Raw genomic sequence first — 211,331 nt, 5'->3', positions numbered from 1 at the left:
CGGGTGCGAGCCAGCACCCGGCCTTCCCTGCGCCCTCTTGGATTTAGAGGGTCGCGAGACCAAGCAAAGCTCGGGCGAAATGCGCCGCGAGGCCGCGATGCCGTGTCTGCAACTTGAGCTGCGTGCCACAAACTCGATTTCGTAGGGTGGGCAAAGCGCAGCGTGCCCACGCCTTGTTGAATATGGAGAGAGATCGTGGGCACGGCGCTATGCGCCTTTGCCCACCCTACGGCACTGCAGCTGGGATGTGCATTGGAGCCTCGCAATGACGGTGGAGAGACTGTGCGTCATACCTCCGCTCTCGTACCCCGACGCAGCGCTTTCCTGGCTCGTTCTAACCCGTAAGGATCCGCCGACAGGCGTCCACGTACACCTGCGCGCCGGTGACGATATCGGCATCGGCGGTGTTCTCGGTCCAGTGATGGCTGATGCCGCCGATCGACGGCACGAACAGCATGGCGGCGGGCATGACGGTTGCCAGCATCTGCGCGTCGTGGCCGGCGCCACTGGGCATGCGAATGGATCGTCCACCGGCCTGCGCCTTGCTCGCGGCTTCGATTGCGTCCTGAAAGCCGGGATTCATCATGGCGGGCGCGCCAGTGCGGATTTTCTCGACGGTGACGGTGCAGGGGCCGTTCGCGCTGGCTTCGTCAGCCATGGTCCGCAGCAGCTGCTCCAGCCGGGCAATGACGGCCGGATCGTCGTCGCGGATCTGGAACAGCATCTCCGCTCCACCCGGAATGATGCTCGGCGCGCCGGGATCGAGCGTGATGCGGCCGGTGGTCCAGACCGTTCGCGGGCCGCAGGAATCAGGAAAACGCTCGTCGATCGCGACGCAGAATTTGGCCAGCGCCAGCCCCGCATCCTTGCGCACGGCCATGCGCGTGGTGCCGGCGTGATTCTGCTCACCGGCGAAATTGATACGGTACTGCCAGATGCCGACGATGGAGGTGACGACGCCAATCGCAAGCTTGCCGCTTTCGAGCGTGTCGCCCTGTTCGATATGCGCCTCGAGATATCCGACGTGCCGGCCCGGCTCGACGCCGACGCGCGGGCGTCCTGCGAGCCCTATCTCGGCGAGCGCATCGCGCATGGTGCGGCCGCCAGTGCGGTCGCGCGCGGCGTCGATCTCGGCTTCAGTCACCTGACCGACATAAGAGCGCGAGCCGAGGAAGCTGCCGAAATGACCTTCCTCATCGCACCAGGCGGCCACTTCGACCGCGCCTTTCACGGAGGGGGCGGCATTGAGCACGCGCGCCGCCTCGAGCGCATAGACGACGCCGAGCGGGCCATCGAGCCAGCCGGCGTAGTTCTGGCTCTCCAGATGCGAGCCGGCCAGCAGTTTCGGCCCGGACTTGGCGCTGGTCCCAAACACGTTGCCGATGCCGTCGATCGAAGCAGAGAGACCTGCATCGGGCAGCTTGCACACCAGCCAGTCCAGCGAGAGCTTGTGCGGCTCGGAGAAGGTCGGCTTGTGCACGCCGGTCTTGTAGGCGCCGATGGCGCGGAGTGCGTTGAGGTCGGCGAGGACGCGTGCGCCATCGGCGCGCGGCTTGGTGTCAGGCATGCTCAGTAACCTTCAGCGCCTCGGTGCGGATCTCCTCGACCAGCCGTTCCTTGAGCTGGACGAATTCCGGCGTGGTCTTGATCTTGTAGGAGCGCGGATGCGGCAGGTCCACTGTGATCTCGGCCTTGATACGGCCGGGGCGCGCGCTCATGACGATGACGCGGCTGCCGAGGAAGATCGCTTCCTCGATGTCGTGGGTCACGAACAGCACGGTCTTCTGGTCGCGCTCCCAGATCCCGAGCAGCATCTCCTGCATCAGGGCGCGGGTCTGGTTGTCCAGCGCGCCGAACGGCTCGTCCAGCAGCAGGATCTTCGGGTCGTTGGCGAGCGCGCGCGCAATCGCCGTGCGCTGCTGCATGCCGCCGGAGAGCTGCTTCGGCCAATGATTCTCGAAGCCGGACAGGCCGACCTGACGGATGAAGGCGTCGGCGATCTTGTGCCGCTCCGCCTCGGACACGCCGCGCTCGCGCAGGCCGAAGGCGATGTTCTCGCGCACGGTGAGCCAGGGAAACAGCGTGTAGGACTGGAACACCATGCCGCGATCGGCGCCGGGACCAGCCACCTCGCGCCCGTCGAGCGTGACGCGCCCGCTGGTCGGACGGTCGAGGCCCGCAACGATGCGCAGCAGGGTGGACTTGCCGCAGCCGGAGGGGCCGAGGATGGTGACGAAGTCGTTGTTACCGATGACGAGATCGGTCGGCTCCAGCGCCTTGGTCGGCGCGTTGCCGTGGCGTGCGGGGAAAGTGCGCGAGACCTGCTCGACCTTGAGGATCGTCATGCGAGCCTCCACGGAAACAGCCAGGCGTTGAATGCCTTGAACATGAAGTCGGAGAGGAGGCCGATCAGCCCGATCACGATGATGCCGAAAATGATCTGGCCGGTGTTGAGCAGCGCCTGGCTGTCGGTGATCATGTGACCGATGCCCGAGGACGAGCCGATCAGCTCGGCGACGATCACATAGGTCCAAGCCCAGCCCAGCACCAGCCGCAGGATCTCTGCGATCTCGGGCGCGGAGGAGGGCAGCAGAACGCGGCGGATGATGCCGCGGTCGCGGGCCCCCAACGTATAGGCCGCCTCGACCAGATCGCGCCGCGTGGCGCCGACGGTCACGGCGACCATCAGGATCACCTGGAATACCGAGCCAATGAAGATGACGAGGAGCTTCTGCAGCTCGCCGATGCCGGCCCACAGAATCAACAGCGGAATGAAGGCGGAGGCGGGCAGATAGCGCGCGAAGGAGACGAACGGCTCGAGGAACGCCTCGACCGGCTTGTAGGCGCCCATGAGAACGCCGAGCGGCACTGCGATGATCGCTGCGAGCGCAAAGCCGCCGACGACGCGCCAGATCGTCATGCCGATGTCGAACACAAAACCCTGCTTGGCCAGCAGGTCATAACCTTCCTGCACCATGGTCAGCGGGTTGGCGAGAAAGGTCTTCGACACATAGCCGCCAAAGGTCGCCCACGACCAGAGGGCAACGAACACCACGAAGAATGCAAGGCCGTAGGCCACGCGCTGCTTCGATGTAACAGGGTCCAGGGGACGCATCGACGATATATCCGGGCGGTGAACCGACTTGCCGGCCCCGCCGCGAGACGGGGCCAGCAGCGCGTGAGTGACTTACTTGATGAAGCTGGCGTCGAAGAGATCCTCGACCTTCGGCGCAGCCTTGATGATGCCGATCTCGAGCAGCAGCTCGGCGGCCTCCTTGTTGAAGGTCAGGAAGTCGCCGGCGAAGAACTTCTGGTTCGCGGCCTTGTCCTGCCAGCGCAGATACTTCGCCGAGTTGCCGAACTGCTCGCCGCTCTGCTTCACGTCCGCACCCATGATCTCGTAGGCCTTGGCCTGGTCCTTGGCGATCATGTCGAGCGCCTCGAAATAGCTGTCGGCAAGCGCCTTGGCGGCCTGGGGATTGTCGGTCAGGAATTTCGGCGTGCAGCCGAAGGTGTCCATGACCATCGGATAGTCCAGCGTGGTCGCGATGATCTTGCCCTTGTCGGGCGCAGCGCGCACCGTCGACAGATACGGCTCATAGGTCATCGCCGCATCGTTCTGGCCGGAGACGAAGGCCTGCGCGGCCGCGGCCGGCTCGAGGTTGACGACGGTGACGTCCTTCACCGTGAGGCCGTTTTTCTTGAGCATCCAGGCCAGCGCGAAATAAGGCGAGGTGCCGGGCGCGGACGCGGCGACGGTCTTGCCCTTCAGGTCCTTGATCGCGGCGACGTCGTTGCGCACAGCCATGCCGTCGGCGCCGAAGCTCTTGTCGAGCTGGAAGATCTGCTTGGTCGCAACGCCGTTGGCGTTCCAGGAGATCCAGGTCTCGACCGTGGTCGCCGCGCACTGGATGTCGCCGGACGCGATCGCAAGGTGCCGGTCCTTCTGCGGAATCTTCTTGATCGTGACGTCGAGGCCGTTCTTCTTGAAGATGCCAGCCTCCTTCGCCAAAGTCAGCGGCGCGAAGCCGGTCCAGCCGGAGATGCCCACGCCGACCTTGACGTCGTCGGCGAGCACGGGAGTGGCGGCCGAAAGAGCAATGATTGTCGCAATTATCGTCGAACTACGCATGATTGTCGTCCTCTTGCCGATCGATGGATAGACGTCCTGTTGATCATTGTCGGTCCGGATGGACCGTTGCCCGAAGCGTTGCACGATTTGTGCCGACATGTCCTCTCAGCCTCCCTTGAATCGCGCGACAAGGCGGTGAGAGTCACCGGGATAGAGCAGGCGCACGGCGGTGATGGTGCGTGCGCTGCGCCAGGTGTAGCGGTCGATCACGAGACAGGGCGCGCCGACGGCGATCGCGAGCGCGTCCGCCGTGCGATCGTCGGCAACGATGGCGCTGATCGTGTGCTCGGCCTCGGTCCATGGGACATGGTGCAGCAGCCAGGAGCCCGGCGGCTCGCGCGAGAAATCGGCGGTCGCAGCGTCAGGCACGGATGCAAGGTCGATCAGCCGGTCCTCGATGGCGAACGGCACCTTGTCGGCGCTGTGCCGGCAGGTGATCGCGACCACCTTGCCGACCTTCCTCACGCCGAGACGGTCGCGATCGGCAGTGGTCGCGGTGCGCAGCTTGCGGCCGATCAACTCATAGCCGTAGGCGCGCCCCAATGCGGTGATCTCGGCGCGGATGTCGGCGATCTTGAGCACCGCCGACATGTGCTGCGGCCGCCGGACGAAGGAGCCGGCGCGCCGCCGCCGCTCGATCAAATCGGCCTGCGCCAGCTCCGACAGTGCCTTGTTCACCGTCATGCGCGAGCAGCCGTAGCGCGCCACCAGCTCGTGCTCGAACGGGATGCGATGCCCCGGCGGCCATTCGCCGGTCAGGATGCGCTTCTCGATGTCGGCGCGAATCCGCTTGTACAGCGTCGGCTTGTCGGCCGCGTCGGTGGCAAGGCTCATGCGACAAGCCTCCGAACCGCCGCGTTGAAGCGCTCGCGTGCAGCTTGTCGCAACGCATGACGTCCGCCTTCGACCACCTTGTGACCGCCGGCCCAGACGCAGTCGATCGCGCCGCTGCCCGCGGCAAAGATCCAGCCGTCGATCGTGGCATCGCCGTGACGCCCTGCCAGCGAGGGATGTGCGCCGTCGAGCGTGACGATATCGGCGCGCGCGCCGGGCGCGAGGCCGACGGTCGGTTGCGCCAGCGCCTGTGCGCCGCCTGCGAGCGCATGATCGAACAGCGTCCGTCCGGTCGAGCGGCCTGCGCCGGCGGAGAGCACGTTGCGCTCGCGGTGCTTGAGGCGCTGCCCGTATTCGAGCTGGCGCAATTCGTCGGCGACGCCGACCAGCACGTTGGAATCCGTGCCGACGCCAAAGGCGCCACCGGCAGCGACAAATTCACAGGCGGGAAAGATGCCGTCGCCAAGGCTTGCTTCGGTGATGGGGCAGAGGCCAGCGACCGCGCCAGCGCTCGCGAATGCCGTGATTTCCGCATCCGTCATGTGCGTCGCGTGAATGAGGCACCAGCGCCGGTCGACGGGCGCGTGCTCCAGCAACCATTGCACCGGGCGCCGGCCGGACCAGGCGAGGCAGTCGTCGACTTCCTTCACCTGCTCGGCGGCGTGGATATGCACCGGGCCGCCCTCGGCGAGCGGAATGATCGCTGCAAGCTCGTCCGGCGTCACCGCGCGCAGGCTGTGCGGCGCGATGCCGATGTTGGCGCCGGGCAATGCGCTGATGGCCCTGCGCGAGGCGGCCATCAATGCCGCGAACTGATCGACCGAGCAGATGAAGCGGCGCTGGCCGTCATGAGGCGCTGCGCCACCGAAGGAGCCGTGCGCATAGAAACTCGGCAGCAAGGTCAGGGCAATGCCGGAGGCTTCGGCAGCCTGCGCGATGCGCGCGGCCATCTCGGCGGGATCGGCATAGGGCGAACCGTCGCGATCATGATGCAGATAATGGAATTCGCCGACGCGGGTAAATCCCTGCTCGAGCATCTCGACATAGAGAAGTGTTGCGACGGCGGCGACGTCGTCCGGCGTCATTGCCAGGGCGAAGCGATACATCGTCTCGCGCCAGGTCCAGAACGTGTCGGTGGAATTGCCGCGCAGTTCGGCGAGGCCCGCCATGCCGCGCTGGAAGGCGTGGCTGTGCAGGCTCGCAAGTCCCGGAAGCGCGATGGCGTGGCGCTCGTCGCCGGCGGCCGGCTGCACACCCGCGGACACCGCCGCGATCGCGCCGGCGGTGATCACCACCTGCACGTCATTGGCCCAGCCCGAGGGCAGGAGCGCGGAGGCGAAATGCAGTCGGGTCATGATTACACGCCGGCTGGACAGAACGGTCCCACGATTATATGTCTAGACATATAAGTCAAGCATCCCACGCGAAGGGACCGTTGCATGGCAGAGCGCTTCGACCGGATCTGGCACAATGCCCGGCTCGCCACGATGCGGGCCGACCGGCCCGATCTCGGCGAGATCGAACGTGGCCTGATCGCCGCGCGCGGCGGCCATATCGTCTATGCCGGTGCGCAGGCCGATTTTCCGGCGGATGCCGATGCGGCCGAACGGAACGACTGCGAAGGTCGCTGGATCACGCCCGGCCTCGTCGACTGCCACACCCATCTCGTCTATGGCGGCAACCGCGCGCACGAATTCGAGCTGCGCCTGAAGGGCGCGAGCTACGAGGAGATCGCGCGCGCCGGCGGCGGCATCGTCTCGACGGTGGCGGCGACGCGCAAGGCGAGCGAAGCTGATCTCGTCGCGAGCGCGCTGCCGCGGCTCGATGCGCTGATCGGTGAGGGCGCGACCACGGTCGAGATCAAGTCGGGCTATGGCCTCGACACCGAAACCGAGATGCGCCAGCTCGCGGCCGCGCGCAGCATCAGCCGCCAGCGGCCGGTTGCCATCCGCAACTCCTTCCTCGGGGCGCACGCCCTGCCGGTGGAAGCGGACGGGGACAAGGATCGCTATATCGATCTGGTCTGCAACGAGATGCTGCCCGCTGTTGCAAAGGCGGGCCTCGCCGACGCTGTCGACGCCTTCATGGAAGGCATCGCCTTTTCGGCGGAGCAGACCGCGCAGGTGTTCGAGACGGCGAGGGGGCTCGGGCTGCCGGTCAAGCTCCATGCCGATCAGTTGTCGAACCTCGGCGGTGCGGCGCTCGCTGCAAGATTCTCGGCGCTGTCGGCGGATCATCTCGAGCACACGGATGAAGCGGGCGCCGCCGCGATGGCGAAGGCCGGTACGGTGGCCGTGCTGCTGCCTGGCGCATTCTACTTCATCCGCGAGACGCAGAAGCCGCCGGTTGAGGCGTTCCGTACCCACGGCGTTTCCATGGCGCTCGCGACCGATTGCAATCCCGGCAGCTCACCGCTGACCTCGCTTCTGCTCACGATGAACATGGGCGCGACCCTGTTCCGGATGACCGTCGCCGAATGCCTCGCCGGAATCACCCGCGAGGGCGCGCGTGCCTTGGGCGTGCTCGATGAAACCGGCACGTTGGAAGCCGGAAAATGGTGCGACCTCGCGATCTGGGACATCGAGCGTCCCGCCGAGCTTGTTTATCGCATCGGCTTCAATCCGCTGCATCGCCGGGTCTGGAGGGGCCAGTGACGGAGCAGGGCACCGCGATCATCGTCAAGCCGGGAGCGGTCAGCCTCGACGATCTCGCGCGCGTGCTGGAAGGCGCATCCGTCGTGCTCGATCCGTCGTTCTGGCCACGCGTGGAAGCGGCTGCGGAAATCGTCGCGAAGGCCGCGCACGCCGACGTGCCCGTCTATGGCATCAACACCGGCTTCGGAAAGCTGGCCTCGAAGCGCATTCCGTCCGACCAGACCGCGTTGCTCCAGCGCAACCTCATCGTCTCGCATTGCTGCGGCGTCGGCCCAGCCACGCCCGAGCCGATCGTTCGGCTGATGATGGCGCTGAAGATCGTCTCGCTCGGGCGCGGCGCTTCCGGCGTGCGCCGCGCGGTGATCGAGCAGTTGCAGGCCATGCTGGCACGGAGTGTCACTCCGCTGGTGCCGCAGCAGGGCTCGGTCGGCGCCTCCGGCGATCTTGCGCCGCTCGCGCATATGACAGCGGTGATGATCGGCGAAGGGCAGGCGATCGTTGACGGGAAAACCGTGTCCGGTAGCGAGGCGTTGACGGCTGCCGGCCTCGCGCCATTGACGCTCGGCCCCAAGGAGGGGCTCGCGCTGATCAACGGCACGCAGTTCTCGACCGCTTACGCTATTGCCGGCGTGCTGCGCGCGTTTCGCCTGGCGCGTGCGGCGCTCGTGACCGGGGCGCTGTCGGTCGACGCCGCGATGGCCTCGACGGCGCCGTTCCGTCCCGAAATCCAGGCACTGCGCGGTCACGCCGGGCAGATCGCCGCAGCCGCGACGCTTATCGCGCTGCTGGATGGCAGCGACATCCGCCTGTCGCATCTCGAAGGCGACGAGCGCGTGCAGGATCCCTATTGCCTGCGCTGCCAGCCGCAGGTCGCGGGCGCAGCGCTCGACCTGATCACGCAGGCCGCGCGCACATTGATCGTCGAAGCCAACGCGGTCACCGACAATCCACTGGTGCTGGTCGAGACCGGCGAGATCGTCTCCGGCGGCAATTTCCACGCCGAGCCGGTGGCATTTGCCGCCGACGCGCTCGCGCTGGCCCTGTCGGAGATCGGCGCGATCAGCGAGCGGCGCATTGCGACGCTGGTCGATCCGGCGCTGAATTTCGGCCTGCCGCCGTTCCTGACCCCCGATCCCGGCCTCAACTCCGGCTTCATGATCGCCGAGGTGACGGCGGCCGCGCTCTATGCCGAGAACAAGCAGCGCGCGGCGGCCTGCTCGATCGACTCGACGCCGACCAGCGCCAATCAGGAAGACCACGTCTCGATGGCCGCGCATGCCGCGCGGCGACTGTCCGACATGGCCGACAATCTCGCCGCCATCCTCGGCATCGAGCTGCTGGTCGCTGCCCAGGGCATCACGCTGCGCGCGCCGCATGCGACCAGTGCTCCGCTCGTTGCGGTCATCGCCGCGTTGCGCGAGCAGGTGCCGGCGCTCGGTGCGGACCGCTACATGGCCGGCGATCTGGCCAAGGCCGCTGCACTGATCGATGCGGATGCGTTGCCGGCCATCGCGATCACTGCGCTTCCATCCGATCCGTTTCCGAGACTTGATTAAGAGGTCCGCATGAACCGCCGACTGGACAACGACCGCACCATCCGCGCCCCCCGCGGCAGCGACATCAGCGCCAAGAGCTGGCTGACCGAAGCGCCGCTGCGCATGCTGATGAACAACCTCGATCCTGACGTCGCGGAGCGCCCGAGCGAGCTCGTCGTCTATGGCGGCATCGGCCGCGCCGCGCGCGACTGGGACAGCTTTGACCGGATCGTTGCCGCCTTGCGCAAGCTCGAAGGCGACCAGACGCTGCTGGTCCAGTCCGGCAAGCCGGTCGGCGTGTTCCGCACCCATGCGGATGCACCGCGCGTGCTGATCGCGAACTCCAACATCGTGCCGCATTGGGCAACGCTCGACCATTTCAACGAGCTCGATCGCCAGGGCCTGATGATGTACGGCCAGATGACGGCCGGCTCCTGGATCTATATCGGCAGCCAGGGCATCGTGCAGGGCACCTACGAGACCTTCGTCGAGGTCGGTCGTCGCCATTATGGCGGCAGCCTTGCCGGCAAATGGATTCTCACCGCCGGCTTGGGGGGCATGGGCGGTGCGCAGCCGCTGGCCGCGACCATGGCCGGCGCTTCCATGCTCGCGGTCGAATGCCAGCCGAGCCGCATCGAGATGCGCTTGCGTACCGGCTATCTCGATCGCCAGGCGGCAACGCTCGACGAAGCGCTGGCGATCATGGAAGATGCCGCCAAGACGAAGAAGGCGGTCTCGGTCGGCCTGCTCGGCAATGCCGCCGAGATTTTCCCGGAGCTCGTGCGCCGTGGCGTCAAGCCGGATGTCGTCACCGACCAGACCAGCGCGCACGATCCGGTCAATGGCTATTTGCCGAAGGGCTGGACGCTAGCCGAGTGGGAAGCCAAGCGCGGCTCCGATCCGAAGGGGGTGGAGCGCGCGTCGAAGACGTCGATGCTCGAGCACGTCCAGGCCATGCTGGATTTCCATGCGCAGGGCATTCCGACGCTCGACTACGGCAACAACATTCGCCAGATGGCGCAGGACATGGGCCTGAAGAACGCCTTCGATTTCCCGGGCTTCGTCCCCGCCTATATCCGCCCCCTGTTCTGCCGCGGCGTCGGGCCGTTCCGCTGGGCCGCGCTGTCGGGCGATCCCGAGGACATCTTCAAGACCGACGCCAAGGTCAAGGAGCTGATGCCTGATGACAAGCATCTGCATAACTGGCTCGACATGGCCAAGGAGCGCATCAAGTTCCAGGGCCTGCCGGCGCGGATCTGCTGGGTCGGCCTCGGCGATCGCGACCGACTCGGCCTTGCCTTCAACGAGATGGTGGCGCGCGGTGAGCTCAAGGCGCCGATCGTGATCGGCCGCGATCATCTCGACAGCGGCTCGGTGGCGAGCCCGAACCGCGAGACTGAAGCGATGAAGGACGGCTCGGACGCGGTGTCCGACTGGCCACTGCTGAACGCGCTGCTCAATTGCGCCAGCGGCGCGACCTGGGTGTCGCTGCACCATGGTGGCGGTGTCGGCATCGGCTATTCCCAGCACGCCGGCATGGTGATCGTCGCCGACGGCACGCCGGCAGCGGCCAAGCGGATCGAGCGCGTGCTCTGGAACGATCCCGCCAGCGGCGTCATGCGCCATGCCGACGCGGGCTACGAGACCGCGATCGACTGCGCCCGCGAGAAGGGGCTCGATCTGCCGAGCCTAGCGAAGTAGCTAGCCGCGGGCTCGATCAACCTCTCCCGCTTGCGGGGGAGGTCGGCGCGGAGCGCCGGGTGGGGGCTCTCTCCAATCAGGGAGTCTCTCTGCGGAGGCACCCCCACCCCAGCCCTTCCCCGCAAGCAGGAGAGGGAGCGCACCTCCTTCGGGGCAGCGTCGCCGATTCAGCCGCTGACCAAGAGCTTCGGCATCGTCGTCTTCGCGCCGTCCATGAAGGTCTGGACGGCGTCGCGGACGATGGCGTCGAGATCTGGCGGGATCGGCGTCTCGTAGATGAACTTGCGGATGGCGAGATAGAAGATGCGGCCGTGCAGGCCCCAGAACAGCTCGGTCTCGCGCTCGCTCAATGAGTGAGCTTTTGAGTCGGGCAGTTTGAGCTCAAAGCGCAGCTCGGCCGCGGCCGGCTCGATGATCTCGCGGCGGACGATGTCGAGATAGCGGCTGGTGATGCCGAACGACTTCATGCCAGAGAACACGAAGATCCGCACCCAATTATATTCGAATACGCGCTCGACATAGTCGAGATAGAAGCGCGTGAGCCTCGCTTCCAGCGACAGCGAACGGTCGCGGACCATCGGTCCCCAATCGGGCGACCAGCGGCTGAGATAGACCTCCTGGTAGACCCGCTCGATCAGCGCTTCCTTGCTGGGGAAGTGACGGTAGATCGCCGAATGCGTGATGCCCATGCGCTTGGCGAGCTCGCGGGTTTGGCCTTCGAAGCCGCGCTCGGCAAAGAAGCGGATGGCCTCGTCCACGATCGCGCGCTCGCGGTCGGCCGCGCGCATGTTGCGACGCTTTGGCGCGGGCTTGCTGCCTGTCTCAATCCGCTTGCGGACCGGTCGCCTCAAAGTTTTCTGCGCTTTTCGGGCCATCTCGTCGCTGAATCAACGTGCCACTACCTTCATAGCCCAAGGCGCTTTTGTGACCAAATGGTCATTTCCTGTTGACCGGCCTTGGGAGGCGTGTCAGGATTTTGAGACCAGATGGTTACAAATCTGGCATCCCGGCTGATGAGCCGATGGATCTCGGGGAAACGGCAGTGAAGGCGAAGGCTTTCAGCTATTTTCGGGCTGCGACGATCGACCAGGCGCTGGATGCTCACGCACGCGCCGGGGACGATGCGCGTTTCATCGCCGGCGGCCAGAGCCTGGTGCCGGCGCTGTCGTTGCGGCTGCAGGCGCCGCGGCTTTTGATCGACATCACCCACATCGGCGAGCTGCGCGGCGTCAGGCGCGAAGGCGACAGCTTGCGCATCGGTGCGCTGACGCGCCATTGCGAGATGCTGAGCGAGCCGTTGATTGCCGAGTTCGCGCCGCTGCTGCACGCCGCGGCACCGTTCGTCGCCCATCCCGCGATCCGCAACCGCGGCACCTTCGGCGGCAGTGTCGCGCTCGCGGATCCGGCTTCCGAATTTCCGGCGATGACCTTGGCGCTGGATGCCGAGATCGAGATCGCCGGCCTCTCAGGCCGCCGACGCGTGAAGGCTGATGATTTCTTCATCGACCTGTTCGAGACGGCGCTCGAGCCCGGCGAGCTGATCACCGCGGTCTACGTTCCGCTGTTCAGGGCGGATCAGCGCTTTGCGTTCGACGAGCTGGCGCGGCGGCGTGGGGATTACGCGCTGGTTGGTTGCGGTATGCTTGCGACCTGCACCGGTGAGCGCATTGACGACATCCGCATCTCATTCTTCTCCGTTGGCAATACGCCGACGCGGGTGAAGGGGGTCGAAGCCACCTTGATCGGCGCGAGGTTGGATGCAGAACGCATCGCTGCCGCGCAAGGCGCGCTCGAAGGCGATCTCGCGCCGCCCGAGGGCGACGAAGTGCCGCCCGCGATGCGGCTGCATCTCGCTCGCGTGTTGCTTGGCCGCCTGCTCGGACGCCTCGGTGAGGGCGCATGAGCGGCTTCGACGATAGTCTGCTGAGCGAGGCCGACGAGACGGTGCGGGTCCGCTTCGTCGTCAACGGGCGCAAGGTCGCCTGCGAGGTCGCGCCGCGCGACACGCTGGTCGATTGCCTGCGCGACAAGCTCGAGCTGACGGGCACGCATGCCGGCTGCGAGATGGGCGCCTGCGGCGCGTGCCTGGTGCAGCTCGACGGCCGCGCCGTGCATTCCTGCCTGATCTTCGCGGTGCAGGCTGATGGCGGCAGGATCGACACCATCGAGGGGCTCAGCGAGAGCGGTCTGCTCGCCGATCTCCAGGCCGAATTCCATCGCCGCAATGCGTTGCAGTGCGGCTTTTGCACGCCGGGCATGTTGATCAACGCCCACGAGCTGCTCTCGCAAACGGCGCAGCCGAGCCGCGAGGATATCCGCGACGCGCTGTCGGGCAATTACTGCCGCTGCACCGGCTACGAGGCGATCGTCGACGCCGTCGACGCCGTGGCCAAAGCGCATAGTGAGAATGGAGGCGCGACATGAGCGCGCCGCTGACCTCGCTCGATCGCCCGAACTCCTATATCGGCCGTGCGCTGCCGCGGCCCAACGCCAAGCGGCTGCTCGCCGGGCGGGGACGTTACGTCAGCGATCTCAAGCTGCCGCGCATGCTCTACGCCGCATTCCTGCGTAGCCCGCATGCGCACGCGAAAATCGTCTCGATCAAGATCGACGAGGCCAGTGCGCTAGAGGGCGTACATCTCGTCGCCACGGGCGCTGATCTCGCAAAAATCTGCACGCCCTGGACCGGCACGCTCGATCATTTCAAGGGCATGACCTCCGCGCCGCAATTGCCGCTGCCGCTCGATCGCGTGGTCTGGGCCGGACAGGCGGTGGTCGCCGTCGTTGCCGAGAGCCGGGCGATTGCTGAAGATGCGCTGGAGCTGATCGAGGTGGACTACGAGGACCTTCCCGTCGTCGTTGACATCGACTGCGCACGTAAGGCGGACGGTCCGCTGGTCAATCCGGGCAGTGCCAACAACACCTGCTTCCGCAGCCAGCTCGACAGCGGCGTCGTTGATGACGCCTTTGCGCATGCGGCCCATGTGGTGGAGGAGGAGTTCTCCTTCGGCCGCCACACGGCGGTGACGCTGGAGCCGCGCGCCATCGTCGCCGACTACGATCCATCCGCGGGCATGCTCACCGTGCATCACGGCACGCAGACCCCGTATCAGTTTCAGGACCTCTATTCGCGGCACTACAACATTCCGGAAGCCCGCGTCCGCGTCATCGCGACCGACATCGGCGGCTCCTTCGGCATGAAGCTGCATGTCTATCACGAGGACATGGCGGTGGTCGGTCTCTCGATCCTGCTTGGCCGGCCGGTGAAATACGTCGCCGACCGGATGGAGTCCTTCGTCTCCGACATCCACGCCCGCGACCATCGCGTCCGCGCCCGGATGGCGCTGGATGCCAAGGGCGAGATCGTGGCGATGGATGTTCTGGACCTGACCGCGATCGGGGCGTTCTCGACCTATCCGCGCACCAGCGTCGTCGAGGGCAACCAAGTCATCCGCCTGATCGGCGCGCCCTATCGCTTCAAAAATTACCGAGCCACGCTGGAGGTGATCTTCCAGAACAAGGTGCAGACCAGCCAGTACCGCGCCGTTGGCCATCCCATCGCCTGCGCGGTGACCGAGCGTCTCGTCGACATGGCAGCAAGCAAGCTCGGTCTCGATCCCTTCGCCATCCGGGCGCAGAACGTCATCCCCGACGATGCCTATCCGCAGACCTCGCCGACCGGCTACCGCTTCGAGGCGCTGTCGCATCAGGCCTGCCTGAAGCGCCTGCACGAAATGATGGGCTATGACGCACTTCGTGCCGAGCAGGCCGACTTGCGCAAGCGCGGCATCTATCGCGGCATCGGCATCGCGGCCTTCGTCGAGATCACCAATCCCAGCCCGGCGTTCTACGGCGTCGGCGGTGCGCGCATTTCCTCGCAGGACGGCGCGATCCTCAGCCTGACGCCCTCGGGGGAGGTGCGCTGCCTGATCTCGGTCACCGAGCAGGGGCAGGGCACCGAGGCGATCATCAGCCAGATCGTGGCCGACCAGCTCGGCCTGGCGCAGGAGCGCGTCAAGGTCATCACCGGGGATACCGAGGTGACGCCGCATGGCGGTGCGACCTGGGCTTGCCGCGGCGCCGGCATCGGCGGCGAGACCGCGCTGCAGGCCACGCGCGCGCTCAAGCGCAACATCCTGGAGATTGCCGCGCTCATTCTGCAGGAGCAACCGTCGGCCCTCGACATCGTCGATGGCGAAATCGTAGACGCCGTGACGCGCAAGCCGCGCCTGCCGATTGCCGAGATCGCACGCATCGCCTATTTCCGCTCCGACACGCTGCCGCCGGGCACGCAGGCGCAGCTCACCGTGAGCCATCACTTCGCGCCGCAGGGCTATCCCTTCGCCTTCACCAACGGCATCCAGGGCTCCTCGCTGGAGGTCGATGTGGAGACCGGTTTCATCAGGCTCCTGAAGCATTTCATCGTCGAGGATTGCGGCCGCGTCATCAATCCGATGCTGGTGGACGAACAGCTTCGCGGCGGTATCGTGCAGGGGCTGGGCGCGGCGCTGTTCGAGGAATGCCGTTACAGCGAGACCGGCCAGCTCATGAACGGCTCGCTGGCCGATTACCTCGTTCCGATGCCGATGGAGATGCCCGACATCGTCATCGGCCATGTCGAGACGCCGACCGCGGACACAGAGCTCGGCGCCAAGGGCGTCGGCGAAGCCGGCACGGCGGCCGCATCCGCCTGCGTGCTCAACGCCGTGAACGACGCGCTCGCGCCGTTCGGCGCCACGATCAATTCGATCCCGATCACGCCGACAAAAGTCCTGAAAGCCCTGAAGCGTTTCTAGAAAAAAGACGATTGGAGGAAATCATGCCCAAATCCGGTTCGACCCCGAAAATATCCCGCCGCACCGCGCTCGCCGGCCTTTCGGCAAGCGCGGCGCTGCTCGCCATGCCCCGGATCGGCCGCGCGGCCGATGAGACGATCCGCATCGGCTTTCCGACGCCGCTGACCGGCCCCTTCGCGGCGGAAGCGCGCGATCAGGTCAAATGCGCCGAGCTTGCGGTCAAGCTCGTCAACGACAAGGGCGGCATTGGCGGCCGCAAGGTCGAGCTGCTGGTGCGCGACGACAAGCTCAATGCCGGCGAGGCTGCGACGCGTACGCTCGAGCTGATCGAGAAGGACAAGGTTCATGCCGTGGTCGGCGCCCTCTCCAGCGCCGTGCAGCTCGCGGTCAACGAGGTCACGCGTGCCCGCGGCGTGATCTACGTCTCGATCAGCCAGTCCGACACGATCAACGAAGCCAAGGATTTCAGCAAATACACCTTCCACGAAGCGCTCAATCCGCACATGACGACCGCAGCGGTGGCGCGGCAGACCCTGAAGAAGGGCATGAAGGTCGCCCATCTCGTCGCCGACTATGCCTACGGCCACGAGATGCTGCGCGGCTTCAAGCGCGCGCAGGCCGCGATCGGCGCGGACAATGTCGGGGAGATCCTGCATCCGTTCGGTGCCGCCGACTATTCCACCTTCATGCCGCGCCTGATGTCGATGCGGCCGGACGTGCTCTGCATCTCCAATTTCGGGCGCGACCAGGCCAATGCGATCAAGCAGGCGGTGGATTTCGGCGTGAAGCAGCAGATGAAGATCGTCGTCCCCGTCATCCTGCACAACCAGCGCCTCGCGGTCGGCCCCGACGTGTTCGAGGGCGTGGTCGGCGGCGCCAATTATTATTGGGGCCTGGAAGCGCAGAGCAAATCGGCAGCCGCGTTCAACACGGCGTTCAAGGCCGCCAATGGCGGTGCGATCCCGACCGATTACGGCGCCTACGGCTATTCCGGCGTCGGATCCTTGCTGGCCGCCATGCAGGCCGCCGGCGGCACCGACACCGACAAGGTGGTCGATGCGCTGGAGAAGCTGCAATATGATCTGACCAAGGGACCGCAGCACTACCGCAAATGCGACCATCAGTCGGTGCAGTCGGTGCTGGTGCTGGAGTCCAAGAAGAAGTCCGCCATGGCGGGCGACAACGATCTGTTCGCCATTCTCGCCAACGACACCGGCTCGGACGACATGCTGCGCAGCTGCAGCGAGCTCGGCCACGCGACCTAAGACTTGTGACGATGGACCTGTCGCTGATCATCATGCAGCTTCTCTCCGGGATCGCCCTTGGGGCGGTCCTGGTGATTACTGCGCTTGGACTGACGATCGTGTTCGGCATGCTCGGGGTGGTCAATTTCGCCCATGGTGCGCTGTTCATGATCGGGGCCTATGCGGGGCTGTATCTGGCCTCGCTCACCGGAAGCTTCTGGTGGGGGCTGCTGCTTGCGCCCATCTTGATCGGCGCGTTCGGCATGCTGATCGAGTTCGTGCTGATCCGCAGGCTGTATGGGCGCTCGATCGACGATCCGCTGCTGCTCACCTTCGGCCTAAGCTATGTCCTGGTCGAGGGGGTGCGCATCGTGTTCGGCAGCGACGGCATTCCATTCCCGACCCCGCCGCAGCTGATCGGCGTGCTCGATCTCGGCATCGGCTTCTTCCCGCGCTACCGCCTGTTCGTCATCGTGCTGGTGGCCGTGGTGCTGCTGGCACTCTGGCTGACGCTGGAGAAGACACGAGTCGGCCTGATCGTCCGTGCCGGCGCGCGCGATCCCACCATCATGCAGGTGCTCGGCGTCGACATCGGCAGGGTGTGGCTCGCGATCTTCGGGCTCGGCGTCGGGCTTGCCGCCCTCGGCGGCGTGCTCGCCGGGCCCATGCGCAGCGTCAATCCGGAGATGGGCTCGCTGGTGCTCGCGGAAGCGTTCGTCGTCACCGTGATCGGCGGCCTCGGCTCGATCGTCGGCGCGGTCGTGGCCGGCCTCATGGTCGGCATTTCCATCAGCTTGGTGGCGCTGTTCGCGCCTGAAATGGCGACCATCGTGATGTTCGCGCTGATGGCGGTGGTGCTGCTGATCCGCCCGCAAGGCCTGTTCGGTGTGAGAGGGAGGACGGCGTGACGCCCCCTTCGAGCGGCGAGGCTCTCGCCAAGCCTGCGCCGGGCGGGCTCGGCCGGCTTCTCGACCACCGCGTGCTGCTCTCTATCGCCGTGCTGGCCATATTGCCCTGGCTGCTGCCGTCCAAGGCGCTGGCCGTCAACGTCCTGATCTACGGCGTCGTGGTGATGGGCTATAATCTGCTGTTTGGCTACACCGGGCTGCTGTCATTCGGCCAGGCCGCGTTCTTCGGTGCGGGGGCCTACTTCACCGGCATTGCGATCGGGCGTTACGGCGTGCCGTGGTTTGCCGCGGTCGCGATCGCCGTGGGTCTCAGCACCTGCCTTGCGGCCGTGATCGGAATCATCTCGACGCGCACCCGCGGCATCTATTTCTCCATGGTCACGCTCGCGCTGGCGCAGCTCGTCTATTACGTCGCGCTCCAGGCCTCGTCCTTCACCGGCGGCGAGAACGGCCTGCGCGGCTTCACCGTCGACCGCATCAGCCTGTTCGGCCTCCAGGTCAATTTTCTCGACCCCGTCAACAAATACTACGTGCTGATGGCCTTTGCGGCGCTGGCGATGTGGTTCCAATCGCGCATCCTGAACTCGCCGTTCGGGGCCGTCATCGAGGCGATCCGCGAGAATGAGCAGCGGGCGCGGGCCTGCGGCTACGATGTCGAACGCAGCAAGCTGGTCGTGTTCATGCTGTCGGGCGCGATCTCCTCGCTCGGCGGCTGCATGCTGGCGCTGCATCTGTCGATCGTGCCGCTCGACATCCTGCACTACCAGACCTCGGGCATGATCGTGATGATGGTGCTGCTCGGCGGCGCCCGTAGCTTCTTCGGACCCTTCGTCGGCGCGGCGAGCTTCCTGATCCTGGAGGACGTCATCTCGCTGTGGACGCCGCATTGGCAGATTTTCGTCGGCGCGATCTTCGTGCTGTTCGTGCTGTTCCTGCCCAAGGGCATCTGGGGAACGCTGCTGGACGTCCTCGGTACCGGAAAGGCGCGGCGATGAGCGGCGAGCTGCTTCGCGCCGAGGGAATCGGCAAGCGCTTCGGCGGCTTCGTCGCGCTCGAGGATATTACCTTGTCCTTTGCGGCGGGGCAGCTGACCTCGATTATCGGGCCGAACGGGGCCGGCAAGAGCACGTTCTTCAACATCCTCTCCGGTGTATTGACGCCGACGTCCGGCAAGCTGCACTTCCGCGGACGCGAGCTGAACGGCTTGCCGCAGCACCGCTTCGTGCACCAGGGCATTTCGCGCTCCTACCAGATCACCAACATCTTTCCGGACCTGTCAGTGCATGAGAACGTCCGCGTCGCGGCCCAGGCGCTGGCTGTGAGCTACGACATCTGGCGCAACCGCGCTCGGCTGACCGAATTGCATGCGCGTGCTGATGCGGCACTCGACGCGGTGGGGCTTCTCGGCAAGCGAAGCGAATTTGCAAAATTCCTCTCGCATGGCCAGCAGCGCGCGCTGGAGATCGCGATCGCGCTGGTCTCCGAGCCCGAGTTGCTGCTGCTCGACGAGCCGACCGCCGGCATGGGACCGGAAGAGACCAAGGATATGGTCGCGCTGCTGGAGCGGCTTGCCGACAGGCGCACCGTGCTTCTGGTGGAGCACAAGATGAAGATGGTGCTGGGCCTGTCCAAGCGCGTCGTGGTGCTGCATCATGGCCGCCTGCTCGCCGACGGCGCGCCCGACGAGATCAGGAGCAATCCGGAGGTCCGCCGGGTCTATCTCGGACAGAGTGAAGGTTATGGCTGAAACCGCGCTGCTCGAAATCGAAGATCTCCACGCCTGGTATGGGGCGAGCCACATCCTCCACGGCATCTCCCTGCACGTGAAGGAGGGCGAGGTGGTTGCCCTCGTCGGCCGCAACGGCGCCGGCAAGACCACGACCTTGCGAACCATGATGGGCCTGATGCCGAAGGCGACCGGCCGCGTGCGCTTTGCGGGCAGGGAGCTCCTGCCATTGCGCGCCCATCAGCGCTTCCACCTTGGCCTGGCCTACGTGCCCGAGGAGCGGCGCATCGTTCCCGGGCTGTCGGTTCGCGAGAATCTCCGGCTCGGCCTGGTCGCGGCCGGCAGCGACATCGAGGAGCGGACGGCGATCGACGAGATCGCCGAAACCTTTCCGCGCCTGAAGGAGCGCCTCGACCAGGAGGGCGTGACGCTCTCCGGCGGCGAGCAGCAGATGCTGGCGATCGCGCGCGCGCTGATCGGCAAGCCCAAGATGATCCTGCTGGATGAACCCTCGGAGGGCATCATGCCCGTCCTCGTCGAGGAGATGGGCGTGCTGTTCCGCCGCCTGCGCGACGAGGGCAAGACACTGCTGCTGGTCGAGCAGAACGTCGAATGGGCTCTTCGATTGGCCGACCGCGCCGTGATAATCGACCAGGGCGAGGTCGTGCATCAAAGCAGCGCGGCGGCGCTGCTGGCGGACAAGGACATCCAGGAACGCTACTGCGCGGTGTGAGCGGTCTCAGGCCACGACCTTGGCGCCGTCGAGGCGCTGGCGTTCGTTCGCCAGATAGTCGCGGATCGCATCGCCCGACATGGGTTTTGCGAAATAATAGCCCTGGATGAAGTCGCAGCCGAGCCGGCGCAAGGTATCGAGCTGGGCGCGGGTCTCGACACCTTCGACGACGCAGGCGATCTCCATGTCGTCGCAGAGGCCCGTCAGCGACTTGATGATCTTGTGACTGACCGGATTTTCGTTGATGTCGGCGACGAAGCTGCGGTCGACCTTGATCTTGTCGAGCGGCAGCCGGTGCACGTGGCTCAGCGACGAATAGCCCGTGCCGAAATCGTCCAGCGAAATGCCGCAGCCCATTGCCTTCAGCGTCGCGACCGACTGCTGCGCGCGCACGAAATCGAAGGTGACGGCGGTCTCGGTGATCTCGAAATCGATCCGTCGTGGCGACAGACCGCTTTTCTCGATGATGGAGATCAGCGGCAGGATGCCTTCGGCAGCGCAGACGTCGTGAGCGGACAGGTTGAACGACAGGCGGATGTCGTCGGGCCAGGTCTTGGCGGTCGCGAGTGCACGCGCCAGCAGCGTCTGCGTCAGTGGCCGGATCAGGCCGATGCGCTCGGCGGCAGGGATGAAGTCGGCAGGGGACACCCAGCCGAGACGGGGGCTGTGCCAGCGCGCCAGCGTCTCGAAGCCCGCAGTGTGCTCGCTCATGGCATCGACGATCGGCTGGAACACCAGCTCCATCTCGGCGCCAAAATCGGAGGTGCGCAACAAATTCTCGATCACGCCGCGGCTGCGGATCTCGGCTTCGAGCTCGCCCGAGAAGATTACGGTGCGGCCGCGCTGATGGCGCTTGGCGTGATAAAGCGAATAGTCGGCACATTCATAGAGAGCTTCCGACGTCGTCGCGGAGTCCGGAAACAGCGCAAACCCGATCGAGCAGGACAACCCGGTGTGCGCGGTGTCGAGCTGGTAAGGCAGCTTGACCTGCCCGCCGATGCGTTCGCCAAGCCGTGCCAGATCGGCATCGTCGGGGTCACCACAGACGACGAGGCCAAACTCGTCGCCGCCGAGCCGGGCGAATTCCACGCGTTGCGGGCCGAAGCCCTCGCAGATCTCGCGGATGCGGCGGCCCGCCTCGATCAGCACGCGGTCGCCAACGCTGTGGCCGTAATTGTCGTTGATCGGCTTGAAGCCGTCGAGGTCGATGATGCCGACCGCGACGCGAACGTTCCTTCGCTCGGCGTCGGCAAAGGCGCTCGACAGCTCGGCGAAGAAGCGGCGGCGGTTCGGCAGCTCGGTGAGGGAATCGAGATTGGCGAGGCGGAAGTTCTCGTCCGAGAGCGCCTGGGTCGCCGCCTGCTGTGCCAGCAGTGACTTGCGGCTGGCGACGAGATCGGCGAAGTCCCGGTAGTAGATGGTCAGCACCGTCACCATCGCGCCGGTGACAAGCAGATTGTTGACGGCCATCGCCTCCAGCGTCGGCTCGCCGGTGGCGAAGTAGAACACGACGTAGGGCACGTCGACGACGAGAGTCACGATCAGTGCGGCCGAACGCAGATGCATCAGCGAGAAGATGCAGCCGATCACGGTCACCGCCATGTAGAAAGCGACCTGGCTCTTGGCAAAGGGATCGCCGTAGGGATAGAGGGCGAACGACCAGATGGTGAAGCCCGCCGCGATCGGGGCCGCGATCCAGTTGGTGAGACGCAGATTGCGCAGGATGTCGGCGTCGCTGCGGACGAGGTGGCGCTGCCGCAGCCACCAGAAGGTCCGATAACCCGCCACCGCGACCAACGCGCCCGGCACGATCATGCTGAGCGAGGCCGGCGCCAGCGGCACATAGGTATATGCGACCGCGATCGTGTTGGTGATCAGGATGAAGTAGAGCAGCGGGATCTGCTTGGAGAAGGCGTCGAACTGCGCGCGCGTCAGCTCGGGATTGTCGGCGGGCACGCGAAACAGCCGCATTGCGGCGGCGAAGTGAGACTTCAAATCGGCAACAGGCATTGAAATACGAGCCCCGGATCCCTGAAATTGCCGGCGATCTTGCATAGCGTGGGTAAAGGGCGCGTTAGATCGGGTCCTGCGCGAAAGACCAGCACAGGGTTGCACGCTACCGCAGAATTTCCGGACGCGTGCAATGGTGAGGCCGTGTTAACGATACGGGGCCGCGTCAGTAGGCATATCGGCGGCGAAGTCCTGCAAAAGCCGCCGCTACGTTCTGCTAACCATGCGCTTCGGCGCAACGATGCTTTGCATCGCCCGGAACTCGCCGACCTCTCCCGCAAGCGGGAGCGGTGAACGAGCCGCCGCGGGAAACGATTCAGCCTAATGCCATTCCGCTCTAGCGTCCGACCGTGACGCCGGCGGTCGAGCGCATGGCATCGCGGAGGCTCCTCGCGTTCATGTCGTCGAGGACTTCTCGCGTCAGCACGGTGGTCTGGCCGGGCGTGTTGAGGATGGTCTCGCCGCGCGAGGAGGAGAGCCGGTCCGCCTTGGAGGGCGCGGCTGGATCGGTGGCGGGCGTGTGGTGAGGCCGCTTGCTGGACGCCGCGAAGGCTCCTTGCGAGACGCAGACGGCGGCGATCACGATCAGTCGCAACAGCTTTGCAGGCATGCGATCTCCCATGTTCGGGAAACCTCAGCGTAGCACAAACGTGACGGCGCTTGCAGTGGAAAGGATCAGGCCAGAGCGGCCTGGCGTTCCCGCACCGGTTCGCGAATCCGGTCGAGCTTCCCTGGCTCGGCGAGCCGGGTGAAGCTGCGGTGGCTCGCCTGCGCGGGGGCCTCGACGATGACGCCCTCACAGACGATCTGTCCGCCGAGCATCTTGAATTCCAGCTTGTCGTAGCGCGGCATCGTCTCGCCGGGTGCAGGCGGCAGCAGCCCGACGCTGCCCTGGATGTTCAGCGTGGCTTCGCCGGTGCCGTGAAGGCGGGGGTTCCACATCCTGATTCCGCTTTCGGCCCAGCGCTGCCGGATCAGCGCGGCGCGATCGGCAGGTTCCGTTGCTTTCGCGCGAAGTTTCGGCGCACTGCGAATCTCCTCAGTGGGAGCTGCGAGAGCCGGAGCCCGCTCATCATGCGTGACCAAGATGGCGTCGGCGGAAGAGTCCTCCGCGGCGAGGGGGGCAGGATCGCTTGCAGCGATCGGTTCGATCGCCACCGCGGTGTCGCAGGTGGGATCGCTGTCGATGCTGTCTTCAGCGACAGGCTCCGCCGAGACGTCGGGATCGGCAAGCGTGACCTGGGTGTCGTCTACAACAGGCTCGACATCCACGGCGGCAACAATGGAGGGATCGTCGGCAACGACGAGAGCGGGAGCGTCAACCGAAGCGACCTCGACCGAAGCGACCTCAACTGAAACGACCTTGAGATTGGACGAGGTCTCCTCCACGACATCAGGCTCAACGTCGGCCGCGAGCTCGGGAGATGGATCGCTGCTGATGACGGGCTTAGCGGCTTTGGCCGGCTCGTCCTCGATGTCGATGGCCGCTACCGCTTCCGTGGCGACGGACTCGAGCTTCGTCGAGACCTCTACAGGCGGATCATTGTCGATGACGGGTTCAGGAACATCGACTGGTTTGGAACCATCGACCGTTTCGCTGATGACCTCGTCCGAGGCCAAGACCTCTGCCACGACGACCGGCTCGACCTCTGTCGGCGACTGCTGCAGGGACTCGTCGCTGCCGGCGATATCGGCTGCTGCTTCCGCGATGACAGGGCGGGCGGTGTCGTCCTCCGCGACCGCGGCGTCGCTGCGCAGTGGATCAGTGCCGATGCCGGTGTCGAGAGCCGGAAGAGCGTCAGCACTGTCAGTAACGATGACGGGCTGTTCCGCGACGACCGCCGCACCGTCGATGCTGCCGCCCTGCGGCAAGGGCCGAAGCCGGGTGAACGCCCATTTCACCGCGGGGATGCGGCGCAGCAACGATATCAGTCTCGAAAGCACTGGGAGTTGTCCAAGAGGTCCTCGGCTTGAGGCAATCGCTGATTCGCCAGCAATGTGAAAAACTGCCCCGGCCGTCACACCCCTGTCAATGTGGGCGGGACCAATTGCAGAACATCCAAGCATCGGGCGCGCCGGCCGCTGCATGATGTGTCAGGCATCATCGAGAAACTGCGGTTGTCACCAGGCCGCCGCGCACCGACTGCCAATGTGACCGCTCCCACAGAGCTGCGGCACCGATCATGGATACGCTTCCTTCGAAAGCGAAGGAGAAAAGACGTGATCCGCAAGATATATCCGGCTGCGGTCCTCGCCGCATTGATCTGCGCACCTGCCTCGGCAGATGATCTCACTCCAAAGATCGCCGCTCATTTGATCCCGCCGAATGCGGAAATCCACATTTCCTGGACCAGTCCCGCATCCGACCCGCAGGGCCGTTCGATCGAGGTGGCCTGCGGCGAGGTCACTGTCCGCAATCCGAGAGGCTTCGACACCATGACGTTCGCCTATGTCATCGGCGACGACAAGCTTTGGCTGGCCAGGGACATCGGATGGATGAAGGAGCCAGAGCCGCAGGGGATCCGCAGCGTGATGAGATATTGCCCCGGCCGTTGATCGACGCCTATCGGCCTGTGGGAGGGGACGATGATCCCCTCCGGGATTTTCGCTCTTCCGACTACTTGCCGGCGCCGCCGCTGCCGCCGCCTGCGCCGCCGCCGCCGGCCTGGCTGCCCATGTTATTCGTGTTGGTGCCGCCGGCCGATGGCGACTGCGCGCCCTTGCTGTCGCTGGCCTCGTTCTGCATGTTCGACGACTTGCCGGTCGTCATTCCCTTGGTCGCGGGGCCGCGCGAGGAGGGGCCGACGTCGCCTTGACCGGAGGCGCCGGGAGCCGGTTGTGTCTGCGCGAAGGCGCTACCGGTCGCCAGCGCCATGATGCATGCGGATGCCAGAATGATCTTTTTCATGGGATTCTCCTTGACATGACATCTCCGGACAATCCGCCTGCGGCATCGGCGTTCCTGCCAATTTGATGCCATCGCTTCAACTCTCTGCGGCCGAATGTCGGGGTTCCCGTCGCCATCGCCATCGGCTATTCAGGACCGTCATTGTTTGTGGGGGACGACGCATGAGGAAGATTGTCGCCATCGGAGCGGTGCTGCTCTGGTCCACCATCGCGTTCGCGCAGGATCGCACCATCACGGTGGCCTCGACCACGTCGACGGAACAGTCGGGCCTGTTCGGCCATCTGCTGCCGCTGTTCTCGAAGGACGAGGGCATCAGCGTGAAGGTCGTTGCCGTCGGTACCGGGCAGGCGCTGGATATCGGGCGGCGCGGCGATGCCGACGTGGTGTTCGTCCACGACCGGGCCGCCGAAGACAAGTTCCTGTCCGAAGGGCAGGGCGTGAAGCGCTTCGACGTCATGTACAACGACTTCGTCGTCGTCGGGCCCAAAAGCGATCCGGCGAAGATCGCCGGCGGCAAGGACGTCACGGATGCGCTGCGCAAGATAGCCGCGGCGAAGGCACCGTTCATCTCGCGCGGCGACAAATCCGGCACGCACGCGGCCGAGCTCCGGCTGTGGAAGGAGGCGGGCGTCGACATCAGTGCCGGCAAGGACAGCTGGTATCGTGAGATCGGCCAGGGCATGGGCCCGGCGCTGAACATGGCGTCGTCGTCGAACGCCTATGTTCTGTCGGACCGCGGCACCTGGCTGTCGTTCAAGAATCGCGGCGAGCTCGCCATCCTGACGGAGGGCGACAAGCGGCTGTTCAACCAGTACGGCGTCATGCTGGTGAATCCCGAGAAGCACCCGAATGTGAAGGCGAAGGATGGGCAGGCCTTCATCGACTGGCTCGTGTCATCGAAGGGGCAGGAGGCGATCGCCGGATACAAGGTTGGCGGCGAGCAGCTATTTTTCCCCAACGCGTCCCACTAGCAGGAAGGCGACGGTCGACACCGCGACGCTGAGCGCCAGCAGGATCAGGCCGAGCCCGAGTGCCAGCGGCAGATCGCCCTTGCTGGTCTCCAGCGCTATCGCGGTCGTCATCGTGCGCGTGAAGCCGCGGATGTTGCCGCCGACGATGATGATGGCACCGACCTCGGCGATGGCGCGCCCGAAGGCCGCGAGAAACGCCGTCAGCAGCGAGGTCCGGCCCAGCGCGTACAGCAGCGCCATGCAGCGGAAGACCGACAGCCCGTCGATCCGTGCCAGATCGCCATATTCCGCCCACAGCAGGCTCGCCGGCCGGTGCACCAGCGCCACCACGATCGGGGTGGCGAGCAGCGTCTGCGCGATCACCATGGCGGCGGGCGTGAACAACAGTCCCGCCGCCCCGAGCGGGCCTGACCGCGACAGCAGAAGATAGAGCGCAAGCCCGACCACGACCGGCGGAAGGCCAAGCAGCGCATTGGTCAGCACGATGATGACCTGCCGCCCGCGGAAACGCGTGATCGCCAGCAAGGCCCCGATCGGTGCACCGATCAGCAGGGCAAGGACGCTCGCGGTCAGGCTGACGCGCACCGACAATGCGACGATGCCGAGCAACTCGGCGTCGGCTTCGCCGATCAGCGAGAGCGCCGCGCCAACGGATCGTGCGAAGTCGTTCATGCGGCCTGACGCTTCGGTGCCGGGCGGAATGCCTCCTGATCGTCGATATCGGGTGTTCGTAGCGGCTTCACGGACCGGTTCCTGCGAGTCTTGCTGACATCCACAGAATACCCGGGAGGAACGGTTTGGAAACGCGATTCAATTCAAAAAATGCGGCTGGCTCCGCGTTATGCAGGCTCTTCTGACACGATCTGAGGGGAGCTTTGCCTTTCGGGGGCCCAAAGCCAGCGCGCGAGCAGAACGGCGAGAACCGCGCCGATGAACTGGGCGGCAATGAAAGCCGGCATGCCTTGTGGGGCAATACCCGCGAACGTATCGGACAGCGAGCGGGCGATAGTGACCGCGGGGTTGGCGAACGAGGTGGACGAGGTGAACCAGTACGCCGACGTGACATAGAGGCCGACGGCGTAAGGCACGGCGGTGTTGGTCCGGTGCCCGACGCCAAAGATCGTCGATAGCAGACCGAAGGTGGCCACGGCCTCGGCCAGCCATTGTCCGCTTCCGGTGCGGGCCGTGAGGGAAAGCTGGAGAACAGGAAGTTCGAACATCAGGTGCGCGATCCCGACGCCCGCGACCGCGCCGGCGATCTGGGCGATGGCGTAGGTCGCCGCGTCCGTCCACGTCGTTTCGCCGCGCAAGGCGAATGCGAGCGTGACCGCCGGATTGAAATGAGCCCCCGATATCGGAGCGAAGATCAGGATCAGCACCACCAGGATTGCGCCCGTGGCGATCGTATTGCACAGCAGCGCCAGCGCGACGTTTCCGCCCGAGAGCTTCTGCGCCATGATCCCGGAGCCGACCACCGCAGCAAGCAGGAACGCCGTCCCGAGCCACTCGGCGAAGGCGCGCTGTGCAAGGCTCGGCATCAGGCGTCGCGATCCAGCCTGACGCGCTCGCCATCTTCCTTGACGAATTCGTCCCGCTGCGGCGGCAGCAGATCCAGCACCAGCTCGGAGGGGCGGCAGAGCCTGACGCCTTTCGGCGTCACCACGATCGGCCGGTTGATCAGGATCGGATGCGCCACCATCGCGTCGAGCAGCTGATCGTCCGTCAGCGCCGGATTGGCGAGCCCGAGCTCCGCATAGGGCGCCGCTTTTTCGCGAACCGCCTCGCGCACCGAAATCCCCATGCGCGCGACGAGCTGCTGCAGCAGGGTGCGCGACGGCGGCGTCTTCAGATATTCGATCACGTGCGGCTCGATACCGGCATGCCGGATCATGGCAAGCGTGTTGCGCGACGTGCCGCAATCGGGATTGTGGTAGATGATCGCGTCCATTGCAGGTGCCCTCGTGCTCAGCAGCAGGCCCGCGAGGTTGCCGGCGCCGCCTGCGGCGCGCAGCAGGCCGATTGCTGCTCCGGTTTCTCATGCGCGACCCGCGCCTGATTCTCGCCGCTGCCGTCGCCGTAATCGGTGCTCTCGCCCGTGGTGTGGAAGGTTTCCCAGGCGATGCCGGCCGGATCGTCGATCCAGGACTTTTCCGACTTGGCGTAGCAGCAGGTGGTCTGCCCCTGCTCGACGACGTTGCCGCCGGCCTTGCGCAGTCGGGCATAGACCTCCTGGAGCTCCTCGCCGGTCTCGACCTGGATGCCGAGATGATCGAGCCCAGCCGCGCGTCCGCGCGTCGAGATCGCAAAATTCACGCGGGGGTCGTCTAGCATCCATTTGGCATAGTCGGACTTCACGACCGAGGGCTCGCTGGCAAACAGGGCGGAGTAGAATCCGATGGAATGGGAGAGATCCTCGACGGACACGTGAACGTGCAGGCGCTTCATGGTCTGTCCTTTCAGGCTGGCACTTTGCTGCGCTTCCGCGCCGGTTTCGAAGGCTTTGCCGGAGCGCATGACACCCCGCCGCAGCAGTTTTCGGTCAGGAATCCGACCAGCGAATTCATGGTCTCGAACCGCGCCGCATAGATCATCGAACGCCCCTCGCGACGGACGGTCGCGAGCCCGGCCATCCGTAGCCGGTCGAAATGGAAGGTCAGCGTGTTGGGGGCGAGATCCAGCGCCTCGGCCACCGCGCCGGCGGACAGGCCTTCGGGGCCGGCTTGCACCAGCAGGCGGAAAACATCGAGGCGATTGTCCTGAGCAAGCGCGGCAAGCGCCGCGACGGCGTCCGTCTTTTCCATATTTCAACGATTATTGAAATAACGGCGGCCTGTCAATCGAGATTGGCATGCGGAGAGCCAATCTCGATTGACAGGCCGCCGTCGCTGTTCAGCGCTTCACGCTGGCCGATGCCGAGACCGTGGGGGCTGCCCCGATGCTCTGCTGCCAATAGCGTTCGATCTGGTCGATCAAGGCAGGCGGGAGCGGGACGTAGTTGAGGATCTGGGCCTCGGATTTTCCGTTTTCCAGCGACCAGCGGACGAAGTCGATGGCGGCTGTCGATCGTTCCGGTGATTTCGGCGCCTTCGGCATCAGCACGAAGGTCGTCGCCGTGATCGGGTAGGCGTCTTCGCCGGGCGCGTCGGTGAGCACGAGATGGAAATCCTTCTCCGCCTTCCAGTCCGCGCTTGATGCCGCCGCCTGGAACGATGCGGCGTCGGGCACGACGTAATTGCCGGCGCTGTTCTGCACGATTCCAAAGGAAATCCGGTCGAGCCGTTGCAGCGCGTAAGTGTATTCGAGATAGCCGATCGCGCCGGGAATGAGACCGACGAGCGAGGCGACGCCATCATTGCCGCGGCCGCCGAGGCCAAGCGGCCACTCGACGGAGGTGCCTTCGCCCACGCTGGCTTTCCACTGCGGGCTGACCTTCGACAGGTAGTTCGACCAGTTGAATGTCGTGCCGGAGCCGTCGATGCGATGGACCACCGTGATCGCAGCGTTCGGCAATCTGACGTCGGGGTTGATCGCGGCGATCGCCGGATCGCTCCAGGATCTGAGCTTGCCGAGATAGATATCGGCGAGCACCTGCCCGGTGAAGCGGATCTGGCCGGGCTTGACGCCGTCGATATTGACCACTGGCACGACGCCTCCGATGACGATCGGGAATTGCATCAGGCCGAGCCTGTCCAACTCCCTGGGGTCGAGCGGCATATCGCTGGCACCGAAATCGACGGCTTCCTTTTTGATCAGGCCGAGGCCGATGCCGGAGCCGACCGCTTGATAGCTGACGACGTTGCCGGTCTTGGCCTTATATGCGTCGGTCCATTTCGCCATCACGGGCGAAACGAAGGTTGAGCCGGCTCCTCTGGTCTCGGCTGCCAAGCCTGGCGTTGCGACGAGCAGAGCGGCGAGGATGATGGGAAGTGCAATATGTGTCTTCATTTGCGCGAGGCTAACAGGTGGGGCACGAAGCCGATGTGGTCGATCTCACAATTGCGTCGCGAGGCATTCGCGGTGGCCATTGCGCGCCGACTACACCACGCCGTCAGCTCCGCCGCGTCGTCCGATTGAGGGAGATTGCCGTCCCGGCCGGGCAGGGACGCAATTTGGGGCAAATTGCGCGCCAGGCGGCCAAATCGGGCCGTTTCGCGCCCGCCGGCAGCTTTATTCCCGCCGTGGATGCTTTAAGGAGAGGCAGGATCAGGTCGCAGGCGCCCCTCGGCGGTGCTAGAGCCTGATGCAGGCACAATGGGCCGGGCCGGGATGGCTCGCCCGCAAGGATGAAGGATATGAGGCAATGATCCAGACCGTTGGCATCATCGGGGCAGGGACCATGGGGAATGGTATCGCGCAGGTCTGCGCGGCGGCCGGGCTCTCGGTCGTGATGGTCGACATTTCCGACGCGGCGGTGAACCGCGGGCTGTCGACCGTCGGCGGCAGCCTCGAGCGTCTGGTCAAGAAGGAGAAGATGTCGGCGGCCGATCGCGAGGCGGCGCTCAAGCGCATCACCGGCACCACCGACCGGGCGAAGCTTGCCGATTGCGATCTCGTCATCGAGGCCGCAACCGAGAACGAGGAGCTCAAGGTCAAGATCCTGAAGGATCTCTGCGCGACGTTGTCGCCGCGAACGCTGCTTGCGACCAACACCTCGTCGATCTCGATCACGAAGCTCGCTGCGGCGACCGATCGTCCCGACCGCTTCATCGGCATGCACTTCTTCAACCCGGTGCCGGTGATGGCGCTGCTGGAGCTGATCCGCGGCCTGCAGACCTCCGACGACACCCACGCCAAGGCCCTCGATTTCGCCAAGCGCGTCGGCAAAGTGGCGATCACCGCCAAGAACAGCCCGGGCTTTGCCGTCAACCGCATCCTGTGCCCGATGATCAACGAGGCGATCTTCGCGCTCCAGGAGGGGATTGCGACCGCGGAAGAGATCGATGCTGGCATGAAGCTTGGTTGCAACCATCCGATCGGGCCGCTGGCTCTGGCCGATCTCGTCGGGCTCGACACCATGCTTTCGGTGATGGAGGTCTTTTACAAGGGCTTCAACGATCCTAAATACAGGCCAGCGCCGCTGCTCAAGGAGATGGTCGATGCAGGCCATCTCGGCCGCAAGACCGGGCAGGGCTTCTACAGCTACGGTACGTGATCTGTCACCGCGACAAAGACGGTCCCGTAGGGTGGGCAAAGCGAAGCGTGCCCACGTTCCGTGGCCGTATCGGACTGATGGTGGGCACGGCGCAAGTGCGCCTTTGCCCACCCTACGATACTGATCAAGGAGCAGGCGCCGGGCTCGAAACGCCCGCGGCCCAATCCCGCAATTTGCGCCATGACAAAGATGTCGGGCGCATTTGGCCTGACAATGTCGAACGGGCGGCTCGCGGGAACGCGGGGAACAACGAACGGAAAACGAAGGACATGTCGGATCGACTGAAGGCCGAGCGCGAGGCGGCGGCCGCGCGGCGGAACCTGTTGACCCAGGATGCGATCGAGCGCACCGGGATTACCGAAGAGATGATCGGGGAACTCGTCACCCGCTTCTATGGGCGCGTGCGCGAAGATGCACGGCTGGGCCCGGTGTTCGGGATCGTGCAGAACTGGGACGAGCATCTCGCCAAGCTCAGAGATTTCTGGTCCTCGGTCGTGCTGATGAGCGGCCGCTATCACGGCTCGCCAATGCGGGCGCATTTACCACTGAGCCTGGTCGGCGATCATTTCGACCGCTGGCTCGATCTGTTCGAGCAGACCGCGCGCGAGGTCTGCCCGCCGCCAGCGGCTAGCCTGTTCATCGACAAAGCGCGCCGCATCGCCGACAGTTTCGAGATGGCATCGGCCACCGTCTCCGGTTCTATCGCCGCGCCGCGCCACGTGCTCAGGTCCTGACGACGACCGGCTGCCTGCAAAACATGCAGGGGTCGTCGCGCTGCGTTTGCGCAGCGCGACGAATAGCGCGTTGCACCAATTCCAACATCATCGGTCTGATCTGCAAAATCATCATGCCGCTCGCGCGGCGCGACGTTGAATTGTGAAAAGGCGCTTGAACACGTTCATCGTTGTTCAATCAACGCGAGCAAAGCCACATTGATGCACTGCGGTGCCAACTCTTCGCCTTGTTTTCGGCAGAGTTCCAGTGCCTGCTTGTGAACATGTCCCGCGCATCGTTCACAACCAATTCATCACCGTCCGAGAGCCCTGGGAAACCCGAAGCCGACGCCTGTGCCGAGCAGACGCGGCGAACGATCCTGCTTGGCGCGCTCGCCACCACCGCCTGCCTCGGTTGCTCCGCGTCTGCGCACGCGGGCGAAGATCCGCCCGGGTCCGACGAACGGCCGCAGAAAGGCGATGTGCTCGTCTATTCCGAAGGCGACAAGGAGGGAAAGCTCATCACCGCAGCTGACCTGCCGGCCGGCGGACCGCCGGTGCATGCCTGGCCGAAGGATCCCAAGACATCGGTGGTGCGCAGCGCCTCCCGGCTCAACGAGATCCTGATCATCAAGCTCGATCCCGCCGAGCTTGACGAGAAGACGGCCGCGCGCGCCGTCGACGGCATCATCGCCTATTCGGCGATCTGCTCGCATGCCGGCTGTCCCGTCACCGCCTGGGTGAAGAGCGATGTCGGCGACAAGGAGGTGTTCAAGTGCATGTGTCACAACTCCGAATACGATCCTCGTGCGGGCGCACAGGTCGTGTTCGGCCCGGCGCCGCGACGGCTCGCGGCGCTGCCGGTGGCGCTCGCTGACGGCTCGCTCAGCGTCGCCGGCAATTTCATCGGAAAGGTAGGTGGCGCGCAGCCAGGATGACGGACGGTGCGGGCCCACGCCCGCGTCACGAGAGGTCGTATCCGCCGTTGGGCGGACGACGGGACGAACGACAAGAATTCAACACAAGAATTCAAACGGATGAAAAGGGGAACGTCCATGACCAGGAAGCAATGGTACCTGTCCGGCTTCGTCGCCTTCACCTGCCTCGCCTCGACCGCCGCCGTGTCAGGTCCGATCGATAATTACGCACCGGTCACCGCACAGCGGCTGGAGAATCCGGAGCCAAACAACTGGATGCTCTATCGGCGCACCTATGACGGGCACGGCTACAGCCCGCTCGATCAGATCAACACCTCCAACGTGAAGAATCTCACGCCGGTCTGGACCTTTGCCACCGGCGTCGTCGAAGGCCACGAGGCGCCGCCGATCGTCAACAACGGCGTGATGTTCGTGGCGACCCCGATGGGACAGGTGATCGCGCTCAACGCCAAGACCGGCGACGAATACTGGCGCTACAAGCGGCAGCTCCCCGACGATCTGTTCCAGCTGCACCCGACCAGCCGCGGCGTTGGCCTCTGGGAGGACAAGCTCTACCTCGCCACCACGGACGACCACGTCGTCGCGCTCGATGCCAAGACCGGCAAGGTGGTGTGGGACACCAAGGTGCAGGACTACAAGAAGGGCCAGTACATGACCCTGATGCCGCTGGTCGTCGACGGCAAGGTCATTGTCGGCGGCTCCGGCGGCGAGTTCGGCGTGCGCGGCTATATCGCGGCCTATGATGCCAAGGACGGCAAGGAGCTGTGGCGAACCTTCACCATTCCAGGCGAAGGCGAGCCGGGCCATGACACCTGGCAGGGCGACGACTGGAAGAACGGCGGTGGCTCGGCCTGGATGACCGGCAATTACGACAAGGAGACCAAGACGATCTATTGGGGCGTCGGCAACGCCGCGCCATGGCCCGGCGAGACCCATCCCGGCGACAATCTCTATACCTCCTCGGTGCTTGCGCTCGATCCGAGCACCGGCAAGATCAAGACCTATCACCAGTACCACCAGAACGATTCCTGGGACTGGGACGAGGTCGATGCGCCGATGCTGATCGACCTGCAACGCGATGGCCGCAACATCAAGAGCCTGGTCCATCCGGGCCGCGACGCGATCTTCTGGGTGCTCGAGCGCACGCCGACCAAGATCAACTACGTCGCCGGCTGGCCGTTCGTCTCGACCGACGTCTGGAAGGGCATCGAGCCCGAGAGCGGCAAGCCGATCGTCGACCCCGCGCACAAGCCGGTGATCGGCAAGCGTGTCGAGTTCTGTCCGTCGCTGTGGGGCGGCAAGGACTGGCCGTCGGCGGCCTACAGCCAGAAGACCGGCCTCGTCTACGTGCCCGCCAACGAGAATTTCTGCGGCGGGTTCACCGGCGAGAAAGTTGCCCTCAAGCCGGGTGAGCTCTGGCTCGGCACCAAGCCGGAAGACATCGGCCTGAAGACGAAGCCGGGCGCGGATCATTTCGGCGAGCTGCAGGCCTGGGATCCCACTACGGGCAAGAAGGTGTGGCAACACAACTTCCCGAAGTCGCAGCTGTTCGGTTCGGTGACGGCGACCGCGGGCGATCTCATCTTCGTCGGCGGCACCAATGACCGCAACTTCCGCGCCTTCAACGCCAAGACCGGCGAGCTCCTGTGGGAGCAGAAGACCAACTCCGGCATCATGGGCATGCCGGTGTCCTATGAGATCGACGGCACCCAATACATCGCGATCCAGTCGGGATGGGGCGTCGACGCGCAACGCATCCAGGACGCGCTGGTGACCAACAACATCGGCATCGAAGCCAATGTGCCGCAAGGCGGCGTCATCTGGGTGTTTGCGCTGAAGAAGTAGCTCCGCGGCGGATCGAAAGAAGCGGAGCAGCAGGGGGGTGGCGAATGCGGCGGACGGCAACGTCCGCCGCATTTTTGCGATGGACGGCGTCGAACGCGCTTACTTCCCTTCTCCCCTTGCGGGAGAAGGTGGCGCGAAGCGCCGGATGAGGGGTTCTATCCGCGCTCTCATCGCGAGGGGGACTCGCCGAGACAACCCCTCACCCAAGTGAGCTCGTGTCAGCCAGCGTCGCTGCCCTCTCCCGCAGGGGGAGAGGGCGCATCAATGCGCAGACGCGAAGGCTATTTCCCCTGACGCTCCACCTTGTCCTTTTCCTTCTGATTCATCTCGCGAACCTTGGGATCCGGATTGTGCTGTCCGGTGGTCTGGGTGGTGGAGGCAGGCGGGGCGGCGTTGGGCAGCGAGTTCTGGTCCGGCGCGGTGGGGCGTGTCGCGGTGGCCGGCGGCGTCGTGTTGCTCTGGGCGAATGCGCCGGAGGCCGTCACAAGAAAGGCGCCCGACAGCAACGAGACTGCGAGCGCCTTTGAGATATTTGTCATCGATCTGCTCCTGTCAGATCGATGGAAACGGCGCGAGACCGCTTGTGTTCCGTCTCGCGCCTCTGTTCCGTCTCACGCTTCCAATTGTTTGCCGATCGGAAGCGAGCGGATGCGTTTTCCGGTCGCCGCGAAGATCGCATTGATCAGCGCCGGTGCGAATGGCGGAACACCGGGCTCGCCGACGCCGCTCGGCGGCGTGTCAGGTCCGGGCGGCACGATGTAGACGTTGGTCACCACAGGAGATTCATCCATCCTGACGACCTGGAAGTCGTCAAAGTTCTTCTGCTGCACCTTGCCATCCTTGAAGGTGATCTCGCCGTATTTGGCAAGGCTCAGCCCCATGATCGCCGCGCCTTCGATCTGCGAGGCGATGCGCTCGGGGTTGACATAGGTGCCGCAATCGATCGCCGTGTCGACCCGTGGCACCGTCAGCTTGCCCTTGTCGTCGACGGCGACCTCGACGATGGTCGCGATGTAGCTGACGAAGCTGCGGTGCACCGCGATGCCAAGGCCGTGGCCCTTCGGTACCTTGCGTCCCCACTCACCCTTCTCGGCGACCAGTTCGACCACCTTGCGCAAGCGCGCGGTGTCGATCGGGTAGCTCTCCTGGGGCTCGCCGTAGTTCCAGAGGTCTTTCACCTCCGGTTTGACGATGCGCGGGCTTCCGATCAGCGCGAGCAGCGTCTCCTTCTGGTCGCGGCCGGTCGCTTGCGCGATCTCGCCGACCATTGATTGCACCGCGAAGGCGCGCGGGATGTTCGAGACCGAGCGGAACCAGCCGATGCGGGTGAACGCCGCGGCTTCCGGATTCTCGCACGAGATGTTGGCGATCTCGAACGGCATGTCGACGAGGCCCATGCCGATCTCGAACGGGGCCTGGTGCACGGTCCCGGCAGCGAACGTCGAGGCGATGCTGGGGGCCACGCTGCGATGGCGCCAGGCGACCACCTTGCCGCTCTTGTCGAGGCCGGCCTCGATCCGCTCGACCGAGACCGTATGCAGGAAGCCGTTGTGGATATCGTCCTCGCGCGTCCACTGCACCTTCACCGGTGCGCCGAGCTCCTTCGAGAGCAGCGCGGCCTCGAGCGCAAAGTCGCATTTCGACTTGCGTCCGAAACCGCCGCCGAGAAGCGTGACGTTGACGGTGACGTTGCCCTCGGGGATGCCGAGCGTCTTGGCGACGTCCTCGCGGGTGCCGCCGGGGCTCTGCACCGGCGCCCAGATCTCCGCCTTGTCGCCCTTGACGTCGGCGACCGCCACCGGCGTCTCCATGCTGACATGAGCAAGATGCGGGACGTAGTACTCGCCGACGATCACCTTGTCGGCGCCCTTCAGGGCAGCGTCCGCATCGCCCTCCTTGCGCAAGACGAGGCCCGGCTTGCGCGAGGCTTCCTCGAGCTCCTTACGGTAGGCGACGGAGTCGTATTTGCCGTTGGGACCATCGTCCCAGACCAGCTTCAACGCATCCCGGCCCTTGATCGCCGCGCCGGTGTTGCGCGCGATCACGGCGACGCCGCCGAGCGGCTGGAACTTTGATGGCCACGGCCAGCCTTGAACCTTCAGCACCTTCTCGACGCCGGGGACCTTCAGCGCCGCATCGGGATCGAACGAGACCAGCTTGCCGCCGGTTACCGGCGGGCGCGCGATCACGGCATATTTCATGCCCGGCAGCCGCACATCGGCGCCGTAATGCGCCTTGCCGGTGGTGATGTCGTGGAGATCGACGATGCCGACCTGGCCCTTGCCGAGATACCGGAAATTCTTGGGGTCCTTCAGCTTGAGGCCTTCGATGCTGGGCACCGATTCCTTGGCGGCGTCGGCAGCGAGCTCGCCGAAGCCGAGCTTGCGGCCACTGGCGCTGTGGACGACCTCGTGATTGACCGCCTTGACCTCGGTCGCCGGCACGCCCCAGCGCTTCGCCGCGGCCTGCTCCAGCATGGTGCGGGCCGAGGCGCCAATCTGGCGCATCGGGATCAGATAATGCCGCGTGCTGCGCGAGCCGTCGGTGTCCTGGTTGCCGAACTTGACCTCGTCGCCATGGGCTTGCTGCACCTTGACCCTGGACCAGTCGGCTTCCATCTCCTCGGCCACGATCAGCGGCAGGCTGGTGCGGACGCCGGTGCCCATTTCCGAACGGTGACCCACGATGGTCACGATGCCGTCGGGCCCGACCGAAACGAACACGCGCGGATCCACCACGACGCCGTGCGGCATCTTGCCGGCGCCGGTCTCGTAGGCCAATGCCTGGCGCGACATCACGGGTGCGGCGAGCACGAAGCCCCCGGTGATGCCGAGCCCCTTCAGGATGCTACGGCGCGAGACCTTCTCGACCTTGATGTTCTTTTCGAAGCCACGTTTTTCGAAGCTATGGAGCTTGCCGGGATTGTCGATGAAATTCATGTCACACCCCCGTCGATGCGAGATGGACCGCGTTCTCGATGCGCTGGTAGCAGCCGCAGCGGCAGATGTTGCCTGACATCGACTCGCGGATCTGGTCGTGCGAGGGTTTCGGGTTGTCCATCAGCAGGGCCGCAGCCTGCATGATCTGACCGGCCTGGCAGAAGCCGCATTGCGGTACGTTGACCTGGCGCCACGCCTTCTGCACCGGATGATCGCCAGTCGGATGAAGCCCTTCGATCGTGGTGACCTCGCGTCCGGCGACGTCGTTGACCGACGTGATGCAGGCGCGCACGGCCTGCTTGTCGACGATGACGGTGCAGGCGCCGCACAGGGCCTGGCCGCAGCCGTACTTGGTGCCGGTCAGTCCGGCCTCGTCACGCAGGAACCAGAGTAGTGGGAGATCCGGGTCGCCGTCCCAGCTCTGTTCCTGGCCGTTGATCTTCACCTTGATCATGATCGTCCCTCGCTCTTCATAAGCATGCCAAATTCAAAACTTGCCGACGCCGGTCGGCGACGGTTCGTGCCTGGTCGCGCCACATTCCGCCCTCGTCCCGCGCGGGCAGATCCCGGAGGGAGGCAGGAACGCCGATGGCGATGTCTGGATGTGCTCGATACCTCCCCCGTTTTTGTTCTTAATTGATTGAACGTCGTGCGGCATCGTGACGGCGCGATCGTAGCAGAGATCGCCACCGCCCGGCGTTCACAGCCGGGTGTTCTCACCGGGAAAAGATTGCATCGATGGTTTGTCAAAAGCAGGGCGCATCAGCGCGCCGCGTGGGCCGCGTATTCGCAAACAGGGGGTGCGATGAAAAAAGCTTCGTCCGCCAGAAAGACTGCGCGGACGAAGCAAGGTGCCTCAGTCGAGGGAGGGAGAAACGCAGGGGCCGGGAACTTCAAGACGGAAGTTGGCGGCGCTGCGCAGTCATTCAGAGACCAGGACTGAGGGAGCCAATCACGCTCGCATACGCGTAGCTTGCAGGGGCGGCGGCACCGCCGCGACTGTCTCGGGGCCGGGCCCGGGCTCGCTGGCACTGATCGAGGCCAGCGAGCGGATAGGGCATGGCGAACGTCCGACCGCCTTGCTCAGGCGGCCTTGTTAGGCAGCCTTGGCTTTGGCGACGTGGGTCGCGATCGCGTCCATCAGCGCCGGTGACAGGCAATCATAGGGCTCGAGCCCGATTTCCTTCAGCCGCGAACGGATGCCCGCCATCTGCTCCGGCTTCACGCCCGCTTCGATCACCGAGGAGACGAAGGCGGCGAATTGCGGCGCCTGCGAGCCCTGCTCCTGGAACAGCTCGGGATGAATGAAGTCGAGACCGTAGAACGGGTGGCCCTTGTTCTCGATGCGGCCGTACATGTGGGTGCCGCACGCCTTGCAGGCGTAGCGCTGGATCACCGCGGACGGATCGACGATCTGGAGCTTGTCGCCGTTCTCGAGCACGGTGACGTTCTGGCGCGGCACCACGGCGACGACGGAGAACGTCGCGCCCTGCGGCTTCCAGCACTTGGTGCAGCCGCAGGCGTGATTGTGGGCGACGTCGCCCTTGATGCCGACCTTGACCTGGTGGTCCTTGCATTTGCAGGCCAGCGTGCCGCCGGCGAAGCTGCCGCTGCCCTGTTTGAGGCCGTTGTCGATCGATGGATGGAGTGCAACAGTCATGGGTCGATCCTCCTTGGGGTGACGCTTTCGAGCTAGTAGACGACGACTGAACGGATGGATTTGCCCTCGTGCATGAGGTCGAAGCCCTTGTTGATCTCTTCGAGCTTGAGCACGTGGGTGATCATCGGATCGATCTGGATCTTTCCGTTCATGTACCAGTCGACGATCTTCGGCACGTCGGTGCGGCCGCGGGCGCCGCCGAAGGCCGTGCCGCGCCAGTTGCGCCCGGTGACGAGCTGGAACGGGCGGGTGGCGATCTCCTTGCCGGATTCGGCAACGCCAATGATGATCGAGGTGCCCCAGCCGCGATGGCAGGCTTCCAGCGCCTGGCGCATCACCGTGGTGTTGCCGGTGCAATCGAAAGTGTAGTCGGCGCCGCCATCGGTGAGGCCGACGAGGTGCTGGACGATGTCGCCGGTGATCTTCTTGGGGTTGACGAACTCGGTCATGCCGAACCTGCGGCCCCAATCCTCCTTGGAGTCGTTGATGTCGACGCCGATGATCTTGTCCGCGCCGGCCATCTTGGCGCCCTGGATCACGTTGAGGCCGATCCCGCCGAGGCCGAACACGACCACGTTGGAGCCGGGCGTGACCTTCGCGGTGTTGACGACGGCGCCGACGCCGGTGGTGACGCCGCAGCCGATGTAGCAGCTCTTGTCGAAGGGGGCGTCCTCGCGGATCTTGGCGACCGCGATCTCCGGCAGCACGGTGAAGTTCGAGAAGGTCGAGCAGCCCATGTAGTGATAGACCGGCTTGCCCTTGTAGGAAAAGCGGCTGGTGCCGTCGGGCATCACGCCCTTGCCTTGCGTCGCGCGGATCGCGGTGCAGAGATTGGTCTTCTGGCTGAGGCAGCTTTTGCACTGCCGGCATTCCGGCGTGTAGAGCGGGATGACGTGGTCACCCGGTTTCACCGAGGTCACGCCAGGGCCGATCTCGCGGATGATGCCCGCACCCTCATGCCCCAGGACCGACGGGAAAATTCCCTCGCTGTCGAAGCCGTCGAGCGTATAGGCGTCGGTATGGCAGATGCCCGTCGCCTTGATCTCGACCAGGACTTCGCCGGCCTTCGGTCCTTCCAGATCGAGCTCGACGATCTCGAGCGGCTTCTTGGCTTCGAAAGCGACGGCGGCACGTGTCTTCATTGGTAGCTCCTCAAATTCTCGCAAGGTGCCAAGAGGTAGTCTCGGCAGCCTCAGCAACGTTCATTTATGGCCCATGCAGGCGTCTTCCGCCTTGGTGTAGGCCTCCGTTTTCTCCTCCTTCTTGGAGGGACGCTGCCGGCCCCATGCTTCGGTGGAGCGGGCGCGCAGATAGACGTACAGATCGTCCATGTAGCAGGCGACGTTCGGATTATCGCCGAAGGCGGGCATGACGTTCTCCTGCGCGGTCGAGATGTTCTTGCGACCGGAGGCGACAACGCCGAGGAAGTCGCCATAGCTCATGGACTTGACGGAATCCTTGAGCGCTGGCGCGTAGGTGGAGCCCATGCCGTCAGGCCCATGGCAGACGTGGCAGTCGGAGTGATAGCGGCGGTATCCGGAATAGGTGAACCAGTCCACGGTGCCGTCGGAAATCTTGTAGGTCGGAGTGCCTTCCTTATCGAGCCACTTTCCGTCGTCTTCCTTCTTCACGGCGGTCGGATCGCCCGGACCGTCCGCGACCGCAATTCCTCCGGACGCAACCAAGATCATCGCAGCAATGACAGAGCAGATTTTACGCAAGAGATTCATCCTCGAAGGAGCCCGGGGGAGACGAGCCGGCGCGTGGAGTTTATTCCACGCGCCGGAGCGATGCTGATGGGCCTAGTTCGGCAGCGCGAACACGGTCAGCGTACCGCCGAGTGCCGTGTAGTTGCTGAGAGCCGCGTAGCCACCGACCGCGCCGAGACCTGCGGTCGGATCGGTCAGGCCTGCCGCCAGACCGATGCCGGCCCAGCCGCCGACGCCGGAGAGCACTGCGACATACTGCTTGCCGCCGTTCTCATAGGTGGTGACGTTGCCGATGATGCCGGAGGGAGTCTTGAACTTGTAGAGCTCCTTGCCGGACTTGGCGTCGACCGCCTTCAGGTAGCCTTCGAGCGTGCCGTAGAACACCACGCCGCCGGCGGTTGCGAGCGCACCCGACCAGACCGAGAACTGCTCCTTGTTCGACCAGACGATCTTGCCGGTCTTGCCGTCCCAGGCGATGAAGTTGCCCATGTGGGTTTCACCCGCCGGCGGATACATCGAGAGCGTCGCACCCACATAGGGCTGGCCCGCAGTGTAGCTCACCTTGAACGGCTCGTAGTCCATGCAGACGTGGTTGGTCGGAACGTAGAACAACTGCGTGTCCGGCGAGTAGGCTGCCGGCTGCTCGTCCTTGGTGCCGAGCGCGGCCGGGCAGATGCCCTTCACGTTGACGTCCTCGCCCGCCTTGTCGGTCGAAGCTGCGTCCAGCACCTTCGGACGGCCGTAGGTCGGCGAGTTCTTGTCCATGTCGACGCCGGAGGTCCAGTTCACCTTCGGATCGTACTTTTCGGCGACCAGGAGTTCGCCGTTGGTGCGGTCCATGGTGTAGGCTAGGCCGTTACGGTCGAAATGCGTCAGCAGCTTGCGCGGCTGACCGTTGATCGACTGGTCCGAGAGGATCATCTCGTTGACGCCGTCATAGTCCCATTCGTCATGGGGCGTCATTTGATAGACCCACTTGGCGACGCCGGTATCCGGGTTACGCGCCCAGATCGTCATCGACCATTTGTTGTCGCCGGGACGCTGCTTCGGATTCCAGGTCGAGGGGTTGCCCGATCCGTAGTAGACGAGGTTCAGCTCGGGATCGTAGGAGATCCAGCCCCAGGTGGCACCGCCGCCGATCTTCCACTGATCGCCTTGCCAGGTCTTCAGACTGGAATCCTTGCCGATCGGCTTGCCGAGCGCGGTGGTCTTGTCGTCGACCAGGAGCTGGTTGTCCGGTCCTTCCGAATATCCGCGCCATGCCAGCTTGCCGGTCTTGATATCGTAAGCCGACATATGGGCCTGGACGCCGAACTCGCCGCCGGAGATGCCGATCAGCACCTTGTCCTTGACGACCATGGGGGCCGACGTGCCGGTCTCGCCCTTGCTCGGATCGCCATTCTTGGCGGTCCACGCAACTTGACCGGTCTTGACATCGAGCGCGACGAGGGTGGTGTCGGCTTGATGCAGGAAGATCTTGCCGTCGCCGTAGGCCAGGCCGCGGTTGACGGTGTCGCAGCACATCACCGGGATGACGTTCGGATCCTGCTTCGGCTCGTACTTCCAGACGATCTTGTTCTCCTGCGAAAGGTCAATGGCATAGACCTTGTTCGGGAACGGCGTGTGGACGTACATCATGTTGCCGATGATCAGCGGGCCGCCTTCATGGCCGCGCAGCACGCCGGTCGAGAAGGTCCAGGCCACCTGGAGCTTGCCTACGTTCTGTGCGTTGATCTGGTTGAGCTTGGAATAGCGGGTATTGGCGTAGTCGCCGGTCGGCATCACCCAGTCTTTCGGGTTCTGCGACATCTTGACCAGCTCGTCATTGGCTGAGGCGCCCCCGACGGCGAGCGCCGCCGCGGAGCCAAGAAAGGTCGCCAGTAGCACCTTGCGCATAGTTATTCCTCCGTTGGTCTCGTTTATTGTTTCCGAAGCAATACTGATTCACCGGGCTTCTCGTCCGGCGTCTGCTCGTGCAGGGCGGTCACGATTGGGACCAGAAACGATGCTGTGCTGTTTCCTCCTCCTGATGAGAGCCACGGGTCCACGTGCAGGAGCGGCCCGTTCTTGTTGTTCCTGCCGCAATCCCTAACGACTTCGTCATCGGGAAACTTGCCCAAGAGAGAAGGCGGTTTGCTTCATAGCGCACGGACGCGAAGATTTTGATTTTGCAGTAGCGAATTCAGCGGCTTCCGCATCGCTTTGACAGTGCCTTCAACGCTCAGGTTCCCCTTGACGGCGCTGCAACTAAGGCGGAGGATTAAGTTTCAAGGGTGGCAATGGAACGATGGCGCTCGTGCCAAAAGACCGCTCAAATTCGAGGTAAACGTCACGCAATCACGGCTGAGGGCTCCGGCAGCGCTGGTTGCGATTCGCGTCTCTCCGGATCAAACCAGTGGCTGGATTAATGTCCGACACCATTCACACGCTCTCGACGACCGGCATGACGCCGAAGCGCCAGATCCAAAGCTGGATCGACGGGCTGACGAGTCTGTGTGGGCATTTCGACGTCGATCCGCTGGAGGCGTCCTCGCTCGAGGGCCGCATCGACTACACCAGCGTCTCGCGCCTGAAGCTCTGCCAGATCGAAGTGAGTCAGCATCGCATCGCCCATACGCTGGCGCGCGCCAAGGCCAACGAGCATCCGTACATCAAGATTCACTTCCAGACTTACGGCGTGTCTTATTTCGAACAAGAAGGCCGCCACATCGAAATCAACCCGGGCGACATCATCGCCTATGACGTCTCCTGCCCGCATTCGATCATCAGCCCGGCCTTCACCCGTCACGACGTCGTGATCGTGCCGAAGGCGCTGCTGCGCGATCGCGGATTCCCCTCGCAGCGGATGCCCGCCTGCAAGCTGTCGTCGAAGACAGGGACGGGGCGGATCGCCCACGATTTCGTTCATGCGACCTTCGACGAGGCGGCAAAGCTGTCGGCAAACAGCGCGGTCGGCGTCGCCGATTCGCTGATCGACCTGTTGCTGCTGCCGCTGCGCGAAGCCGACACGATGTTCGACCGTGTCGGGCCCGAAGCGATGTATGTGCGCGCGCAGTTCTTCATCCGCGAGCACCTGCGCGATCCGGATCTTTGCATCGACCAGATCTCGACCGAGCTCGGCTGCTCCAAGCGCTATCTGCACATGCTGTTCTCGGAGCGCGGCACCACGGTGAGCGACTACATCTGGCAGGCGCGCCTGCAGAACTGCCGCCAGGAGCTCGAGGCCCACGCCGGCAAGACCATCACCGACGTCGCGTTCTCCTGGGGTTTCTCCAGCTCATCGCATTTCAGCCGGGTGTTCCGGAAATATTTCGGCGTGGTGCCGTCCTCGATCCACAAGGCGCAGCAGGCCACCGCGAGTTCGGGCGAGCACTAGGCCGGACGCAAGGGGCTGCCAGCGATTGCGATCCCGCTTACGCCGACGTCGCAATATAGGGAATGCTGCCCACGAGAGCGACGAGCAGCACCGCGTTGCCCAACATTCCGCTCCAATGTAGCCTGCGCAACCGACGCGGGGCTTCGGCATCGCCGGCGTCCCTTGCGCTGAGCTGGTCGTCCATCCGCCGCATGAACCAGCTGCGCCCCCAGATTGCCAGGGCAGCGATCATGCCGCCGCCCATCGCAGCCGCCAGGCGGCCGTCGAGGAGGAAGGCCACCGTTCCAATCACGGCGGCGATGCGCATCACGAGGAAATGGGCGTTGAACATTCCGCGCAGCAGCTGGGCGACGGGCTGGATATCGAGCTTCACCAGCAGGAAGGCGGGCGATGCCAGCGTGAAATAGCCCATCGGAAAGAGCAGGATGACCATGACGGCGACAGCGACTCCATCCGGTGTCATGCAATCGGCCTTTCCCGTTCCGCCCCAATGAAGGCTCTCGGCGGTGGCGCACAATCATAGCGTGAAATTGCGTTTCCGACACTAGGGCTTTGGTCGGAAGCCGGCCCGGGAAGGACGGCGGGCGCGTTGAGCCGCGCCTCGATCCTCAAGCCGGCTCGAGGCCGAGAGACTTCGCGCTCTCGATCCAGATCGGCAGTTCGCGCTGATACAGGGCGTTGCTCTCCTTGAAGCCGATTGCGGGTTCGAGCACGAAGGTCGCGAGAACTTCCTTCACTTTCGGATCGTTGTTGGCGGCAACGCACAGCTCAGCCAGGCGGTCGACGACCGCTTGCGGCGTCGCCTTCGGCACGGCCCAGCCCGAGAAGCCGCTCACGGTGAAGAATTTCGAGGTCGCGCCCTGCTCCGGGAGGGTCTTGATAGCAGGGATCGCATCGACCTTCTTCGAATGCACCGCGAACACGGTGCCGCGGTCGCTTTGCAGGACCGACTGCGCCGCCGTGTAGCTGCCCATCGCGGCATCCAGCGTGCCTTCGAGCATCCCCGTCCACATCGGGGCCTCGCCGCGGTAATGGACCGGCTCGATGGACAAGCCATACTGCTTGTTGAGCTCGTTGATCGTCATGTGCGGGGCCGAGCCGGCGCTATAGGTGCCGAAGTTCACCTTGCCGCTCTTGCGTGCGAACGCGACGAAATCCTCCAGCGTCTTGACCCCGGTCTTGGGGTTCGTGACCAGCAACAGGCCGGCACCCGGAATGACGCTGACGAGCGCCAAATCCTTGTCCATGTCGTAGCCGGGATTCTTCATCACCACCCGGTTCATGATGTAGGTGGTCGAGATCGAGCACAGCATGGTGTGGCCGTCGGGCTCGGCGCGGGCGACTTCGGCGGTGCCGATCGCGCCAGAGGCGCCGGGCTTGTTCTCGACGACGACAGTCTTGCCGACCTGCTTGGAGATGAACTCACCATAGGCGCGCGCGAGCAGGTCGGTCTGCCCGCCGGCGGGATAGCTGCAAATCATGCGAATCTGCCGCGACGGCCACGCGGCTTGCGCCGAGGCGTTGCGCATGACGAAAGGCATCGCAAGTGCGGTGGTACCGGCGGCGACGAAGTGGCGGCGATCGAATTTGGCGGACATGATTCCCTCCTGATTTTGGCCGAACCTACTGCATCAGGCTGGCGCCGCCATGGCCGGCGAGCGAGACAGATTGGCGCATTCGACACAGCGGCGAGGTGCCCATTCGCGCCTCACCCGGGGGGCGACCGCGCCTTACGCATGATGCGCAGCCACACGATCTCGGTCAGGGCCACGGCAATCAGGCCAAAGCTGCCGCCGATCAGCACGTTGACGATGCGCTCCTCCGCGATGCCGCTGGCGCCGCCGGCAAAGGAGGCCGCCAGCGCGATGAAGAAGCAGCGCAGGCCGAAGCCGAGGATGTAGCGGGAAAACGAGATCAGCGTGAGGGTCGCCGCCAGCACCGCGAGCGCATAGCCGACGCGGCTCTGCGGCAATACGATGCCGGCGAGGAAGCCCAGCGGCACGCCGACGAAGGCGCCGATCGTACGCTGCTTCAGCTTGTCGGTGGACGTCGAGAGATCGCCGACCACGACGCTGGCGGCCGACCACATCACCCATTGCCCCTGCGCAAGGTTCAGGATCTCGACCAGCGCCGCCGCCGCGAACACCGCCATGGCGGTTGCCAGCGCGGGCAGGAACCACTTGGCCGCGGGCGGCCCGAACGAGGTTGCGCCATCGCCTTGCCGCCGCTGGTCGTAAATGCGGATGGCGCAGACCAGCGCCAGCGCGATCGGCGAGGAGGCGACGATCACGCCGGCATGGCGCAGCGCTTCGGCGGTGCTCACGCCCTCCCGCACCTCGCAGGCGAGATAGACGGCGGGGATGAATACCCAATTGCCCAGTGTGCGGAAATGCTCGCCATAGCGGGTCCCTGCCACCGCCAGGAAACCGGCAAGCGCCGTCAGCACCGCGAATAGCGGCTTGATCGGGGCTGCCAGGAAGAGTGCGGCAAAGGTCACGAGGATGGCGAGGTAGTGCCAGACGATGACTTTCGGCGGAAAGTGCTGCCTGAGCGCGGGAATGAGCAACGAGACCGCGACCAGCCCGAGATTGAGCAGCGCCGTTTCGCGCGCGATGAAATAGGCGGCCACCATCGGTCCGACGACAATCAGCGCGCGCAGCAGCTCGGCGGTTTTGATTTCGCGGGAGAGCAGGTCGCGCAGGTTGGTGGCGGACGGGCTGATGGGCGAATTCACGGATCACCAAAGGGGCGAATGAAAAAGCCAAGCATAGCACGGAATGATGCAGAACTTTGCGTAGGGCTCGACGGCCTTGCCGCACCCTCGTTGTCATGCCCCGCCTTGTGCGCAATTGCGCACTGGGGCGGGCGATCCAGTACTCCGTGACGGTTGTGATTGACCCGTTGGGCCGCGGCGTACTGGATGCCCGCCTTCGCGGGCATGACAGCGGAGCGCGCGGAGGTGCTGCCGCTCGCCGCGACCAGCTCTACCGCTGAATGATCTTCATCCAGACATCGCCCAGAATCGCAGGCTCGCGCGGTGGCAGATAGGTGAGCCCTGCCTGCTTGCCGAGTTCTGCGATCTTGCCTTCGGCCGCGAGCCCCGTCAGCGCCTTGTTGACGGCGTCGATCAGCGCGCCATCGCTGCCCAGTCCGACATAGCCGCGATTGGCGCCGATCGGATAATAGTAGCCCGACGCGGTGATCGTCGTGTCCGGATGCGCGGCGCGATGGGCGTCGAAGCGGCCGAGGTCGATCAGCGTCGCGTCATGGTCGCCGCGCTGGAGTGCGCCCAGCAGATCGTCGCGGCCGGGGACGAGATGGGTGATGTTGTCGATCAGCCGTCCCTTGTCGAAGGTCATCAGGATGGCGTCGCCGAGCGAGCCGCTTTCGATGACGAGACGAAGGCCTGCGAGATCGCCGATGTCGCCGATCTTGCGCCCGCTTGCCTTCGGCCCGAGCACGACCGTCATCGGCGAATAGACGTAAGGCTGGCTCGGCGCGAGCACGCCGAGTGCGACGCGGCGCCGCCGATCGTCGCGCGTGGCCCCGGCGAAGTCAGGCAAGCGCGCCGTCTTCATCCCGGGGGCGACGAGCGAATCCTTCGTCAGCGCGTAGCCGCCGACGAGCGAGCAGCGGCCATCCGAGAGCAACGCATTGGCCTCGAGCTGGGGACTCGAATCCTCGTCCAGCTTGCTCTCGAACCACTGGATCGTCAGCTTCCGTCCGAGCCGCTCCGCCATTACCTGCGCCAGCAGCACGTCGAAGCCGGCATCCGGCTTGCCGCGGTGGTGCATCGAGAACGGCGGCCGGTCCTCGTCGAGACAGATCTTCAGGGGATCGTCGGCCGCAAGGGCGACCGACGCCATCGTCGAAAGGAGGGCCGCAATGCTCCATGCAGCACGCCGGCCCCTCATGGCTTCCTCCGGCTGGAGATGAAGGCCCAGAGGGAGCCGATCTCCTCGTCGTTGAGGATATCGCCCCACGGCGGCATCTTGTTGTTCTTGCCGTTCTTCACTGTGGTGACGAAGCGCGTCTTGTCGTCGGGGATGGCACGCAGGTCCGGCGTGATCGTGCCGGAGTTCATCAGATTGGGGCCGTGGCAGTGCGAGCATTTCGAAGCATAGGTCGACTTGCCGTGGTCGATCTGTGCCTGCATGGGATTGCCGGTTGCGTCGTCCGCGGCGCGAACGGTCGCCGCAAGCGCGACCGTCAGCCCCGCGACGGCGGCGAGGACCGCCGCCGTCTTGTGAGATGGTTTTCTCAGCATCATGCCGTGGATTACTGCTTGACCGCAAAGACCCACAGCGAGCCGCCGGGCGGCACGTTGGCAAGCCGCTCGTCGCCCGAGAACAGCGAGTAGACGCCGCCATAGCCGCTGGTCACCGCGACATACTGCACGCCATCCTGCTGCCAGGTCACCGGCTGGCCCTCGATGCCGGACCCGGTCTGGAACTGCCAGAGCTTCTTGCCGGTGTCCGCATCGAAGGCCTCGAACTCGCCGGTCAGGGCACCCGAGAACACGACGCCGCCGGCGGTCGACAGCACGCCCGAGAAGCGTGGAATGTCGCTCGGTGCTTCCCATTTCGACTTGCCGGTCATGGGATCGATCGCCTTGAGATGACCGCGCGGCCCGTCGCCGTACTCCCAGAGATCGGTCAGGTCCATCCCGAGATACCATTCACCCTGCTTGAAGGTGACGGGCTCAGTCTTGTACCTGCCGCCGAAGGCGAGCGTGTTGGCATAGGCAAGGCCGGTCTGCGGGTTGAAGGACATCGGCTCCCAGTTCTTGCCGCCAAGGATCGACGGATAGACCGTGACCTTCTTGCCCTCGCGCGCGTCCTTCGACACGTCGGTCTCGATCGGACGTCCCGTCTTCATGTCGATGCCGGTTGCCCAGTTGACCTTCACGTAAGGGTTGGCCGCGAGCAGCTTGCCGTTGGTGCGGTCGAGCACGTAGAAGAAGCCGTTGCGGTTGGCGTCCATCAGCACCTTGGTCGGCTTGCCCTCGACATTCATGTCGGCGAGGACCATCTCGGCCACGCTGTCATAGTCGAACGGATTGTTCGGCGAGAACTGGTAGTGCCACTTGATCTTGCCGGTCTTGGGATCCATCGCCAGCACCGAGCAGGTGTAGAGATTATCGCCGGGACGCACCGCCGAGTTGAACGGTCCGGGATTGCCGATGCCCCAATAGATCGTGTTCAGCTCGGGGTCATAAGACCCGGTGATCCAGGTCGAGCCGCCGCCGAGCTTCCAGGTATCGCCCTTCCAGGTATCGCCGCCAGGCTCTTCCGGCGAGGGGATCGAATGGGTGCGCCACAGATGCTTGCCCGTCGCAGGATCCCAGCCGTCGATGAATCCCCTGGTGCCGAACTCGGCGCCGGAGATGCCGGTGATGACGACGCCGTCGGCGACCAGCGGCGCCACCGTCATCGAATAGCCTTCCTTGATGTCGGCCGCCTTCTGCCGCCACAGCTCCTTGCCGTTCTTGGCGTCGAGCGCGATCACGTTGGCGTCGAGCGTGGTGCGAAACACCTTGCCGTCATAGAGCGCCGCACCGCGGTTGATGATGCCGCAACAGACGATGCGCGGCGTCTCGGCGGGATATTCGACCTTGGTCTTCCAGATCTGCTTGCCGGTCTTGGCGTCGACCGCCATGGTCGCGTTGTGCGAGGTCACGTAGATCACGCCCTGGTACACCAGCGGCTGCGATTCCTCGCTGCGATCGTCGTTGAACGAGTAATTCCAGACCGGGACGAGGTTCTTGACGCTGTCCTTGTTGATCTGGTTCAGCGTCGAGAAGCGCTGCAGATTGTAGCCCATCCCGTAATTGAGAACGTTCGATGTATCGGTCGCGCCCTTGACCAGTTGCTCGGTGGTCTGTGCGCTTGCACAAGTCGATGCAAGCATGACGAGGCTCGCGGCCATCGCAAAGCGTTTCATCCGTTCCTCCCAATATGCGCGCCTTTTGACGCTGCGGGAGCAACACTCCGTCGGAAACCAAAACGCGTCAATACGAAAGTCATAAGTGTCGTGTCGATATCGTTGAACAGGCGCCGGTCACCTTACGGAAACCTGACGGCAGCCGAGTCCCACTTGTGCGGAGACGCTGAAAAATCCCGCGACGCGACGCAGCTCCGGGCGTCGGTCGTTCGGGGGGCGCAAGCCGGGTTCCCCGGGGTTGTCGCGCGCGCAAGTTGCAGTTACGGACTTGAACCTGGGACTGCTTGTGGATTTATTTCGTTGTGTCCCGCCCGAACCGGGGCTCTTCATCTGGGAGGTCTTGATGATTTCGCGTCGCTCAGTTGCGCTTGCACTCACCATTGCATTGTTGTCCGGTCCGGCGTGGTCGGCCTCCGGCAACGCGGTCAAGTTGTTCGACACCGACAATGACGGCACGCTCGATCTTGCCGAGGTGAAGAAGGCGGCCGCCGCAACGTTCGCAAAGCTCGATCCCGATCGTGACGGCACGCTCGACGCGCGCGAATTGCGCGGGCGGTTGACGGCGAAAGAGCTTGCCGCGGCCGATCCCGATCGCGACGGGACCCTGACGCTCGACGAATATCTCGCCGTGGTCGAGCAGCGCTTCAACGCGGCCAATCCCGACAAGGACGGAACGCTCGATGCGAAGGAGCTGAATTCGCGCGCTGGCCGGTCGCTGCTGCGATTGTTGCGGTGAACGGTGAATCGGAACAGACGAGGGGGCGTTTGCGGGCATTTCCGCTCCGACACTCGGAACATCAGGCTGTTCGGCCTGTTCTCTTCGCGAGTCCTGCTCGGCGCCGGGGCAGCGCGGCGGGAGAAGAGGAGATGCAGATGAACACGAAACGTTCCATTCTTGCTGCCTGCGCGATCCTGGCGTTGAGCGCCGGCGTCGCCGTCGCCGGCCCGTGCAACACGGGCAGCGCCAGCACTGACAAGGATGCCGGTTCTGGTCCCGTGACGGTAGGCGCAGCGCAGTCGCACTCGTCCAGTTCAGCGGGCGACACCAGCCAGCATCCGCCGACCAGCACGATGAATCGTGCAAGTGGCGAAACGCCGGCTTCATCCGAAGATGCGCAGCGGCAGATGCAGAGCCAGCCGACGGCGGCTCAGCGCGCCGAAGGTGCCAAGCCGGACGCCGCAATGGCCGATAAGGGCTGCTGACGGCGACGGTGCCATTCGTGTCGATTCGACGTGCGGTGCGTCGCACAAGACGGTGTCTCGCAGGTCGTGTTTGACCAAGAGGGAACTGGCTTTGTCCGAGAGAGAAATGCAGCCGCGAAGAATCGACACGGACGCGCTCGGCAGGCGAATCGAGGCTTGAACTGCACCTAACGCAGCCCTAGGTTTTGCGCCGCGCGATGTCGCGCTCAATACCTTGGGGAGACCCCGAATGGCTTGGAAAGCTCCGAAGATCGTGGAAGTGCCGGTCGGCATGGAAATCAACATGTACGCCTGCGCTGCGCGCAAGTAAGACTGACGACCTGCCGCGGCTTTGACGGTGAACGCCGTCGAAGCCGTGGCAGTGTCGGATCTCAGGCCTGGCATCGTTGTGCTCTGCGTCTTGCCATCGACGCGATGACACGCCTGCGCAGGCTTCAATCATCTTCCATCAAAATCTCGACCACGCTCTTGCTGCAGTGTGTTACGCTGATGGCCGGTCAGCGCTGCTGCCGCATCAAAGCGGCGCGCGCCTTCGGGGCATGGGGATGCGCGGCGGAGCTCGCAGATTTCTGATGGTGCTTGCCTGCGCGGTCGCGCTGACACCGACGCATGGGCACGCCGAGGAGGGCTTCGATACCGAGCACATCTTCGGCTTCATGATCGGCACCGATGTCGGCAATCCCGGCGAGCGCGAATTCCAGAGCCAGACGACGGGGCGCTTCGGCAAGGGCGGCGGGACCTATCGCGCTCTTGAGAAAGAGGTCGAGATCGAGATCGTGCCGCTGCCGAACTTCCGCATCGAGGTCGGCGCCGCCGCCAGCTTGCACGACATCACCGGCGTCCCCGATATCGACGACCGCCGCCAGATCAACTTCCAGGGCGCCTCGCTCGACCTGCGTTATCGCCTGCTCAACCGCGAGCACGCCCCGTTCGGACTCACCATCGCCGCGGAGCTGCATGGCGACCGCATCGACGAGACCAGCGGCGCGAAGGGGCGGATGTACGGCACCGAATTCACCCTCGCTTTCGACCGCGAGCTCATCCCCAACTTCGCCATCGGTGCCCTCAACCTGATCTATCAACCGGAATGGGCGCGCTTCGAGGTGGCAGGGCAGTCGGAGAAGAGTTCGACGATCGGTGCGGCGTTCGCCGGCCTGGTGCGTGTGCGGCCCAACATGCTGCTCGGCGGCGAGCTGCGCTACTTCCGGCAATACGAAGGCATCGGCCTCGGCGAGTTTTCAGGCCAGGCCCTGTTCGTCGGCCCGACCGCTTATTTCCAGCTCTCCGAGCGCTCGCGGCTGACCTTGAGCTGGAGCATGCAGGCCTGGGGGCGCCCGGCCGGATCGGGCAGCAATCTCGACCTCGTCAATTTCGAACGCCACCAGGCCCGGATGGTGTTCGGGGTTAATTTTTAGCAGAGAGCGTCGTCATGCCCAGGCTTTGCTTTGCCCGGGAGCACGGGAAGAGCCCAGTTCCGGCCCCATTTCTCGCCCGGATCTGAAACTTCCGCTTCCGTGGAACGTAACCTTTCGTGCTAATCTTGACCGCCCCTTGCGAGAGGATCCCGGCATGAACCCGATTGACCTGGTGGTGACTGTGTGTGCGGTGCTCTCGCCTGCGACCTGCGAGGAACAGCATCTGATGTTCAACTATGGCGGGTCGCCGCGGCAATGCGCGATGGCCGCGCCCCCCTATATCGCGCAATGGGTCGGCGACCATCCGAAGTGGCAGGCGGTGCGGTGGCGCTGCGAATATCCGCACCCGAACGACAAGGCGTGAGGCGTCTCGCTACTTGCTGCAGTCTTTCAGATCCTTGTCGGCGATCGAGAACACCGCGTCTGCCCTGATCTCGATGTCGCGAACGACGCATTGCCGCGCATTGGGATAGCTGACCTTGGCGTCGTAGCGGCCCGGCTCGACGCCGGTGATGCGCAGCCGCTCGTCGTGGTCGACCTCCTTGTCCTTGTCGTTCAAGCACTGGTTCGGTCCCCAATCGGTCTTGCCGGCGGGTGAGAGCTGGAATCCGGAGATCGTCTCCGTCGTCAGGTTCCAGAGCCTTATGCCCTTGCCCTTGGCCTGCGCGGCGGCTTCGCCGGCAAGCGTCAACGACGCGATCAAAGCTAGAACCCAACGCATCAGCCAGTCCTCCCAAAGGCGGGCCATCATTCCCTGATCAGGCGCTCGCGGTTCTTTGCCTTGTCGAAATTTTTGGCGCGGTCAAGGCCGTTCAGTGCGATCAGCTTCGCCGAGACGAGATCGGCGCCGTCGAAATCGGCGTCGATGACGATGGCGCCCGTCAGATCGGCTCCGCCGAGTTGGGCGTTTTTCAGTGATGCGCCGCTCAGATCGGCGCCCCTGAGGACTGCGAATTCGAGGTCGACGCGCGACAAATCGGCGTTGCGCGCGTTCACCCGTTCCAGATTGGCGGATCTCAGCACCGCGCGCATCAGCCCCATCGACTGGTTGCGCATATCGGCGCCCAGATTCGCGTCCGCGATCGAAGCGCCGACCAGGCTTGCGCCGGTGAGATCGGCAGCGATGCGCGCTCCTGACAGGTTCGCGCCGTCGAGACGCGCGCGGGCCATTTGCGAGGCGAACAGATTGGCGCCCTTCAGGCTTGCGCCGGTAAGATCCGCATCCAGCAGCCACGCCTGATCGAGGATTGCACGGTCAAGCCTGGCGTCTCGGAGTATTGTCTTGTTGAGCCGCGCGGCGCGGAAGACCGCGTTGGACAGGTCCAGCCCCGAGAGATCGAGGCCCGACAGGCGTTTGCCGGTGAAATCGGCAGGCTGCGCGGCGCTCGCTTTGGCCAGCACGGCCTCGACCTCTGGCCTGGTCATTTCGGACGAGACCATCGCGGGGGAGGTGAGGTCGACGTCGCGCATCATGTCCTGCGCGCCCGCCGTCATCGTGACGAGTGCAAGACCAAGCGTTGCCAGCGTTGAGAGGGCGACCGTCCGCGTCATCATCGACTCCGCCGCCGGCCCAGTCTAGCACGTCCGCCAGGCGACCGGCTATGAGACATCTCGCTCAGTGCGGTCGCCTTGAGTTCGTTGGGCGAGGCCGGCCTTGATCGCCGCAATCTCGGCTTCGCCGCGTCTGTCGCGCGGGATGCCGATAGGCACCTCGGCCACGATCCGCGCTGGCCGCGGCGACAGGAAGAACAGCCGGTCGCCGAGGCGCACTGCATCGTCCAGGCTGTGTGTCACCAAAAGCGTCATCACCGGACGGCTGGCCACCAGCGTCGCGATCTCGTCGCGCAGGCGGCCGGCGAGCGCATCGTCGAGCGAGGCGAGGGGCTCGTCGAGCACCAACAGATCGGGCTCGACTGCGAAAGCGCGCGCGAGCGCGACGCGCCGGGCAAGACCGAGCGACAACTCGCCGGGAAAGTGGCTTCGATGCGCTTCCAGCTCCAGAATCCTGAACAGCTCCGACAGCTTCGCCTCGGTCACGTTGGGCGCCGCCAGCCGCACATTCTGCTCGACCGAACGCCACGGCAACAGCCGCGGCTCCTGGAACACCATCCCGATCCGCGCCTGCGGCGGACGCGCAACGTGGCCCCTGAAATCGCTATCGAGCCCGAGGATGATGCGCAGCATCGTGCTCTTGCCGCAGCCGGACGGGCCGATCAGCACGCCGACCTCGCCGGGGCAAAGCGCGAATTTGAGCGGCGCCAGTACCTCGTGCGTTCCGCCCGCGGCACTCCTGAACGTCTTGCCTGTGATCTCGACCTCAAGCCGCACGGGGCCGCCACCGTGTTGCGCGGGCTTCGAACGGCTGCACCAGCAAGGTTTCGATCACGAGCACGACCGCGGCGAAGGTCAGCGAATAGGCCAGCAGCCGCGGCGTGTCGAACAGCTGGAAGGCGACGCCGATCTCGAAGCCGACGCCGTTCGGACGGCCCAAGAGTTCGGCGACCAGCACGATCTTCCACACCAGCGACAGTCCGGAGCGGGCAGCCGCGGCGATATAGGGCGCAAGCTGCGGCAGCACGACATGGCGGAACGCGCGCCAGCGCGGCATCGCGAACACGCTCGCCATCTCGTCGAGCGAGCGGTCGAGCGCCCGGGTACCCTCGCGCAAGGTGACGACCGCGGTCGGCAGCTTGTTGATGGCGATCGCCGCGATCGCGGCAGCTTCGGTGAGACCGGCCCAGATATAGGCCAGCACGATCACGACCAGCGCGGGCAAATTGAGCAGCAGGATCAGCCAGGGATCGCCGAGCTTATCCGCGAGCCTGACCCGTCCCATCAGGTAGCCGATGGCGCTGCCGAGCGACATCGCCAGCACGAAGGCGAGGGTGACGCGCGCCAGCGTGGCGCCGAGATGCAGGAACAGCGCGCCGGATGAGGCTTCCGCGATCATCACCTCGAGCACGGCCGGCGGGGAGGGCAGCTTCGCGCCGCCGACGAACAGCGCGGCAATCCACCAGATCGCGAGAAACAGGGCGAACGACAGAAGACGCAGCACCTCAATCTCCGGGGACCGCGTGATAGAACGTGCCCGGATCGAGCTCGGCCGCCGGGCCGACGAGGTCGCGGCCGCCGATCTCGGCCAGTACGCGGTAGAGCACGCGCGCGTCTTTCTCCTCGTCGTCGATGCTCCGGCGCGGAATGCCGTCGCGATAGCGGTCGCGATAGGTCTTGAGCATGGCTGCGTCGGACGTGCCGGTGAGCGGCGCGATCTTGTCCCAGGCCGCATCCGAGGTCACCAGCAGCTCCTTGGCCCTGCGCGTCATCGTGATGAAGCGCGCCACGGCGTCGCGATGGCTCGCCGCCCAATTCTCGTCGAAGACATAGCCGACCGCGGAGACCGCGCCTTTGGCACCGAGCTTCGGCAGAATGTCCTCGATGCCGGCGAGGCGGCGAAATCCCTTGGCCTCGAGCTGGGCACAGAAATTCCAGAAATTGAGGCTCGCCTCCATCTCGCCGTCGAGCGCCTTGGCGGCGATCAGGGGCGGGGCGCCGTAGGCGATGGTCGCCTCCGACTTCAGGTCGATGCCGTCCTGCTTCATGCTCGCCTGGAGCAGCAGCCAGCTCTTGTCGATCGCCCCGCCGGCGACCGCGAGCTTGCGCCCCTTCAGGTCGGCGAGCGTCTTGATCGGAGAGGATGCGGGTACCATCACCGCGCCGAGCGCGCTGGAATAGGGATAGAAGGTGAGCTTGGCACCGAGCGCGCGCTCGCGCGACACCCACAGCCAGTCCGACAGGATGATGTCGGCGCTGCCTGCGCGCATCGCGATCTTGCCGGCCTCGGTGCTCGCGAGCTCGGTGACCTCGAGCGAAAGGCCCGCCTCCTTGTCGAGACCGCTCGCGCGGATCGCGGCCAGCTCCCAGGAGAATGTTCCGGTTTTCTGCACCGCAAGGCGGATCGAATCCGCGGCGCGGCCGGGCGCGGCCAAGGTCAGCGTCAGCGTCGTCGCCAGCGCCAATGTGCGACCAAGTGCCCTTATCACGCCAAATGCTCTCATCACCTTGTGAGCCGTTTCCTCTGACAGAGTGCTTTTCAGGACAATACGCATAGCATAGCTTTGCTCGCAACCCGCGGGAGGATGCGCATGAAACTGGCCGGACAGCTACGACCGATTGTCGCCGCATTGACGGTGTTGGCGGCGACCGCGTGCGTGGCGCGGGCCGAGGAGGCCAATGATTATCCGACGTCGGCGCGCGCGGAGTACGTCTATGGCTGCATGAAGGCCAATGGCGAGAGTCGGCAATCGATCGAGCAATGTTCCTGCTCGATCGATGTGGTCGCCTCGATCGTCACCTATGAGCGCTACGTGACTGCCGAGACCGCGCTCAGCATGTCCCAGGTCCGCGGCAATCTCGGCGTCCAGTTCCGCACCTCCGAGCAGGCGAACACGGCAGTGAACGATTTGCGGCGCGCGCAGGCGGAAGCCGAGGTGAGGTGTTTTTGATGATAGCGGCGATGTCTTACCCTCCCCTGGAGGGGAAGGGTCGATCGCGCGCAGCGCGAGCGGGGTGGGGTGATCTCTCCACTCGGCAGTGTCGGATGTGGAGAGACCGTCACCCCACCCCGTCTCACATTTCGCTGCGCTCCATGTGAGCCGACCCTCCCCCTCCAGGGGCGGGTGATCCGCCTCTCACGTCCCCGGCTTCTCTACATCCCACTCATTCCGGAACACGTGCCCATCCGTGTCCTTTGCTTCCGCGCGGAAACGCTTGGCGCCGTTGGAGACGTAGGTGAAGCGCAGATTGGGATCTTCCGAGATCGAGATGCCGCCTTCCATCGATAGCACCGGGCTGTCGTCCTGCGTCAGCTTCAGCTGGTTGACGAAGAAGGCGGGAATGTAGAGCTGCGTGACCTGGTCCATCTGCAGGCCGGAATTGTTGGGATGGCCGATCATGATCTGTGCTTCGCGGATGCGGCTCGCGGGCGCTTCCTCGCGCGCGAACTGCCGGTAGCGCATCTGGCCGAGCCGGTTTTGCGCCTCCTCGGCGTTCTTTCCTGCCGGCGCCGAGCAGCCGCCCGAGGCCTTCACATAGACTTTCGAGACATAGAGCTGGCCGTCGCTGAGCTCGGCCACCGCGTGCACATCGGTGTAATTGTTGACACGCACGCGCGTCGAGATCTCCGTGACATTGGCATCGGAGCCGAGCTCGAACTTCGCGGCCATCGGCGCCGGGTTACGGTCGATCACGAGCGTGATCGAACGGATACGGCGACTGTCTGCGGGTGACAGCTTGCTACGCAGGGTCACCGGCACGATCGCCGCGTCCTCTGCGCGATACGGCATCTCGATGCCGATGACGGCGCTGCCGTCATTCATCGCACGGCTGTTGAAGATGTCCTGCACCAGGCCCGGCCAGGGATCGTCGGCTTCTTCAGCCTGCACTGGTGCGGCGAAGGCGATGCCGAACAGGGCGGCGATCAAGGGCAGGTGGCGTGTCCATCGGGTCATGGTCATGGTCCCCGGAGTCAGCGAGGCTGATCTCCTGCACCCATCGTAGCGCGCCTGCTACTCCCATTCAATTTCCGAAAATGCTGCAGTTGCGTTTCGGGCATTGTAATCGCCGAACAACTCCCAGCGCGGCCGCTCCTGTGCAGCCGCCTTGTCGGCGGCGGCTCGGATCGGCTCGCCATTCTTGTTCAGCGTGCGCACGTCGGACAACAGCGTTGACAGGTAACGCCGCTCATCGGCCAGCGCGGCAGGCCAGTCGCTCACGGGGCCGTGACCGGGAACGACGCGTTGCGCCGGGATGGTCTCCAATTCCTTCAACGTGTCGAGCCAGCCGCGGATACTGCCGTCCATGACCGGAATGTGGCGAAGAAAGACGAGGTCGCCTGCGAACAGGGTTTTCGTCGTCTCGTCGTACACGGTCAAATCGCTGTCGCTGTGCCCGGTCCGCCAGGCGCGCAAGGTCAGGCGACGCGACCCGAGATCGAGCGTCATCGTGTCCGAAACCAGGAGGGTCGGGGCAACGATCTTCACGGGATCGATCAATTCGCTGCCCATGATGCGGCGAAAATTGTCGAGATAGTAGGGTCCGCGCGTCGCGAGCGCCTGCGGCAGCTTGCTGTGACCGACGAAGCTGGTGTCTCCGGCGGCGAAGGCCGCGTTGCCGAAGACGTGGTCGGGATGGCCGTGGGTGTTGATGACATAGCGAATCGGCTTGGCCGTGCGGGCCCGCACGGCGGCCAGCAGGGCCTCGCCTTCGCGGAGGCTGCCGCCGGTGTCGATGACGGCTACGGCATCATCGCCCACGATGAAGCCGACATTGGCAATGTCGCCCTCGTTCTCGCGGGTCATCAGGGCAATGGCCCCGGAGTGTACGAAGATTCCCGGTGCGACTTCGCTCACAGGCAATTCGGCCGCCCCGGCCCGTGCTAGCGTTACGATCCCCAGCAGGGACAAGGCTGCGATCACTCGAGCGATGCGAGACACTTTTCTGCCTCAGTTCAAAGGGTTGCTGCATTGCACTGCAACAAAGCAAAGCCAGCGAAGTCTGGCAAAACATGGCGCGTCATGCGTTGCATGGATAGCATTCAAACAAAACGAGGAGGAAGCGCGATGACGGAGGCCGGACGACATCGTCGCTGGTTGTTTTCACTGGGGGTCCTGGTTGCGTCCTGTGCGTTCGGCGATGTCGCCATCGCACAGACCAGCGACAGCGGCGACCTCTCGTTCGAGCTGGTCGACCCGAACGTGCTGCGCGTCTGCGCCGATCCGCGCAATCTGCCGTTCTCGAACGAGAAGGGCGAGGGGTTCGAGAACAAGCTGGCCGAGCTGTTTGCCGACAAGCTCAAGAAGAAGCTCGACTACGTCTTCTTCCCGCAGGCCACCGGCTTCGTTCGGATGACGCTGGGCGCGCATCGCTGCGACGTCATCATGGGCTTTCCGCAAGGTGATGACGTCGTGCAGGGCACCAATCCCTACTACCGCACGTCGTACGCCCTAGTCGCCAAGGCCGGCAGCGGGCTCGAGGACGTCGAAACGCTCGAGGATCCGAAGCTGAAGGGCAAGCATGTCGGCATCGTCGCCGGAACGCCGCCGGCGACCAACATGGCCATTGCCGGCCTGATGAGCGATGCAAAGCCCTATCCGCTGATGATCGACACGCGCTACGACAATTCGGCGCAAGCGATGGTCGATGACCTCGCCGCCGGCAAGATCGACGCCGGGGTGCTGTGGGGACCCATGGCCGGCTACTACGCGAAGAAGGTCGGCTCGCTTCACGTCACGCCGCTGGTGAAGGAAACCACGGGGCCGAAGCTGGTCTATCGCATCGGCATGGGCGTGCGTCCCGCCGACCAGAACTGGAAGCGACAGCTCAACAAGCTGATCCAGGAGAACCAGGGCGAGATCAACAAGATCCTGGTCGACTTCGGTATACCGTTGCTCGACGAGAGCGATCGGCCGCTCAGCGCGGAGGCGGCCAAGAAGTCGCCATGAGGCGGCGTCTTGCCGCTGCGCTCGTCGTTGCCGCGTTGGCGGTGCCGGCATCCGCGCAGCAGCAGGAGCCGTTCGAGCCCGAGGGTTATCGCGCCGACAATTATCGCGCACCGGTGCCGGCGACGCTCGTCGGCGCGCGCGTGCTTAACACGGTGGAAGCCGAAGCGATCTGGCGCGCCAGGAGCGGTGCGTTCGTCGACGTGCTGCCGCGCCCGCCGAAGCCGAAGAACCTTCCAGCAGGCACGGTGTGGCGCGATGCGCCGCGCAAGAACATTCCGGGCAGCATCTGGCTGCCGGATACCGGCTACGGCAGTTTGCCGCCGGCCATGGACGATTATCTCCAGCGCGGCCTCGCACAGGCCTCGCGTGGCGACAAGGCCGCGCTGCTGGTGATCTATTGCCTCGCCGACTGCTGGATGTCCTGGAACGCCGCCAAGCGCGCGCTGGCGTATGGCTACACCAACATCGCCTGGTACCCTGACGGCACCGACGGCTGGGAGCGCGCCAAGCTGCCGACGGAAAATGCGCAGCCGGAGCCGCGGCCGGAGCAGTAGACGAGTGAACGCAGTTCTGCTCCCTCGCCCCGCTTGCGGGGAGAGAGTTGGGGTGAGGGGGACTCTCCTCGGGGACGGTGAGAGTCGGACTCGCGGAGACTCCCCCTCACCAGGATTGCATCTTCGATGCAATCCGGCCTCTCCCCGCAAGCGGGGAGAGGCAAGCGCCTACTGCTTCTGCAGCTTCGTCAGCGTGCCCGTGCCGTTGTTCTCGGTCGCAGAATAGTTCACCCTGTCGCCGGCATGAACGGCCTCCAGCATCGCGGCGTCCTTGGTTTTGTACTCCTGGAGCGCGCCGGCGCCGCCAGCGCTGCCACCGACGGTGCCCTTCTGCGTCTGCTGGATCGAGATCGTGCCGTTGAGCCGGTCGATCCGCATGACCATTCCGGTCATGTCGTCAGCAAGAGCGCTGGTTGCGAGCATGCTGAGGGCCGCAGCGCCCGCACAGATGAATCTTGTGGTTCCCATCGAGGCCTCCCGACGACTTGGAGTTCACTTCGACAAGCCATCCTAGATCGATTTGGTTCCGGCAGATAGCAGGGCAAAGGTTAACCGGGCCGATCCGGGAACCTGTGGTGGGCGCCAGCGAGGCGGGCGCTATTCCATTTCCTGCTGGATCACGCGGCCAAGTGCGAACAGGCGCTGGTCGATCGTGGTTGGAACCTCGCAGACGAATCGCACGACCTTGTGACGGTCCTCGAAAATGCGGGTCTTCCAGATCAGTTCGTTGCCGAGCGCCTCGACCTTGGCCTCGTCGCGCGGCGTCGCGCCCTGCAGCGCATGAAGGGCGATCGTCTCCTCGCGAATCTTGTCGGCGGCTTCGCGCTGCTTGCGGCTGACGCGTTCGAGCCCGGCCATCACCTGGGAGCGCTGGGCATTGAGCGTGTCGAACAGGCCGGCGAACAGGAGCTTTGCCTTCGCGGTCTTGTCGGTGGCGGAGGCGGCCAGAAATTCCTTCACGGACTTTTCGGCCTCATCGAGCGGCGTTTTGCGCGCCGATAGTTTTGCGACCAGCGCGCTGACCTTGGCGTCGTCTTTCCATGTGTTCTGGACGTCGTCGAGCGCCGGGCCGGCCCAGACGGCGGCAAGTGAAATCTCCGGCACCTTGGCTTGCGTGCAGGGCCAGTCGGGATAGCGCGGATCGGCCGCGCGCGCGGCCGTGCCCGACAGCGCCAGCGCCACAACAGCCATTGCCAGAACCTTCATCCTTCGCCTCCTGCAGGCCCCCGTCGCGCCAGCCCACGCGAGGGATCATAGGCCAGAATTGCGCCGATCATGAAGACGATTGTGCAAGCCGCGACCACTGCCAGCGAGGCCCAGTTGATTTGCCCGTAGAGTGCAAAGCGTATCAACTCGACCGCATGGGTGAACGGATTGGCCTCGCACAGATAGTACAGATAAGGGCTGCCCTCCTGCACCCGCCACAGCGGATAGAGCGCGGACGAGGCGAAGAACATCGGGAAAATGACAAAATTCATCACCCCGGCGAAGTTCTCGAGTTGCTTGATGCCGGAGGAGATCAGCATGCCGAGCGAGCCCAGCATCAGCCCGGACAGGATCAGCGCCGGCAGCACGGTGAGATAGCCTGACGACGGCGGAGTGATGTCCCAGAACCAGGCGATCAGCAGGAACGCATAGACCTGGAGCAGCGACACCGCGGTGCCCGCCAGCAGCTTGCAGAACAGCAGGAACCCGCGCGGCAGCGGGCTCACCAGCAGCGTGCGCATGTTGCCCATCTCGCGGTCGTAGACCATCGAGAGCGAGGACTGCATGCCGTTGAAGAGCTGGATCATCGCCATCAGCCCGGGCGCGATATAGACCTCGTAGAGGATGTAGGTCTCGTAGGGCGGGATGATGGAGATGCCGAGCACCTGACGGAAGCCGGCGGCGAAGATGAACAGCCACACCAGCGGCCGCACCAGCGCCGAGACGAAGCGTTCGCGCTGATGCAGGAAGCGCAACCCCTCGCGCCAGACGATTCCGGTGAGGCAGGTCAGGTACTGCTGGACCGAGAAGCCGCGCGGCACCTCGCGCGTGGTGATGCTGCTCATGCGCCGCCTCCCGGCATGGTTTGCGCGCCGGTCAGGCGCATGAAGGCGGTGTTGACGTCCTGCGCGCCTGCCTCGGTGACGACGCGGTTCATCGGCCCCTGCGCCAGCACCTTGCCCTGGTGCAGCACCACGAGGTCGTCACTCGGCATGATCTCGTCGAACAGATGCGTGGCCCAGAGCACGCCGATGCCTTGCTCCGTCACGAGCTGGCGGACCTGGCTGATGATGTCGGCGCGCGCCTTGACGTCGAGGCCGACGGTCGGCTCGTCCAGCAACAGCAGCCGCGGCCGGTGCAGCAGCGCCCTGGCGATTTCCAGCCGCCGCATCTGTCCGCCGGAGAGATCGCGCACCTTGCTGCCGGCGCGGTCAGCGAGCCCGATGCGGCCGAGCAGCTCGGTGCTGCGTGCGGCGGCTTCGCTCCGGCTGATGCCGTGGAGCGCGGCGTGATAGAGCAGGTTCTGCGTCAGCGACAGGTCGAGATCGAGCGTGCGTGGCTGGAACACGACGCCGAGTAGCCGCAGCGCTTCGCCGGGGCTTTTGCTGATGTCGTGGCCGAAAATGCCGACCCGGCCGCTCTGGATGCCGAACAGGCGCGTGATCAGCGAGAACAGCGTGCTCTTTCCGGCGCCGTTGAGGCCGAGCAGGGCGGTGAAGCTCGCCGGCTGCACGTTGAAGGAGACGTCGATCAACGCACGCCGCTGCCCGTAGGCATGACTGACGCCGTCGATCGACAGCGCCGGCACCGCCGCCGCTTCCAGCTTCGGCGCCTCCTGTGGCTCGGGAATCGGAGCTGGGCTGGTCATGGCGCGATCGTGATGCCCCAAGGCAGTTCGCCCACCTGAATCGTCTTGATCACCTTTTGCGCGGCGACGTCGATAACGGAGACGTCGTTCGACACGCCGTTGGTGGTGAGCAGGTATTTTTCATCGGGCGTGAACGCCATATGCCAGACCCGCTGACCGACCAGCAGATATTTCGTCACCTTGCGCGAGGCGACGTCGACGACGGCGATGCGATTGGCGGGGCCGAGCGCGACGAAGGCGGTCTTGTCGTCCTTGGTCATGCCGATGCCGACCGGCTGGATCGCCTCTTTCCGCAGGCCCGGAATTTCGAACGTGACCTTGCCGATCACCTCGTGCTTCTTCGGGTCGATCACCGAGACGGTGCCGCCGATCTCGGAGGAGACCCACACTTCGGAAGCGTCGTGCTTGAACTCGGCAAAGCGCGGCCGTGCATCGACCAGCACGTTGGCGACGATCTGGCGCGACGCCGTGTCGATGAAGTGCGCCATGTTGGTCGTTTCCGACGTGTTGATCAGCGTCTTGCCGTCGGGGCTGATGGTCATGCCCTCGGGCTCGACGCCGACCTGGATGTCGCCGAGCCGGGCGCGCTTCTCGAGGTCGATTACGGTCACCGTGTTGTCGTTCTCGTTGGCGACATAGAGGATCTTGCCGGCCGCATCCTGGGCGAACAATTCCGGGTCGGGGCCGGAGGGTAGGCTGTCTACCACGGCTTGCGTCTTGGCGTCGATCACCTGGATGGTGTCGTCGTCGCCGACGGCGACCATCACGAACTTGCCGTCGCGCGTGAAGTCGATGCCGCGCGGGCGCTGGCCGACCTTGATGGTCTTGGTCACGGTCCAGCTCTCGGTGTCGATCACCGTGACCGTATTGCTCTTCTCGTTCGAGACATAGGCGATGAATGCATGGGCGGGCGCTGCCGCGAGCGCCAATCCGGACAGGAGCCCCACACGCCACATGCGCAATATCTGCGTTCTCACTTCAGCTTGCATTTGCTCTCCGGACGATCGTAGCCGAGCGTGTCGAGCTCGGAGACCTGGTGCAGGAAACCCTCCTGCGGCGAGACCGACACCACCATGCGGCCATCGACCAGCAGGATCGGCTGGCGCAATTGCCAATTCCAGTCGCGCAGGGTCAGCCGCGTGCCCTTGAAGGCGGCGACCGAAAAATCCGGGCCCTTGATGAAGTCGGTGACTTTCTTGACGTCGCCGGAATTGGTGCGCGAGGTCGCCTCTCCGATCATGCGGGCTGCGGTCCAGGCCTGCATGTCGAGCGCGGTCATGCGCCGCGAGTTCAGCTTGACGAAGCGGTTCTGCATCTGGATCGCGCCCCACTGGTCTTGCGCGGCGTCCCAGCTGCGCGGCACGAGGCCGGCCGAGCCTGCGACGGGGCGGGGATCCCAGGTGCGGTAGGGCAGGTAGGCGCCGAACACCTCGCTCTCGTCGGCGGCGACCAGCACGTCATAGGCAGGCGCGCCTTGCGTGAACACGGGCATCTGGCGCTGGATCAGCGTCACGCCGCTATCGGTGCGGCGCGCGCCGCCTTTGTCCTCGAAGGTTTTTTCCTGGACGATCTTGGCGCCGAACCGCGCGGCGGTGCGCCGGAGCGCATCGGCAAACAGCTTGTCCTCGTCATGCGAGCCGACCACGAGCAGCCAGCGCGACCACTTTTTCCAGACCAGATATTGCCCGAGCGCATCCGCCAGCATCGCCCGTGTCGGCGCGGTGTGGATCACGTTGGCACGGCAATCGGCCTCGCGCAGCCGCTCGTCGATCGCGCCTGCGTTGAACAGCAGCGTGCCACGGTCGCGCAAGGCGTCCGAGACATTCAGCAGCGCGTCGGCCGGCAGGTCGGTGATGATGAAGCTGTTCTTCTCGGCAAGGGCAGCCGCAGCCTGGACGACGTCCTCGCCTTCCTTAATGCGGCGCTCCTCCAGCGCGAAGCGCTGGCCCAGGAATTTACCGGTGGTGTTGTTGTCCTCGATCGCGAGGCGCGCGCCGGCGACGCCGTCATTCTCCGCGGGCTGCTCGACCAGCGACAGTGTGGATCTGGTGCCGGCGAGGCCGAGATAGCCGACGCCGATCAGGGCAGGCTCCGCCGCGAGCGCGCTCGTCGCGGCAAGAGCAAAGCCGATCAGGCCGGCCAACCATCGGATCATGTTTCCTCCGAACGATCTCCCCGGCTTGACCGCAGGTGGAGAATTGTCTCTGCTTCGAGCATGACCGATTTGGCAGGGCATGCAACCCCGCATTTCGTCCCTGCGCGCGCGAGGCCTGGAATCACGATCATGCGAGCATTGATGATGATCGCCGCTTTGCTGTTGACGCCTTCGCTCGCGCGCGCCGATCCACCGAAACTGGCCGTGTTCGATTTCGAGCTGATCGACACCAGCCTGCCAGGGGAGTTCTACGGCTCCAGGCCCGAAGAGGCGCGGCTCGTGCTCATCAGCGAGCAGTTGCGCGAGGAATTGAGGGAGTCCGGCAGGTTCCAGGTGCTCGACATCGCGCCGGTCAGGGATGCCGCCCGTCACGCCAACTTACAGGCCTGCGGCGGCTGCGATCTCAAGCTCGCCGGCGAATTGGGCGCTGACCTCGAGATCACCGGCATGGTGCAGAAGGTCTCGAACCTGATCATCAACCTCAACATCTATTTGCGCGACGTGAAGACCGGCAACATGATCGCCGCCGCCAGCGCCGACATGCGCGGCAACACGGATGAAGCCTGGACCCGCACCATGAGCTATTTGATCCGCAACCGGCTATTGGCGCCGAATTACGGCAAGCGGGAGTAGGATATTCTCTCAGCGAATTGGGAATCGTAGGGTGGGCAAAGGCGCACTTGCGCCGTGCCCACGATCAATCAATGATTCGAGAGAAATCGTGGGCACGCTTCGCTTTGCCCACCCTACGATACTGGGCTCGCGGAGAGATATCCCTCATCACGAGGGGAGAAGGAAGCCGATCACCCCTTCAGCTTCTCCGCATGCCAGTGCAGATGATCGCCCATGAAGGTCGAGATGAAATAATAGCTGTGGTCATAGCCTGCCTGACGGCGCAGTGTCAGCGGGATGCCCGCCTTGGTGCAGGCGGCTTCGAGCAGCTCCGGCTTGAGCTGTTCTTTCAGGAAATTGTCGGCCTCGCCGACGTCGACCAGGAAGCCGGAAAACTTCGCGCCGTCCTCGATCAGCGCCACCGTGTCGTGGCCGCGCCAGGCGTCCTTGTTGGGTCCGAGATAGCCGGTCAGCGCCTTGGTGCCCCAGGGCACCAGCGAGGGCGCCACGATCGGCGCGAACGCGCTCGCGGCGCGAAAACGGTGCGGGTTGCGCAGCGCCACCGTCAGCGCGCCATGGCCGCCCATCGAATGGCCCATGATCGATTGCCGCTTGGCGTCGACGGGAAAATTTCCCGCTATGAGCTTCGGCAATTCGTCGGTGACATAGCTCCACATCCGATAGTTGCGCGCGAAGGGCTCTTGCGTCGCGTCGACATAGAAGCCGGCCCCTAAGCCGAAATCATAGGCGTTGTTGGCATCGCCCGGCACGTCGGTGCCGCGCGGTGAGGTGTCGGGCGCGACGAAGATCAGGCCGAGCTCGGCGCAGGCCTTGCGGAATTCGCCCTTCTCGGTGACGTTGGCATGGGTGCAGGTGAGCCCGGACAGATACCAGACCACGGGCAGCTTGGCGCCGTCGGCATGCGGGGGAACATAGACCGAGAACACCATGTCGGTTCCGGTCGCCTGGCTCGCATGGCGATACACGCCCTGCACGCCGCCGTAGGATTTGTTGGTCGAGACAGTCTGAATCGTCATGCCTTCACTCCGTGGCATCTCACCACATCAATATTGCAACGCTTGTGTGACCGAATTTGTGGCAGCTGCCTGCGTCAGGCAACACCGCTGTCGATCGCCAGCCGCACCAGCTCGACCGAGGTCTTCACCCCGAGCTTCTGGCGCATGATGGACGAGGTGTTGGCGACCGTCTTATAGGACGATTGCACCAGCCAGGCGATCTCGGACAGACTTTTGCCGGCGCTGAGCAGCCGCAGGATCTCCATCTCGCGCGCATTCAGCTTCGACAGCGGGCTTTGCGCCAGCGTCGGTCCTGCGAAGGCGATGCTGCGCGCGATCGCGCTCGGCAAATACGTGCCGCCGCCGCCGACGGCGCGGATCGCCTCGACGAGGTCGTCGGGGTCGCCGGTCTTGGAGACGTAGCCCTTGGCACCGCACTCGATCGCGCGTGCGGCAAAGGCCGGGTCGTCGTTCATGCTGAACATGATGATGCGGGCCTCCGGCGCGCGCTCGAGGATGCGGCGCGCGAGCTCGAAGCCGGAGACGGTTGGCAAATTGATGTCGATGATGCAGAGGTCGGGGCGTTCGACGATGAAGACGCACTCGCCGTCTTCGGCGTCGGCGGCCTCCAGAATCTCGATCTCGCCCTCGTCGGCCAGCACGGCACGGCAGCCGGAGGCGACAATGGGATGATCGTCGACGATCAGAATGCGCATAGGCGTTTCCTTGTGACAGCGTCGGCCTGTTTCGCGCCCGGCCGGGATTGCTGTACGCTTCCGATTAGATATCGGGCGCTTCGCCGCTGTCAACGTCATCGGACAGCGGCAGGCGAGGCTTCGCGAGGCACGGGCGACACCAATGTGGCAAAATCTATCCTTGCGCGGGCGCATCAACCTCTTGCTGGCGCTGCTGCTGGCGCTGGGGCTCGCCGTCAATATCGGCCGCCAGGTCGCGGAGGCAGGTCCCCGCGTGCAGGCCGAGGATCAGAGCGTGATCCGGCTCGCGCGCGAATTCATCGAGATGATCGTTGCCGATCTCAACGAGGCGCCAGATCCGGATGCCAGGCTGAACCAGATCGCGCGCGATCTCAGCCGCCTGCGCCATGTCAGCATCACGCTTCGGGACACCGGCGGCAATGCGCAGACGCCGCCCCGGCTTGACACTGACGCCGACACGCGCGGGCCGCCGGCCTGGTTCGTCAGCCTGGTCCATCCCGAGCAGACCGCGGTGAGCGTGCCGGTCTCGATCCGTGGCAAGCCCGGCTCGCTCCTGATCACCTCGCATCCCGATGACGAGATCGCGGAAATCTGGGACGGCATCGTGACCCAGCTCGAGGTCGGCACGGCGATCGCGCTGGCGCTGTTTTTCCTGATGATGAAAGTGGTCGGCCGGGCGCTGGCCCCGCTCCAGTCTCTGGCCGAGGCAATGGGGAAGCTCGAAGGCGGACATTACGAGGCCCGCGTCGCACCGGGCGGCGCGCCGGAGCTCGCTGCAATCTGCACCAAGCTCAACCACCTTGCCGCAACCCTCGGTGAGGCGGTCGAGGACAAGCGGCGCCTCGCCGAGCGGGCGGTGTCGCTCCAGGACATCGAGCGCAAGGAAATCGCGCGCGAGCTCCACGACGAGTTCGGGCCGTATCTGTTCTCGCTGCGGGCGCATGCCGGCGCGCTGGCGAAGCAGGCGGATGGACGCGTCCCGAGTGCGGAGGCCGTGCGAAAACATGGCAGCGCCATGCTGGAGCAGATCAACGCGCTGCAGCAGTTCAACCGCCGCGTGCTGGAACGGCTCCGGCCGGTCGGCCTCGCCGAACTCGGGCTGCGCCAGGCGCTCGAATCGCTGTCGCGGCTGTGGCGGGAATCGCATCCCGATGTCGCCATCGAGACCGTGATCTCGCCGTCGCTGGGGGTCACCGGCGAGACCGCCGACCTCACCATCTATCGCATCGTGCAGGAGGCGCTCACCAACGTGTTCCGCCACGCCGGCGCGACCTCGGTCAATGTCGTCATCGAGCCGGCGCAGCATATGGCGCAGGACGGCCGCTTTTGCGCGCGGGTGCGGGTCAGCGACAATGGCCGCGGCATGGAGCCGGGCCAGAAGCTCGGCTTCGGCCTCGTCGGCATGCGCGAGCGGATTCTGGCGCTGGGCGGCACGCTCAACGTCGTCTCCGGCGACGGCGGATTGACCGTGGAGGCGCTGGTTCCGACCGCGGCCGCCTGACCGCTCCCGAAGTGATCGGGAATAATTCCCGATTTGGTCGGGAAAACGGGAGCCGATATTGCCCGACCTTTTGTGGCTGGCGGGATTGCGACTGCCGAATACACTCGTTCCGACCAATCGGCGAAAATCAAAACAGCCGGTGGTCACGGATGGGAAGGCGGGGATGGGCAAGGTTCTTTCGTTCAAGCGTCGTTTGTTGATGGCCTCGGTGTCGACCGGTCTGGTGTCCGGGGTGGTCTTGGCGAGCCCCGCCGGGGCCGCGCAGGACGAGGAGACCAACGTCCAGAATCTGCCGCCGGTCGAAGTGGCGGCGCCGCCGCCGTCGGTGGCGAGGCGTACTGCGCCGGTGCGGCCGGTCGCGCATATCGGAGCGGCCTCGTCTGCCAGTCCCCGGACCCGCATCTACGTCTATCCGACCGCGCCGGGCACCGGCAGGGGTCTCGATGTCGACAAGGTCCCGTCGGCGATCAACGCCGTCGATGCCAGCCAGATCAAGCGCACCGGCTCGCTGAACGTCACCGACGCGCTGCGCGACAACATCGCCGGCGTCAACATCACCGAGGTCACCGGCAATCCGTTCCAGCCGGATGTCGAATTCCGCGGCTTCGTGGCTTCGCCCGTGACGGGCACGCCGCAGGGCCTCGCTGTGTACCAGAACGGCGTCCGCATCAACGAAGCCTTCTCGGACGCCGTCAATTGGGACCTGATCCCGACCGCCGCCATCAGGTCGGTGACGCTGGTGACCAACAATCCCGCCTTCGGTCTCAACGCGCTGGGCGGCGCCATCAACCTGCAAATGAAAGACGGCTTCGCCTATCAGGGCGCCGAGATCGACGTGATGGGCGGCTCGTTCGGCCGCGTCCAGGGCTCGGCGCAATGGGGCAAGCAGGTCGACAAGAACTACGGCGTCTATGCCGCGCTCGAAGGCCTGCGCGACAACGGCTTCCGCAATTTCTCGCAATCAACCGTGCGGCGCTTCTACGGCGACGTCGGCTACAAAGCCGGCGACAGCGAATTCCACGCCAATATGGGCGTGGCCAAGAACGATTTCGGCGCCAGCGCCACCGTTCCAGCCGAGCTGCTCGACAAATATTGGGGCGCGACCTACACCACGCCGCAAACCACCTCCAACCGCGTCGGCTATCTCAACCTGACCGGAAAGGCCGATCCGACGCCGACCTGGACGCTCGAAGGCACCGCGCATGTGCGCAGGTACGAGCAGAAGCTCGTCGACGGCAATCCGACCGACGTGCAGGAATGCGCCGCCTTGGGGCTGTTGTGCTTCGGCGATGATACGACGCCGGCGAATGGCACCAACGGCGCGCAGCTCGTCAATCCGTATCCGTTGGGGACCATCCTCGGCGAGATCGACCGGAGCACGATCCGCTCGACCAGTTTCGGCGTGTCAGGGCAGGCCACCAACACCGATCAACTGTTCGGGCATGACAATCGCTTCGTGATGGGCGCGACTTACGATGCCAGCGTGACGCGCTACAACGCCACCGCCGAGATCGGCTCGATCGGAGAAAACTACGTCGTCAGCGGCAGCGGCCTCTTCCTGGGGCCGACCGGCCAGCCGGAACCGGTTGCCGGTCCGGTCTCGCTGCGGACCGTCAACCAATATAACGGCCTGTATGCGATGGACACGTTCAACGTCACGGACGCCTTCGCCATCACCGGCGGCGGCCGTTTCAACGTGGCGCGCATCACGCTGGAGGATCAGCTCGGAACCGATCTCAACGGCGATCATACCTTCACCCGCTTCAATCCGGTGATCGGGGGCACTTACAGGATCACGCCGGGGCTGACCGCCTATGCCGGCTATTCCGAGGCCAACCGCGTGCCGACGCCACTCGAGCTCGGTTGCTCCGATCCAGCTCGGCCCTGCCTCATTGCGGCGTTTCTGGTCTCCGATCCGCCGCTCAAGCAGGTCGTGTCCAGGACCGTCGAAGCCGGCCTGCGCGGCTCCAAGGAGCTGAACATCGGCACGCTCGGCTGGAAGATCGGCGGATTCCGCGCCACCAATAACGACGACATCGTCGCGATACCCGCGGTCGGACGGACCGGCTTCGGCTATTTCTCCAATGTCGGCCGTACCAGGCGGCAGGGCCTCGAGGCCGAAGTCAACATCAAGTCGCCCACGCTCCAGTTCCAGGCGAGCTATGCGTTCGTCGACGCGCGCTTCCTCGATCCGCTCGAGCTGGGCTCCGAAAGCCCGTTTGCCGATCCGGCCACCGAGACCATCCGGGTCTCACCCGGCAACCAGCTTCCCGCGATCCCGCGCCACCGCATCAAGGTCGGCATCGACTATGCCGTGACCGACGTCTGGAAGGTCGGCGGCAACGCGCTGTTCGTCTCCAGCCAATACCTGGTCGGCGACGAATCGAACCAGTTCGCGAAGCTGCCGTCCTATACCGTGTTCAATCTCCACACCTCCTACCAGGTGACGAAGAACATCCAGCTCTATGGCAAGATCGACAACATCTTCGACAAGCGCTACGCGACCTACGGACAGTTCTTCGACCGCGAGGCCTTGCCCAACTTCACCAACGGCGGCGCCGAGTTTACCGACCCGCGCTCGCTGAGCCCGGCGAGGCCCCGTGCGTTCTACGCGGGGATGCGGGTGACCTTCTAGGCGCGGGTGCCGTATCCAAGGCCAGCGGCGAAGCATCGGCTCCGAGTGCCGCGGCCGGAGCCAGCGCCTCTTGTTCCGCTCGCTGAGCTTGCAGAATATCCCGCCTCCGGCATGATGGGCTCGGAGGCTCGCTTTGCTGTGGCGTTGAAGAATCCGGATGCCGTCGCTGCTATCGTTTCAGCACTTCGGCACGTCTACGGTGACGAGGTCGCGCGACTTATGCTCGTCGAGGGCATGAGCCTCGCCGACCTGATCGATGCGATGTTTTCTGCGCCTTTGACGCATCGCGAGGCCGTTCGCGATATCACCGACGGATTGGACGATTTTGTCATTTCGCCGGACCTGGGTCCCATGTGGCACCTCAGGTACATCTATGGAGACGAGCCCGGCTCTCTACACGTCGTGGACATGGAGATCGCCACGCCGAATGGCACGCTGGCAAGCAGAGATGTCTGGCTTCGTCTGGTCTCCTAGAGCAGCCGAAGCTCCGCGCGGTGTCGTCTTTACCAACCGGAAACCATGTCAAATGATCTGAAAATTTTAATGCAACTGCCTGGCTATCTCCGCGTCAGTTCGTCGGAGGGCCCGTGTGATGACAGAGCGCCAATTGAGAGAGCAGGAGTGCCGGATCGCGCGTTATCGGCGCTTGGAGCGGGAGGTGACGGATCCGCTTGCCGCGTGTCTGCTTCACGGCATCGTCGAGGAGCTCGAAGCCGAGCTGCGCAAGGACAGGCCGGATTGGCACGGGCCGCGCGATTAACGGTTCCTTAGCGCTAATCATGCGGATGATCGTGCGGGAATGGCCAAGGGAGACTGCTCCCATGCTGAAGGACGGCACATATGCGGCGTGGTACAAGACGCCGATCGACCAGGGCACCGGGATCGTCCATGTCGCAGACGGGCAGATCTGGGGCCGTGACAGCCTGATGACTTATCACGGCTCGTGCCGGGTCGACGGAGATCGCTTCACCGCCACCGTATCAACGAAGCGTCATACCGACGGGCGTGCGACGGTCTTCGGCGTGGAAGACGAGCTCACCCTGGACATCGAGGGAAACTGCCCCGGCAAGATCGCGACTTACACCGCGACGGCCCAACAGGTGCCCGGAATGATCCTCCAGGGCACGCTCATTCTGACCGAACAGCAGCCGCCGGCAGATGAACGAACCGAGCAGTTCCCGGCATTCAATCCCGACAAGCTGCCAAAGCTGCCGAAGCGCTCGCGCTGAAAATTCTCTATCGCGACGCGTGATGTCACGAGCCAGCTGGCAGGCCGCTCCAGCGAGGTGAGGGATATCATTTTTCCTCCGGCCAGCCCCGGGCGAGTATCGCGGCTTGTTGCAAGGTGATGCTTCGGACCAGCGGATCGGCATGACGGTGCACGAGTTGCCAATCCGTGCCATCCTTGCGGTAGACCTCGGTCACGCGCAGCGACCAGTCTTGAGCCGGCAATCCGCCCACTTCGGCCCGCTGGTGTTCGATCATGACGAGAACGACGAGCGCGTCCGATGCATAGGTTTGCAAGACATCGAGCTCGGTTTCGCCTTCCCTGAAGTATCGCGACAGGTCGGCCAGGCGTCTGGGGCTTGCGTCGAATCCGCGACTGGCAGGCCCGCCGAAGGGCTGCATCAACGTGAAATCCGGCGCGATGCGGACGAGTTGGAGCCAGCGATCCATGTCGCCACGCATGAAGGCGGCATTTTTCGCGCGGGCACGTTCGACGAGGCTGGCTATCGCGTCGTTTGCGACGGCCTCATCTGCTGAAAGCTGAACGGACAGCGGAATTGCAGCCGTGGCGGCCATCATCGAGCGCCGCGACATCTTCTCCTGCCGGTCCGGCCAATTGTTCACGCCGGGCGGTCTCTGGGTCATTTCACGTCTCCTGGTCGAACGACGAACGACCCATCCATGAGACCTTGAACTTGATGAATCCAGCGATATGATTTCAGCATCATGCTGAACCAAATTGATCTATCCAGAATCGATCTGAATCTCCTCGTGCTCTTCCGCGTTGTTCTGGAAGAACGTCATGTCGCGCGTGCTGCAGGCCGGCTGAACCTGACGCCGTCGGCTGTCAGCCATGCGCTTGGCCGGCTCCGTCTCCTGCTGAACGACCCGCTGTTTCTGCGGACACCAAAGGGCGTCGTTCCAACGGCGCGGGCCTTGGAGCTCGAGGAGCCCGTGACCGAGATCATCGCGCGGATCGAACAGCTGATCGGCTCGGCTGCACCGTTCGACCCCGCGAAGAGCCGCCGCCGGTTCACGATTGGCGCCCCCGATGCCGTACTGGTCTCGACATCCGTGCAGCTCCTGCGATCGATCGCGACTGCGGCCCCCCATATCGACCTCGCCCTGATCCACCTGATGCCTGCGCCACGCGGCGGCGCGATCGGGGAGCCCTGGCACCAAAGCCTCGATATGCTCGAAAGACGCGAGCTCGATGTCGCAATGCTGCCGCTCCCGACGGTATCGCCGCGATTCGAGGCGCGCAGGCTCTACGACGAGGATTTTGTCCTGGCCATGCGCAAGGGGCATCCCCTCGCAAAAGCGCCAACCCGTGCTGGATTCTCGCAATCACAGCATCTGCTGGTGTCTCTCAGTGGTGAAGCGCGCGGTTTCGTCGATCAGATGTTGGCCAAGCGCGGCCTCGAGCGCCGCATCGCCTTGACTGTCCCGAATTTCATGATGGCGCTCGTCCAGCTTTCAGGATCTGATCTGATCGCAGCATTGCCGCGAAGATTGGTGGAGCACCACGCCGGCCGTTTCGGCTTGGTGTTCGTCGAGCTGCCTTTTGCGCGTAAACCGGATGCGATCCGCGCGATCGCAACCAAAGCGGCGATGCGAGATGCCGGCATCGCGTGGCTCATGCAGGTCGTGGTCGGCGCAATCGGAGCAGGTCGGCCCTAAAGCCGCCCCTCCGAAGCCCAAAGGTCTTCATTCGACGCTGAAAAGTGACGCTATTGCGTCTGCCGATCCACGCCTTACCGAAGAGCAAGGTTGGAGGTTTACCTAACGAAGAGAGCAACCAGCAATATGGCGACCGGCAAAAGCCCGAAACAGGTCACAATAATCGCAAAGACCGTCTCGTTCGCGAAAGTCTGTCCGAGATGCCTACGCATGAGCGATGTGCTCCAGCTTAACACAGCTTCATTTGCGGCCGAAGCATGCGCCAGCTAAACACAATCGCGAGCGAAGACAATGGTGGCGAAAATGGCCGGAGAAATCCCAAACAATTCAGATGCAGCAGTGACGAAGCGCGAGAAGCAATCGGCGATTGTCGGCAGGTTGTTGGTGACGTGCTTCGTGGCGATGCGCAGCGGCTATCCTCGCAAGCACCTCGGCGCGGTGTTTGAAGAACTGCTGGTTGCGATGATGATTCGCGTGAGCGACGAGCTCGGCGCTCCGCCGCGTACGGCCTCCGACGTTTCCAAATATCTCGGGCTCCCGCGCTCGAACGTCCGGCGCTGCCTCAACGTGCTGATCAGCGAAGGCGTGATCCGCAAGGTGAATGAGCACGGCCATACGGGCGAGCTGGACTGGCTGGCGTCGCGGATCGATGCGGAATATTTCGTCAAGATTCGGAGCGCGATCATCGCTGCGGCTGACGAGTTGAAGGCGCTGGACGCTGCATGACGCGGAACGCGCCGGCCTGTAGATCGGGGTGGGCCTTTCCGTGCTTCTTCAATCATATCGATACTGGATGTGGCCACGCGCTTTTGGCTGCGAAGCCCAATTGCAGGTGTCCGGTCGTTAGACGGGTTTGACACCGCAATTCCGCATTCTGCTACTGAAACCTCGCTTCTCAAACCGCTCGCCGCCCGTCATTGTGCGGCCGCAGCAATTATCTCGGGAGCAGCATCAATGTCGGACAAGGTCTCGCGTCTGCGACAAATCGCGCGACCTAATTCGTGCCAATAAAGAAGAATTTCGCTCCAGTGACTGATAGCTCCGTTTATTCGTACCGGCTGAGCACTGGCCAGAACCGATGATCCTACTTCGATCCGAATGTCCTCCGATCCTGGTTCCCAGGGTTCGGATCAATCGTTCTCTGCGCCCACGACACGTTGTTGGGTTGCTGCCGCCGGAAGGTCAGCGCTCGCTCGGTGCCTTCGCTGAGCTGCCGACCGATCGATCATCAGGGCGCTGAGGGCTGGGCAGGCGATGGCGGGTCCGGAAATCACGTTTGGACCGTTTCGTTTCAGCTTGGCCAGACGCTTGCTGTTGCACGGTGAGACTCACGTCAGGCTCGGCTCGCGCGCGGCCGCGATTCTGGGCGCCTTGCTGGAAGCTCCGGGTGAGCTCGTTTCAAGGGCCGTGCTCTACGATCGCGCATGGCCCGGGCGAACCGTGACCGAGGACAACCTGAAGGTTCAGATCTCCGGCCTGAGAAAGGCTCTGCTTGAATACGGAGACCTGATCCGCGCAGAGGCGTCCTTCGGCTACCGCTTCGTCGGAGACGTCGGCGTCTATCACCCATCGAAGCGCCGATCGCGCGCGCCCGGCGCGATGCATGCGCCGATCGGCCGCGCTGCGGTGATCGGCGACATCAGCGAGCTTCTGCAGAACGACCGGCTCGTCACCATCCTTGGGCCCGGCGGCATCGGCAAGACGACCGTCGCGCTTGCCGTGGCGAGCGAGCTGGAGAAATCCTATTGCGACGGAGTCTGCCTTGTCGAGCTCGACCGTATCACTGACGGAAGTCAGATCTATGCGGCCGTCACCGGCGCGCTTGATCTGCCGGTTCAGATGGCTGCAAGTCTCGATCAGGTCCTGCTTGCCCTTCATGGCCGGCGTCTGTTGCTTGTCCTGGATTCCTGCGAGCATGTCACCGAGAGCGTCGCGCTCCTCGTTGAAAGCGTGCTCAGCGGCACCCGCGACGTCCATATTCTGGTGACGACCCGCGAAACCCTGCGGATCGAAGGCGAACTTGTCTGGCGTCTCGATCCGCTCGAAACCCCGCCGTCGTCTGTTCCGGTGACAGCCGGAAACGTACAGGATTATTCATCGGCAGAATTGTTCACGCGAACCGTCTGCCGGAGAACGCCGAACTTCGCGATCGATGATACCGTCGCGGCCGCGATCGCGGATGTTTGCCGGCGTCTCGACGGTATGCCCCTGGCGATCGAACTCGCGGCGTCGATGGTCGACGTCCTCGGCATCGAAGAGGTTCGTCGCGGGCTCGACGAACGATTCTCCCTGCTCTGGGTGGATCGTCGGACCGCAATTCCGCGTCATCGCTCGCTCGCCGCAACGATCGACTGGAGCTACAATCTTCTTCCCAAAAGGGAGCGGGTGGCGCTCGGGCGCCTCTCCATTTTTGCCGGGCCTTTCACCCTCGGTGCTGCAATTGCGGTTGCAGGCGATGACGATCTGGACATGGGAGGTGTCCGCGAAGCGGTTGCCGCATTAGCGAGCAAGTCGTTTCTGAGCCTCGATCATCGGGCCGCGCCGCTGGAATATCGCTTGCTGGAGACCACCCGGGCCTACGCCACTCGGGCATCGGACGCGGCAGACGATCGGGAACGGGTGCACGAGCGCCATGCGCGCTATTTCCTCGACATGCTGGAGCGGAGGGATTGGGATGCCTGCGATTCCGTCGCGGACAGTGCACAGCTGCGTGGTTACATCGACGAGGTTCGCGTCGCTCTCGATTGGGCGTTTTCCGTCAAGCCCGGCCTCGGAATAGCGCTGGTTCTTGCAGCCGAACGTCTATGGCTCGAGTTCACCTCACTCGCGCAAGGCGTTCCTCATCTGGAGCTGGCGTTGCGCTTTGCCGACAGCAGTCCCGATGTCGGACCCGCCGTGAGATCTCGCGTGCTGGTCGCGCTCGCGGCGGCGCAGGTCTATGTACCGGGTCTTGAGGGTGCGAGCCTCTACGAGCACGCCTGGCGCGCAGCACAAATCGCGCGCGACGATCTCCTGGAGATGCGGGCGCTCTACGGCATCATCCAGAACATGCTCCTGACCAGGCGTCCCGCCTCGCCCTACATCGATGCGTTCGCGGCGGTATGCAGGAGATCGAACGATGCCGTGATGTCGAGGCTTCTCCTGCGCTGGTCCGCCTTCCAGGCCTTTGAGGCCTCCGATATGACGCTGGCGCACCAGAAATTCGAGGCGTTCTTGAATGACCGATCGGCGATTCCCCGGAGAGTTTCGCTCTATTTCGGCGGCATCGACTCGATCATCTCCTGCAAGGTCGGGCTCGGGCTTACGAAGTTCTATTTGGGTTATCCCGATCAGGCGCGGTCTCTGCTGGCATCTACCGTCAGCCAAGCGGAAAGCCAGGGCCACGTGACGACCCTGTACTTCGTGCTCGCGCAGGGAGCTATCTGGGCTCATCTTGCATCTGGCGATTTTCAACGTGTCAGACTCTATCTGCGGAAGCTCGAAGCTGTGTCCAGCCTCTATCGTCCATGGCGCGTTCTGGTCGATGTCTTTCAGGCTCTTCTGATCCGCGAGGAAGCCCGTGACCTGGAAGCGGCAGAACGCAGCCTGACTCACAATCTGCAGGACAGATTCATCCTGAAGACAGGGACGCTTCATCCGACCCTTTGGGTTGAGCTCGCGGATACGCGACGCAGGCTGGGCGATCTGGATGGGGCGGAGGCTGCGGCAAAGCAGGCAATGACACAATGTCTCGGTGATCGGGACGGCCGACTCATTGGACGGCATCACCCCGTCCTCGCAAGGATCCTGATGGCGCGGAATCGGCAGGGCGATCTGAGCGCCGCAAGGAGCCTGTTCAGGGGCGCGATCGAGTTGACGCGCGCTCAAGGTATCTATTTCCATGAATGCGATGCCAGTGTCGGTCTCGCCGAACTGGAGTTGATGGCCGGACGGGCGGAAGTCGCGCACGCCGTGCTCAAGGAGCTGTTGGGGCGTCTCGGCGATCGAGAGTGTGTGCCCGGACTTGACCGGGCACGCGAGATTCTTGACGAGCCCGCAGCGGGGTCGATCGCCCGGCGGCAGATTGCCCGCTTGTCCTGAAGGTAAATTCAGCAATCAGGTTCAAGCGCTCGCCGCGGGCTCGCTGCGACGGCGAGGCGCGACTTCAACCTCCGTTGTGGCCGAGTATCTCCAGCCGCCTGACCACGACGCCCCCCTCGGCGAGCTCGGGGAGCCGGCCGAACCACTGCTGGACGTAGGGCATGGCATTGTGGGCCTCGAAGTCGTCGCGGCTTGCGAAGATCTCATAGAAGATGAAGCGTCCTGGTGTCTCGCGGTCCTCCTGGAAGAAGTAGACCAGGTTCTTGGGATCGCTTCGGACAAGCGCGACAAGCGGCAGCGTTGCCTCTCGAAGCGCGCGTTCCTTGCCCGGTTTGGCGCGGACTTCGGCGACGACCGAATAGGCGCCATCGGGAATGGTACGATAGCGAACGCCGTCGCGTTCCTGAGCGGTGGCTGATGCTGCGCCGGCCAGTGAAGCTGTGGCGACGAGGGCCAGGATCATTCGTTTCCGTGACATCATGGAGATCGTCCTTCTCTGCGATAATTGCTCTAGCCCCGCTGCTGGCGGGCGGCGAGCGCGTCGCTGAAGCGCTTCTTCACTGGACCCAGAGCCTTGACGAACTCGAGCTGCTCTCCCTCTGGGCCCTTGCAATAAATCAGCTCCCAGCCTTCCGAGAGGCCCTGCGTGATGCGATTGGTGTTCGCCTCCATCGGGGCGGCGCGGCGCTGCTGCTCTGATGTCACGGTGATCACACGATTGGCCCGCACCTGGGTCATGCCGCGGCGCGCCGATTCTGCCTCCAGGTCGTGGATGAACTTGTTGAAGTCGACGTCATCCCTCACATAGAAGCAGATGTGCATGGAGCGCGGAAACGCCGGGCTCATGTGGTCGCGCGCTTCTGCGAAGCTGTCGCCGCTGCCCGATGGCTGGCCAGCGTCGCGATACTGCAGAAGCTCGATCACGACGTTGTCGAACTGGACGAAGCGTACGTCCAAGCGTTGTGTGCCTCCCCTGAGATCGGGAACCCCGATCGTGCGCGGGTTGACATGGCGTTCGCGCGCTTCGATTTCCTGATCGGTCAAAAGCGTGTTGTGGATCGGTTCACCCTGGAAATCTCCGTCGCGGAAAATCTCGGTGCCGCCGAGCACTTCGGTGTAGAACTCGAAGGCGCGATTCATGTTTTGCACGGTCACGCCGAAATGCTGAACGCCTTGCAGCCGCGCGCCGAGTGGCGCGGAATCGCGAGCAACCGAAGCGGGGCGCGGAGCGCCTTGGGCATTTGCAGCCGCCGGGTTGGTTGCCGCCATTCCTGCCAGCATGGCCCCTGCCGTAAGGAGAACTTCCCGGCGTCCAATGCCGGTCGTCTCAAAGTCTGTCTCTTCGCTCATCTTCCGTCTCCATCGCTTAACCGACATGCGCGACGTAAAACTTGCTGGAGAACGGAGGGTTTTGCAGGTTAATTGAAGTAAATTCTGTCGTGGGTCGGTGTGCCACAATTCTGCATCCGCAAATCCCGACCCCACGGCTTCTCAAACCGCCTGCGACGCGCCATTGTGCCGCAGCATCAGCATCACCCTTGGAGCAGCATTACCATGTCGGACAAGGTCTCGCGTCGCCAGTTTGCCAAGCTGGCGGGATTGTCCGCGGCCGGAATGGCAAATCCTCTGGAGGCAGCCGACGCCAGGCCGGCATCGCCGCCGCGCAGCGGCAGCGGTTTCCCGGCGGGCTTTGTCTGGGGCACGGCGACCTCGTCCTATCAAGTCGAGGGCGCGGTCAACGAGGACGGGCGAGGGGCCTCGATCTGGGACAAGTTCGTGCGCATCCCCGGCAAGATCGAGGACGGCACCAATGGTGACCGCGCCAATGAGCACTATCACCGCTACAAGGAGGATATCGCGCTCATCAAGGCGCTCGGCTGCAAGGCCTATCGTTTCTCGGTGGCCTGGCCGCGGCTGTTTCCGGACGGCGACGGCAAGCCCAATCCGAAGGGGCTCGACTTCTACAACCGGCTCATCGACGAGCTCTTGAAGAACGGCATCGAGCCGTGGCTGACGCTCTATCATTGGGACCTGCCGCAATCGCTGCAGGATCGTTTCGGCGGCTGGCGCTCGACGGAAACCTGCAAGATCTTCGGCGACTACGCCGCCTACGTCGCCGAGCATCTGACCGATCGCGTCAAAAACGTGTTCACGCTGAACGAGAGCGGCCGCTTCGTCTATTTCGGTTACGGCATCGGCATCGATGCGCCGGGCGTGACGCTGCCGCAAGCCGAGGTCAACCAGATCAGGCACAACAGCGCGCTCGCGCACGGGATCGCGGTGCAGGCGGTGCGCGCCCATGGCCGCCGCGGCACCAGAGTGGGGCCGGCCGAGAACATCGATGCCTGCGCGCCCGCGATCGACACGCCGGAGAACGTGCGTGCCGCCGAGATCGCACTGCGCGAGATGAATGCCGGCTATCTCAACGTCATCATGACGGGCCGCTACACCGACGCCTTCCTGAAATTCGCCGGCCCCAACGCGCCGAAATATACCGATGCGGAGTTGAAGATCATCTCCTCTCCGGTCGATTTCCTCGGCCTCAACATCTACGCGCCGCAGAACTATGTGGTGGCGTCCGACCAGGGCGCGGGCTTCATGCCGCTGCCGATCCCGAAATCGTTCCCGCACATGAACTCGGACTGGCTGCGCGTCGGGCCGGAGACGCTCTATTGGGTGCCGAAGCTGGCGGCAAAGATCTGGAAGACGGATGCGATCTATATCAGCGAGAACGGCGCCTCCGGCGACGACGTCGTCACGCCGGACGGCAAGATCTACGACACCGACCGCATCATGTATCTGCGCAACTATCTCGCCCAGCTCCAGCGCGCCACCGCCGAGGGCGTGCCCGTGCGCGGCTATTTCCTCTGGAGCCTGATGGACAATTTCGAGTGGGTGTACGGCCTCAACAAGCGTTTCGGGCTGTACCACGTCAATTTCGACACCCAGGTCCGCACGCCGAAACTCAGCGCCAGCTTCTATCGCAACGTGATCGCGAAGAACGCGGCGGGGGCGTGATGTCTTCGCCTCTCCCCGCGCGGGGAGAGGCCGGATTTTACGCGGAGCGGAAAATCCGGGTGAGGGGGAGCCTCCGCGAGTCCGTCTGTCACCGTTCTTGCCGAGGCAGCCCCTCACCCCAACCCTCTCAGGGCGAGCGTAGCTTGTCCCGACCCCGTAAGAACGGGGAGAAAGAGTGCAGCAGCCGCGCATTGACTCCCTTCTCCCCCTGATTCAAAACCATCCGCAACAACCCACAACAAGAGGACAACGCCAATGGCTGACGCGCTGATCATCGATGCCTGCCGGACCCCGCGCGGCGTCGGCAAGGCCGGCAAGGGCGCGCTTTCGGGCATTCATCCGCAGCAGCTCGGCGCCACCGTGCTGCGCGCGCTCGCGGATCGGACCGGCATCAACACCGCGGATGTCGACGACATCGTGTGGGGCTGCAGCGCGCAGGTCGCAACGCAAAGCGGCGATCTCGGGCGGATGTCGGCGCTCGATGCCGGCTATGACGTGCGCGCCAGCGCCGTGACGCTCGACCGGTTCTGTGGAAGCGGCATCACCAGCGTCAACATGGCGGCATCCTCGATCATGGCGGGCGCGGAAGACCTCGTCATCGCCGGCGGCTGCGAGATGATGTCGATGGAAGGACGCCGCGGCGGCGGCCCGATGATGATGGACGGCGGCAATCTGCGCCTGCGCGCGCGGCATCCGCAATCGCATCAGGGCGTCTGCGCGGATGCGATTGCGACGCTCGAAGGCATCACGCGAAGGGATGTCGACGCGCTCGGACTGGAGAGCCAGAAGCGCGCAGCGTATGCCATGGCGAACGGCCACTTCGACAAGAGCCTCGTGCCCGTCCATCGCGAAGACGGCAGTCTGGCGCTCGACCACGAGGAATATCCGCGGCCGCAGACCACGATGGAGGGCCTCGGCAGCTTGAAGCCGGCCTTCCCGGCGATCGCCGACTATGCGCTCGACGACAAGGGCACGACCTATCGCGGCCTGATCCTGCAGCAATATCCGGACCTGAAGATCGACTTCGTGCACCACGCCGGCAACTCGTCCGGTGTCGTCGACGGCGCCGCCGCGATCCTGTTGGCCTCGCCCGCTTACGCCAAAGCGCATGGCCTTAAAGCCCGCGCCCGTGTCGTCGCGATGGCCAATATGGGGGACTCGCCGACCCTGATGCTGAATGCGCCGGTGCCGGCCACGCGCAAGGTGCTGGCGAAGGCGGGGTTGACCGTCGACGACATCGACCTGTTCGAGATCAACGAGGCGTTTGCGGTGGTTGCGGAAAAATATATCCGCGACCTCAAGCTCGATCGCGCCAGGGTCAACGTCAATGGCGGCTCGATCGCGCTCGGCCATCCCATCGGCGCCACCGGCTCGATCCTGATCGGCACCGTGCTCGACGAGCTCGAACGGCGCGACCTCAAGCGTGGTCTCGTCACCATGTGCGCCGCTGGCGGCATGGCGCCGGCCATCATCATCGAGCGCATCTAGCGCGAGCGAAGCTCGCCGCGCCCCTGTGGGAATAGGGTGAGGGAGCGGGTGAGACGTCCCAACGCGACGATCTAGCCTTATTTTCTAGGGCGAAACGCGCTCCTCCGCGCACAAAGAGGCACCTCGTCGCTTGTCGAAAGCGGCGAATCAGCTTTAGCAAGGTTGCGTGCGGGCCTTTGAAACAAGGTAAAATCCGCTGCCCGAGGCTTCTCCCGCTCCGGAAGTAGCTAAAAAGCAGGGTTTTTTGCCGCTGAGGGCCAAAAAAGCCCGTAAAACCGCGACAAAACTGTGCAGAAGGCTATAGGCCTTCGCCGGTTGGTCTAATATGCAACCGGCAACGAATCAGAGGAGACACGATGCCAACCCAAATGTCCAAATCGCAGTTGATCGAAAAGATTGCGACCGCCACCGAGCTTTCCAAGCGCGACGTCAAGAACGTCATGGAGACGCTGACCGACGTCGGTCACAAGGAGCTCAAGAAGAACGGCCTGTTCCTGGTGCCGGGCTTCGCCAAGTTCGTGGTCATCAAGAAGCCCGCGACCAAGGCGCGCAAGGGCACCAACCCGTTCACGGGTGAAGAGATGATGTTCAAGGCCAAGCCGGCCCGCAAGATCGTCCGCGCCCGCCCGGTCAAGGCGGCCAAGGACGCCGTGGGCTAACAACGCAAAGGCCCCCTCGGGTCGGAGGGGGCCTTTTGATTGGGGCAGCCGCGAGGGCCTGAGACGGAGGGCTCAACCCTTGCGGCGCTTCACCCGGACCGGAATGGGTTGAAGCTGCCGCCCGGCCGGCGCCAGCCCATCGCGAACCCGGTCGATCGCGCGATCGAGCAACTGGCGCAGCCGCTGTGTCGTCCGCGATCTCTTCGCTTTCTCCAGCAGTTTCTTCATCGCAGTCACTCCGCCGCTTCGACCTTGACCTCGGCCGGCTCGAGCGCCGCGGCGATGGCTTCGTCGACGCGCTCCAGCCAGATGAATTCGAGGTTGTCCCGCGCGCTCTTCGGGATGTCGTCATAGTCCCGCTTGTTGCGCGCCGGCAGCATCACCCGCTTCAGGCCCGCCGCCGCGGCCGCCACCACCTTCTCCTTGATCCCGCCGACCGGCAGCACCAGGCCGCGTAGCGAGATCTCGCCGGTCATCGCGGTGTCGCTGCGCACCGTGCGGTTGGTGAGCAGGGAGGTCAGCGCCGTGAACATCGCAACGCCCGCACTCGGTCCGTCCTTCGGGGTTGCGCCCGCCGGAACGTGAACGTGGATGTCGCTCTTCTCGAACACCGACTGATCGATGCCGAGCTGCGTGGCCTTGCTCTTCACCAGCGTCAGCGCAGCCTGCACGCTCTCGCGCATGACCTCACCGAGCTGGCCGGTCAGGATCATGCCGCCCCGGCCGGGCACTCGCGAAGCCTCGATGAACAGGATGTCGCCGCCAACAGGCGTCCAGGCAAGGCCGGTGGCCACGCCCGGAATGCTGGTGCGCTGCGCGATCTCGCCTTCGAAGCGCGGCTGGCCGAGCACGGTGGCGATGTCCTTCGCTCCCACCACGATCTTCACGGCGGTGCCCTCGGCGACCTGCACCGCGGCATGCCGGAACAGCTTGCCGATCTCGCGCTCGAGGTTACGCACGCCGGCCTCGCGGGTGTAGCCCTTGACCACCAGCTTCAGCGCCTCCGGCTCGATCTCGGCCTGCTCGGCGGTCAAGCCGTTGGCCTCGAGCTGACGCCGTACCAGATAGCGCTTCGCGATCTCCAGCTTCTCCTCTTCGGTGTAGCCGGCGAGGCTGATCAGCTCCATGCGATCCAGCAGCGGACCCGGGATCTGGTCCAGCATGTTGGCGGTCGCGATGAACACCACGCGCGACAGGTCGAAGGGCACGCCCAGGTAATTGTCCCGGAACGTCCCGTTCTGCTCGGGGTCGAGCACCTCCAGCATGGCGGCTGACGGATCGCCCTGCACGCCACGGCCCATCTTGTCGATCTCGTCCAGCATCATGACGCAGTTCCGGCTGCCAGCCTTCTTGATGCCCTGGATGATGTTGCCGGGCAGCGCGCCGATATAGGTGCGCCGGTGACCGCGGATCTCGGCTTCGTCATGCACGCCGCCAAGGCTGACGCGCACGAAGGGGCGATCCATCGCGCGTGCGATGGACTGGCCGAGCGAGGTCTTGCCGACGCCGGGCGGACCGACGAAGCACAGGATCGGCGCCTTGCCCTGCGGGGCGAGCTTGCGCACCGCCAGATATTCGATGATCCGGCCTTTGATCTTGTCCAGGCCGAAGTGATCAGCGTCGAGGATGGCTCGCGCTTCCTTGATGTCGATCGGCTTCTCCGCGGGCAGCGCCCAGGGCAGCTCGATCAGCCAGTCGAGATAGGTGCGGACCATGCCGGCTTCGCCGGCGGCCTCCGGCATGCGCTCGTAGCGGCGCAGCTCCTTCCTGGCGTGCGCGTCCGCCTCCGGCGGCATGTTGGCCTTGGCGATGGCAGACGTCAGCTCGGCGACCTCGGCCGCCTTGCCATCGCCTTCGCCGAGCTGGCGCTGGATGGTCGCCATCTGCTCGCGCAGGATCGCCTCGCGCTGCCGCTCGTCGAAGCTGGCGCGGGTCTTCTGACCGATTTCGTTGCTGATGCGCAGCACCTCCAGCCGCTCGGCCAGATGCTTGGACACCTTCTCGACGCGCAAGGCGAGGTCGATGGTCTCCAGCACCTCCTGCTTGTCCTGGGGCTTGATGTCCATGAACGAGGTCGCCAGATCCGCCAGCGCGCCGGGCGCGGTGGTGCCCTGGAACATCGCGGCGAGCTCGGGCGGCGCCTGCGGCAGCAGCTCGATCGCCTCGATCGCCTGGCGCTGCAGGTTCAGCGCGCGCGCCTCGATCTCCGGCGACGTCGTGGTCGGCTCCGGAATCTGCTGGATGCGCGCGGCCGGGAACGGCGTCCCCGGCAGGAAGTCGAGGATGCGCGCACGCTGCACGCCCTGGCAGACGATGTGATGGGTGCCGTCGGGCGCGGTGATGTAGCGCACGATGTTGGCGATGGTCGCGACCCGGTAGAGGTCGTCCGGCGTGGGATCGTCGACTTCGGGATTGCGCTGCAGGACGATGCCGATAGGCCGCTGCTCGCGCAGCGCTTGTTGCGCCGCCGCGATCGATTTCGGTCGCGCGATCGCGATCGGCCCGATCGCGCCGGGAAACAGCACCATGTCGCGTACGGCGACGATGATCAGCGCGTCTTCGGGGATCTTCACGTCGTTATTGGTCTGTTCGTTGTTCATCTGTTCGGTGGCCATGATCGACCTCAGGATTTGGCGAGGCGTAGCGCGACGCAGCCGTCCATCACGAAGCGGCTGATGGCGTAGCGGCCGAGGGGCAATGCAATGCGGCGCTCAAAACGCCCCTGCGGCAGCTCGAGCCGGTGGATGCGGGCGTTGCGAAGCTCCGGCGGAAGCGTGCGCTGGCCGGAGACGACGAGCACGCCGTCGTGAATCACCGTCTCGACATTGTCCGGATTGACGCCGGGAAGCGCGACCAGGATCAGCAGCTCATGCTCGGTTTCGAGCACGTCGATCGGCGGCTCCCAGCAGGCTTCCTGGCGGCCGAACTGCTGGCGCAGCCGGTCGGCGCGCGTCAGCTGGTCCAGGGCTTCGGACAGCATCCAGTCGAGGGGATTTTTGGGTTGCATGATGCGGGCTCAGGGGTGGGAAAGCCTGCATATGGGGCTGGTTCCCGGGAAATCCAGTGCAGTGGCGCTGACGTGCCATGCGCCGTCGTGCGATCGCAAAAGCAAACGCCGCGGCTTTGGCCCAAAATGCAAACGCCGCGGCTTTGGCCGCGGCGTTCTGTCATGGAGCGGGCACCGCGTTAGGCCGCGGCGCGGTAATCTTCTTCCGCCTCGAGGTTGATCACGGACGTCGCCAGCTCGGTCAGCGTATGGTCGGTCGCCTCTTCTTCCTCCAGCGTCGCCTGAAGCAGCCTTGCTGCGTCCTGCATGCCGAGCTCCTCGGCCCAGGTGCGCAGGGTGCCATAGCGGGAGATCTCATAGTGCTCGACCGACTGGGCGGCCGCGAGCAGCCCCGCATCGAGCGCAGGTGCGCCCTTGAACTCCTTCATGATCTCGGCGCCCTCGTCGGTAATGCCGTTGATGGCCTCGCAGGGCTTGCCGCGTGCCGGCTTGCCCAGCATCTTGAAGATCTGGTCCAGACGCTTGACCTGGCCCTGGGTCTCACGCAGGTGCTTGTTGAAAGCGGCCGCCAGATCCTTCGATTGCGCGGCCTTGGCCATCTTCGGCAGCGTCTTGATGATCTTGTTCTCGGCGAAATAGATGTCCTTCAGCGTTTCCAGAAACAGGTCGCTGAGCATTTTCGGCGCCTGACGCGGTCGGCGCGCGGCGGTCTTCTTGGGTGCGCGTTTCTTCGCTCGTTTAGCCATATGTCCTCCTCTTGAGGTGACACGGGAAGGCATCTCCTTCCCCAATCCTCAGGCGTTCAAAGCCGGTTGGAGAACGAAAGTTCCAAACTGCAACCGGCGCGCGCGGCAACCGTTCAGGTCGGGCGCTTGTAGGGATCTTCCTGGCGCTGCCGTGCCTCGGTATTGCGATCGAGCTGCGCCCGCTCGCTGCGCCTGAGGTGGCCGGCCTTCATCACGCCATAGACGAGGACCCCGCCGAGCACGAAGGCTCCGATGAACCAGAGCCAGAGCAGGTTGGCCGAGAGCTGGCCGAGAAGCATTCCGATTCCACTGTCGCTCATTGTCGCCTCCAGTGATTTCCAAAGCGGCTTTGCTGGGCTAAGTCAGCCCGGCAGCCATCGTTCCAGCGTCCAAGGATCCCACCGACACATGCTCGACTTCGCCCTGTCCGCCTTCGTGACGCTGCTGCTGGTGGTCGACCCGGTCGGCCTTGCGCCGGCCTTCCTGGCCGCGACGGGGGGCATGCCCGACAAGGTCAAACGAACCATCGCGCTGCGCGCGCCGCTGATCGCGGCCTCGATTCTGGTGGTGATCGCGCTGGTCGGAAACTGGCTGCTGCGCCAGCTCGGGATCGGGATCCCCGCCTTCCAGATCGCCGGCGGGCTGCTGCTGTTCGGCGTGTCCTACCAGATGATCTTCGGCGATCGTCCGCATCGCGAGGCCCGCGAGGCCGACAAGGCGACGTCCGAGCACGCCTCCGATGTCGCGGTGTTTCCCCTGGCCATCCCCATGATGGCCGGCCCCGGCGCGATTGCGACCACGCTGCTGCTTTCGGGCGATGCCGGCTATGGGGCGAGACTCGCGGTGATCATCGCGGTCGTCCTCTCGGTCTGCCTGCTCTGCATGCTGTGCTTCGTCTCGGCACATTTGATCGCGACGACCCTCGGACGCACCGGAAATGCGGTGCTGTCGCGCGTCCTCGGCATGCTGCTCGCGGCCTATTCCGTGCAGTTCGTGATCAACGGGATTGCGGCCGTCCGCTTGAGCCTGTCATAGGGCTGCGACAATCTGTGAATTCGTTGATTTTGCCGTCGATTTCGTGGTCTGGCAGGAGAGGCGACAAGGTGGCACCGGATCCGGGCCGCTTTCGCTTGCACTGCCATGTTGCTTTGACGTACTTCCGGTCTAACAAGACCATCGATCAGGAAATCGGGATGTCGATGACAGCGGACGAGCCCGCCAAGAGACAGGCCATCATCGACGCCTGCAGGCGCATGAACGCGCTCGGCATCAACCAGGGCACCTCGGGCAATATCTCTGTCCGGCATGTGGACGGGCTCCTGGTCACGCCGACCAGCGTGCCCTATGAGGCCATGACGCCGGACCAGATCGTCTTCATGGCCATGGACGGCACACATGCGCCCGATCAGAAGCCGTCGAGCGAATGGCGCTTTCATCGCGACATCCTGAAGTCGAGGGGTGACGTCAACGCCGTCGTGCACGCCCATCCGACCTATTGCACCATCCTGGCGATCATGGGCATGGAGATTCCGCCGGTGCACTACATGATCGCGGCGGCCGGCGGCGACAGCATCCGCTGCGCGCCCTATGCGACGTTCGGAACCGTGGAGCTGTCCGAACATGCGGTGCAGGCGCTGGAGGGGCGGCTTGCCTGCCTGCTGGACCATCACGGCATGATCGCGATTGGCAAGACGCTGGACAAGGCGATGTGGCTCGCCGTCGAGGTGGAAACGCTGGCGCGGCAATATCACGGTTGCCTCCAGATCGGACAGCCGCCGCTGCTCCCCAGCGCCGAGATCGAGCGGGTCCGCCAGCGCATGGCCGGCTACGGCCTGTCGGAAGGGTAGGGCAGGCAGAAGGTGTTCGTGCGGATCAGGCATCTCGTGGATCGCAAGGGGACGAACCGCACCATGGTTCGGCTGCGCGCCCTCTTGCGCAGCAACGAGTTCTACCTGATCCCGCTGGCGCTGGTGATCGGCACGCTGGCCGGCGCGGTGGTGACGCTGATGGCGCATATCGCGCAGATCGCGCACGTGGTGATCTATGGAATTCCCGTCGATGTCCACTTGTCGGCCCACGCGAGCGTCAGCCCGTGGGCGGCACTGATCGCGCCGGCGCTGGGTGGGCTTTCGCTTGGCATCATGGAGTGGTCGCGGCGTCGGATGAAGATTTCGAATGCGGTCGATCCGATCGAGGCGAACGCGCTGCGCGGCGGCAATCTGTCGATGCGGGACAGCGTCATCGTGTCGAGCCAGACGCTGATCTCCAACGGCTGCGGCGCCTCGGTCGGCCTCGAGGCGGGCTATACCCAGATCGGCTCGGGGATCGCCTCGCTGTTCGGCAAGTTCTTCAATCTGCGCCGCAACGATCTTCGCCTGATGGTCGGCTGCGGCGCGGCGGCTGCGATCGCGGCGGCGTTCGGCGCGCCGATCACCGGGGCCTTCTATGCCTGTGAGTTGATCGTCGGCGTCTATTCGGTCGGCAGCGCCGCCCCGATCCTGGCAGCCTCGCTCGCCGGCGCGCTGACCGCGCAATGGCTCGGCGGCGCGCCATACTCGCTGGAGATACCCAAGGTCAGCGCCGTCGGCGTCGAGCAATATCTGGCCCTGATCGGACTTGCGCTCATCACCAGCGGCGTCGGCATCGCCGTGATGCGCTCCTCGCCGATGTTCGAGCGCCTGTTCGCCTGGCTGCCGATCTGGCTCCGGCCGGTGATCGGCGGCCTCATCGTCGGCGGCTTTGCCATCGTGACGCCGCAGGTGCTGGCGGCCGGCCATGGCGCCATGGTGCTCGATCTCTTTCACGACATGACGATCGGCCTGATCGCGCTGATCATCGCCCTGAAGGTGACGGCCTGCCTGGTCTCGCTCGCCTCCGGCTTCCGCGGCGGTCTGTTCTTCGCCTCGCTGTTCGTCGGCAGCCTGATCGGAAAGTTCTTTGCCGCGGTGCTGCTCTTGATCAGCCCGAACTTCGCGATCGATCCGCTGGTGGCGATGCTGACGGGCATGGCGACGCTTGGTGTCGCCATCGTCGGCGGCCCCCTGACCATGTCGTTCCTGGTGCTCGAGATGACCCGCAACGTCGACGTCACCGCCGTGGTGCTCGCCGGCTGCATCGTCACCTCGATCTGCGTCCGCTTCATGTTCGGCCACTCCTTCTCGACCTGGCGCCTGCATCTGCGCGGCGAGACCATCCGCAGCGCCAACGACGTCGGCTGGCTGCGCAATCTCACCGTCGAGCGGCTGATGCGCTCCGACGTCGGCAAGGTGCCCTCGACCACGACGATCGCCGCGGTCCGCCGCGAGTTCGCGCTGGGATCGCGGCCCGGTATCGTCATCGTCAACAATTCCGACGAATATGTAGGCCTGGTCCTGCTGCCGGACCTGTTCTCCAGCGACCTCGACACCATCGCCGACGACATCCAGGTGATCGAACTCGCCCGCCTGATCGACATCGTGCTGATCCCGGAAATGAACGTGAAGTCGGCGATGGCGGTGTTCGACGAGGCCGAAGCCGAGATGCTGGCGGTGGTGGATTCCACCGACAGCCGCAAGGTGGTCGGTTTCCTCACCGAAAACTTCGCCCGCCGCCGCTATGTCGAGGAGATCGACAAGGCGACGCGCGGCGTGCTTGGTGCGCTGTCGTAGGCGCCTTCTAGTGGCCTGGTTGAGGCGGGGCTGCGACGAGGAGCGTCACGATCCGCCGCACCATCGGCAGCACCACCAGCAGCGTCGGAAAGGCGACCAGCCAGGACAGCGCCCAGGCGCCCGGCCAGGTCGCGAGGAACGCCGGCGTCGCCCCTAAGCTCCGGAGCGTCGAAATGACCGACACCACGGCCGTCATGAGGATGGACAGCACGAACGGCATCACGATCGGCGCATAGCGCGCCGGCAGTTTGCGAACCACAATCATCTGATTTCTCTTGGAAAAGGACGCGTCGATCACGTTGAACCCTGCAAATGGCATCGATCCCGACGGCGTCGGTTGATGCGTTGGTTCACGTGAAACGCTTACGGCGACCGAAAAACGGCGCGGCTGTTCATTATCCGCTCAGGTTCGATGGTTCAAGCTGCGAGTTGGTCGTTCGGTTTACAATCGTTCAAAGCGTGGCAGATTGCCGCGAACATGAAACCATCTCAACGGTTTGCGCATTGAATCCGGTTTGCACATCCCTACGTTTGGCAAGAGCATCGGCAAGATTATAGGAAGGTCAAAATGACTGTGAGACCCATGATTTCCGCAGCCGGCCGCAACATGGTGCTGGCCGCGTTCGCAAGCCTGGCATTGGTCGCAACCTCCGCATCGCCCTCGGCTGCGGCGTCCCCCGGGGCGGTGTCTGGAAAGCCCGTCACGGCAGGGCAGGGCTCCTCCGACGTCACCGATTTCAGCGCCCGGCGGCGCCACTATTATCGGCGCGGGTCGAACGCCGCAGGCCTCGCCTTCATGGGCGCCGCGGCGGGGATCATCGGCGGGGTGATCGCCGAGCAGCGGCGCCGCGACTACTACGAGAACCGCTATTATTATGGTTCGCGTCCCTACTACGGCGGTCCCGGCTATTATGGCGGTCAAGGCTATTACGGCGGCGGCAGTCCGTTCTATTACGATCCGGGCTACTGAGCGGCTGTTTTCAACGCGGCCCGGATTGGGTTGCGCGAAAAGGGCGGTACTTTGTGCCGCCCTTTTTTGATGCGTCGGTACCCTCGTAGCCCGGATGAAGCGACTTGTCCGCCATAGCTCGAAGAGCGACGGCGGAAGCGCAATCCGGGTCCGCCCGCCCGGCATCTCGCACCGTCCCGGATTACGCTGGCGCTCCATCCGGGCTACGCGATCGTGCCTGTGTCGCCCTCTGTCAATCCATGCGCGCGAAAATATTCCACTTTACCGAAATTCGGTTTCGGCGTATGTGTTTGCCCATCCCGGCTCACCCAAGAGGGGCGACTATGTGGTCGTCACTGTCGCGAGCCGGGCTTGCGGTGGACGCGGCAGCGTCGGCACGAGAGGCGCGGGCAGGGCGGGTAGTCCCTGTGAGCCCGAGGCTTCGTGCGGATGAGCGGCGCTGTTCAGTTCGTCTCGTCACATTCTTCCGGCAACGTCGACAAGGCCGGGAGATAATGTGGTGACCAGCGAATGCGCGTACGGCAAAACCGTGTGGTCCTGGCCGTCGTTGCTACGGTCAAGCTGTTCGAAGATGCGCGCGAGCCCAACCGGGTGGACGGCATCATCCAATTCGAACGGCGAGGGAGGCCAGAAGGAATGGTCGGCTCCCGGGAGATCACGGCATAAGCCGTCCAACCACCGCGCAGGGAAGGCCGAGTGATCGGCACCACCTGTATGCTGCTGTGCGGTTCTTCCTGCGTGTGCATTTCGCGCAGCGGACCGCGGGTGCGAGCCAGCACCCGGCCTTCCCTGCGCCCTCTTGGCTTTATGAGGGTGGAGTGACCAAGCAAAGCTCGGGCGAATTGCGCCGCGAGGACGAAGAGGCGTGTCTGCGAGCTGAGCTACGTGCCACAAACTCGATCTCGTAGGGTGGGCAAAGCGCAGCGTGCCCACGCCTTGTCGCTTATGGACGGAGATCGTGGGCACGGCGCAAGTGCGCCTTTGCCCACCCTACGGCACCGCCGCTGGGATGTGCACTGGAGCATCGCAATGACATGTGGAGACAGCGTGCGCCCGCTCCGCGTCGTACCGTGTCGCCATCTGGATCCGAGCTATGCGCAGCAGCGGCAAGACGCGCTGCGGCTTGTCCGGGACACGGCTAAATATTCGGCAATCGCGCCCTCCGGCGCCGATGGACTTGCCCGCTCCAATCCGGTTCAATGGGCCAATCGAGCTTTCAGGCGACAATGATGTCGAGATATCTGCTGGTTCTGCTGCTGGCGTCACCGGCGGCCGCGCAAGTCAAGTTGGCGCCGAAGACCGCGGCCGGACATCCCGATCCCTGTGCCCCGATCGGGCGTACCGCGGACGGCAAGCTGGTCTACTCCATGAAATGCGAGACCCTGCCGGCACCGCCTCCGACGCCGCGGGCGGAACTGAAGGAAGCCCCTCCGCCGGCCGCCGAGCCGGAACCGGAGACGCGGCGGAGCGGCATTTTCGGCTGGTCCTACGACCGCAGGTGATGCGTCCGCGCCCCTTGCGCGAAACTGTCGGGAGTGCTCTTTGCTTGAAAATTATCCGTGGGGCCACCGGCCCCGATCCAGAGAGATGAGATGAGCAAACTCGTTATCCGTGCCGGCGACTTCACCTTCGATGCCCGTTTCGAGGAGCAACTGGCACCCAAGACCGTCGCCGCCTTCCGCAAGGCACTGCCGTTCGAAAGCCACATCATCCATGTGCGCTGGAGCGGCGAAGGCGTGTGGATGCCGCTCGGCGATCTCGATTTCGGCGTCGGCTACGAGAACCACACCAGCTATCCCGCGCCGGGCCAGATCATCCTCTATCCCGGCGGCATCAGCGAGACCGAGATCCTGCTGGCCTATGGCGGTGTTCACTTCGCCAGCAAGATGGGCCAGCTCGCCGGCAACCACTTCATCACGCTGACCTCGGGCCTGGAGAATCTGGCGACGCTGGGCAAGAGCGTGCTGTGGAAGGGCGCGCTGCCGATCCGCTTCGAGGAAGTCTGAGTGGCTGACACACGCTACCCGCGCGATCTCCGCGGTTACGGCCGCAACCCGCCGCACCCCGAGTGGCCCGGCAACGCGCGAGTCGCGGTGCAGTTCGTCGTCAATTTCGAGGAAGGCGGCGAGAACAACATCCTGCACGGCGACCGCGCCTCGGAAGCGTTCCTGTCCGACGTGCTCGGCGCGCAGCCCTGGCCGGGCCAGCGCCACGCCAATATCGAATCGATGTTCGAATATGGCTCGCGCGCCGGCTTCTGGCGGCTGTGGCGGATGTTCACCGCACGCAACTGGCCGACCACCGTGTTCGGTGTCGCCACCGCGCTGAAGCGCAACCCCGAAATCGTCGCCGCCATGAAGGAGGCGGGCTGGGATATCGCCAGCCACAGCCTGAAATGGATCGAGCACAAGGACATGACCGAGGCGCAGGAGCGCGCCGAGATCGCGGAAGCGATCCGCGTCCACACTGAGGCCACCGGATCGCGGCCGCTCGGCTGGTACACCGGGCGGTCCTCGATCAACACCAACCGTTTGCTGATGGAGGAGGGCGGCTTCCTCTATCTCTGCGACTCCTATGCCGACGATCTGCCCTATTGGGTCAAGAGCGCGGGCGGCAAGCAGCTCATCATTCCCTATACGCTAGACGCCAACGACATGCGCTTCATCAACCCGCAAGGCTTTGCCGAGGGCGAGCAGTTCTTCACCTATCTGAAGGACGCCTTCGACGTGCTCTATGCGGAGGGCGAAACCGCGCCGAAGATGATGTCGGTAGGTCTGCACTGCCGTCTCGCCGGCCGGCCCGGCCGCGCTGCGGGCCTGATGCGCTTCCTCGATTATATCGGCAAGCACGAACGCGTCTGGGTGCCGACGCGTTTGCAGATCGCCCAGCACTGGCACGACAAGCATGCTCATCTTGCGGCCGACGCATTCGAGATCGGTTGAAGGACGATGTCGCAGATCTCGCTCGCCGATCTCAATGCCGCAAGCAAGGCCGACTTCGTCGCGGCGCTCGCCAATGTCGTCGAATATTCGCCGTGGATCGCCGAGCAGCTCGCCGACAAGCGGCCGTTCGCCGGCGTCAACCAGTTGCACGCAGCGCTGATGGCGGCGATCCAGAGTGCCGAACCCGACGCGCAACTGGCGCTGATCCGGGCGCATCCCGATCTCGCCAGTAAGACCCAGCGCGCGGCGGGGCTGACGGCGGAATCGACCGACGAGCAGAACAGCGCCGGCCTCGACCGGTTGTCGGATGCGGAATACGCGGCGTTCGAGCGCGTCAACAGCGCCTATCGGGACAAGTTCGGTTTCCCCTATATCGTCTGCGTGCGTCGTCACACCCGGGATTCCGTGCTGCGCGACTTCGAGACGCGATTACGCAATATCGCCAAGACCGAGACGCGGCGCGCGATCGAGGAGATCGGCCGCATCTCCGCGCTGCGGCTGGATCAGCTCGTCATGGCCGACGACAGGCTGAAGGTGCACGGCCGGCTCTCGACTCATGTGCTGGACAACCACGTCGGCAAGCCGGCGTCCGGTATCCCGGTCGAGCTCGTCGAGCTCGCGAGTCTCGGCGAGAGCCGTGTAATCGCGCGCGCGGTCACCAATGCGGACGGCCGCACCGATCAGCCGCTGATCGGCGGCCGTCCGCTGCCGATCGGCCGCTATGAGCTCAAATTCAGCATTGCCAGATACTACGCCGAGCGCAACGTGCCGCTGTCGGATCCGCCGTTCCTCGACGAGATCCCGCTGCGCTTTGCCGTCAGCGAGCCAGAGGGGCACTATCACGTGCCGCTGTTGGTCACGCCATGGAGCTATTCGACCTATCGCGGCAGCTAAATGCAAGGCGCGCTCTTCACCTCGCCCCGCTTGCGGGGCGAGGGAGAACGGCGTCGCCGTGGTCGAGCTATCGTGTCCCAGTGGAGTCGCCAAACTTGTCGAGCAGCGCCGGAAACAGCCGGTCCGGCTTGAACGGTGGCGCGGTGAAGCGGATGCCGGTGGCATTCGCGATCGCGTTGCCGAGCGCGGCTGCGACCGGATTGTACGGGCTCTCGCTCATCGACTTCGCGCCCAACGGACCGATCGTGTCGGACGTCTCGGCGAAGAACACGTCGGTGCGCGGGACGTCGGCGAACGAAGGCAGGTGGTAATCGCGGAATTTCGGGTTGGTGACCCGGCCGGTCGCGTCGATCACCATCTCCTCGTAGAGCGCGGCGCCGAGCGCCTGCGCGACGCCGCCTTCGACCTGACCGCGGCACTGCATCGGATTGGCAACGATGCCGGCGTCCGCGGCGTGCACGCTCCGGAGTATCCTGAGCTCGCCGGTGGCCTTGTTCACGGCGATGCGAAAACCCTGGACGTTGAAGCCGACCGAGCGCGGCGTGCCGGTGGAATTGCCGCTACCTGCGAACGGCTGTCCGTGCTCGCGCGCGAGCTTCGCCAGCTCCGTAAACGGCATGCGCCGGACGCCGCTGACGACGGCATTGTCCTCGAGCACGCAGCTCCCGATGTCACAGAGCCACGCGCCGGCGGCGGCCGCCTTCAGCTCGGTCGCGAGCTGAATGGAAGCCGCATGCGTCGCCTTGCCGGCGACGAACATGCCCGCGCTGCCATAGGCGCCGGTGTCGTGGCCGCCATGGGCGGTGTCGGACTGGCGCAAGCGGATCCGGTCGACGGTGGTCGCCAGCGTGGTCGCGGCGATCTGCCGGTGCACGGTGCTGGTGCCGTTGCCGAATTCGGCGGTGCCGACGCTGAGATCGAAGCCGCCGTCGTCGTTGAGCGTAATCGTCGCGTCGGCGAGGTGGCCCGCCGGCGGCACGGTGTCGATCATGGTCAGCGCGACGCCGTCGCCGATCAGCCAGTCCGGCGACAGGTCCGGCTGCGGGCCGTCAGCCTGCATCGCGCGCTCGACGAGGTCGAGGCACTGGTCGAGACCGTAGGAGCCGTAAAGCACGTCGTGAAATTCGGACGGCGGCGGCGACAGCATGGGATCGCCGTCCCTCACGATGTTGCGCCGGCGCATCTCGTAGGGGTTGATGCCGAGCTGCTTGCCCAGCTCGTCGATCGCGGCCTCGATCGCGATCAACGTCTGCGGCAGGCCATAGCCGCGAAACGCACCCGCCGGCACCGTGTTGGTGTAGACGGCGTAGCCGTCGACCCGCTTGTTCGGGCAATTGTAGACTGCGATGGACTCCGACAGGGAGTGGAACATCACCGGGCCGGCGTGATTGCCGTAGGCGCCGGTGTTGGAGAGCACGTCGAGCTGGAGCGCGGTGAGCTTGCCGTCGGCATCTGCTCCGGCCTTGATGTGGACCCGCATCGGGTGCCGCGTCGAGGTCGCGATGAACTGCTCCTCGCGGGTGAGCTCCAGCTTCACCGGACGTCCCGTCTTGAGCGCAGCGAGCGCCAGAATGTCCTCGACGAACATCTCCTGCTTGCCGCCAAAGCCGCCGCCGACGCGCTCGCAGAACACGCGGACCTTGTCCATGGGAAGCTTGAAGATATCCGACAGCGCGCGCCGGGTCAGGAACGGCACCTGCGTCGAGGTGCGGACATTGAGCACGCCGGAAGTATCGAGCCAGGCGAGGCCGCCATGGGTCTCCAGCGCCGCATGCTGGACGCGATGACTGTGGAAGGTGGCCTCGTAGGTGACGGCAGATGTCGCGAGCGCCGCCGCGACGTCGCCGAACTCGCCATGTGTCTCCGCAGCGAGGTTGCGCTGGGCGTCGGCGATGCGGTTCGCGGTGGTGCGGTCGGGATGAATGATGGGCGCACCGGGCGCCATCGCCTGCTCCGGATCGATCAGCGCGGGCAAAATCTCATAATCGAGCTTCAGCCGGCGGCAGGCCTCCTCGGCGGCGGCCTCGCTCTCGGCGACGATGGCGGCGACCCTCTGGCCGATGAAGCGGACGACGTCGTCGAGAACGCGGGTGTCCTCGGGGTCCATCCAGTCCATCTCGTGCCGCGCGGTCGAGATCAGCATGGAAGGTGCGTCTTCATGCGTGAGCACCGCGTGCACGCCGGGAACCTTCAGCGCTTCCGACTTATCGATCGCGACGATCCTGGCGTGGGCATGCGGCGACCGCACCAGCTTGACGTGGAGCAGTCCGTCGATGGCAGTGTCGAAGGTGTAGCGCGCCTCGCCGCGCACGATGTCGGGGCCTGCGGGCGCCGGCAGGCTGCGGCCAAACGCGGCTCCGGCTTCGACGCTTGCCTCGACATTGGTGTTGCCGAGCAATGCGTCCTCGATCGAGCGATAGCCGGTGCAGCGGCAGATATTGCCCTTCAGCGCCGCGCCGAGATCGGTCCGCTGCGCCTGGTTCAGCGAGGCGCAGGTCAGGATCATGCCGGCGGTGCAGAAGCCGCATTGAAAGCCCTGCGCGTCGAGGAAGGCCTGCTGCATCGGATGCGTGCCGTGGTCTCCGCCCAGACCTTCGATCGTGGTGATGGCGCGTCCCTCGGCCCGGAACGCCGGGATCAGGCAGCTGTGCACCGGCTCGCCGTCGAGCAGCACGGTGCAAGCGCCGCAGTCACCGGCGTCGCAGCCCTTTTTCACCCCGAAATGGCCGAGCTCGCGCAGGAACGTGCGCAGGCACTGGCCGGCGCGCGGTTCCTGCGCAAACGGTTTGCCGTTGATCTCGAAGCTCATGACGGCATTGCCCCCAGCAACTCGCAGCGAACCTCTTCGGCGAGCCGCAATGTCATGTGCTTGCGCCAGAGCGGCTGGCCGTGGATGTCGGTGTGGTACAGGTCATCCGTGATCTGCTGTATGATGGCATCACGAAGTGCGCCCGCATCGGGCGGCTTGGCGAACGACAGCTGGATCGGCCGCGCCGTCGATGCGGTGACCGTCAGCGTCAGCGTGCCATCGGCATCGAGGCTGCCGATCAGGAGCGCCGCCGAGCGGCCGACCGGCGCCAGCGAGATCTGGCGATATGCCGTGCGGCGCTTCAGCGCGGCAATCGGAATATCGATCTGGCGAAGCAGGTCGCCCGGCGTCAGGCGATTGCGCTGGTTGCCGGTGACGAAGTCGACAACAGGAATCTTCTGCTCGCCGCCGCCGGCCTTCCAGATGGTGCAGACGCCGCCCAACGCTGCGGTGAGCGAGATCATCGGTCCCGCCGGCAGCGACATGCAGACATTGCCGCCGACGGTCGCGGTCTTCCAGACCTTGAACGAGGCAAGGAAGGCGCGGCAGCATTGGTTGATCAGCGGCGCGGCGAGCCAGTCGGACGGGCAGGCAAGTCCGTCGAGCTGCGCGACCGTGCAAGTGGCGGCGATGGAGAGATGGCTGTCTGTGATCGTCAGCGCCGGCCATTTCAAATCGGTCAGATCGATCAGCCGCTTCAGATGGACCTGCGGCTCCGAGAACAACCACGTGCCGCCCGCGAGCCAGGCGTCCCCTGCGGTCCAGGCCGGCAATTGTGTCCGTGTTTGCGGACGGGCCACTGTCGTGATGGTATTCAAATCCATGGCTGCGCCAAAGCTTCCGCCGGTGAATCGTGTCGATGATTCTTGCAAGACCGGAGCCAAGTCGCAACAAGCAAGTCGTGGCGCGAAGGTGATCGAGCCAGCGTTTACCTGGCTGGCCTGTCAGCGGGTATGAGGAGAATCGGGATCATGAGCGACACAAAGCCGATCTGGATCAGGGATCCCCTGGCCGTCCTCGCCGACGGTGCCGAGCGCGGAATCGTGGTCACCGACGGCCGCATCGTCGAGCTGGTGCCGGCCGGCGCCACGCCTGCGACCGCTGACGTCGCGGTGTTCGATGCGAGCGCACATGTCGTGCTGCCGGGCCTGATCAACACCCATCATCATTTCTACCAGACCCTGACCCGGGCGCTGCCGGCGGCGATGGATCGGGAGCTGTTCCCCTGGCTCAAGGCGCTCTATCCGGTGTGGGCGAGGCTGACGCCTGAGGCGGTCGAGCTCGGCGTCACCGTGGCGATGTCCGAGCTGTTGCTCTCGGGCTGCACCACCACGACGGATCATCACTACGTCTTCCCCGCGGGTCTCGAGGACGCCGTCGATATCGAGGTCGGCGTCGCAAGTCGTCTCGGCGTGCGGGTGCTGCTGACGCGCGGCTCGATGAACCTGTCGCAGCGGGACGGTGGCCTGCCGCCTGACAGCGTCGTGCAGGACGAGGACACGATCCTCGCCGACAGCGCGCGCGTGGTGGCGAGGCACCACCAGCGCGGCGCCGATGCGATGGTACAGATCGCGCTGGCGCCGTGCTCGCCGTTCTCGGTGACGACGTCGCTGATGCGCGCCACCGCCGATCTCGCCGACAAGCTGGATGTGCGCCTGCACACCCATCTCGCCGAGACCGAGGACGAGAACAAATTTTGCCAGCAGATGTATGGCTGCCGTCCACTCGACTATCTCGAGCAATGCGGCTGGCTCAATGCGCGGACCTGGCTCGCCCACGGCATATTTTTCAATGCCGACGAGATGAAGCGGCTGGGCAAGGCGAAGACGACCATCAGCCATTGCGCGTGCAGCAACCAGCTGCTGGCGTCCGGCTGCTGCCCGGTCTGCGAGATGGAGGAGGTCGGCGTCGGGATCGGGATCGGTGTCGACGGCTCGGCCTCGAACGACGGATCGAATCTGATGCAGGAGGTGCGGGCCGCGTTCCTGCTGCAACGGGCGCGTTATGGCGTGGCCAAGGTCAGCCACAAGGACGCGCTGCGCTGGGCCACCAAGGGGTCGGCAGCCTGCGTCGGCCGGCCGGAACTCGGAGAGATTGCGGTCGGCAAGGCTGCGGACCTCGCGCTGTTCAGGCTCGACGAATTGCGCTTCTCCGGCCATGGCGACCCCTTGGCCGCGCTGGTGCTGTGCGGGGCGCATCGGGCCGATCGGGTGATGGTGGGGGGACGATGGGCCGTGATCGACGGCGCGATCCCCGGCCTCGATGTGGCAGACCTCATCCGCCGTCACAGCTCGGCGGCGCGGCTCATGCGGATGGGATAAAAGAGGGGGCGACCACAAGTGCCGGGTGCTTCTGGCCACCCCCTCCGAACCTCCTCCGGGAGGAGCAGGTGATCTAGCCCAAGCAAGAAGCGTGCTACTTGCCCGGCAGCTTGTCGTCGATGCCTTTGACGTAGAAATTCATGCCGAGGATTTGGCCGTCGTCGAGGTGATCGCCGCCTTTGCACTCGACCGGCTTGCCGTCCTGCCCAACGATCGGGCACTTGAACGGATGCAGCTTGCCTGCAGTGATCGCGGCCTGGGCATCCTCGGCGAGCTTTTTCACCTCGTCGGGCATATTGGTGTAGGGCGCCATCGCGAACATGTGACTGTCGAGGCCGCCCCAGCTATCCTGGGACTTCCAGGTGCCGGCAAGCTCGGCCTTGACCCGCTCGATGTAATAGGGACCCCAGGTGTCGAGGATCGAGGTCAGCTGGGTCTTGGGCCCGAACTTGATCATCTCGGAGTCCTGGCCGAAGGCGAGCTTGCCGCGTTCGCTGGCGATCTGCATCGCGGCGGGCGAATCCGTGTGCTGCATGATGACGTCGGCGCCCTGGTCGATCAGCGCCTTGGCGGCGTCGGCCTCCTTGCCAGGGTCGAACCAGGTGTTGGCCCAGATGATCTTGACCTTGATGTCAGGCTTGATGGTCTGCGCCGCCAGGATCGTCGCGTTGATGCCGGAGACGACCTCCGGAATCGGGAACGAGCCGATATAGCCGAGCACGCCGGACTTCGACATCTTGGCCGCGATCAGCCCCTGGATGTAGCGGCCCTGATACCATCTGGCCGAGTAGGTCGACATGTTCGGATTGCGCTTGTAGCCGGTCGCGTGCTCGAAATGCACGTTCGGATATTTTTTCGCGACCTTCAGCGTCGGATCCATGTAACCGAACGAGGTCGTGAAAATCAGCTTGTTGCCGGCGCGGACGAGCTGCTCGATGGAGCGCTCGGCGTCCGGACCTTCTGGCACGTTCTCCAGATAGGTGGTCTCGATCTGGTCGCCCAGCTCCTTCACCAGCGCCTGCCGCGCCAGATCGTGCTGATAGGTCCAGCCCAAATCTCCGATCGGACCCAGATAGATGAAGCCGACCTTCAGCTTGTCGGCGGCGGAGACTGCACTGACGCTGCCGGCGAGCAGGAGTCCGGCGGCCAGCGCAAGAAGTGATTTCCTCATCATCGATCTCCAAACATCAGGGGAAAGCCACGATCCGCAACGTGCGCGCCCCATCGCGCGCGCCGCGGAAATGAAATTCAGCGGTCGGGCACGAACACGGTGCCGAGCGCGGCCGGTGCGGTCGAGCCGCCGCTGCGCGCGCGGGAGAGCAGGACCAGCACGATGATCGTCGCAAGATAAGGCAGCGCCGACATGAATTGCGAGGGAATGCCGATGCCCCAGCCCTGCGCATGCAATTGCAGGATCGTCACGGCCCCGAAGAGATAGGCGCCGATCACGAGCCGGCCCGGCCGCCAGGATGAGAACACCACCAGCGCCAGTGCGATCCAGCCGCGGCCCGCGGTCATGCCGGGAATGAAGAACGGCGTATAGGCGAGCGGCAGATAAGCGCCGGCAAGGCCGGCGCAGGCGCCGCCGAACATCACCGCGAAGGTGCGGATGCGCAGCACGGGATAGCCGAGCGCGTGCGCGGAGACGTGATTGTCGCCGCAGGCGCGCAGGATCAATCCCGCCCGCGTGCGGTACAGGAACCACCAGACGCCGACGACGAGTGCAATCGAGAAATAGACGAAGCCATCCTCGCCGAACAGCACGCGCCCGACCAGCGGGATGTCGGTGAGGCCCGGAATGGCGAGATGGACCACCGGCGTGATGCGCTCGCCGACGAAGCCGGCGCCGATCAGTCCGGACAGCCCGACGCCGAGGATGGTCAGTGCGAGTCCCGTCGCCACCTGGTTGACGGCGAGCCCGAGGGCCATCAATGCGAAGATCAGCGACATCATCGTGCCCGCGATGATGCCGAACAGCGCGCCGACGAAGACCGATCCGGTGAGCCAGGCGCCGGCAAAGCCGCAGGCCGCGCCAACGATCATCATGCCCTCGACGCCGAGATTGAGCACGCCGGAGCGCTCGGTCACGAGCTCTCCGGTCGCGGCGATCAGGAGCGGCGTGGACGCGGCGAGCACGGCCAGGATGATGGCTTCAATGAGTTCCACGGGCCACCTGACGGTTCGGGAAGCTCAGCTTGAAGCGATAGAGAATCAGGGAATCGCAGGCGAGCACGTAGAACAGCAGAATGCCCTGAAAGACCTTGGTGACATCCAATGGAATCTTCATCGCGATCTGCGCCTGCTCGCCGCCGATAAAAGTCAGCGCAAGGAAAAGGCCTGCAATTAATATTCCAAGCGGATTCAGCCGGCCGAGGAAGGCGACGATGATCGCAGTAAAGCCGTAGCCGGGTGAGATGCCGGGCTGGAGGTGACCGACCGGACCTGCCACCTCGATGATGCCGGCGAGCCCTGCGAGCGCGCCTGATATCGCGAAGGTCAGGATTATCAGTTGATCGGCGTTGAAGCCGCCGAACCGGGCCGCGCGGGGCGCTGCGCCGACGACACGAATCTCGAACCCCTTGATGGTTCGCCCGAGCAGGATTGCGGCCGCGGCGACGACTAGAAGCGCAATGATCGAGCCGAGATGCAGCCGGCCGCCCTCGATCAGCAATGGCACCCTCGCCACCGGATCGAACTCGGCCGTGGTCGGGAAGTTGAAGCCGTTGGGATCGCGCCAGGGGCCGCGCACGAGATAATCGAGGAAGAGGTCGGCGACATAGACCAGCATCAGGCTGGTCAGGATCTCGCTGGCGCCGAACTTCACCTTGCAGATCGCAGGGATCAGTGCATAGAGCGCGCCCGCAGCGGCAGCGAGGACGAGCATGACCGGCAGCACCCAGGCGCCGGCGTCGGTGCCTTGCGTCTTCACCGCGATCCAGCTTCCCGCAACCGCGCCGATCAGGAATTGACCTTCGGCGCCGATGTTCCAGGCATTGGCGAGATAGCACAGTGACAGGCCGATCGCGATCATCACCAGCGGCGTCGCCTTCACCGCGATCTCCTGCAGCGAATAGCCGTCCGTCAGTGGCGCGATGAAGTAGGCATGCAGCGCGAGCAGCGGATTCTTGCCGAGGATCGCGAACAGGATGATCATGGTCACGACCGTGAGGCCGATCGCGATCAGCGGCGAGACCAGCGCGATCGTGCCCGAGCGCTCGGCGCGCTTCTCAAGCACCAATTGCATGCGCGACCTCCTTTGGCTCGAGGCTGCTGCCGCCCATGAGAAGGCCGAGCTTTTCGCGCGTTGCCTCGCGGGTCGCGAGCGGTGCCGACAGCTTGCCGTGGAACATCACGGCGATGCGGTCGGCGATCTCGGCGAGTTCGTCGAGATCCTGGCTTGTCACGAGCACGGCGGCGCCCGCGGTCGCCAGATCAAGCAGCGCCTGGCGAATGACGGCGGCGGCGCCGGCATCGACACCCCAGGTCGGCTGGCTCACCACCAGCACAGCGGGGTTGCGCAGGATCTCGCGTCCCACAATGAACTTCTGCAGATTGCCGCCGGAGAGGGATGCGGCTTCCGGATCGCGCTTGGCCTTGCGGACGTCGAATGTCTCGGTCGCGCGGTCGACGGTCTTCAGCGTGGCCGCGGTATTGATGAAGCCGCGATGGACCATGCCGCTCGCGGCATGTCCGGTGAGCAGCGCGTTCTCCGAGAGCTTCATGCGCGGCGCGGTGCCATGGCCGAGCCGGTCTTCGGGAACGAAAGCTGCTCCGAGCCTGCGTCGCTGCGTGATGGAGAGATGGCCGGCGGCAATGCCTTCGATCACCACGTTACCGGGGTCCTTCGACAACCGCTCGCCGGACAGCGCGGCGAACAACTCCTCCTGGCCGTTGCCGGCGACGCCGGCGATGCCCAGGATCTCGCCGCCCTTCAGCTCGAACGAGATGTGCTCGAGCCGGACCCCATGCGGCTCGCTCGGCGCGAGCGAAAGATCGTTGACGACGAGCCGCGGCACGGTGGTTGTCCGGCCGGATGCCGCCTTCACTTCCTTGATCTCACCGCCGACCATCATGCGCGCCAGCGAAGCGGCGGTGTCGCGCCGGGGATTGCAGGTCTCGACCTTCCTGCCGCCACGCAGGATCGTGGCGGTGTCGCAGAGCCGCTTCACCTCCTCGAGCTTGTGGCTGATGTAGAGGATGGCGCGGCCTTCGGCCTTGAGCCGCTCCAGCACGATGAACAGCTGATCGGCTTCCTGCGGCGTCAGGACGGCGGTGGGCTCGTCCAGGATCAGGAATTTCGGATCCTGCATCAGCGCCCGGACGATCTCGATGCGCTGGCGCTCGCCGACCGACAATTGCCAGACCTCGCGTTCGGGATCGAGCGGAAGGCCGTAAGTCTTCGACACCTGCTCCAGTCGCGCCGACATGTCCTTGAAGGATTCCCGTCCGTCGAGGCCGAGCGCGACGTTCTCGGCGACGGTGAGATTGTCGAACAGCGAGAAGTGCTGGAACACCATGCCGATGCCAAGGCTGCGTGCTTCCGAAGGACCGGACAGCAGGATTCGTCGACCCTGCCAGCGAATCTCGCCGGCGCTCGGCTGGATCAGCCCGTAGATCGCCTTGACCAGCGTCGACTTGCCGGCGCCGTTCTCGCCGAGCAGCGCGTGGATCTCGCCTGGCCAAATATCGATGTCGATGGAATCATTGGCGAGGAAATCGCCATAGCGTTTGGTGAGTCCGATCGTCCGCAGCAGCGGGGACTCGCCGGAATTCAGGCCGTCAGGTGTCGAATCCAACATTCGCTGATGCGCTTGCATGGTGAAATGCCCCAATAGTGGGCCAGTTTGAACCCCGGCGTAAGGTGGGAAAATGCGTCATCCCTTGCTCAACGCTTTGGCAGGCAGCTTGTGGCAGCGCGCCAGCTCTCGCCGGGACGAAGACCGGTGTTCAGGCGCCCGCACATTGCCTTACGGGCGCGGCTTCCGCGGGCGCCTGTTGCAGATTTGTGACGGTTCATGGCAAATCGGAACCCGCTATGCAGCCTTGACGTCGCAGTGAGCAAAGTTGCGCCATCGCACTTATGCACTGCGGATCGACGCAACATTGGCCCCTGACCCTCCGACCCCCAACATGCGCTCGACATGAAAGAAGAGCGAAATCAAACGGGAATGTCCGGCAATCGCCGGCCTTGCGGGCCGCATGCCCGCTGCAAGAAAACCTCCTAAATCCCACGAAGAAACGCCGCCCCTTGCCAAAACAAGCGGCACGCCTTGAAAAAAGTTGAGGCTTCTCCCTCCGGGAGATCGGCGCAAGTCTCGCACCCAAGGGCGTTCATTGACGTGTCCAAACTTGGGGGTATTCAGGATGTCGTTTCGTTTCAGGGCAATTGCAGCAACGGCGCTGTCACTTGCCACGCTGGCCACCGGTGGCCTGGCTTTCGCGGCGGATCTGCCGGTCAAGGCTGCCAAGAAGGCGGCGGATCTCCCGTTCTTCCTGGTGATCGATAACCGCGTCACCTTCTCCTACATCTTCAACGCCTCGCAGCCCGGTGCGTGGTCGTTCCGGCCGGATGGGTCGATCGACAGCAAGACCACCAAGCAGGTCTACTCGTTCACGCATTTCGATCTCTGGGCATACGGCACGAACTTCTTCACCATCTCGATGTTCAAGTCCGACCACAATGACCCGGCCGGGCCCTGCACCAACGCGGGCACGATCTTCGGCGCGCCGGCAACGTGCGCCGGTGCAACGGAGATCTACGGACTGTTCCGCTCGACGTTCGGCTGGAATGAGCTCTTCGACACCAAGGCCTTCACCGCGGGGCCGCTTCACAACATCTCGTTCGAGGTTGGCATGGATGCCAACACGGAAAACCGGTATTTCGGCGCGGCCAAGCGCGACGTCGTCGGCGGTCTGCAGTTTGCGTTCGATCTGCCCTACAAGGGTTACATCAACGTCGCGCCGCTGGTGTACTGGGAGTTCGCCAATCACAACTCATTCAGTCAATGCGGACTGTTCGGTGCAGGCGTTCCCGGTGTGACCTGTCTTGCAGACGGCAACACCTCGTTCAAGCCAACCTGGGCGGTCGAGATCAATTACTACATGGATCTCGGCTTCCTCCCGCCGAACATGCAATATTTCTCGATCAGCGGCCGCGCCGGCTGGTACGGCAAAAAGGGCACCGACACCGAACCGCTTCCCTACAGCCCCGCGAACGGCGTTTACAACACGGCGGTCGAGTTGAATTCGGAGCCGATCCGGCTGACCTTCGATGCCTCGAAGGCCGCCTGGGGTGACAAATATTCGCACTTCGTGGACGTCTGGGTGGCTTACCGCTATTGGCAGAACAAGTTCGGTCTCGATCACAACCTTGCCGTCGGATGTACCACGGCGGTCGGTGGCCGGACGGTGAGCACGGGGTCGTGCACCGAATCCTCGCTCTACTCCGGTATCACCGTGAAGTTCTGACTGATTGACACGTGGCAGCCGTAGGGTGGGCAAAGCGAAGCGTGCCCACGACTTCTGCTGCCGTAGCAATCCGATGGTGGGCACGGCGCAAGGGCGCCTTTGCCCACCCTACAGATCCGAACTTGTGGTAACGCCTACTTCGTCCACACGCCGTCGTGCAGCGCTGCGGCTTCGTCCTCGAGCAGCGGACCAACGACCTCGGTCGGCCGCTGGCCGCTGGCAAAGACCTCGCGGCACGGCAGGTCGAGGGTCGGGTTGTCAGGATGGTTGCCGGTGACGCCGCGCAGGCGATGCTCGCTGAGCCCATAGACGACGCGGCCGATGCCAGCCCAGTAGATCGCGCCGGCGCACATCGCGCAGGGCTCTGCCGAGGAATAGAGCGTCGCTGTCGCCAGCACCTCGCGGCTGAGTGTGCGGCAGGCCTGGGTGGCCGCGAGACGTTCGGCATGCGCGGTGCCGTCATGATCCGGCATGTAGCCGTTCTCGGTCTCGATCAGCACCCTGCCGTCCGCATCGACGACGATGCAGCCGAACGGATGGTTGCCATGGGTGAGGGAGCGGCGGGCGACCGCGAAGGACAAACGCAGCAACTGCTCGTCACGCTTCGATGTGCCGGCCATCAATCCTCCGCGGTCAGTGCCCCGCCATGCGCCGACCGATCGCGGCGAGACCGGCTTCGCCGGTTCGTCCTTCATACACGAATTCGCCGTGGAACATTCTCCACCAGCCGCCCCCGGCTTATTGACGGTATATTCCGGATAAGCGATTGAAAATATTGATTATGCGGGCGGTTCGGGGCCTGATATTGGGTGAACGGTTGCCGCGCCTGTGCATGACCGGCGCGACGCAGCCTGCCGCGCACGCGCATTCATGCTAACCACGCGGCGGTTGGGACGGGCGCCGGTGCGTGATTTGCCGCCGAACGTGTACCGATGGTCGCCAGGACAGCCGCTGCCGCGGTCCAGAGAAGAGAAAGCTCGTCGAGATGGGTGCCGCCAACGCCGTTCAAAATGCATCGCTCGGCGAAGAGATCGTGCGTCGGATCAACGATCTGGCTGCGATCTCGGAAGCAGGCGACAACCTCACCCGCATCTATCTCACCAAGGAGTTGCGCAAGGCAGCGGACCTCCTACTGAGCTGGATGCGCGGGGCCGGCATGAGCGCGCGCCTTGACGCGATCGGCAATGTCTGCGGCCGCTACGAAGGCGAGCGGCCCGGCGCGCCCTGCCTGATGCTCGGGTCGCACTACGACACCGTACGCGATGCCGGCAAATGGGACGGGCCGTTGGGGGTGATCACGGCCATCGCCTGCGTTGCCGATCTCAATCGCCGTGGCAAGCGCCTGCCGTTCGCGATCGAGATCGTCGGCTTTGCCGATGAGGAGGGCGTGCGCTTCGCTTCGACCTTGCTCGGCAGCCGTGCGGTGGCCGGCACCTTCGACGAGAGTGTGTTGAATGTGCGCGACCGCGATGGTGTGTCGATGCGCGATGCGCTCGTACAGTTCGGCCTCGATCCCGATCATATCGGAGCAGCCGCGCGGACACGGCGCGAGCTGCTTGCCTATCTCGAATTGCACATCGAGCAGGGGCCGGTGCTGGAAGCGCAGGACCTGCCTGTCGGTGTCGTCACCGCGATTGCCGGTGCCACGCGGCTTGCCGCGCGGCTGACCGGCATGGCGGGGCACGCCGGTACCGTGCCGATGGCGCTGCGCCGCGATGCGCTCACGGGCGCGGCCGAATGCATCGGCGCGATCGAGCAGTTTTGCCGCACCGACGAGAGCGGCCTTGTCGGCACCGTCGGCTACATCCAGGCGAGGCCCGGCGCCACCAACGTCATTCCGGGCGAGGTGTCGTTCACCATCGACATGCGCGCGCCGACCGATATGCACCGCAAGCGCGCGGTCGCCGATATCGTCCGCCAGATCGAGGCGATCGCCAAGCGCCGGCACCTGGCCCTCCAGCTCGACGTCACCCACGAGAACCGCACCGCGCCTTGCGCGCCGTGGCTCAAGGAGCAGATCGCGCAGGCGATCGGAGCGGAGGGGTTCTCCGTGTTCGAGCTGCCGAGCGGAGCGGGGCATGACGGCATGGCCATGATCGACATCGCCGATGTCGGGATGGTCTTCGTCCGCTGCCGCGGCGGCATCAGCCACCACCCGGACGAGCATGTGGAGCTCGCCGACGCCGACGCCGGTGCGCGGGTGCTGCTGCGGGTGATCGAGAATTTCAGGCCGCGGGAAGGCTAGGCTGAAGAAGCCCCGCCGGAAGCCGACACACGTCATCTGGACGAAATACGAATCAGCCATGCTTCGGATGGTGGCCGCACCATCGGAGTGACCTTAGCCACATATGAATAGCGATATCTCGTTGCCCTCAGATCACGGAAACCGATTTTACCAAGGCGTGGCCGCGACCTTTTTCGCCAACGCCCTCCAGGCGGTCAATTTTCTCGGTGATCGATTCCTGAGGAAGTCGCACCATTCGTTGTCGGCCATCGAGGACCTTTACCGGCACTCGATGGACAGCGCGTTTTCGGTCACCGAGGCCTTCCTCGTCACGGGCGCGCCGCACGCATCCGCCTATTATCCCCGTGACTTCGCCTGGTTCTACCCTGATGTTCTCGACCCCGAGACCATCATGGATGCGCAGGACGCAGTGCGGCGGGCCCGGCTGCTCGACAAGAGCATCCGTCTGTTGCTGGAGGCGGTTCGCGCCGACGTCGTCACGACGACCATCGTCCCGGCGGGGCGCGGCCGGTACCTCGGCGTGAACTATTTCTCGCAGCCCTCGGATACGCTGCTCGGCATTCTGGCCGGCCTGCAGCAGATGATCTCGGCCGATCAGAGGGCGCCGTACTATCTGGCGACGTCGCAATGCGCGCATGCCGGCCGCCTGCTGCTGGCAGAATATGGCGGCGACCTGAAGCGTGCGATCCTCCAGCTCGCAAGCGAGCTCGAGCCGTTCGACGATGACGGCACCAGGTATTTGTTGTGTGATGCCCGTGGCTCTCGCTCCGCTGCAACGGATACCCGTGCGGAACGCAGGCGCTTTGTCACCAATGCTTGCGTCTACACGACCTTCGTGTGGAGCGTGCAGCTCGGCATCGTCGACGAGAGCGAGCTAAAGCAGCTGCTTGGACGCGGCCTCGCGCAGTACAAGAAAGACCTGCTCCATCTGTTCGGCAAAGACGGCTACATCAGGCATTCCCTGGATGGCCCGATGGGATCGCCGGTGTCCTCGGTCGCGCTGGACTTCGTCGGCGTGCATCGCGGCTTCTGGGACATGACCGATGCCGGCGAGCGTGCACTGTTCGCGGCCACGGCGGATCTGATCATTGCAGAGCCGCGCTTCCGCATACCCTCGACGTTCCACTTCCTGGTGTCCGCGGATAATCCGCGGAACAAGATCATCCACAAGATTGCGGCCCCCGCCTATCAGGGGCGCTCATCCTGGCCGACGTTCAACGTCGAGTTCGCGGACCGGATGCTCGATTACGACGAGGTCTCCGGCGGTGATCGCTACCGGGCCTGCGCGCAAGGCATATTGAAGGACATTCGCACCGCGACCGAAGTACACGGCGGATATCAAGAGCTGATCTCGGAACAGGGGCTGAAGTATCGCACCTGGGCCTACAAGGGGGCCGTGGCCCATTCCTGGTTTCCGCGCTTCCTGTCGGTCTGGAGGAGAGCGTATGGAACGCCGCTCCTGCAATGGAATGACTGATCCTAGGGCGCTATCCCGCCGTCACGTCCACCAGCTCGCCGCCCTCCAGCACCTTGGCCGCCTTGGTGCGATCGAGATCGCCTTCCCAGGCCGCGACCACGACGGTCGCGACGCAATTGCCGACGAGGTTGCCGAGCGCGCGGGCCATGCCGATGAACCAGTCGACCGACAACACCAGCACGAGGCCGATTGCGGGAATGCTCGGCACCGCATTGAGCGTCGCGGCCAGGATCACGATGGCCGAACCCGGCACGCCGTGCGCGCCCTTCGAGGTGATCAGGGAGACGCCGAGAACCAGCAGGAGATCGCCGAAGGACAGCGGCGTGTTGGTCGCCTGCGCGATGAAGACGACGGCCAGCGTCAGATAGATCGAGAAGGCGTCGAGGTTGAAGGAATAACCGGTCGGGATCACGAGACCGACCACGGAATCCTTCACGCCCATCCGCTCCAGCTTCTTCATGATCTGCGGCAGCACGGCATCGGAGGAGGCGGTCGCGAGCACGATGGTCAGCTCTTCGCGCAGGTAGGCGAGGAATTTGAGGATGTTGAGTCCGGCGAGCGCCATCACGCCGCCGAGCACGCCCAGCACGAAGATGCCGACCGAGACGTAGAACAGCATCACCAGCGACACGAGCTGCTTCAGCGAACCGACGCCGTATTTGCCGACGGTGTAGGCGACCGCGCCGAGCACGCCGAGCGGGGCAACGCGGACGATCAGCCCCATGACGCGGAACAGCACGGTGGAAGCCGCATCGATCATGCTGGTGACGAGCTTACCCTTCTCGCCGCCGACGAGCGCGAGGCCGACGCCGAACAGGACCGCGAAGAACAGCACCTGGAGCACGTCGTTGCGCGACAGCGCATCGAAGGAGGTGGTCGGGATCACGTTCATCAGAAAGGCGCCGATGCCGCCGCCGGACAGCTTGTGGGCGTTGTCGGCGTAGGTGTTGAGCGCTTTGGCATCCAGCGTCGAGGGATCGATGTTCATGCCGTGGCCGGGGCCGAAGAGATAAGCGAGCAACAGGCCGACGACGAGTGCAACGGTCGTCATGATCTCGAAATAGACCAGCGCTTTGACGCCGACCCGGCCGACCTTCTTGAGGTCGCCGGCGCCGGCAATGCCGTGCACGACGACGCAGAACACGATCGGCGCCACGATCATCGAGATCAGCTTCAGGAAGGCGTCGCTGAGGATCTTGAGCCCGATCGCGAAATCCGGGACGGCCATGCCCAGGATGACGCCAAGCACCAGCGCGGCCAGGACCTGAACGAACAGCGAGGTGTAGAGCGGCTTCGGCTCGGCGGCGGGTGCCGCGGTGATGGTCGACATGGTGGATTCCCCCGGTTTGACGCGACGTGGACGTCAAACAGGAGCAACAACCGTGCCAGATTGTCGCGGGGGATCCGGAAAGCGACGCTGGACATCGCTCTGATATCGCGGGGGCGACGCAACGCTTCTTGGGTCGTGCGCTGTGTCGGGAGCGCGGGACCCGCGGTCAGTCGTTATGCCTTCGCCGAAACGAAAGGCATCGTCATGCCGCAAGATCCAGCAGCCGGCATGATCCGCGCACGAGCGCCTTGCGTCCGGTGGGCGTCATCACGGGTACGCCGTCATTGACGACAACGAGGCCGAACTTGACCAGACTTTCGATAAGATAGGCCTTGGAGAGGCGACCGCCCGACACGGGGTTGCGAAGTGTGCGCAGAGCTTCCCACTGGTCCGGCGAAAGATCGAAGTCGACGTCGTTGCTCATGTTGCCTCAAGCGATAGTACCATTCGCGCGCCTCTGTTAGCGGCGCTGCATGAAGACCATGCGACGACAATGAGTCGGGAATTCGGTGCGCTGTTTAGAACCTCTCTTCACGAATTGCCGCACTTCATTGCACCACAAGAGTAAAGATCGTTCGACCGCGAATATCGTCCCGAGCTTCGATCACATATTGATGATTTCGGTTTGATGTTGCACTGCAAGTTGCCGCGATGCACGGGAAACGCTGCTGTCCCATTCTGCGTCGCAATATGCACAGAAATCGTGAGACGAAAGGTTGAGGACTCTGTTACGGTGATTCCCGGGGAATGACTTCACGCTGCAGGAGTGGAGTGCATGAACAGGCTTGTCGAAATTCGCAGTCAGGAATCCCTGTGCCGGGAGCGTGCCGCGCTCGATTTCAATCGCCGGGTTTTTTGGCTCGCGCAAGCCGAGGAATGGGAGCAGCGCGCGCTCGACGAAATTGCCTATCACTTCCGGGAGTGTAACGTCGGCCAAGTGGAGCTTGCGCGGAGCTGACGTTGGCCGCGGGCAAAACCTACTGACAAAACCTACTGATAAGTGGCCACGATATCTGACACCGCGCGCTCGAGCTGCTGCGCGGTGGCGCATTGGCGCACGACCGTACAGAAGGTCGCGTAGCGCGGCATCTCGGAATCACCAAAGCCCCAGGCGAGCCGCCCTTCGGGATTGAGCCAGACCAGCCGCTTCGAGCGTTCGGAGATGCGGCGCAGGATGTCGGCACGCGGATCGAGATTATTGCTGCGGGCATCGCCGAGCACGATCACCGTCGTCTGCGGCGTCAGCGTGCTCATGAAGTCCTTTTCGAAATCGACCAGCGAAGAGCCGTAATCGGACGAGCCGAAGCCGACCTTGGACATGATCTCGGCCATCGCCTCTTCCGGCGATTTCTTTTCCAGGATCTCGCTGACCTCGATCATGTGCGAGGAGAAGGCGAAGGAGCGGACGTCGTCGACTACCTCGTGCAGCGAGTGGATCAGCAGCAGGAAGAAATCGGAGACTTGCGCGACCGAGCCGGAGACGTCGCATAGTGCCACGATCTTCGGCCGGTCGCGATGCTTGCGCTTCCATGCGGTGAGGAACGGCACGCCGCCCCATGCCGCATTGCGGCGCAGTGTGCGGCGGACGTCGAGATGACCGCGGCGTTGGCGCTTGCGCGGTTTCGAATAGCGCTCGCGCAGGCGGCGCGCGATCTGGCGGATGAGGGCGCGCATCTCCGCGATCTGGCGCCGCTCGATGCGGGCGAGCGGCGCGTTGCGCAGGATCTCGTTGCGGAGATTCTCGGCCTCCTCGCGGGCATAGAGCGCAAGTCCCTGCGAGACGGTGTCGCGCACGGCTTCGCGCAAGGCGTCGAGCGCGGCGCGCAGACGTTCGGCCAGTGCCGGGTTGCTCGCAGTCAGCGCGTCGAGATCATCGCGCAGGCGCTGGAGGCCCATGGCGTCGAGGATGCGGCTGGAAAAGATCCCGCGCTGGGTGGAATAGCGGATGTCCGACAGGGAGGCGGCGCCGGACGCGCCGGCGATGGCGGCTGCGATCGCATTGCGGTCCTGCGACAGCAACATTTGCGCCAGCGGACCCAGACTCTCAGGAGGCTGACCTTCACCCGCCTCGCTGGCCGAGCTGGAGGAGGGCGACTGATCTACGTCCTGCGAGGCGCTCTCCTCGCTGTTGGCTTCGGTCTGATCCTGTCGCGGCTCCGGCTGGCTGAAGAACAGATCAAAGCAGTCGCCGAGCGCGAGCTTCTCGTCCTGCGACTTGGCGAGCGTCAGCAGCAGCGCATCGCGCAGGACGGCGCGGTCGGAGATGCCGACTTTCGCGACCGCGCGCATCGCATCGATGCTTTCGGCAGGCGAGACGTGAACGCCGACGCCGCGTGCTGCCCGAAAGAAACGATGGAGGTTCTCGCGCATCGGCGTCAACCGAAGACGTTGGACCGGGCCGCCTTGGCAATGAAGGTCGTCACCTGCGGCGATGCGGCCTCGATGTCGGCTTCGTATTTCAGGAGCACGTTGAGCGTGTCCTTGACGATCTCGGTGTCGAGTTCCGTGGCCTGGAGCAGCACCAGCACGCGCGCCCAGTCGATGGTCTCGCTGACCGAGGGCAGCTTCTTCAGATCGAGCGAGCGGATTTCGTGGATAAAGCCGACCATTTGCCGGCGCAGCGCCTGCGCGATGCCGGGCACCCGGCTTTCGACGATACGCTCCTCGAGCCGCTGCTCGGGGAAGCCGATATGCAGATGCAGGCAGCGCCGCTTGAGGGCATCGCCGAGGTCACGCTCGCTGTTGGAGGTGAGGATCACCGTCGGCGGTGTGATCGCCGAGACGGTGCCGAGCTCGGGAATCGTGACCTGGAAATCGGACAGGATCTCCAGCAGCAGGGATTCGAATTCGGCGTCCGACTTGTCGATCTCGTCGATCAGAAGCACGCAGCCGCCCGGCTGCTCCAGCGCCTGCAGCAGGGGGCGCGGCTCGACGAATTCCTTGGAGAAGAACACGTCGCCGAAATCGTGCAGCTGGTCGAGCGCGGCATGCAGCGTCTGGGCGCCGCCGAGGACCTCGCCGAGCTTGTCCTTGAGGATCTGCGTATAGAGAAGCTGCTTGGCGTATTTCCACTCGTAGAGCGCCTTGGCCTCGTCGAGACCCTCGTAGCATTGCAGGCGGATCATCTTCATGCCGCGCCAGGCGGCGATCGCCTTGGCAAGCTCGGTCTTGCCGACGCCCGCAGGGCCCTCGACCAGGATCGGCTTCTCGATCTGCTGCGACAAATAGACGGCGGTCGCGATCTGCCGGCTCGCGATGTAGCCCTGCGCGGCGAGGCCGCTCTCCACTGCCTCGATCGAGGTCGAGGCCTTCTGATCAGCCACGAAAGGGCGCTCCCAAAGGTCTTGCTTGAGGCTTGTTCTGCCTGCGTTCCCGGCAAAGAACAAGCCTCGTTTGGGAGGCATCAGACCCGCACGGACGGCGCTTTTTCCGCTCGACGCAAATACGTGTCGGCGCGAATATTTGCGCGGCTCGCCGTTCGCGCGATCAGTGCCGCAGCAGCTCCGGCTTGCGGATCGTCTGTCTGACCTCGGCGCCGCAATCGGCGCATTCATAGACAAAGTCGATCTTGGCGAGGCTCCAATGCGGTTCGACCTCGCGCACATACATCGGCAGGAACCCCATGCACGTCGGGCAATTCACAGGCGCGATCTCGATGTCCTGATGATGCTGTACATAAGCTGGCATCTCGGCTCTCCTTCGCAGGCGACAACCAAACCCCGCGCAGAAGCTACTGCCGGCCGCTCCAGGCGCATCATCAACTCTTTCGAACGGAGATGGAACGGCGGACGTTTCTCGCGCGCTGTGACATTCTTGTTACGTGTCTGTACTGTAACGGGCGGACCGAATGCCTATTTCTGCGGCCAATCCGGTTTTTTCGGCCCTCAACCAACGATAAGGGAGCAACGCCCATGACGCATGCCATTCGTTTTCACAAGACCGGCGGTCCGGAAGTCCTGGTCTGGGAGGAGGTCAGCGTCGGAAAGCCCGGGCCGGGGGAAGCGCGCATCCGCCACACCGCCGTCGGCCTCAATTTCGTCGACATCTACAACCGCTCCGGCTTGTATCCGGCGCAACTGCCGAGCGGGCTTGGCAGCGAGGCGGCCGGAATCGTCGAGGAGGTCGGGCCCGGTGTCACCGATCTGAAGCCGGGCGATCGTGTCGCTTATGGCGCCTCGCCGCTCGGCGCCTATTCCGAGGCGCGGCTGATCCCCGCGGACCGTCTGCTGAAGCTGCCCGATGGCGTCGACGACAAGACCGCGGCGGCGATGATGCTGAAGGGTCTCACCACGCAATATCTGATCCGGCAGACCTATCGGGTGAAGGCCGGCGATACCATCCTGTTGCATGCCGCGGCCGGGGGCGTCGGTCTGATCCTGGGCCAGTGGGCCAAGCACCTCGGCGCGACCGTGATCGGCACCGTCAGCAACGACGAGAAGGCCAAGCTTGCCAAGGCGCATGGCTGCGACCACGTCATCATCTACACCCGCGAGGATTTCGTGAAGCGGGTCGACGAGATCACGGGCGGCAAGAAGGTCCCCGTGGTTTATGACTCCGTCGGCAAGGACACGTTCCTGAAATCGCTGGATTGCCTCGCCCCGCTTGGCGTCGCCGCGCTGTTCGGCCAATCCTCCGGTGCGGTCGAGCCGCTCAATCTCGGCCTCCTGGCCCAGAAAGGCTCGCTCTACGTCACCCGGCCGACTCTGTTCACCTACGCCGCCAAGCGCGAGAACCTCGTGGCGATGGCCGGCGAGTTGTTCGACGTCGTCAAGTCCGGTGCGGTCAAGATCGAGGTGCACCAGACCTATCCGTTGAAGGACGCCGCCAAGGCGCATGCCGATCTCGCCGCACGCAAGACCACGGGATCGACCGTTCTTCTGGTGTAAGGTCCGGGCCCGCGTCACGTCCGTTCATGCTTGCGCAGATCGTGGGCGTGATCGAGGCGAATTGCCTGGAGGTCGACGTCTTCGGGCGGGATCCGGGGCAGGGTGGCCTCGGTCAGGATCGCCTCGGTGACGTCTTCGACCGAACTCCCGGCGATCTCGTGGATGAACGAGACATTCCGGTATTCGCCCGAGGCGATGCGGGAGATGACCTCACGCCTTGTGATTTCGGGGTCGACGACCGCCTCGCGGCCTCGCCGTCCGTAGTCGATCATCACGACGAAATATTGCATCAAAACGACTCTGCCGCGCCCCATTGCGGGCGCGCGGCAGATTATTTCCGAAAAACAGAATCAAGTCAAGGGCGATTTCGAAAAAGCGAAATCGTCAGCCGTGCGAGGCCTCACTTGCCCTTCTTGCGGGGGCGCGCCGACTTGGCGCGCAGCCGCTCGAGCTGGCCCTTGGGCATGGAAAGGCAGATCTCACCCACCCAATCGAGCTTCACGCCGACGATCGGCTTGGCGTTGAAGCTGGTGAGATTGACGAGGGACGGGCTTTTCCCCCGCTCGATCGTTTTCAGATAGCGTTCGCCGGTCTTGAGCCGGACGACGGCCTCTTCGCCGTAGAAACTCGACAGCGGATGGCGCTGATCCTTGTAGACCACGATCACGTCGCCGCTCTCGTATTTGGGCAGCATCGAATCACCCACGATCTCGAAGGCGACAGTCTCTTCCATGATCGGGAAGGGCAGCGCGATGTCGCCGAGACCCTCCGGGGGTACCTGCTCGTAATCCGGCTCGATCACGGCGCCGGCGCCGACGCGGCCCATGATCGGCGCGAGATTGAGCTCGAGATATTCCATGATCGGAATGATCTCCGAGGCCTTCACCAGGCGTTCGCCGCCGAGGATCTCCGAGACCGCGCCGGGTCGCACGCCCATGGCCGCCGCGAGGCCGCCCTTGCTCTTGCCCGTCTTCTCCAGGCCCCGCTCGATCATTGCAACGTCCAACATGGTGATTCCCTCGATTACCCATCGTCTCGCTCTTGTAATCCGAAATTCGGAATTATTGCAATTATGAATATCAGAATTATCGCTTGACTTTGGCTTCGGAATACCGGAATGTCCGTTTCGCCCCCGGTCGTGCGATCGGAGGAGGCGCATCACAGGACAGCAGCATGGAACCGGGCCATTGGCCGTCGGAGCACTCCGACGCGCTTCGCGACTATTTTCTCAAAGGCATGTCTTATGCGGAGATCGGAAGACAGATTAACGCAAGGTTTGGAACGGCTTACACGCGCAATGCGGTGATCGGCCGCGCCAAGCGGCTCGGGCTCGTCATACCGGAATGGATCGTGAGCCCATCGGTCGCGCCATATTTGCCCGGTGAAGCTCCGGTTTCGCCGCGCCGCGCGGTGCTACCGAATCTGAGCGTGCCGCCGAAGTCCGCAGTGAAGCCTGCGGTGCGGGTGAAGCTGCGCTGCGTCGGCGTTCAGCCGCGCCTGATCCAACTGGTGGACCTCGATCCGGCCGACTGCCGCTATCCCTATGGCGGCGACAAGGACGGGGAGGAGATCGGCTTCTGCGGCCATCCGCGCCAGCCGGGCTCCAGCTATTGCGCGCCGCATGCGGGCCTGACGCGTCGCTCCAGGGCGGCGTCCGCCCGTGTCCCAGGTCCCGTCGTGCTGAAGCTGGTCTTCGCGGCCTGAACTCTCACCCGTTCCATCGTCAATTTCGCAAGGAGTATCCAAGTGGCTCGTGCACGACGCAACAAGTCCTACAAATTGGCGCAGATCTACGACCGGCGGTCCCGCGACGTGCCGTTCAATGCCGAAGTGGCGGAGGTCGAGGTCGACAATCCGCTGGCGCTCGATGCCGGTGAGAAGATCGTGGCGATCCGGTCGATCCGCGGCGATCCGCTGGGACGGCTGCACGCACACCACCAGATCGACGAGGCGCAATATCTCGGCGGGCGCGCCTTCCAGAACGATTGGGAGAAAGCGGAGCGGGGCCCTGAGGCGATGGACCCGACCCGCGAATATGTCGATGGCGCGCGCACGCGCGAGCCGGTGACCGAGAGCCAGCGCCAGGCGGTGCTGCGGCTGAACCAGGTCGAGCGCGAACTCGGGACCGACGGCGCTGCGCTGGTGTACGACGTGCTGGTGCTGGGCCTGACCATGGATCAGATCGGGCAGCGTCGCGCCGTCCGTACGCAGCGCTGGAACGACTATTTCGCGCGACGCTTTCGCGAGTGCCTGGACCGGCTGGCACTGATTTACGGCTTTGCGACGGAAACTGGGAAACAGCAGGCAGGGCGGCGCAGATAACCACGGTACGCCCGCGGTTTGGGCCGCGGGCGTGCCGGTCTGCCGCTCACGGATGCGGTACGATCTGGTAGGGCGTCGTATAGGGCTCGACGCGGAGCGAGGCGTTGGCCAAAAGCCCGATCCTGGCGGTCGGTGCCTGCTGCAATTCGCCGTTCGGGCCGCGATGCACGTTATATTGCCAGACCGTGAGATCGCCCTTCTGCGCCAGCGCGTGCGCAACCGCGCTCGCATCATTGCCGCCGAGCGCCTGAAGCTCCTCCGCCGACAACCCGACCACGATTTCGTCCTTGACGGTGACGATCTTGAACAGGTTCATCTTGGTCTCCTGCGCCCATGCGCCTTGTATCGAGAGGGTGAAAAGCGCGACCGAGGCGCCCTTGATGAGATCGCAGCGAGAAAGCATGCCGTCGTCCTTTGGTGCTGAGGCGCGCCCGAATCGAAGAGTTTTCAGCCATGGCGCCCGTTGTCTGCGTGGCCGTGTCGCAACGGCTTGGTCGTTCGTTCATGGACAACGGTTCACGCGGAAACATATCCGGCTTGCGAGATCGATCGTTATTTCGCCGTTAATGCAACCGCCGAGGCCGCACTCAACAATTACGTGTAGGCGCTGAGAAGCTCATTCGCAGCCGAATGTCCGTCATGTCGGAAACAAGCGGAAACGTTGTGCCGATTGATGGCGATCAAGGCTGTGTGTGTGTGATTAATGACGCTTCTTGACGCAGGTGGGTGACGGCGGTCGATATACCTGTTATCCCGAATTGCCGTGGTGCGATGCAGACGAAGCATCGCTATAGCTACTGTTGGGCTTGCCGGACGGGTTGTTCCTTGACATAATTGCAACCAAACGGTTGAGCTAGTCGTTTGGACATGTCGTTCGGCGTGCCAACCTGCCGGGGCCACCCGGCCGAGAATTCGTCGCCATAGGTCCTGTTATGGCGTCTTGTTATGGCGTTCGGTTCTTGAGCGGGTCACGAAGCCGATGCTTGTCATGGGTGCGAGATGAAAAACCTCAATTTCGCGGCTGAACTGCACCTCAAGCTCGGCGCGCCCGCGAGCGGTACGGTCGAAAGCCTGCGCCTGCTCCGCGCGTTCCTGAAGCTCGCGCCACGACAGCGTTTCGAGGTCATCAAGCTGGTCGAAGACCTCGCCACCGAAGAGGTTCTGCCCGAGCACCCCTTGTCCTGAGCCCGGCCACGCGCCGGCCTTACGCCGTCTCTTTCGTTTTCCCGCCGGAGCCGGACTGCCGGCGACGTTTCCACGCGGCTGGCCGCTGGAAGGCGATCCGGCAAGTGTGGTATTCAATTGGGAAAACGGGAGGAGTGCGACCATGATCGAACCGAAGCTCGAAGTTCCGGCCGAACTGCGCGACCTGGCCGAGAAGACAATTGATCAGGCGGAGAAAGCATTCGGCATGTTTTTCGACGCCGCCACCAAATCGATGTCGTCCGTTCCAGGACCGGGGACGGAGGTGTCGAAGCAGGCGCTGGTTTTCACTGAGCAGAACATGAAGTCGGCCTTCGAGCATGCGCGCAAGCTGGTTCATGCCACCGACCTTCAGGAAGCGATGCGAATCCAGTCCGATTTCCTGCGCAGCCAGTTCACCAGCGCCGGAGATCACATGCGCCAGATGACCGGCAGTCTCATGCAATCGGGCAAGGGGAAGTCCTGAACCTCTGAGTGCGCACCATAGGTCGATGACAGGCCACCGAACGACCACATTCGTCGTCCGTCATCCCTTCTGCTGATCCCTGCCGGTCCTCCGGCAGGGATTTGCATTTGCGGCAGCGTCGTGCCCGGCGCGCGACCAAAGCGCGATGCGATCAGCATGTATCGCCATCGCGCTGTTCAAGCATGATCTTTTCGGAAAACCGCTGCGCACTTTTCCGGATGACGCTTTAGCGCAGCGATGTGATGTAGGCCGCGATGTCGCCGGCTTCGGTCCGGCTCAGGGGAAAATTCGGCATCTTCGGGTGCGGATCAAGCAGGAAGAAGGCGAGCCTCTCCGGACTGAAGTCCGGCCTGCGCGCGACGGAGATAAAGGAGGGGACGTCGGCGCTCGCCTGGGTCTGGCCGTTCGCGACGACATGGCAGCTTGCGCACCAGCGCTTGGCGAGGTCGGCACCATGACCGGCGTCGGCCGCGAAAGCGGACGACGCGCCGAAGCTCGAGGTCACGGCAAGCAGCAGGCAAATTCGTCTTAAATGCTGGTGCATAGGGCAACCTTCATACATTGATTGGCGGCCACCATGCTTATCCGCAGCACGATCCCGGAAATTGCGAGAGATCAATGCGGGCGATGATCGACCGCAGCAGCTTGCGGACCGAACGATAGAAATGCCGTACGAAAGCCGGCATCCTCGCCGCGGGCAGGCCAAGATCTTTCGTAACGAGACTTCTCGTACCGAGACTTCTCGTATCGAGACCTTTCGCATCAAGACTTTCGATATAGTGCGACACGTGTCTCTCCGAGGCCATATCGCCCTTTTACCCCGGCGCCTCGGAGCCGCCTTGATCTGTCGCAAAGCGTTCCCGGCTAATAGTCGCCCGGGTTCATGATCATCGGGGTTTTCGTATCAGCCGGCGCGAGCGCGCTGCTGGCGCTGTCACGCAGGAAGCGGTCGAGCGTTTCCTGGATCTTCTCCTTGACCGCGTTGGGACCGCGATCGCTCATTTCCGTGTGCTGCGCGCCGGTGTGAACGATGTCGATACCGCGCGCCTTGGCTTCTTCCGGCGTCGGCAGCACGCCTGGATCGGTCACGAAATGCGGGTCCTTCGACCGGAACGACAGGATCTTCATGCCATCGCTGAGCACGAAAGGCACCCGCAGATTGTCGAGCGTGATCACCTTCGACACCAGCTCCGGATGCTGATGGGCCACATACATGGAGACATCGCCGCCGTTGGAATGGCCGACGAGGGTGACGTGGTCGTAATCGACGTTCTCCTGCTGCTTTTTCAGCTTGTCCAGCACGAAAAGAATGTTGGCTTCGCAGCGGATATAGACCTCGCGCCGGCCGACATATTGCTCACCGACATGGGTCATCAACGGCGGATCGCTCGGCAGATCCTGCTGGATGCTGGCAACCAGATAGCCGCGCGCGGCGAGCACGTTGGCGAGGAAGGAATATTCGGTGGCCTTGACGGTGTTGCCGTTGCTGATGATGGCGAGCGGGAGTTTCCAGAGGCCGAGATTGGCCTTGGTCTCGTAATCGCGCCGCACCGCCAACTCGACCGAGATCGGCCGCTGCCGCGCGGCGTCGTACAGGGTCGAAGTCTCATGGCGGATCGCGAACCGGCTGACGACAAAATATTCCCCGACGCCGAGAACACAGAGAAACGCCAGGATTGCAAACACCCTCGTCATGATCTCGTCTCAAATCACGTTTGGCTGAACATGGTCATTGGGAACTCCCGGATCGAGCGACCGTGAGCAGGTTACGGGATTAAATTTAGGCAAGTCTGTGAACAAGGCCGCAAAAAGGGCTGCACGCCGGCTTACCGCGCGAACGACCGGGCGGCTAGAGACAACCGGACTTGCCGCGTTCGGGGCAGAGCCGGAACGCGCTCGATAGGGTCAACAGGAAGCGCGGGCTGCGGCGCTCGTTGTCCGGCGCCCGGTAGCTCAGGGGCACGGCCACGCCGAGATCGGCTTGCAGATCGTCCGGCAGGAAGAAGCGCACACCGGCGCCGGCCGAGGTGAGCGACAGGCCGTCGCTCAGGCGGTAACCGTCGTTCCAGACTGCGCCAGCGTCGCCAAAGGCATAGAGCTGATAGCCGGTCCAGTAGCGGAAGTTGAGCTTCTGGTCGAAGCGCAGTTCGAGCGAGCCGGCAAGGCCGTTGTCGCCGCTGATCTCGGCTGCGCCATAGCCCCGGCCGAAGGCCGCACCGCCGAGATAGAATTGCTGCGAGGTGAACAGCGGCCGCGATGCCGTCTGGCTCGCTGCGGAGAGCTTGAGCGACCAGGCATCATTGAGCGTCTGGTAGCGCGTGAACCAGAGGTTCAGCACCGAAAAGTTCGAGGATGCGCCGTCGCGCGACAACAGGTCGTCGTCGAAATGCGAGGCGCCGAAGATGTCGAGGCCCTGGCGGTAGGTCAGCGTCGCAAGATTGGTGCCGCCGAAGCGATCCTGCAGCCGGTAGTCGGCGGTCAGGCTCGCGGTCCTGATATGGTCATTGTACCAGGGGCCGTAGAGGTCGTGCTCGGACACGTTGCTGAACGTCGTCGCCGCGGTCAGCGTGAGCGTGGAGGATTGCGACTGGAGCGGGACCATGCTGGCCCGCAACTCGAACGCCTCGGTCGTGGTGATGTCGCTGTCGAGGCGGCGGGCATCGCCCGGCCGAACCGCGCTGTACAGGACGGAAGCGCCGAGGCGCACGCCGTCGACGCCGACGGGCGCGTCATAGGACAGCCGCGCAAAGCCGAGCTGGCGTGGGTCGTTGGCAATGGTCGACAGGTTGACCGCCAGCGTGTCGCCGGGCGTGAGGTAGGAGTTGAACGCGCCGGTCGCGTAGGTCTGCCACGGGCCGACCGAGGATGATCCGAGATTGTCCAGGCCGAACGAGGAGAAGACGTGCCAGGTCTTCAAATAGACTGTGAGACGGAAGTGGCCGGTCGCGCCACCGATCTCCTCCAGCGCAGTATCGGTGATCCGGACGCCCGGCCTGCCGTTGATGAGGAAGAGCTGACGTTCGAGGGTGGGGAGGCGCGACGGCTGCTCAGCCAGAACCGGTCCGAGCATCGGCCTTACGCCGAATTGCTCGGCGCCGTCGCCTTTCAGCTCCGCCTGCACGATGGCGCCTTCGATCACCTGGATCCGGACGCGGCCGCCGGCAATGTCCTGCGGCGGGACGATGGCCCGGCTCAGATGGAAGCCGTCGGCGCGGTAGAGATCGCTGATCGCGCCGGCGATCGCGGCGAGATCCGCCTGCGAAACCTGCTTGCCGAGATAAGGCTGATAGACCGCGGCGATGCGATCTTGGGAGACGGCCTGGGCGCCGCTGACATTGACGCCGCGCAGCACGAATTGCGGCTTCGTATCCCCGCCGGTGTTCGGCTGTCCGACGCTCGGAAGCTGGACCGGAGGCCGGCTCAGCGATTCCCGCTCGCTTTGGTTATCGAAATATTTCTCGGGCTGGCGCGGATCGAAACCGGGCTGGTTCGCCTGTTGTGCGAACCCCTGGGAAATTCCCGCAAAGATCGGTACCAGCACTGCCAATGCGGTAATGAGATGCCGCTGCTCGACGCACGTCGCGAATCTGCCTCCGTAGTTTGACGGAGACTTTGCGATGGGGCGGTAAGGGTTCGTTATCCGCATGATTTTTCATAGTTTTTTATGGTCAATGATTGGTTAATGCTGCCACTGCACTGGCCGCTTCCCGCTAAGCCTCTCTTGAGTGATTTCGGATACCCCTCAGGGCCCGCGCGTAACGCGGACTGAGGATCGTCATGCTTGGCAGAATTGGAATGCGGTGTGCCTTCGTGGCGGCGCTGACCCTTGGAACGGCTTCCGGTGCGTTCGCCGCGGAGGATGGCGTCTGGTCGGTCAGCAAGGCCACCGGTGAGGTGTGGATCGCGACCGAGGGCGCGCAACCGGTGTCGCTGAACCGGGAAGAGACGCTCAAGCCTGGCAATACCATCCGCACCGGACGCAACGGCCGGGTGCTGCTCGTCCGCGGCGAGGAAACCATTCTGATCTCTCCCAACTCCGTGGTCGGCTTGCCGTCGGAGAAGAAGGAGGGGCTCTCGACCACCATCATCCAGCGGGCGGGATCGATCCTGCTCGAGGTCGAGAAGCGCAACGTCAAGCATTTCGAGGTCGAGACGCCCTATCTCGCCGCCGTGGTCAAGGGAACGCAGTTCAGCGTCACCGTGGGAGCTGATAGCACCAAGGTCGGCGTGCTTCGCGGCCAGGTCGAAGTCTCCGACTTCAAGACGGGACAGATTGCCCAGGTCATGCCGGGACAAGCGGCCACCGTGTTTGAGCACGGCAAGCCCGGTCTCAGCTTGAGCGGCGCGGGGACGTTCAATCCTATCGAGCATGGCAAGCCGCGCGCCTCGACGATCGAGCGTGTCCCCGTCCCGAAATCGGGCCTGTCGGCGCCGCGCAATGCCGCGAGCGGCCATGCGATCCATGCGGTCGGTCCGATCGACAAGGGGACCAAGGCGGCTGGCGCGCCAAAGGCATCGCATCAGGCGGCTGGAGGTCATGTCTCCAAGGCCGCCGTCGTGCGCATCTCGAGCTCGCTCGGCGAGGTCAAACTCAATGTCCACAAGGTCACGAATGGGCTCGCCCACGGCGCAGTGGCACCCGGACAGGTGCGCAACGCCAACGCCAGCACGGGTGCCGAGACGGTCTGGAGCGACAGCAAGACCAGCACGGCAGCGTCCAACAGCGCCGTCCAGACTGCGGCGACGACAAGCGGTGCCGCAACGGCTGGCAGCAGCTCGTCGAACCCAGGCGCCGCGATAGCGGCAGCTGCCGCCAACAACGGAAACGCCGGCAGCAACGGCAATTCCAGCAATGGCAACAACGGCAATGGCGCCGGCAACGGCAACAGCGGCGCCACCGGCAATGGCTGGGGCAACGACGGTAACGGCAATGGGAATGGCGCCGGCAACGGCAGCAATGGCCGTGGCCACAACAGACATTAAAGCGATTTCCTAGGGGATGAGGGGCGTACCTGCAGAAGCGGGTGCGCAGGAGGGTGGATTGAAACGCTATCGGCCGCATATTCTCGTCGTGATCGCGCTTGCGATCGTGCTGTCCACGGGATGGCATGGTGCGCTTCGCAACGCGCTCACCGATCTGCGGTTCAGCTGGCAATCGCGTGCGGCCAGCGGCAATGTCGTCGTGGTGGCCATCGACGCACCGTCCATCGATCAGATCGGGGTGTGGCCGTGGCCGCGCCGGCTCCACGCCGAGCTGTTGCGCAGGCTCGAGGCGGCGGGCGCGGGGGACATCGCGTTCGACGTCGATTTCAGCACACCCTCGGATCCGGCTTCCGACGAGGCCTTCGTCCACGCCCTTCGCGAGGCCGGCGGCTCGACGATCCTGCCATCCTTCAAGCAGCCGACGCCGAATGGTGGCGCGGCCCACGTCAATCGTCCCCTGAAGCCGTTCAGCAACCAGTCGTGGCCGGCCGTCGTCAACGTCGCTGTCGAATCCGACGGACTCGTTCGCCGCTATCCGTTCGGCGAGAAGCTCGGCGATGCCTTGATGCCGTCGATGGCCGTGGTGCTGGCCGGGCAGGACGCCAACCGGCGGCCGCCCTTCTTGATCGACTTCAGCATTCGTGCGGCCTCCATTCCGAGCATCTCCTATGCCGACGTGCTGCGCGGCGATACTGCAGCTCTCGACAAGTTGAGAGGCAAGAAGATCATCGTCGGCGCCACCGCGCTCGAGCTCGGCGACCGGTTCAGCGTTCCCAACAGCAAGCTCGTCTCGGGGCCGGTCCTGCAGGCGCTTGCGGCAGAATCGATCCTGCAGAGCCGGATGCTGCACTGGACATCCGATATCGGCATGATCCTGGGCCTGGGTCTGATCTGCCTGCTGATGATGTATTCGTGGCGCCGCTTCGCACCAGGAATTCGCGTCGCAATCCTGATCGCCTTCGGGGCTGCTATCGAGCTGGTCGCGGCCCTCGTGCAGGCAAGATGGCCCCTCGTCATCGACACATCGCTATTCCACATCGCGATCGTCGCCTATCTGGCTGCGATTGCGCTGGACGAAATCGATTTCCGTAGTCTCCTGGGGCGCATCGCCGAGAGCCGCTTTCACCGCATCGCGATGTCGCTCGGTGACGGTCTCGTCTGCACCGACGAGGATCACCGGATCACGGTCTGGAATCCCGGCGCCAGCGCGATCTTCGGCTACGCGCCGGCGGAGATGATCGGCCGTCCGTTCGAAACGCTGTGCGCCGTGCCGGCGGACGGTCATGCAAGGCCGTCCATGCATGACGCCGCGCGCCAGGCGCTGCTGGTTCCGGGCGGGGCGGTCGTCGTCGAGTTCGAGGGCCGGCGCAAGAATGGTGAAACCTTCGCTGTCGAGGCGAGCTTCTCGGGCTGGCAGGGAACGGAGGGTTTTCAGTACGGCGCGATCCTGCGCGACATCTCGGTCCGCAAGCGCGAGGCCGAACGCGTCAAATATCTCGCCGAACATGATGCACTGACCGGCCTTGCCAATCGCAACACGCTGCATGCCGGCCTGGCCGGCATGGTCGCGGATGCAGAGCGACGGCCTCGCGAAGTCGCGTTGCTCGTCATCGGGCTCGACGGCTTCCAGGGCATCAACGACACGCTGGGGCATTCGGCGGGAGATCTGGTGCTGCAGGCGGTCGCCATTCGTCTGGAGGGCCGGGCCGGAGATGGGGCGATCGTCGCCCGGCTCGGCGGAGATGAATTCGCCATTGCGCGCGAAGCCGCGGATGGCGGTGAGCCGGTCGCGAAGTTCGCCGAGCGGATCGCGCGTGCATTCGAAACGCCGCTCGCGACGGGTACGCGCCAGCATCGTGTCAGGATCAGCATCGGCGTCGCGGTCTATGGCGAAGGCGGACAGGGTGCCGATGAACTTCTCAGCAATGCTCATCTGGCGTTGAGCAAGGCAAAGATGACGCGGCGCGGCAGCCATGTGATCTTTGAGGCTGCGATCAGGCAGGAGCTGGAGAACCGGCTGACGCTGGAGAGCGCGTTGGCGCTTGCTGCGGATCGCGGCGAGTTCGAGCTGTTCTACCAGCCCCAGGTCCGTCTGATCGACGGCAGCCTTGTCGGGGCCGAAGCGCTTATCCGTTGGCGGCATCCCGTGCGCGGCTACGTCTCGCCCGGAGAGTTCATGCCGGTGGTCAACACTTCCGCACTGTCAGAGCGGATCGCGAACTGGGTGATGGAGACCGCCTGCCGTCAGGCGCGCGCCTGGGAGCTGTCCGGCAACGGCGTGCGCGTCGCCATCAACCTGTCGCCCTCGCAGCTTCACTCCGGCGATCTCGCGCATTCGGTCGCGGCGTTGCTCGAAGCGACGGGGCTTACCCCGTCACTGCTCGAAATCGAGGTGACCGAAGACATCCTGATCCATGACGAACGCCGCGTGCTCGACATGTTCAAGCGAATTCAGGAGCTCGGGGTGCGCGTCCTGTTCGACGATTTCGGCACCGGTTATGCGAGCCTCAGCTATCTGAAGAAGTTTCCGCTCGACGGACTCAAGATCGACCGGTCGTTCGTGCTCGATCTGCTCGCCGATTCCGACGATGCCGCGATCGTCGGCTCGACCATCGGCCTCAGCAAACAGCTCGGCCTCACGGTCGTGGCTGAAGGCATCGAGAACCGCGCGACTGCCGACTTCCTGGTCAGCATGGGATGCGCGGAAGGGCAGGGCTATTTCTTCGGCCGCCCGATGCCGGCCGAGGCGTTTGAAAAGCAATTCCTGGCGGCCGAGCTCGACGCGGTCAGCGCTGCCTGAGCAGGGCGGCTTCGTTCTATCGCCGCCGCGCGACCGCGACCCCGAAGAGGAAAGCGACGAACAGGCTCGCAAGCGGCGCCTCGCGCGTGATCGCTGCGACCGTCGCGAGCGCCCCGCCGGGCTTTCGTGCTTGCTCGATTGCAGAGGTGAGACGATCGACCGCTGCGTGCAGGCCTCCGGCGACTTCACCCACCGTGCGGGAGACGTCCGCCGCGGTATCGATGGCACGTTCGGCCATGCCGGGTTGCGAGGTGGATTGCGGTATCTCCGTGCTCAAGTGCGCGACCTCCAGACCTGACGATGGGCCGGCACCTTTGGCTATCCGCGCGAGCGCTCGTTCTGAACAGCGGGTCTTGATGACCTTTGGCTATCCGCGACAGGCGCCGTGGTTTACGGCGGGTGCCGGCCTTGGATGGGCAATTCAGCGCGCGGGATTTTGTTCCGGACGACAGGACGACCAGGGCGGATCTTCCCCGGGAAACGACGGGTGCGAATCTCTGTTAGGCTGGCGGTGGCTTGCTGATGTCAGGAGACAGCCGTGACCGATCGGACCATGACGGATCGAGGCCGGCACATCGCCTTGCTCGGCGCTCCCATCGACATGGGGGCTTCGCAGCGCGGCACCTTGATGGGCCCCGCGGCGCTGCGCACCGCAGGCCTTGCGACAGTGCTCGAAAGCCTGGATTTCGAGGTCGTCGACTACGGAGATCTTTCCGTGGCCGAAGTCGGGGATCTCACCGACAGGCCGCCGGAAAGCGCCAATCACTACCGCGAGATCCAGCGCTGGACGCGCGTTCTGAGCCGCAAAGGCTATGAGATTGCGAAGACCGGCGCGCTGCCGATCTTTCTCGGCGGCGATCACACGCTGTCCATGGGATCGGTCAATGCCATGGCGCGTCATTGGCAGGAGCGGGGACGCGAGCTGTTCGTGCTCTGGCTCGATGCCCATGCCGACTACAACACGCCGCAGACGACGATCACTGCGAACATGCACGGCATGTCGGCCGCGTTCCTGTGTGGTGAGCCCGGCCTTGACGGCCTGCTCGGCGACGATCCGCGCGCTTCGATTACCCCCGACAGGCTCGATTTGTTCGGTGCGCGCTCGATCGACAAGCTCGAGAACGAATTGATGCGCGCGCGCCGGATCAGGGTCGTCGACATGCGTCAGATCGACGAGTTCGGCGTCGCCGTCTTGATCCGGCGCGTCATCGAGCGGGTCAAGGCGAACAACGGCGTGCTGCATGTCAGCTTCGATGTCGATTTCCTCGATCCGTGCGTGGCGCCGGGCGTCGGCACCACTGTGCCGGGTGGAGCGACCTATCGCGAGGCACACCTGATCATGGAGCTGTTGCACGATTCCGGCGTGGTCGGATCGGCCGACATCGTCGAGCTCAATCCGTTCCTGGATGAACGTGGCCGGACGGCGCGCACGGCCGTCGAGCTGATCGGCAGCCTGTTCGGCCAGCAGATCACCGACCGGCCGACGCCGAGCAACGCGATCGCTCCAGGCGAGTGATCGAGCTTCTTGCCGCGGACCTCGCGCCTTCAAAATTGGGCCGGAACATTCCCTCGATTGCCAAGTTTTCCCGGTGCCCTTCCCCAAGGGCGACCCCGTATGGCCTCAGCTCGAACGCCCCCGATATCCCCGCGAGCTGAGGCCTCTTTCTGCTCCGGCAGATTGGATATCGATGGTGCACGCAGTTCTCTCTCCTTCGGGGCGCATCGGTATGTTTTGTCAGAGAGATCGGCTGGTGACCCGGCCGGAACTTTGCCGACATAACACCGTTCCCGATGCGCGGGCGCGAACGTAGGCGGACACCAAATGGATGCTTGTGGTCCTCGTGGGTGGCGTCGCCCCCGTCAATACCGATCTCGTATTCGACAAGTTCAGTGACTGCCTGTCCGCCGAGGCGCAAATGCGACAGCACTACGCCGATGCGTTCGATGCCTGGGACCGTGTGGCCGCAGCAAGAATCGACCGGCGTAGCGACTACAGGAAAGCCCGCGATCTCGAGGCGAAAAGACTGCTGAGCAACGTAGGCACCTGTGTGCCACACGGCGGAGGAGATTCTGTTGCGCCGGCGGAGCAGCCCAAGCCGCCCGCCGCACCTTCGCAGCAACCCGCTGCGCCGCCGCAGCCGGCGCCGCGACCTTAGCGAACGCGGCGCGAGCCCGATTGCGTTCGGCCAAATTCGGTCCCGCGAGGTCGCATCGGGAAAAAGTGGCAAAATCTTGGAACCTTGTCACCAATTCGCGGGTTTTCGCAGCGCCGCATCCTGCGGTGAGGAGATACCCATGAAGAAGCTGATGTTGACGTGCGCGGCTGCTGCGCTGATCTCGACCGGCGCGCTGGCGCAGTCGACGGTCGTCACCACCACCGGCACCGGCCATGCGGCCGCTGTGCAGATCGAGCCGGAATACCGGACGAAGATCCGTACCTATGTCACCGAACACAAGGTACGTCCGGTGCAGACCCGAGAGAAAATCGTGGTCGGCCAGCCGGTGCCGCGCGAGGTCGAGCTCGAGGCCGTGCCCGCCGATTGGGGGCCCTCGCTCACCAGGTACCGTTACGTCTACTCGGGCGAACGCGTGATGCTGGTCGATCCGTCGACGCGCACGGTCGTCCAAGAGATCGACTAAGTCCCCGGTGGCAGGTCGCTGAGCCGGCGGCCCGCCCCCTTCCTGTCCGGCCCCCCCGAATACCTCACCCTTGTTTGCGAGCGGCCGTCATGCCGATCATTCGATACTTCGTCTGCGTCGGCGGGCTCCTGGTGACCTTGCTGTTCGCTGCCGACCGGTACTTGCCGGCTCCCGGCGAGCCTGCAGCGACGGCAGATCCTGACAGAACCATCATCCGAATCACGTCGGCAAGAAGACTACCGGAGAAGATCGTATTCGATACGCGTCTGCGCGCCGATGTGCCTGAGATCGCGCAGGCCGATCCGATTCCTGAAGAACCGCGGCAGCACATGCGTGAAGCCATGGCCGCCATGCCTGCAGCACCGTCCGGTCAGACCAAGAAAGAATCGGCTCCGCGCGTCTCCGCAGAGGCCCGTACGCATCCGAAGCGCTCGGCCAAATCAACGAAAAGGTCACCCGAGCGACGGCTTGCCTTCGAGCGGCACGACCCGTTTTCCGGCGGATGGTGGTGAGCGGAAAAGATCGCAAGTGTTATAAAGGAAAAGGCCGCGCTCGTTCGGAGCGCGGTCTTTTTTTGCAGATGGACGAGCGCGAAAGCGATGCCGAAGAACTCGCCAGCTTCGGGATAGCCTACCTGCACCGGCTTCCCAAGGACGAATGTTGACGGACATGAAGATGCTCGTTGCCCGCGTTGCCCGCGGAAGCACAAGGCCGAGTTGGACGCTGCTGGCGATTTCCTTTCTCGTCTCGGCAGTCATCGTGATCGCCTTGCGCATCATATTCGGGAGCTAGATCGGATCGCCGGGCTTGCGGCTCCGCTCCCTGAGTGCCCAACCGGGAACAAGTGGAATATCCAGGCGTTGGCGGCCAGGCATCCATCTGGATGCTGACTCACTGGAGGAGACGATGATGAAAACCACTTTCGCCGCAGCTCTGATCAGCAGCGCTCTGATCGGCGGCGCTGCGTTCGCGCAATCCACTCCGCCGGCTGATCGAGCGGCTCCGGCTGCTACCGCACAGCCGGCCGATAAGATGATGCTCAAGGACAATTGGCGCGCCTCGAAGCTCATGGGCCTGAACGTCTATAACGAAGCCAACGAGAAGCTCGGCGACATCAACGAACTGCTCGTCGACAAGAGCGGCAAGATCAACGCAGTGGTGATCGGCATCGGCGGCTTCCTGGGAATGGGCGAGCACGATATCGCCGTTTCGATGGACAAACTGAAGTTCGTGGAAGAGCCGGTCCGGACCAGCTCGACCAGCACTTCGACCACCCCGCGCGAGACGACGACCGGCGCGGCTTCGACCAACGCCACGACCCGCAACACCAATGATTGGGTCCCCGATCACGCCGTCATGAGCGGAAACAAGGAGCAGCTGAAGGCACTCCCGCAGTTCAAATATTCGGACTACAACTGACAGGACGAAACGTTATCGAGATCGAGGGCCTCCATTTGGAGGCCCTTTTCATGCCGACCCACATCGGAGCCGCTTGCAGCGGCGCTTCACACTCAGCCGCGTGAAGCTATTCACTCGGTTCGGCAATGCGGTGCCGGGCCGGGTCGATTTCCCGACCGCAGGATCGTTGGCCTCTGCAGGGTGGAACCGCCCGTCCCCCAAGGGGGCGGAGGGAACCGGGAGGGGCGCCATTGAATTAACCCTGCATGAGGACAACAGCGGATCTTTCGATGACAAATACTCGTTTCGCGAGCTCCATCTCTGCCGCCCTCCGCCATCCCGGTGTGATCGCGCTGATCGTGGCTGGCGTGACGATTGCGGCAATGCTGATTGTCGATCACGGCCCCTGGAGCCGCGCCAAGACCCAGCCGGCCCATATTGCGATGTATGCGACCACAGGAGAAGCGGCACGGGCGGCTGGTGCTGCGGTACTCCCGACCAAACCGAAATCGCCGATCGAGCCGTCGCGGCCGGGGCCCAAGACGTCGCCGACCGTCAACCCCGTGACGCCGTAACTTCGCTCACGATGAGTGGAGCCGCCTCGCGGATCTCGGTGGCGTTGTCGCCGCTCTAGCCTCGACCGATCACCGACGAGCCGAGCAGAGCGAGCACGGCCAGCGCCATCAGCGCGGTGCCGAGCCAGCCCAGCGCGATCAGCCATGACCGGGCCCTGAAGCGGCCCATGATCGCGCGGCTCGAGACGATCAGCATCATCATCGCCATGATTGGCACTGCGACGATGCCGTTGAGCACCGCGCTCCACACCAGCATGTGGATGGAGTCGATGCCGGTGAAGCCGAGGCCGAAGCCGATGAGCGTTGCCGCGGCGATGATGGTGTAGAAGCCGACCGCCTCATCGGGCTTGGCCTCCAGCGTGGCGCGCCAGCCGAAGATCTCTGCGACGCCATAAGCGGCCGAGCCCGCCAGCACAGGGATGGCGAGCAGGCCGGTGCCGATGATGCCGAGCGCGAACAGCGCGAAGGTGAAGTCGCCGGCGAGCGGCCGCAGCGCTTCGGCCGCCTCCGTCGCCGAACCGATGCTGGTAATGCCGTTGGCGTGCAGGACCGATGCGGTGGTGAGGATGATGAAGAAGGCGATGCCGTTGGACAGCAGCATGCCGGAGATGGTGTCGGCCCTGATGCGCGCGAGCTCCGGGCCGGCGCCACGCTTGACGTCGCGAAGCGGCTTGTCGCGCTTGCCCTGGTTCATCTCCTCGACCTCCTGCGAGGCCTGCCAGAAGAACAGATAGGGGCTGATGGTGGTGCCGAGCACGGCGACGACCATCAGAAAATAGTCGGCGCTGACATTGGCCTTCGGCCACACCGCGGCGAGCAGCGCCGTGCTCCACGGGATCTCGACGGTGAAGGCGGTGGCGACATAAGCGAACAGCGCCAAGGTGAGGAATTTCAGCACCGGGGAATAGCGGCGATAAGGCAGGAAGACCTGGAGCAGGGTCGAGCCCGCCGCGAAGATCAGCGCGTGCTCGTGGTTGAGGCCGCCGATGACCAGCGAAAGCGCCTCGGCCATCGCGGCGATGTCGGCGGCGATGTTGAACGTGTTGGCGGCGACGAGCATGGCGACCAGCGCCAGCACCGCCCAGCGCGGCGCGATCTGCATGACGTTGGCGGCGAGCCCCTTGCCGGTGACGCGGCCGATCTGCGCGCTGACGAGCTGGATGGCGATCATGAACGGCGTGGTCAGAAACACCGTCCACAGCAGCCCGTAGCCGAATTGCGCGCCGGCCTGCGAATAAGTGGCGATGCCTGAAGGATCGTCGTCGGCAGCTCCGGTGATGAGGCCCGGCCCCAGCCTTTGCAGCAGCGTCGGCGCGGATTTCGTCGGCGTGAGAGCGCTGTCGCTCATGAACGGGGACCTCGTCGGGGCGGGTGCTTTTATGCAAATGCTAATCGGGAAACGAAAGTTCCTCGCCGCGCGGGCGTCCTATCGATTTCTGATAATGCTAAGTCGACTTGACTGTCGGGCAAAACAGGTGTAGATTGCCATCATCGCAAAAATTCCCGCAGCCAGATTCTCGCAAGTAGTCCGCGAGGCTACTGGTGTCGGCGGCGGGACTTTGAACGTTGGGGATGAAGGACGTCGGCCGCGCTACTTGACGCTGACGAACATGCCCCAGGCGGCGGCCAGCGCCGCGCCGGAAAAGACGATCAGCGGGTTATCGCAGAACGCGCCGCCGTAGCTGCACATGGTGACGCCGAACGAGCCGATCTCGTGATGGCTCGCGGAGTAGAACAGTCCCGACAGCACCAGCAATGCAGCGGCGACGTAGTACATGGCAATCTCTCCGACGCTTTCCCGATTGCATTCGCGCAAGCACATGTCCCAGCATGGCGCGAAGAGATTGCATCCTGCCGAATTCGGTAGGTTGCATTTGAGTCAAATGTCGGAAAGCGGACGGATCGCCTTGTTCCGGAGCAGGAACAGGCCTTCGTTAGTGCGGTGCACCTTGCTGAATGTAAGTGCGCGCCCCCGCCGGAATTGCCAGAATTTCCCGGTCCAGCGCTGGGCCAAATCCTGAAATACCGAAAACGTGGGGACCGACAATGCATTCCTTTGTCTGCGCACACGATGTCGCACTTCTTCATGAACGAGTTGAAGTGCTCATTCTACAACTCGCTGAACTGGAAGAATTGCGCATGCGAGTGCTTATAGCCGAGCGGGTGATGAAGAGAACTGGGGCGGGCCCACACGGTGAAGCGCCTGAACAACCGCCGACTGAAGCGGTTGAATGGCAGGAAATGTCTCGCGATTGCTACTGCCCGACTTGATGCGTGGCATCGATATGAGGATCGGCTCTCGACAGGAAAAAAGGCCCCGCACCGCGGGGCCTTTGTCGTGCCGGGTCTGGGCTGCTCTATCGCCGCGTGCCCACGCCGTAGAGCTCGCGCTCGCGGCCGATGTCCTCGGGAGACAGGGGCGGGCTTGCGGCATCGAAGTCGGTCCAGCCGGCTTTCTGCCAGGCCGCGCTGCGGTCCTGAAGGTTCACGGACTTATCGTGGAGAAGCGCATCGAGGCGTGAGCGGTCCTGGTCGGGCACCCTTGCGGACACCAGCGTGCCGCCGCGGCGAATGCCCTCGGCATAGCGCGAGGCATCTTCCCTGGAGACGCCGGCCTGCGTCAGGGCGCCGACGATGCCGCCCGTGGCCGCGCCGGCAGCCGCGCCGACCGCGGTCGAGGCGAGCCAGCCTGCCGCGACGACCGGCCCGAGGCCGGGGATTGCCAGCAGGCCGAGCCCGGCGAGCAGGCCGGCTGCGCCGCCGAGGCCGGCGCCGATGCCGGCTCCGGTCCCGGCGCCTTCAGCGCGATCGTCGACGCCGTCGCGATCGCGGTCGACCTTGCCGGACCGCGAACCGTACCAATTGTCCGAATTGTTGGCGACGATGCTGATATCGGAATGCGGCACGCCGGCGCCTTCGAGCCGGGTCACGGCACGTTCGGCATCGGAGTAATTGTCGTAAAGACGTGAGATGGTGACTGTCATTGTTCGGTCTCCTCGTGATTGCTTGTTACTTGGTGGGGTTCACGTTGCCCTGGAAGTCGACGCTGACGTCGCTCTTGCTGCCGGCCTTGTCGGCCTTGCCGCGCCAGACGCCTTCGTTGTCCTTGTGCAGGCCGGAGACGTTGGAATAACCGGCATCCTCGATCCGCGATTTGGCCTGCCCCTCGGTGAAGCTGTTGCGGCCGGCGACCGGCTTGTTCGAGTTGTTCTGGTCCGAGCTGTTGACGGCGTTGTTGCCCGGCCCACTCTGGGCAGGCTGCGATTGCGCGCTGGCGGGCACCGCTCCGAGCAGCAGCATGGTCGTGGCAAGTAGAGTAAGACGTCGCATTTTTTTGTCCTCCAGCAGGTGAAAGTGCCGGCGACAACAAGTGAGATTCGAATTGGTTGCTTCCGTTTGCAGATGCCGAGTGCCGCAGCCTGTCTCGCGCGAAATGTGCGTGTGCATCGAACCAGATTAGGAACGTCTGCCAGTTTGTCCCGTTTATGCGCGCCGTGCGGATGCCGTTGGCAGATTTATTTCAGCCGCCGCATCAACTGATACGGCACGAAGGCGTGAGGGGCGGATGATGGCCGGAGCGCGCGCGTTGAGTTGGCGCGCTGGCGGCCCCGGCATTTTCGCTCCCCACGTCCAGCCCCGGAGGTGCCTGGGGTCGCTCCATGCGGGCTTAACTGGTTTTTCGCCTTCGGAACTTCAACTGCTCCGGCCCATTGTCGCCGGGAAATCGAGACGGCTCCCATCATGCAATCTGACTACCCGCTGCTGAAGAAATGGACGGCGCAAGACCACGAGCGATTGAAGGCATTGGCCGAAGCAGGCCGGCGGCCGGACGAGATTGCAAGCGAGCTCAATCGAAGCGAAGCGGCGGTGAGAGTGCGTGCCTGGCAGCACGGCATCGCCTTGCGGCTTGTGATTCAGAGGCGCAAGCCCGTGAAAACGGCTGGTTCGAAGGCCCGCATGTGATTGAACGGCGGCCGCCTCACTTCGACGATTGTGCGTCGGCTTGCGTCCTGGCGGGCTCCCAAGGTGCGGGAAGGATGACGCGGATCGGACGAGCCTCGGCGGAGCCTTGACCAGCTGGCCGGGCTTGATCCCTGGCAGGTTCGGCCAGAGCCACGGACAAGAGTGCAATCAGCATCGCCAGCGAGGTCGTGACAAGTCTCATATCCAGCATCGAGGCCTCCAGTTTTCGCACCAACGCTGGCGGCGGCTGTCGGTTCAGGCTCGATCGGGAACAAGTGGTAATTTTGTATGTTTGAAGAAGACAGGTCCGGATGACCGGACTGCTGGAGGAGGACACGATGAACATCAAGACCATCATTGCCGCTGCCGTGTTGACGTCATTTGCGGCTCCCGCATTCGCGCAGTCGTTCTACGTGGTGCAGGACGTCAAGACCAAGAAGTGCACGATCGCCGAATCGAAGCCGACGAGCACGGAAACGACCGTCGTCAGCGGTGACACCGTGTACAAGACCAGGACTGAAGCCGAGGCCGGCATGAAGACCGTCAAGGTCTGCACGTCGAACTGAGAAGGACAGATGCCTGTACTTTTGCTTTGGGCCGTCCCGGCCGTGATCGTGATCGGTGGCGGCGTTTATCTGATTGGCCACATGCACTGAGAATGGATGCCGAGGATGCCTGGCGCGCCCACGGCCCCTTGCGAGTGAGGTTGCGCAAGCGTCAAGCAAAAGCCCGCGTGGAGCGATCCGCGCGGGCTTATTGTATGTGACGCCTCGTCCGCTTGCCGCGCAGACGACCTCGCGGTGACCATGTTCAATTCTGTACACAAGCAGGCGGCACCCCGAGCCCCCATCCGACGAAACACGGCTGAAACATTGCTGAAACCAGATCGTCCTGAACTCCGCGCCCGCTCGTCCCGACCAACGGAGCGAAGAGGAGAGACAGTCATGATCCAGATCGGTTCGAAGGAAGAAGTCGCGTTCCTGCTGGCGCTGTTCGGCACCCACACCCAGCCGGTGCAGCGGCCGAAGCCGAAATCGCAGCAAAGGTGAGAGGCTGAACCCATGCCAGGTTTGGCCGAATGCCAGAGCCTGCTCAGGCTCCTGATCGCCAGGGGCGATCCCAAGGCCATCCCGCTCGCCAAAGGTGCCATCGATCAGTATCTGAACACGGCGCCGCTCAGCGCCCGCGGGCGCGGCCTGCGCGTGCTCCAGCGCGACGCACTGGACCAGCACGATGTCGCGGTCGGCGTGCAGCGCTCGTTCGCCGAGACGGTGGATGCCTATATCGAGCACAAGCTTGCGGAGGAATAGGGGGCTGCGCAGCCAGGCAAAGTCCCCGTCCTGCCGGATCGACCTCGGCGGCGTTCCCGGAACCCGTTGATCCCAAGCGAATTTTTCGTCGCATTTGGAAACCTTTGCCCGTCCCGGGCCTATTAGGGCAAAGGATGCAACGATGCCGCGTTATTACTTCGACCTTCGCGACCAGCAGGGAATTGCGCTCGACGAGGAAGGGCTGGAATTGGCTAGCCCGCGCGCCGTTCGGGCCGAGGCCGCCAAGTCGCTTGCCGACATGGCACGCGATGCCGTTCTTTCCGCGCCGCCCACGGGCGGCAGGCAGACGATGGCGATCGACGTTCGCGACGCCAGCGGTCCCGTCATGCAGCTGACATTCTGGTTCGAGATCGAGACTCCGACCTCGCGATCGCCATCACGCGATCATTGACGCGTCAACGCGTCCGGCGGCGACGGCTCGGGATCCAGCACGGCGATCTTCCGGCCGAGCTGCCACACCTCGACCTTGCCATGACGGGTGTACTGTCGTGCGAAGCTGAGAGCGGAGGAATCCGACGGAGCCTCGAACGCTTCGGCGGAGCGGAAGACCCCGTTCTCGCCGACGAGATAAGCGCGATATTGCTGCATCATGTCGGTGCCCTCAGGCCGGGGGAGCGCAGCCAGGCCTCGATCTGCATGGCCGTTTCGTCCTGCCGCGCCCGGCGCAGCAGCATCTCCCGGCGGCGCCCCGGCGCGAGCGCGCGCGCTTCCTCGCGACAGCGCGTGGCTTCGTCGGCGAGTCTTTCGCTGAGAGTCCTGGTCTGTTTGAAACGACGCCGCGTCAGCATGGCGCATCTCCCTGTTCGCGGAGGCGGGAGCGCAAACTGGCGTTCTCATCACCGATAAATGCCACGAGCCTTGCGGTGATGAATTAACGCTACGCCGCCGGCGGCGCCGAGTCTGTATCATTTGGTATGTCCGCAAATTAAATTTTCGGGTGCAAGTTCAGTCCTTTGAGCCACTTACTCATCTTGAGTGCGACACGAGAGCTAAGCTCACTTTTGAACCAAAGCGACCTCTGGTCGTTTGCAAGACATCACCGGCCAAGGATTTGTCCGTAGGCGTCGGTGGCTGAGAGACCCAGCGTGCTCCCGCCTGCAAAGCGAAGGAGCATACCGATGCGGGTTTATCGGCCGTTGCCTGCCGATCATGAGCAGGCAGAATACATGCGACAGCTTTTGCGCGAGGCCCGCGAGCTGCTGAACCAGTCGCCGCCCGATACGTTTCTGGGACGCAAGACAACAGAGGCGCCTCCGAAAAAGCAGGAGCCGGACGCGGATACCGGCTGACGCGTGGGTGCTTGTCGAATCCGGCCACTGATGCCCGCTCTGAATTTACTTCCGCTGCCGGCGGCAAAATGGACATCGCCGGACTTGCTGTCGGTCTGGTCCCGTCGCGAATGACCCGACTGAGACATTGGCGCTGAGCTTCTGTCCCGCGTTTTGCGTTCAGGACCACGGCGGCTCTTCGCTCGCCCCGGCTGCCTCGTGGCGGATCGTGACATCCGCCGAACGCAACCCGGTCAGCAATACGGTTCTGACAGAGGCAGCATCAAATCCAATATCCTTGGCATTTGGTGGATGTGCCTCGCTGTTCTTCAATCGGAGCGCAAGGTGCAATTGCTCGCAAAGGTGCTGAACGACGAGATTGACCTGATCGTCAGTCATGATCGGCTTCTCCTGCGGCCATTCTGCTACAAAACCAGGTAGCGCACTTGATCGGACGGTATGCGGTTGGACCGCCCATGGGATCACCCTGTGCGATGACCATGGGCGGACGAATGAGACGCATTCCGTTCGCTACAACGCGAAGGAGGGTTCGAAATTCGACGACATCAGCAAGAGGCGGCGCTCCCACGCAACTGGCGGCGCTTGCGGCTACTTTATGCCCGAGGACCCATTGGGCTCCATGTGCACCAAAACCTCGCCGGTCGTGATTTCGGGCACTCCAAGATCGAGGTCAGGCAGACTTGCCTGAACAAACGCGAGTATCTTGGCATTCGCTGCATTGGCGCTTTCGCAGTCGTCAAATATCATCACAGCGATACCAACACCGTCGCCCGCATCAAGCACATAGTAAGATTTGAATCCGTGCGATTGCCTTAGGATCTCGCCGACGCCGCTCCTGGCGCGGCGAGCAGCGTCCGCGACCGAACGAACCTTGGCGTACTTGCGAATGACCATGTACATGGGGCCACCACGCGCTACACGCCCCCACGCATCAAAGCACATCGGCCCTGGTTGGACTAGGGCCTCCTCTGGATGGGTCACACCGACCGTTGGGCCCGCGCAACGCGCCTTTTCAATCAGCCATCCTCGCCCCGCAAGTGGGGGCCGAGGTGCCGAGGCTAGGAGCCCTCGAACTTGAACGACACGTTGAGCTTGGCGCGATAGGCCTCAACTTTTCCGTTTTCATCCAGTTGCATGTCGAGCTTGATGACCTCTGCAACGCGAAGATCCCGGAGAGATTTCGCTGCTTGCTCGACCGCATTGGCGGCCGCCTTCTCCCACGAGTCGCTGCTGGTACCGACCAGTTCTATGACCTTGTAGACGCTATCAGCCATGTCGTCCTCCTGTTCGGTATGACCCAGGAAATCTAGCATCAGGATCTCGACGCTGATACCGTTTCGGACGGAGCCGAGAAGGGACAAACTGCTGGCGGAGGGGCGGCTCTTGGCTCCGAATGAACTGCCGGACCGACGCCATCGTGTCCGCTCATGGCGGATCGACGGAAATGCGTCTGATTGGCTGTCTCTTTTCAGTCTGCCCCGGACCGGAAGGCAGCACGATCCCGTTGGCGCGCAAGCTCACGCCCAAACAAAACGGCTATGGCTCGTGCCGAGCGCGAGAAAGATGGCCCCAAGGAAGCTCTGGAAGGAAGCTCTGGCTCGCACGCGAACCATCTCGGTCACCTGCCTCGCCGAAAAAGGGGTAAAGTGCCCAGGGCTCACATCCGAGGAGCAACAACATGACCCTACGCCCCGAACTGGTTCCTGCCAGGATCGACTGGCATGTCTTCGCGGTTATGAGCAACACGATCCCGCCTCGAGATCCTGACGACGAAGAAGATGACGACGAAGAAGAGGATGAGGACGAAGAGCAAGACGAGGAGGAGAACCAAACCGACGAATCGCCAGTCGTGCGCGAGCCGGACGAAGACTAAGCGGGATGCTTGGAGATAGCCTTGAGCTTCGGTGAGTGCGATCCCCAGCCTGCGCGCGGCGCGCTGGTGCGTCCGGCGGCTTTCAAGGTCGGTCTGATTCCGAGAGCCACCGATAGACGCTGAATGGACCAGGTTTCCGGCGCAGCACTATCGGCGTTCACGGGTAGAGGAGGTGAGCATGACCCTCATATGGCTTGGTGTGCTGCTTGTTTTCGGCGGCATACTCCAGATGGCGTTTCAGCCCATCTGGCGAGGCCGATTCAGCGGTGGAAGGTGGCTTCGCTCCGGGCGTGACACGCTGGAGCCTGAAAGGCCGGGTGGCGGCTTCGGCATCAAATCGAACTGGCCTGGACTTGTGATGGTCGCACTTGGCGGCACTTTCTTGCTGGCCGGAGCTGCCATCTGAGTTGAAATGTCTCGGGCGTCGCCCGCTATCTGGCCGCGCCAATCTGCTGGAGCCGAGTCTCGTAGTGGCGTCCGCGCGCCGGATCAGGCGCGAAGCGCAAGGTGCAGGAATTGGTTGAAGGCGCTCGCCTGGTAATCGGCGAACGCCTCGCCGTTGACGAAGCCGCGCTTGTGGTACAGCGCCAGCGCCGGCTCGAACGCCGGGCCGCTTCCGGTCTCCAGGCTCAGCCGGGTCAGCCCGCGCGCCTTCGCCTCGCGCACGATGTGGTCCAGCAGTAGCGCCGCGACGCCGCGGCGCAGATGATCGGGGTGGGTCCGCATCGACTTCACCTCGGCGCCGCCGTCACCCAGCTCCTTCAGCGCGCCGATGCCGACGACGTCGTCGCCCTCACGCACCGACCACACGGTGACCCCGGGCACCTGCAGCCCCGACAGGTCGAGCGCGAACACATGGCCCGGCGGCGAGCTCGCATGCATGCCGGCGAGATGAAGCGCGAGCAGGCGGCGAGTCGGTTCGGAGGTGAGATCGTCGGGGTGGATTGAGAACATGGGGGACCGTTTGGGAGCTGTGCCGACACTCGGATTGCGCCCGCGCAATATGACGCAAACAAAGGGGACAGCATCGTCTCCGATACGACGGACAATCCGGTATCTGCCAACAATTTCATCCATGCGGGTTATCGGCTGTACGAGCCCGAATCGCCCTGGGCCTGGTCGCATACGCTTTATTGGCGAAAGTGGCTGCGCTGAGCAATTGGAGTGGTTTTCCCGTGATGCGGAACGTGACCTTCTCAGACTAGAATTGCTGCGCAAGATGCGCGCAGCCTCCATACGCTCAAATATCTAACGGCCCGGCAGCTTGACGCTGCCGGGCCGTTTTTGCGTTTCAGGTGAAGCGAGCGAGGCCCTTGCGAAGTTGGCGGCGCCGGGCTTTAAGCTTGCTCCTGCAGGAAATTCGGCGACCACAAGCCGATGTAAGGGAGCGCTATCGATGCCGACCAAGCCTCAATTGCCGGAACGTTCGTCGCGAGCGACGGAAGGGCCGAGTGCGCTCGACGGTCTGCTGGTCATCGATTTCACGCGTGTCGTCGCCGGCCCAGCCTGCACGCAGACGCTCGCCGATTTTGGCGCGCACGTCATCAAGATCGAAAATCCCGACGGCGGCGACGACACGCGCGCCTACGAGCACGCCGAAATTGGCGGGGAAAGCGCCGCCTATCTCAGCCTGAACCGCAACAAGCGCGGCATTGCGCTCGACCTTGCCGTGCCGGAGGCCCGTGAGATCGCGCTGGATCTGATCCGCAAGGCGGATGTGGTCGTGGAGAATTTCTCGAGCGGGGTCATGAAGAAGTTCGCGCTCGACTATGAGGCGGTCGCCCCGCTCAATCCACGGCTGGTCTATTGCTCGATCTCCGCCTACGGACGTTCCGGACCGTTCGCCTCGCGCCCCGGCTTCGATCCCATCACGCAGGCGGAAAGCGGCTTCATGTCGCTCAACGGATTTGCCGACGGCCCAGCGGTTCGTACCGGGCCGCCCATCGTGGATATGGCAACGGGGATGTCTGCCTGTAACGCCATCCTGATGGCGCTGTTGGCGCGGGACCGGCTCGGTCGCGGGCAGCATGTCGAAGTCGCCTTGTTCGACGTTGCGATAGGGATGACCGGCTTTTACGGCATGGCGTATCTCATCAATGGCGAAAACCCCGGCCGGTTCGGCAATTCGCCGAGCGGGTCTCCCACCGTCGGCGTCTATGAGGCCTCCGATGGGCCGCTCTACATGGCCTGCGCCAACGATCGGCTGTATCGCCGGCTCGTGGTCGAGGTGCTGAACCGGCCTGATCTCATCACCGATCCGCAGTTTGCCACGCGCAAGGCCCGCTCCGAGAACAAGGAGCTTTTGCGGGCAGCCATTGCAGAGGTCTTTGCCAGTGATACGCTCGAGAACTGGATGGCGAAAATGAAGCTGGCCAATATTCCGGTCGGCTATCTCCGGACGGTCGAGGAGGGGTTCAATGCGCCAGAGGCTCGCGAGCGCCATCGCTTGAGTCGCATTCCGCACCGTACAGCGGAATGGGTACCCAACATCGAGCCGCCGATTACCATGAGCCTGACCGGCGCGATCGATCCCGTTGCGGCCCCTCTGTTAGGCGAGCATACCGAGGACGTCTTGCGCAGCATGCTCGGTTATGACGAGCATCGGATCGCGGAGTTTACCCGGAGGGGCGTCTTTGGCTCGGGCAAGCCTTCGACTCCGGTTTAAGCCGGAGCCGTTAGTCCGCTGGCAAGAGGCATCATGAAGGCATCGGAATCGATGCCTTCATGATGCCTGCCGCATTGACTTGATTTGGTAAGGGGCCGGCCGCATAAATACGCCAAAGTGAGGGACACGAATGGCGCCTGGTCGAAAGCCGAGCATGGGTCAGCCCACCGGGCCGGAAGCCGGCGAAAGCGCCTATGCGGCGATGATCGCGAAGGCCCGGGCCCTCGTGCCGCGACTACGAGAGCGGGCGGCGCGGACGGAGGAGCTGCGGCATCTCCCGTCGGAAACCGAGATGGACCTCCATGAAGCCGGCCTGTTCCGGATGCTCCAACCGGCACGGATCGGCGGTGCCGAGCTCGACTATGTCGCTCTTGTCGACTGCGCTGAGCTGCTCGGACAGGCGGATGCGTCGGTAGCGTGGAATCTCGCCAATCTGGCGAGCCACCACTGGATGCTCGGCATGTTCGAGCAAAAGGCGCAGGATCTGGTCTGGGGCCGTGATCCGGATGCGCTGATCGCATCCTCGTTCATTTTTCCCGCCGGACGCGCCACGCGAGTCGAAGGCGGTTATCAGCTGCGCGGCAGCTGGCCATTCTCCTCCGGCGTTGCCTCCTGCGAATGGAACATGCTTGCAAGCGTGGTCTATTCCGACGACGAGGCGGACGGCATCGAGTATCGCATCTTTCTGCTGCCGAAAGGCGATTACAGCGTGCTGGACACCTGGAACGTCGCGGGACTGCGCGGGACGGGGTCCTGCGACGTGGAGGTCAGGGATGTCTTCGTGGCCGACCATATGACAGTCGCCGTCGGCGACCTCTCAGGCGGCCCGACGCCGGGAAGCACGGTCAATCCAAATCCGCTTTATACGCTGCCCGTGTTCTCGCTGTTTCCATACGTCCTCTCCGGTGTCGCGCTGGGGAATGCGCAAGCGTGCCTCGACGATTATACGGAGGTCGCACGTCATCGTATTTCAACCTACAACCGGGCCAAATTGAGCGATTTTCAAAGCACCCAGATCAAGATCGCGGAGGCCTCGGCGAAGATCGACGCCGCGCGCCTGATCATGCGGTCGGCGTGCCTCGATGCCATGGAGGATGCGCGGCTTGGTCACATCCCTGGCATGGCGACCAAGACCCGTTATCGGCGCGACGGATCTTTTTCGGTGAACCTGTGCACGGACGCGGTCTCGATGCTGTTTGCCGCGAGCGGCGCGCGCGGTCTGTTCACGACCGGCGTGTTGCAGCGGCAGTTCCGCGATGCGCACGCGATCAACTCGCATCTCGCGTTCAACTTCGATGCGGCCGGGACCAACTATGGACGGGTGGCGCTGGGCCTGCCGTCCGAAAATCTCACGCTCTGAGGCCGGCCGATGAATGATCTGCCGCAGCAGCCCGGCGCTCCCGATCCCGCCAACGAGTTCGCGAGCGACAGCTCGTCGATCGATCCTCGCGACTTTCGCAACGCGCTCGGAACCTATGCAACGGGCGTGGCGATCATCACGGCCGCAGCGCCTGACGGCAAGCCCTACGGACTGACTTGTAATTCGTTCGCCTCCGTCTCGCTGAACCCTCCACTGGTCCTGTGGAGCCTGGTCGTCTATTCCTCTAGTCTGACCATCTTCCAGAACGCCAGCCATTTCACCGTCAACGTGCTTGGCGCTTCGCAGCAGGCGCTTGCGGCAAAATTCGCCAAATCGTCGGACGACAAGTTCACAGGTGTGGATTGGACGCCGGGCCTCGGCGGAGCGCCGGTGCTTGCGGAGAGCGTCGCCAACTTTCAATGCCGCTCCGTGAATCGCTATTATGGCGGCGACCACGTGATCTTTCTCGGCGCGGTCGAGGCCTATACCTACGGTGCGAAGGAGCCGCTGCTCTTCGCGCGGGGGACGTTCGGCCGATTCCTCGCAGATGACGAGCGCAAGACGTCGCCTTGACGTGCTTCAGATCGCGCTCGACAGCTTAGCGCTCTGCCGCTGAAAGCTTGTAAATCTCCAGCGCGTCCGCTTCCGCGCCGCGTGCGGCCTTCGCGAGCCGGAAAAGTTGGCCCGCAAGCGTGGCCATCGGCACCGGCGTCGACGTTGCCTGCGCGACGTCGGCGACCGTATCGAGATCCTTGAGCATCGTGGCAATATGACCGAGCGGGGGCGAGTGAACGCCCTGGACCATTCTGGGCACGAAAAGCTGAAGCGGGATCGAGTCCGCGAAGCCGCCGGCGAGCGCTTCGGGCAGGCGATTGGCGTCAATACCGGCGTTGACGGCCAGGCGCGCGGCTTCTGCCAGCACGGCCATCGCGCATCCCACGATCACCTGATTGCAGAGTTTCGTGGTCTGGCCGGCGCCGGTCGGGCCCATGTGGGTGAACCTGCGCGCCATGGCCTGCACGTAGGGGCGCACCCTTTCGATCTCGTCTGCTTCCCCGCCGGCCATGATCGCAAGGGTACCTTCCTCGGCGCCCTTCGTTCCGCCGGAAACCGGTGCATCGATCCAGCCGGCGCCATTGGCGGCTTTCAATCGCTTTGCCAGATCGCGGGCGGCGTCGGGATGTATCGACGAGAAGTCGACGACAAGCTTGCCTGCGCCGGGCGCCGCCGCCAGCCCCTCAGGCCCGAAGATCACCTCCTCGACAGCCGCGGCATCCGTCACGCACATGAAGGCGATATCGGAGTTCGTCAGGAGATCACGAGGCGTGACTGCGCGCCTGGCTCCAGCCTCGGCGAGCGGAGCCACCTTGCCCTCTGAACGGTTCCAGACAGTGACCTGATGGCCGGCCTTGAGCAGGCGTCGGGTCATCGGCGTTCCCATCAGGCCAAGGCCGAGATAGCCGAGCCTCTCGACGCCTTGCGGGTTTGCCTTGCTCGCATCAGCCATAGGTTGCCTCCTTCTGTCGCAGCGCGACGAGGCTTTACCATACATTGCGTATCGGACGGCAAAACCGCCGGGCTCGCATGGCTTGCCTGATTGTTTGAACCATGAAAGATTTGAGTCCGGTCGGGGTTGGGTGGCGCCGGTCGGCGCCGGAGCAGCGGAGTGGGCACGATGCGAACCGTTTCGAGATGGATCCTGGCTTTGGGGGCGACAGCGGCCGTGAGCGCGGGGGCAAGCCCGTCATGGGCGCAGCAGACGATCCGCGTCGGCTGGACGATCCCGGCCGAGGAATCGAAGTACTGGATGATGCGCCGCCCGGCTGAGTTTCCCAGTATCGGCAAGACCTACAATATCGAATGGACCCAATTCCAGGGTACCGCGCCTATGACGCAGGCCCTGGCAGCCGGTGCGCTGGACTGCGCGACGCAGGCGCCGCTCTCCCTCGCCAATGGCGTGGTCGGCGGCAATCTCAAAGCCTACATCGTGGCGCAGCACGTGTTCGAGAAGCCCGGCGGCTTCTCGGTCTACTGGGCCGTGATGGATGACTCGCCGATCAAGACGATTGCCGACCTCAAGGGCAAGACGGTTGGCATTTCCGTGATTGGCGGCGGCACGCAAGGCCCGTTCAACCTGCTCCTGAAGCAGAATGGCGTCGATCCGGCCAAGGATATCAAGCTGGTCGAGGTCGGCTTTGCCGTCTCCGAGGATGCGCTGCGCCAAGGCCGCGTCGATGCGGTGAATATGAACCAGCCGTTCGCCGCGCGGGCGGAGGCAAAGGGCGGTACGAGGAAGCTCTTCTCGCTGTCCCAGGCCATGCCGAACATCGTGCATATCCTGGAAGCCTGCCGTGCCGATTTCGTCGACAAGAACCCGGAACTGGTCAAGACCTATGTCCGTGACATCACCTCGGGCATGAAAAAGGCGCTGGCCAACCGCGAGGAAACTCTCAAGGTCGTCAATGAAGTGCTGAAGGCGCCGCTCCCGGTGCTCGAGACCTACCTGCTCAAGGATAACGATTTCGGCCGTGATCCGGGCGCGGCGCCGAACTTCCCGGCAATCCAGAAGATGCTGGACATCTACGCCGAGACCGGAATGCTGCCGAAGCTGGATGTCTCGCAGTTCAAGCATCCGACGATCGTCGCGCCGCTGCAGTAAGGCCACCAGGCGGATGATCCGAGCCAGGTGCTCGCGGGCGTCCCGGGTCATCCGGGACGAGGCACGAAGAAGATGCACGTATGAAGAAGTTGCGATCACGAGTCACGACTGACGGTCTCGACCGGGCCCCGCACCGCGCATTCATGCGCGCGATGGGGCTCGACGACGCTGCGATTGCCAAGCCGATGGTGGGCGTTGTCAGCATGAAGGGCGAGCAGACGCCCTGCAACATGACCCACGATTTTCAGGTGGCCGCGGCCAAGACGGGCATCGAGGAGGCCGGCGGGACGCCGCGTGAATTCTCGACCGTGTCGGTTTCTGACGGCATCAGCATGAACCACGAGGGAATGAAGTTCTCGTTGTTTTCGCGTGAACTGATCGCCGACTCGATCGAGGCCGTCGTCCATGGTCTGGCCTACGATGCGCTGATCGGATACGGCGGATGCGACAAGACGCTTCCCGGTGTGATGATGGGCATGGTTCGCTGCAACGTGCCCTCCATCTTCATCTATGGCGGCAGCGCGCTGCCGGGCCGCGTGGACGGGCGCACGTTGACGGTGCTCGACTCCTATGAGGCCGTTGGCAGCTTCATGACGGGTGAGATCGACGGCGCCACGCTGGAGCGGATCGAACGTGCCTGCTTGCCGACGATCGGCGCGTGCGCCGGCCAGTTCACCGCCAACACCATGGGAATGGTCTCGGAGGCGATGGGCCTGACTATCCCCAACGTCTCGATGATGCCCGGCGTCTATGCCGAGCGTGCGCAGATATCTCGGCGCGCCGGATGCCTGATCATGGAGATGCTGGAACGCGGCGGGCCGTTGCCTCGCGACATCGTGACGCGGAAGTCCCTCGAGAACGGCGCGGCGATCGTTGCGGCGACGGGTGGTTCGACCAATGCCGCGCTGCATCTGCCCGCCATCGCCAATGAGGCCGGCGTTGCGTTCACGATCGACGATGTGGGCGAGGTCTTCGCCAGGACGCCGCTGATCGGAAATCTGCGGCCTGGGGGCAAATATACGGCAAAGGATGTCTACGACATCGGCGGCGCGGCGGTCGTGATCCGTGAGCTGATCCAGAGCGGGCACATCGACGGCAGCTGCCTGTCCATCACTGGCCGTACACTTGCCGAAGAATACGGCGGGGCCAACGCACCCGACGGAGACGTTGTGCATGCGGCTCGCGCGCCGATCATGCCTGACGGCGGCGTGGCGGTGCTGAAGGGAAATCTTTGTCCCGACGGTGCGGTGATCAAGGTCGCAGGTTTGAAGAGTCAATTCTTCGAAGGCGTGGCGCGCGTTTTCGAGGATGAGGAAGCCTGCGTCGCGTCGGTTCGTGACCGCAGCTATAGGGCGGGCGAGGTCCTCGTGATCCGCAATGAGGGGCCGGTCGGCGGCCCCGGCATGCGCGAGATGCTCGGCGTCACTGCGCTGATCTATGGGCAGGGCATGGGCGAAAAGGTGGCGCTGATCACCGATGGCCGGTTCTCCGGCGCGACCCGCGGCATGTGCATCGGCTACGTAGCCCCCGAAGCATTTGTTGGTGGTCCGCTGGCGCTCGTTCGCGACGGTGACAGGATCCGGATCGATGCCGCAAACCGGCGGATGGATGTGCTGCTCGATGAGCAGGAACTCACCGCGCGGCGACGGGATTGGAAGCAACGTCCGCCGCGTCACCGTGCGGGCGCGCTCGCAAAGTATGCGCGACTGGTTGGGCAGGCGCCGGGCGGAGCCGTGACGCATGAAGGCCCGGCAGAATGGCCGTGGTTCGAATGACGCACCGCACGGGTGCGAAATCGACCGCCTGTCTGGCAGGTTTCTTGCTAAGCTCGTGCCGCTGGCGGAGAACGTTCAGCAGGTTCGTCGAGGAATGTTCGCGCGAGTGAGACGGGATGACGGTAGTGCCTGCGAGATCGAGCGAATGGGTGAGACCGGTGAGATCACAAGAGCCGGCTTCTGCAATCATCGAGATCGACCGCGTCTCGCAGGTCTTTCAGACTTCGGCGCGCAAGGATCATGTGGCGCTTTCCGAGATCTCGCTGACGATCGAGGAGGGCGCCTTCGTCTCCATCCTTGGGCCGTCCGGCTGCGGCAAGTCGACACTGCTTTATATCGTCGGCGGTTTTGTCAGTCCGACCAGCGGCTCGGCGAAGATCAAGGGACATGCGATCACGGGGCCCGGTCCGGATCGCGGACCGGTATTCCAGGAATTTGCGCTGTTTCCCTGGAAGACCGTGCTGGGCAACGTGATGTACGGCCCGCGTCAGCAAGGGGTGCGCGCCGCCCAAGCGGAAGCGCAGAGCCGGGCCTTGATCGAGATGGTTGGTCTCAAGGGCTATGAGAGCTTCTATCCCAAGGAATTGTCGGGCGGCATGAAGCAGCGCGTGGCGTTGGCGCGGACGCTCGCTTACCATCCGGAAGTGCTGTTGATGGACGAGCCGTTCGGTGCGCTCGACGCGCACACTAGGACGCGGCTGCAGAACGACCTTCTCAACATTTGGGAGCGCGACCGTAAGACGGTGCTGTTCGTCACCCATTCGGTCGACGAAGCCGTCTTTCTCTCGGACAAAGTCGTGATGATGTCGAAATCGCCCGGCCGCATCCGCGAGGTGATCGACATCGATCTGCCGCGACCGCGCCGCCGCAACGAGCTGTTGCTCGACCCCCGCTATCAGAAGTACGTCGTCGATATCGAGCGCATGTTCGATGAAAGCGACGAAGCCGGGCCGGCATCATGATGTCGTCGGCCACCTTGATCAGACGGGCCGCTCCGGTGCTGGCCTGCATCGGGTTGCTGGCCGTGTGGCAGGTTGCATCGCTTGCGCTGAAGAACGACAGTTTCCCGACGGCGATCGATGCGATCCGGGCAATTCCGGATATTCTTGGCGACAAGGAATCCCTGATCAACATTCTGGCCTCGCTTCGCCGCATGGCGATAGGGTTCGGTGTGGCGGTGCTGGTTTCGATTCCGCTGGGCCTGTTGATGGGACGCAGCCGCGGTGTCGCGGCCTTTTTCAATCCGCTCCTGATGGTCATTTATCCGGTGCCGAAGGCGGCATTGATGCCGATCATCATGCTTTGGCTGGGCGTCGGCGACGTCACCAAGACATTGGTGATCTTCCTGGGCGTCAGCCTTCCCGTGATCTATCACAGCTTCGAGGGGGCCAAGGCCGTCGAAGAGAAGATGCTGTGGTCAGGTGCCGCGATGGGGCTTTCGCCGGCACAACGCCTGGTGCGGATCGTGTTGCCCGCGGCGCTGCCGGAGATCCTGACCGGCTGCCGCACGGGACTGGTGCTGGCGCTGATCACGATGATCACCAGTGAGATGATCGCCCGCCAGTCCGGCGCCGGCAATATCCTGTTCAACGCGCTCGACATGGGCCAATACGACACCGTCTTTGCGATGATCATCATCGTGGGCGCGATGGGTATCTGTCTCGACGCGATTTTTGAAAGGGTTCGGGCCAGACTCGTGCGTTGGTCCGAGCCTCAGTTCGACATGCCGCTGAGTTTTTCGTGATGTCGCGCCTTCTCTCCGCAAATGTCCTTCTCGGCATTGCCCCGATCGTGCTGGTCATCGCCTTGTGGCAAGGCCTGGTGTCATTCGGCTTCGCGCCCGCGGTCTTGCTGCCGCCGCCGGGCTTCGTCTTCAGCCGGCTGCTCCAGCAGCTCGTGACGTGGACGTTTCAGCAGGAGATCGCCGCAACCCTGGTCCGGCTGTTTGCAGGCTTCGCGATTGCCGTCGTGCTGGGTGTCAGTATCGGCATTGCCGCTGCCGCCAATCCGGCGATCAATGCCGTGGTTCGGCCGATCGTCCGCGTATTGGCCCCGCTGCCCAAGGTCGCGCTCTATCCGGCACTCCTGCTCTTGCTCGGATTCGGCCACGGGTCGAAGATCACATTGGTAGCCGCGGACGCGCTCTTTCCCATTCTGCTCTCGACCTATTACGGCGCGTCGACCGTCGAACAGAAGCTGATCTGGTCGGCGATGGCGGCGGGAACGCCGCGCTACGAAATCCTCTTCAAGGTGGTGCTGCCGGCGGCGATGCCGTCGATCCTGACCGGATGCCGGATCGGGCTTGTCATTTCCTGCATCGTGGTGTTTCTGGCCGAGATGATCACGTCGACCGACGGATTGGGGCACGCGCTCGTGACCGCGGCGCGAACCTTCCAGGCCGTCGACATGTTCGTGCCTCTGATCACGATCTCGCTGCTGGGCCTGATCTTGAATGGCCTGCTCGGCGCGTTGCGCTCGTACCTGCTGCGGGGCTTTCCCGAGGCGTGAACCGACCAAGAAGAAACCAGAAGACCGGGAGTGAACCATGCTGGCTGATCGCATCGAGGCAAAATGGATCGACGCATTTTGCAAGATCTTTGAACGTTGCGCCGTCAAGGCCGGCGATACCGCGGCGATCCTGTCGGAAACCCAGTCGCGTGCGTTGAATGTGCATCTGGCGGAGCTCGCGCTGCTGCGCATGGGCGCGCGGCCGTTTCACGTGGTGATGCCCACACCGCGCAACCGCAACATCGTTCCGGTTCGCTCAACGGGGGCGAGCGAGGCGATCCAGAAGCTTGGGCCAGTCATCAGCGCACTTCAGCAGGCCGGCTTCGTGGTGGATTGCACCATCGAAGGCCTGATGCACGCGGTGGAGACGCCGGAGATCCTCAAGGCCGGCGCACGGATCCTGGTGATCTCGAACGAGCATCCCGAAGCGCTGGAGCGGATGGTGCCGGATCCCGCGCTCGAGAAGCGCGTTCGTGCGGCGGCCAAGATGTTGCGCGGGACCAAGCGGATGCGGGTGACCTCGAAGGCCGGCACCGCGCTCGATGTCGACATGGTCGGAGCGTCCACGGTCGGTGTCTGGGGCTGGACCGACAAGCCCGGCACGCTGGCGCATTGGCCAGGCGGAATCGTCGTCAGCTTCCCCAAGAGCGGGACCATCAACGGCACGCTGGTGATGGCGCCGGGCGACATCAATCTCACCTTCAAGCGCTACCTGACGTCACCTGTGAAGATGACGTTGAAGGACGACTATGTCGTCGAGCTAGAAGGCGAAGGCACGGATGCCGCCATGATGCGCGCCTATCTCGCCGCCTGGGGCGATCGCGAGGCATATGCCGTGTCGCATGTCGGCTTCGGCATGAACCCCGGTGCGCGCTATGAAGCGCTTTCGATGTACGACCAGCGCGACACCAACGGCACCGAGATTCGGGCCGTCTCCGGCAATTTCCTGTTCTCGACCGGCGCGAACGAGTTCGCCGGCCGCTACACGGCGGGGCATTTCGACCTGCCGATGATGGGAACGACCATCGAGCTCGATGGCGTCGCGGTCGTTCGCGAAGGCGTGTTGCAGGACGTCTTCGGCTAATTGCGGTCGAGCACGGGTGGACGCGCAAGGTCGAAATGGCGCAGCAGATCCACCATGGCCTGAAGCCGCTTTACGCGATAGGCGTCAACGTCCATGCCCGAATAGTCGAGAAAGCCGGCACCCGTGCGTAACCCGATCCGACCTTCATGCATGTTGCGTGAGATGACGTCCGGCGCGCGGTAACGGTCGCTGCCAAGCGCGCCTTCGAGATAGCGACTGGCGTAGTACAAGATATCGCCGCCACCCCAGTCGATGAATTCGAGCAGTCCGAGTACGGCGTAGCGGAAGCCAAAACCGTAGCGGATCGCCTTGTCGATCTCCTCGGCACTGGCGACGCCTTCCTCGACCATGCGTGCGGCCTCGTTCATCGCCAGCGCCTGGATGCGCGGAACGATGAAGCCGGGCGTCGCCGCGCAGACGACCGGGACCTTGCCGATGCCTTCGAGCAGTCCCTTGACCTCGGCGACGATTGCCGGATCGGTGGCCTTGCCGGGCGAAACCTCGACCAGCGGAATCAGATAGGCTGGGTTGAGCCAATGCACGTTGAGGAAGCGGCGAGGATTCACGATCGCGCCGGAGAGATCATCGACGAGGATGGTCGACGTCGTCGATGCAATGATCGTGTCCGGGCGGACCTGCCGTGAGGCTGACCCAAGCACCTCGCGCTTGAGCTCGACGACCTCCGGAACCCCTTCGAAAACCATACCGGCCTCGGAGAGTGCTGCCCCGCTCTGGCTGGCGGGCACCACCGAGACGCGCGCGACGAGCGGATCGACATCGGCTTCCGTCAGCAGCCCCAGCTTGGACAGGCTGGCAAAGGTCTTCGCGACCTCGCCGAGCGCGTCCGCCTCCAGCTTGGCAAACTCCTCCGCGGAGCGCGCCTTGACGTCGATCATCGTGACCTGATGCCCAGCGTAGGCGAAAGCGACGGCAATGCCGCGCCCCATGCGGCCAGCCCCCAGACAGACGATGTTGGCGCGATTGGTCATCGGTCAAAATCCATTGCGAAGCAACGTCTGCAATTCAGCCTTGCTGAGATTGTCGAGCCCCAGCGTCTCAAGCGTTCTGCCGCCCTGCGCAAAGTTCTCGCCGCAAATCGCGCCACCGATCGCCAGAAAAGCTTTCGCCAGCGGCGTGGCCACGCCGGCCAGGCCGGCAGCGGAGACCAGCAGCGACAGCCCAAGCCGCAGGTCCTCACGCATATAGCGGTGCTCCGTCAGCACGATCCGCTCGCGCCAGTCGCCGGAATCCGTCAGCCGGTCATGCGAGCCGCGGCCATACATCCAGATCTCGCCTTCTTTCGCATAGTGATGAGCGAGCGGGAAATGCGGTGCGCCGTAACCGAGCGCTTCGCGTACGGCAATCCGCTCGGTGTCGAGCGCGTCGGTCACCCGGCGGATCGCGGCCTGCGTGCCTTCCTTGTGAATGTCCCAACGCTCGAAATGTTCGATTGGACCTGCATTCATCACGATCAGCGGCGGATGGATGATCGGCCCTGCATTCATCAGCGCACCGGACAGCGCGTCTCCGCACGGCTCGATCGTATCGGGGAAAGCGCGTCCGATGACCTCGAGCGCATGCGGTGCCCGGTCGAGCGGGAACACGCCGACTGGAAGCCGTTTGGCGCGGATGGTGATCGCGACCTCGAACGGTCCGTGCTTGCGGGTGAGCCACGGCAATGTGCCGGTTTCGGCAAAGCTTGCCTTGGCCTGGTTCCCAGCTTCCCGCGCGGCCTCTGCGAAGATCATCGAGCCGAATGTCGCTGGCGGCAGAAATACGACCTGACCGTCCCGCAGATGCGGGGCGAGCAGGCGAGCGATATCGGTCTGCGCGAAGGCAGGCGCGGGGCACAGGATCAGCTCGGTGCCGTTGACAGCTTCGGCGATGTCGGTCGTGACCAGCGCGAGCTTGACGTCGTGGCGGCCGTTGTGATCCTTGACCAGGATGCGCGAGCCGGCGGCGCGATGTGCCGCGACTTGACCGGCATCGCGGCGCCAGAGCCGCACTTCATGCCCCGACAGCACAAAATCGCCCGCGGCCGCGAAGGAGCCGTTTCCCCCACCCAGAACTGCAATCTTCAAGATGCTTCTCCTTGCGCGCGCGACTGCGCGTCGAGCTGCTTCAGCAGGAAATGCTGGACCTTGCCCAGCGCGGTGCGCGGCAGGTCGGTGACGAAGACGATATCGCGTGGCACCTTGTAGCGGGCCAGTTGCGTCTGGATGTGTGTCTTGAGTTCATCCGCTTCGAGCCGGGAGCCGGATCTCCGTATCACATAAGCGATCGGCACCTCGTCCCAGCGCGGATCCGGCCGGCCGATCACGGCGCATTCGCTGACGTCAGGATGTTCGAGCAGGACGCGCTCGACCTCGGCCGGATAGACGTTTTCTCCACCTGAAATGATCAAGTTCTTCTTGCGGTCGCGGACCCAGAAATAGCCGTCGGCGTCGCACAGGCCGATGTCGCCGGTGCGATACCAGCCGTCGTGCAACGCATCGCGCGTGGCGTCCGCATTGCCCCAATATTCGAAGAACACATTGGGACCGCGCACCGCGATTTCGCCCGGCGTGCCCGCCGGCAGTTCGTTGCCAGCCTGATCGATGATCTTTGCCTCGCAGCACAGGCCGGCGAGTCCGGTCGATCCCACCCGCGAGAGGTCGCCGCCGAGGCGCGTATAGATCGCGATGGGGCAGGTTTCCGTCGAGCCGTAGACCTGAAGCACCGGGACATCGCGCGCGACGAAACGCTCGATCAGATGCGGCGGCACGATGGTCGAGCCGGTGGCGACGGCGTTGAGTGACGAAAGATCAGTGGCGGCCCAGGCAGGATGTTCGCTCACCGCTTGGATGATTGCAGGCACCATGACCGTGAGTGTCGGCCGCTCCTGTTCGATGGTCGCGAGCGCGGTATCCGGCGTGAAGCGCGCGTGGACCGTGACGGTCGCGCCAAGCTGCAGTGCCGGCGTGGTCTGGATGTTGAGGCCGCCGACGTGGAAGAACGGCAGCACGGTCAGCACGTGATCGTCGGACGACATGTTGTGCATGTGCTGGCTCATGACACCGTTCCAGAACAGCGCCTCCTGGCGCAGCACTGCGCCCTTCGGCCGCCCGGTTGTCCCCGACGTGTAGACGATCAGCAGCGGGCAGGAGAGATCGGTGTGCGGATTTCGGCTGCTGCCGTCGCTGCGCGCCAGCAGGCTTTCGAATGTCGTGCAGCGGGGCGGCGCGAAGTCGAGGCCGACGACGGCAGTCCCCGGCGCGGTCCGGGCGAGCCCGGAAAGAACGCCCTCAAATGCCTGCTCGAGCACCAGCACCTTGGCGCCCGCATCGGTGAGAATGAAGAGCTGCTCGGCGACGGCGAGCCGCCAGTTCAGCGGCACAAGTATCGCGCCAAGTCGCGCGCAGGCGTAGAGCAGAACCAGATAGTCCGGCCGGTTCAGACTCAGAATGGCGACGCGGTCGCCGCGGCCGACGCCGAGCTCCTGCTTCAATGCCGTCGCGGTGTGTTCGATGCGTGCGGCGAACGCCGCATAGCTCAGCCGTTCCCCTTCGAAGGCAATGGCTGTCTTGTCTGGCGCGAACGCCGCGTTGCGATCGATCAGACTGCAGAGGTCCACCGTCAGTCGTCCGTCTCGCCGGTCTCATACAGCGCCTCGCGTCCGATCCGGTCGAGGCAGAGTTCGGCAGTCCAGGGCAGCATCAGCGAGCCGCAGCGGCTGTCGCGATAGATCCGCTCCAGCGGCAGCGAGCGAAGCATGGCCTGGCCGCCGCAGGTGCGGATCGCGAGCGCGGCGAGCTCGTTGGCACCCTCCATCACCGAATATTGCGCGGCGTAGGCCCGCAGCACCTGCTCCTTGCTCGGATTGGCGCAGGCTTCGGTGACGGCCTGGAACCAGATCGCCTTGATCTGCTCGAGCTTGATCTGCATCTGCGCGACCGCGATCTGCTTGGTCGGATACATCCGCCGCTTGACCGGCGGCATGCCCGGCACTTCGCCGCGCAGATAGCGCACGGTGAAGTCATAGGCGGCTTGAGCCAGGCCCATATAGGTCGGCGACAACGTCAGGAACATGTGCGGCCAGCGCATCGCGGCCTGGAAATAGACGCCGCGCGGCATCAGTGCAGAGTCGGTCGGCACGAACACGTCCTTGAACAGAAGCGTCCGTGAAACCGTTCCGCGCATGCCGAGCGGGTCCCAGTCACCGACGACCGAGACGCCTTCGGACTTGGCTGATATCGCGAGGTAAAGCGTGTTGCGGCGAGACGCCTTCTCGCCTTCCTCGATCTCGGTGCAGAGCACGCCGTAATAGTCGGCGTGGCCGGAGAGCGATGCAAAAATCTTCTTGCCGTTGACGATCCAGCCGCCCTCGACGGGCCTTGCTTCCGTGCCGAAGGCGACACCGCCTGCGGCGGCCGCTCCGCCCTCGGAGAAGGGTTGCGAATAGATCGCACCGTCCTCGACGATGCGCTTGTAGTGAACCGCGCGCCGCCGCTCGTGCTCGGCGCGGGTGTCCGCGTCCATGTCGAGATCGTCGGCGAGCGGCCCCGACCACAGGGTCGAGCACACGTGCATGTTCCAGGTCAGCGCGGTCGCGCCGCAATAGCGGCCGATCTCGGCAGCCGCCAAAGCATAGGTCTGGTAGTTCGCGCCGAGCCCGCCATGTTTCTTGGGCACGGCAATGCCGAGCAGACCGACGCGGTGCAGGTCGCGATAATTCTCGATCGGGAAGGTCGCCTCGCGATCGTAGGTCGCAGCGCGAGCGGCGAACACGCTTTGGCCGATCTCCCTTGCGCGGGTGATGATGCCGGCCTGCTCGTCGCCGAGGCGGAATGCAACGGGATCGAAGATCGGCGCATCCAGTGCAACCTTGTCGGTCGTGCCGATCGTCTTGCTGACTTGCATGGTCATTGCGCAGTCACCTTACGCTTTGGTCGCGAGAGAGTTCAGGAACCGGCCGAGGGCCTCGTCGAAGGCCTCGGGGCACTCGAGGTTGGCGAGATGGCCGACGCCGGCGAGCTCGACATATTCGGCACCAGGGATGTAGCTCGCCGTCTTTGCCATCATCGGCGCGGGCGCATTGTTGTCCTTGGAACCCGACAGCAACAGCGTGGGGACGGAAATATTCGCAAGCGTGCTGCGCTGATCGAAGCCGATCAGAGCCAGCATCATGGCACGATAGCTTGCTTCGGGCACGCTCCCCATGCATTCGCGTGCAAGCTCCATCCCGTTCGGATCGGGATCGTCGCCGACAAGCTCCTTCACCAGCGAGGGCGCCAGTGACTTCATCGTCTCCCCGCGATCGAGCGGCCCGAGCCGTGCCGCGATGAACGATTTCTGCCACTCGCCGTCGGCCTTGCCGAAGGCAGGGCTGGTCTGCGCCAGCACGACCGCGCGTGCCAGCTTTGGAGATTGCACCAGCCATTTCTGCACGATCATGCCGCCGATCGAGTGACCGACCAGGATGGGTCTGGCCGCGCCGAGTTGTTCGATGAATTGCTGGAGTGCCTCCGCCAGGGCAGCAATACTGACGCTGGCGAGCGGCGCCGATCTGCCGTAGCCCGGCATATCCCATGCAATTGCGCGGAAGCCGCCGCCGAACGTGGCAAGTTGCCGCCGCCAGGCCCGCGCTGCACCGCCGATGCCGTGCAGGAAAATGAGAGGTGTCGCATTCGGATCGCCCGCGGCTTCATAGGCGAAGCGTCCGTCCTTTGTTATCATTGGCACAGGCTGCGACACGCGACATCCTTTTGCTTGGCCCTTGATGCTAACAGGCCTGTGGGGGATGGGAAGCGATAATTTTATACTTAAAGCAATTTTCGGGCCGCCCTCTCGTGTCGTGACGAGCGCCGCTTTCGTTGCAAAAATTTGAAGGTTAAAATATATCGGAGGAACGATCATTGGATCCGAGGGAGCCTGCGCATGTCCGGATTGCCGCACTCGCCGCACGCACTGGTGACCGGTGGTGGCCGCGGCATCGGCCGCGCGATCGCGGCGTCTCTTGTCGGTGCCGGGGCCATCGTGACGGTGCTTGGCCGGAATGCCGCGACTCTTGCGGAGGCGGTCGACGCCGGCGCCGCGCATTTTGCGGCCGTTGCCGATGTTTCGGACGAAACGTCGTTGAAGGCCGCTATTAGCGAGGCCAGCGCGCGGCAGCCGATTGATATCCTGATTGCCAATGCAGGCAGCGCCGAATCGGCGCCATTCGCGAAGTCGGACGCCGCTCTTTTTGCGCGCATGATGGATGTCAATTTCATGGGCGTTGTCCACGCCGCCCGTGCTGTGCTGCCGGGCATGAAAGATCGTCCCTATGGCCGAATTGTCGCGGTCGCGTCGACGGCGGGGTTGAAGGGCTACGCCTATGTCAGCGCATACAGCGCGGCCAAGCATGCCGTGATCGGTCTGGTGCGCTCCCTTGCCATCGAGATGGCCGGAAGCAATATCACCGTGAACGCTGTGTGTCCGGGCTTCACCGACACCGATCTCGTCGCCGGCAGCATCGAGAACATCATGACCAAGACGGGGCGTAGTCGCGAGCAGGCGATCGCAGAGCTTGCGAAACACAATCCGCAAGGACGCCTGATCGCGCCTCGGGAAGTGGCAGACGCGGTGCTCTGGTTGTGCGGCGAGGGCGCCGGCGCGATCACCGGGCAGGCGATTGCCGTGGCCGGGGGCGAGGTCTAGCGTGAATGGCGCAGGCGCGGAACAACGAAGCCAAGGAGATCGCATGAGCAGACCAGCAAATCCCGTCACCATTCCGCTCGCGGACTATTCGCCGCAGCACTTCGTGCTGGCGGTGGTCGACGGCGTCGCGACGGTCACGCTCAACCGGCCCGAACGAAAGAATCCGCTGACGTTTGAAAGCTACCGGGAACTGACCGATTTCTTCCGCGCTTGCGCCTTCGACGACGAGGTCAAATCCATCGTCGTCACCGGCGCTGGCGGCAATTTCTCGTCCGGTGGTGACGTGTTCGAGATCATCGGCCCGCTGGTAAAGATGGACACCAAGGGGCTGACGGCCTTCACGCGGATGACCGGCGACCTCGTCAAGGCGATGCGGGCCTGCCCGCAGCCGATCATAGCCGCGGTCGAGGGCATCTGTGCCGGGGCTGGTGCGATCGTCGCCATGGCCTCGGACATGCGTCTCGCGGCGAGCGGGGCCAAGGTCGCGTTCCTGTTCAACAAGGTGGGCCTCGCCGGTTGCGACATGGGCGCCTGCGCGATCCTGCCGCGGATCATCGGACAGTCCCGCGCCTCCGAGCTGCTCTATACCGGCCGGTTCATGACCGCGGAAGAGGGTGAGCGCTGGGGCTTCTTCAGCCGCATCGTGACGTCGGAGCAGGTGCTGTCCCAGGCGCAGGTCCTGGCCAAGCAGATCGCGGAAGGGCCTACCTTCGCCAACACCATGACCAAGCGGATGCTGGCGATGGAATGGGCCATGTCGGTGGAGGAGGCGATTGAGGCGGAAGCCGTTGCCCAGGCCCTGTGCATGACCACGGCCGATTTCGAGCGCGCCTTCGAGGCCTTCGCCAACAAGGTCAAGCCGGTCTTCAGGGGCGACTAACGGCGTCTTTGTCCGAGCCGGCCAGCAACGGGGGACTTGCGCGAAATTATTTTAGGCTTAAAATAGTTTCATGGCCGGGTGAATTGGCGAGGCTCCCATGAAAGTCGCGATCATCGGTGGCGGACCTGCGGGTCTTTACGCTGCGATCCTGCTCAAGAAGCAGCGCCCGGGCGCCGACATCACGGTGTATGAGCGCAATCGGGCCGACGACACCTTCGGCTTCGGCGTGGTGTTCTCGGATGCCACGCTGGACAATTTTGAAAAACACGATCTGCCGAGCTATCGCCGCATCACCCAGGAGTTCGCCTACTGGGATGACATCGCCGTGCATTTCCGCGGCACGGTCCACCGGGTCGGCGGTAACGGCTTTTGCGGCTGCTCGCGGCGCAAGCTGCTCCTGATCCTTCAGGAGCGGGCCCGCGAGCTTGGCGTCGTCCTGCATTTCGAGGTGGACGTCGACGACGAATCCCGCTTCGCCGATGCCGATCTCGTCCTGATCGCCGACGGCATCAACAGCCGCTTCCGCGAGAAATACATCGATCATTTCCAGCCAGAGGTCGACCTCCGCTCCAACAAGTTCGCCTGGATGGGCTCGACCAAGCCGCTCGATGCCTTCACCTTCATCTTCCAGGAGACCGAGTGGGGGCCGTTCATCGCCCACGCCTATCAGTATGAGGCCGGACACTCGACCTGGATCTTCGAGACCGATCCCGAGACGTTCGAGCGGGCTGACCTCACGGGGCTGGACGAGACCCAGTCCGCCGCGCGGATGGCCGAGATTTTTGGCTGGTTCCTCGATGGGCACAAGCTGCTCATCAACCGTTCGATGTGGCGCAATTTCCCGATGATCCGCAGCAAGCGCTGGGTCAAGGACAACATGGTGCTGCTCGGCGATGCCAAGGCGAGCGCGCATTTTTCGATCGGCTCCGGCACCAAGCTCGCGATGGAAGACGCGATTGCGCTGGCCGATGCGATGGAGAAAGCTCCCAGCATCAAGGCGGCGCTTGATGTCTACGAGCAGGGCCGCCGTGAGGAGGTCGAGAAGACGCAGCACGCCGCCGACGTCTCGCTGGTCTGGTTCGAGCATGTCGACCGCTTCTGGAATTTTGATCCCGTGCAGTTTGCCTTCGGCGTGATGACGCGCTCGAAGGCGATCACCTATGACAATCTCAAGCTACGCGCGCCCGATTTCGTGGCCGAGGTCGAGAAGTCATTTGCCAAACAGGTTCGCGACAGCGGCTTCGACGTCGACATCAAAAAGCCGGCGGTGCCGTTGTTCCAGCCGTTCCGCCTGCGCGAGATGGAGGTCGCCAACCGCGCCGTGATGTCGCCGATGTGCATGTATTCGGCGAAAGAGGGCGTGCCGACCGACTTCCACCTCGTGCACTATGGATCGCGTGCGATCGGCGGCGCCGGACTCATCTTCACGGAGATGACCTGCGTCAGCCGCGATGCCCGGATCACGCCGGGCTGTGCCGGTCTGTGGAACGACGAGCAGGAGGCGGCGTGGCGGCGCATCGTGGACTTTGTCCACGGCAATTCGGCCGCGAAAATCTGCCTGCAACTCGGCCATGCCGGCCGCAAGGGTGCGACCAAGCTGATGTGGGACGGCATGGATCGCCCGCTGGACGAAGGCGGCTGGGACGTGTTCTCCGCATCGCCACTACCCTATTTCCCCGACAGCCAGGTGCCGCGCGAGCTCGATCGCGCCGGCATGAACGCGGTGCGAGACTCTTTCGTCGCGGCGGCCGAGCGCGGCGAGCGCTGCGGCTTCGACATGCTGGAGCTGCACTGCGCCCACGGCTATCTGCTCGCCAGCTTCATCTCGCCGCTGACGAACACCAGGACGGACGAATACGGCGGCTCGCTCGACAACCGTCTGCGCTTCCCGCGCGAGATCTTCGAGGCGCTCCGCGCGGTCTGGCCGTCGCACAAGCCGATGTCGGTACGTATCTCCGCGACCGATTGGGCTGACGGCGGCATCACCGGCGACGATGCGGTGGCGGTTGCGCGCGCTTTCGCCGAGGCTGGTGTCGATCTCGTCGACGTCTCGACGGGACAGACGGTCCGCGACGCGCAGCCGATCTACGGCCGCATGTTCCAGACGCCGTTCTCGGATCAGGTCCGCAACGAGGCACGCGTCGCCACGATGTGCGTCGGCAACATCACGACCGCGGACCAGGCCAATACCATCCTGGCTGCTGGCCGGGCGGATCTCGTGGCGCTTGGGCGGCCGCATCTGGTCGATCCGTTCTTCACCATGAGGGCGGCGGCCTGGTACGGGGCAGAAAGCGCATTCTGCCCGCCCCAATATCTGCCCGGGAAGGATCAAATTTTCCGCAACAGCGTCCGCGACCGCCAGGATCTGGAGGAGCTGCGCATTAAGGCTAAGCCCAAGACCCGGGCCGAGCTCAAGGCGGAGGCGACAAAGCCGCTTGCGGCGGAGTAACCGCCCGTGCGACGTTAACCTCATTGCCTGGCATATTTCGAGTGGAGTAAGGGCGATGAAGGCGATTATCGTCGGTGGCGGTATCGGTGGTCTCACCACGGCGCTGATGCTGCGTTCGCGTGGCATCGGATGCGAGATCTTCGAGCAGGCTGACACCATTCGTGAGCTCGGCGTCGGCATCAATACGTTGCCGCACGCCATGCGCGAGCTTGCCGGACTCGGCCTGCTCCAGAAGCTCGACGATGTCGCGATCCGCACCGATCAGCTTTACTATCTCAACCGCCACGGCCAGGAGGTCTGGCGCGAAGCCCGCGGCATCGACGCCGGTCACGACGTGCCCCAATTCTCGATTCATCGCGGCCGGCTTCAGGGCGTCATCCATCGCGCGGTCGAGGAGCGGCTCGGAGTGGATGCAATCCACACCGGCTGCCGCCTCGGCGCCTTCACGCAGGACGAGGGCGGCGTCACCGCTTACTTCTTCGATCGTGCCGGCGCGCATGTCCACACCGCGCGCGGCGACATCCTGATCGGTGCCGATGGCATTCATTCACGCGTCCGCGAGACGTTGTTCCCAAATGAAGGTCCGCCGTGCTGGAACGGCTTGATGCTGTGGCGCGGTGCGCGCGACTGGCCGCTGTTCCTCACCGGCAAATCGATGATCGTGGCCGGCGGCCTCAATGCCAAGGTGGTGATCTATCCGATCGCGGAGGGATCGAGCCCGGCGAGCCGCCTGACCAACTGGGCCGTGCTGGTGAAGGTGGGCGAGGGCAATGCGCCACCGCCGCGGAAGGAAGACTGGTCGCGGCCGGGCCGCCGCGAGGAGTTGATGCCGCACGTCGCCCGCTTCTCGGTGCCTTATGTCGACGTCAAAAGCCTGATCTCGGCGACGCCCGAATTTTACGAATATCCGACCTGCGACCGCGATCCGTTGCCCTACTGGTCGTCAGGACGTGTCACGCTGCTCGGCGATGCCGCGCACCCCATGTATCCGGTCGGCTCCAACGGGGCGTCGCAGGCGATCCTCGATGCGCGCTGCCTTGCGGACGCGCTGGTGCGCGCCGAGCATCCGCGCCAGGCTCTGCTCGAATACGAGAAGAAGCGCCTGCCGATGACGGCCGATATCGTCCGCTCCAACCGGCGCGGCGGCCCTGAAGGCGTCATCGACGCCGTCGAGCAGCTCGCCCCCGACGGCTTTGACAATGTCGACAATGTGCTGAGCTATTCCCAGCGCGAGGCCATCGTGCGCGGCTATGCCACCAAGGCAGGCTTCGCCGCCGTGCCGGGGCTTGCGGCGGTGCGCGCTTGAGACTTGCCGCTAGCCAGCGCCGGGAGGCGGCGGCAGGAAGTGGATGTTGAACTCGGCGGCCATCGCCACCACGTCCTCCGGCTTCTGTTCCTTCATGTTGTGAAGGCCCCAGAACAGGTCGAACAGCTTCTTGGTCGGTGACACCCAGAACAGCACCTTTGCGGTCTGCTCCGACTTGTTGAAGATGCCGTGCGGCACGCCCATGCCGAGGCGGATCAGGTCGCCGGCGGTCGCCTGCGACTCGGAATTGCCCAGCATGAAGTCGAGCTTGCCCTCCAGCATGTAGAGATATTCATCCTGGTCGGGATGAATGTGCGGCGGCACGAACGTGCCCGGCGGCAATGTCGCGTGCCAGGAGAAGCTGTGCTCGGTCTTGCTCTTCGGCACGTAGGTTTGACCGAGGATGTTCCAGGAAATGCCCTGGATCCCCTCGTTGGCCCGGGTAATGCCGGTGATCTCGCTGCTCATTGAAGTCCTCCCTTAACGCGACGCGCGGCTTAGTTCGCCGCCTTGCAGTCCTTGGCGTAGCGGTCGCCGTAATTCTCGAAGACCTTCTGCACGATCTCGGTCTGGAACTTACCGTCCGGACGCTTGGCGACCTTGGTCAGGTAGAAGTCCTGGATCGGATAGCCGTTGGCGTTGAACTTGAAGGTGCCGCGCAGCGAGGTGAAGTCGGCCTTCTTCAGCGCGGCCTGGACCGCGTCCTTGTTCGACAGGTCGCCCTTCACGGCCTTGACCGCGCTGTCGATCAGCATCGCGGCGTCATACGCCTGGAAGGCGTAGGTGCCGGGCACGACGTTATAGGCGGCCTCGTAGGACGCGACGAACTTCTTGTTCTGGGGATTGTCGAGATTGGGCGCCCAGTTGGCGCCGCCAAACATGCCGACGGCCGCATCCTGCTGCGCCGGCAGCGTCGATTCATCCACCGTGAACGCCGAGAGCACCGGAATGCTGTCGGCGAGGCCGGCCTGCCGGTACTGCTTGACGAGATTGACGCCGAGGCCGCCCGGCATGAACGTGAAGAGCGCATCGGGCTTTTGCGAGGAGATCTTGGAAAGCTCCGGCTGGAAGTCCAGGGTGTTCAGCGGCATGTAGGATTCCTCGACGATCTCGCCCTTGTAGTCGAGCTTGAATCCCGCCACCGAATCCTTGCCGGCCTGATAGTTCGGCACCATCAGGTACATGCGCTTGTAGCCGCGATCCTGCGCGACCTTGCCGAGGATCTCGTGCACCTGATCGTTCTGATACGAGGTCACATAGAAGAACGGGTTGCAGTCCTTGCCGGCAAAGGTCGACGGGCCGGCGTTGGGGCTGATCAGAAAGGTCTTCGATTCCGTCACGGGCCGGTGGATCGCCTGCAGGATGTTGGAGAAGATCGGGCCGATCACGAAGTCGACCTTGTCGCGTTCGAGCAGACCCTTGACCTTGGTCACCGCCGCGTCCGGCTTCAGTTCGTCATCGACCACGACGACCTCGACGTCACGGCCGCCCATCTTGCTGCCGAGGTCCTTTACTGCGAGCGCAAAGCCGTCGCGAACCTGTTGGCCAAGCGCTGCGGCGGGTCCCGACAGGGTCACGATCACCCCGAGCTTGATCTTCTCCTGGGCGAGGGCGGGGGTCATGGCGGTGCCGAGCAGCAGGGCTGTTGCGGCCAAGGTCAATTGCGTCTTCATGATCTGTCCCCCGTGACATCAGGGCTTGCGTTGCAAGCCGCGTACTCTGATCCAAGCTTATGCTGATGATGGCGGCCGCGGCAAGCAGCGCTCAAAGTGTCGTCATCCCGCGGGCAGCGGCGCATGCAAGCGGCGCGCCAATTATTTGAAGCCTAAAGAAATTGGCGTGCGGTCGATTGTTGCAGCTTTGGACTTGCGGCCGGCGTCGATTTATTTGAAGCTCAAAATGTTGGGGAATCCGTGCCGGCGCCAATGCCCGCCGAGAGTGAACGCACCGAGATGCTCGATTCCGAGACCAAGGCCGTCGAAACGCCGGAAGACCATGCCGACGAGCTTCGGCTGTGGCTGCGCCTTCTGACCTGCACCACCCTGATCGAGGGCGAGGTTCGCGGCCGGCTGCGGCAGCGGTTCGACGTCACGCTGCCCCGCTTCGATTTGATGGCGCAGCTCGACAAGGCGCCTGACGGCATGACGCTGTCCGATGTCTCCAAGCGCATGATGGTGTCGAACGGCAATGTCACCGGTCTCGTCGAGCGCCTCGTGGAATCCGGCCATCTCGATCGCCGGACCTCGGAGACGGATCGCCGGGTCCAGGTGATCCGCCTCACGAAACTCGGTCGCGCCGAGTTCCGCAAGATGGCTGCGGAGCACGAGACCTGGATCGCCGATCTCTTCGCCGACCTCTCGCCGAAGGATGTGCGCGAATTGATGCGGCTGCTCGCCAAGACCAAGGCGTCGGCGCAGAAATCGGCCGCGCGCCGCCGGCCGTAAGCGCCGCCGCCCAATCCCTTTTGCCGCAGGAAAAAGCACGGAATGCCCAAAATCCGCTATTGCGCCAAATTGTTTTAAGCCTAAAATGTTTCCCAGATCGTGCTGCCGGGTGCAATCCATGCTGAAAGGAGCGTGCGATGGCCAACGCCGCCAAGATTCAAGTGTCGGGCTCGCATGACGGAAACGCTGCGACGGCCCATGTCGATACGTTTGCGCGGCAGCATCTGCCGCCACGCGAGCTCTGGCCCGAGTTCATCTTCACGCGGCCGGAGCTGCACTATCCGCCGCGACTGAACTGCGTCAGTTATTTCCTCGACCGCTGGGTCGAGCAGGGCCATGGCGATGCGCCCTGCGTCATCAGTCCCGCCGTCAGCTACACCTATCGCGAGCTGCAAGCGCTGGTGAACCGCATCGCCAACGTGCTGGTCGGCAAGCTCGGTCTCATCCCCGGCGGTCGCGTGCTGCTACGCTCCGCCAACAACCCGATGATGGTTGCGACCTATCTCGCAGTCATCAAGGCCGGTGGCATTGTCGTGGCCACGATGCCGCTCTTGCGCGCCAAGGAGCTGTCCTACCCGATCCAGAAGGCGGAGATTGCGCTCGCGCTGTGCGACGGAAAGCTCGCCGAGGAGATGGAGAGGGCAAAGGCTGCGGCGCCAATTCTCAAGCGAGTTGTTTATTGGGGCAATGGCGCGGCGGACTCGCTCGAAGCGCTCAGCGCTGACGCGAGCCCGGAGTTCAAGGCCGTCGATACCGCCTCCGACGACGTCTGTCTGATCGCCTTTACGTCCGGCACGACAGGCGATCCCAAGGGCACCATGCATTTCCACCGCGACATGCTCGCGGTCTGCGACGGCTATGCGCGCAACATCCTGCGAGCCGAACAGAAGGATCGCTTCGTCGGCTCGGCGCCGCTCGCGTTCACCTTCGGCTTCGGCGGCGTGCTGTTTCCGATGCATATCGGCGCCTCCTTCGTGGTGCTGGAGAAGACGACGCCCGACGACGTGCTGACGGCAATCGAGCAATACAAGACCACGGTCTGCTTCACGGCGCCGACCGCTTACCGGGCGATGATCGGCAAGCTGCCGGGCCGCGACATCTCCTCGCTTCGCAAATGTGTTTCCGCGGGCGAGACGCTGCCCAAGCCGACCTTCGACGCCTGGCTCAAGGCGACCGGGATCAAGCTGATGGACGGCATCGGCTCGACTGAATTGCTGCACATCTTCATCAGCGCGACCGAGGACGAGATCCGCCCCGGCGCAACGGGCAAGCCCGTGCCGGGCTATGAGGCCAAGATCGTCGATGATGACGGCCATGATTTGCCGCCGGGCACGATGGGGAACCTCGCGGTGCGCGGGCCGACCGGATGCCGCTATCTCGCCGACGAGCGGCAGCGCAAATACGTCAAGAATGGCTGGAATATCACCGGCGACACCTACCTGATGGATAGCGACGGCTATTTCTGGTACCAGTCTCGCTCCGACGACATGATCGTGTCGGCCGGCTACAATATCGCGGGCACCGACGTCGAGGCGGCGCTGCTCACGCATCCGGCGGTCGCCGAGTGCGGCGTGGTCGGTGCCCCCGACGAGGCGCGCGGCATGATCGTGAAGGCCTATGTCGTCGCGACGCCCGGCGTGACACCGGACGCAGAGCTCGTGACCGAGTTGCAGGAACATGTCAAACGCGAGATCGCGCCGTATAAATATCCGCGTGCCATCGAATTCGTGACGCAACTACCCAAGACCGAGACCGGAAAATTGAAGCGCTTTGCCCTGCGGCAACTGGCGCAGGCCGCCGCAACGTCCTCAGGCGTCGCGGCGGAATGAGAAGAGGATGAAGAATTGTCTGTGACGACGCCGAAAGGCCCGCAACTCGCGGTGCTGCCGACAGCAGCCGAGGATGACACCCGCTCGCGGGTGCAGGTGCTCCAGCCGTCGGGGTGGCCGATGCCGAAGGGCTACGCCAATGGCATGGCCGCTGAGGGGCGCATCGTCGTCACGGGCGGGGTGATCGGCTGGGATGCCGAAGAGCGTCTTGCCGACGGCTTTGTCGCACAGGTCGGGCAGACCTTGAGCAACATCGCCGCGATCTTGGCCGAGGCAGGCGCGAGGCCCGAGCACCTCGTCCGGTTGACCTGGTATGTCGTCGACATGGACGAGTACCTGTCCAACCTGAAGGAGCTCGGCAAGGTCTACCGTGCCATCTTCGGCGCAAATTACCCGGCGATGGCGCTGGTGCAGGTGGTGCGCCTCGTGGAGAAGGCGGCGCGCGTCGAGATCGAGGCCACTGCCGTCATTCCGCACTGAATCGCGCTTGGCTCAGCTCGCCTTGTCAGCTGGCCTTGGCGAGCTCGTCGTCCTCGGGCGAGTTCAGATAGACGCCCGACATGGTGTCGACCCAGCACAGATGGTCGTGCACCTTCTTCACGCCATCGACGTTCTCGGCTGCGACGATCGCGGCCTGCCGCGTGCGCTCTTCGGTGATGACGCCGCTGAGGTGAACGATGCCGTCGCGGACGATGACGTTCAGCCCGAACGGGCACCAGTCGTTCTTCTCCATGGTGTCGATGATGCGGCTGCGAATGTGGTCGTCATCCGCCGTCGGATCACGCACTTCGCGGGCGAGCCCCGCCACCGCCTGCAGCAGATTGGCGCGGGATACGATCCCGACGACCTTGTCGCCGCGCACCACCGGCAGCCGCTTCACGTTGTTCCGCTCCATGAGGTCGACGATCTCGGCGAGCGCCGTATCCTCCGTGATGGTGACGACCGTGTCGGTCATCACCTCCGCGACCTTGCGGCCGTGCTCGTGGACGAAATCGCTGGCCGACTTGCCCGGACCAAGGATGAACCGCAGCCAGCGTCCGCGCTTGCGCCCGGTGCCGATTTCGCTGCGGCGGATGAAATCTCCTTCCGACACGACGCCGACCAGCTTGCCGGTATCGTCGACCACCGTGAGACCGCTGACATGCCGCTTCAGCATGATATTTGCCGCCTCGACGATGCTTGTGTCGGGGGTAACCGAGATGACCGACCGGGTCATGATCTGGTGGGCGCGCATGGACAACTCCGCTGGCTCTATCGAAATTCAATGCGCGAAAACTAGCGCGGACATCAGGGTGCGGCTTGACTCAGGTCAATCGGACGAGGCCGTCCGTCCTGATTAAGCAATCGTGATCCGCGCCCCGGATTTGATGCAGCTCAACGCCTCTGCGAAGCCTCGTCATATCCTGCTGCCGACCTAGACCAGAAGCCCCTCGGGAACATTGAGCCATGAGCGTCGTGCAGATCTTTCCACGGGCCGAAGTGCCGGCGGCGCAGGCTCTTCCCGTCAATCCCGTCGCTGCTCCCGAAGCCTCGACGGTGAGCCCCGAAACACCCGCCGGAATGCCTGCCGCCGCCGATCCTCCGCCTGCATCGGAGCCATATCCTCTCGACCGCGCATTTCACGCGATGCTGGCGCGATTCACAGGCGGGATTTCGCCGCTGGCCTTGTCGCTGGCCTGGCTCGACTGGAGTTCGCATCTGGCTGCGGCGCCGCAGCGCCAGATGGAGATTGTCCGCAGCATCCTGCGCGACACCGGCCGGCTGGCGGAAGCCGCCGCGCACGCGGCGTCACCGGAGCAAAAGCCGTGGTCTGTGATCCAGCCGCAGGGACGCGATCGCCGCTTCAGCGGACCGCAATGGGAGACCGCGCCGTTCAATCTGCTGGCGCAGGCATTTCTGCTCACAGAGCGCTGGTGGCGGGATGCGGCGACCGGCGTGCGCGGCGTGTCGCACGCCAATGAGGCCATTGTCGAGTTCTCGATGCGCCAGATGCTTGACATGCTGGCGCCGTCGAATTTCGCGGCGACCAATCCGAAGGTCCTGGAGAAGGCGTTCCAGAGCGGCGGCGAGAACTTTGTCTTCGGTTGGCAGAACTGGTGCAGTGACTTGATGCGCCTGCTGTCCGCCTCGAAACTGGCGGACGGCGAGCAGTTTGTGGTCGGCAGGTCGGTGGCGGCGTCGCCCGGCAAGGTCGTCTACCGTAACGCGCTGATCGAGCTGATCCAATACCATCCGACCACGGCGCAGGTGCGACCAGAGCCGATCCTGATCGTGCCGGCCTGGATCATGAAGTACTACATCCTCGATCTCTCGCCGCAGAACTCGCTGGTCAGATATCTGACCGGTCAGGGTTTCACCGTGTTCGCGATCTCCTGGCGCAACCCGGATGCGGCGGATCGGGATCTCGCCTTCGACGACTATCGCAGGCTGGGGGTCATGGCGGCGCTGGACATGATCGGCCGCGTTATTCCGGGTCGGAAGACCCATGCGCTCGGCTATTGTCTGGGAGGTACATTGCTGTCGATCGCTGCCGCCGCAATGGAGCGCGACGGTGATAAGCGCCTTGGCACCGTTACTCTCCTTGCCGCCCAGACAGACTTCACCGAGGCCGGAGAGCTGACGCTCTTCATCAATGAGAGCCAGGTCGCCTTTCTCGAAGACATGATGTGGCAGCGCGGTTACCTCGACACGACCCAGATGGCCGGCGCCTTTCAGCTGCTGCGCTCCAACGAACTGATCTGGTCGCGGCTGTCGCACGACTATCTGATGGGTGAGGGCGCGCCACCGAGCGATCTGATGGCGTGGAACGCGGACGCAACGCGGCTGCCTTACCGCATGCATTCGGAATATCTGCGAAAGCTGTTCCTCGACAACGATCTGGCCGGCGGGCGCTATCACGTCGGCGGCAGGAACGTTTCGCTGTCCGATATTCACGCCCCGATGTTCGTGGTCGGCACGCTGGCCGATCACGTGGCGCCGTGGCGATCCGTCTACAAGATTCACTATCAGGTCGATGCCGACGTGACGTTCCTGTTGACGAGTGGCGGCCACAATGCCGGCGTCGTCGCGCCTCTCGACGAGCCCGGCCACAGTTATCAAGTGCTGAGCAAGGCCGAGGACGCGCCCTATGTCGGTGCGGACGAGTGGCTGAAGCTGGCTCCGCGCGTTGAAGGGTCGTGGTGGCCGGAATGGACCAAATGGCTGGCGGCGCGCTCCGGTGCGCCCTGCGATCCGCCACCGATCGGGCTTGGAGACGCTCCCGGCCTGCCCGATGCGCCAGGGGACTACGTCCACACTTAAGCCTCCGGCTCGGAATTCGGTGCGAGGTCCGAGGAGCGGAAGGGTTTGGTCTTGTCCAGTTTGCGGTAGGCCGTTGACGCCGTCCGCAACAGCTTCTTTTCCCGTTTGCGGTTGCGGAATCGATTGCCGGCTTCGAGGCCGGCGCCGTTCAACGACGCCGCCAGCGCCTGTCCCCGCGCATCGTCGTTCAATCGTCCGAGCGACCGTTGCGCCTTGCGCAATTTCTTGAGGATGGATTTCTGTTTCGTCAGCGATTCATCGGCGAACAGGTCCTGGAGCGACTCGATCGAATAGGTCAGCCGCTTGTTGAGAATCCGCAGCTTGTGGCGCTTCTCGACGTCGAGCTTGCGGAGTTTTCGCGCCTTCTTGAGCAGCGCCGTCTCCCACTCGGTCAGCCGCTCCGTCGCGTGATAGGCGAGCGTGCAGCGGCGCAATCGTATGGCTTCCTTGCTGCGCCGGGTCGACCAGGGGCCGCTCTCGATCCAGGTCGAGGTCTGCTCGACAAGGCGGCGATACCGCGCGGATTGCAGCGCGCGCGCCAGCAGGCGGTGGCTCTCGGCGCGCTTTTCGTCCCAACGCTGAAGCTCGGCGACCACCGCGAGATTGTCGCCACTCTCGGCGACGATCCGCTCGATCGCCACGTCGAGATCCCGTACCATGCCGAGCTGACCGTTCAGCCATTTTAGCTCGGCCCAGACCTTCGGGCGCAGGGCGTCGTCGACTATCGGCGAGAAGAAGCGGATGGCAGTTCGCAGATGCGTCAATGCGATCCGGATCTGGTGCAGCGCGTCGGGATCGCCGCGGCAGGTGCCGTCATGCTGGGCGAGCACGGCATCGAGGTGACGGCGCGCGATGATGCGGAACGCCGTATCGCAGGCCATGCCGGGGCTGAGGCGGCCGGGCAGGGCATTGCGCCGCGCCGCCGGCGTGGCGCGAACGGCCGTCGAGGTCGTGGTGGGTCGCGCCATCTTTGTCCGCGCCAATCAGATTGCCTTATTTGCTTTCAGCGATCGCGTCCCGGCAGTTCTGGAGCGTCTGCGCTTGTGTCCCGGATGCATCGATGGTCGCCCAGCCGACGTGACCGATATTATAGTGCTCTTGCCGCGCAGCAACCTCTTGCGTGGCGTCGGATGCGTCTCCCCGGCGACTTCCGATCCGCATCTGCCGGGTCGCGAGGTCCGCAACCAGAAACAGGCCGTTCAGGGGCACATTGCGCTCCCGCGCCAGTGTGGCGATCGCGTCCCGTTCGTCCTCACGGGCGAATACGCCGTCGATGATCGCCGAATGGCCCTGCGCCAGCACCCGCCGGGCGTGCTGAACCAGCGTGTCGTAGACGCGGGCCGCGTGCTCCGGCGTGTAGGCGGACGGCGGCAGGCGGTGCGTGTCCTCGACCCCGAACATCTGCTTGCGGACGAGGTCGCTGCGCAGCACGATTGCTCCCGGGGGCGGTGCGACGACGGGCGCGAGCGCGAGCGCCAGGACCGTCTTGCCGGTGCCTGACAGGCCGCCGACCGCAATCAGGCGCGGAGCAGGAGGATGGATCAGCTTCCTGGCGAGGTCAAAATAACGCTGTGCCTGGTCAAGGATGCCGGGGTCATCGGAATGCGGCGGCTTCAGCCGTGCCAGGGCCACCTGGGCGCGGATCGCCGCCCGGATGGACATCAACAGCGGCAGGGCCGAGAGCGCGTCGAGATTGTCGGCCGGCGTCACGGCGAGATAGCGGTTCAGGACGATGTTGGCCGCATCTGGCTGATCGTGGTGCAACAGGTCCATCAGCGTGAATGCGAGATCGTAAAGCACGTCGACGGTTGCCATCTGCGCATCGAACTCGATGGCGTCGAACAGCACCGGCCGGTCGTCGATCAGAACGATGTTTGCGAGATGCAGATCGCCATGGCAGCGGCGCACGAAGCCTTGACCGCCGCGCTCTGCGAGCAGCGGACGAACACGCGAAAATGCCTCGTGGGAGGCTTTGCCGAGCTTCTCGACGTCTGCCGCGTTGAAATGGCCGCCGGTCCGCAGGCCGTGACTGTTGCCGTGGATCAGGGCGGGGATGGAGGCGACCCATGCGTCGCCGTCGGCGCGTGTCGCCGCGCCGTGGGAAGCGACGATCGCGTCGGCGGCAGCCGAGGCAAGGGCTGCATCCAGCGGGCCGGCCTTTGCCAGATGATCGAGCGTCCGGTTTTCGTCGAAGCGCGCCATCTCCACCGCATACTCGATCGGCCGGCCGGGACCGTCGACCTGCACCGAGCCGTCCGCCTCCTCGGTGATCGCCACGACCCGGTGGTAGATCTGCGGCGCCAGCGGCCGGTTGATCCGGATTTCCTCCTCGCAGGCCGCCTTGCGCTTCTCGAGCGTCGAATAATCGAGGAAGGGAAACTGCACGGCGCGCTTGATCTTCAACGCGCGCTTGCCGTCGAGGAACACGGAAGCTGCGTGCGTATCGATCCGCCTCACGTCAGGATGCACGGCAGAATCGGTTAGAGCCGCAAAGATCCGGTCCTGGGTCGCAGAATCGTTTGTCATTCCCGCTGGCACATCCAGATGCGTCGGAAGGCGGCCCGTCCGCCGACCAAGGTAATCCTTAGAAGCAGATCGCGGCTAGTCCTTGACGTCGGTTAACGCCAGTTACTGGTGGACTGGACGAGGTTTTCTTGGCTTGACGAGGATCAAGCCTCTCGACCAAAGCCGGCCTATTGTGGCGGCCAAGGAGAATCCCGATGCCCATCAAGGATGTCTTTCTGCCGCTTGTCGGCCAGCCGCGCGGATCGGCCCTGGTTGCGATCGAGAAATGTGTGGCCGTCGCCGCCGACCTCGGCGCCAGGATCACGGCGCTCGCGCTCGAGGAAGACGTTTTCGAGCGGCCGAAAGTGATGCTGCCCTATGACCGCGATTCCGCGGAGGCCGGCAGTTCGCGTGAGGCGAACGACACGCAGCAGCTCCTCAATGCCTTCACCAATGCGGCGTCCCGCGCCAACATTCGCGCCCAGAGCCGAACGGGCAAGGTGCCGGCGGACGAGATCGCGGCGATCCTGGCCGAGCATGCCCGTTTCAGCGATCTCACGCTGTTTCCCGTGAAGCCGCACGACAGCCGAACGGAGCACATCATCGAAACTTTCCTGTTCGAATCCGGGCGGCCGCTGCTGCTCTGCCCGGAGCAGCATGCGGAGCAGTTGCGGCCGGAATTCGAGAACGTCATGATCGCCTGGGATCATTCTGCCCGCGCTGCGCGTGCGGTCGGCGACGCCTTGCCGATTCTTCAGGCCGCCAGCGTGGTCCGTGTGGTGACGGTAACGCAGGACAGGGATGACGCAGTCGTGCAATCCGGCGCGGCTCTCGTCGATCATCTCAGGGAACACGGGGTCTATGCCTCCTTCGAAACGGTGACCGGCAACGGCAGCTCGATCGGCAAGGTACTGGGAAGCTGGGCGAATTCCCACGGCATGGATGCGATCGTGATGGGCGCCTACCATCATTCACGCCTGAACGAGATCGTGTGGGGCGGTGTGACAAAGACCGTCATTGGCCAGCCACCGTGCTGGGTTATGATCTCGCACTAGGCTCGCCATCTTCCCAGCCTGATCGTCAACCATCGGAACCGCCGCTGACCCGGCGCATTTGCTTTCATGTCAACCTATCGTCTCAACAATCTGCTGGCGCCGCGTTCGGTTGCGCTCGTCGGCGCGAGCGCCCGTCCGGTCTCCGTTGGACGCGCCGTTCTGGAAAACATCCACAAGACCGAATTCAAGGGGCGGTTCGGCCTCGTCAATCCACGCCATGCCGAAATCGGCGGCGTCGCCGCGGTGAAAAACCTGGACGGCTTGGACTTCGTGCCCGAGCTCGTGGTCATCACCGCGCCGGCGCGCGAGATTCCCGGTATCATCGACCAGGCCGGGCGTCGCGGCTCGGCGGGCGCGCTGATCGTCTCGGCCGGGCTCGGCCACGGACCGGGATCTCTGCATGAGGCTGCAATCGCGGCGGCCCGCAAATACGGCATGCGGCTGATCGGACCGAACTGCCTCGGCATCATGATGCCCGGGGTCAGCCTGAATGCCAGCTTTGCCGCACACATGCCGGGGGCGGGCAGCCTCGCGTTGATCTCGCAATCGGGCGCGATCGCTGCCGGCATGGTCGACTGGGCTGCGCAGCGCGGCGTCGGCTTTTCCGGCATCGTCTCGATCGGCGATCAGATCGACGTCGATATCGCCGATCTGCTCGACTATTTCGCGATGGATCACAAGACGCGCGCGATCCTGCTCTACATCGAATCCATCAAGGATGCGCGCAAGTTCATGTCGGCGGCGCGTGCCGCCGCTCGCGTCAAGCCCGTCGTCGTGGTGAAATCCGGCCGCATGGCGCAGGGCGCAAAGGCGGCCGCCACGCATACCGGCGCGCTCGCCGGCGCGGACGCGGTCTATGACGCGGCGTTCCGCCGCGCGGGTGTCCTGCGCGTCTCAGATCTGCGTGAGCTGTTCGATTGCGCCGAGACGCTCGGCCGCGTCGAATCTCCGACGGGAAAGCGTCTCGCCATCCTGACCAACGGTGGCGGCATCGGCGTCCTCGCCGTCGATCGATTGGTCGAGCTCGGCGGAATTCCGGCGACTATCTCACCGGAGGTGCGCAAGACGCTCGATGCGGCTCTGCCGCCGACCTGGTCCGGTGCAAATCCCGTCGACATCGTGGGCGATGCCGACGCCTCGCGCTACGCGGCGGCGCTGGAGGTGCTGCTGGCCGATCGCGACAATGATGCGGTCCTGGTCCTCAACGTGCAAACGGCGATCGCCTCGGCCGCCGAGATCGCCACGACCGTGACCGAGATCGTCGGCAAATATCGCGAGCAGCACCGCCGATGGGCCAAGCCCGTATTGGCGGCCTGGGTCGGCGCCGATCAGCACATCATTCAGGCCCTTTCCGGCGCCGGTATGCCGAACTATCCGACCGAGGACGACGCCGTGCGCGGATTCATGCATCTGGTCCGGCACCGTGAAGTGGTGGAGGAGCTGAGCCAGGTTCCTCCCGCGATGCCCGATACGTTCGTGCCGGATGCAAGGGGGGCAAGGCAGATCGTCACGGCCGCGATTGCTGATGGCCGCGAGTGGCTCGAGCCTGTCGAGATCAAGCACCTGCTCGAGGCCTACGACATCGCGATGGTGCCGACCTATGCGGCGGCCGATGTTGAGCAGGCGGTGGCCTATGCGAAGGAAATCTTCGCGCAGGGCGGCACCGTGGTGCTCAAGATCATGTCGCGGGACATCATCCACAAATCCGATGTCGGCGGCGTCGTGCTCAATCTGACGACGCCGGAGGCCGTGCGAGCGGCCACTTCAGACATCCTCGCCCGGGCGAGAAAGCTGCGGCCCGAGGCCCGCATCGGCGGGGTCATCGTCCAGGCGATGGTCGTCAAGGCGAAGGCGCGCGAGTTGATCCTGGGCCTCGCCGACGATCCCACTTTCGGCACCGTCGTGGTGTTCGGCCGTGGCGGCACGGCGGTGGAGATCATCAACGACAAGGCGCTGGCGCTGCCGCCGCTGGACTTGCAACTCGCCCGCGATTTGATCGACCGCACGCGCGTGTCACGGTTGCTAAAAGCCTATCGTGATGTGCCGGCGGTCAAGCAGGACGCCGTGGCCATGGTGCTGGTCAAGCTGGCGCAGATGGCGGCCGACATTCCCGAGATCCGCGAATTCGACATCAATCCGCTGCTGGCGGACGAAACCGGCGTGACCGCGGTCGACGCCCGCGTTGCCGTCGGCCCGCCGCAGCGGAAGTTTGTCGGCTCCGGCCCGGCCAATTTCGCCGTTCGCGCCTATCCTTCGCAATGGGAGCGCCGCCTCAAGCTCAAGGACGACTGGCGCATCTTCGTGCGGCCCATGCGCCCCGAGGACGAGCCGACCATCCACGAATTCCTGCGTCACGTCACGCCGCACGACCTTCGCCTGCGCTTCTTCGCACCGATGAAGGAGTTTACCCACGAGTTCATCGCGCGCCTGACCCAGCTCGACTATGCGCGCGCGATGGCCTTCATCGCCTTCGACGAGGCCACCGGCGAAATGGTCGGCGTGGTCCGGCTCCATTCGGATTCGATCTACGAGAGCGGCGAATACGCGATCCTGCTGCGGTCCGACCTCAAGGGCAGGGGGCTCGGCTGGGCGCTCATGCAGCTCATCATCAACTACGCCAGGTCGGAGGGGCTGAAAGTCATCTCGGGCGACGTGCTCAAGGAGAACACCGTGATGCTCGAAATGTGCCGGCAGCTCGGCTTCGAGGTCAAGCCCGATCCGGCCGAGCCCGATATCTGCGACGTCAAATTGAAGCTCTGAGCGCGCCTGCTTCAGGAGCGCGCTTCAGCTGAATTCGCCGCGGCGGATGTCTTGGCGGATGACTTGGCCGCCGTCCGCAGGTTCCTGATGATGATCGCGATCAAGGGCACCAGCACCGGCACGATCGTGCTGAGCGGATGATGCACCGCGCCCGACACCTGGGCCTGAAGCGCACGCGCCTCGAGCTGAAGAGCTTCGATGGAGGTGTCGTGAATCTCGTTGGCGAGCTCGATATCGCGGCCTGACGGAGCGCGGCCGGCGATTGCGAAGAGAGCGGCCGCGATGGCGAAATTGACGGCGCCGAGGATGGCCGCTGCGGCAATCGCGCTCCAGATCTGCACCAGCGCGAAATAGGCAGACAGCTCCAGCATCAGCAGCCCGAACGCCGCGATCAGCGCCGCGAAGGCTCGCAAGCCGAGGCCAACAAGCAGATGGCGCAGCCTGATGTCCGCGATGATCCTGTCGGTGCGCCACAGCGCACGCAGATGTTTGACCACATTCTCGGTATTCACCTAATGTCTCCTCAGCATGAAGCCGACAACGACGCCGAGCGCGAAGGCGGAGGCGAGCGAAGTGATTGGACGCTCCGCTATGAGACCCTGGAGCTGCGCCTGCTCTTCATCCACGGTCTCGCCGAGCTCGGTCAGCGCGGCACGGATCTGATCGGCGAGCGCCTCGGCGCGGTCCTTCGAGCTCTCGAACATCTCCTCGCCGGCGGTGCTCAGCAAGCGTGTGACATCAACCTTCAGCGCCCGCAATTCTTCGCTCATCCTGTCGCTGTCGAACATGGACTCTTATCCCCATTGAATGAAAGCGAGCCTAAGGCGCACCTGTGCGTTCGCGCTTGATTTGCCTCAAGCGGTGGCCGCAGTCCGGGTCTTGAGACAGGTCAAGCCGGCCGCCATATGCTGGCCTAGAAATGCCGTCTGAATGGGGACCGATTGTCCCGATGAGGTGGAAGCGTGAACCACGAACCGCTGTTGCTCGCGACGCCGTCCGGCGACGCGCTGAACCTGCGTCCCGAAGGGCCCTGGACCGCCGCGAATGTGGTCACGCTCGAGACATTGTCCCGGTCGGTCGGTGCCGACGTCGATCGCTCGCGCGTCGTCACCCTGGACATGTCGGGCGTCAGTGCGCTCGACACGCTCGGTGCCTGGGTCCTGGAAAAATTGTCGCGCAGGGCCGCAACATCGGGCAGATCGGCCGAATTCGTCGGCGTCGCCGATCATTTCAGCGGGCTGCTGGATGAGGTGCGCCAGGTCAACCGCCACACGCCGGCCCCGACGGCTGCGCCCAATCCGGTGCTGGCGAGGCTGGGCGATCTTGGCAAGTCCACGGCCGATGCGCGGGAAGACGTCACGATCTTCCTCCAGATGCTCGGCGCATTGTTCATGGCCGTGATCGGCGTGCTGCGCCGGCCGCGTTCGCTGCGGCTGACCTCGCTGGTGTATCAGCTCTACCGCATCGGGTGGCAGGCGATCCCCATCGTCGCGCTGATCACCTTCCTGATCGGCGCCATCATCGCGCAGCAGGGCTTCTTCCACTTCCGCAGGTTCGGCGCGGAGTCCTACACCGTCGACATGGTCGGCATCCTGGTGCTGCGTGAGCTCGGGGTGCTGATCGTCGCCATCATGGTCGCGGGACGGTCGGGAAGCGCCTACACTGCCGAGCTCGGCTCGATGAAGATGCGCGAGGAGATCGACGCGCTCTCGACCATGGGGCTCGATCCCGTCGAGGTCTTGATCCTGCCGCGCGTTGCGGCCCTGGTCATTGCGCTGCCGATCCTCACCTTCATCGGATCGATCGCCGCGCTCTATGGCGGCGGTCTCGTCGCGCAGTTCTATGGCGACATGGGTCCGGCGATCTACATCGCCCGGCTGCACGAGGCGATCTCAGTCACCCATTTCGAGGTGGGCATCCTGAAGGCGCCGTTCATGGCGCTGGTGATCGGAATCGTGGCCTGCAGCGAGGGATTGCGGGTCAAGGGCAGCGCGGAATCGCTCGGGCGGCAGACCACGACATCGGTGGTGAAGTCGATCTTCCTGGTGATCGTGCTCGACGGCCTGTTCGCGATCTTCTTTGCCTCGATCGGAATGTGACGATGGACGCATCGCAGGACCAGTTCGCGATCCGCGTCCGTGACCTCGTGGTCGGATTCGGCCGCCAGACCGTGCTCGACCATTTGTCCCTCGACGTCCGCCGCGGCGAGATTCTCGGGCTGGTGGGGGCGTCCGGCGGCGGCAAGTCGGTGCTGATGCGCACCATCATCGGCCTCATCCCGCGCCAAGGTGGGACCATCGAGGTCATGGGGCAGCCCACCGGCGGCCACGGCCGCGGCGCCGCCACGACATGGGGCATCCTGTTCCAGCAAGGCGCGCTGTTCTCCTCGCTGACGGTCCGCCAGAACGTCCAGTTTCCCTTGCGCGAGAATCTCGTCCTGTCGCAGGAGCTGATGGACGAGATCGCGATCGCCAAGCTCGAGATGGTCGGCTTGCGCGCCCAGGACGCCGACAAATATCCGGCAGAGCTGTCGGGCGGCATGACCAAGCGCGTGGCGCTGGCGCGCGCCCTCGCGCTCGATCCGCCGATCCTGTTCCTGGACGAGCCGACCTCCGGCCTCGATCCGATCGCCGCCGGCGATTTCGACGCGCTGATCACGACGCTGCAAAAGACGCTGGGGCTGACCGTGTTCATGGTGACCCACGACCTCGCGAGCCTGACCACGGTCTGCGATCGCGTCGCCGCCCTCGCCGACGGCAAGATCGTGGCGATCGGCCCGATGCGCGAATTGCTGCAATCCGAGCATCCCTGGGTGCGCGCCTATTTCCACGGCAAGCGCTCGCAGATGCTGCAACACGAGATGAGATGAGACATGGAAACCCGCGCTCCCTACGTGCTGATCGGCAGTTTCGTGCTGGCCGCGATCCTCGCGGTGTTCGGCTTCGTCTACTGGCTGAACAACACCGGCGGCATCGGGCCACGCACGAACTACCATGTGCAATTCCAGGGGCCGGTCCCAGGCCTCCTGGTCGGCGCCGGCGTGCTGTTCAATGGCATCCGCGTCGGTGAGGTGACCCAGCTCGGGCTCGCGCCGGATAACCCGCGCTTCGTCAATGCGACGATCTCGGTTGCGACCGCCACCCCGGTGCGTTCCGACACCAGGGTCGGCCTCGAATTCCAGGGCCTGACCGGCGTGCCGGTGGTGACGTTGGAGGGCGGCGCGATCGTCGCCAAAGCAGGCGAGCCCGTGACCTTGATCGCGGAGGCCGGCGCCGGCCAGAGCATGACGCAGGCGGCGCGCGATGCGCTGCGGCGGGTCGACACGGTGCTCCAGGACAATTCGGGCCCACTGAAGGACACCATCGCGAATTTCAAGACGTTCTCCGACGGGCTCGCGCGCAACACCGGCAAGCTCGACGGCATTATTGCGGGCCTGGAGAAGATGACCGGCGGTGGGACGCCCGCGCAGAAAATCACCTACGACCTGCGTACGCCGAAGAATCTCGAGCCGGCCGGCAAGACGCTCTCCGCCTCCCTGGCCATTCCCGAGCCGACCGCGGTCGCAATGCTGCAGACCCAGCGCATGCTGTTCGCGCCCGTCGGGGACAGGCCGGGTTTTGCGGATTTTCTCTGGGCCGACAGCATTCCGAAACTGGTGCAGGCGCGCCTGATCGACAGCTTCGAGAATTACGACATCGCCCACGCCCCGCTACGCACGAGCGATCTCGGTCAGGCGGATTACCAGCTCCTGATCGACATCCGGCGCTTTCGGATCGCCACGGAGGGCGAGGCACGGGTGGAGATCGACCTCTCGGCGCGGATCGTCGACAAGAACGGCAAGGTGGTGGCATCCCGACTGGTCGAGACCAGCGAAAAGCTCGACAAGGTCGAGCCGGCCGCTGCAGTCGCCGCCTTCGATGCAGCCTTTGCCCGCATCGCCAAGGAGCTGATCGGGTGGAGCGTGCAGGCGGTGTGATGCCTTCTATTCCAGCGTCTTCAGGTAGGACAGGAGATCGTGGATCTGGTCCGGACTGAGCTCGAAGGCCGGCATGTCGTCGTGACCGGTGTAGATCCCTTCGGCCAGCGCCTCACTAAGGGTCTCGATCGGATAACGCTGGTGCAGCGTGCGCAGCGGAGGCGCGCCCTCGAGCGGACTGCGGGAGACGCGGTCGATCGCGTGACAGCGTGCGCAATTGGCCCGTGCGAAGGCCTTGCCGCGCTGTTCGGCGGTCGGGGCCGCCAGCGCCGGCATCATCAGAAGTAGCCCGATCAGGCCGTGACGCAGGGCGGCTTGCAGCATGGAAAATGATCCCGTCGAACTCTGGACGCAGAATATGACGGGGATGCCGCTCAAATTTGATCTCTGTCAATTGGCTTTGGCGCAGTGCAGTAAAATGCACCCGCGCGGTGGACTCGGCCTGGTGTCGGGAGCAGCCGGCGCGGGGAGCGGTGGATGAAGCCTTCCGTGGTCACGATCGAGCCGAACGGCCATTTCTGCAGCGATTGCGCCGTACGTGGAGCGGCGGTCTGTTCGTCGCTGGATGCGGCCGAGCTCAGGGAATTCGAGCATCTCGGACGCCGCGTTCATTTTGACTCCGGCGAGACCGTGTTCTCCGAGGAGGACATCACGACCTCGTTCTACAACGTCCTCGAAGGCGTCATGCGGCTGTACAAGTTGCTGCCCGACGGCCGGCGGCAGATCGTCGGTTTTGCCTTGCCCGGCGATTTCCTCGGGATGAACATATCGGGCCGGCACAATTTTTCGGCCGATGCGATCGGCGCGGTGACCGTCTGCCAGTTCGCCAAGGCGCCGTTCGGCCGTTTCATCGAAGCCCGACCGCTTCTACTCAGGCGGATCAACGAGCTGGCTATCCGCGAATTGAGCCAGGCGCGCGACCATATGGTCCTGCTCGGCCGCCGCTCGGCCGACGAGAAGGTCGCGACCTTTCTGCTCGGCTGGCGGGAACGGCAGGTCGCGCTCAAGGGGCTGTCCGACACCGTTCCGCTTCCGATGAGCCGTCAGGACATCGCCGACTATCTCGGTCTGACCATCGAAACCGTCAGTCGCACCTTCACCAAGCTGGAGCGTCACGGTGTGATCGAGATCATTCACGGCGGCATCAGCCTGCTCGATCCTGCCCGTGCCGAGGCGCTGGCCGCAGCCTGATAGTCCGTCCGCAACGCCCCGAAATTTTTGATCTCGATCAATGACACCGGGCGGCTGCAGCAAATAATGCTCCGACAATCCGGGAGGTGCATGATGCCCGCTGATGCGTTGCTGGTGACCATCGTCGTCGTCGCGATCTTCGTCGCATTCGCCGCAGCTCTGGCCTGGGCAGACCGGCAAACCAGTGCAGGCCGGCTCGATCCGGATGCCAAGCGCTGACCTCCTGAGATCCTAAGTCCGCTCAGACGCGCCAACAGCCGACGCTCGGCCGGCTTGGCCTTCGCCAGCGCCTCAACGCAAGCGCGGCTTGCGCAGCCTGCAACTCTGCATCGACCGGGCCGCATCGGCGCAGCCTTCGGATGCAGGCTTTCGGCTTGAACGCGGCCTTTTCGCGGCATTTGCCACAAAACGCGCGGGTGCTTTCCGGTTGAAAAGCCTGATAACGTTGACTACGCAGGAACCTCAGTGCCTCGCAGTCTTAGGAGCCCCGCGGCGTGCCTCAGGACAAGACCGGCGACCCCCGACAGTCGGCGGGCAACAAACTATCGGTCCTGCGCAAGCACCCGATCTTCGCGGATCTGGAGCCGGAAGCGCTCGATCAGCTTTGCCGCTACGCCAAGCACACTACCGTGAAGCGCGGCGCGACGATCGCTGCCAAGGGCGATCCCGGCAACAATCTGTTCGCGGTGATCACGGGGACAGTGAAGATTTCCTCCTCGTCCCCCGATGGACGGAACGCCATTCTCAATTTGATCGGTCCCGGAGAAATCTTCGGCGAGATCGCGGTGCTCGACGGCGCTCCCCGGTCGGCCGATGCGACCGCCAACACCAATTGCGAGCTCTACATCATCGATCGCCGGGACTTCCTGCCGTTCGTGAAGAGTCAGCCGGCGCTGGCGATGAAATTCATCGAGCTGCTCTGCGCCCGTCTGCGCTGGACCAGCCAGCAGGTCGAGCAAGTCATCCTCCAGAATCTGCCGGGCCGGCTGGCGAGCGCACTACTCGGTCTCACCGAGGAGCGCAAGCTCGACTCCGGCAGCGGCACGCTCGCCATCACGCAGCAGGAGATCAGCGAGATGGTGGGGATGACGCGCGAGAGCATCAACAAGCAATTGCGCGCCTGGGCCGGCCGCAACTGGGTTCGCCTCGAGCACGGCGCCATCGTCGTGCTCGATACGGATGCGCTGCGCGAACTCGCCGAGAGCGGTCTCGACGGCGAGTAGTCGCTCCGTCTTAATCCTCGATGATCGCGACCGCGCGGGTCCAGCCCGCGGAGGCGCGTTCGATCTTCACCGGAAAGCATGAGACCGTGAAGCCGGTCGAAGGCAGCTGGTCGAGATTGTGCAGCTTCTCGAGATGGCAATAGCCGATGTGCCGTCCCGCCTTGTGGCCTTCCCAGATCAGGCCGGCATCCTTTGTTTCGGCATATTTCTTCGCGGTGTAGAGGAACGGCGCGTCCCAGCTCCAGCCGTCGGTGCCGGTCAGCCGCACCCCGCGTTCGAGCAGATACATGGTGGCTTCATAGCCCATGCCGCAGCCGGAATTGACGTAGTCGGCCTTGCCGAATTTGGCGCCGGCGCTGGTGTTGACGACCACGATCTCCAGCGGCGACAGCGTGTGCCCGATGCGCTTCAGCTCCTTCTCGACGTCGTCGGCACCAGCCACGTAGCCGTCGGGCAGATGCCGGAAGTCGAGCTTCACGCCGGGCTGAAAGCACCATTCCAGCGGCACCTCGTCGATCGTCCATGACCGCTCGCCGCGGTTCATGGTCGGATGGAAGTGCCAGGGCGCATCGAGATGGGTGCCGTTATGGGTCGACAGCGAGACCTGCTCGACGGCCCAGCCCTGGCCATCGGGCAAATCCTGCGCCTTGAGGCCCTCAAAAAACTGCAGCATGCGGGGCAGGCCCTGCTGGTGATCGATATACTGGATGGTCGGATGGTTGCCCGGCGGATCGGCCGTCACGTCGTTTCTGAGCGGCACCGAGATATCGATCAGCTTCCGCGGCATGGGCATTCCTTCGAGATAGTCCGCTGTTTCGGACATCTTGAGGGGCCTGTCTTGGTCGCGTCAAGTCACGTGCCGGCGACGCAAGCCGTCCCGCCGGCTTCCACAACGACGCGAATTGCGCCAGATTGATCGATGCAACTGCTGCATCGATCAATGCCGGATTTGGCTTGGACATGGAATGCCGCGCGCCCTAGGGACGACATTGGCGCTTGACTTCACACCTGAAGGGGAGCGACCCAAGGCGGCGTGCAGCCTGCCGACAACGACATAATCAACCCAGGAGGAAGCCCAGATGAAGACACTCACCGGTATCGTCGCAGCCGTTGCATTGGTGCTCTCAGCGCCGCTGGCGACCGCACGCGACTTCCGCTCCGCCGACGTCCATCCCGCAGATTACCCGACCGTCGAGGCCGTCAAGTTCATGGGCAAGCAGCTCGCGGCGGCGAGCGGCGGCAAGCTCGGCGTGAAGGTGTTTCCCAACGGAGCCCTGGGCTCCGAGAAGGACACCATCGAGCAACTCAAGATCGGCGCGCTCGACATGATGCGGATCAACGCATCGCCGCTCAACAATTTCGTGCCGGAAACCATCGCGCTGTGCCTGCCGTTCGTCTTCCGCGACACCCAGCACATGCGCACCGTCCTCGACGGGCCGATCGGCGATGAGATCCTGGCGGCCATGGAGCCGGCGGGCCTGGTCGGCCTTGCCTATTACGACAGCGGCGCCCGGTCCATTTACACAGTGAAGGCGCCGGTCAAGTCGCTCGCGGACCTGAAGGGTCTGAAGATCCGCGTTCAGCAGTCCGATTTGTGGGTCGGCATGATCCAGAGCCTCGGCGCCAACCCGACGCCGATGCCGTATGGCGAGGTCTATACCGCGCTCAAGACCGGCCTCGTGGACGCTGCCGAGAACAACTGGCCTTCCTACGAGTCGTCGCGCCATTTCGAGGCCGCCAAGTTTTACAACATCACCGAGCACTCCCTGGCGCCCGAAGTCCTGGTGATGTCCAAGAAGGTCTGGGACACGCTGAGCAAGGAGGACCAGGCCATGGTCCGCAAGGCGGCCAAGGAATCGGTTCCCGTCATGCGCAAGCTCTGGGACGAGCGTGAGCAGGCGTCCCGCAAGACCGTCGAGGCCGCCGGCGTTCAGGTCGTGACGATCGCCAACAAGGCGGAATTCGTCGATGCGATGAAGCCGGTGTACCAGAAGTTCGCGGGCGACGAGAAGCTGCAGGGCCTCGTCAAGCGTATCCAGGACACGAAGTAAGACCACAGCGTCGGGTCCGGCGTCGCGCGAAGGCGATACCGGACCCTCGCAAGGAGGCGCGGGAATGACAGACCCACACGTCGCAGACCACGAGCAGGGGGCAGTCGTGGCACGCCCGGCGACCGGCTTGCTGTCGCGCGTCAATGCCGTCGTCGCGCGCGCGGGCATGTATCTGTCCGTGAGCGGACTGCTCCTCATCGTCACGGTCGTGTTCTACCAGGTGTTCGGTCGTTACGTGCTCAATTCGAGCCCGACCTGGACGGAGAACCTTGCGCTGGTTCTCATCCTCTACGTCACGCTGATCGGCGCCGCCGTTGGCGTGCGCGATGCCGGACACATCGGGATGGACAGCCTTCTGGTGATGCTGCCGGATCACGCGCGCGAGAAGATCGAACTCGTCATCCACGTCCTGGTGGCCGGGTTTGGCGTCGCGATGGCCTATAACGGCTGGATTCTCGGCGCATCCGTCGGGACCGTGAAGATCCCCAATCTCGGCCTGCCCGAGGTCATCCGCTATGTCCCGCTCATCGCCTCCGGCGTCCTGATCGTCTCCTTTTCAATCGAGCACATCATTGCTCTCCTGCGCGGCGAAGAGGTCGTCCCCTCATGGAACTGATCATCCTCGGCGCCACCTTCTTCGGCTTCCTGATCCTCGGCGTCCCCGTCGCCTTCGCGATCGGTCTCTCGGCGATCTGCACCATCCTCTACGAGGGTCTGCCGGTCGCCGTCATCTTCCAGCAGATGATGTCGGGGATGAACATCTTCTCGTTCCTTGCCATCCCGTTCTTTGTCTTCAGCGGTGAGCTGATGCTGCATGGCGGCGTCGCCGACAAGATCGTGCAGCTCGCGAAGAATCTCGTCGGTCACATCCGCGGCGGGCTCGGCATGTCGAACGTGGTCGCCTGCACCCTGTTCGGCGGCGTCTCCGGCTCGCCGGTGGCCGACGTGTCGGCGATGGGTGCGGTGATGATCCCGATGATGAAAAAAGAGGGGTTCGACACCGACTACGCCGTCAATGTCACGACCCACGCCTCGCTGGTGGGCGCCTTGATGCCGACCAGCCACAACATGATCATTTATGCCCTGGCAGCCGGCGGCAAGGTCTCGATCGGCGCGCTGATCGCCGCCGGCCTTCTGCCGGCGATCGTGCTGATGGTGTGCATGCTGGTCGCCGCCTACGCTGTCGCGGTAAAGCGCGGCTATCCGGCCGGCAAGTTTCCGGGCTGGGCCGAGGTTTTCCGCTCGCTCGCGGCCGCGCTGCCGGGCCTTTTGATCGTCGGCATCATCCTGGCGGGCATCCTGTCCGGCGTCTTCACGGCAACCGAGTCTGCGGCCGTCGCGGTCACCTACACGATGCTGCTGACGTTCTTCATCTACCGCACCATGACCTGGAACAATTTCCTGCGCGCCGCCGCCAAGGCGGTGAAGACGACGGGCGTGGTGCTGCTGCTGATCGGCGTCTCCACCATGTTCCAGTACCTGATGGGGCTCTACGAGGTGGCGGACCTTGCCGGCGACCTGATGAGCAAGGTCTCCACGCAGCCCTGGGTCATCTTCCTGCTCATCAACGTCATCCTGTTCGTGCTCGGCACGTTCATGGACATGGCTGCGACCATCCTGATCTGCACTCCGATCTTCCTGCCGATCGCGATGAAGGCGGGCATGGATCCGGTGCAGTTCGGCATGCTGATGCTGATCAATTGCGCCCTCGGGCTGAACACCCCGCCGGTCGGAACCACGCAGTTCGTGGGCTGCGCCATCGGCGGCATTTCGGTGGGCGCGGTGATGCGCACCATCCTGCCGTTCTACGCCGCGCTGATCGCAGCACTGATGTTCGTGACCTACGTCCCTGCATTCTCGCTGTGGCTGCCCCGCCTGCTGATGGGTTACAAGGGCTAGCAGCTACAGGAGAAGCTATCAGTGACTGACTATCGCAAGCTCTTTGATCTCACCGGCAAGACGGCCGTGGTGCTCGGCGCCGCATCGGGCATCGGCAAATCGTCGGCCGAGGCGCTGGCTGGGCTCGGGGCCCGCGTTGTTTGCGCCGATCGCGCGCTTGACGCCGCGGAGGCGACCGCCGCCGGCATTCGCGACAAGGGCGGCTGGGCTGAAGCAGCCAGCTGTGACGCCGCAAGCGCTGCGGACGTCAATGCGCTGGCCAAAACGGTGATGCAGAAATTTCCGCGGCTCGACATCGCGGTGACGACGCCAGGGCTCAACATCCGCAAGACCATCCTCGACTACACCGAGGAGGATCTCGACCGTGTCCTCAACCTCAACGTCAAGGGCACGGTGTGGTTCTTCCAGGCCTTCGGCCGCATCATGGTCGCGCAAAAGGGCGGCAGCATCATCGCCTGCTCGTCGGTGCGCGCGGTGACCATCGAGCCGGGCCTCGGCGTCTACGGCTCGACCAAGGCGGCGATCGGCCTGCTGGTGAAGGGCTTCGCCTCCGAGGTCGGCCATGCCGGCGTGCGCGTCAACGCGATCGCGCCGAGCATCGCGGAGACCGCGCTGACCGGCCCGTTCAAGCAGCGGCCAGACATCTATAATCTCTACGCCGGCCATACCGTGTTCAACCGCTGGAGCAGCGCCGACGAAGTCGCGACCGCCGTGGCCTATCTCGCTTCGGACGCCGCGAGCTATGTCAGCGGCAGCACGATGTTCGTCGATGGCGGCTGGACCGCCGTCGATGGTCCGCCGACCGGGCTCACTCAGTTGCACAAATAGGGCGTCATCGGCATCTAGCCGGTAAAGCCAGCGCGCTGGCGCAGGTCCTTCCGATCTGCGCCGGTCAGCAATGCGATCAGCGCGGCCGCCTCTTTCGGATACGCTGCCCTCGCGGTCACGCCGGCCGTGTACATCGTCACGAGTTCGCAGCCGGGAGGCAGCGCCCCTGACAGGGCAATGCCGTCTGTCGCGATGATCTCGGTCGCCTGCGTGCATCCGATCGGCCGCGTCGCCGTGGACGCTGCGAGCTCCCGCATCGCCGTTGCACCGTTCGGAAAGATCTTGAGGCGCGATGCCACCTCATAGGCGATGCCGAGCTGGTCCAGCACCTTTGCGAAATGCTGGCCCGCGGTCGAGGCCTTGGTGTCGGGGACGTAGATCGCATCGGCGCTGCGCAGCACCTCGCGCAGATCGGCCTCGGTCTTCACCGTCACCTTGGAATCGCGGCTGCGGACCGCCAGCGCGGTCTCGACCCGGCCGACATCCGTGATCGAGGAGGGGACGATGAGCTTCTCCTCGGCAAGCCTCGCAAGCAGCGCCTGCGTCAGGATCACGAGATCGGCCGGCGCGCCCGCGCGCAGCTTGTCCGCCATCACGCCGACCGCACCAAATTCGCCGTCGATACCGAGGCCGGTTTGCGCCTTGAAGGCCTCGGTGACGCCGCGCACCAGGCCTTGTGCCGCGCCTCCGCTCAAAACGTTCATTGTCGTCAAGACGCACGCTCCATCGCTGCAAGGATCTTGTCGCGCGTGATCGGCAGGTCGCGCACGCGGACGCCGAGGCAATCGTGAACCGCATTCGCGATCGCCGCCGTCACCGGCCCGTGCGCAGCCTCGCCGGCGCCGACCGGCTCGATCTCCGGGCGCTGGATGATCTCGACATCCACCGCCGGCACCTCGCTGAAGGTCAGGATCGGATAGTCGGTCCAGGAGGTCGAGGTGATGCGCGTCCGGTCGAAGCGGACGCGCTCCTTCAGCACCCAGCTCGTGGCCTGGATTGCGCCGCCCTCGATCTGGTTGATCACGCCGTCCGGATTGATGGCCTCGCCGACATCGACCGCAAGCGTCAGCCGCTTGACACGGATGTCGTCAGCGCCCTCGATCTCGGCGATGGCAGCGCAATAGGCGCCCGTATTCTTGTAGCGGGCAAAGCCGACGCCGTGGCCAATGCCCGATCGCTTCTGCGGCTTCCAGGCGGCGCGCCTCGCCGCGGCGCGGATGACGTCTCTGGCCCGTTCGTCCCGCAGATGCCGCAGACGGAACGCGATCGGATCTTCGCCGCGCAGGGCGGCGATCTCGTCGAGCAGGGACTCGATGGCGAAGACATTGCCTTGGCCGCCCAGCGTCCGCAACGCCGAGGTCCGCACCGGCATGGTCAGCAGCCGGTGGCTCGTGATCGTCCAGCCCGGGAAGTCATAGAGCGGAACGGAGTTGCGGTCGCCGCCGCCGCCATTGGCGGCCGGCGGGTTGGTCGAGATCATGCGGGGATGGGGATTGGCGATCTCGGTTGCCGCGAGCAGCGCCGGCTGCGCCGCGCGTCCCGGCCGCGCCGCATGGCCGTTGCTCCAGATCGCATGGCGCCAGCCGGTGATCTCGTTGCCTGCGTCGAGGTCGGCCTCGATCTCGATGGCCATCGCCGCCCCAAAGGGCGCGTGGGACATCTCGTCGTGGCGCGACCACTGCACCCGCACTGGACGGCCACCGACCGCCCTCGCCAGCAGCACGGCATCCAGCGCGACGTCGTCGGCCGCATTGTGTCCGTAGCAGCCGGCGCCCTCGATGTGCTCGACGACGATGTTCTCGGCCGGCAGCTTGAGGACGATTGCGAGATCGGCGCGCAGCAGGTAGACGCCCTGGCTATGCGTCCAGACATGGACACGATCGCCGTCCCATTGTGCGACGGCGCAGGACGGCGCGATCGAGGCGTGGGCGATGTAGGGGCGGGTGTATTGCCGGCGGAGGGTTTGGGCGGGTTTGTGCGCTGGCCCCGCCGCCTTGGTGTCGATGACGGTGGTCTCGAGCGGTTGGCTCTTCAAAAAGCCCGCCAGATCGTCTTCATCCGGCAACGGCTCACCGGCCGACCACGTCGCGCCCTTGCGCAGAGCCTTGAGGGCCGCGTCCGCCGCCGCCTCGTTGTCGGCGACGACGCCGGCAAAGCCGCCGTCGCGGACAATCGCAACGACGCCGGGGACGGCGCGTGCAGCCTCCTCATTCAGTGCGATCAATTTGGCGCCCGAGATATCCGGCCGCAGCACGCGCCCGTGCACCAGTCCCGGCAGCGCAAAGTCGTGAATGAAGCGCGGCCGCGCGAACACCTTGTCGGGAATGTCGACACGCTGGACCGAGCGTCCGGCGACGGTGCGCCCGGCGGCACTCTTCGCTGTCGGGCCTGCGGTGGCGTCGTGGTCGAGCGAGACCTCGTCCATCAACTCCCAATAGCTGGTCCTGACATTGCCGGGACCCGAGATGGTGCCGTCATCGATATCGAGCCGCGATGCATCGACGCCGAGACGTTCCGATGCCGCGCGAAGGAAGCGCTGGCGGACTTCGGCACAGACCTGGCGCAGCGCGCGGCCGGACTGCTGGATCGAGAGACTGCCCGAGGTGACGCCTTCATTCGGGCTGGTCGCCGTCGAGGCGCGGATCATCGCGATCCTGACGATCTCGACGTCGAGTTCGTCCGCCGCGATCTGCGCCAGTGCCGTGACGATGCCCTGGCCGATCTCGACCTTGCCGGGCGAGATCGCCACACGGCCGTCATCGGTGAATCGCACCCATGACGACAGCTTGGGATTGGCCGCGAGGCTGACCGGCAGCTTCGGGGCAGGAGAGGGCGCGCTCATGACGTCGCCACCTCTGCTGCCGCACGCAACACGGCGCGGACCATGCGGTTGTGCGACCCGCAGCGGCACAGATTGCGATCCAGCGCGGCCCTGACCTCGGCCTCCGTCGGGGACGGATTGCGCTTCAGCAGCGCCGCCGCGCTGATCAGGATCCCCGCGACACAATAGCCGCACTGCATCGCCTGTTCGGTGATGAAGGCGCGCTGCAGCGGATGCGGCTGCTCCACTGTCCCGAGGCCTTCCACCGTGACGACCTCCTTGTCCGTGACCGACCACATCGGCATGTCGCAGGAGGCCATCGCGCGGCCGTCGACCATGACATGGCAGGCGCCGCACTCCCCGGCGCCACAGCCGAAATGCGGCCCAGTGATGCCGAGTTGGCTGCGCAGCACATCAAGCAGCATCTGGTGGGGATCGGCATCCACGGCGATCGCCGCGCCGTTGAGCCTGAATTGAACGGAGGGCATGAGCAGTACGGCCTCAGGACTTGTCGAACTTCTTGACGACGTCGGCCCATTTTTCGATGTCGCCGCGCAGGAATTTGTCGAACTGTTCCGGCGTCATCGACATGGGCACGGCGCCCTGTTCCGTCCAGAGCTTGACGATGTCGGGTCGCTTCACCATTGCGTTTACGGCCGCATTGAGCTTGTCGATCACGGGCTTGGGTGTTCCCACGGGCGCCATCAGGCCAAGCCAGATCGTGGCCTCGTAGCCTGCGACACCGGCTTCACCTGATGTCGGCACGTTCGGCAGCACGGTCGAACGCTGCTTGCCTGTCGTGGCGAGCGCGCGCACCTGATTCTCGGCGATGTTCGGCGCCATCGCCGGCACCGCGTCGATCATCATCTGCACCTGTCCGCCGATCACGCCGCTGCGCGCCTCGCCGCTGTTGCGATAGGGCACGTGCACGACATCGATGCCGGCCATGGCTTTGAACAGCTCGCCGGCCATGTGGTAGGGCGTGCCTTGGCCCGAGGAAGCGTAATTCAGCTTGCCCGGCTGCGCCTTGGCGAGCGCGATGAACTCGGCCAGCGTCTTCGCCGGGACCTGCGGGTTCACCACGATGACGAGATCGGAATAATTCACCGGCGCGATCGGCGCGAGGTCGCGCATCAGCTCGTATTTGCGCTTGTCCGCCGTCAGCAGCGATTCATTCGCGGTCTGGGTGTTGGACATCATCAGCAGCGTGTAGCCGTCGGCCGGTGATTTCGCGGCCTCAATGGTGCCGATGACGCCGCCGGCGCCGGTGCGGTTCTCGACCACGAAGGGCTGACCAAAACTCTCCTGGAGCACGTTGCCGATCAGCCGGGCCGCGACGTCGGCCGGCCCGCCCGCGCCGAACGGCACGACGATACGGACCGAATGGCTGGGATAATCCTGCGCGAATGAGGGGGCTGCAGAGAATGCGGCAAGCAGGCCGGCCGCCAATGCCAGCACGGATCTTCGGGCGATCATGCCCACCTCCCTGATATCGTTCTTGTTGGCCGGCACTGTAGCGGCAGGGAATGCGGACTGTCGACGGCTCACAAAGCAGATTGTATCAGGGACTATCGCCCGGTGTTCGGTGTGACTGCGCCGCCTTCGCGCTTGCAGCAGGAACCCGCGGCGCGCGCGCTTTGAGCAAATCGCATGGGCCGTGCCGGATAAATGCGCTCGGCTGGCTGGTATTTTGGTGTTACGAACTGGGACATGAACCAGCACGCCAAAATCGAAATCCGCCATTCGACCTGTCCGCATGATTGCCCCTCGGCCTGCGCCCTCGATGTCGAGGTGGTCGAAGGCCGCAGCATCGGCCGTGTCCGCGGTTCGAAAAAGCAGACCTATACGGCCGGTGTCGTCTGCGCCAAGGTTGCCCGCTACGCCGAGCGCATACATCACCCCGAGCGGGTCACGTTTCCGATGCGCCGCATTGGGCCGAAGGGCTCGGGGCAATTCGCGCGCATCTCCTGGGACGAGGCGCTGGACGAGATCGGGCATCGCTTCAATCAAGCCGAACGCGAGTTCGGCGCGGAATCGATCTGGCCCTATTATTACGCCGGCACGATGGGCCTGGTGATGCGCGACGGTCTCAACCGTCTCACGCATGTGAAGAAATATTCGCGCTTCTATCAGACCATCTGCGCCAATGTCGCGCGCATCGGATTCGCGATCGGCACCGGCAAGATCGCCGGCGTCGACCCGCGCGAGATGGCGCTGTCCGACCTCGTCGTGATCTGGGGCACCAACCCCGTCAACACGCAGGTCAATGTGATGACGCACGCCTCCCGCGCCCGCAAGGAGCGCGGCGCGAAGATTGCGGCGGTCGACATCTACGACAACGAGACCATGAAGCAGGCTGACATCAAGATCATCCTGCGTCCCGGCACCGACGGCGCCTTCGCCTGCGGCGTCATGCATGTCCTGTTCCGCGACGGTTACGCCGACCGCGCCTACATGGACAAATACACCGACTGCCCGGCCGAGCTCGAGGCGCATCTGAAGACGCGCACGCCGGAATGGGCGTCCGCGATTTGCGGCGTGCCGGTGGCCGAAATCGAAGCCTTCGCGAAAGCGGTTGGCGAGACCAAGCGCACCTTCTTCCGCTTTGGCTACGGCTTTACGCGCAGCCGTAATGGTGCGACCCAGATGCATGCGGCAAATAGCATTCCCGCGGTGACCGGCGCCTGGCAGTATGAGGGCGGCGGCGCCTTCTTCAACAATTACGCGCTGTGGCATTTCAACGAATCCATCATCGAGGGCCACGACGCCATCGACCAGAGCATCCGTGCGCTCGACCAGTCCAAGATCGGCCGTATCCTCACCGGCGATGCCGAGGCCCTGCGCGGCAAGGGGCCAGTCAAGGCGTTGCTGATCCAGAACACCAATCCGATGACGGTGGCGCCGGAGCAGGCGCTGGTGCGGCAAGGCTTTGCGCGCGAGGATCTGTTCGTCGCGGTGCACGAGCAGTTCATGACCGAGACCGCGCAAATGGCCGACATCGTGCTGCCGGCCACCATGTTCATGGAGCATGACGATCTCTATTACGGCGGCGGCCACCAGCACATCTCGGTCGGGCCGAAGCTGATCGACCCGCCCGGCGAATGCCGCTCCAACCACGAGGTCCTGCAGGCCCTGGCGCCGCGGCTCGGTGCCCGGCATCAGGGTTTCGAGATGACGCCGCGCGAATTGATCGACGCGACCTTGAGGCTGAGCAACCACGGCGACATCGGCCGCCTCGAGGCCGACATCTGGCGCGATCTGCAACCGGACTTCCGCACCTCGCATTATCTCGACGGCTTTGCCCATGCCGACGGGAAATTCCACTTCAGGGCCGATTGGGCGCATCCGCCGTTCGGCGTGACCATGGGCGATGTCGACAAGATGCCGTCGCTGCCGGACCATTGGGCGGTGATCGAGCACACCGACCAGGCCCATCCGTTCCGGCTCGCGACCAGTCCCTCGCGCAGCTTCCTCAACACCACCTTCAACGAGACGCCGTCCTCGCAGGCGCGCGAGGGCAAGGCGAGCGTGATGATCCATCCGCTGGATGCCGCCGCGCTCGACATCGCCGAGGGCGATGCGGTGACGCTCGGCAACCCCCGCGGCGAGACCACGCTGGTGGCGACGCTGTTCGACGGCGTGCGGCGCGGCGTGCTGATCGCGGAGTCCGTTCATCCCAACAAGAACCATATCGGCGGGCGCGGCATCAACATGCTGACGGGCGCCGAAGCCGTGGCGCCGATCGGCGGGGCCGCGTTCCACGACAACAAGGTCTGGATCAGGAAAGCGGCCACCCCTTAGGGGCTGCACTCGGTGACGCCGTAGCCCGCGAACTCCTTCGCAATGTTCGGGTTCATGGACTTTGCCTGCGCGATATCGGTGGCGCCGTCGCCGCCGTTCTTGCGGGTGGCGATGCCGCGGCCGAACAGCGACGATGAGGAGCGCGGGTTGCGCTGGATCGCGTCGGTGTAATCCTTGATCGCCTCAGTGGTCCGGCCGAGCTTGAGGTTGACGAGCCCGCGGCTGTCGAGTGCATCGCTCAATCCGGGATCGACCTGGAGCGCCAGATTGCAGTCGGCGAGCGCGCCCTGCAGATCGCCGGTCGCCGCGCGCGTCCAGCAGCGATTGTTGAGCGCCTCGCCATCCCCAGGATTGCGACGGATCACGACGTCGAAATCCTGCATGGCGGGCGCGTAGGCGCGCTTGATCGCGTAGACCTGGCCGCGCTTGTAGCGCGAGGCGACGTCATTGGCATTCGCCGCGATCTTGCGGCTGAGATCGGCGATGACGGGATCCCTGGCGAGATCGTTCGCGCTCGGGGGAGGTTCTGCCTGCGGCACCTCGCAGACCGGTTTCTGCGGCTCGGGTTTCTGAGGCTCCGGCTTGGTCGGGTCGCCGATCTTGTTGTCGGGCGGCCGCGTCACCGAACCTGCGAACGAGAATTCCGTGGTGAGCGAGGACGACAGCCACGGCACCTGCTCGCGCCTGGTGGCGGCGACGACGCCGTTCTTGGTGTTGGTCAGGGCCTGCTCGGCGCTGATGTTCGGCGCACGCATCTCGCGCAGCAGCTCGGCGACGAACAGGCCGTGCTCGGTCTTGCCGCTGGCCGCGACCGCACCGAGCGCGGCGGAGTAGAGCACGAGCGAATTGCTCGGCGCGATCGCCGGGGCAAGGCCGGCCGAATAGCGGCGGAAGCGCCGCTCGAACGGGTTGCGGCGCGAGGCGTCGATCAGCGCGATCTTGATCGCCGCGCCGCGCGTGTTCATTTCGGCGAGGATGGTGTCGAGGCTGAAGCCGTCGCGCGCCACATCCGGCTCCGTCCAGATCTGCGCGTCGACCGGAAGCAAATAGGTCTGCCGGTTCGACTGGATGGCAAATCCGTCGAAGAAGATCAGCGCCACCGCGCCACGTTCGATCCGGGAGTAGAAGCGATCCAGCACCTGCCGCATGGCGTCGGCCGTGAGATTGCTCTGCCGGTCGACGACGAAACCGTCGCGCTTCAATTCTTCAGTGACGTCCTGGGTGTCGTTGGCGACCTCGTTCAGCACGAACTCGTTGTCGGGATATCTCGCATTGCCGATGACCAGCGCCAGTTTCGCGGCATCGGCCGCGTGGCTTGCGGGCGCTGCGCCCAGCACGAGCAAGCCTGTCAGCAACAAAATCATCGCGGCGCGCATGAAATGGCTCATCGGTGATCAAAATCTCCAGTCAGGATAACGGCCGTCACCCGCAATTCAATCACCAAGCGAATTTGCGCCCACACGCTATGGTGACACGGTGTTGCAGATTGCCCTTGCGCGCGACGCCCGTCCTGCCGCAAATGGCTGCAAAATGGATGGCAAGGAAGCGAGCGTACCATGACCGACACCACAGCAATCATCACAGAGAAGCGCGGGCAGGCGTTCTGGATCACCATCAACCGGCCGGAGAAACGTAACGCGCTGAACGGCGAGGTCATCGCCGGCATCACCAAAGGCTATCGCGACGCGCACGACGACAAGGACGTCCGCGTCATCGTGCTGACGGGCGCGGGCGACAAGGCGTTCTGCGCGGGCGCCGATCTGCAGAATTCCGGCGCGGCTTTCGCGATGGATCATTCCAAACCAAATGTCGACTATGCCGATCTGTTACGTTTGTCACAGAACGCCACCAAGCCCGCGATTGCGCGGGTCGGCGGCGTCTGCATGGCCGGCGGGATGGGCCTGCTCTGCATGACCGACATGGCGGTCGCGGCCGATCACGTCGTCTTCGGCCTGCCGGAGGTGAAGGTCGGCGTGTTTCCGATGCAGGTGCTGAGCCTGCTGCAGTCCATTGCGCCGCCGCGGCTCGTCAACGAATGGGCGCTCACCGGCGAGCCGTTCGATGCGAAGACGGCGCAAGCCGCGGGTCTGCTCAACTACGTCGTGCCCACCGCCGAGCTCGATGCCAAGGTCGACTGGCTGATCGGCCGCATCGTCGACAAGTCGCCGACCGCGATCCGCCGCGGCAAATACGCCATGCGCGCCATCGCCTCGATGTCGTTCGACGAGAGCATCGCCTACACCGAAAGCCAGATCGCGCTGCTCGCGATGACCGAGGACGCCAAGGAAGGGTTGAAGGCGTTCAGCGAGAAGCGGAAGCCGGTCTGGACGGGAAGGTGAGGGGCGCTACCGCGCACGCAACTCGTAGGGTGGGTTAGCGTAGCGTACCCACCGCTTCTGCTGCCGCAGAGAAAGAAGAGGTGGGTTACGCCCTGCGGGTCGCGCTTGCGCGCCCACAGTGCTACCCCATCCTACGGCATGTCAGCCCGCGTTCGGCTTCAGCCCCGCCGCCTGGATACCCGCCACCGCGCAGGCCTCGTCATTGTCGGAGGTGTCGCCGGAGACACCCACCGCGCCGAGCAGCGTCGTGCCGTCCATGATCAGGACGCCGCCGGGGACCGGCACCAGCGCGCCCTTGGCGATGGTGTTCACGGCGTCGATGAAAAAGGCTTGCTCCTGGGCGCGCTGGAACAGGGCCCGCGAGCCCATGCCCATGGCGAGCGCGCCATAGGCCTTTCCGTGGGCGATCTCGCCACGCATCAGGCTGGTGCCGTCCTGCGCCGCGGCGAGCTTGAGCACGCCGCGCGCGTCGAGGATGGTGACGACCAGCGGCTTGAGCTTGAGTTCGCCGGCCTTCGCGAAGGCGGCATCGAGGATCTTGCGGGCGGTGTCGAGGGTGAGGTCAGCCATGGCTGGTTTCCTTTGCAGCAGTTGAGGTGGAATTGGTCTCAGTACGATCGAGGCTCATCGCCAGCACGCGCGCGACGTGAAGCGCCTCGCGCCGGGTGCCGTCATGGATCTGGTGGCGGCAGGAGGTGCCGTCGGCAACGACGAGAGTCGTTAGGTCCGCGCGCCGCACGGCGGGCAGCAGCGACAGCTCGGCCATCTCGATCGAGGCATCATAGGTGTCCGCGCCATAGCCGAACGCGCCGGCCATGCCGCAACAGCTCGATTCGATGGTCTCGACCGCAAGGCCTGGGACGAGGCGCAGCACCTGCTCGACCGGCTTGAAGGCGCCGAAGGATTTTTGATGGCAATGGCCGTGCACGACGGCCTTCTCAGCGACAGTGCCGAGCGGCAGTTGCAGCCGGCCGGCCTCGGCCTCGCGCACCAGAAATTCCTCGAAGGTCAGCGCATGGGCGCCGACCGCCTTGGCGTCGTTGTCCTTGCGCAGCGAGGCGAGCTCGTCGCGCAGCGTCAACAGGCAGCTCGGCTCGAGGCCAACGATCGGCACGCCGCGCGCGGCAAAGGGCGCGAACGCGGCCACGAGACGATCGAGCTCGACCCTGGCTTCATCGACGAGGCCGGCGGATAGGAAGGTGCGGCCGCAGCAGAGCGGGCGGCTGCCGCTCAGCGCCTTCGGCAGATGCACGCGATAACCGCCGGCCGCGAGCACGCGCAGGGCGGCATCGAGGTTCTCGCGCTCATAGATGCGGTTGAAGGTGTCGGCGAGCAGCACGACCTCACGGCCATCGACGGGCCCGACCACGTCAGCCGCCGGCGCAAACACGTCGCTGCGGAAGGCGGGCAGGGCGCGGTGCGCGCTGATGCCGGCAAAGCGTTCGAATAGCTTTCGGAGCAGCGGGCTGCGGTTGCGCAAATTGGCCAGCGGCGCCAGCCGCGATGCGAGGCCGGCATAGCGCGGGAGATAACCGACCAGGCGGTCGCGCAATGTCAGGCCGTGCGAGGCGGCGCGCGCGGCCAGCACCTCGATCTTCATCTTGGCCATGTCGACGCCGGTCGGGCATTCGTGGCGGCAGGCCTTGCAGGAGACGCAGAGTTTGAGCGTTTCCATCATCTCGTCGGACGACAGCGCGCCGGGGCCGAGCTGGCCCGAGATCGCAAGGCGCAGCGTGTTGGCGCGGCCGCGGGTGACGTCCTTCTCGTTGCGCGTGGCGCGATAGGACGGGCACATCACGCCGCCCTCGAGCTTGCGGCAGGCGCCGTTGTTGTTGCACATCTCGACCGCGCCCTGGAAGCCGCCGCCGGCGCCGGGATAAGCCGACCAGTCAAGCTTGGTCTTCAGCTCGCCGGCGCGATAGTCGGGCTTGAAGCGGAACAGCGAGCGGTCGTCCATCTTCGGTGCGTCGACGATCTTTCCGGGATTGAGCACGCCATCGGGATCGAAGCGCTGCTTCACCTCGCGGAAGTCGGCGACCAGACGCTCGCCGAACATGGTCTCGTGGAATTCGGAGCGCACCAGGCCGTCGCCATGCTCGCCGGAATGCGAGCCCTTGTACTCGCGCACCAGCGCGAAGGCCTCTTCGGCGATCGCGCGCATCGCCTTGACGTCCTTTTCCAACTTCAAATTCAGCACCGGGCGCACATGCAGGCAGCCTTCGGAGGCGTGCGCATACATCGTGCCGCTGGTGCCGTGTTTGGCAAACACCTCGTTCAGCCGTGCGGTGTAGTCGGCGAGGTGCGGCAGCGGCACCGCGCAATCCTCGACGAAGGAGACCGGCTTGCCCTCCTGCTTCATCGACATCATGACGTTGAGGCCGGCGGCGCGGAAATCGGCGATGCCGCTCTGCAATGCAGGGTCGGTGATCTCGACCACGCCGCCCCATTTGCGTTTGTCGTTGGTCCAGCCGAAACCGAGATCGCCCATGAGCTCACCGAGCTGTTTGAGACGGAGGACGTTGTCCGCCTGGTCTTCTTCGGCGAATTCGACCACCAGCACGGCGTCCGGATCGCCCTTGATCGCGGCGGAGATAATGGGACGGAACATCGCGATGTCGCGGCCGAGCGCGAGCATGGTGCGGTCGACCAGCTCGACGGCGATCGGCTTCAGCTTGACGAGATGCTGGGCCGCGTCCATCGCCTCGTAGAAGCTGCCGAAATGGCAGACGCCGAGCGCCTTGTTGCGGATCACCGGCCACAGCTTCAGCTCGACCTTGGTGGTGAAGGCCAGCGTGCCCTCGGAGCCGACCAGCAGATGCGCCATGTTGTTGCGCGCATTGCGCGGCACCAGCGCATCGAGATTGTAGCCGCCGACGCGGCGCTGCACTTTGGGAAACCGCGCCGCGATCTCGTCGGCCTCGCGCGTGCCGAGATCGAGCATGTCGCGGAACAGGGCGCGCGCGCTGTTGCCGGCGTCGAGATCGGAGAGATCGCGCGAGACCTCGCCGTAACGGCTCAGTGTGCCGTCGGCGAGGGCGGCCTCCATCGACAGCGTGTTGTCGCGCATGGTGCCGTAGCGGAGTGAGCGCCCACCGCAGGAATTGTTGCCGGCCATGCCGCCGATGGTGGCGCGCGAGGCCGTGGAGACGTCGACCGGGAACCACAGGCCATGCTTCCTGAGCTGGCGGTTGAGATCGTCGAGCACGATGCCGGGCTCGACCACGCAGGTGCGGCCCTCAACGTCGAGCGAGAGGATGCGATTCAGGTGTTTCGACAGATCGACCACGATCCCGTCATTGACGGTCTGGCCGCATTGCGAGGTGCCGCCGCCCCGCGGGGTGACCTTGCGCCCCTCGTCGCGGGCGATCGCCAGCGCCAGCAAGGCCTCGTCCATGGTCTTGGGCACGACCACGCCGGCCGGCATGATCTGGTAGAACGAGGCGTCGGTGGCGTAGCGGCCACGGCTGAAGCGGTCGAACAGGACGTCACCGGTGATTTCCCGGGCCAGGCGTGCCGCCAGGCTGCCCTTTTGAGCCGATTCCGGTGATTTTCCAGCCACTTCCGCCGCCATGGTCCGCTTTCGCCTTTTCGCCGGCACCGTCTTGCCTCCCGTCACGGCCCTTGGCAAGCGAGCCCTGCTTCTTGTGCATTGACGGACCTCGCCGGGCGAGGGACAAGCCCGGCGAATAGTGATATGCGAGCGGCTCGCGGGAGCCCCGAATTCGGGCCCCCCCCCGACGCTCACGTCGAGACAAGCCTCAAAGACCGGGAAGGACGCCGATGACCGTGCACACTGGAAGGCATTTCTTACAGATTCCAGGACCGACCAACGTGCCCGACCGGGTGCTGCGGGCGATGGACATGCCGACGCTGGACCATCGCGGTCCGGAGTTCGCCGAGCTCGGTTTTGCGGTTCTCGCCTCGATGCAGCGGGTGTTCCGCACCAAGCAGCCCGTGATCATCTTCCCCTCGTCCGGCACCGGCGCCTGGGAAGCGGCGATGGTCAACGTGTTCGCGCCCGGCGACAAGCTCCTGATGTGCGAGACCGGCCAGTTCGCCGTGCTGTGGCGCGGCATCGCCGACAAGTTCAAGCTCGACGTCGACTTCATCCCGAGCGACTGGCGCCACGGCGCCGACCTCGCCGAGATCGAGAAGCGCCTCGTCGCCGATAAGCAGCACGCGATCAAGGCGGTCTGCGTCGTGCACAACGAGACCTCGACCGGTTGCGTGACGCCGCCCTTGGAGGTGCGCAAGCTGCTCGACCGCGTCAAGCATCCGGCGCTGTTGATGGTCGATACCATCTCCGGCCTCGGCTCGATGGAATATGAGCACGACGCCTGGGGCATCGACGTCTCGGTCGCCGGCTCCCAGAAAGGCCTGATGCTGCCGCCCGGACTCGGCTTCAACGCCGTCTCGGAGAAGGCGCTGGCCGTGGCCAAGGCCAACCCCGGCATGCGCTCCTACTGGGACTGGCAGGAAGTCATCAACTTCAACAAGCTCGGCACCTTCCCCTATACGCCCGCCACCAACCTGCTCTACGGCCTGCGCGAAGCGGTCAAGATGCTGGAGGAGGAGGGGCTGGAGAACGTCTGGACCCGCCACAAGCGCCACAGCGCGGCGACGCGTGCCGCGATCAAGGTCTGGGGCCTGGAGACGCAGTGCGCCGACCCGGCTGCACACTCGCCGGCGCTGACCGGCGTGCGCGTGCCTGATGGCCACGACGCCGACGCCTTCCGCAAGGTTGTGCTGGAGAACTTCGACATGTCGCTCGGCACCGGCCTGAACAAGGTCAAGGGCAAGGTCTTCCGCATCGGCCATATCGGCCACTTCAACGATCTGATGCTGATGGGCACGCTCGCCGGCGTCGAGATGGGCCTGGATCTCGCCAAGATTCCGCACCGGAGCGGCGGCGTCCTGGCGGCCATGGACGTCCTGAAGGGACGCGACGTGGTGCCGATGACCAAGGCTCAGGTGGCTTAACGCCTCGGCAGGTCTCGAGGAACTTAAGAGAAGAGAGCGCGCGATGAACGCACCGACGACTGCCAACGAAGACCTGCTCTACTCCGTCCAGGACGGCATCGCGCGGATCACCTTCAACCGCCCGCAGGCGCGCAACGCAATGACCTTCGCCATGTATGATCGCATGGCGGAGATCTGCCAGGAGATCAACGCCGACCGTTCGATCAAGGCGCTGATCCTGACCGGCGCCGGCGACAAGGCGTTTGCCTCCGGCACCGACATTTCCCAATTCCGTGCGTTCAAGACCGCGCAGGACGCGCTCGACTACGAGGCCCGCATCGACCGCGTGCTCGGCACGCTCGAGCAGTGCCGCGTGCCCGTGATCGCGGCCATCGCCGGCGCCTGCACCGGCGGCGGCGCCGGCATCGCGGCCTGCTGCGACCTGCGCATCGGCACCGAGACGACGCGCATGGGCTTTCCGATCGCGCGCACGCTCGGCAACTGCCTGTCGATGTCGAACATCAGCCGCGTCGTCGCGCTGGTCGGACCGGCCCGCACCAAGGATCTGATCTTCAAGGCGCGGCTCGTCGAGGCGCCGGAGGCGCTGGCGCTTGGCCTCCTCAACGAGGTCGTGCCCGACGTCGAGACGCTGCAGCGCCGCGCCGATGAGACCGCAAAGCTGGTCGCCAGCCACGCACCGCTCACGCTGGAAGCGACCAAGGAAGCGGTGCGCCGCATCCGCCGCACGCTGTCGCGCGAAGAGGGCGAGGACCTGATCCTGAAGGCGTATATGAGCGAAGATTTTCGCGAGGGCATGGACGCCTTCCTCAACAAGCGCACGCCGAACTGGAAGGGCAAGTAGCCCGCGTCCTTGGCCGGCTGCGCCATATTAGGGCGTTTACTCATAAAGGCGCAGACGTCGGCTTTGAGATCTAAGCAGAAATTTTCTGCTCAATCAGAGCGTTGCCGGTTTTGACCCAAAGCCGTCCTGCGCCACACGCCGTACTTGCGACGCAGCATCGCAGTCCGCGCGACCATCGAACGTGATACTTTGTCTCCCGTCGTCCTCAAGCTGCGATGAGGATTCGATGAAGCGGCGGGAGTTCATAGCGGCTACTGCGGCACTGCTCGTTTCGCGAAGGCGCTCGTGGGCGCAGGGAGCTCGCCGTCGACTTGGCTTTCTTGCCATAGGTGATGGGAGCGGGCGGGCCTTAAACCAAGCCGAGCGTGTGTTCGTTGATGCGCTGCAAAGTCTCGGCTGGGTGGAGGGGAAAAATCTGGTGATCGAGTATCGCTTTTCCCAACCACCGGATCGACTGCCAGCTTCCGTTGCCGACCTGGTTGCACTCAATCCGGATGTCCTCGTTGCTCCGGGACCACAAGCAGCCATGGCCCTGAAATCGGCGACTGCCACCATTCCGATTGTATTCGTGGGGGTAGCCGATCCCGTGCAGCTCGGCCTCGTCCAAGGCCTGTCACGCCCCGGTGGCAACATAACGGGTCTTTCGACCATGGTGCCGGATGACTTCCTCGCTAAACGTCTCGAGATCCTTCGGGAACTCGTACCCGGCGCCTCGAAGATTGCGCTCTTGGTCAATCCCGACAACCCAATGCAAAGGCATTACTTGGCGGAAGAGATACCCAGCATGGCTCGTAGGCTTGGTATAGTTCTGCCGATAGTTGAGGCGACCAGAGCCGAAGAACTCGACGCCGCCTTTGCCTCGGCCGCCGCTCAGCACGCCGATGCGATAGTCGATTTTGGTGATCCTCTCACCTATGTCGAGGCTCCGCGAATCATCGCGCTGGCGGCGAAATATCATCTGCCGGCAATCTACTTGTTCCGACATTACGCCAATGGCGGATTGTCGGTATACGGAGCCGACGCGGGCGATCTGATGCGCCGTGCGGGCGGCTATGTGGACAAGATACTCAAAGGCACCAAGCCTTCCGAGTTGCCGGTCGAGAGGCCAACCAAATTCGAGTTGGTCATCAACATGAAGACCGCCAAAGCACTCGGTCTCACTGTGTCCCCCTCGTTGCTCGTCCGCGCCGACGAGGTGATCGAATAGCGACCACAATTGCGGCGGTGCATGAGGGACCCATAAGACCTGAGCCAGAGCCGGATAGCACCAAGCTTTGCAAAAGCGAGGTACGCTGAAGCGTATCTGTCGTATCGTGTTGCGATGTGCGTGAAAGGCGAACCCGAGCTTAGCTGATAGAATACCGTTCAGCGCGCGCCGGTCATCGACCCTCGGAACGCCCCGCGCCTTGTTCGGCAAAAGCGGTTTGATCACATTCCACTCAAACTCAACCGCGTGACTACGGCATCGGAAGATTGTATGCTTGTCGCATGGGACTACTGATCTTCAGCACCAACGTCACGTTAGACGGCTGTGTCGACCACCAACAAGGAATCGCCGACAACGAGACACACGCCGTCTTCACTCGCCTCATGGACGAGAGCGGGGCGATGCTGTGGGGCCGCGTCACCTACGAGATGATGGAGAGCTACTGGCCAGCGGTCGCCCGCGGCGAAGCGGAGGTGCCGCCGCCGATGCGCGAGTGGGCGGTTAAGCTGGATGCCAAGCCGAAATACGTGGTGTCGTCAACGCGAAACGACTTCCCGTGGAACAATAGCCACCACATCGCCGGTGATCTGCGAACAGGCGTGCAGAATCTCAAGGATGCGACCCCGGCGGGCGTGCTCCTCGGTAGCGGCAAGCTCGCGGCTGAGCTGGATCGGCTGGATTTGATCGACGAGTACAAGTTCCTCGTTCACCCCAGGATCGTCGGCCACGGCCCCACTCTATACGAGAGCGGCTTGCCGAGCGCGCGAAAGCTCGAATTGGTTTCGGCGAAGCCGCTGCGCAACGGCGTTGTTGCTATGCACTACCGACGCTCTTTGGCGAAAGTCGCAAGGCAAGAATAGCTCATAGCCGGATTTTCACAGCGTGGGCGAGTTTTCTCTGCGGCAACAAATTAATGAGTATGCGACCCAGGTGCGGCGGCCGGCGGAAGCGATTGCTAGCCAACGTCAGCGGCCCCGCGCAATTGCAATTGTCACAACTCTTTCAAGCGGTTCCGCCCTCCGGAACCGCAGTTGCGCGCGTCTGCGGTTACGCGTCCACGTTGACGGCGCGACGAGCTCAGGCATAAGATCGCAGAGGTTGCATGATGCCTTCTCGTATTCCTCGTGCCGACAGGCCGGCCAGCAAGTGATTTTAAGTCCAATCGAATTGGTTGACGTGAACTCTGCGAAGCGTTCTGACCGACCGTCCTGCAACCGGACGTCATTGAACTGAAATTGAACTGAAGACAAAGCGACGTAATTTCCACGACGCGAGCCGCGCCAATTTCATTGCTGCCAACCATCCCGGGCACGGCCTCGCGAACAAGCCCACGCTCCTAGATCAAGACCCTAAGCCAACGCTTTGATGCAAGACCGTTGAGTCTCGTCTGATTTCTCAGACCGATCAGTCACGTCGCCGCGCCCCCGTGCGGCGGCGCCTCCATGGCAACGCAGGCAGGGATTTTTCCATGACCAACCACATGCCGGTTTTCACCTCGTCATCCGCGACGGGCAGCTTCACCGAATTTGCCAACCTCAACGATTCAACCACGCTGCACACTCTGTCCGGGACGATGAGCTTCAGGGACAGCGACAGGACCGACACCCATACGACGTCGGCGACGCTGCATTCCGCGGTGGTCTCGGGCGGAACGATCGTCCCGGCGGCCTCGCTTGCGCATTTCCAGACCGCGATGCAATCGCAGATCCTGAGCGATTCAAACGGCTCGGGGCAGCTCAAATGGAGTTTCAGCGACCAGGACCAGGATCTCGACTTCCTGGCCAAGAACCAGACGCTTGTCCTGATCTATGACGTCAAGGTCTTCGACAACCACGGCGGTTTCGCCATCCAGACCGTCAAGATCACCATCACCGGTACTGACGACAAGCCGGTGATCAACATGACCACGGCGGCGACAGTCACCGAGCAGGCCAACCAGACGCTGTCGCTCTCGCCCGACACGGTTCACGTCGCGCTCAACTTCACCGATGACGACCTCGCCAACACCGGGCACACCGCGACCGTGATCGGCGTCTCCGCCTCCGGTGCCACCGCGGGCCTGTTGCCAGGCGCGTTCGGCAACGCCGAGTTGATGTCGTTCTATCACGTCGACAACGTCGTCAAGAACTCGGGCTCGGCTACCGGCACCATCAACACCACCTTCTCCGCGCCCGATCTCGCTTTCGACTATCTTGCGGCTGGCCAGCATCTCGACATCACCTACACGGTGCAGCTCGACGACCATGCCGGCGGGATCTCGACGCAGACGGTCAACGTGACGGTGGTCGGCACCAACGACAGGCCATTTTTCCTGTCGTGTCCGGAATCGGCCGCGCTCGTCGAGGATCAGAATGTCGACCCCGGCGGCAATCTCACCGCACATGACAGCCTGCTCTTCACCGACATCGACCTTGCCGACGCGCACACCGTCTCGACGACCGTCACCGCGACCCGTTCGGGCGGCGGAGCGATCCCGCTGACCAATGCGCAGCTGCTGGCCGCATTCGGCACCGCGCTTCAGGATTCGACCGGTCATCTGATCGGCGAGGTCGACTGGAATTTCGCGTTTCCCAACTCCTCCGCCAATTTCCTCAACGGCGGTGAGACGCTCAAGCTTGTCTATCACGTCACGGTCGACGACGGTCACGGCGGCTCCACGACCCAGGACGTCACCATCACCGTTCTCGGGGTCAACCAGCCCGTGGTGATCACCAGCGGTCCGGAATCCTCCACCGTCGTCGAGCAGGACGCCACGACGGGCTCCCCGGTCCTGGACACGACGCCGACGATCCCGGCGGGCACGCTCGCCTTCACCGACCAGGACACCAGCGATACGCACACGGTGACGGTCACGCTGGACACGACCTCGGGGCCGACGCCGCCCGCCGCGACGCAGGCGGATCTCGCGGCGGCGCTGACGACGACATTGCACGATTCCACGGGTACCGGCACCGGCAGTATCGACTGGAACTTTGCGATTGCCGACAACGATCTCGACTATCTCGCGTTCAACGAGACGCTGACGGTGACGTACAACATCAAGGTCGCGGACGGCTCGACCAGTTCGACGCAGACCGTCTCCGTCGTCATCACCGGCGCCAACGACGCGCCGGTGATCACCAGCGGGCCGCAATCCGCGTCGCTGTCCGAGCAGCCCGGCGTGACCGGATCGCAATCGCCGGACACCACAAGCCCGGTGCCGACGGGAACGCTGAGCTTCAATGACGTCGATCTGTCGGACACGCATTCCGTCAGCGTCGTGCTGAATTCGGCGGTGTGGTCGGCCAATAGTTTTGCCGCCCCGGCGCAGACGTTGGTCGACCTTCAATCGGCGCTCGCAACGGTGCTGCATGATTCCACGGGCACCGGAATCGGCAGCATCGACTGGACTTTCAGCATTCCCGACGCCGATCTCGACTTCTTGAGTATCGGCGAGACGCTGACGGTGCAATACGACGTCAATGTCTGGGACGGCTTTATCAATTCGGTCCAGACCGTCACCGTGACCATCGACGGCGCGGCTGATCCGCTGGTCCTGACGCCGCTGACGATCGCGGCGTCCGACACGGCGGGCCCCGATGCCGGTACGGGTA

At 64.3% G+C, this 211,331-nt stretch carries 212 protein-coding genes and 2 pseudogenes (1 of these 214 running past the window's edge); 108 read left to right on the top strand and 106 right to left on the bottom strand.

The features are described from left to right. Positions 1 to 334: 334 nt before the first annotated feature. The 6 genes from GGD62_RS09930 to GGD62_RS09905 form a co-directional block, all read right to left on the bottom strand. Positions 335 to 1,567: a Zn-dependent hydrolase gene (locus GGD62_RS09930; protein ID WP_183708226.1), complete on the bottom strand. Its 1,233-nt coding sequence runs from the start codon at positions 1,565 to 1,567 to the stop codon at positions 335 to 337. After that, complete coding sequence (locus GGD62_RS09925) at positions 1,560 to 2,345, bottom strand: ABC transporter ATP-binding protein (RefSeq protein WP_020508750.1); 786 nt, start codon at positions 2,343 to 2,345, stop codon at positions 1,560 to 1,562. The genes GGD62_RS09930 and GGD62_RS09925 overlap by 8 nt, the downstream gene beginning before the upstream one ends. Then, entirely contained in the window at positions 2,342 to 3,115 is a 774-nt protein-coding gene (locus GGD62_RS09920; protein ID WP_028142738.1) for an ABC transporter permease, read from the bottom strand. Before GGD62_RS09920 ends, GGD62_RS09925 begins: the two co-directional genes overlap by 4 nt. A gap of 72 nt (positions 3,116 to 3,187) precedes the next feature. Beyond that, entirely contained in the window at positions 3,188 to 4,132 is a 945-nt protein-coding gene (locus GGD62_RS09915) for an ABC transporter substrate-binding protein (RefSeq protein WP_183708224.1), read from the bottom strand. A 105-nt stretch (positions 4,133 to 4,237) separates the two neighbouring features. Then, on the bottom strand, positions 4,238 to 4,966 hold the full coding sequence (gene hutC, locus GGD62_RS09910) for a histidine utilization repressor (protein ID WP_018320770.1): 729 nt from the start codon (positions 4,964 to 4,966) through the stop codon (positions 4,238 to 4,240). Continuing rightward, complete coding sequence (locus tag GGD62_RS09905) at positions 4,963 to 6,321, bottom strand: formimidoylglutamate deiminase (RefSeq protein ID WP_183708222.1); 1,359 nt, start codon at positions 6,319 to 6,321, stop codon at positions 4,963 to 4,965. Before GGD62_RS09905 ends, hutC begins: the two co-directional genes overlap by 4 nt. An 84-nt stretch (positions 6,322 to 6,405) precedes the next feature. Here GGD62_RS09905 and hutI point away from each other — a divergent pair, with 84 nt between their 5' ends. The 3 genes from hutI to hutU are packed head-to-tail and all read left to right on the top strand — an operon-like array spanning position 6,406 to position 10,856. Beyond that, complete coding sequence (gene hutI / locus GGD62_RS09900) at positions 6,406 to 7,620, top strand: imidazolonepropionase (protein WP_183708220.1); 1,215 nt, start codon at positions 6,406 to 6,408, stop codon at positions 7,618 to 7,620. After that, positions 7,617 to 9,176 carry a histidine ammonia-lyase gene (hutH, locus tag GGD62_RS09895; RefSeq protein WP_183708218.1) on the top strand — a complete coding sequence of 520 codons (1,560 nt, stop codon included), beginning with the start codon at positions 7,617 to 7,619 and terminating at the stop codon, positions 9,174 to 9,176. Before hutI ends, hutH begins: the two co-directional genes overlap by 4 nt. 9 nt (positions 9,177 to 9,185) lie before the next feature. Further along, positions 9,186 to 10,856 (top strand): urocanate hydratase, encoded by a 1,671-nt coding sequence (gene hutU / locus GGD62_RS09890; RefSeq protein ID WP_183708217.1) that lies wholly within the window; start codon positions 9,186 to 9,188, stop codon positions 10,854 to 10,856. Positions 10,857 to 11,023: 167 nt separating this feature from the next. Here hutU and GGD62_RS09885 read toward each other — a convergent pair whose 3' ends face one another. Beyond that, positions 11,024 to 11,644, bottom strand: coding sequence for a TetR/AcrR family transcriptional regulator (locus GGD62_RS09885; protein WP_026202419.1), 621 nt, complete (start codon positions 11,642 to 11,644; stop codon positions 11,024 to 11,026). A gap of 254 nt (positions 11,645 to 11,898) precedes the next feature. Here GGD62_RS09885 and GGD62_RS09880 point away from each other — a divergent pair, with 254 nt between their 5' ends. Genes GGD62_RS09880 through GGD62_RS09845 form a run of 8 tightly spaced genes read left to right on the top strand, consistent with a single transcriptional unit; the run spans position 11,899 to position 20,263 of the window. Further along, positions 11,899 to 12,759, top strand: coding sequence for a xanthine dehydrogenase family protein subunit M (locus GGD62_RS09880; protein ID WP_183708216.1), 861 nt, complete (start codon positions 11,899 to 11,901; stop codon positions 12,757 to 12,759). Continuing rightward, the gene (locus GGD62_RS09875; RefSeq protein WP_018320763.1) at positions 12,756 to 13,280 is read left to right on the top strand and encodes a (2Fe-2S)-binding protein; all 525 of its coding nucleotides are present in this window, start codon (positions 12,756 to 12,758) and stop codon (positions 13,278 to 13,280) included. The genes GGD62_RS09880 and GGD62_RS09875 overlap by 4 nt, the downstream gene beginning before the upstream one ends. Next, a complete protein-coding gene (locus GGD62_RS09870; protein WP_183708215.1) occupies positions 13,277 to 15,652 on the top strand; it encodes a xanthine dehydrogenase family protein molybdopterin-binding subunit in 2,376 nt (791 codons plus the stop codon). The genes GGD62_RS09875 and GGD62_RS09870 overlap by 4 nt, the downstream gene beginning before the upstream one ends. Before the next feature lie 23 nt (positions 15,653 to 15,675). After that, positions 15,676 to 16,917 (top strand): ABC transporter substrate-binding protein, encoded by a 1,242-nt coding sequence (locus GGD62_RS09865; protein WP_183235278.1) that lies wholly within the window; start codon positions 15,676 to 15,678, stop codon positions 16,915 to 16,917. Between the two features lie 11 nt (positions 16,918 to 16,928). Then, on the top strand, positions 16,929 to 17,804 hold the full coding sequence (locus GGD62_RS09860; protein ID WP_018320760.1) for a branched-chain amino acid ABC transporter permease: 876 nt from the start codon (positions 16,929 to 16,931) through the stop codon (positions 17,802 to 17,804). After that, positions 17,801 to 18,799: a branched-chain amino acid ABC transporter permease gene (locus tag GGD62_RS09855; protein WP_183708214.1), complete on the top strand. Its 999-nt coding sequence runs from the start codon at positions 17,801 to 17,803 to the stop codon at positions 18,797 to 18,799. Before GGD62_RS09860 ends, GGD62_RS09855 begins: the two co-directional genes overlap by 4 nt. After that, positions 18,796 to 19,551, top strand: a complete 756-nt coding sequence (locus GGD62_RS09850) for an ABC transporter ATP-binding protein (RefSeq protein WP_018320758.1) — start codon at positions 18,796 to 18,798, stop codon at positions 19,549 to 19,551. Before GGD62_RS09855 ends, GGD62_RS09850 begins: the two co-directional genes overlap by 4 nt. Next, positions 19,544 to 20,263, top strand: coding sequence for an ABC transporter ATP-binding protein (locus GGD62_RS09845; RefSeq protein WP_183235282.1), 720 nt, complete (start codon positions 19,544 to 19,546; stop codon positions 20,261 to 20,263). The genes GGD62_RS09850 and GGD62_RS09845 overlap by 8 nt, the downstream gene beginning before the upstream one ends. 6 nt (positions 20,264 to 20,269) lie before the next feature. Here GGD62_RS09845 and GGD62_RS09840 read toward each other — a convergent pair whose 3' ends face one another. The 3 genes from GGD62_RS09840 to GGD62_RS09830 form a co-directional block, all read right to left on the bottom strand. Then, positions 20,270 to 22,273, bottom strand: coding sequence for a bifunctional diguanylate cyclase/phosphodiesterase (locus GGD62_RS09840; protein ID WP_183708213.1), 2,004 nt, complete (start codon positions 22,271 to 22,273; stop codon positions 20,270 to 20,272). 337 nt (positions 22,274 to 22,610) lie between these two features. Further along, the gene (locus GGD62_RS09835) at positions 22,611 to 22,883 is read right to left on the bottom strand and encodes a TonB-dependent receptor plug domain-containing protein (RefSeq protein ID WP_179735839.1); all 273 of its coding nucleotides are present in this window, start codon (positions 22,881 to 22,883) and stop codon (positions 22,611 to 22,613) included. Between the two features lie 65 nt (positions 22,884 to 22,948). Next, positions 22,949 to 24,196: a hypothetical protein gene (locus GGD62_RS09830; protein WP_183708212.1), complete on the bottom strand. Its 1,248-nt coding sequence runs from the start codon at positions 24,194 to 24,196 to the stop codon at positions 22,949 to 22,951. A 297-nt stretch (positions 24,197 to 24,493) separates the two neighbouring features. Here GGD62_RS09830 and GGD62_RS09825 point away from each other — a divergent pair, with 297 nt between their 5' ends. Next, positions 24,494 to 24,829: a hypothetical protein gene (locus tag GGD62_RS09825; RefSeq protein ID WP_018320753.1), complete on the top strand. Its 336-nt coding sequence runs from the start codon at positions 24,494 to 24,496 to the stop codon at positions 24,827 to 24,829. A 61-nt stretch (positions 24,830 to 24,890) separates the two neighbouring features. Here GGD62_RS09825 and GGD62_RS09820 read toward each other — a convergent pair whose 3' ends face one another. Continuing rightward, positions 24,891 to 25,181 (bottom strand): hypothetical protein, encoded by a 291-nt coding sequence (locus GGD62_RS09820; protein WP_018320752.1) that lies wholly within the window; start codon positions 25,179 to 25,181, stop codon positions 24,891 to 24,893. 161 nt (positions 25,182 to 25,342) lie between these two features. Here GGD62_RS09820 and GGD62_RS09815 point away from each other — a divergent pair, with 161 nt between their 5' ends. Continuing rightward, the gene (locus GGD62_RS09815; protein ID WP_183708210.1) at positions 25,343 to 26,152 is read left to right on the top strand and encodes a substrate-binding domain-containing protein; all 810 of its coding nucleotides are present in this window, start codon (positions 25,343 to 25,345) and stop codon (positions 26,150 to 26,152) included. On the opposite strand, the gene GGD62_RS09810 is transcribed toward GGD62_RS09815, so the two are convergent. The 6 genes from GGD62_RS09810 to pstS all read right to left on the bottom strand — a co-directional run bounded on the left by GGD62_RS09810 (position 26,126) and on the right by pstS (position 30,097). Next, entirely contained in the window at positions 26,126 to 26,824 is a 699-nt protein-coding gene (locus tag GGD62_RS09810; protein ID WP_183708209.1) for an ABC transporter permease, read from the bottom strand. The genes GGD62_RS09815 and GGD62_RS09810 overlap by 27 nt on opposite strands. Before the next feature lie 167 nt (positions 26,825 to 26,991). Then, positions 26,992 to 27,690, bottom strand: coding sequence for an MIP/aquaporin family protein (locus GGD62_RS09805; protein WP_183708208.1), 699 nt, complete (start codon positions 27,688 to 27,690; stop codon positions 26,992 to 26,994). Further along, positions 27,690 to 28,100: an arsenate reductase (glutaredoxin) gene (gene arsC, locus GGD62_RS09800; RefSeq protein WP_183708207.1), complete on the bottom strand. Its 411-nt coding sequence runs from the start codon at positions 28,098 to 28,100 to the stop codon at positions 27,690 to 27,692. Before arsC ends, GGD62_RS09805 begins: the two co-directional genes overlap by 1 nt. Before the next feature lie 17 nt (positions 28,101 to 28,117). Continuing rightward, positions 28,118 to 28,597, bottom strand: a complete 480-nt coding sequence (locus tag GGD62_RS09795) for an ArsI/CadI family heavy metal resistance metalloenzyme (RefSeq protein ID WP_026202415.1) — start codon at positions 28,595 to 28,597, stop codon at positions 28,118 to 28,120. An 11-nt stretch (positions 28,598 to 28,608) separates the two neighbouring features. Beyond that, the gene (locus tag GGD62_RS09790; RefSeq protein ID WP_183708206.1) at positions 28,609 to 28,953 is read right to left on the bottom strand and encodes a helix-turn-helix transcriptional regulator; all 345 of its coding nucleotides are present in this window, start codon (positions 28,951 to 28,953) and stop codon (positions 28,609 to 28,611) included. An 88-nt stretch (positions 28,954 to 29,041) separates the two neighbouring features. After that, entirely contained in the window at positions 29,042 to 30,097 is a 1,056-nt protein-coding gene (gene pstS, locus GGD62_RS09785) for a phosphate ABC transporter substrate-binding protein PstS (protein ID WP_183708205.1), read from the bottom strand. 295 nt (positions 30,098 to 30,392) lie between these two features. Between pstS and GGD62_RS09780 the strand changes: the two genes are divergently transcribed. From GGD62_RS09780 to GGD62_RS09765, 4 genes are all read left to right on the top strand, one after another. Further along, complete coding sequence (locus GGD62_RS09780) at positions 30,393 to 31,304, top strand: 3-hydroxybutyryl-CoA dehydrogenase (RefSeq protein ID WP_183708204.1); 912 nt, start codon at positions 30,393 to 30,395, stop codon at positions 31,302 to 31,304. Between the two features lie 269 nt (positions 31,305 to 31,573). Next, a complete protein-coding gene (locus GGD62_RS09775) occupies positions 31,574 to 32,038 on the top strand; it encodes a group III truncated hemoglobin (protein WP_018320743.1) in 465 nt (154 codons plus the stop codon). Positions 32,039 to 32,301: 263 nt separating this feature from the next. After that, complete coding sequence (locus GGD62_RS09770; protein ID WP_183708202.1) at positions 32,302 to 32,955, top strand: ubiquinol-cytochrome c reductase iron-sulfur subunit; 654 nt, start codon at positions 32,302 to 32,304, stop codon at positions 32,953 to 32,955. Between the two features lie 117 nt (positions 32,956 to 33,072). Further along, on the top strand, positions 33,073 to 34,800 hold the full coding sequence (locus tag GGD62_RS09765) for a methanol/ethanol family PQQ-dependent dehydrogenase (protein WP_183708200.1): 1,728 nt from the start codon (positions 33,073 to 33,075) through the stop codon (positions 34,798 to 34,800). Positions 34,801 to 35,081: 281 nt separating this feature from the next. Here GGD62_RS09765 and GGD62_RS09760 read toward each other — a convergent pair whose 3' ends face one another. The 7 genes from GGD62_RS09760 to xoxF5 form a co-directional block, all read right to left on the bottom strand. Continuing rightward, the gene (locus GGD62_RS09760) at positions 35,082 to 35,339 is read right to left on the bottom strand and encodes a hypothetical protein (protein WP_018320740.1); all 258 of its coding nucleotides are present in this window, start codon (positions 35,337 to 35,339) and stop codon (positions 35,082 to 35,084) included. Between the two features lie 72 nt (positions 35,340 to 35,411). Beyond that, positions 35,412 to 37,739, bottom strand: coding sequence for a molybdopterin cofactor-binding domain-containing protein (locus GGD62_RS09755; protein WP_183708198.1), 2,328 nt, complete (start codon positions 37,737 to 37,739; stop codon positions 35,412 to 35,414). Between the two features lies 1 nt (position 37,740). After that, the gene (locus GGD62_RS09750) at positions 37,741 to 38,193 is read right to left on the bottom strand and encodes a (2Fe-2S)-binding protein (RefSeq protein ID WP_018320738.1); all 453 of its coding nucleotides are present in this window, start codon (positions 38,191 to 38,193) and stop codon (positions 37,741 to 37,743) included. A gap of 642 nt (positions 38,194 to 38,835) precedes the next feature. Continuing rightward, positions 38,836 to 39,399: an S-(hydroxymethyl)glutathione synthase gene (gene gfa, locus GGD62_RS09745; protein WP_018320737.1), complete on the bottom strand. Its 564-nt coding sequence runs from the start codon at positions 39,397 to 39,399 to the stop codon at positions 38,836 to 38,838. Between the two features lie 32 nt (positions 39,400 to 39,431). After that, positions 39,432 to 40,541 (bottom strand): S-(hydroxymethyl)glutathione dehydrogenase/class III alcohol dehydrogenase, encoded by a 1,110-nt coding sequence (locus GGD62_RS09740; protein WP_018320736.1) that lies wholly within the window; start codon positions 40,539 to 40,541, stop codon positions 39,432 to 39,434. Positions 40,542 to 40,601: 60 nt separating this feature from the next. Next, a complete protein-coding gene (locus GGD62_RS09735) occupies positions 40,602 to 41,090 on the bottom strand; it encodes a c-type cytochrome, methanol metabolism-related (RefSeq protein ID WP_018320735.1) in 489 nt (162 codons plus the stop codon). A 111-nt stretch (positions 41,091 to 41,201) separates the two neighbouring features. Further along, the gene (xoxF5, locus tag GGD62_RS09730) at positions 41,202 to 43,004 is read right to left on the bottom strand and encodes a lanthanide-dependent methanol dehydrogenase XoxF5 (protein WP_018320734.1); all 1,803 of its coding nucleotides are present in this window, start codon (positions 43,002 to 43,004) and stop codon (positions 41,202 to 41,204) included. 511 nt (positions 43,005 to 43,515) lie between these two features. Here xoxF5 and GGD62_RS09725 point away from each other — a divergent pair. After that, entirely contained in the window at positions 43,516 to 44,484 is a 969-nt protein-coding gene (locus GGD62_RS09725; RefSeq protein WP_018320733.1) for a helix-turn-helix domain-containing protein, read from the top strand. Between the two features lie 37 nt (positions 44,485 to 44,521). On the opposite strand, the gene GGD62_RS09720 is transcribed toward GGD62_RS09725, so the two are convergent. The 6 genes from GGD62_RS09720 to GGD62_RS09695 all read right to left on the bottom strand — a co-directional run bounded on the left by GGD62_RS09720 (position 44,522) and on the right by GGD62_RS09695 (position 50,427). Continuing rightward, positions 44,522 to 44,947 carry a hypothetical protein gene (locus tag GGD62_RS09720; RefSeq protein WP_183708196.1) on the bottom strand — a complete coding sequence of 142 codons (426 nt, stop codon included), beginning with the start codon at positions 44,945 to 44,947 and terminating at the stop codon, positions 44,522 to 44,524. A 145-nt stretch (positions 44,948 to 45,092) separates the two neighbouring features. Beyond that, positions 45,093 to 46,082: a tripartite tricarboxylate transporter substrate binding protein gene (locus GGD62_RS09715; protein ID WP_183708194.1), complete on the bottom strand. Its 990-nt coding sequence runs from the start codon at positions 46,080 to 46,082 to the stop codon at positions 45,093 to 45,095. Between the two features lie 110 nt (positions 46,083 to 46,192). Further along, entirely contained in the window at positions 46,193 to 47,218 is a 1,026-nt protein-coding gene (locus tag GGD62_RS09710; protein WP_183708192.1) for an FUSC family protein, read from the bottom strand. 250 nt (positions 47,219 to 47,468) lie between these two features. Beyond that, complete coding sequence (locus tag GGD62_RS09705) at positions 47,469 to 48,398, bottom strand: transporter substrate-binding domain-containing protein (protein ID WP_183257411.1); 930 nt, start codon at positions 48,396 to 48,398, stop codon at positions 47,469 to 47,471. Next, positions 48,395 to 48,751, bottom strand: coding sequence for a cytochrome c (locus tag GGD62_RS09700; RefSeq protein ID WP_091966698.1), 357 nt, complete (start codon positions 48,749 to 48,751; stop codon positions 48,395 to 48,397). Before GGD62_RS09700 ends, GGD62_RS09705 begins: the two co-directional genes overlap by 4 nt. A gap of 11 nt (positions 48,752 to 48,762) precedes the next feature. Continuing rightward, positions 48,763 to 50,427 (bottom strand): methanol/ethanol family PQQ-dependent dehydrogenase, encoded by a 1,665-nt coding sequence (locus GGD62_RS09695; RefSeq protein ID WP_018320727.1) that lies wholly within the window; start codon positions 50,425 to 50,427, stop codon positions 48,763 to 48,765. 343 nt (positions 50,428 to 50,770) lie between these two features. Between GGD62_RS09695 and GGD62_RS09690 the strand changes: the two genes are divergently transcribed. The 5 genes from GGD62_RS09690 to GGD62_RS09670 all read left to right on the top strand — a co-directional run bounded on the left by GGD62_RS09690 (position 50,771) and on the right by GGD62_RS09670 (position 53,409). Further along, the gene (locus tag GGD62_RS09690; RefSeq protein ID WP_183708190.1) at positions 50,771 to 51,163 is read left to right on the top strand and encodes an EF-hand domain-containing protein; all 393 of its coding nucleotides are present in this window, start codon (positions 50,771 to 50,773) and stop codon (positions 51,161 to 51,163) included. Between the two features lie 131 nt (positions 51,164 to 51,294). After that, complete coding sequence (locus GGD62_RS09685; RefSeq protein WP_018320725.1) at positions 51,295 to 51,630, top strand: hypothetical protein; 336 nt, start codon at positions 51,295 to 51,297, stop codon at positions 51,628 to 51,630. A gap of 229 nt (positions 51,631 to 51,859) precedes the next feature. Then, positions 51,860 to 51,940 carry a pyrroloquinoline quinone precursor peptide PqqA gene (pqqA, locus tag GGD62_RS09680; RefSeq protein ID WP_012029362.1) on the top strand — a complete coding sequence of 27 codons (81 nt, stop codon included), beginning with the start codon at positions 51,860 to 51,862 and terminating at the stop codon, positions 51,938 to 51,940. Between the two features lie 262 nt (positions 51,941 to 52,202). Further along, positions 52,203 to 53,045, top strand: a complete 843-nt coding sequence (locus GGD62_RS09675) for a hypothetical protein (protein ID WP_183235297.1) — start codon at positions 52,203 to 52,205, stop codon at positions 53,043 to 53,045. A gap of 154 nt (positions 53,046 to 53,199) precedes the next feature. Next, complete coding sequence (locus GGD62_RS09670; RefSeq protein WP_018320724.1) at positions 53,200 to 53,409, top strand: hypothetical protein; 210 nt, start codon at positions 53,200 to 53,202, stop codon at positions 53,407 to 53,409. A 9-nt stretch (positions 53,410 to 53,418) separates the two neighbouring features. Here the strand turns inward: GGD62_RS09670 and GGD62_RS09665 are convergent, their stop codons facing one another. From GGD62_RS09665 to GGD62_RS09645, 5 genes are read right to left on the bottom strand one after another with little or no spacing between them, the layout of a single operon-like run. Continuing rightward, on the bottom strand, positions 53,419 to 53,766 hold the full coding sequence (locus GGD62_RS09665; RefSeq protein ID WP_026202409.1) for a hypothetical protein: 348 nt from the start codon (positions 53,764 to 53,766) through the stop codon (positions 53,419 to 53,421). Between the two features lie 26 nt (positions 53,767 to 53,792). Next, positions 53,793 to 54,596, bottom strand: coding sequence for a pentapeptide repeat-containing protein (locus tag GGD62_RS09660; protein WP_183708188.1), 804 nt, complete (start codon positions 54,594 to 54,596; stop codon positions 53,793 to 53,795). A gap of 48 nt (positions 54,597 to 54,644) precedes the next feature. Further along, positions 54,645 to 55,373 carry an ABC transporter ATP-binding protein gene (locus GGD62_RS09655; protein WP_183232926.1) on the bottom strand — a complete coding sequence of 243 codons (729 nt, stop codon included), beginning with the start codon at positions 55,371 to 55,373 and terminating at the stop codon, positions 54,645 to 54,647. Then, the gene (locus GGD62_RS09650) at positions 55,363 to 56,100 is read right to left on the bottom strand and encodes an ABC transporter permease (protein ID WP_018320721.1); all 738 of its coding nucleotides are present in this window, start codon (positions 56,098 to 56,100) and stop codon (positions 55,363 to 55,365) included. Before GGD62_RS09650 ends, GGD62_RS09655 begins: the two co-directional genes overlap by 11 nt. Before the next feature lies 1 nt (position 56,101). Next, on the bottom strand, positions 56,102 to 57,100 hold the full coding sequence (locus tag GGD62_RS09645; RefSeq protein WP_183708253.1) for an ABC transporter substrate-binding protein: 999 nt from the start codon (positions 57,098 to 57,100) through the stop codon (positions 56,102 to 56,104). A gap of 87 nt (positions 57,101 to 57,187) precedes the next feature. On the opposite strand from GGD62_RS09645, the gene GGD62_RS09640 reads away from it, so the two are divergent. Beyond that, complete coding sequence (locus tag GGD62_RS09640; RefSeq protein WP_026202407.1) at positions 57,188 to 57,547, top strand: hypothetical protein; 360 nt, start codon at positions 57,188 to 57,190, stop codon at positions 57,545 to 57,547. A gap of 186 nt (positions 57,548 to 57,733) precedes the next feature. On the opposite strand, the gene GGD62_RS09635 is transcribed toward GGD62_RS09640, so the two are convergent. Together GGD62_RS09635 and GGD62_RS09630 are read right to left on the bottom strand one after the other, a co-directional pair. Further along, positions 57,734 to 58,552, bottom strand: a complete 819-nt coding sequence (locus tag GGD62_RS09635; protein WP_177237449.1) for a quinoprotein dehydrogenase-associated SoxYZ-like carrier — start codon at positions 58,550 to 58,552, stop codon at positions 57,734 to 57,736. Positions 58,553 to 58,609: 57 nt separating this feature from the next. Then, positions 58,610 to 59,536, bottom strand: a complete 927-nt coding sequence (locus GGD62_RS09630; protein ID WP_183708186.1) for a quinoprotein relay system zinc metallohydrolase 2 — start codon at positions 59,534 to 59,536, stop codon at positions 58,610 to 58,612. A gap of 126 nt (positions 59,537 to 59,662) precedes the next feature. On the opposite strand from GGD62_RS09630, the gene GGD62_RS09625 reads away from it, so the two are divergent. Then, positions 59,663 to 60,544 (top strand): substrate-binding domain-containing protein, encoded by an 882-nt coding sequence (locus GGD62_RS09625; protein ID WP_018320716.1) that lies wholly within the window; start codon positions 59,663 to 59,665, stop codon positions 60,542 to 60,544. Then, on the top strand, positions 60,541 to 61,098 hold the full coding sequence (locus GGD62_RS09620) for a PQQ-dependent catabolism-associated CXXCW motif protein (RefSeq protein WP_183708184.1): 558 nt from the start codon (positions 60,541 to 60,543) through the stop codon (positions 61,096 to 61,098). Before GGD62_RS09625 ends, GGD62_RS09620 begins: the two co-directional genes overlap by 4 nt. A gap of 168 nt (positions 61,099 to 61,266) precedes the next feature. Here the strand turns inward: GGD62_RS09620 and GGD62_RS09615 are convergent, their stop codons facing one another. From GGD62_RS09615 to GGD62_RS09590, 6 genes are all read right to left on the bottom strand, one after another. Then, complete coding sequence (locus GGD62_RS09615) at positions 61,267 to 61,566, bottom strand: copper-binding protein (RefSeq protein ID WP_018320714.1); 300 nt, start codon at positions 61,564 to 61,566, stop codon at positions 61,267 to 61,269. A gap of 129 nt (positions 61,567 to 61,695) precedes the next feature. Then, entirely contained in the window at positions 61,696 to 62,304 is a 609-nt protein-coding gene (locus GGD62_RS09610; RefSeq protein WP_018320713.1) for a hypothetical protein, read from the bottom strand. Next, the gene (locus GGD62_RS09605; protein WP_018320712.1) at positions 62,301 to 63,149 is read right to left on the bottom strand and encodes an ABC transporter permease; all 849 of its coding nucleotides are present in this window, start codon (positions 63,147 to 63,149) and stop codon (positions 62,301 to 62,303) included. Before GGD62_RS09605 ends, GGD62_RS09610 begins: the two co-directional genes overlap by 4 nt. Further along, positions 63,146 to 63,952, bottom strand: a complete 807-nt coding sequence (locus GGD62_RS09600; RefSeq protein ID WP_183235303.1) for an ABC transporter ATP-binding protein — start codon at positions 63,950 to 63,952, stop codon at positions 63,146 to 63,148. Before GGD62_RS09600 ends, GGD62_RS09605 begins: the two co-directional genes overlap by 4 nt. Further along, positions 63,949 to 64,941: a YVTN family beta-propeller repeat protein gene (locus GGD62_RS09595; protein WP_183708183.1), complete on the bottom strand. Its 993-nt coding sequence runs from the start codon at positions 64,939 to 64,941 to the stop codon at positions 63,949 to 63,951. The genes GGD62_RS09600 and GGD62_RS09595 overlap by 4 nt, the downstream gene beginning before the upstream one ends. Next, positions 64,926 to 66,107, bottom strand: a complete 1,182-nt coding sequence (locus tag GGD62_RS09590; protein ID WP_183708181.1) for an ABC transporter substrate-binding protein — start codon at positions 66,105 to 66,107, stop codon at positions 64,926 to 64,928. Before GGD62_RS09590 ends, GGD62_RS09595 begins: the two co-directional genes overlap by 16 nt. Before the next feature lie 60 nt (positions 66,108 to 66,167). Here GGD62_RS09590 and GGD62_RS09585 point away from each other — a divergent pair, with 60 nt between their 5' ends. Continuing rightward, positions 66,168 to 66,740, top strand: coding sequence for a DUF3280 domain-containing protein (locus GGD62_RS09585; RefSeq protein WP_183708179.1), 573 nt, complete (start codon positions 66,168 to 66,170; stop codon positions 66,738 to 66,740). Between the two features lie 170 nt (positions 66,741 to 66,910). Here the strand turns inward: GGD62_RS09585 and fghA are convergent, their stop codons facing one another. Together fghA and GGD62_RS09575 are read right to left on the bottom strand one after the other, a co-directional pair. Continuing rightward, positions 66,911 to 67,756: an S-formylglutathione hydrolase gene (gene fghA / locus GGD62_RS09580; protein ID WP_183708177.1), complete on the bottom strand. Its 846-nt coding sequence runs from the start codon at positions 67,754 to 67,756 to the stop codon at positions 66,911 to 66,913. A gap of 74 nt (positions 67,757 to 67,830) precedes the next feature. Further along, complete coding sequence (locus tag GGD62_RS09575; protein ID WP_018320706.1) at positions 67,831 to 68,451, bottom strand: response regulator transcription factor; 621 nt, start codon at positions 68,449 to 68,451, stop codon at positions 67,831 to 67,833. 142 nt (positions 68,452 to 68,593) lie between these two features. On the opposite strand from GGD62_RS09575, the gene GGD62_RS09570 reads away from it, so the two are divergent. The 4 genes from GGD62_RS09570 to GGD62_RS09555 all read left to right on the top strand — a co-directional run bounded on the left by GGD62_RS09570 (position 68,594) and on the right by GGD62_RS09555 (position 73,816). Further along, positions 68,594 to 69,952 carry a histidine kinase gene (locus GGD62_RS09570; protein WP_183708176.1) on the top strand — a complete coding sequence of 453 codons (1,359 nt, stop codon included), beginning with the start codon at positions 68,594 to 68,596 and terminating at the stop codon, positions 69,950 to 69,952. A 163-nt stretch (positions 69,953 to 70,115) separates the two neighbouring features. Beyond that, complete coding sequence (locus GGD62_RS09565; protein WP_183708174.1) at positions 70,116 to 72,587, top strand: TonB-dependent receptor; 2,472 nt, start codon at positions 70,116 to 70,118, stop codon at positions 72,585 to 72,587. A gap of 111 nt (positions 72,588 to 72,698) precedes the next feature. After that, the gene (locus GGD62_RS09560) at positions 72,699 to 73,061 is read left to right on the top strand and encodes a hypothetical protein (protein WP_092261803.1); all 363 of its coding nucleotides are present in this window, start codon (positions 72,699 to 72,701) and stop codon (positions 73,059 to 73,061) included. A gap of 347 nt (positions 73,062 to 73,408) precedes the next feature. Beyond that, positions 73,409 to 73,816 (top strand): hypothetical protein, encoded by a 408-nt coding sequence (locus GGD62_RS09555; protein WP_018320701.1) that lies wholly within the window; start codon positions 73,409 to 73,411, stop codon positions 73,814 to 73,816. Between the two features lie 67 nt (positions 73,817 to 73,883). Here GGD62_RS09555 and GGD62_RS09550 read toward each other — a convergent pair whose 3' ends face one another. Beyond that, entirely contained in the window at positions 73,884 to 74,459 is a 576-nt protein-coding gene (locus tag GGD62_RS09550; protein ID WP_183708172.1) for a nuclear transport factor 2 family protein, read from the bottom strand. An 81-nt stretch (positions 74,460 to 74,540) separates the two neighbouring features. Between GGD62_RS09550 and GGD62_RS09545 the strand changes: the two genes are divergently transcribed. The 3 genes from GGD62_RS09545 to GGD62_RS09535 all read left to right on the top strand — a co-directional run bounded on the left by GGD62_RS09545 (position 74,541) and on the right by GGD62_RS09535 (position 79,574). Beyond that, a complete protein-coding gene (locus tag GGD62_RS09545) occupies positions 74,541 to 75,494 on the top strand; it encodes a LysR family transcriptional regulator (RefSeq protein WP_183708170.1) in 954 nt (317 codons plus the stop codon). A 339-nt stretch (positions 75,495 to 75,833) separates the two neighbouring features. After that, on the top strand, positions 75,834 to 76,220 hold the full coding sequence (locus GGD62_RS09540) for a helix-turn-helix domain-containing protein (RefSeq protein ID WP_312009931.1): 387 nt from the start codon (positions 75,834 to 75,836) through the stop codon (positions 76,218 to 76,220). 528 nt (positions 76,221 to 76,748) lie between these two features. Beyond that, positions 76,749 to 79,574 carry a winged helix-turn-helix domain-containing protein gene (locus tag GGD62_RS09535; protein ID WP_183708168.1) on the top strand — a complete coding sequence of 942 codons (2,826 nt, stop codon included), beginning with the start codon at positions 76,749 to 76,751 and terminating at the stop codon, positions 79,572 to 79,574. Between the two features lie 64 nt (positions 79,575 to 79,638). On the opposite strand, the gene GGD62_RS09530 is transcribed toward GGD62_RS09535, so the two are convergent. Together GGD62_RS09530 and GGD62_RS09525 are read right to left on the bottom strand one after the other, a co-directional pair. Beyond that, complete coding sequence (locus tag GGD62_RS09530) at positions 79,639 to 80,055, bottom strand: putative quinol monooxygenase (RefSeq protein ID WP_245283294.1); 417 nt, start codon at positions 80,053 to 80,055, stop codon at positions 79,639 to 79,641. A gap of 29 nt (positions 80,056 to 80,084) precedes the next feature. Next, complete coding sequence (locus tag GGD62_RS09525) at positions 80,085 to 80,924, bottom strand: VOC family protein (RefSeq protein WP_183708166.1); 840 nt, start codon at positions 80,922 to 80,924, stop codon at positions 80,085 to 80,087. Positions 80,925 to 81,128: 204 nt separating this feature from the next. Between GGD62_RS09525 and GGD62_RS09520 the strand changes: the two genes are divergently transcribed. From GGD62_RS09520 to GGD62_RS09510, 3 genes are all read left to right on the top strand, one after another. After that, positions 81,129 to 82,592 (top strand): GH1 family beta-glucosidase, encoded by a 1,464-nt coding sequence (locus GGD62_RS09520; RefSeq protein WP_183708164.1) that lies wholly within the window; start codon positions 81,129 to 81,131, stop codon positions 82,590 to 82,592. Between the two features lie 255 nt (positions 82,593 to 82,847). After that, positions 82,848 to 84,080, top strand: a complete 1,233-nt coding sequence (locus tag GGD62_RS09515) for an acetyl-CoA C-acetyltransferase (RefSeq protein ID WP_183708163.1) — start codon at positions 82,848 to 82,850, stop codon at positions 84,078 to 84,080. 356 nt (positions 84,081 to 84,436) lie between these two features. Beyond that, positions 84,437 to 84,739 (top strand): HU family DNA-binding protein, encoded by a 303-nt coding sequence (locus GGD62_RS09510; protein ID WP_018320691.1) that lies wholly within the window; start codon positions 84,437 to 84,439, stop codon positions 84,737 to 84,739. A 72-nt stretch (positions 84,740 to 84,811) separates the two neighbouring features. Here GGD62_RS09510 and GGD62_RS09505 read toward each other — a convergent pair whose 3' ends face one another. The 5 genes from GGD62_RS09505 to GGD62_RS09485 all read right to left on the bottom strand — a co-directional run bounded on the left by GGD62_RS09505 (position 84,812) and on the right by GGD62_RS09485 (position 88,812). Continuing rightward, complete coding sequence (locus tag GGD62_RS09505; RefSeq protein WP_177237443.1) at positions 84,812 to 84,967, bottom strand: hypothetical protein; 156 nt, start codon at positions 84,965 to 84,967, stop codon at positions 84,812 to 84,814. Positions 84,968 to 84,972: 5 nt separating this feature from the next. Further along, positions 84,973 to 87,354, bottom strand: a complete 2,382-nt coding sequence (gene lon, locus GGD62_RS09500) for an endopeptidase La (protein WP_183708161.1) — start codon at positions 87,352 to 87,354, stop codon at positions 84,973 to 84,975. An 8-nt stretch (positions 87,355 to 87,362) separates the two neighbouring features. Continuing rightward, positions 87,363 to 87,746, bottom strand: coding sequence for an Hsp20/alpha crystallin family protein (locus GGD62_RS09495; RefSeq protein ID WP_018320688.1), 384 nt, complete (start codon positions 87,744 to 87,746; stop codon positions 87,363 to 87,365). Positions 87,747 to 87,925: 179 nt separating this feature from the next. Next, positions 87,926 to 88,492 carry a ferritin-like domain-containing protein gene (locus GGD62_RS09490; protein ID WP_092261794.1) on the bottom strand — a complete coding sequence of 189 codons (567 nt, stop codon included), beginning with the start codon at positions 88,490 to 88,492 and terminating at the stop codon, positions 87,926 to 87,928. 113 nt (positions 88,493 to 88,605) lie between these two features. Further along, complete coding sequence (locus tag GGD62_RS09485) at positions 88,606 to 88,812, bottom strand: hypothetical protein (protein ID WP_018320686.1); 207 nt, start codon at positions 88,810 to 88,812, stop codon at positions 88,606 to 88,608. An 88-nt stretch (positions 88,813 to 88,900) separates the two neighbouring features. On the opposite strand from GGD62_RS09485, the gene GGD62_RS09480 reads away from it, so the two are divergent. The 3 genes from GGD62_RS09480 to GGD62_RS09470 all read left to right on the top strand — a co-directional run bounded on the left by GGD62_RS09480 (position 88,901) and on the right by GGD62_RS09470 (position 92,139). Further along, entirely contained in the window at positions 88,901 to 89,527 is a 627-nt protein-coding gene (locus GGD62_RS09480) for a MarC family protein (RefSeq protein WP_018320685.1), read from the top strand. Between the two features lie 158 nt (positions 89,528 to 89,685). After that, positions 89,686 to 90,339 carry a class II aldolase/adducin family protein gene (locus GGD62_RS09475; protein WP_183708160.1) on the top strand — a complete coding sequence of 218 codons (654 nt, stop codon included), beginning with the start codon at positions 89,686 to 89,688 and terminating at the stop codon, positions 90,337 to 90,339. Between the two features lie 12 nt (positions 90,340 to 90,351). Next, positions 90,352 to 92,139 (top strand): chloride channel protein, encoded by a 1,788-nt coding sequence (locus tag GGD62_RS09470; RefSeq protein ID WP_018320683.1) that lies wholly within the window; start codon positions 90,352 to 90,354, stop codon positions 92,137 to 92,139. 7 nt (positions 92,140 to 92,146) lie between these two features. On the opposite strand, the gene GGD62_RS09465 is transcribed toward GGD62_RS09470, so the two are convergent. Next, positions 92,147 to 92,404, bottom strand: coding sequence for a DUF2798 domain-containing protein (locus GGD62_RS09465; RefSeq protein ID WP_183708158.1), 258 nt, complete (start codon positions 92,402 to 92,404; stop codon positions 92,147 to 92,149). A 303-nt stretch (positions 92,405 to 92,707) separates the two neighbouring features. Between GGD62_RS09465 and GGD62_RS09460 the strand changes: the two genes are divergently transcribed. From GGD62_RS09460 to uraD, 5 genes are all read left to right on the top strand, one after another. Further along, positions 92,708 to 93,109, top strand: a complete 402-nt coding sequence (locus GGD62_RS09460; RefSeq protein WP_092261791.1) for a hypothetical protein — start codon at positions 92,708 to 92,710, stop codon at positions 93,107 to 93,109. 1,229 nt (positions 93,110 to 94,338) lie between these two features. Then, positions 94,339 to 94,611: a hypothetical protein gene (locus GGD62_RS09455; protein ID WP_183708156.1), complete on the top strand. Its 273-nt coding sequence runs from the start codon at positions 94,339 to 94,341 to the stop codon at positions 94,609 to 94,611. A 90-nt stretch (positions 94,612 to 94,701) separates the two neighbouring features. After that, positions 94,702 to 95,115, top strand: coding sequence for a DUF3830 family protein (locus tag GGD62_RS09450; protein WP_014493672.1), 414 nt, complete (start codon positions 94,702 to 94,704; stop codon positions 95,113 to 95,115). Continuing rightward, on the top strand, positions 95,116 to 96,051 hold the full coding sequence (gene puuE, locus GGD62_RS09445; RefSeq protein ID WP_092261790.1) for an allantoinase PuuE: 936 nt from the start codon (positions 95,116 to 95,118) through the stop codon (positions 96,049 to 96,051). It begins immediately after the preceding gene. 6 nt (positions 96,052 to 96,057) lie between these two features. Next, the gene (uraD, locus tag GGD62_RS09440) at positions 96,058 to 96,945 is read left to right on the top strand and encodes a 2-oxo-4-hydroxy-4-carboxy-5-ureidoimidazoline decarboxylase (protein WP_183235319.1); all 888 of its coding nucleotides are present in this window, start codon (positions 96,058 to 96,060) and stop codon (positions 96,943 to 96,945) included. A gap of 67 nt (positions 96,946 to 97,012) precedes the next feature. Here the strand turns inward: uraD and GGD62_RS09435 are convergent, their stop codons facing one another. Both GGD62_RS09435 and GGD62_RS09430 read right to left on the bottom strand, forming a co-directional pair. Then, positions 97,013 to 99,754, bottom strand: coding sequence for a molybdopterin cofactor-binding domain-containing protein (locus GGD62_RS09435; RefSeq protein ID WP_183708154.1), 2,742 nt, complete (start codon positions 99,752 to 99,754; stop codon positions 97,013 to 97,015). Next, positions 99,751 to 100,578, bottom strand: coding sequence for an FAD binding domain-containing protein (locus GGD62_RS09430; RefSeq protein WP_183708152.1), 828 nt, complete (start codon positions 100,576 to 100,578; stop codon positions 99,751 to 99,753). Before GGD62_RS09430 ends, GGD62_RS09435 begins: the two co-directional genes overlap by 4 nt. Before the next feature lie 147 nt (positions 100,579 to 100,725). Here GGD62_RS09430 and GGD62_RS09425 point away from each other — a divergent pair, with 147 nt between their 5' ends. Beyond that, a complete protein-coding gene (locus tag GGD62_RS09425; protein ID WP_183708150.1) occupies positions 100,726 to 102,075 on the top strand; it encodes an 8-oxoguanine deaminase in 1,350 nt (449 codons plus the stop codon). A gap of 94 nt (positions 102,076 to 102,169) precedes the next feature. Here GGD62_RS09425 and GGD62_RS09420 read toward each other — a convergent pair whose 3' ends face one another. The 4 genes from GGD62_RS09420 to GGD62_RS09405 all read right to left on the bottom strand — a co-directional run bounded on the left by GGD62_RS09420 (position 102,170) and on the right by GGD62_RS09405 (position 106,892). Then, complete coding sequence (locus GGD62_RS09420) at positions 102,170 to 103,246, bottom strand: BMP family ABC transporter substrate-binding protein (RefSeq protein ID WP_183708147.1); 1,077 nt, start codon at positions 103,244 to 103,246, stop codon at positions 102,170 to 102,172. Positions 103,247 to 103,323: 77 nt separating this feature from the next. Next, the gene (locus GGD62_RS09415) at positions 103,324 to 104,241 is read right to left on the bottom strand and encodes an ABC transporter permease (RefSeq protein WP_183708145.1); all 918 of its coding nucleotides are present in this window, start codon (positions 104,239 to 104,241) and stop codon (positions 103,324 to 103,326) included. Then, a complete protein-coding gene (locus tag GGD62_RS09410) occupies positions 104,228 to 105,319 on the bottom strand; it encodes an ABC transporter permease (protein ID WP_183708143.1) in 1,092 nt (363 codons plus the stop codon). The genes GGD62_RS09415 and GGD62_RS09410 overlap by 14 nt, the downstream gene beginning before the upstream one ends. Beyond that, positions 105,303 to 106,892, bottom strand: a complete 1,590-nt coding sequence (locus GGD62_RS09405; protein ID WP_409333937.1) for an ABC transporter ATP-binding protein — start codon at positions 106,890 to 106,892, stop codon at positions 105,303 to 105,305. The genes GGD62_RS09410 and GGD62_RS09405 overlap by 17 nt, the downstream gene beginning before the upstream one ends. Before the next feature lie 547 nt (positions 106,893 to 107,439). Here GGD62_RS09405 and GGD62_RS09400 point away from each other — a divergent pair. Next, complete coding sequence (locus GGD62_RS09400; RefSeq protein ID WP_183708139.1) at positions 107,440 to 108,543, top strand: hypothetical protein; 1,104 nt, start codon at positions 107,440 to 107,442, stop codon at positions 108,541 to 108,543. A 134-nt stretch (positions 108,544 to 108,677) separates the two neighbouring features. Here GGD62_RS09400 and GGD62_RS09395 read toward each other — a convergent pair whose 3' ends face one another. Beyond that, complete coding sequence (locus tag GGD62_RS09395) at positions 108,678 to 109,163, bottom strand: nucleoside deaminase (RefSeq protein ID WP_179735744.1); 486 nt, start codon at positions 109,161 to 109,163, stop codon at positions 108,678 to 108,680. 365 nt (positions 109,164 to 109,528) lie between these two features. On the opposite strand from GGD62_RS09395, the gene GGD62_RS09390 reads away from it, so the two are divergent. Further along, positions 109,529 to 110,788, top strand: coding sequence for an allantoate amidohydrolase (locus tag GGD62_RS09390; protein WP_183708137.1), 1,260 nt, complete (start codon positions 109,529 to 109,531; stop codon positions 110,786 to 110,788). A gap of 103 nt (positions 110,789 to 110,891) precedes the next feature. Further along, on the top strand, positions 110,892 to 112,265 hold the full coding sequence (locus GGD62_RS09385) for a hypothetical protein (protein ID WP_183708136.1): 1,374 nt from the start codon (positions 110,892 to 110,894) through the stop codon (positions 112,263 to 112,265). Positions 112,266 to 112,275: 10 nt separating this feature from the next. On the opposite strand, the gene GGD62_RS09380 is transcribed toward GGD62_RS09385, so the two are convergent. Then, positions 112,276 to 113,595, bottom strand: a complete 1,320-nt coding sequence (locus tag GGD62_RS09380; protein ID WP_018319157.1) for a dicarboxylate/amino acid:cation symporter — start codon at positions 113,593 to 113,595, stop codon at positions 112,276 to 112,278. A 202-nt stretch (positions 113,596 to 113,797) separates the two neighbouring features. Beyond that, a complete protein-coding gene (locus GGD62_RS09375) occupies positions 113,798 to 114,019 on the bottom strand; it encodes a hypothetical protein (RefSeq protein ID WP_018319158.1) in 222 nt (73 codons plus the stop codon). 351 nt (positions 114,020 to 114,370) lie between these two features. Between GGD62_RS09375 and GGD62_RS09370 the strand changes: the two genes are divergently transcribed. Continuing rightward, positions 114,371 to 114,553: a hypothetical protein gene (locus tag GGD62_RS09370; protein WP_179735736.1), complete on the top strand. Its 183-nt coding sequence runs from the start codon at positions 114,371 to 114,373 to the stop codon at positions 114,551 to 114,553. Between the two features lie 32 nt (positions 114,554 to 114,585). On the opposite strand, the gene GGD62_RS09365 is transcribed toward GGD62_RS09370, so the two are convergent. The 3 genes from GGD62_RS09365 to GGD62_RS09355 all read right to left on the bottom strand — a co-directional run bounded on the left by GGD62_RS09365 (position 114,586) and on the right by GGD62_RS09355 (position 117,282). Further along, complete coding sequence (locus GGD62_RS09365) at positions 114,586 to 115,965, bottom strand: VWA domain-containing protein (RefSeq protein ID WP_183708135.1); 1,380 nt, start codon at positions 115,963 to 115,965, stop codon at positions 114,586 to 114,588. A 5-nt stretch (positions 115,966 to 115,970) separates the two neighbouring features. Then, positions 115,971 to 116,918, bottom strand: a complete 948-nt coding sequence (locus GGD62_RS09360; RefSeq protein ID WP_026202136.1) for a MoxR family ATPase — start codon at positions 116,916 to 116,918, stop codon at positions 115,971 to 115,973. A gap of 163 nt (positions 116,919 to 117,081) precedes the next feature. After that, the gene (locus GGD62_RS09355) at positions 117,082 to 117,282 is read right to left on the bottom strand and encodes a hypothetical protein (RefSeq protein WP_018319162.1); all 201 of its coding nucleotides are present in this window, start codon (positions 117,280 to 117,282) and stop codon (positions 117,082 to 117,084) included. Between the two features lie 224 nt (positions 117,283 to 117,506). Here GGD62_RS09355 and GGD62_RS09350 point away from each other — a divergent pair, with 224 nt between their 5' ends. Continuing rightward, positions 117,507 to 118,481: a quinone oxidoreductase gene (locus tag GGD62_RS09350; protein WP_179735731.1), complete on the top strand. Its 975-nt coding sequence runs from the start codon at positions 117,507 to 117,509 to the stop codon at positions 118,479 to 118,481. 14 nt (positions 118,482 to 118,495) lie between these two features. Here GGD62_RS09350 and GGD62_RS09345 read toward each other — a convergent pair whose 3' ends face one another. Together GGD62_RS09345 and GGD62_RS09340 are read right to left on the bottom strand one after the other, a co-directional pair. Then, positions 118,496 to 118,771 (bottom strand): hypothetical protein, encoded by a 276-nt coding sequence (locus tag GGD62_RS09345; protein WP_018319164.1) that lies wholly within the window; start codon positions 118,769 to 118,771, stop codon positions 118,496 to 118,498. A 110-nt stretch (positions 118,772 to 118,881) separates the two neighbouring features. After that, a complete protein-coding gene (locus GGD62_RS09340; protein ID WP_018319165.1) occupies positions 118,882 to 119,490 on the bottom strand; it encodes a S24 family peptidase in 609 nt (202 codons plus the stop codon). Positions 119,491 to 119,654: 164 nt separating this feature from the next. Here GGD62_RS09340 and GGD62_RS09335 point away from each other — a divergent pair, with 164 nt between their 5' ends. Both GGD62_RS09335 and GGD62_RS09330 read left to right on the top strand, forming a co-directional pair. Further along, positions 119,655 to 120,185: a GcrA family cell cycle regulator gene (locus tag GGD62_RS09335; RefSeq protein WP_183708134.1), complete on the top strand. Its 531-nt coding sequence runs from the start codon at positions 119,655 to 119,657 to the stop codon at positions 120,183 to 120,185. A 42-nt stretch (positions 120,186 to 120,227) separates the two neighbouring features. Further along, the gene (locus GGD62_RS09330) at positions 120,228 to 120,803 is read left to right on the top strand and encodes a hypothetical protein (RefSeq protein WP_183708133.1); all 576 of its coding nucleotides are present in this window, start codon (positions 120,228 to 120,230) and stop codon (positions 120,801 to 120,803) included. A 46-nt stretch (positions 120,804 to 120,849) separates the two neighbouring features. Here the strand turns inward: GGD62_RS09330 and GGD62_RS09325 are convergent, their stop codons facing one another. Continuing rightward, positions 120,850 to 121,206: a hypothetical protein gene (locus GGD62_RS09325; protein ID WP_183708132.1), complete on the bottom strand. Its 357-nt coding sequence runs from the start codon at positions 121,204 to 121,206 to the stop codon at positions 120,850 to 120,852. Positions 121,207 to 121,802: 596 nt separating this feature from the next. On the opposite strand from GGD62_RS09325, the gene GGD62_RS09320 reads away from it, so the two are divergent. Both GGD62_RS09320 and GGD62_RS09315 read left to right on the top strand, forming a co-directional pair. Next, a complete protein-coding gene (locus GGD62_RS09320; RefSeq protein ID WP_028174427.1) occupies positions 121,803 to 121,988 on the top strand; it encodes a hypothetical protein in 186 nt (61 codons plus the stop codon). A 142-nt stretch (positions 121,989 to 122,130) separates the two neighbouring features. Continuing rightward, complete coding sequence (locus GGD62_RS09315) at positions 122,131 to 122,472, top strand: phasin (protein WP_018319170.1); 342 nt, start codon at positions 122,131 to 122,133, stop codon at positions 122,470 to 122,472. A gap of 226 nt (positions 122,473 to 122,698) precedes the next feature. Here the strand turns inward: GGD62_RS09315 and GGD62_RS09310 are convergent, their stop codons facing one another. The 3 genes from GGD62_RS09310 to GGD62_RS09300 form a co-directional block, all read right to left on the bottom strand. Beyond that, complete coding sequence (locus GGD62_RS09310; protein ID WP_183708130.1) at positions 122,699 to 123,016, bottom strand: cytochrome c; 318 nt, start codon at positions 123,014 to 123,016, stop codon at positions 122,699 to 122,701. Between the two features lie 320 nt (positions 123,017 to 123,336). After that, complete coding sequence (locus GGD62_RS09305) at positions 123,337 to 124,167, bottom strand: alpha/beta hydrolase (RefSeq protein WP_183708128.1); 831 nt, start codon at positions 124,165 to 124,167, stop codon at positions 123,337 to 123,339. A gap of 154 nt (positions 124,168 to 124,321) precedes the next feature. After that, the gene (locus GGD62_RS09300) at positions 124,322 to 126,118 is read right to left on the bottom strand and encodes a ShlB/FhaC/HecB family hemolysin secretion/activation protein (RefSeq protein WP_183708126.1); all 1,797 of its coding nucleotides are present in this window, start codon (positions 126,116 to 126,118) and stop codon (positions 124,322 to 124,324) included. A 131-nt stretch (positions 126,119 to 126,249) separates the two neighbouring features. Here GGD62_RS09300 and GGD62_RS09295 point away from each other — a divergent pair, with 131 nt between their 5' ends. Continuing rightward, on the top strand, positions 126,250 to 127,455 hold the full coding sequence (locus tag GGD62_RS09295) for a FecR domain-containing protein (RefSeq protein WP_183708124.1): 1,206 nt from the start codon (positions 126,250 to 126,252) through the stop codon (positions 127,453 to 127,455). Positions 127,456 to 127,513: 58 nt separating this feature from the next. Then, positions 127,514 to 130,255 carry an EAL domain-containing protein gene (locus tag GGD62_RS09290; RefSeq protein ID WP_183708122.1) on the top strand — a complete coding sequence of 914 codons (2,742 nt, stop codon included), beginning with the start codon at positions 127,514 to 127,516 and terminating at the stop codon, positions 130,253 to 130,255. A gap of 16 nt (positions 130,256 to 130,271) precedes the next feature. Here the strand turns inward: GGD62_RS09290 and GGD62_RS09285 are convergent, their stop codons facing one another. Further along, on the bottom strand, positions 130,272 to 130,532 hold the full coding sequence (locus GGD62_RS09285; protein ID WP_018319177.1) for a hypothetical protein: 261 nt from the start codon (positions 130,530 to 130,532) through the stop codon (positions 130,272 to 130,274). A gap of 261 nt (positions 130,533 to 130,793) precedes the next feature. Here GGD62_RS09285 and rocF point away from each other — a divergent pair, with 261 nt between their 5' ends. From rocF to GGD62_RS09250, 7 genes are all read left to right on the top strand, one after another. Continuing rightward, positions 130,794 to 131,771, top strand: coding sequence for an arginase (gene rocF / locus GGD62_RS09280; protein WP_179735714.1), 978 nt, complete (start codon positions 130,794 to 130,796; stop codon positions 131,769 to 131,771). A 310-nt stretch (positions 131,772 to 132,081) separates the two neighbouring features. Next, a complete protein-coding gene (locus GGD62_RS09275; protein ID WP_183708120.1) occupies positions 132,082 to 132,411 on the top strand; it encodes a hypothetical protein in 330 nt (109 codons plus the stop codon). A gap of 139 nt (positions 132,412 to 132,550) precedes the next feature. Next, positions 132,551 to 132,895, top strand: a complete 345-nt coding sequence (locus GGD62_RS09270; RefSeq protein WP_018319180.1) for a DUF1236 domain-containing protein — start codon at positions 132,551 to 132,553, stop codon at positions 132,893 to 132,895. 89 nt (positions 132,896 to 132,984) lie between these two features. Further along, positions 132,985 to 133,407 (top strand): hypothetical protein, encoded by a 423-nt coding sequence (locus GGD62_RS09265; protein WP_183708118.1) that lies wholly within the window; start codon positions 132,985 to 132,987, stop codon positions 133,405 to 133,407. Beyond that, positions 133,404 to 133,559, top strand: a complete 156-nt coding sequence (locus GGD62_RS09260) for a hypothetical protein (RefSeq protein WP_157644301.1) — start codon at positions 133,404 to 133,406, stop codon at positions 133,557 to 133,559. The genes GGD62_RS09265 and GGD62_RS09260 overlap by 4 nt, the downstream gene beginning before the upstream one ends. Before the next feature lie 242 nt (positions 133,560 to 133,801). Continuing rightward, the gene (locus tag GGD62_RS09255) at positions 133,802 to 134,314 is read left to right on the top strand and encodes a PRC-barrel domain-containing protein (RefSeq protein WP_183708116.1); all 513 of its coding nucleotides are present in this window, start codon (positions 133,802 to 133,804) and stop codon (positions 134,312 to 134,314) included. A 269-nt stretch (positions 134,315 to 134,583) separates the two neighbouring features. Next, on the top strand, positions 134,584 to 134,868 hold the full coding sequence (locus GGD62_RS09250) for a hypothetical protein (protein ID WP_018319184.1): 285 nt from the start codon (positions 134,584 to 134,586) through the stop codon (positions 134,866 to 134,868). Between the two features lie 55 nt (positions 134,869 to 134,923). Here GGD62_RS09250 and GGD62_RS09245 read toward each other — a convergent pair whose 3' ends face one another. The 4 genes from GGD62_RS09245 to GGD62_RS09230 all read right to left on the bottom strand — a co-directional run bounded on the left by GGD62_RS09245 (position 134,924) and on the right by GGD62_RS09230 (position 138,198). Further along, the gene (locus GGD62_RS09245; protein ID WP_183708113.1) at positions 134,924 to 136,216 is read right to left on the bottom strand and encodes an NRAMP family divalent metal transporter; all 1,293 of its coding nucleotides are present in this window, start codon (positions 136,214 to 136,216) and stop codon (positions 134,924 to 134,926) included. 243 nt (positions 136,217 to 136,459) lie between these two features. Beyond that, positions 136,460 to 136,645 (bottom strand): hypothetical protein, encoded by a 186-nt coding sequence (locus GGD62_RS09240; RefSeq protein WP_020508701.1) that lies wholly within the window; start codon positions 136,643 to 136,645, stop codon positions 136,460 to 136,462. A 580-nt stretch (positions 136,646 to 137,225) separates the two neighbouring features. Further along, on the bottom strand, positions 137,226 to 137,852 hold the full coding sequence (locus tag GGD62_RS09235; protein ID WP_018319187.1) for a hypothetical protein: 627 nt from the start codon (positions 137,850 to 137,852) through the stop codon (positions 137,226 to 137,228). Between the two features lie 25 nt (positions 137,853 to 137,877). After that, a complete protein-coding gene (locus GGD62_RS09230) occupies positions 137,878 to 138,198 on the bottom strand; it encodes a hypothetical protein (RefSeq protein WP_018319188.1) in 321 nt (106 codons plus the stop codon). 411 nt (positions 138,199 to 138,609) lie between these two features. Here GGD62_RS09230 and GGD62_RS40575 point away from each other — a divergent pair, with 411 nt between their 5' ends. The 4 genes from GGD62_RS40575 to GGD62_RS09215 all read left to right on the top strand — a co-directional run bounded on the left by GGD62_RS40575 (position 138,610) and on the right by GGD62_RS09215 (position 140,553). Further along, the gene (locus tag GGD62_RS40575; protein ID WP_179736007.1) at positions 138,610 to 138,831 is read left to right on the top strand and encodes a hypothetical protein; all 222 of its coding nucleotides are present in this window, start codon (positions 138,610 to 138,612) and stop codon (positions 138,829 to 138,831) included. Positions 138,832 to 139,169: 338 nt separating this feature from the next. Then, positions 139,170 to 139,397, top strand: a complete 228-nt coding sequence (locus GGD62_RS09225) for a hypothetical protein (RefSeq protein ID WP_026202139.1) — start codon at positions 139,170 to 139,172, stop codon at positions 139,395 to 139,397. Between the two features lie 495 nt (positions 139,398 to 139,892). Then, positions 139,893 to 140,141, top strand: coding sequence for a hypothetical protein (locus GGD62_RS09220; protein WP_018319193.1), 249 nt, complete (start codon positions 139,893 to 139,895; stop codon positions 140,139 to 140,141). A 142-nt stretch (positions 140,142 to 140,283) separates the two neighbouring features. After that, entirely contained in the window at positions 140,284 to 140,553 is a 270-nt protein-coding gene (locus GGD62_RS09215) for a DUF6894 family protein (protein ID WP_179735701.1), read from the top strand. On the opposite strand, the gene GGD62_RS09210 is transcribed toward GGD62_RS09215, so the two are convergent. Together GGD62_RS09210 and GGD62_RS09205 are read right to left on the bottom strand one after the other, a co-directional pair. After that, positions 140,547 to 140,753 (bottom strand): hypothetical protein, encoded by a 207-nt coding sequence (locus tag GGD62_RS09210; protein WP_018319195.1) that lies wholly within the window; start codon positions 140,751 to 140,753, stop codon positions 140,547 to 140,549. The two genes, GGD62_RS09215 and GGD62_RS09210, sit on opposite strands and share 7 nt — an antisense overlap. Next, positions 140,750 to 140,950, bottom strand: coding sequence for a hypothetical protein (locus GGD62_RS09205; RefSeq protein ID WP_018319196.1), 201 nt, complete (start codon positions 140,948 to 140,950; stop codon positions 140,750 to 140,752). The genes GGD62_RS09210 and GGD62_RS09205 overlap by 4 nt, the downstream gene beginning before the upstream one ends. A gap of 330 nt (positions 140,951 to 141,280) precedes the next feature. On the opposite strand from GGD62_RS09205, the gene GGD62_RS09200 reads away from it, so the two are divergent. Then, positions 141,281 to 141,451 carry a hypothetical protein gene (locus GGD62_RS09200; protein ID WP_018319197.1) on the top strand — a complete coding sequence of 57 codons (171 nt, stop codon included), beginning with the start codon at positions 141,281 to 141,283 and terminating at the stop codon, positions 141,449 to 141,451. Between the two features lie 159 nt (positions 141,452 to 141,610). On the opposite strand, the gene GGD62_RS09195 is transcribed toward GGD62_RS09200, so the two are convergent. The 3 genes from GGD62_RS09195 to GGD62_RS09185 all read right to left on the bottom strand — a co-directional run bounded on the left by GGD62_RS09195 (position 141,611) and on the right by GGD62_RS09185 (position 142,725). After that, complete coding sequence (locus GGD62_RS09195; protein ID WP_143109132.1) at positions 141,611 to 141,829, bottom strand: hypothetical protein; 219 nt, start codon at positions 141,827 to 141,829, stop codon at positions 141,611 to 141,613. A 210-nt stretch (positions 141,830 to 142,039) separates the two neighbouring features. Then, positions 142,040 to 142,351, bottom strand: a complete 312-nt coding sequence (locus GGD62_RS09190; protein ID WP_092261766.1) for a hypothetical protein — start codon at positions 142,349 to 142,351, stop codon at positions 142,040 to 142,042. A gap of 158 nt (positions 142,352 to 142,509) precedes the next feature. Continuing rightward, complete coding sequence (locus tag GGD62_RS09185; RefSeq protein ID WP_026202140.1) at positions 142,510 to 142,725, bottom strand: dodecin family protein; 216 nt, start codon at positions 142,723 to 142,725, stop codon at positions 142,510 to 142,512. Between the two features lie 404 nt (positions 142,726 to 143,129). On the opposite strand from GGD62_RS09185, the gene GGD62_RS09180 reads away from it, so the two are divergent. Together GGD62_RS09180 and GGD62_RS09175 are read left to right on the top strand one after the other, a co-directional pair. Beyond that, on the top strand, positions 143,130 to 143,324 hold the full coding sequence (locus tag GGD62_RS09180) for a hypothetical protein (RefSeq protein ID WP_049814922.1): 195 nt from the start codon (positions 143,130 to 143,132) through the stop codon (positions 143,322 to 143,324). A 178-nt stretch (positions 143,325 to 143,502) separates the two neighbouring features. Further along, positions 143,503 to 143,730 (top strand): hypothetical protein, encoded by a 228-nt coding sequence (locus GGD62_RS09175; protein ID WP_026202141.1) that lies wholly within the window; start codon positions 143,503 to 143,505, stop codon positions 143,728 to 143,730. 83 nt (positions 143,731 to 143,813) lie between these two features. Here GGD62_RS09175 and GGD62_RS09170 read toward each other — a convergent pair whose 3' ends face one another. After that, positions 143,814 to 144,278 (bottom strand): GNAT family N-acetyltransferase, encoded by a 465-nt coding sequence (locus GGD62_RS09170; RefSeq protein WP_179735697.1) that lies wholly within the window; start codon positions 144,276 to 144,278, stop codon positions 143,814 to 143,816. Positions 144,279 to 144,344: 66 nt separating this feature from the next. On the opposite strand from GGD62_RS09170, the pseudogene GGD62_RS40775 reads away from it, so the two are divergent. The 4 genes and pseudogenes from GGD62_RS40775 to GGD62_RS09155 all read left to right on the top strand — a co-directional run. Then, positions 144,345 to 144,479: pseudogene (locus GGD62_RS40775) on the top strand (GNAT family N-acetyltransferase); the annotation flags it as partial. Between the two features lie 241 nt (positions 144,480 to 144,720). Next, positions 144,721 to 145,989, top strand: coding sequence for a CaiB/BaiF CoA-transferase family protein (locus GGD62_RS09165; RefSeq protein ID WP_183235504.1), 1,269 nt, complete (start codon positions 144,721 to 144,723; stop codon positions 145,987 to 145,989). Between the two features lie 154 nt (positions 145,990 to 146,143). Continuing rightward, the gene (locus GGD62_RS09160) at positions 146,144 to 147,349 is read left to right on the top strand and encodes an acyl-CoA dehydrogenase family protein (RefSeq protein ID WP_018319226.1); all 1,206 of its coding nucleotides are present in this window, start codon (positions 146,144 to 146,146) and stop codon (positions 147,347 to 147,349) included. A 9-nt stretch (positions 147,350 to 147,358) separates the two neighbouring features. Next, the gene (locus GGD62_RS09155) at positions 147,359 to 147,922 is read left to right on the top strand and encodes a flavin reductase family protein (protein WP_179735676.1); all 564 of its coding nucleotides are present in this window, start codon (positions 147,359 to 147,361) and stop codon (positions 147,920 to 147,922) included. 25 nt (positions 147,923 to 147,947) lie between these two features. Here GGD62_RS09155 and GGD62_RS09150 read toward each other — a convergent pair whose 3' ends face one another. Beyond that, a complete protein-coding gene (locus GGD62_RS09150; protein ID WP_183708111.1) occupies positions 147,948 to 148,856 on the bottom strand; it encodes an NAD(P)-dependent oxidoreductase in 909 nt (302 codons plus the stop codon). A gap of 168 nt (positions 148,857 to 149,024) precedes the next feature. On the opposite strand from GGD62_RS09150, the gene GGD62_RS09145 reads away from it, so the two are divergent. From GGD62_RS09145 to GGD62_RS09120, 6 genes are all read left to right on the top strand, one after another. Then, entirely contained in the window at positions 149,025 to 150,008 is a 984-nt protein-coding gene (locus GGD62_RS09145) for an ABC transporter substrate-binding protein (protein ID WP_183257350.1), read from the top strand. Between the two features lie 80 nt (positions 150,009 to 150,088). Continuing rightward, positions 150,089 to 151,783 carry a dihydroxy-acid dehydratase gene (gene ilvD, locus GGD62_RS09140; RefSeq protein WP_183708109.1) on the top strand — a complete coding sequence of 565 codons (1,695 nt, stop codon included), beginning with the start codon at positions 150,089 to 150,091 and terminating at the stop codon, positions 151,781 to 151,783. Positions 151,784 to 151,899: 116 nt separating this feature from the next. Continuing rightward, the gene (locus tag GGD62_RS09135) at positions 151,900 to 152,745 is read left to right on the top strand and encodes an ABC transporter ATP-binding protein (RefSeq protein ID WP_183708107.1); all 846 of its coding nucleotides are present in this window, start codon (positions 151,900 to 151,902) and stop codon (positions 152,743 to 152,745) included. Continuing rightward, a complete protein-coding gene (locus tag GGD62_RS09130; protein WP_018319232.1) occupies positions 152,742 to 153,527 on the top strand; it encodes an ABC transporter permease in 786 nt (261 codons plus the stop codon). The genes GGD62_RS09135 and GGD62_RS09130 overlap by 4 nt, the downstream gene beginning before the upstream one ends. Continuing rightward, positions 153,527 to 154,291, top strand: a complete 765-nt coding sequence (locus GGD62_RS09125) for an ABC transporter permease subunit (RefSeq protein WP_210317766.1) — start codon at positions 153,527 to 153,529, stop codon at positions 154,289 to 154,291. The genes GGD62_RS09130 and GGD62_RS09125 overlap by 1 nt, the downstream gene beginning before the upstream one ends. 37 nt (positions 154,292 to 154,328) lie before the next feature. Further along, positions 154,329 to 155,375 carry a peptidase M29 gene (locus GGD62_RS09120; RefSeq protein ID WP_183708103.1) on the top strand — a complete coding sequence of 349 codons (1,047 nt, stop codon included), beginning with the start codon at positions 154,329 to 154,331 and terminating at the stop codon, positions 155,373 to 155,375. Here the strand turns inward: GGD62_RS09120 and GGD62_RS09115 are convergent. From GGD62_RS09115 to GGD62_RS09095, 5 genes are read right to left on the bottom strand one after another with little or no spacing between them, the layout of a single operon-like run. Further along, positions 155,372 to 156,364: a 3-hydroxybutyryl-CoA dehydrogenase gene (locus GGD62_RS09115; RefSeq protein WP_183708101.1), complete on the bottom strand. Its 993-nt coding sequence runs from the start codon at positions 156,362 to 156,364 to the stop codon at positions 155,372 to 155,374. The two genes, GGD62_RS09120 and GGD62_RS09115, sit on opposite strands and share 4 nt — an antisense overlap. A 3-nt stretch (positions 156,365 to 156,367) precedes the next feature. Next, positions 156,368 to 157,456 (bottom strand): NAD/NADP-dependent octopine/nopaline dehydrogenase family protein, encoded by a 1,089-nt coding sequence (locus tag GGD62_RS09110; RefSeq protein WP_183708099.1) that lies wholly within the window; start codon positions 157,454 to 157,456, stop codon positions 156,368 to 156,370. After that, positions 157,453 to 158,988, bottom strand: a complete 1,536-nt coding sequence (locus tag GGD62_RS09105) for a class I adenylate-forming enzyme family protein (RefSeq protein WP_183708097.1) — start codon at positions 158,986 to 158,988, stop codon at positions 157,453 to 157,455. Before GGD62_RS09105 ends, GGD62_RS09110 begins: the two co-directional genes overlap by 4 nt. 2 nt (positions 158,989 to 158,990) lie before the next feature. After that, entirely contained in the window at positions 158,991 to 160,280 is a 1,290-nt protein-coding gene (locus tag GGD62_RS09100; protein WP_018319238.1) for an acyl-CoA dehydrogenase family protein, read from the bottom strand. Positions 160,281 to 160,292: 12 nt separating this feature from the next. Further along, positions 160,293 to 161,108 (bottom strand): alpha/beta fold hydrolase, encoded by an 816-nt coding sequence (locus GGD62_RS09095; RefSeq protein ID WP_183708251.1) that lies wholly within the window; start codon positions 161,106 to 161,108, stop codon positions 160,293 to 160,295. A gap of 183 nt (positions 161,109 to 161,291) precedes the next feature. Here GGD62_RS09095 and GGD62_RS09090 point away from each other — a divergent pair, with 183 nt between their 5' ends. The 4 genes from GGD62_RS09090 to GGD62_RS09075 all read left to right on the top strand — a co-directional run bounded on the left by GGD62_RS09090 (position 161,292) and on the right by GGD62_RS09075 (position 166,688). After that, positions 161,292 to 162,053: an SDR family NAD(P)-dependent oxidoreductase gene (locus GGD62_RS09090; protein ID WP_183230275.1), complete on the top strand. Its 762-nt coding sequence runs from the start codon at positions 161,292 to 161,294 to the stop codon at positions 162,051 to 162,053. A 43-nt stretch (positions 162,054 to 162,096) separates the two neighbouring features. After that, a complete protein-coding gene (locus GGD62_RS09085) occupies positions 162,097 to 162,933 on the top strand; it encodes an enoyl-CoA hydratase family protein (RefSeq protein WP_018319240.1) in 837 nt (278 codons plus the stop codon). Positions 162,934 to 163,030: 97 nt separating this feature from the next. Beyond that, complete coding sequence (locus tag GGD62_RS09080) at positions 163,031 to 165,382, top strand: bifunctional salicylyl-CoA 5-hydroxylase/oxidoreductase (protein ID WP_183708095.1); 2,352 nt, start codon at positions 163,031 to 163,033, stop codon at positions 165,380 to 165,382. A 55-nt stretch (positions 165,383 to 165,437) separates the two neighbouring features. After that, positions 165,438 to 166,688, top strand: a complete 1,251-nt coding sequence (locus GGD62_RS09075; protein ID WP_179735651.1) for a flavin-dependent oxidoreductase — start codon at positions 165,438 to 165,440, stop codon at positions 166,686 to 166,688. Positions 166,689 to 166,697: 9 nt separating this feature from the next. On the opposite strand, the gene GGD62_RS09070 is transcribed toward GGD62_RS09075, so the two are convergent. After that, entirely contained in the window at positions 166,698 to 167,156 is a 459-nt protein-coding gene (locus GGD62_RS09070; protein ID WP_018319243.1) for a cupin domain-containing protein, read from the bottom strand. Positions 167,157 to 167,185: 29 nt separating this feature from the next. Further along, on the bottom strand, positions 167,186 to 168,361 hold the full coding sequence (locus GGD62_RS09065) for an ABC transporter substrate-binding protein (RefSeq protein ID WP_183708093.1): 1,176 nt from the start codon (positions 168,359 to 168,361) through the stop codon (positions 167,186 to 167,188). 252 nt (positions 168,362 to 168,613) lie between these two features. Here GGD62_RS09065 and GGD62_RS09060 point away from each other — a divergent pair, with 252 nt between their 5' ends. The 3 genes from GGD62_RS09060 to GGD62_RS09050 all read left to right on the top strand — a co-directional run bounded on the left by GGD62_RS09060 (position 168,614) and on the right by GGD62_RS09050 (position 171,441). Further along, a complete protein-coding gene (locus GGD62_RS09060; protein ID WP_018319244.1) occupies positions 168,614 to 169,132 on the top strand; it encodes a MarR family winged helix-turn-helix transcriptional regulator in 519 nt (172 codons plus the stop codon). A 137-nt stretch (positions 169,133 to 169,269) separates the two neighbouring features. Beyond that, positions 169,270 to 170,961: a benzoate-CoA ligase family protein gene (locus tag GGD62_RS09055; protein WP_183235360.1), complete on the top strand. Its 1,692-nt coding sequence runs from the start codon at positions 169,270 to 169,272 to the stop codon at positions 170,959 to 170,961. A 21-nt stretch (positions 170,962 to 170,982) separates the two neighbouring features. Then, positions 170,983 to 171,441 (top strand): RidA family protein, encoded by a 459-nt coding sequence (locus GGD62_RS09050; RefSeq protein WP_409333938.1) that lies wholly within the window; start codon positions 170,983 to 170,985, stop codon positions 171,439 to 171,441. Between the two features lie 25 nt (positions 171,442 to 171,466). Here the strand turns inward: GGD62_RS09050 and GGD62_RS09045 are convergent, their stop codons facing one another. Continuing rightward, a complete protein-coding gene (locus GGD62_RS09045; RefSeq protein WP_092260888.1) occupies positions 171,467 to 172,195 on the bottom strand; it encodes a CBS domain-containing protein in 729 nt (242 codons plus the stop codon). A gap of 212 nt (positions 172,196 to 172,407) precedes the next feature. Here GGD62_RS09045 and GGD62_RS09040 point away from each other — a divergent pair, with 212 nt between their 5' ends. Beyond that, positions 172,408 to 174,261 carry an alpha/beta hydrolase gene (locus GGD62_RS09040; protein ID WP_183708089.1) on the top strand — a complete coding sequence of 618 codons (1,854 nt, stop codon included), beginning with the start codon at positions 172,408 to 172,410 and terminating at the stop codon, positions 174,259 to 174,261. On the opposite strand, the gene GGD62_RS09035 is transcribed toward GGD62_RS09040, so the two are convergent. Next, the gene (locus GGD62_RS09035; RefSeq protein WP_183708087.1) at positions 174,258 to 175,229 is read right to left on the bottom strand and encodes a CHAD domain-containing protein; all 972 of its coding nucleotides are present in this window, start codon (positions 175,227 to 175,229) and stop codon (positions 174,258 to 174,260) included. The two genes, GGD62_RS09040 and GGD62_RS09035, sit on opposite strands and share 4 nt — an antisense overlap. 25 nt (positions 175,230 to 175,254) lie before the next feature. Then, on the bottom strand, positions 175,255 to 176,787 hold the full coding sequence (locus GGD62_RS09030) for a bifunctional aminoglycoside phosphotransferase/ATP-binding protein (protein WP_183708085.1): 1,533 nt from the start codon (positions 176,785 to 176,787) through the stop codon (positions 175,255 to 175,257). A 194-nt stretch (positions 176,788 to 176,981) separates the two neighbouring features. Between GGD62_RS09030 and GGD62_RS09025 the strand changes: the two genes are divergently transcribed. Together GGD62_RS09025 and GGD62_RS09020 are read left to right on the top strand one after the other, a co-directional pair. After that, on the top strand, positions 176,982 to 177,821 hold the full coding sequence (locus GGD62_RS09025) for a universal stress protein (protein ID WP_183257333.1): 840 nt from the start codon (positions 176,982 to 176,984) through the stop codon (positions 177,819 to 177,821). 66 nt (positions 177,822 to 177,887) lie between these two features. Further along, positions 177,888 to 180,581 carry a bifunctional acetate--CoA ligase family protein/GNAT family N-acetyltransferase gene (locus tag GGD62_RS09020; RefSeq protein ID WP_183708084.1) on the top strand — a complete coding sequence of 898 codons (2,694 nt, stop codon included), beginning with the start codon at positions 177,888 to 177,890 and terminating at the stop codon, positions 180,579 to 180,581. A gap of 11 nt (positions 180,582 to 180,592) precedes the next feature. On the opposite strand, the gene GGD62_RS09015 is transcribed toward GGD62_RS09020, so the two are convergent. Next, entirely contained in the window at positions 180,593 to 181,093 is a 501-nt protein-coding gene (locus tag GGD62_RS09015; protein ID WP_183708082.1) for a phage holin family protein, read from the bottom strand. Continuing rightward, a complete protein-coding gene (locus GGD62_RS09010) occupies positions 181,094 to 181,369 on the bottom strand; it encodes a hypothetical protein (RefSeq protein WP_092260902.1) in 276 nt (91 codons plus the stop codon). A 174-nt stretch (positions 181,370 to 181,543) separates the two neighbouring features. On the opposite strand from GGD62_RS09010, the gene GGD62_RS09005 reads away from it, so the two are divergent. Genes GGD62_RS09005 through GGD62_RS08995 form a run of 3 tightly spaced genes read left to right on the top strand, consistent with a single transcriptional unit; the run spans position 181,544 to position 184,557 of the window. Next, entirely contained in the window at positions 181,544 to 182,680 is a 1,137-nt protein-coding gene (locus GGD62_RS09005; RefSeq protein ID WP_183708080.1) for an ABC transporter permease, read from the top strand. A 2-nt stretch (positions 182,681 to 182,682) separates the two neighbouring features. Beyond that, positions 182,683 to 183,450, top strand: coding sequence for an ABC transporter ATP-binding protein (locus GGD62_RS09000; RefSeq protein WP_018319256.1), 768 nt, complete (start codon positions 182,683 to 182,685; stop codon positions 183,448 to 183,450). 3 nt (positions 183,451 to 183,453) lie between these two features. Continuing rightward, positions 183,454 to 184,557, top strand: a complete 1,104-nt coding sequence (locus GGD62_RS08995; protein ID WP_183708078.1) for an ABC-type transport auxiliary lipoprotein family protein — start codon at positions 183,454 to 183,456, stop codon at positions 184,555 to 184,557. A gap of 6 nt (positions 184,558 to 184,563) precedes the next feature. Here GGD62_RS08995 and GGD62_RS08990 read toward each other — a convergent pair whose 3' ends face one another. Then, positions 184,564 to 184,881, bottom strand: a complete 318-nt coding sequence (locus GGD62_RS08990) for a cytochrome c (protein ID WP_183708076.1) — start codon at positions 184,879 to 184,881, stop codon at positions 184,564 to 184,566. 153 nt (positions 184,882 to 185,034) lie between these two features. Between GGD62_RS08990 and GGD62_RS08985 the strand changes: the two genes are divergently transcribed. From GGD62_RS08985 to GGD62_RS08980, 3 genes are all read left to right on the top strand, one after another. Next, a complete protein-coding gene (locus GGD62_RS08985) occupies positions 185,035 to 185,748 on the top strand; it encodes a helix-turn-helix domain-containing protein (protein ID WP_179735622.1) in 714 nt (237 codons plus the stop codon). Between the two features lie 93 nt (positions 185,749 to 185,841). Continuing rightward, positions 185,842 to 185,967, top strand: a complete 126-nt coding sequence (locus GGD62_RS41510; RefSeq protein ID WP_283813275.1) for a hypothetical protein — start codon at positions 185,842 to 185,844, stop codon at positions 185,965 to 185,967. A 275-nt stretch (positions 185,968 to 186,242) separates the two neighbouring features. Beyond that, on the top strand, positions 186,243 to 186,971 hold the full coding sequence (locus GGD62_RS08980) for a Crp/Fnr family transcriptional regulator (protein WP_092260910.1): 729 nt from the start codon (positions 186,243 to 186,245) through the stop codon (positions 186,969 to 186,971). Positions 186,972 to 186,981: 10 nt separating this feature from the next. On the opposite strand, the gene GGD62_RS08975 is transcribed toward GGD62_RS08980, so the two are convergent. Continuing rightward, positions 186,982 to 187,758 (bottom strand): cyclase family protein, encoded by a 777-nt coding sequence (locus GGD62_RS08975; protein WP_092261203.1) that lies wholly within the window; start codon positions 187,756 to 187,758, stop codon positions 186,982 to 186,984. Positions 187,759 to 188,050: 292 nt separating this feature from the next. Here GGD62_RS08975 and GGD62_RS08970 point away from each other — a divergent pair, with 292 nt between their 5' ends. From GGD62_RS08970 to GGD62_RS08955, 4 genes are all read left to right on the top strand, one after another. Further along, a complete protein-coding gene (locus GGD62_RS08970; RefSeq protein WP_091959369.1) occupies positions 188,051 to 189,022 on the top strand; it encodes a TRAP transporter substrate-binding protein in 972 nt (323 codons plus the stop codon). A 64-nt stretch (positions 189,023 to 189,086) separates the two neighbouring features. Beyond that, on the top strand, positions 189,087 to 189,638 hold the full coding sequence (locus GGD62_RS08965) for a TRAP transporter small permease (RefSeq protein ID WP_183708074.1): 552 nt from the start codon (positions 189,087 to 189,089) through the stop codon (positions 189,636 to 189,638). Beyond that, the gene (locus GGD62_RS08960) at positions 189,629 to 190,921 is read left to right on the top strand and encodes a TRAP transporter large permease (protein WP_092260916.1); all 1,293 of its coding nucleotides are present in this window, start codon (positions 189,629 to 189,631) and stop codon (positions 190,919 to 190,921) included. The genes GGD62_RS08965 and GGD62_RS08960 overlap by 10 nt, the downstream gene beginning before the upstream one ends. Before the next feature lie 21 nt (positions 190,922 to 190,942). Further along, positions 190,943 to 191,749 (top strand): SDR family NAD(P)-dependent oxidoreductase, encoded by an 807-nt coding sequence (locus tag GGD62_RS08955; protein ID WP_183708072.1) that lies wholly within the window; start codon positions 190,943 to 190,945, stop codon positions 191,747 to 191,749. Positions 191,750 to 191,763: 14 nt separating this feature from the next. On the opposite strand, the gene GGD62_RS08950 is transcribed toward GGD62_RS08955, so the two are convergent. The 4 genes from GGD62_RS08950 to GGD62_RS08935 are packed head-to-tail and all read right to left on the bottom strand — an operon-like array spanning position 191,764 to position 196,046. After that, positions 191,764 to 192,462: a substrate-binding domain-containing protein gene (locus tag GGD62_RS08950; protein ID WP_183708071.1), complete on the bottom strand. Its 699-nt coding sequence runs from the start codon at positions 192,460 to 192,462 to the stop codon at positions 191,764 to 191,766. Next, positions 192,459 to 194,591, bottom strand: coding sequence for a molybdopterin cofactor-binding domain-containing protein (locus tag GGD62_RS08945; RefSeq protein ID WP_183708070.1), 2,133 nt, complete (start codon positions 194,589 to 194,591; stop codon positions 192,459 to 192,461). The genes GGD62_RS08950 and GGD62_RS08945 overlap by 4 nt, the downstream gene beginning before the upstream one ends. After that, positions 194,588 to 195,058, bottom strand: coding sequence for a (2Fe-2S)-binding protein (locus GGD62_RS08940; RefSeq protein ID WP_183708069.1), 471 nt, complete (start codon positions 195,056 to 195,058; stop codon positions 194,588 to 194,590). The genes GGD62_RS08945 and GGD62_RS08940 overlap by 4 nt, the downstream gene beginning before the upstream one ends. Before the next feature lie 13 nt (positions 195,059 to 195,071). After that, positions 195,072 to 196,046 (bottom strand): tripartite tricarboxylate transporter substrate binding protein, encoded by a 975-nt coding sequence (locus tag GGD62_RS08935; protein ID WP_183708068.1) that lies wholly within the window; start codon positions 196,044 to 196,046, stop codon positions 195,072 to 195,074. A 234-nt stretch (positions 196,047 to 196,280) separates the two neighbouring features. On the opposite strand from GGD62_RS08935, the gene GGD62_RS08930 reads away from it, so the two are divergent. Then, complete coding sequence (locus tag GGD62_RS08930) at positions 196,281 to 198,371, top strand: molybdopterin oxidoreductase family protein (protein WP_183708067.1); 2,091 nt, start codon at positions 196,281 to 196,283, stop codon at positions 198,369 to 198,371. Here the strand turns inward: GGD62_RS08930 and GGD62_RS08925 are convergent. Then, positions 198,368 to 199,759, bottom strand: coding sequence for a caspase family protein (locus GGD62_RS08925; protein WP_183708066.1), 1,392 nt, complete (start codon positions 199,757 to 199,759; stop codon positions 198,368 to 198,370). The two genes, GGD62_RS08930 and GGD62_RS08925, sit on opposite strands and share 4 nt — an antisense overlap. Before the next feature lie 168 nt (positions 199,760 to 199,927). On the opposite strand from GGD62_RS08925, the gene GGD62_RS08920 reads away from it, so the two are divergent. Further along, positions 199,928 to 200,710 carry an enoyl-CoA hydratase/isomerase family protein gene (locus tag GGD62_RS08920; RefSeq protein ID WP_183232931.1) on the top strand — a complete coding sequence of 261 codons (783 nt, stop codon included), beginning with the start codon at positions 199,928 to 199,930 and terminating at the stop codon, positions 200,708 to 200,710. 141 nt (positions 200,711 to 200,851) lie between these two features. Here the strand turns inward: GGD62_RS08920 and GGD62_RS08915 are convergent, their stop codons facing one another. After that, positions 200,852 to 201,280: a heme-binding protein gene (locus GGD62_RS08915; RefSeq protein WP_179735601.1), complete on the bottom strand. Its 429-nt coding sequence runs from the start codon at positions 201,278 to 201,280 to the stop codon at positions 200,852 to 200,854. Continuing rightward, entirely contained in the window at positions 201,273 to 204,281 is a 3,009-nt protein-coding gene (locus GGD62_RS08910) for an FAD-binding and (Fe-S)-binding domain-containing protein (RefSeq protein ID WP_183708065.1), read from the bottom strand. The genes GGD62_RS08915 and GGD62_RS08910 overlap by 8 nt, the downstream gene beginning before the upstream one ends. Before the next feature lie 209 nt (positions 204,282 to 204,490). On the opposite strand from GGD62_RS08910, the gene GGD62_RS08905 reads away from it, so the two are divergent. From GGD62_RS08905 to GGD62_RS08895, 3 genes are all read left to right on the top strand, one after another. Next, complete coding sequence (locus GGD62_RS08905) at positions 204,491 to 205,690, top strand: alanine--glyoxylate aminotransferase family protein (RefSeq protein WP_018319274.1); 1,200 nt, start codon at positions 204,491 to 204,493, stop codon at positions 205,688 to 205,690. A 43-nt stretch (positions 205,691 to 205,733) separates the two neighbouring features. Then, entirely contained in the window at positions 205,734 to 206,531 is a 798-nt protein-coding gene (locus GGD62_RS08900) for an enoyl-CoA hydratase/isomerase family protein (protein ID WP_018319275.1), read from the top strand. Between the two features lie 226 nt (positions 206,532 to 206,757). Then, entirely contained in the window at positions 206,758 to 207,738 is a 981-nt protein-coding gene (locus tag GGD62_RS08895; RefSeq protein WP_183708063.1) for an ABC transporter substrate-binding protein, read from the top strand. Positions 207,739 to 207,883: 145 nt separating this feature from the next. On the opposite strand, the pseudogene GGD62_RS41655 reads toward GGD62_RS08895, so the two are convergent. Next, positions 207,884 to 208,005, bottom strand: a pseudogene (locus GGD62_RS41655) (transposase); the annotation flags it as partial. A 14-nt stretch (positions 208,006 to 208,019) separates the two neighbouring features. Here GGD62_RS41655 and GGD62_RS08885 point away from each other — a divergent pair. Both GGD62_RS08885 and GGD62_RS08880 read left to right on the top strand, forming a co-directional pair. Beyond that, entirely contained in the window at positions 208,020 to 208,598 is a 579-nt protein-coding gene (locus tag GGD62_RS08885) for a dihydrofolate reductase family protein (RefSeq protein ID WP_183708061.1), read from the top strand. 608 nt (positions 208,599 to 209,206) lie between these two features. Then, positions 209,207 to 211,331, top strand: partial view of an S-layer family protein gene (locus GGD62_RS08880; RefSeq protein WP_183708059.1) — the 5' portion only. The gene runs 1,781 nt beyond the window's last position; 2,125 of the gene's 3,906 nt are visible here — the first part of the coding sequence; its start codon is at positions 209,207 to 209,209; its stop codon lies off the right edge, out of view.

Origin of the sequence: Bradyrhizobium sp. ERR14 (genome assembly GCF_014198235.1) — a bacterium.
Lineage (GTDB): Bacteria > Pseudomonadota > Alphaproteobacteria > Rhizobiales > Xanthobacteraceae > Bradyrhizobium.
Note: the sequence above shows the minus strand (reverse complement) of the source record. Positions and strands in the feature narration are given on the sequence as shown.

What these genes read in the sequence shown, in the direction of transcription:
- GGD62_RS09740 (WP_018320736.1), bottom strand. Translation starts at nt 40,541, where the DNA reads ATGAAGACACGTGCCGCCGTCGCTTTCGAAGCCAAGAAGCCGCTCGAG.
- GGD62_RS09480 (WP_018320685.1), top strand. Translation starts at nt 88,901, where the DNA reads ATGCTCGACTTCGCCCTGTCCGCCTTCGTGACGCTGCTGCTGGTGGTC.
- GGD62_RS09585 (WP_183708179.1), top strand. Translation starts at nt 66,168, where the DNA reads ATGACCGATTTGGCAGGGCATGCAACCCCGCATTTCGTCCCTGCGCGC.
- GGD62_RS09155 (WP_179735676.1), top strand. Translation starts at nt 147,359, where the DNA reads ATGAATGATCTGCCGCAGCAGCCCGGCGCTCCCGATCCCGCCAACGAG.
- GGD62_RS08940 (WP_183708069.1), bottom strand. Translation starts at nt 195,058, where the DNA reads ATGCCCTCCGTTCAATTCAGGCTCAACGGCGCGGCGATCGCCGTGGAT.
- GGD62_RS09020 (WP_183708084.1), top strand. Translation starts at nt 177,888, where the DNA reads ATGTCAACCTATCGTCTCAACAATCTGCTGGCGCCGCGTTCGGTTGCG.
- GGD62_RS08945 (WP_183708070.1), bottom strand. Translation starts at nt 194,591, where the DNA reads ATGAGCGCGCCCTCTCCTGCCCCGAAGCTGCCGGTCAGCCTCGCGGCC.
- GGD62_RS09210 (WP_018319195.1), bottom strand. Translation starts at nt 140,753, where the DNA reads ATGATGCAGCAATATCGCGCTTATCTCGTCGGCGAGAACGGGGTCTTC.
- GGD62_RS09080 (WP_183708095.1), top strand. Translation starts at nt 163,031, where the DNA reads ATGAAAGTCGCGATCATCGGTGGCGGACCTGCGGGTCTTTACGCTGCG.
- GGD62_RS08985 (WP_179735622.1), top strand. Translation starts at nt 185,035, where the DNA reads ATGAAGCCTTCCGTGGTCACGATCGAGCCGAACGGCCATTTCTGCAGC.
- GGD62_RS09495 (WP_018320688.1), bottom strand. Translation starts at nt 87,746, where the DNA reads ATGCAACCCAAAAATCCCCTCGACTGGATGCTGTCCGAAGCCCTGGAC.
- GGD62_RS09850 (WP_018320758.1), top strand. Translation starts at nt 18,796, where the DNA reads ATGAGCGGCGAGCTGCTTCGCGCCGAGGGAATCGGCAAGCGCTTCGGC.
- GGD62_RS09340 (WP_018319165.1), bottom strand. Translation starts at nt 119,490, where the DNA reads ATGTTGGACGTTGCAATGATCGAGCGGGGCCTGGAGAAGACGGGCAAG.
- GGD62_RS09870 (WP_183708215.1), top strand. Translation starts at nt 13,277, where the DNA reads ATGAGCGCGCCGCTGACCTCGCTCGATCGCCCGAACTCCTATATCGGC.
- GGD62_RS09450 (WP_014493672.1), top strand. Translation starts at nt 94,702, where the DNA reads ATGAGCAAACTCGTTATCCGTGCCGGCGACTTCACCTTCGATGCCCGT.
- GGD62_RS09255 (WP_183708116.1), top strand. Translation starts at nt 133,802, where the DNA reads ATGATGAAAACCACTTTCGCCGCAGCTCTGATCAGCAGCGCTCTGATC.
- GGD62_RS09845 (WP_183235282.1), top strand. Translation starts at nt 19,544, where the DNA reads ATGGCTGAAACCGCGCTGCTCGAAATCGAAGATCTCCACGCCTGGTAT.
- GGD62_RS09570 (WP_183708176.1), top strand. Translation starts at nt 68,594, where the DNA reads ATGTGGCAAAATCTATCCTTGCGCGGGCGCATCAACCTCTTGCTGGCG.
- GGD62_RS09000 (WP_018319256.1), top strand. Translation starts at nt 182,683, where the DNA reads ATGGACGCATCGCAGGACCAGTTCGCGATCCGCGTCCGTGACCTCGTG.
- GGD62_RS09365 (WP_183708135.1), bottom strand. Translation starts at nt 115,965, where the DNA reads ATGCGCGAGAACCTCCATCGTTTCTTTCGGGCAGCACGCGGCGTCGGC.
- GGD62_RS09025 (WP_183257333.1), top strand. Translation starts at nt 176,982, where the DNA reads ATGCCCATCAAGGATGTCTTTCTGCCGCTTGTCGGCCAGCCGCGCGGA.
- GGD62_RS09430 (WP_183708152.1), bottom strand. Translation starts at nt 100,578, where the DNA reads ATGGATTTGAATACCATCACGACAGTGGCCCGTCCGCAAACACGGACA.
- GGD62_RS09815 (WP_183708210.1), top strand. Translation starts at nt 25,343, where the DNA reads ATGAGGAAGATTGTCGCCATCGGAGCGGTGCTGCTCTGGTCCACCATC.
- GGD62_RS09315 (WP_018319170.1), top strand. Translation starts at nt 122,131, where the DNA reads ATGATCGAACCGAAGCTCGAAGTTCCGGCCGAACTGCGCGACCTGGCC.
- GGD62_RS09535 (WP_183708168.1), top strand. Translation starts at nt 76,749, where the DNA reads ATGGCGGGTCCGGAAATCACGTTTGGACCGTTTCGTTTCAGCTTGGCC.
- GGD62_RS09640 (WP_026202407.1), top strand. Translation starts at nt 57,188, where the DNA reads ATGAAACTGGCCGGACAGCTACGACCGATTGTCGCCGCATTGACGGTG.
- GGD62_RS09130 (WP_018319232.1), top strand. Translation starts at nt 152,742, where the DNA reads ATGATGTCGTCGGCCACCTTGATCAGACGGGCCGCTCCGGTGCTGGCC.
- GGD62_RS09515 (WP_183708163.1), top strand. Translation starts at nt 82,848, where the DNA reads ATGGCTGACGCGCTGATCATCGATGCCTGCCGGACCCCGCGCGGCGTC.
- GGD62_RS08975 (WP_092261203.1), bottom strand. Translation starts at nt 187,758, where the DNA reads ATGCCGCGGAAGCTGATCGATATCTCGGTGCCGCTCAGAAACGACGTG.
- GGD62_RS09475 (WP_183708160.1), top strand. Translation starts at nt 89,686, where the DNA reads ATGTCGATGACAGCGGACGAGCCCGCCAAGAGACAGGCCATCATCGAC.
- GGD62_RS09010 (WP_092260902.1), bottom strand. Translation starts at nt 181,369, where the DNA reads ATGTTCGACAGCGACAGGATGAGCGAAGAATTGCGGGCGCTGAAGGTT.
- GGD62_RS08960 (WP_092260916.1), top strand. Translation starts at nt 189,629, where the DNA reads ATGGAACTGATCATCCTCGGCGCCACCTTCTTCGGCTTCCTGATCCTC.
- GGD62_RS09065 (WP_183708093.1), bottom strand. Translation starts at nt 168,361, where the DNA reads ATGAAGACGCAATTGACCTTGGCCGCAACAGCCCTGCTGCTCGGCACC.
- GGD62_RS08920 (WP_183232931.1), top strand. Translation starts at nt 199,928, where the DNA reads ATGACCGACACCACAGCAATCATCACAGAGAAGCGCGGGCAGGCGTTC.
- GGD62_RS41510 (WP_283813275.1), top strand. Translation starts at nt 185,842, where the DNA reads ATGCCCGCTGATGCGTTGCTGGTGACCATCGTCGTCGTCGCGATCTTC.
- GGD62_RS09345 (WP_018319164.1), bottom strand. Translation starts at nt 118,771, where the DNA reads ATGCAATATTTCGTCGTGATGATCGACTACGGACGGCGAGGCCGCGAG.
- lon (WP_183708161.1), bottom strand. Translation starts at nt 87,354, where the DNA reads ATGGCCACCGAACAGATGAACAACGAACAGACCAATAACGACGTGAAG.
- GGD62_RS09690 (WP_183708190.1), top strand. Translation starts at nt 50,771, where the DNA reads ATGATTTCGCGTCGCTCAGTTGCGCTTGCACTCACCATTGCATTGTTG.
- GGD62_RS09490 (WP_092261794.1), bottom strand. Translation starts at nt 88,492, where the DNA reads ATGGCTAAACGAGCGAAGAAACGCGCACCCAAGAAGACCGCCGCGCGC.
- GGD62_RS09665 (WP_026202409.1), bottom strand. Translation starts at nt 53,766, where the DNA reads ATGCGTTGGGTTCTAGCTTTGATCGCGTCGTTGACGCTTGCCGGCGAA.
- GGD62_RS09620 (WP_183708184.1), top strand. Translation starts at nt 60,541, where the DNA reads ATGAGGCGGCGTCTTGCCGCTGCGCTCGTCGTTGCCGCGTTGGCGGTG.
- GGD62_RS08925 (WP_183708066.1), bottom strand. Translation starts at nt 199,759, where the DNA reads ATGAGCCATTTCATGCGCGCCGCGATGATTTTGTTGCTGACAGGCTTG.
- ilvD (WP_183708109.1), top strand. Translation starts at nt 150,089, where the DNA reads ATGAAGAAGTTGCGATCACGAGTCACGACTGACGGTCTCGACCGGGCC.
- GGD62_RS09135 (WP_183708107.1), top strand. Translation starts at nt 151,900, where the DNA reads ATGACGGTAGTGCCTGCGAGATCGAGCGAATGGGTGAGACCGGTGAGA.
- GGD62_RS09300 (WP_183708126.1), bottom strand. Translation starts at nt 126,118, where the DNA reads ATGCGGATAACGAACCCTTACCGCCCCATCGCAAAGTCTCCGTCAAAC.
- GGD62_RS09555 (WP_018320701.1), top strand. Translation starts at nt 73,409, where the DNA reads ATGCTGAAGGACGGCACATATGCGGCGTGGTACAAGACGCCGATCGAC.
- GGD62_RS08930 (WP_183708067.1), top strand. Translation starts at nt 196,281, where the DNA reads ATGAACCAGCACGCCAAAATCGAAATCCGCCATTCGACCTGTCCGCAT.
- GGD62_RS09335 (WP_183708134.1), top strand. Translation starts at nt 119,655, where the DNA reads ATGGAACCGGGCCATTGGCCGTCGGAGCACTCCGACGCGCTTCGCGAC.
- GGD62_RS09735 (WP_018320735.1), bottom strand. Translation starts at nt 41,090, where the DNA reads ATGATCTTGGTTGCGTCCGGAGGAATTGCGGTCGCGGACGGTCCGGGC.
- GGD62_RS09245 (WP_183708113.1), bottom strand. Translation starts at nt 136,216, where the DNA reads ATGAGCGACAGCGCTCTCACGCCGACGAAATCCGCGCCGACGCTGCTG.
- GGD62_RS09765 (WP_183708200.1), top strand. Translation starts at nt 33,073, where the DNA reads ATGACCAGGAAGCAATGGTACCTGTCCGGCTTCGTCGCCTTCACCTGC.
- hutC (WP_018320770.1), bottom strand. Translation starts at nt 4,966, where the DNA reads ATGAGCCTTGCCACCGACGCGGCCGACAAGCCGACGCTGTACAAGCGG.
- GGD62_RS09205 (WP_018319196.1), bottom strand. Translation starts at nt 140,950, where the DNA reads ATGCTGACGCGGCGTCGTTTCAAACAGACCAGGACTCTCAGCGAAAGA.
- GGD62_RS09820 (WP_018320752.1), bottom strand. Translation starts at nt 25,181, where the DNA reads ATGAAAAAGATCATTCTGGCATCCGCATGCATCATGGCGCTGGCGACC.
- GGD62_RS09925 (WP_020508750.1), bottom strand. Translation starts at nt 2,345, where the DNA reads ATGACGATCCTCAAGGTCGAGCAGGTCTCGCGCACTTTCCCCGCACGC.
- GGD62_RS09405 (WP_409333937.1), bottom strand. Translation starts at nt 106,892, where the DNA reads ATGCAAGCGCATCAGCGAATGTTGGATTCGACACCTGACGGCCTGAAT.
- GGD62_RS09250 (WP_018319184.1), top strand. Translation starts at nt 134,584, where the DNA reads ATGACAAATACTCGTTTCGCGAGCTCCATCTCTGCCGCCCTCCGCCAT.
- GGD62_RS09190 (WP_092261766.1), bottom strand. Translation starts at nt 142,351, where the DNA reads ATGTACATGGTCATTCGCAAGTACGCCAAGGTTCGTTCGGTCGCGGAC.
- GGD62_RS09235 (WP_018319187.1), bottom strand. Translation starts at nt 137,852, where the DNA reads ATGACAGTCACCATCTCACGTCTTTACGACAATTACTCCGATGCCGAA.
- GGD62_RS09590 (WP_183708181.1), bottom strand. Translation starts at nt 66,107, where the DNA reads ATGATCCGATGGTTGGCCGGCCTGATCGGCTTTGCTCTTGCCGCGACG.
- GGD62_RS09295 (WP_183708124.1), top strand. Translation starts at nt 126,250, where the DNA reads ATGCTTGGCAGAATTGGAATGCGGTGTGCCTTCGTGGCGGCGCTGACC.
- GGD62_RS09160 (WP_018319226.1), top strand. Translation starts at nt 146,144, where the DNA reads ATGGGTCAGCCCACCGGGCCGGAAGCCGGCGAAAGCGCCTATGCGGCG.
- GGD62_RS09625 (WP_018320716.1), top strand. Translation starts at nt 59,663, where the DNA reads ATGACGGAGGCCGGACGACATCGTCGCTGGTTGTTTTCACTGGGGGTC.
- GGD62_RS08900 (WP_018319275.1), top strand. Translation starts at nt 205,734, where the DNA reads ATGAACGCACCGACGACTGCCAACGAAGACCTGCTCTACTCCGTCCAG.
- GGD62_RS09455 (WP_183708156.1), top strand. Translation starts at nt 94,339, where the DNA reads ATGTCGAGATATCTGCTGGTTCTGCTGCTGGCGTCACCGGCGGCCGCG.
- GGD62_RS09750 (WP_018320738.1), bottom strand. Translation starts at nt 38,193, where the DNA reads ATGATCAAGGTGAAGATCAACGGCCAGGAACAGAGCTGGGACGGCGAC.
- GGD62_RS09200 (WP_018319197.1), top strand. Translation starts at nt 141,281, where the DNA reads ATGCGGGTTTATCGGCCGTTGCCTGCCGATCATGAGCAGGCAGAATAC.
- GGD62_RS09310 (WP_183708130.1), bottom strand. Translation starts at nt 123,016, where the DNA reads ATGCACCAGCATTTAAGACGAATTTGCCTGCTGCTTGCCGTGACCTCG.
- GGD62_RS08910 (WP_183708065.1), bottom strand. Translation starts at nt 204,281, where the DNA reads ATGGCGGCGGAAGTGGCTGGAAAATCACCGGAATCGGCTCAAAAGGGC.
- GGD62_RS09725 (WP_018320733.1), top strand. Translation starts at nt 43,516, where the DNA reads ATGTCCGACACCATTCACACGCTCTCGACGACCGGCATGACGCCGAAG.
- GGD62_RS09355 (WP_018319162.1), bottom strand. Translation starts at nt 117,282, where the DNA reads ATGCCAGCTTATGTACAGCATCATCAGGACATCGAGATCGCGCCTGTG.
- pqqA (WP_012029362.1), top strand. Translation starts at nt 51,860, where the DNA reads ATGGCTTGGAAAGCTCCGAAGATCGTGGAAGTGCCGGTCGGCATGGAA.
- GGD62_RS09810 (WP_183708209.1), bottom strand. Translation starts at nt 26,824, where the DNA reads ATGAACGACTTCGCACGATCCGTTGGCGCGGCGCTCTCGCTGATCGGC.
- GGD62_RS09705 (WP_183257411.1), bottom strand. Translation starts at nt 48,398, where the DNA reads ATGAGGGGCCGGCGTGCTGCATGGAGCATTGCGGCCCTCCTTTCGACG.
- GGD62_RS09930 (WP_183708226.1), bottom strand. Translation starts at nt 1,567, where the DNA reads ATGCCTGACACCAAGCCGCGCGCCGATGGCGCACGCGTCCTCGCCGAC.
- GGD62_RS09610 (WP_018320713.1), bottom strand. Translation starts at nt 62,304, where the DNA reads ATGAAGGTTCTGGCAATGGCTGTTGTGGCGCTGGCGCTGTCGGGCACG.
- GGD62_RS09390 (WP_183708137.1), top strand. Translation starts at nt 109,529, where the DNA reads ATGGGTGCCGCCAACGCCGTTCAAAATGCATCGCTCGGCGAAGAGATC.
- GGD62_RS09240 (WP_020508701.1), bottom strand. Translation starts at nt 136,645, where the DNA reads ATGTACTACGTCGCCGCTGCATTGCTGGTGCTGTCGGGACTGTTCTAC.
- GGD62_RS09885 (WP_026202419.1), bottom strand. Translation starts at nt 11,644, where the DNA reads ATGCGCGCGGCCGACCGCGAGCGCGCGATCGTGGACGAGGCCATCCGC.
- GGD62_RS09920 (WP_028142738.1), bottom strand. Translation starts at nt 3,115, where the DNA reads ATGCGTCCCCTGGACCCTGTTACATCGAAGCAGCGCGTGGCCTACGGC.
- GGD62_RS09575 (WP_018320706.1), bottom strand. Translation starts at nt 68,451, where the DNA reads ATGCGCATTCTGATCGTCGACGATCATCCCATTGTCGCCTCCGGCTGC.
- GGD62_RS09040 (WP_183708089.1), top strand. Translation starts at nt 172,408, where the DNA reads ATGAGCGTCGTGCAGATCTTTCCACGGGCCGAAGTGCCGGCGGCGCAG.
- GGD62_RS08895 (WP_183708063.1), top strand. Translation starts at nt 206,758, where the DNA reads ATGAAGCGGCGGGAGTTCATAGCGGCTACTGCGGCACTGCTCGTTTCG.
- GGD62_RS09770 (WP_183708202.1), top strand. Translation starts at nt 32,302, where the DNA reads ATGTCCCGCGCATCGTTCACAACCAATTCATCACCGTCCGAGAGCCCT.
- GGD62_RS09645 (WP_183708253.1), bottom strand. Translation starts at nt 57,100, where the DNA reads ATGAGAGCATTTGGCGTGATAAGGGCACTTGGTCGCACATTGGCGCTG.
- GGD62_RS09055 (WP_183235360.1), top strand. Translation starts at nt 169,270, where the DNA reads ATGGCCAACGCCGCCAAGATTCAAGTGTCGGGCTCGCATGACGGAAAC.
- GGD62_RS09265 (WP_183708118.1), top strand. Translation starts at nt 132,985, where the DNA reads ATGCCGATCATTCGATACTTCGTCTGCGTCGGCGGGCTCCTGGTGACC.
- GGD62_RS09805 (WP_183708208.1), bottom strand. Translation starts at nt 27,690, where the DNA reads ATGCCGAGCCTTGCACAGCGCGCCTTCGCCGAGTGGCTCGGGACGGCG.
- GGD62_RS09325 (WP_183708132.1), bottom strand. Translation starts at nt 121,206, where the DNA reads ATGCTTTCTCGCTGCGATCTCATCAAGGGCGCCTCGGTCGCGCTTTTC.
- hutI (WP_183708220.1), top strand. Translation starts at nt 6,406, where the DNA reads ATGGCAGAGCGCTTCGACCGGATCTGGCACAATGCCCGGCTCGCCACG.
- gfa (WP_018320737.1), bottom strand. Translation starts at nt 39,399, where the DNA reads ATGACTGTTGCACTCCATCCATCGATCGACAACGGCCTCAAACAGGGC.
- GGD62_RS40575 (WP_179736007.1), top strand. Translation starts at nt 138,610, where the DNA reads ATGCAATCTGACTACCCGCTGCTGAAGAAATGGACGGCGCAAGACCAC.
- GGD62_RS09795 (WP_026202415.1), bottom strand. Translation starts at nt 28,597, where the DNA reads ATGAAGCGCCTGCACGTTCACGTGTCCGTCGAGGATCTCTCCCATTCC.
- GGD62_RS09395 (WP_179735744.1), bottom strand. Translation starts at nt 109,163, where the DNA reads ATGGCCGGCACATCGAAGCGTGACGAGCAGTTGCTGCGTTTGTCCTTC.
- GGD62_RS09525 (WP_183708166.1), bottom strand. Translation starts at nt 80,924, where the DNA reads ATGAGCGAAGAGACAGACTTTGAGACGACCGGCATTGGACGCCGGGAA.
- GGD62_RS09425 (WP_183708150.1), top strand. Translation starts at nt 100,726, where the DNA reads ATGAGCGACACAAAGCCGATCTGGATCAGGGATCCCCTGGCCGTCCTC.
- GGD62_RS09460 (WP_092261791.1), top strand. Translation starts at nt 92,708, where the DNA reads ATGACTGTGAGACCCATGATTTCCGCAGCCGGCCGCAACATGGTGCTG.
- GGD62_RS09560 (WP_092261803.1), top strand. Translation starts at nt 72,699, where the DNA reads ATGATGGGCTCGGAGGCTCGCTTTGCTGTGGCGTTGAAGAATCCGGAT.
- hutU (WP_183708217.1), top strand. Translation starts at nt 9,186, where the DNA reads ATGAACCGCCGACTGGACAACGACCGCACCATCCGCGCCCCCCGCGGC.
- GGD62_RS09675 (WP_183235297.1), top strand. Translation starts at nt 52,203, where the DNA reads ATGGTGCTTGCCTGCGCGGTCGCGCTGACACCGACGCATGGGCACGCC.
- GGD62_RS09685 (WP_018320725.1), top strand. Translation starts at nt 51,295, where the DNA reads ATGCAGATGAACACGAAACGTTCCATTCTTGCTGCCTGCGCGATCCTG.
- GGD62_RS08970 (WP_091959369.1), top strand. Translation starts at nt 188,051, where the DNA reads ATGAAGACACTCACCGGTATCGTCGCAGCCGTTGCATTGGTGCTCTCA.
- GGD62_RS09075 (WP_179735651.1), top strand. Translation starts at nt 165,438, where the DNA reads ATGAAGGCGATTATCGTCGGTGGCGGTATCGGTGGTCTCACCACGGCG.
- GGD62_RS09720 (WP_183708196.1), bottom strand. Translation starts at nt 44,947, where the DNA reads ATGACACCGGATGGAGTCGCTGTCGCCGTCATGGTCATCCTGCTCTTT.
- GGD62_RS08995 (WP_183708078.1), top strand. Translation starts at nt 183,454, where the DNA reads ATGGAAACCCGCGCTCCCTACGTGCTGATCGGCAGTTTCGTGCTGGCC.
- GGD62_RS09370 (WP_179735736.1), top strand. Translation starts at nt 114,371, where the DNA reads ATGAACAGGCTTGTCGAAATTCGCAGTCAGGAATCCCTGTGCCGGGAG.
- GGD62_RS08990 (WP_183708076.1), bottom strand. Translation starts at nt 184,881, where the DNA reads ATGCTGCAAGCCGCCCTGCGTCACGGCCTGATCGGGCTACTTCTGATG.
- GGD62_RS09385 (WP_183708136.1), top strand. Translation starts at nt 110,892, where the DNA reads ATGAATAGCGATATCTCGTTGCCCTCAGATCACGGAAACCGATTTTAC.
- xoxF5 (WP_018320734.1), bottom strand. Translation starts at nt 43,004, where the DNA reads ATGCGCAAGGTGCTACTGGCGACCTTTCTTGGCTCCGCGGCGGCGCTC.
- GGD62_RS09180 (WP_049814922.1), top strand. Translation starts at nt 143,130, where the DNA reads ATGACCCTACGCCCCGAACTGGTTCCTGCCAGGATCGACTGGCATGTC.
- GGD62_RS09840 (WP_183708213.1), bottom strand. Translation starts at nt 22,273, where the DNA reads ATGCCTGTTGCCGATTTGAAGTCTCACTTCGCCGCCGCAATGCGGCTG.
- GGD62_RS09600 (WP_183235303.1), bottom strand. Translation starts at nt 63,952, where the DNA reads ATGACCAGCCCAGCTCCGATTCCCGAGCCACAGGAGGCGCCGAAGCTG.
- GGD62_RS09505 (WP_177237443.1), bottom strand. Translation starts at nt 84,967, where the DNA reads ATGAAGAAACTGCTGGAGAAAGCGAAGAGATCGCGGACGACACAGCGG.
- GGD62_RS09215 (WP_179735701.1), top strand. Translation starts at nt 140,284, where the DNA reads ATGCCGCGTTATTACTTCGACCTTCGCGACCAGCAGGGAATTGCGCTC.
- GGD62_RS09755 (WP_183708198.1), bottom strand. Translation starts at nt 37,739, where the DNA reads ATGAATTTCATCGACAATCCCGGCAAGCTCCATAGCTTCGAAAAACGT.
- GGD62_RS09860 (WP_018320760.1), top strand. Translation starts at nt 16,929, where the DNA reads ATGGACCTGTCGCTGATCATCATGCAGCTTCTCTCCGGGATCGCCCTT.
- GGD62_RS09565 (WP_183708174.1), top strand. Translation starts at nt 70,116, where the DNA reads ATGGGCAAGGTTCTTTCGTTCAAGCGTCGTTTGTTGATGGCCTCGGTG.
- GGD62_RS09225 (WP_026202139.1), top strand. Translation starts at nt 139,170, where the DNA reads ATGAACATCAAGACCATCATTGCCGCTGCCGTGTTGACGTCATTTGCG.
- GGD62_RS09145 (WP_183257350.1), top strand. Translation starts at nt 149,025, where the DNA reads ATGCGAACCGTTTCGAGATGGATCCTGGCTTTGGGGGCGACAGCGGCC.
- GGD62_RS09790 (WP_183708206.1), bottom strand. Translation starts at nt 28,953, where the DNA reads ATGGAAAAGACGGACGCCGTCGCGGCGCTTGCCGCGCTTGCTCAGGAC.
- GGD62_RS09780 (WP_183708204.1), top strand. Translation starts at nt 30,393, where the DNA reads ATGCAGGCACAATGGGCCGGGCCGGGATGGCTCGCCCGCAAGGATGAA.
- pstS (WP_183708205.1), bottom strand. Translation starts at nt 30,097, where the DNA reads ATGAAGACACATATTGCACTTCCCATCATCCTCGCCGCTCTGCTCGTC.
- GGD62_RS09700 (WP_091966698.1), bottom strand. Translation starts at nt 48,751, where the DNA reads ATGCTGAGAAAACCATCTCACAAGACGGCGGCGGTCCTCGCCGCCGTC.
- GGD62_RS09635 (WP_177237449.1), bottom strand. Translation starts at nt 58,552, where the DNA reads ATGACCCGATGGACACGCCACCTGCCCTTGATCGCCGCCCTGTTCGGC.
- GGD62_RS08915 (WP_179735601.1), bottom strand. Translation starts at nt 201,280, where the DNA reads ATGGCTGACCTCACCCTCGACACCGCCCGCAAGATCCTCGATGCCGCC.
- GGD62_RS09150 (WP_183708111.1), bottom strand. Translation starts at nt 148,856, where the DNA reads ATGGCTGATGCGAGCAAGGCAAACCCGCAAGGCGTCGAGAGGCTCGGC.
- GGD62_RS09035 (WP_183708087.1), bottom strand. Translation starts at nt 175,229, where the DNA reads ATGGCGCGACCCACCACGACCTCGACGGCCGTTCGCGCCACGCCGGCG.
- GGD62_RS08885 (WP_183708061.1), top strand. Translation starts at nt 208,020, where the DNA reads ATGGGACTACTGATCTTCAGCACCAACGTCACGTTAGACGGCTGTGTC.
- GGD62_RS09865 (WP_183235278.1), top strand. Translation starts at nt 15,676, where the DNA reads ATGCCCAAATCCGGTTCGACCCCGAAAATATCCCGCCGCACCGCGCTC.
- GGD62_RS09085 (WP_018319240.1), top strand. Translation starts at nt 162,097, where the DNA reads ATGAGCAGACCAGCAAATCCCGTCACCATTCCGCTCGCGGACTATTCG.
- GGD62_RS09545 (WP_183708170.1), top strand. Translation starts at nt 74,541, where the DNA reads ATGCTGAACCAAATTGATCTATCCAGAATCGATCTGAATCTCCTCGTG.
- GGD62_RS09400 (WP_183708139.1), top strand. Translation starts at nt 107,440, where the DNA reads ATGTCGTTTCGTTTCAGGGCAATTGCAGCAACGGCGCTGTCACTTGCC.
- GGD62_RS09060 (WP_018319244.1), top strand. Translation starts at nt 168,614, where the DNA reads ATGCCCGCCGAGAGTGAACGCACCGAGATGCTCGATTCCGAGACCAAG.
- GGD62_RS09185 (WP_026202140.1), bottom strand. Translation starts at nt 142,725, where the DNA reads ATGGCTGATAGCGTCTACAAGGTCATAGAACTGGTCGGTACCAGCAGC.
- GGD62_RS09435 (WP_183708154.1), bottom strand. Translation starts at nt 99,754, where the DNA reads ATGAGCTTCGAGATCAACGGCAAACCGTTTGCGCAGGAACCGCGCGCC.
- GGD62_RS09410 (WP_183708143.1), bottom strand. Translation starts at nt 105,319, where the DNA reads ATGCAATTGGTGCTTGAGAAGCGCGCCGAGCGCTCGGGCACGATCGCG.
- GGD62_RS09090 (WP_183230275.1), top strand. Translation starts at nt 161,292, where the DNA reads ATGTCCGGATTGCCGCACTCGCCGCACGCACTGGTGACCGGTGGTGGC.
- GGD62_RS08905 (WP_018319274.1), top strand. Translation starts at nt 204,491, where the DNA reads ATGACCGTGCACACTGGAAGGCATTTCTTACAGATTCCAGGACCGACC.
- uraD (WP_183235319.1), top strand. Translation starts at nt 96,058, where the DNA reads ATGTCGCAGATCTCGCTCGCCGATCTCAATGCCGCAAGCAAGGCCGAC.
- GGD62_RS09175 (WP_026202141.1), top strand. Translation starts at nt 143,503, where the DNA reads ATGACCCTCATATGGCTTGGTGTGCTGCTTGTTTTCGGCGGCATACTC.
- GGD62_RS09875 (WP_018320763.1), top strand. Translation starts at nt 12,756, where the DNA reads ATGAGCGGCTTCGACGATAGTCTGCTGAGCGAGGCCGACGAGACGGTG.
- GGD62_RS09420 (WP_183708147.1), bottom strand. Translation starts at nt 103,246, where the DNA reads ATGAGGAAATCACTTCTTGCGCTGGCCGCCGGACTCCTGCTCGCCGGC.
- GGD62_RS09275 (WP_183708120.1), top strand. Translation starts at nt 132,082, where the DNA reads ATGCTTGTGGTCCTCGTGGGTGGCGTCGCCCCCGTCAATACCGATCTC.
- GGD62_RS09305 (WP_183708128.1), bottom strand. Translation starts at nt 124,167, where the DNA reads ATGACGAGGGTGTTTGCAATCCTGGCGTTTCTCTGTGTTCTCGGCGTC.
- GGD62_RS09380 (WP_018319157.1), bottom strand. Translation starts at nt 113,595, where the DNA reads ATGTCGACCATCACCGCGGCACCCGCCGCCGAGCCGAAGCCGCTCTAC.
- GGD62_RS09520 (WP_183708164.1), top strand. Translation starts at nt 81,129, where the DNA reads ATGTCGGACAAGGTCTCGCGTCGCCAGTTTGCCAAGCTGGCGGGATTG.
- GGD62_RS09120 (WP_183708103.1), top strand. Translation starts at nt 154,329, where the DNA reads ATGCTGGCTGATCGCATCGAGGCAAAATGGATCGACGCATTTTGCAAG.
- GGD62_RS09195 (WP_143109132.1), bottom strand. Translation starts at nt 141,829, where the DNA reads ATGACTGACGATCAGGTCAATCTCGTCGTTCAGCACCTTTGCGAGCAA.
- GGD62_RS09550 (WP_183708172.1), bottom strand. Translation starts at nt 74,459, where the DNA reads ATGACCCAGAGACCGCCCGGCGTGAACAATTGGCCGGACCGGCAGGAG.
- GGD62_RS09115 (WP_183708101.1), bottom strand. Translation starts at nt 156,364, where the DNA reads ATGACCAATCGCGCCAACATCGTCTGTCTGGGGGCTGGCCGCATGGGG.
- GGD62_RS09760 (WP_018320740.1), bottom strand. Translation starts at nt 35,339, where the DNA reads ATGACAAATATCTCAAAGGCGCTCGCAGTCTCGTTGCTGTCGGGCGCC.
- GGD62_RS09350 (WP_179735731.1), top strand. Translation starts at nt 117,507, where the DNA reads ATGACGCATGCCATTCGTTTTCACAAGACCGGCGGTCCGGAAGTCCTG.
- GGD62_RS09125 (WP_210317766.1), top strand. Translation starts at nt 153,527, where the DNA reads ATGTCGCGCCTTCTCTCCGCAAATGTCCTTCTCGGCATTGCCCCGATC.
- GGD62_RS09220 (WP_018319193.1), top strand. Translation starts at nt 139,893, where the DNA reads ATGCCAGGTTTGGCCGAATGCCAGAGCCTGCTCAGGCTCCTGATCGCC.
- GGD62_RS09835 (WP_179735839.1), bottom strand. Translation starts at nt 22,883, where the DNA reads ATGCCTGCAAAGCTGTTGCGACTGATCGTGATCGCCGCCGTCTGCGTC.
- GGD62_RS09605 (WP_018320712.1), bottom strand. Translation starts at nt 63,149, where the DNA reads ATGAGCAGCATCACCACGCGCGAGGTGCCGCGCGGCTTCTCGGTCCAG.
- GGD62_RS09775 (WP_018320743.1), top strand. Translation starts at nt 31,574, where the DNA reads ATGTCGGATCGACTGAAGGCCGAGCGCGAGGCGGCGGCCGCGCGGCGG.
- GGD62_RS09045 (WP_092260888.1), bottom strand. Translation starts at nt 172,195, where the DNA reads ATGCGCGCCCACCAGATCATGACCCGGTCGGTCATCTCGGTTACCCCC.
- GGD62_RS09530 (WP_245283294.1), bottom strand. Translation starts at nt 80,055, where the DNA reads ATGATGTCACGGAAACGAATGATCCTGGCCCTCGTCGCCACAGCTTCA.
- GGD62_RS09270 (WP_018319180.1), top strand. Translation starts at nt 132,551, where the DNA reads ATGAAGAAGCTGATGTTGACGTGCGCGGCTGCTGCGCTGATCTCGACC.
- GGD62_RS09465 (WP_183708158.1), bottom strand. Translation starts at nt 92,404, where the DNA reads ATGATTGTGGTTCGCAAACTGCCGGCGCGCTATGCGCCGATCGTGATG.
- GGD62_RS09485 (WP_018320686.1), bottom strand. Translation starts at nt 88,812, where the DNA reads ATGAGCGACAGTGGAATCGGAATGCTTCTCGGCCAGCTCTCGGCCAAC.
- arsC (WP_183708207.1), bottom strand. Translation starts at nt 28,100, where the DNA reads ATGGACGCGATCATCTACCACAATCCCGATTGCGGCACGTCGCGCAAC.
- GGD62_RS09595 (WP_183708183.1), bottom strand. Translation starts at nt 64,941, where the DNA reads ATGCAAGCTGAAGTGAGAACGCAGATATTGCGCATGTGGCGTGTGGGG.
- fghA (WP_183708177.1), bottom strand. Translation starts at nt 67,756, where the DNA reads ATGACGATTCAGACTGTCTCGACCAACAAATCCTACGGCGGCGTGCAG.
- GGD62_RS09695 (WP_018320727.1), bottom strand. Translation starts at nt 50,427, where the DNA reads ATGAAACGCTTTGCGATGGCCGCGAGCCTCGTCATGCTTGCATCGACT.
- GGD62_RS09100 (WP_018319238.1), bottom strand. Translation starts at nt 160,280, where the DNA reads ATGACCATGCAAGTCAGCAAGACGATCGGCACGACCGACAAGGTTGCA.
- GGD62_RS09915 (WP_183708224.1), bottom strand. Translation starts at nt 4,132, where the DNA reads ATGCGTAGTTCGACGATAATTGCGACAATCATTGCTCTTTCGGCCGCC.
- GGD62_RS09510 (WP_018320691.1), top strand. Translation starts at nt 84,437, where the DNA reads ATGCCAACCCAAATGTCCAAATCGCAGTTGATCGAAAAGATTGCGACC.
- GGD62_RS09320 (WP_028174427.1), top strand. Translation starts at nt 121,803, where the DNA reads ATGAAAAACCTCAATTTCGCGGCTGAACTGCACCTCAAGCTCGGCGCG.
- GGD62_RS09165 (WP_183235504.1), top strand. Translation starts at nt 144,721, where the DNA reads ATGCCGACCAAGCCTCAATTGCCGGAACGTTCGTCGCGAGCGACGGAA.
- GGD62_RS09070 (WP_018319243.1), bottom strand. Translation starts at nt 167,156, where the DNA reads ATGAGCAGCGAGATCACCGGCATTACCCGGGCCAACGAGGGGATCCAG.
- GGD62_RS09905 (WP_183708222.1), bottom strand. Translation starts at nt 6,321, where the DNA reads ATGACCCGACTGCATTTCGCCTCCGCGCTCCTGCCCTCGGGCTGGGCC.
- GGD62_RS09030 (WP_183708085.1), bottom strand. Translation starts at nt 176,787, where the DNA reads ATGACAAACGATTCTGCGACCCAGGACCGGATCTTTGCGGCTCTAACC.
- GGD62_RS08935 (WP_183708068.1), bottom strand. Translation starts at nt 196,046, where the DNA reads ATGATCGCCCGAAGATCCGTGCTGGCATTGGCGGCCGGCCTGCTTGCC.
- GGD62_RS09660 (WP_183708188.1), bottom strand. Translation starts at nt 54,596, where the DNA reads ATGACGCGGACGGTCGCCCTCTCAACGCTGGCAACGCTTGGTCTTGCA.
- GGD62_RS09715 (WP_183708194.1), bottom strand. Translation starts at nt 46,082, where the DNA reads ATGTCCGCCAAATTCGATCGCCGCCACTTCGTCGCCGCCGGTACCACC.
- GGD62_RS09230 (WP_018319188.1), bottom strand. Translation starts at nt 138,198, where the DNA reads ATGCGACGTCTTACTCTACTTGCCACGACCATGCTGCTGCTCGGAGCG.
- GGD62_RS09615 (WP_018320714.1), bottom strand. Translation starts at nt 61,566, where the DNA reads ATGGGAACCACAAGATTCATCTGTGCGGGCGCTGCGGCCCTCAGCATG.
- GGD62_RS09170 (WP_179735697.1), bottom strand. Translation starts at nt 144,278, where the DNA reads ATGTTCTCAATCCACCCCGACGATCTCACCTCCGAACCGACTCGCCGC.
- GGD62_RS09670 (WP_018320724.1), top strand. Translation starts at nt 53,200, where the DNA reads ATGAACCCGATTGACCTGGTGGTGACTGTGTGTGCGGTGCTCTCGCCT.
- GGD62_RS09375 (WP_018319158.1), bottom strand. Translation starts at nt 114,019, where the DNA reads ATGAGCAACGACGTCGACTTCGATCTTTCGCCGGACCAGTGGGAAGCT.
- GGD62_RS08965 (WP_183708074.1), top strand. Translation starts at nt 189,087, where the DNA reads ATGACAGACCCACACGTCGCAGACCACGAGCAGGGGGCAGTCGTGGCA.